The 230,686-nt window shown below is 64.2% G+C and carries 168 protein-coding genes, 4 tRNA genes, 2 other RNA genes and 5 pseudogenes (2 of these 179 running past the window's edge); 50 read left to right on the plus strand and 129 right to left on the minus strand.

Going from position 1 to position 230,686, the window contains the following annotated elements:
* Window positions 1–4,171, minus strand: partial view of a DEAD/DEAH box helicase gene (locus tag ACCQ07_RS12365; protein WP_372363365.1) — the 5' portion only. The gene continues 224 nt to the left of window position 1, outside the view; 4,171 of the gene's 4,395 nt are visible here — the first part of the coding sequence; it begins with the start codon at window positions 4,169–4,171; its stop codon lies beyond the left edge, outside the window.
* Window positions 4,172–4,360: 189 nt separating this feature from the next.
* Between ACCQ07_RS12365 and ACCQ07_RS12370 the strand changes: the two genes are divergently transcribed.
* Both ACCQ07_RS12370 and ACCQ07_RS12375 read left to right on the plus strand, forming a co-directional pair.
* A non-coding RNA gene (locus tag ACCQ07_RS12370) (sX9 sRNA) lies at window positions 4,361–4,437 on the plus strand.
* Window positions 4,438–4,513: 76 nt separating this feature from the next.
* A complete protein-coding gene (locus ACCQ07_RS12375; protein WP_031423075.1) occupies window positions 4,514–4,894 on the plus strand; it encodes a DUF3301 domain-containing protein in 381 nt (126 codons plus the stop codon).
* Between the two features lie 192 nt (window positions 4,895–5,086).
* Here ACCQ07_RS12375 and ACCQ07_RS12380 read toward each other — a convergent pair whose 3' ends face one another.
* The 8 genes from ACCQ07_RS12380 to ACCQ07_RS12415 form a co-directional block, all read right to left on the minus strand.
* Window positions 5,087–5,419 carry a hypothetical protein gene (locus ACCQ07_RS12380; protein ID WP_008571310.1) on the minus strand — a complete coding sequence of 111 codons (333 nt, stop codon included), beginning with the start codon at window positions 5,417–5,419 and terminating at the stop codon, window positions 5,087–5,089.
* A 190-nt stretch (window positions 5,420–5,609) separates the two neighbouring features.
* Window positions 5,610–6,050: a ClpXP protease specificity-enhancing factor gene (locus tag ACCQ07_RS12385; protein ID WP_008571311.1), complete on the minus strand. Its 441-nt coding sequence runs from the start codon at window positions 6,048–6,050 to the stop codon at window positions 5,610–5,612.
* A 78-nt stretch (window positions 6,051–6,128) separates the two neighbouring features.
* On the minus strand, window positions 6,129–6,764 hold the full coding sequence (locus tag ACCQ07_RS12390) for a glutathione S-transferase N-terminal domain-containing protein (protein WP_005915265.1): 636 nt from the start codon (window positions 6,762–6,764) through the stop codon (window positions 6,129–6,131).
* Window positions 6,765–7,173: 409 nt separating this feature from the next.
* Window positions 7,174–7,932 (minus strand): cytochrome c1, encoded by a 759-nt coding sequence (locus ACCQ07_RS12395; RefSeq protein WP_014090392.1) that lies wholly within the window; start codon window positions 7,930–7,932, stop codon window positions 7,174–7,176.
* Window positions 7,925–9,184, minus strand: coding sequence for a cytochrome b (locus tag ACCQ07_RS12400; protein ID WP_008571315.1), 1,260 nt, complete (start codon window positions 9,182–9,184; stop codon window positions 7,925–7,927). Before ACCQ07_RS12400 ends, ACCQ07_RS12395 begins: the two co-directional genes overlap by 8 nt.
* Window positions 9,184–9,828 carry a ubiquinol-cytochrome c reductase iron-sulfur subunit gene (gene petA, locus ACCQ07_RS12405; RefSeq protein WP_071117200.1) on the minus strand — a complete coding sequence of 215 codons (645 nt, stop codon included), beginning with the start codon at window positions 9,826–9,828 and terminating at the stop codon, window positions 9,184–9,186. The genes ACCQ07_RS12400 and petA overlap by 1 nt, the downstream gene beginning before the upstream one ends.
* Window positions 9,829–10,334: 506 nt before the next feature.
* Window positions 10,335–11,318 (minus strand): lytic transglycosylase domain-containing protein, encoded by a 984-nt coding sequence (locus tag ACCQ07_RS12410; protein WP_011347775.1) that lies wholly within the window; start codon window positions 11,316–11,318, stop codon window positions 10,335–10,337.
* Between the two features lie 191 nt (window positions 11,319–11,509).
* The gene (locus ACCQ07_RS12415) at window positions 11,510–12,475 is read right to left on the minus strand and encodes a helix-turn-helix transcriptional regulator (RefSeq protein ID WP_057681930.1); all 966 of its coding nucleotides are present in this window, start codon (window positions 12,473–12,475) and stop codon (window positions 11,510–11,512) included.
* 104 nt (window positions 12,476–12,579) lie between these two features.
* Between ACCQ07_RS12415 and ACCQ07_RS12420 the strand changes: the two genes are divergently transcribed.
* The 9 genes from ACCQ07_RS12420 (at window position 12,580) to ACCQ07_RS12460 (ending at window position 21,034) form a co-directional block, all read left to right on the plus strand.
* Window positions 12,580–13,224: a glutathione S-transferase family protein gene (locus ACCQ07_RS12420; RefSeq protein WP_057681931.1), complete on the plus strand. Its 645-nt coding sequence runs from the start codon at window positions 12,580–12,582 to the stop codon at window positions 13,222–13,224.
* 38 nt (window positions 13,225–13,262) lie between these two features.
* Window positions 13,263–14,717 (plus strand): tRNA (N6-isopentenyl adenosine(37)-C2)-methylthiotransferase MiaB, encoded by a 1,455-nt coding sequence (gene miaB, locus ACCQ07_RS12425; RefSeq protein WP_029819632.1) that lies wholly within the window; start codon window positions 13,263–13,265, stop codon window positions 14,715–14,717.
* 423 nt (window positions 14,718–15,140) lie between these two features.
* Window positions 15,141–16,124: a PhoH family protein gene (locus ACCQ07_RS12430; RefSeq protein ID WP_008571321.1), complete on the plus strand. Its 984-nt coding sequence runs from the start codon at window positions 15,141–15,143 to the stop codon at window positions 16,122–16,124.
* 2 nt (window positions 16,125–16,126) lie between these two features.
* The gene (locus ACCQ07_RS12435; protein ID WP_031423083.1) at window positions 16,127–16,672 is read left to right on the plus strand and encodes a hypothetical protein; all 546 of its coding nucleotides are present in this window, start codon (window positions 16,127–16,129) and stop codon (window positions 16,670–16,672) included.
* Between the two features lie 99 nt (window positions 16,673–16,771).
* On the plus strand, window positions 16,772–17,257 hold the full coding sequence (gene ybeY, locus ACCQ07_RS12440; RefSeq protein ID WP_303401213.1) for an rRNA maturation RNase YbeY: 486 nt from the start codon (window positions 16,772–16,774) through the stop codon (window positions 17,255–17,257).
* On the plus strand, window positions 17,257–17,775 hold the full coding sequence (locus ACCQ07_RS12445) for a hypothetical protein (RefSeq protein WP_014090396.1): 519 nt from the start codon (window positions 17,257–17,259) through the stop codon (window positions 17,773–17,775). The genes ybeY and ACCQ07_RS12445 overlap by 1 nt, the downstream gene beginning before the upstream one ends.
* A gap of 95 nt (window positions 17,776–17,870) precedes the next feature.
* Window positions 17,871–18,749, plus strand: coding sequence for a CorC family transporter (locus tag ACCQ07_RS12450; protein ID WP_008571326.1), 879 nt, complete (start codon window positions 17,871–17,873; stop codon window positions 18,747–18,749).
* Window positions 18,750–18,763: 14 nt separating this feature from the next.
* Complete coding sequence (locus tag ACCQ07_RS12455; RefSeq protein WP_372364145.1) at window positions 18,764–20,017, plus strand: lipoprotein N-acyltransferase Lnb domain-containing protein; 1,254 nt, start codon at window positions 18,764–18,766, stop codon at window positions 20,015–20,017.
* Between the two features lie 15 nt (window positions 20,018–20,032).
* The gene (locus ACCQ07_RS12460) at window positions 20,033–21,034 is read left to right on the plus strand and encodes a magnesium and cobalt transport protein CorA (RefSeq protein WP_011347784.1); all 1,002 of its coding nucleotides are present in this window, start codon (window positions 20,033–20,035) and stop codon (window positions 21,032–21,034) included.
* A gap of 158 nt (window positions 21,035–21,192) precedes the next feature.
* Here the strand turns inward: ACCQ07_RS12460 and ACCQ07_RS12465 are convergent, their stop codons facing one another.
* The 12 genes from ACCQ07_RS12465 to ACCQ07_RS12520 form a co-directional block, all read right to left on the minus strand.
* Entirely contained in the window at window positions 21,193–22,584 is a 1,392-nt protein-coding gene (locus ACCQ07_RS12465; protein WP_372363366.1) for an NAD-dependent succinate-semialdehyde dehydrogenase, read from the minus strand.
* Between the two features lie 183 nt (window positions 22,585–22,767).
* On the minus strand, window positions 22,768–23,616 hold the full coding sequence (locus ACCQ07_RS12470) for an ABC transporter permease subunit (protein ID WP_008571331.1): 849 nt from the start codon (window positions 23,614–23,616) through the stop codon (window positions 22,768–22,770).
* Window positions 23,613–24,524 (minus strand): ABC transporter permease subunit, encoded by a 912-nt coding sequence (locus ACCQ07_RS12475; RefSeq protein ID WP_218196198.1) that lies wholly within the window; start codon window positions 24,522–24,524, stop codon window positions 23,613–23,615. Before ACCQ07_RS12475 ends, ACCQ07_RS12470 begins: the two co-directional genes overlap by 4 nt.
* Window positions 24,516–24,582: non-coding RNA, sX9 sRNA (locus ACCQ07_RS12480), on the minus strand. The genes ACCQ07_RS12475 and ACCQ07_RS12480 overlap by 9 nt, the downstream gene beginning before the upstream one ends.
* A 61-nt stretch (window positions 24,583–24,643) precedes the next feature.
* Entirely contained in the window at window positions 24,644–25,777 is a 1,134-nt protein-coding gene (locus ACCQ07_RS12485) for an ABC transporter ATP-binding protein (RefSeq protein WP_372363367.1), read from the minus strand.
* 113 nt (window positions 25,778–25,890) lie between these two features.
* Complete coding sequence (locus tag ACCQ07_RS12490; protein WP_209261616.1) at window positions 25,891–27,381, minus strand: efflux transporter outer membrane subunit; 1,491 nt, start codon at window positions 27,379–27,381, stop codon at window positions 25,891–25,893.
* Between the two features lie 4 nt (window positions 27,382–27,385).
* A complete protein-coding gene (locus ACCQ07_RS12495) occupies window positions 27,386–28,972 on the minus strand; it encodes an MDR family MFS transporter (protein ID WP_008571335.1) in 1,587 nt (528 codons plus the stop codon).
* Window positions 28,969–30,171 carry an HlyD family secretion protein gene (locus tag ACCQ07_RS12500; RefSeq protein ID WP_127167101.1) on the minus strand — a complete coding sequence of 401 codons (1,203 nt, stop codon included), beginning with the start codon at window positions 30,169–30,171 and terminating at the stop codon, window positions 28,969–28,971. The genes ACCQ07_RS12495 and ACCQ07_RS12500 overlap by 4 nt, the downstream gene beginning before the upstream one ends.
* Window positions 30,172–30,420: 249 nt before the next feature.
* Window positions 30,421–31,536, minus strand: coding sequence for a polyamine ABC transporter substrate-binding protein (locus tag ACCQ07_RS12505; protein WP_071118165.1), 1,116 nt, complete (start codon window positions 31,534–31,536; stop codon window positions 30,421–30,423).
* A gap of 219 nt (window positions 31,537–31,755) precedes the next feature.
* The gene (locus ACCQ07_RS12510; protein WP_109290924.1) at window positions 31,756–33,123 is read right to left on the minus strand and encodes an aspartate aminotransferase family protein; all 1,368 of its coding nucleotides are present in this window, start codon (window positions 33,121–33,123) and stop codon (window positions 31,756–31,758) included.
* Window positions 33,124–33,317: 194 nt separating this feature from the next.
* Complete coding sequence (locus tag ACCQ07_RS12515) at window positions 33,318–34,703, minus strand: glutamine synthetase family protein (protein ID WP_109290922.1); 1,386 nt, start codon at window positions 34,701–34,703, stop codon at window positions 33,318–33,320.
* Window positions 34,704–34,709: 6 nt separating this feature from the next.
* Complete coding sequence (locus tag ACCQ07_RS12520) at window positions 34,710–35,465, minus strand: gamma-glutamyl-gamma-aminobutyrate hydrolase family protein (RefSeq protein WP_277575150.1); 756 nt, start codon at window positions 35,463–35,465, stop codon at window positions 34,710–34,712.
* A gap of 142 nt (window positions 35,466–35,607) precedes the next feature.
* Here ACCQ07_RS12520 and ACCQ07_RS12525 point away from each other — a divergent pair, with 142 nt between their 5' ends.
* The 4 genes from ACCQ07_RS12525 (at window position 35,608) to ACCQ07_RS12540 (ending at window position 40,277) form a co-directional block, all read left to right on the plus strand.
* Entirely contained in the window at window positions 35,608–36,987 is a 1,380-nt protein-coding gene (locus tag ACCQ07_RS12525; protein WP_218532092.1) for a glutamine synthetase family protein, read from the plus strand.
* Window positions 36,984–38,303 carry an NAD(P)/FAD-dependent oxidoreductase gene (locus tag ACCQ07_RS12530; protein WP_372363368.1) on the plus strand — a complete coding sequence of 440 codons (1,320 nt, stop codon included), beginning with the start codon at window positions 36,984–36,986 and terminating at the stop codon, window positions 38,301–38,303. Before ACCQ07_RS12525 ends, ACCQ07_RS12530 begins: the two co-directional genes overlap by 4 nt.
* Window positions 38,304–38,387: 84 nt before the next feature.
* On the plus strand, window positions 38,388–39,686 hold the full coding sequence (locus ACCQ07_RS12535) for a diguanylate cyclase (RefSeq protein WP_011347797.1): 1,299 nt from the start codon (window positions 38,388–38,390) through the stop codon (window positions 39,684–39,686).
* A gap of 129 nt (window positions 39,687–39,815) precedes the next feature.
* The gene (locus ACCQ07_RS12540) at window positions 39,816–40,277 is read left to right on the plus strand and encodes a bacteriohemerythrin (protein ID WP_005915313.1); all 462 of its coding nucleotides are present in this window, start codon (window positions 39,816–39,818) and stop codon (window positions 40,275–40,277) included.
* A gap of 119 nt (window positions 40,278–40,396) precedes the next feature.
* On the opposite strand, the gene ACCQ07_RS12545 is transcribed toward ACCQ07_RS12540, so the two are convergent.
* The 5 genes from ACCQ07_RS12545 to ACCQ07_RS12565 all read right to left on the minus strand — a co-directional run bounded on the left by ACCQ07_RS12545 (window position 40,397) and on the right by ACCQ07_RS12565 (window position 47,210).
* Window positions 40,397–41,677, minus strand: coding sequence for an MFS transporter (locus ACCQ07_RS12545; RefSeq protein WP_218540137.1), 1,281 nt, complete (start codon window positions 41,675–41,677; stop codon window positions 40,397–40,399).
* 388 nt (window positions 41,678–42,065) lie between these two features.
* On the minus strand, window positions 42,066–42,344 hold the full coding sequence (locus tag ACCQ07_RS12550; RefSeq protein WP_008571346.1) for a hypothetical protein: 279 nt from the start codon (window positions 42,342–42,344) through the stop codon (window positions 42,066–42,068).
* Entirely contained in the window at window positions 42,334–44,682 is a 2,349-nt protein-coding gene (locus tag ACCQ07_RS12555; RefSeq protein WP_136732660.1) for an FdhF/YdeP family oxidoreductase, read from the minus strand. The genes ACCQ07_RS12550 and ACCQ07_RS12555 overlap by 11 nt, the downstream gene beginning before the upstream one ends.
* The gene (gene fdhD / locus ACCQ07_RS12560; protein ID WP_136732661.1) at window positions 44,679–45,524 is read right to left on the minus strand and encodes a formate dehydrogenase accessory sulfurtransferase FdhD; all 846 of its coding nucleotides are present in this window, start codon (window positions 45,522–45,524) and stop codon (window positions 44,679–44,681) included. The genes ACCQ07_RS12555 and fdhD overlap by 4 nt, the downstream gene beginning before the upstream one ends.
* Before the next feature lie 6 nt (window positions 45,525–45,530).
* Window positions 45,531–47,210, minus strand: a complete 1,680-nt coding sequence (locus ACCQ07_RS12565) for an OFA family MFS transporter (RefSeq protein ID WP_008571350.1) — start codon at window positions 47,208–47,210, stop codon at window positions 45,531–45,533.
* A 515-nt stretch (window positions 47,211–47,725) separates the two neighbouring features.
* On the opposite strand from ACCQ07_RS12565, the gene aptA reads away from it, so the two are divergent.
* From aptA to ACCQ07_RS12595, 6 genes are all read left to right on the plus strand, one after another.
* Window positions 47,726–49,090 (plus strand): omega-aminotransferase AptA, encoded by a 1,365-nt coding sequence (gene aptA / locus ACCQ07_RS12570; RefSeq protein WP_372363369.1) that lies wholly within the window; start codon window positions 47,726–47,728, stop codon window positions 49,088–49,090.
* Window positions 49,091–49,224: 134 nt separating this feature from the next.
* On the plus strand, window positions 49,225–50,079 hold the full coding sequence (locus ACCQ07_RS12575) for a plasmid replication/partition related protein (RefSeq protein WP_136732663.1): 855 nt from the start codon (window positions 49,225–49,227) through the stop codon (window positions 50,077–50,079).
* Between the two features lie 231 nt (window positions 50,080–50,310).
* The gene (locus ACCQ07_RS12580) at window positions 50,311–51,615 is read left to right on the plus strand and encodes a DUF445 domain-containing protein (RefSeq protein ID WP_014090415.1); all 1,305 of its coding nucleotides are present in this window, start codon (window positions 50,311–50,313) and stop codon (window positions 51,613–51,615) included.
* A 143-nt stretch (window positions 51,616–51,758) separates the two neighbouring features.
* Window positions 51,759–55,853, plus strand: coding sequence for a CHASE domain-containing hybrid sensor histidine kinase/response regulator (locus ACCQ07_RS12585; RefSeq protein WP_372363371.1), 4,095 nt, complete (start codon window positions 51,759–51,761; stop codon window positions 55,851–55,853).
* Window positions 55,854–55,883: 30 nt separating this feature from the next.
* A complete protein-coding gene (locus ACCQ07_RS12590; RefSeq protein WP_008571357.1) occupies window positions 55,884–56,870 on the plus strand; it encodes an HD-GYP domain-containing protein in 987 nt (328 codons plus the stop codon).
* A gap of 472 nt (window positions 56,871–57,342) precedes the next feature.
* Window positions 57,343–58,770 carry a DHA2 family efflux MFS transporter permease subunit gene (locus ACCQ07_RS12595; RefSeq protein WP_372363372.1) on the plus strand — a complete coding sequence of 476 codons (1,428 nt, stop codon included), beginning with the start codon at window positions 57,343–57,345 and terminating at the stop codon, window positions 58,768–58,770.
* Between the two features lie 229 nt (window positions 58,771–58,999).
* Here ACCQ07_RS12595 and ACCQ07_RS12600 read toward each other — a convergent pair whose 3' ends face one another.
* Window positions 59,000–64,009, minus strand: coding sequence for an NAD-glutamate dehydrogenase (locus ACCQ07_RS12600; protein WP_008571359.1), 5,010 nt, complete (start codon window positions 64,007–64,009; stop codon window positions 59,000–59,002).
* Between the two features lie 278 nt (window positions 64,010–64,287).
* On the opposite strand from ACCQ07_RS12600, the gene ACCQ07_RS12605 reads away from it, so the two are divergent.
* Genes ACCQ07_RS12605 through ACCQ07_RS12615 form a run of 3 tightly spaced genes read left to right on the plus strand, consistent with a single transcriptional unit; the run spans window position 64,288 to window position 69,452 of the window.
* The gene (locus ACCQ07_RS12605) at window positions 64,288–64,947 is read left to right on the plus strand and encodes a TetR/AcrR family transcriptional regulator (RefSeq protein ID WP_008571360.1); all 660 of its coding nucleotides are present in this window, start codon (window positions 64,288–64,290) and stop codon (window positions 64,945–64,947) included.
* Window positions 64,948–64,961: 14 nt separating this feature from the next.
* Window positions 64,962–66,269 (plus strand): efflux RND transporter periplasmic adaptor subunit, encoded by a 1,308-nt coding sequence (locus tag ACCQ07_RS12610; protein ID WP_011347808.1) that lies wholly within the window; start codon window positions 64,962–64,964, stop codon window positions 66,267–66,269.
* 12 nt (window positions 66,270–66,281) lie between these two features.
* Window positions 66,282–69,452, plus strand: a complete 3,171-nt coding sequence (locus tag ACCQ07_RS12615; RefSeq protein WP_057681945.1) for a multidrug efflux RND transporter permease subunit — start codon at window positions 66,282–66,284, stop codon at window positions 69,450–69,452.
* 343 nt (window positions 69,453–69,795) lie between these two features.
* On the opposite strand, the gene ACCQ07_RS12620 is transcribed toward ACCQ07_RS12615, so the two are convergent.
* Window positions 69,796–70,794 (minus strand): LacI family DNA-binding transcriptional regulator, encoded by a 999-nt coding sequence (locus tag ACCQ07_RS12620; RefSeq protein WP_008571279.1) that lies wholly within the window; start codon window positions 70,792–70,794, stop codon window positions 69,796–69,798.
* Window positions 70,795–70,955: 161 nt separating this feature from the next.
* Between ACCQ07_RS12620 and ptsP the strand changes: the two genes are divergently transcribed.
* The 4 genes from ptsP to ACCQ07_RS12640 all read left to right on the plus strand — a co-directional run bounded on the left by ptsP (window position 70,956) and on the right by ACCQ07_RS12640 (window position 77,769).
* Window positions 70,956–73,472: a phosphoenolpyruvate--protein phosphotransferase gene (ptsP, locus tag ACCQ07_RS12625; protein WP_033478426.1), complete on the plus strand. Its 2,517-nt coding sequence runs from the start codon at window positions 70,956–70,958 to the stop codon at window positions 73,470–73,472.
* Window positions 73,469–74,425: a 1-phosphofructokinase gene (pfkB, locus tag ACCQ07_RS12630; RefSeq protein ID WP_011347812.1), complete on the plus strand. Its 957-nt coding sequence runs from the start codon at window positions 73,469–73,471 to the stop codon at window positions 74,423–74,425. The genes ptsP and pfkB overlap by 4 nt, the downstream gene beginning before the upstream one ends.
* A gap of 152 nt (window positions 74,426–74,577) precedes the next feature.
* Window positions 74,578–76,320, plus strand: coding sequence for a PTS fructose transporter subunit IIC (locus tag ACCQ07_RS12635; protein ID WP_008571276.1), 1,743 nt, complete (start codon window positions 74,578–74,580; stop codon window positions 76,318–76,320).
* A 171-nt stretch (window positions 76,321–76,491) separates the two neighbouring features.
* On the plus strand, window positions 76,492–77,769 hold the full coding sequence (locus tag ACCQ07_RS12640; protein ID WP_218532102.1) for a carbohydrate porin: 1,278 nt from the start codon (window positions 76,492–76,494) through the stop codon (window positions 77,767–77,769).
* 234 nt (window positions 77,770–78,003) lie between these two features.
* On the opposite strand, the gene ACCQ07_RS12645 is transcribed toward ACCQ07_RS12640, so the two are convergent.
* The 15 genes and pseudogenes from ACCQ07_RS12645 to ACCQ07_RS12715 all read right to left on the minus strand — a co-directional run bounded on the left by ACCQ07_RS12645 (window position 78,004) and on the right by ACCQ07_RS12715 (window position 94,229).
* A complete protein-coding gene (locus ACCQ07_RS12645) occupies window positions 78,004–78,654 on the minus strand; it encodes a hypothetical protein (protein WP_209261628.1) in 651 nt (216 codons plus the stop codon).
* Window positions 78,655–78,694: 40 nt separating this feature from the next.
* Window positions 78,695–82,701 (minus strand): annotated as a pseudogene (locus ACCQ07_RS12650) (hypothetical protein).
* Window positions 82,702–82,736: 35 nt separating this feature from the next.
* A complete protein-coding gene (locus ACCQ07_RS12655) occupies window positions 82,737–83,375 on the minus strand; it encodes a DUF1629 domain-containing protein (protein WP_008571680.1) in 639 nt (212 codons plus the stop codon).
* A gap of 198 nt (window positions 83,376–83,573) precedes the next feature.
* Window positions 83,574–83,699, minus strand: coding sequence for a hypothetical protein (locus ACCQ07_RS12660; RefSeq protein ID WP_372363373.1), 126 nt, complete (start codon window positions 83,697–83,699; stop codon window positions 83,574–83,576).
* A 33-nt stretch (window positions 83,700–83,732) separates the two neighbouring features.
* On the minus strand, window positions 83,733–84,374 hold the full coding sequence (locus tag ACCQ07_RS12665; protein ID WP_171309886.1) for a DUF1629 domain-containing protein: 642 nt from the start codon (window positions 84,372–84,374) through the stop codon (window positions 83,733–83,735).
* 320 nt (window positions 84,375–84,694) lie between these two features.
* Window positions 84,695–84,865: pseudogene (locus ACCQ07_RS12670) on the minus strand (IS5/IS1182 family transposase); the annotation flags it as partial.
* A gap of 68 nt (window positions 84,866–84,933) precedes the next feature.
* Window positions 84,934–85,542, minus strand: a complete 609-nt coding sequence (locus ACCQ07_RS12675) for a DUF4145 domain-containing protein (protein ID WP_008571684.1) — start codon at window positions 85,540–85,542, stop codon at window positions 84,934–84,936.
* A 70-nt stretch (window positions 85,543–85,612) separates the two neighbouring features.
* The gene (locus ACCQ07_RS12680; RefSeq protein WP_008571685.1) at window positions 85,613–86,158 is read right to left on the minus strand and encodes a hypothetical protein; all 546 of its coding nucleotides are present in this window, start codon (window positions 86,156–86,158) and stop codon (window positions 85,613–85,615) included.
* An 83-nt stretch (window positions 86,159–86,241) separates the two neighbouring features.
* Complete coding sequence (locus ACCQ07_RS12685; protein WP_008571686.1) at window positions 86,242–87,075, minus strand: DUF4238 domain-containing protein; 834 nt, start codon at window positions 87,073–87,075, stop codon at window positions 86,242–86,244.
* A 681-nt stretch (window positions 87,076–87,756) separates the two neighbouring features.
* The gene (gene secF, locus ACCQ07_RS12690) at window positions 87,757–88,725 is read right to left on the minus strand and encodes a protein translocase subunit SecF (protein ID WP_008571687.1); all 969 of its coding nucleotides are present in this window, start codon (window positions 88,723–88,725) and stop codon (window positions 87,757–87,759) included.
* An 89-nt stretch (window positions 88,726–88,814) separates the two neighbouring features.
* On the minus strand, window positions 88,815–90,659 hold the full coding sequence (gene secD, locus ACCQ07_RS12695; RefSeq protein ID WP_218502670.1) for a protein translocase subunit SecD: 1,845 nt from the start codon (window positions 90,657–90,659) through the stop codon (window positions 88,815–88,817).
* 190 nt (window positions 90,660–90,849) lie between these two features.
* Window positions 90,850–91,203: a preprotein translocase subunit YajC gene (gene yajC / locus ACCQ07_RS12700; protein WP_003489768.1), complete on the minus strand. Its 354-nt coding sequence runs from the start codon at window positions 91,201–91,203 to the stop codon at window positions 90,850–90,852.
* 131 nt (window positions 91,204–91,334) lie between these two features.
* Window positions 91,335–92,480 (minus strand): tRNA guanosine(34) transglycosylase Tgt, encoded by a 1,146-nt coding sequence (gene tgt, locus ACCQ07_RS12705; protein ID WP_008574416.1) that lies wholly within the window; start codon window positions 92,478–92,480, stop codon window positions 91,335–91,337.
* 81 nt (window positions 92,481–92,561) lie between these two features.
* Window positions 92,562–93,632 carry a tRNA preQ1(34) S-adenosylmethionine ribosyltransferase-isomerase QueA gene (gene queA / locus ACCQ07_RS12710; RefSeq protein WP_372363374.1) on the minus strand — a complete coding sequence of 357 codons (1,071 nt, stop codon included), beginning with the start codon at window positions 93,630–93,632 and terminating at the stop codon, window positions 92,562–92,564.
* 165 nt (window positions 93,633–93,797) lie between these two features.
* Window positions 93,798–94,229 carry an Lrp/AsnC family transcriptional regulator gene (locus ACCQ07_RS12715; protein ID WP_008574410.1) on the minus strand — a complete coding sequence of 144 codons (432 nt, stop codon included), beginning with the start codon at window positions 94,227–94,229 and terminating at the stop codon, window positions 93,798–93,800.
* Between the two features lie 122 nt (window positions 94,230–94,351).
* Here ACCQ07_RS12715 and ACCQ07_RS12720 point away from each other — a divergent pair, with 122 nt between their 5' ends.
* Window positions 94,352–95,848 carry an aminotransferase class III-fold pyridoxal phosphate-dependent enzyme gene (locus ACCQ07_RS12720; RefSeq protein ID WP_008574408.1) on the plus strand — a complete coding sequence of 499 codons (1,497 nt, stop codon included), beginning with the start codon at window positions 94,352–94,354 and terminating at the stop codon, window positions 95,846–95,848.
* 351 nt (window positions 95,849–96,199) lie between these two features.
* Here the strand turns inward: ACCQ07_RS12720 and ACCQ07_RS12725 are convergent, their stop codons facing one another.
* The 4 genes from ACCQ07_RS12725 to ACCQ07_RS12740 form a co-directional block, all read right to left on the minus strand.
* Window positions 96,200–96,907: a glycosyltransferase family 32 protein gene (locus ACCQ07_RS12725; protein ID WP_008574407.1), complete on the minus strand. Its 708-nt coding sequence runs from the start codon at window positions 96,905–96,907 to the stop codon at window positions 96,200–96,202.
* A 370-nt stretch (window positions 96,908–97,277) separates the two neighbouring features.
* Window positions 97,278–98,657: a purple acid phosphatase family protein gene (locus ACCQ07_RS12730; protein ID WP_014090431.1), complete on the minus strand. Its 1,380-nt coding sequence runs from the start codon at window positions 98,655–98,657 to the stop codon at window positions 97,278–97,280.
* On the minus strand, window positions 98,654–99,775 hold the full coding sequence (locus ACCQ07_RS12735) for a phytase (protein WP_041469682.1): 1,122 nt from the start codon (window positions 99,773–99,775) through the stop codon (window positions 98,654–98,656). The genes ACCQ07_RS12730 and ACCQ07_RS12735 overlap by 4 nt, the downstream gene beginning before the upstream one ends.
* Complete coding sequence (locus ACCQ07_RS12740; RefSeq protein WP_372363375.1) at window positions 99,772–102,330, minus strand: TonB-dependent receptor; 2,559 nt, start codon at window positions 102,328–102,330, stop codon at window positions 99,772–99,774. The genes ACCQ07_RS12735 and ACCQ07_RS12740 overlap by 4 nt, the downstream gene beginning before the upstream one ends.
* 151 nt (window positions 102,331–102,481) lie before the next feature.
* On the opposite strand from ACCQ07_RS12740, the gene upp reads away from it, so the two are divergent.
* Window positions 102,482–103,114: a uracil phosphoribosyltransferase gene (gene upp / locus ACCQ07_RS12745; protein WP_008574400.1), complete on the plus strand. Its 633-nt coding sequence runs from the start codon at window positions 102,482–102,484 to the stop codon at window positions 103,112–103,114.
* Between the two features lie 150 nt (window positions 103,115–103,264).
* Here the strand turns inward: upp and ACCQ07_RS12750 are convergent, their stop codons facing one another.
* The 7 genes from ACCQ07_RS12750 to rsmD all read right to left on the minus strand — a co-directional run bounded on the left by ACCQ07_RS12750 (window position 103,265) and on the right by rsmD (window position 109,342).
* The gene (locus ACCQ07_RS12750) at window positions 103,265–105,025 is read right to left on the minus strand and encodes a glycoside hydrolase family 9 protein (RefSeq protein WP_372163922.1); all 1,761 of its coding nucleotides are present in this window, start codon (window positions 105,023–105,025) and stop codon (window positions 103,265–103,267) included.
* 289 nt (window positions 105,026–105,314) lie between these two features.
* Window positions 105,315–107,093, minus strand: a complete 1,779-nt coding sequence (ggt, locus tag ACCQ07_RS12755; protein ID WP_372163924.1) for a gamma-glutamyltransferase — start codon at window positions 107,091–107,093, stop codon at window positions 105,315–105,317.
* The gene (locus tag ACCQ07_RS12760) at window positions 107,090–107,374 is read right to left on the minus strand and encodes a YfhL family 4Fe-4S dicluster ferredoxin (RefSeq protein WP_014090436.1); all 285 of its coding nucleotides are present in this window, start codon (window positions 107,372–107,374) and stop codon (window positions 107,090–107,092) included. The genes ggt and ACCQ07_RS12760 overlap by 4 nt, the downstream gene beginning before the upstream one ends.
* On the minus strand, window positions 107,365–107,547 hold the full coding sequence (locus ACCQ07_RS12765) for a hypothetical protein (RefSeq protein ID WP_218490655.1): 183 nt from the start codon (window positions 107,545–107,547) through the stop codon (window positions 107,365–107,367). Before ACCQ07_RS12765 ends, ACCQ07_RS12760 begins: the two co-directional genes overlap by 10 nt.
* A gap of 58 nt (window positions 107,548–107,605) precedes the next feature.
* Window positions 107,606–108,103 carry a hypothetical protein gene (locus tag ACCQ07_RS12770; RefSeq protein WP_372163927.1) on the minus strand — a complete coding sequence of 166 codons (498 nt, stop codon included), beginning with the start codon at window positions 108,101–108,103 and terminating at the stop codon, window positions 107,606–107,608.
* Between the two features lie 46 nt (window positions 108,104–108,149).
* Window positions 108,150–108,656, minus strand: a complete 507-nt coding sequence (gene coaD, locus ACCQ07_RS12775) for a pantetheine-phosphate adenylyltransferase (protein ID WP_008574388.1) — start codon at window positions 108,654–108,656, stop codon at window positions 108,150–108,152.
* On the minus strand, window positions 108,653–109,342 hold the full coding sequence (rsmD, locus tag ACCQ07_RS12780; RefSeq protein WP_031423154.1) for a 16S rRNA (guanine(966)-N(2))-methyltransferase RsmD: 690 nt from the start codon (window positions 109,340–109,342) through the stop codon (window positions 108,653–108,655). Before rsmD ends, coaD begins: the two co-directional genes overlap by 4 nt.
* Before the next feature lie 174 nt (window positions 109,343–109,516).
* On the opposite strand from rsmD, the gene htpG reads away from it, so the two are divergent.
* Together htpG and ACCQ07_RS12790 are read left to right on the plus strand one after the other, a co-directional pair.
* Entirely contained in the window at window positions 109,517–111,421 is a 1,905-nt protein-coding gene (htpG, locus tag ACCQ07_RS12785; RefSeq protein WP_031423156.1) for a molecular chaperone HtpG, read from the plus strand.
* 457 nt (window positions 111,422–111,878) lie between these two features.
* Complete coding sequence (locus tag ACCQ07_RS12790; protein WP_083347918.1) at window positions 111,879–112,196, plus strand: hypothetical protein; 318 nt, start codon at window positions 111,879–111,881, stop codon at window positions 112,194–112,196.
* A 74-nt stretch (window positions 112,197–112,270) separates the two neighbouring features.
* Here ACCQ07_RS12790 and ACCQ07_RS12795 read toward each other — a convergent pair whose 3' ends face one another.
* The 7 genes from ACCQ07_RS12795 to ACCQ07_RS12825 all read right to left on the minus strand — a co-directional run bounded on the left by ACCQ07_RS12795 (window position 112,271) and on the right by ACCQ07_RS12825 (window position 132,832).
* The gene (locus tag ACCQ07_RS12795) at window positions 112,271–114,646 is read right to left on the minus strand and encodes a beta-L-arabinofuranosidase domain-containing protein (protein WP_372163929.1); all 2,376 of its coding nucleotides are present in this window, start codon (window positions 114,644–114,646) and stop codon (window positions 112,271–112,273) included.
* Between the two features lie 146 nt (window positions 114,647–114,792).
* Window positions 114,793–117,687, minus strand: coding sequence for a TonB-dependent receptor domain-containing protein (locus ACCQ07_RS12800; RefSeq protein WP_372163931.1), 2,895 nt, complete (start codon window positions 117,685–117,687; stop codon window positions 114,793–114,795).
* Between the two features lie 491 nt (window positions 117,688–118,178).
* Complete coding sequence (locus tag ACCQ07_RS12805) at window positions 118,179–120,494, minus strand: S9 family peptidase (protein ID WP_372163933.1); 2,316 nt, start codon at window positions 120,492–120,494, stop codon at window positions 118,179–118,181.
* A gap of 336 nt (window positions 120,495–120,830) precedes the next feature.
* Window positions 120,831–122,417 (minus strand): family 43 glycosylhydrolase, encoded by a 1,587-nt coding sequence (locus ACCQ07_RS12810; RefSeq protein WP_372163935.1) that lies wholly within the window; start codon window positions 122,415–122,417, stop codon window positions 120,831–120,833.
* Window positions 122,414–126,772 carry an Ig-like domain-containing protein gene (locus tag ACCQ07_RS12815; protein ID WP_372163937.1) on the minus strand — a complete coding sequence of 1,453 codons (4,359 nt, stop codon included), beginning with the start codon at window positions 126,770–126,772 and terminating at the stop codon, window positions 122,414–122,416. The genes ACCQ07_RS12810 and ACCQ07_RS12815 overlap by 4 nt, the downstream gene beginning before the upstream one ends.
* Window positions 126,773–127,168: 396 nt before the next feature.
* Window positions 127,169–129,985 (minus strand): TonB-dependent receptor domain-containing protein, encoded by a 2,817-nt coding sequence (locus ACCQ07_RS12820; protein ID WP_372363376.1) that lies wholly within the window; start codon window positions 129,983–129,985, stop codon window positions 127,169–127,171.
* A gap of 489 nt (window positions 129,986–130,474) precedes the next feature.
* A complete protein-coding gene (locus ACCQ07_RS12825; RefSeq protein ID WP_372363377.1) occupies window positions 130,475–132,832 on the minus strand; it encodes a glucosidase family protein in 2,358 nt (785 codons plus the stop codon).
* 471 nt (window positions 132,833–133,303) lie between these two features.
* Between ACCQ07_RS12825 and ACCQ07_RS12830 the strand changes: the two genes are divergently transcribed.
* Window positions 133,304–134,875: a S53 family peptidase gene (locus tag ACCQ07_RS12830; RefSeq protein WP_071118340.1), complete on the plus strand. Its 1,572-nt coding sequence runs from the start codon at window positions 133,304–133,306 to the stop codon at window positions 134,873–134,875.
* 296 nt (window positions 134,876–135,171) lie between these two features.
* On the opposite strand, the gene ACCQ07_RS12835 is transcribed toward ACCQ07_RS12830, so the two are convergent.
* From ACCQ07_RS12835 to ACCQ07_RS12895, 13 genes are all read right to left on the minus strand, one after another.
* Window positions 135,172–135,468: a flagellar basal body rod protein FlgC gene (locus ACCQ07_RS12835; protein ID WP_031423173.1), complete on the minus strand. Its 297-nt coding sequence runs from the start codon at window positions 135,466–135,468 to the stop codon at window positions 135,172–135,174.
* Window positions 135,469–135,558: 90 nt separating this feature from the next.
* The gene (locus ACCQ07_RS12840; RefSeq protein WP_211242522.1) at window positions 135,559–137,196 is read right to left on the minus strand and encodes a DUF5597 domain-containing protein; all 1,638 of its coding nucleotides are present in this window, start codon (window positions 137,194–137,196) and stop codon (window positions 135,559–135,561) included.
* Window positions 137,196–139,535, minus strand: coding sequence for a S9 family peptidase (locus ACCQ07_RS12845; protein WP_372363378.1), 2,340 nt, complete (start codon window positions 139,533–139,535; stop codon window positions 137,196–137,198). Before ACCQ07_RS12845 ends, ACCQ07_RS12840 begins: the two co-directional genes overlap by 1 nt.
* Entirely contained in the window at window positions 139,525–141,111 is a 1,587-nt protein-coding gene (locus ACCQ07_RS12850) for an APC family permease (protein WP_029220255.1), read from the minus strand. The genes ACCQ07_RS12845 and ACCQ07_RS12850 overlap by 11 nt, the downstream gene beginning before the upstream one ends.
* Window positions 141,112–141,173: 62 nt before the next feature.
* A complete protein-coding gene (locus tag ACCQ07_RS12855) occupies window positions 141,174–143,051 on the minus strand; it encodes a DUF885 domain-containing protein (protein WP_372356270.1) in 1,878 nt (625 codons plus the stop codon).
* Window positions 143,048–144,865, minus strand: a complete 1,818-nt coding sequence (locus tag ACCQ07_RS12860; RefSeq protein WP_372363379.1) for a DUF885 domain-containing protein — start codon at window positions 144,863–144,865, stop codon at window positions 143,048–143,050. Before ACCQ07_RS12860 ends, ACCQ07_RS12855 begins: the two co-directional genes overlap by 4 nt.
* Before the next feature lie 115 nt (window positions 144,866–144,980).
* On the minus strand, window positions 144,981–146,180 hold the full coding sequence (locus ACCQ07_RS12865) for a M24 family metallopeptidase (protein WP_014090452.1): 1,200 nt from the start codon (window positions 146,178–146,180) through the stop codon (window positions 144,981–144,983).
* On the minus strand, window positions 146,177–147,793 hold the full coding sequence (locus ACCQ07_RS12870) for an aldehyde dehydrogenase (NADP(+)) (protein ID WP_209261869.1): 1,617 nt from the start codon (window positions 147,791–147,793) through the stop codon (window positions 146,177–146,179). The genes ACCQ07_RS12865 and ACCQ07_RS12870 overlap by 4 nt, the downstream gene beginning before the upstream one ends.
* A gap of 210 nt (window positions 147,794–148,003) precedes the next feature.
* Window positions 148,004–148,912 (minus strand): dihydrodipicolinate synthase family protein, encoded by a 909-nt coding sequence (locus ACCQ07_RS12875; protein WP_057682163.1) that lies wholly within the window; start codon window positions 148,910–148,912, stop codon window positions 148,004–148,006.
* Window positions 148,909–150,222, minus strand: a complete 1,314-nt coding sequence (locus ACCQ07_RS12880; protein WP_372163950.1) for an FAD-dependent oxidoreductase — start codon at window positions 150,220–150,222, stop codon at window positions 148,909–148,911. Before ACCQ07_RS12880 ends, ACCQ07_RS12875 begins: the two co-directional genes overlap by 4 nt.
* A complete protein-coding gene (locus ACCQ07_RS12885) occupies window positions 150,215–150,460 on the minus strand; it encodes a 2Fe-2S iron-sulfur cluster-binding protein (protein WP_008571374.1) in 246 nt (81 codons plus the stop codon). Before ACCQ07_RS12885 ends, ACCQ07_RS12880 begins: the two co-directional genes overlap by 8 nt.
* The gene (locus ACCQ07_RS12890; RefSeq protein ID WP_372165831.1) at window positions 150,457–151,617 is read right to left on the minus strand and encodes an NAD(P)/FAD-dependent oxidoreductase; all 1,161 of its coding nucleotides are present in this window, start codon (window positions 151,615–151,617) and stop codon (window positions 150,457–150,459) included. Before ACCQ07_RS12890 ends, ACCQ07_RS12885 begins: the two co-directional genes overlap by 4 nt.
* A gap of 116 nt (window positions 151,618–151,733) precedes the next feature.
* Complete coding sequence (locus ACCQ07_RS12895; protein WP_008571377.1) at window positions 151,734–152,672, minus strand: proline racemase family protein; 939 nt, start codon at window positions 152,670–152,672, stop codon at window positions 151,734–151,736.
* A 160-nt stretch (window positions 152,673–152,832) separates the two neighbouring features.
* On the opposite strand from ACCQ07_RS12895, the gene ACCQ07_RS12900 reads away from it, so the two are divergent.
* The 4 genes from ACCQ07_RS12900 (at window position 152,833) to ACCQ07_RS12915 (ending at window position 157,093) form a co-directional block, all read left to right on the plus strand.
* Complete coding sequence (locus ACCQ07_RS12900) at window positions 152,833–153,549, plus strand: AraC family transcriptional regulator (RefSeq protein WP_007965956.1); 717 nt, start codon at window positions 152,833–152,835, stop codon at window positions 153,547–153,549.
* Between the two features lie 205 nt (window positions 153,550–153,754).
* The gene (ftsY, locus tag ACCQ07_RS12905) at window positions 153,755–155,374 is read left to right on the plus strand and encodes a signal recognition particle-docking protein FtsY (RefSeq protein ID WP_218489151.1); all 1,620 of its coding nucleotides are present in this window, start codon (window positions 153,755–153,757) and stop codon (window positions 155,372–155,374) included.
* A gap of 346 nt (window positions 155,375–155,720) precedes the next feature.
* A complete protein-coding gene (gene mutY / locus ACCQ07_RS12910; RefSeq protein ID WP_008571380.1) occupies window positions 155,721–156,794 on the plus strand; it encodes an A/G-specific adenine glycosylase in 1,074 nt (357 codons plus the stop codon).
* Between the two features lie 23 nt (window positions 156,795–156,817).
* Window positions 156,818–157,093, plus strand: a complete 276-nt coding sequence (locus ACCQ07_RS12915) for an oxidative damage protection protein (protein ID WP_008571381.1) — start codon at window positions 156,818–156,820, stop codon at window positions 157,091–157,093.
* Window positions 157,094–157,467: 374 nt separating this feature from the next.
* Here the strand turns inward: ACCQ07_RS12915 and ACCQ07_RS12920 are convergent, their stop codons facing one another.
* Window positions 157,468–159,090: a hybrid sensor histidine kinase/response regulator gene (locus ACCQ07_RS12920; RefSeq protein WP_014090458.1), complete on the minus strand. Its 1,623-nt coding sequence runs from the start codon at window positions 159,088–159,090 to the stop codon at window positions 157,468–157,470.
* A 130-nt stretch (window positions 159,091–159,220) separates the two neighbouring features.
* Window positions 159,221–159,832 (minus strand): hypothetical protein, encoded by a 612-nt coding sequence (locus ACCQ07_RS12925; protein ID WP_372163953.1) that lies wholly within the window; start codon window positions 159,830–159,832, stop codon window positions 159,221–159,223.
* A gap of 335 nt (window positions 159,833–160,167) precedes the next feature.
* Between ACCQ07_RS12925 and ACCQ07_RS12930 the strand changes: the two genes are divergently transcribed.
* Together ACCQ07_RS12930 and cho are read left to right on the plus strand one after the other, a co-directional pair.
* Complete coding sequence (locus tag ACCQ07_RS12930) at window positions 160,168–160,368, plus strand: KGG domain-containing protein (protein WP_005914053.1); 201 nt, start codon at window positions 160,168–160,170, stop codon at window positions 160,366–160,368.
* Window positions 160,369–160,672: 304 nt separating this feature from the next.
* Entirely contained in the window at window positions 160,673–161,464 is a 792-nt protein-coding gene (cho, locus tag ACCQ07_RS12935) for an excinuclease Cho (RefSeq protein ID WP_234703046.1), read from the plus strand.
* A gap of 152 nt (window positions 161,465–161,616) precedes the next feature.
* On the opposite strand, the gene ACCQ07_RS12940 is transcribed toward cho, so the two are convergent.
* Together ACCQ07_RS12940 and ACCQ07_RS12945 are read right to left on the minus strand one after the other, a co-directional pair.
* Window positions 161,617–161,892, minus strand: coding sequence for a hypothetical protein (locus ACCQ07_RS12940; protein WP_014090462.1), 276 nt, complete (start codon window positions 161,890–161,892; stop codon window positions 161,617–161,619).
* Between the two features lie 247 nt (window positions 161,893–162,139).
* Window positions 162,140–162,215: transfer RNA gene (locus ACCQ07_RS12945), tRNA-Phe, on the minus strand.
* A gap of 181 nt (window positions 162,216–162,396) precedes the next feature.
* Here ACCQ07_RS12945 and ACCQ07_RS12950 point away from each other — a divergent pair.
* From ACCQ07_RS12950 to dxs, 5 genes are all read left to right on the plus strand, one after another.
* A complete protein-coding gene (locus ACCQ07_RS12950) occupies window positions 162,397–162,933 on the plus strand; it encodes a lipocalin family protein (RefSeq protein WP_011347882.1) in 537 nt (178 codons plus the stop codon).
* A 114-nt stretch (window positions 162,934–163,047) separates the two neighbouring features.
* On the plus strand, window positions 163,048–163,524 hold the full coding sequence (locus ACCQ07_RS12955) for an LEA/WHy family protein (protein WP_011347883.1): 477 nt from the start codon (window positions 163,048–163,050) through the stop codon (window positions 163,522–163,524).
* Between the two features lie 53 nt (window positions 163,525–163,577).
* Window positions 163,578–165,371 (plus strand): acyl-CoA dehydrogenase C-terminal domain-containing protein, encoded by a 1,794-nt coding sequence (locus ACCQ07_RS12960; RefSeq protein ID WP_008571388.1) that lies wholly within the window; start codon window positions 163,578–163,580, stop codon window positions 165,369–165,371.
* A 286-nt stretch (window positions 165,372–165,657) separates the two neighbouring features.
* Window positions 165,658–166,314 carry an HNH endonuclease gene (locus ACCQ07_RS12965; protein ID WP_008571389.1) on the plus strand — a complete coding sequence of 219 codons (657 nt, stop codon included), beginning with the start codon at window positions 165,658–165,660 and terminating at the stop codon, window positions 166,312–166,314.
* 432 nt (window positions 166,315–166,746) lie between these two features.
* Entirely contained in the window at window positions 166,747–168,663 is a 1,917-nt protein-coding gene (dxs, locus tag ACCQ07_RS12970) for a 1-deoxy-D-xylulose-5-phosphate synthase (RefSeq protein ID WP_372364146.1), read from the plus strand.
* Window positions 168,664–168,697: 34 nt separating this feature from the next.
* Here dxs and ACCQ07_RS12975 read toward each other — a convergent pair whose 3' ends face one another.
* From ACCQ07_RS12975 to ACCQ07_RS13070, 20 genes are all read right to left on the minus strand, one after another.
* Window positions 168,698–169,954 carry a glycosyltransferase gene (locus tag ACCQ07_RS12975; protein ID WP_372356277.1) on the minus strand — a complete coding sequence of 419 codons (1,257 nt, stop codon included), beginning with the start codon at window positions 169,952–169,954 and terminating at the stop codon, window positions 168,698–168,700.
* Window positions 169,944–170,555 (minus strand): hypothetical protein, encoded by a 612-nt coding sequence (locus ACCQ07_RS12980; RefSeq protein WP_008571392.1) that lies wholly within the window; start codon window positions 170,553–170,555, stop codon window positions 169,944–169,946. Before ACCQ07_RS12980 ends, ACCQ07_RS12975 begins: the two co-directional genes overlap by 11 nt.
* Complete coding sequence (locus ACCQ07_RS12985; RefSeq protein ID WP_046931934.1) at window positions 170,533–171,687, minus strand: glycosyltransferase; 1,155 nt, start codon at window positions 171,685–171,687, stop codon at window positions 170,533–170,535. The genes ACCQ07_RS12980 and ACCQ07_RS12985 overlap by 23 nt, the downstream gene beginning before the upstream one ends.
* Window positions 171,678–172,637: an NAD-dependent epimerase/dehydratase family protein gene (locus tag ACCQ07_RS12990; RefSeq protein WP_008574543.1), complete on the minus strand. Its 960-nt coding sequence runs from the start codon at window positions 172,635–172,637 to the stop codon at window positions 171,678–171,680. Before ACCQ07_RS12990 ends, ACCQ07_RS12985 begins: the two co-directional genes overlap by 10 nt.
* Complete coding sequence (locus tag ACCQ07_RS12995) at window positions 172,634–173,482, minus strand: MBL fold metallo-hydrolase (RefSeq protein ID WP_122272632.1); 849 nt, start codon at window positions 173,480–173,482, stop codon at window positions 172,634–172,636. Before ACCQ07_RS12995 ends, ACCQ07_RS12990 begins: the two co-directional genes overlap by 4 nt.
* A complete protein-coding gene (locus tag ACCQ07_RS13000) occupies window positions 173,482–174,480 on the minus strand; it encodes a 3-oxoacyl-[acyl-carrier-protein] synthase III C-terminal domain-containing protein (protein ID WP_029819702.1) in 999 nt (332 codons plus the stop codon). The genes ACCQ07_RS12995 and ACCQ07_RS13000 overlap by 1 nt, the downstream gene beginning before the upstream one ends.
* A gap of 200 nt (window positions 174,481–174,680) precedes the next feature.
* Complete coding sequence (locus tag ACCQ07_RS13005; RefSeq protein ID WP_057682173.1) at window positions 174,681–175,697, minus strand: TraB/GumN family protein; 1,017 nt, start codon at window positions 175,695–175,697, stop codon at window positions 174,681–174,683.
* Between the two features lie 91 nt (window positions 175,698–175,788).
* Entirely contained in the window at window positions 175,789–176,250 is a 462-nt protein-coding gene (locus tag ACCQ07_RS13010) for a cupin domain-containing protein (protein ID WP_008574552.1), read from the minus strand.
* 34 nt (window positions 176,251–176,284) lie between these two features.
* Window positions 176,285–177,079: a WecB/TagA/CpsF family glycosyltransferase gene (locus ACCQ07_RS13015; RefSeq protein ID WP_057682174.1), complete on the minus strand. Its 795-nt coding sequence runs from the start codon at window positions 177,077–177,079 to the stop codon at window positions 176,285–176,287.
* A gap of 4 nt (window positions 177,080–177,083) precedes the next feature.
* Window positions 177,084–177,878, minus strand: a complete 795-nt coding sequence (locus tag ACCQ07_RS13020; RefSeq protein ID WP_014090472.1) for a polysaccharide pyruvyl transferase family protein — start codon at window positions 177,876–177,878, stop codon at window positions 177,084–177,086.
* A gap of 36 nt (window positions 177,879–177,914) precedes the next feature.
* Window positions 177,915–179,111: a GumK N-terminal domain-containing glycosyltransferase gene (locus ACCQ07_RS13025; RefSeq protein WP_011347895.1), complete on the minus strand. Its 1,197-nt coding sequence runs from the start codon at window positions 179,109–179,111 to the stop codon at window positions 177,915–177,917.
* Between the two features lie 63 nt (window positions 179,112–179,174).
* Window positions 179,175–180,665 carry a lipopolysaccharide biosynthesis protein gene (locus tag ACCQ07_RS13030; protein WP_014090474.1) on the minus strand — a complete coding sequence of 497 codons (1,491 nt, stop codon included), beginning with the start codon at window positions 180,663–180,665 and terminating at the stop codon, window positions 179,175–179,177.
* 17 nt (window positions 180,666–180,682) lie between these two features.
* The gene (locus ACCQ07_RS13035) at window positions 180,683–181,732 is read right to left on the minus strand and encodes a glycosyltransferase (RefSeq protein ID WP_011347897.1); all 1,050 of its coding nucleotides are present in this window, start codon (window positions 181,730–181,732) and stop codon (window positions 180,683–180,685) included.
* Window positions 181,729–182,871, minus strand: coding sequence for a glycosyltransferase family 4 protein (locus ACCQ07_RS13040; RefSeq protein ID WP_057682176.1), 1,143 nt, complete (start codon window positions 182,869–182,871; stop codon window positions 181,729–181,731). The genes ACCQ07_RS13035 and ACCQ07_RS13040 overlap by 4 nt, the downstream gene beginning before the upstream one ends.
* Before the next feature lie 64 nt (window positions 182,872–182,935).
* Window positions 182,936–184,024 (minus strand): acyltransferase family protein, encoded by a 1,089-nt coding sequence (locus tag ACCQ07_RS13045; protein ID WP_057682185.1) that lies wholly within the window; start codon window positions 184,022–184,024, stop codon window positions 182,936–182,938.
* Window positions 184,025–184,037: 13 nt separating this feature from the next.
* Complete coding sequence (locus tag ACCQ07_RS13050) at window positions 184,038–185,132, minus strand: acyltransferase family protein (protein ID WP_372363380.1); 1,095 nt, start codon at window positions 185,130–185,132, stop codon at window positions 184,038–184,040.
* Window positions 185,129–186,418 (minus strand): hypothetical protein, encoded by a 1,290-nt coding sequence (locus ACCQ07_RS13055; protein WP_050541577.1) that lies wholly within the window; start codon window positions 186,416–186,418, stop codon window positions 185,129–185,131. Before ACCQ07_RS13055 ends, ACCQ07_RS13050 begins: the two co-directional genes overlap by 4 nt.
* 94 nt (window positions 186,419–186,512) lie before the next feature.
* Window positions 186,513–187,967, minus strand: coding sequence for an undecaprenyl-phosphate glucose phosphotransferase (locus tag ACCQ07_RS13060; RefSeq protein ID WP_005920304.1), 1,455 nt, complete (start codon window positions 187,965–187,967; stop codon window positions 186,513–186,515).
* Between the two features lie 243 nt (window positions 187,968–188,210).
* A complete protein-coding gene (locus ACCQ07_RS13065; protein ID WP_029819711.1) occupies window positions 188,211–189,650 on the minus strand; it encodes a GumC family protein in 1,440 nt (479 codons plus the stop codon).
* Window positions 189,632–190,330: a polysaccharide biosynthesis/export family protein gene (locus ACCQ07_RS13070; RefSeq protein ID WP_005914015.1), complete on the minus strand. Its 699-nt coding sequence runs from the start codon at window positions 190,328–190,330 to the stop codon at window positions 189,632–189,634. Before ACCQ07_RS13070 ends, ACCQ07_RS13065 begins: the two co-directional genes overlap by 19 nt.
* Between ACCQ07_RS13070 and ACCQ07_RS13075 the strand changes: the two genes are divergently transcribed.
* Complete coding sequence (locus tag ACCQ07_RS13075) at window positions 190,239–190,571, plus strand: hypothetical protein (RefSeq protein ID WP_165794859.1); 333 nt, start codon at window positions 190,239–190,241, stop codon at window positions 190,569–190,571. The two genes, ACCQ07_RS13070 and ACCQ07_RS13075, sit on opposite strands and share 92 nt — an antisense overlap.
* 229 nt (window positions 190,572–190,800) lie before the next feature.
* Here the strand turns inward: ACCQ07_RS13075 and ACCQ07_RS13080 are convergent.
* The 9 genes from ACCQ07_RS13080 to thrS all read right to left on the minus strand — a co-directional run bounded on the left by ACCQ07_RS13080 (window position 190,801) and on the right by thrS (window position 198,660).
* Window positions 190,801–190,877 (minus strand) — tRNA-Pro (locus ACCQ07_RS13080).
* Between the two features lie 61 nt (window positions 190,878–190,938).
* Entirely contained in the window at window positions 190,939–191,295 is a 357-nt protein-coding gene (locus ACCQ07_RS13085; RefSeq protein WP_005995911.1) for a MerR family transcriptional regulator, read from the minus strand.
* Window positions 191,276–191,575, minus strand: a complete 300-nt coding sequence (locus ACCQ07_RS13090; RefSeq protein WP_002811076.1) for an integration host factor subunit alpha — start codon at window positions 191,573–191,575, stop codon at window positions 191,276–191,278. Before ACCQ07_RS13090 ends, ACCQ07_RS13085 begins: the two co-directional genes overlap by 20 nt.
* 21 nt (window positions 191,576–191,596) lie before the next feature.
* Window positions 191,597–193,975, minus strand: a complete 2,379-nt coding sequence (gene pheT, locus ACCQ07_RS13095) for a phenylalanine--tRNA ligase subunit beta (RefSeq protein WP_218505757.1) — start codon at window positions 193,973–193,975, stop codon at window positions 191,597–191,599.
* Window positions 193,976–194,101: 126 nt separating this feature from the next.
* Complete coding sequence (pheS, locus tag ACCQ07_RS13100; RefSeq protein ID WP_372363381.1) at window positions 194,102–195,097, minus strand: phenylalanine--tRNA ligase subunit alpha; 996 nt, start codon at window positions 195,095–195,097, stop codon at window positions 194,102–194,104.
* Window positions 195,098–195,350: 253 nt separating this feature from the next.
* A complete protein-coding gene (gene rplT, locus ACCQ07_RS13105) occupies window positions 195,351–195,710 on the minus strand; it encodes a 50S ribosomal protein L20 (protein WP_003484828.1) in 360 nt (119 codons plus the stop codon).
* A 10-nt stretch (window positions 195,711–195,720) separates the two neighbouring features.
* Window positions 195,721–195,918, minus strand: a complete 198-nt coding sequence (rpmI, locus tag ACCQ07_RS13110) for a 50S ribosomal protein L35 (RefSeq protein ID WP_002811096.1) — start codon at window positions 195,916–195,918, stop codon at window positions 195,721–195,723.
* 246 nt (window positions 195,919–196,164) lie between these two features.
* Window positions 196,165–196,707 (minus strand): translation initiation factor IF-3, encoded by a 543-nt coding sequence (infC, locus tag ACCQ07_RS13115; RefSeq protein WP_077708941.1) that lies wholly within the window; start codon window positions 196,705–196,707, stop codon window positions 196,165–196,167.
* Window positions 196,708–196,755: 48 nt separating this feature from the next.
* Window positions 196,756–198,660: a threonine--tRNA ligase gene (thrS, locus tag ACCQ07_RS13120; protein ID WP_014090481.1), complete on the minus strand. Its 1,905-nt coding sequence runs from the start codon at window positions 198,658–198,660 to the stop codon at window positions 196,756–196,758.
* A 322-nt stretch (window positions 198,661–198,982) separates the two neighbouring features.
* Here thrS and ACCQ07_RS13125 point away from each other — a divergent pair, with 322 nt between their 5' ends.
* The gene (locus ACCQ07_RS13125) at window positions 198,983–200,104 is read left to right on the plus strand and encodes a LacI family DNA-binding transcriptional regulator (protein ID WP_008574584.1); all 1,122 of its coding nucleotides are present in this window, start codon (window positions 198,983–198,985) and stop codon (window positions 200,102–200,104) included.
* A 124-nt stretch (window positions 200,105–200,228) separates the two neighbouring features.
* Here the strand turns inward: ACCQ07_RS13125 and ACCQ07_RS13130 are convergent, their stop codons facing one another.
* Genes ACCQ07_RS13130 through ACCQ07_RS13140 form a run of 3 tightly spaced genes read right to left on the minus strand, consistent with a single transcriptional unit; the run spans window position 200,229 to window position 205,563 of the window.
* Complete coding sequence (locus tag ACCQ07_RS13130; RefSeq protein ID WP_372165832.1) at window positions 200,229–201,854, minus strand: alpha-amylase family glycosyl hydrolase; 1,626 nt, start codon at window positions 201,852–201,854, stop codon at window positions 200,229–200,231.
* Between the two features lie 47 nt (window positions 201,855–201,901).
* Window positions 201,902–203,380, minus strand: coding sequence for an MFS transporter (locus tag ACCQ07_RS13135; protein ID WP_372163960.1), 1,479 nt, complete (start codon window positions 203,378–203,380; stop codon window positions 201,902–201,904).
* Entirely contained in the window at window positions 203,377–205,563 is a 2,187-nt protein-coding gene (locus ACCQ07_RS13140) for a glucosidase family protein (RefSeq protein WP_218196190.1), read from the minus strand. Before ACCQ07_RS13140 ends, ACCQ07_RS13135 begins: the two co-directional genes overlap by 4 nt.
* 243 nt (window positions 205,564–205,806) lie before the next feature.
* On the opposite strand from ACCQ07_RS13140, the gene ACCQ07_RS13145 reads away from it, so the two are divergent.
* A complete protein-coding gene (locus ACCQ07_RS13145) occupies window positions 205,807–207,888 on the plus strand; it encodes a glycoside hydrolase family 97 protein (RefSeq protein ID WP_372163962.1) in 2,082 nt (693 codons plus the stop codon).
* A 3-nt stretch (window positions 207,889–207,891) separates the two neighbouring features.
* On the opposite strand, the pseudogene ACCQ07_RS13150 reads toward ACCQ07_RS13145, so the two are convergent.
* Window positions 207,892–208,217: pseudogene (locus ACCQ07_RS13150) on the minus strand (hypothetical protein); the annotation flags it as partial.
* On the opposite strand from ACCQ07_RS13150, the gene ACCQ07_RS13155 reads away from it, so the two are divergent.
* The gene (locus ACCQ07_RS13155) at window positions 208,206–210,980 is read left to right on the plus strand and encodes a TonB-dependent receptor (RefSeq protein WP_181388289.1); all 2,775 of its coding nucleotides are present in this window, start codon (window positions 208,206–208,208) and stop codon (window positions 210,978–210,980) included. The pseudogene ACCQ07_RS13150 and the gene ACCQ07_RS13155 overlap by 12 nt on opposite strands.
* A gap of 140 nt (window positions 210,981–211,120) precedes the next feature.
* Window positions 211,121–211,342 (plus strand): hypothetical protein, encoded by a 222-nt coding sequence (locus ACCQ07_RS13160; protein WP_071118236.1) that lies wholly within the window; start codon window positions 211,121–211,123, stop codon window positions 211,340–211,342.
* A 266-nt stretch (window positions 211,343–211,608) separates the two neighbouring features.
* Here the strand turns inward: ACCQ07_RS13160 and ACCQ07_RS13165 are convergent, their stop codons facing one another.
* From ACCQ07_RS13165 to uvrB, 15 genes and pseudogenes are all read right to left on the minus strand, one after another.
* Window positions 211,609–213,225 (minus strand): alpha-amylase family glycosyl hydrolase, encoded by a 1,617-nt coding sequence (locus tag ACCQ07_RS13165; protein ID WP_071118235.1) that lies wholly within the window; start codon window positions 213,223–213,225, stop codon window positions 211,609–211,611.
* A gap of 318 nt (window positions 213,226–213,543) precedes the next feature.
* Window positions 213,544–214,393 (minus strand): annotated as a pseudogene (locus ACCQ07_RS13170) (IS5 family transposase).
* Window positions 214,394–214,509: 116 nt separating this feature from the next.
* Complete coding sequence (locus tag ACCQ07_RS13175; RefSeq protein WP_039416225.1) at window positions 214,510–216,963, minus strand: VirB4 family type IV secretion/conjugal transfer ATPase; 2,454 nt, start codon at window positions 216,961–216,963, stop codon at window positions 214,510–214,512.
* 97 nt (window positions 216,964–217,060) lie between these two features.
* On the minus strand, window positions 217,061–217,372 hold the full coding sequence (locus tag ACCQ07_RS13180) for a VirB3 family type IV secretion system protein (RefSeq protein WP_039416223.1): 312 nt from the start codon (window positions 217,370–217,372) through the stop codon (window positions 217,061–217,063).
* Window positions 217,365–217,772 (minus strand): TrbC/VirB2 family protein, encoded by a 408-nt coding sequence (locus tag ACCQ07_RS13185; protein ID WP_039416256.1) that lies wholly within the window; start codon window positions 217,770–217,772, stop codon window positions 217,365–217,367. The genes ACCQ07_RS13180 and ACCQ07_RS13185 overlap by 8 nt, the downstream gene beginning before the upstream one ends.
* A gap of 60 nt (window positions 217,773–217,832) precedes the next feature.
* Entirely contained in the window at window positions 217,833–218,648 is an 816-nt protein-coding gene (locus ACCQ07_RS13190; protein WP_071117583.1) for a lytic transglycosylase domain-containing protein, read from the minus strand.
* A gap of 57 nt (window positions 218,649–218,705) precedes the next feature.
* Window positions 218,706–219,755 carry a P-type DNA transfer ATPase VirB11 gene (gene virB11, locus ACCQ07_RS13195; protein WP_170808609.1) on the minus strand — a complete coding sequence of 350 codons (1,050 nt, stop codon included), beginning with the start codon at window positions 219,753–219,755 and terminating at the stop codon, window positions 218,706–218,708.
* Window positions 219,752–220,936, minus strand: a complete 1,185-nt coding sequence (locus ACCQ07_RS13200; protein WP_039416218.1) for a TraB/TrbI/VirB10 family type IV secretion system protein — start codon at window positions 220,934–220,936, stop codon at window positions 219,752–219,754. Before ACCQ07_RS13200 ends, virB11 begins: the two co-directional genes overlap by 4 nt.
* On the minus strand, window positions 220,933–221,700 hold the full coding sequence (locus ACCQ07_RS13205) for a TrbG/VirB9 family P-type conjugative transfer protein (protein WP_011347913.1): 768 nt from the start codon (window positions 221,698–221,700) through the stop codon (window positions 220,933–220,935). Before ACCQ07_RS13205 ends, ACCQ07_RS13200 begins: the two co-directional genes overlap by 4 nt.
* Window positions 221,697–222,713 (minus strand): VirB8 family type IV secretion system protein, encoded by a 1,017-nt coding sequence (locus ACCQ07_RS13210; RefSeq protein WP_011347914.1) that lies wholly within the window; start codon window positions 222,711–222,713, stop codon window positions 221,697–221,699. Before ACCQ07_RS13210 ends, ACCQ07_RS13205 begins: the two co-directional genes overlap by 4 nt.
* Window positions 222,714–222,838: 125 nt before the next feature.
* Window positions 222,839–223,249, minus strand: a complete 411-nt coding sequence (locus tag ACCQ07_RS13215) for a TcpQ domain-containing protein (RefSeq protein WP_005914237.1) — start codon at window positions 223,247–223,249, stop codon at window positions 222,839–222,841.
* 332 nt (window positions 223,250–223,581) lie between these two features.
* Complete coding sequence (locus ACCQ07_RS13220) at window positions 223,582–225,255, minus strand: type IV secretory system conjugative DNA transfer family protein (RefSeq protein WP_209261194.1); 1,674 nt, start codon at window positions 225,253–225,255, stop codon at window positions 223,582–223,584.
* 36 nt (window positions 225,256–225,291) lie between these two features.
* The gene (locus ACCQ07_RS13225; protein WP_029819735.1) at window positions 225,292–225,534 is read right to left on the minus strand and encodes a hypothetical protein; all 243 of its coding nucleotides are present in this window, start codon (window positions 225,532–225,534) and stop codon (window positions 225,292–225,294) included.
* A gap of 575 nt (window positions 225,535–226,109) precedes the next feature.
* Window positions 226,110–226,184, minus strand: a tRNA-Val gene (locus tag ACCQ07_RS13230).
* Between the two features lie 98 nt (window positions 226,185–226,282).
* A complete protein-coding gene (gene uvrB, locus ACCQ07_RS13235; RefSeq protein ID WP_014090504.1) occupies window positions 226,283–228,304 on the minus strand; it encodes an excinuclease ABC subunit UvrB in 2,022 nt (673 codons plus the stop codon).
* A 140-nt stretch (window positions 228,305–228,444) separates the two neighbouring features.
* On the opposite strand from uvrB, the gene ACCQ07_RS13240 reads away from it, so the two are divergent.
* Window positions 228,445–228,987 carry a GspH/FimT family pseudopilin gene (locus tag ACCQ07_RS13240; protein WP_372363382.1) on the plus strand — a complete coding sequence of 181 codons (543 nt, stop codon included), beginning with the start codon at window positions 228,445–228,447 and terminating at the stop codon, window positions 228,985–228,987.
* A 46-nt stretch (window positions 228,988–229,033) separates the two neighbouring features.
* Here the strand turns inward: ACCQ07_RS13240 and ACCQ07_RS13245 are convergent.
* From ACCQ07_RS13245 to ACCQ07_RS13255, 3 genes and pseudogenes are all read right to left on the minus strand, one after another.
* Window positions 229,034–229,110: transfer RNA gene (locus ACCQ07_RS13245), tRNA-Asn, on the minus strand.
* 53 nt (window positions 229,111–229,163) lie between these two features.
* A complete protein-coding gene (locus ACCQ07_RS13250; RefSeq protein ID WP_083347904.1) occupies window positions 229,164–229,619 on the minus strand; it encodes a type IV pilin protein in 456 nt (151 codons plus the stop codon).
* Window positions 229,620–229,625: 6 nt separating this feature from the next.
* Window positions 229,626–230,686 (minus strand): annotated as a pseudogene (locus tag ACCQ07_RS13255) (pilus assembly protein); it runs 2,818 nt beyond the window's last position.

Consider the following 230,686-nt stretch of genomic DNA (forward strand, 5'->3'; position numbering starts at 1 on the left):
CCGGCACGCGCGCGACCCGCTCGCCGGGCAGCAGACTGCCGAGCAGGTTGCTTGGGTCGCTGGCACTGACGCAGATCCATTGCTGCGGCAACGGCTGCGCGCGCACACGGCGCAGGGCCGCAATCGCGTCCGGCAACGCAAACTGCTCGCCGGACAGCCCGGCGATAAACCGCCCGCCGCGGATTTCGCCACGCGCTTCCAGCCGTTGATACATGCGCAGCAATTCCCGCCATGGCGGCAGCCATGCGGCCTCGCGTTCGAGCAGCCGCCAGCACACCACGCCGTAGCGCCGCAGCAGCGTGCGCGCGACGTGTTCGAGCGTGTCCTGATGGCACTGCGCGGCTTCGGCAAGCGGCAGGTCGGGCAGCGCCCGCACCGGCGCCCAGCGGCCCGCATCGCGGATGCCCAGTGCGCTGGCACGGCGACGCTGCCGCGACAGTGCCGACGGCCGCTTGGACGCCGGCACCAGCAGCGCGCGCAGGCCGGCATAGCTGTCGCAATGCGCGCGGCCACGCATCACCAGCTCGCTCAAGGCATCTTCCAGCTCGGTGTTCATCAGATGTGCCGCGTCGGCGATTTCGTCGAAGAACAGCGCGCCTTGCTGCTGCAGCACCTGCATGACCCGTTGCGCGCGGGAGCCCAATGGCGCGTCGTCGGCATCGCGCGCCAACGCGCTCCAACGCTGCGCTTCGCGTCGTGGCAGCAGCACGATCGGCGTACTGCGCAGTGCAGCGCCGCTGCGGCCGCCGCCGGGCCGCAGGCGTGCCCACAGCGTGCGCCCGGCAGTGCACAACTCGTCCAGCCAGGCCGGTTGATAGTCGCGGATGCGCGCCGGCAATAGCTCGCTCTCCCACAGCACCGCAGGCGCCTCGAAGCCCTCGAGTTGCCCCACCACACCGGCCAGCGCATCCGGCCCGGCCACCCGGCTGCTGCTGTCCACGTGCTGCCACTCGAACAGAAAACGCGCGTAATCGCGTTGCGATACCGGTTCGATCTCGCGGCGCAGGCGCCCCAGCGTGTAGCGGTGGATGCGTGCCAACAGATGGCGCTCGCACCACTCTTCGCCCTGCACATGCGCATTGAACTGCCCGGCCATGACGTAGCCCTCGCGTTGCAAGGCCGCCAGTGCGAGCGCGATTTCTGCTTCCGGCACCTGCAATGCGTGGGACAAGGCCGGCACCTGTGCCGGGCCGACCGCGGACAAGCGCCCGCGCAGCAGTTCGCGTACCGCCCAGTCGCGCTGCCAGTCGGCAACGCGGCAATCGGCCGGCGCCTGCAACGGCGGCTGCACAGTTGCTTGCCGATACAACGGCAAGAACCAGTCGATACGCTCGGCGCTGACCCACAGCGCCGGGCTGCCGTGCAAGGCAATGCAGCTGGCACGACCCGCTGCGGCCAGCGCGGCCAACCATGCCTGCCACTGCGCGTCGGTAGCCTCTGCGACCGGCAACACGCCCAGCACCACCAATGCCTCGTGCATTTCTTCGGCATCGCGCGGCTGTGGCCAGGCCTCTTCGCACACTGCGGCAATCGCCTGCGGATCGAGCTGGCCCAGGTCGTCGCTGGTCTGCGGCGTGTAGCGGCGACTTTGCACGGCCTGGGTACGGCGTTCTTCCAGTGGCGCATCGTCGAGAAATGCATACGGACGCGCATTCAAGGCTTCGGCGGCCAGCGGCGACGGCGCCGCCAGGTCGCGCGCGACCAGCGTCACCGCGCCCGATTCCAGGCCGCGCAACACCTGCAGCCAGCCGTCGCTATCCATGGCGTGATGCAGGCAATCTTCCAGCGTCTGTGCCACCAACGGGTGGTCGGGCACCTCGCGTTCGCCGACCAGATTCTCCGCACAGGCCACCTGGTCCGGGAATACCGTGGCGAGCAAATCTTCGGACTTCATGCGTTGCAACTGCGGCGCCACCTTGTTGCCGCCACTGAAGCGCGGCAGCGCCATCGCGTTGGTGGCGTTCCAGCGCCAGCGCACGCCGAATAGTGGTGCGTCCAGCAATGCCTGGATCAATACATGCTCGGCCGACGACGAATGCAGGTAACGGCCAACCTCTTCCAGCGCAAAGCTATGACTGGTCGACAGCGACAACACAATCGCATCTTCGGTGGCCGCCGCCTGCAATTCGAAATTGAAGGTGCGGCAGAAGCGCTTACGCAGCGCCAGCCCCCACGCACGATTGATGCGGCTGCCGTACGGCGAATGGATGACCAGCTGGGTACCGCCGCTGGCATCGAAGAAGCGCTCCATCACCAGGCACTGCTGGGTGGGCATCGCGCCCAATGCCGTGCAAGCGTTTGCCAGATAATCCACCAGTTGCCGCGCCGCTTCGGCGGACATCTCCAGCTCGCGCTGCAGCCAGTCGCGCGCCGCCTGGTGCGGCGCGGTGTCCAGCCGCGCGGCAATCTCGCCACGCAGGCGCGACACCGCCGCAGAGAGCTCATCGCTGCGACCCGGCGCTTCGCCCAGCCAGAACGGAATGTTCGGCGGCGCGCCCTTGGCATCTTCCACGCGCACGCGCCCGGCCTCCACGCGCAGGATGCGGTAGCTCGCATTGCCGAGCTGGAACACATCGCCGGTGAGGCTTTCAACGGCGAAATCCTCGTTCACCGTGCCGATCTTTTCGGCCTGCGGTTCCAGCACCACGCTGTAGTCGCCGGTTTCGGGAATGGTGCCGCCGGAAGTGAGCGCCGTCATGCGCGCACCGCGCCGTGCATGCAGGCGCCGGTGCACGGCATCGCGATGCAGATACCCGGCGCGCGGACCGAGGCGGGTGCTGAAGCCATCGCATAACATGCGCACCACGCTGTCGAAGGTGGCACGGCTCAACCCGGCGAACGGCCACGCGCGCCGCACCAGCGCGAACAGCGCATCTTCGTCCCAGTCTTCGCATGCGGCTTCGGCAACGATCTGCTGCGCCAGCACATCCACCGGCGCCGTCACAATGCGCAAGGCATCCAGTTCGCCGCGGCGGATGCTGTCCAGCAGCGCGGCGCATTCGACCAGTTCGTCGCGGGTCTGCGGAAACAGGCGCGCCTTGGGCGTACCGCCGACCTTGTGTCCGGACCGCCCGGCGCGTTGCAGGAAGGTGGCGATCGAGCGCGGCGAACCGAGCTGGCAGACCAGATCGACATCGCCGATATCCAGCCCCAGTTCCAGCGATGCGGTCGCCACCAACACCGTGAGATCGCCGGCCTTGAGCCGTTGCTCGGCCAGCAGGCGCGTCTCGCGCGACAGGCTGCCGTGATGCGCCGACACGCGCTGCTTGCCGAGCAGATCGCCCAGATGCCGCGCCGCGCGTTCGGCCATGCGCCGTGTGTTGACGAACACCAGCGTGGTGCGATGTTGCTGCGCCAGTGCAGCCACATCGGCATACACCTGCAGCCACTGGTCGTTGGACATCACCACGCTCAGCGGCGTGGGCGGCAACGCCAGGGCCAGATCACGCTTGCGTGTGTAGCCGATATCGACGATCTCGCACGGCGGCGGCACGCCGTCTGCGTCGACACCGACCAGGAATTGCGCCACCGTTTCGATGGGCTTCTGGGTGGCCGACAGCCCCACCCGCGTGATCGGCTGCGCGACCAGCCGCTGCAAGCGCTCCAGCGTCAGGCTCAGGTGGCTGCCGCGCTTGTCCGACGCCACCGCGTGGATTTCATCGACGATCACGGTGCGCACATGCTGCAGCGACGCGCGCCCGGATGCCGACCCCAACAGTACGTACAGCGACTCCGGGGTGGTCACCAGAATATGCGGCGGCGTGCGACGCGCCTGCGCGCGCTCGCGCTGCGGGGTATCGCCGGTACGCACCGCGGTACGAATCGGCACATCCGGCAAGCCGCCTGCGACCAGCGCCGCACGGATGCCCTGCAAGGGCGCGTCCAGGTTGAGGTGGATGTCGTTGGACAAGGCCTTCAACGGCGAGACGTAGACCACACGGGTTTCGTCGGGCAACGCACCGCCATTGGCCAGCCCGTCGCGAATCAATGCATCGATGGCGGCGAAGAAGGCCGTCAGCGTCTTGCCCGAGCCGGTCGGCGCGGCCACCAGCGTGTGGCGTCCGGCCTGGATCGCCGGCCACGCGGCGACCTGCGCCGGTGTCGGCGCAGCGAAGGTCTGCGCGAACCACGCAGCGACCACAGGATGGAAGTGTTGCAGGACAGGATGCATTGGCAATGCCCGACACCATTGCTCATCATGACGGCAAGGCGCGCGGATGTAACTCGGCGGGAACCACAATCAATGGGGCTGCGCAGCGGTCCAGACAAGCCACGGGCCAGGCCGGCAGTGAACGATTTAGCGCGGCTACAAAACGACTGCACAGCCGCCAGGCGGGCGCGGCCGGTGCTCGGAATCGGCATGTACCACTCGTACACTCCGGTTCTGAGCGCGCCGTCCGCGCCCACCTGACAGCTGCTCGCTAGGTTTTGTTAGCCGCTCTTAGCGCAATGGTGGCGGCCTCTGCCGTCGGCAAGGCGACGCCTTCGCAACGTTGCGGCGCCGGCCCGGCGATTGTCCGCCGGCCACGTGCCGTGGCACATTGGCGGCATGCCCAGCCTGATTCTTTTCATGATCGCCGGCGCCGCGCTGTTCGCCTTCTGGAACTCCTCGCGCGCGGCTGCCGAACGCGCCGACATTCTTGGCCGCAATGCCTGCCGCGCGGCCGACGTGCAATGGCTGGACCAGAGCGTGCATTCCACCAATATCCGCGTGTGCAGGATGCCTAGCGGCTGGCTGGGCTTCGAGCGCACCTTCCGCTTCGACTATTCCTACGACGGCGTGGATCGCCATAGCGGCAAGCTGGTGCTGCGCGGCGATCAACTGATTGCCTTCACCGGGCCGCAGGTCGCTACCGTCAGGGCATTGCACCCGGAGCAAGAGCGTCTGGAGTGAGGCGCGCAGCTGCAGCTCACCGCGCGCTGACACCTGACATACCTGCAGCTTCACCTGTCTGGGTTACGGCGATTGGCCGGCCAGCTTCCCTCTGGATTCCAGCAATCATCGAGCTGTTGCTGCGCGCTGTCGCCGTCTGTGCACGCGGCTGGCCATTGCATCAGTCGGCGGCACTCCACACAGCCGGCCACTTCATTCCAAAGACGTCGAATCCGCGGGAACGGGCTCGTAGCCATTGTCCCTGCCGCTCAGCCAGCACAATTGCAGCTTGCCCTCTCGACGCAGCTGCGCCTGGGCGAACAGCCACAGCGGATCCAGCAGGTCGGCATCCTTCAACAGACGCGACTTGCCGGCAATTTCCATGCTGAGAAAATGCGCCTCACGCGGCGTGTCGATGTAGCTGCGCGCAATCAGACAACGCTCGCCATCCACGAAGCGATAGATGTCGTACTCGTACGCGTCGTCGAGTGCGCCGGACGGATCCGGCGCGCTGCAATCGACATGACGGGTGCGCTCTACGTGCAATCGAACCCTCCACTTGGCGAGTCTGCAGGTCATACGCTTGCCGCTTTCAGCGCAGCCAACAGAACCTGGGACGCCGTCACCGGTAGCCGTGGACGGCACGCAGGAACTTCAGCTTACACGTGGTCCCTGCTGATTCCACGCACCGGCCTGCACTCGCCTTGCGGCGGCGCAGGCGTGTGGTGTGCTGTCCTTACTTCACCACGCGAAGATGCGGGCGCTTGCCACCGCTGGACGGTTCGTCCGGCGTCGGCGCACTCGGTGGGGGCGAGCCCGGATCCGGCGGCTCGCTGTTGGTGCCGGGGATGTCGTCCGGCAGCGCCATGCCCTGCCCGGTTTCGCGCGCATAGACCGCCAGTACGGCGGCCATCGGCACCATCACCGGGTGGCTCACGCCACCGAAGCGCGCGGTAAAGCTCACGCTTTCGTTGTCCACCTGCAGGCCGACCACGGCACGCTCGGCGATATTCAACACGACGCGACCGTCCTTGACGGCACTGGCAGGCACCTGCACACCGGGCAGGCCGGCATCCACCAAAACGTGCGGCGTCATGCCGTTGTCGTTGATCCATTCGACCAAGGCCCGCAACAGGTACGGGCGATGGCTGGTCATGCGGGGGAAATCTTCGCTCATTGCGTCATTTTACCCGCACATGGCCCGTCGCGGCGGCCACGCGATCGGAAGTCGGTCTGTTGGCATACAGCCGTCGCATCAGCCCGGCAGATCGCGCAGCTTCTTTTCCTGATCGGTCAGGCTGCGGATAAAGCCCGGGTTGCGGAAGATCCGGTTGCCGTAATCCTCGATCGCCTTACCGTCCTTGGGCAGGCTGATTTCCAACGCGTCCAGTCGCCAGATGATCGGCGCCATCGCGCAATCGGCCAGACTCATTTCCGGATTGAGGAAGAATTTGCTGGCCTTGAACAACGGCACCGAGGCGGTAAGCAGTTCTTTCAGACGCTTGCGGCCGGCCTCGGCCTGCGTCTTGTTGCCGAGCTGGATCGCCTGCACTTGCGGCACCCAGTCATGCTCGATGCGCAACATCGCCAGGCGCAGACGCGCGCGCGAAAGCGGGTCGACCGGCATCAGCGGCGGATGCGGATAGCGCTCGTCCAGGTATTCGCTGACCACCGAGGCGGCGTACAGCACCAGGTCGCGTTCGACCAGCGTCGGCACCGAATGATAGGGATTGAGATCGATCAGATCTTCGGGAGGATTTTGCGGGTCGACCGGCACCAGGTCGTAGGTCACCCCTTTCGCCGCCAGGACCAGACGGACCCGGTGGCACAACACGTCGTCGTTGGACGAAAACAAAGTCAAGGTATTCCGCATACGCACACTCGTCGCCATTCAAGGCTCTCCGACGACCGGAATCCGCCGGCCGCATCGGCGCGGCCGGCCCAACGCCGACAGTCACCACGGTCTATCGAGTGTGCAATCACGTCACGCAAAAGCCAAGAGTGATAGGGCTTATTAATGTTCCGATAAGCCAGCTACTGCGCTGCTCCCGCGGGACCGCAGGAGATGTGGGCGCTGCAACCCTGTTGCAGGGATCTACGCTGACGGCCCCGATCGACATGCTGTTCGCTTGCCAACCATCAGCCCGCCCCCTCTCCGCACGGGAGGTGGGGGCTAGCGCTTTCTGCTGGGAGCGCCCGCAAGGCTCGGCGACAAATAGAGGTATCCCAAGCACCTGCGATACCTGCCTGCCCTGCACTGCATTGTTCGCTCCCGCAGCCGATGACGGCCTACGCAGCGTTCAGTGCACGTCCTTCCAGTATTCCTTCTTCAACAAATAAGCGATGAAGGTGAGCAGCGCCAGGAACAGGACCACCCACACGCCCATGCTTTGGCGCTTCAATGCGGCCGGCTCGCCGGCATACTCGAGGAAGTTGGCGATATCGCGCACGGTCTGGTCGAATTCCACCGGTGTTTGACGCCCTGGCTGCCCAAGCTTCAATGCCTCTACCGGCTTGTCGCCGGTGGCCTTGTCGGCCGGGCCGAATTGCGCCTGCTGCAGGCCTTGCAACTCCCATAGCGGGTTGGGCATGGAGGCGTTCGGAAACAGCTTGTTGTTCCAGCCCAGCGGGCGTGTCTGGTCCAGATAGAACGACTTGAGATAGGTGTAGACCCAGTCCGTACCGCGCACGCGTGCAATCAAGGTCAGATCCGGCGGCGCCTTGCCGAACCACTTGGTCGCCGCGTCGTGCGGCATGGTGCCTTCGATATGTTCGCCGACTTTGGCGCCGGTGAAGTTGAGATTGGTCATGACCTCCTCTTCGCTCAGGCCCAAATCGCTGGCCATGCGCGAATAGCGCAGGTACTTCAACGAATGGCAGCCGGAGCAGTAGTTCATGAACAACTGCGCACCACGTTGCAGCGATGCGCGATCGCTCAAGTCATTACCTGCTTGCTGCACCGCCCCGCCTTCGGCCGCCATCGCACCACCAGCGATTACCAGGCCGCAGAGCAAGGCGACCACGCGCGACTTCCATGACGTCACGTTGGAATTAGTCATGGGTCGTCACCCGCTCCGGAACCGGCTTGGTCTTGTCCAGCCGCGTCCACACCGGCATGGTGATGAAGAAGGCGAAGTACAGGAAGGTCAGCACGCGCCCGACATAGGTCTCGTGCGCGTCAGTGCCGGGGCCGGAACCGATCACGCCCAGCCAGACGAAGCACACCACCAGCACGCCCAACGCCAGCTTGGAAATCCAGCCGCGGTAGCGCACCGAGCGCACCCTGGCGCGATCCAGCCAGGGCACCAGGAACAGGATCGCGATGGCCGAGAACATCACCAGCACCCCGCCCAGCTTGTTGGGCACCACGCGCAACATGGCGTAGTACGGCGTGTAGTACCACACCGGCTTGATGTGCTCCGGCGTCACCAGCCGGTTGGCTTCGGTGAAGTTGTCGTGCTCCAGGAACAGGCCGCCGAACGCCGGCGCGAAGAAGATGATGAAGGCAGCGATCAACAGCAGGAATCCAACGCCGACCAGGTCCTTGACCGTGTAATACGGATGAAACGGAATGCCGTCGGCCGGCTTGTGCGCATCCCAGCGATTGCCCTTTGGACCTTTCTTGATGTCCACCCCGTCCGGGTTATTGGAACCCACTTCGTGCAGCGCACCGATGTGCAGCACGATCAACAGCAGCAACACCAATGGCAGTGCGATCACGTGCAAGGCGAAGAAGCGATTGAGCGTGGCATCGCCGGGCAGGTAGTCGCCCATGATCCATTCGGTCAGCCCATTGCCGATCACCGGAATGGCGCCAAACAGCGAGATGATCACCTTCGCGCCCCAGAACGACATCTGCCCCCACGGCAACACGTAGCCCATGAAGGCTTCGGCCATCAGCACCAGGTAAATCAGCATGCCGAGAATCCACACCAGCTCGCGCGGCTTCTGGTAACTGCCGTACATCAAGCCGCGGAACATGTGCAGATACACCACGATGAAGAACAGCGAGGCACCGGTGCTGTGCATGTAGCGGATCAGCCAGCCCCACTCCACGTCGCGCATGATGTATTCGATCGAAGCGAATGCATCGGCGGCGCTGGTCTTGTAGTGCATCGTCAGGAAGATGCCGGTGACGATCTGGTTGACCAGCACCACGATGGCCAGCGAGCCAAAGTAGTACCAGAGGTTGAAGTTCTTCGGCGCGTAGTACTCGCTGATGTGCTTGCGGTACATGGGCATCAGCCCGGGCGCGCGCTCGTTGACCCAATCGAACACGCCATTGGCGGTACGGACCAGAACATTGCTCATCAGGCAGCCCCCGTGGTTTTGGCCGACACACCGGCATCGTCAGGATCGACGCCGATCACCAAGGTGTTGTCGTCCACGTAGTGGTGTGGGGGCACCAGCAGATTGATCGGTGCCGGCACGCCGTCGAAGACGCGGCCAGACATGTCGAAGCGCGACTTGTGGCAAGGGCAGAAGTAACCGCCCTTCCACTGCGGGTCGTAAGGCTCGGGGCGGATTTCGGCGACCATCTCCGGCGAGCAACCCAGATGCGTACACAGCCCCACCAGCACCGAAATGTCGGACTTGATCGAGCGATATTCCGGGTTTTTCAGCACGTACTCCGGCTGCTGATCCTTGTTCTCGGACTTGGGGTCCTTGAGCCGGTCGTCCAGCGACGGGAGCGCGTCGAGCATGGCCTTGGAGCGCTTGACGATCCAGATTGGCTGACCGCGCCATTCAAGGACCATGCGCTGGCCTTCCTGCAAGGCGCTGATGTCGGCGGTGACCGGTGCGCCAGCCAACTTGGCACGCGCACTGGGATTCCACGACTTCACGAACGGAACTGCAACGAATCCTGCTCCGACCGCACCGACCACGGCCGTTGTCGCGGTTAAAAACCGACGACGCCCGATATCAGCAGGTGCGTTAACCCCATCGTTGGCCATCCGGCTCTCCGATCTTGATTAGGTAGCGTGAGGCTGCCAACGGCTGGCGGGGGGTCCAGCCGCGATGAATCGACCGCAGTGTAGCGGAACGCTTAATGCACAGACAACGCAATGTACGCAGTCGGCCCTATGCGATGCAACGGCCCATGCAAGCGGCAGCCGATCCGATGGAGTTCAACGCGCGTGGGAGACGGATGGCTGTGACGTAGTGCCCTTGCGTGGGCTGCAACGGCAATGCGCGCGTGCGGTGGATGCGTGGATATGGTGCAAGCGCAGCAATACGATCGTTCGCGACTGGCTATGGGCGCTGCAACCGATGTTGCGGAGACCGAAGCACTTGCCCCACCGCACTCGGCGCAGCGCCGTGGCAAAGGTTCCCAAGAGCAGCGACCAAGACGTCAAGGAGAGGGCCGGGAATGGATCGCGCAGACGCCGCGGTGCTTATGACATGCCAGGAGCACCGGCCGCGCCCGCCGGGCGGCTGCACGGGCGTTTTGCCAGCCGCTTTAGTTGGCTGCTGTGGCCTGGCCACGATAGCGGCCGGCCAATACGCCCACGCGTTGCACGTAACGCTGGGTTTCGCTATACGGCGGTACGCCGCCGTAACGGTCGACTGCGCCCTCGCCGGCGTTGTAGCCGGCAGCGGCCAGGGTGAGGTCGCCATTGAAGCGTTTCAGCAGCCAGGACAGATACTGCACGCCGCCACGAATATTTTGCGTTGCATCATAGGCATCGCTGACACCGAAGCGGCGCGCGGTGCCCGGCATCAACTGCATCAGGCCTTGCGCGCCGGCACGACTGAGCGCAAGCGGGTTGTAGGCCGATTCGGCGTGGATGATTGCGCGCACGATCGATTCTTCCACCCCGAACTCGCGCGCCGCCGCTGCGATTTCCTGCTGATAGGCGTTGGTGTTGAGTCGGATCGCACCAAAATTGACCCCCGGCTTGGCACCGCAGGCGTAGCAGGTTTCGATAAAGCTGTAATGGATGGTGCGCAGGCCTTCGATGCTGGCGACCTGGCGCGGCCGGGCGCTGGTGTAGTGGCGCACGCCGTCCTTCATATAAGAGTAAACCTGCCCGCTGACGACCCGGCGCGGATTGGTTGCTGCTGCCGCTGGCGGTGTGACGACCGAGACGGACGACTCCGGCAAGGCACGCGGAGCCGGCGCCGAAGCGACCTCTGCAGCGTGCCGCGGCGGCTGGCTGACTGGCTGGCTGATAATGGTGGCCGGCGCGCCGCTGTCGACATTGGCCATGCGGGGCGCGGGGCTGACGGCCAGACGCCCGGCCGAGGGAGATGACGGCAGGCGGCGGGCCGCACGATCGGGGGTATAGCTGCTGATGACGCTGCAGGTGGAGCCGCTCTGGCGCTTGCTCAGGTAACTGGTGATACCGTCAGCGCCGACGCACTTGTACAGCGTGCCGGCGCTGACCGGCGCAGCCGACAACGTGACGAGCATCAGCCCCAGCAATCTTGACATCCCCTTCATGCGCGGAGTGTCCCAGCTTGCCCAGGGCTTGCCAAGTGTCGGCCAGCGTCTGGAGCAGCGCGCAAGGCGCCCGCGCCGCGGCCAGGCGTGCGGGACCGGTGCTCGAAATCCTCAAGTACCCCTCCCGCACTCCCGATGACGCGTTCGCCGCCGCCCGCCTGACGACCACGCGCGATGGTCTGTTGGCCGCCTCACTGGGGCAGCCGGTCCAGCTGCGTGCGCAACATGTCCAGCGCCTGCGTCAAGGTGTGGCGGGCTTGGGCCGGCGCAATCGCGTCGAACGGCAGGTCCAGCAACAACAGGTTGGCCGCCAGCGCGGGCATGCTCGGGGCGCCAAGACCCAGCCAGCAATGTGCGGGACCATCGGCCTGCAAGGCACCCAGCCAGGGCGGGATGCGCGCTGCCAATGCCTCCACCGTGCCGGCCAGACGCACCCGCGCCCGGCACGGAAACGGCGCTTCGCCGATCGCCTTGCGCAATAGCTGTAGCGGCTCTTCGGGCAATGCGCGGGGGGCGAACCGCGCGCCGGTGGCGACCGCCTGATCGATCCGGTCCGCGCGCAGGCTGCGCCAGTCCTGGCGTTCGCAGTCCCAGACCAACAGGTACCAGCGCCGCCCGTAGTTCACCAGCAGCGCCGGCTCGACGCTGCGGGTGATGGCCGTACCCGAATGGCGCCGATAGTCCAGCCGCAGCGTGGCCCGGTCGCGGCAGGCGGCAGCCAACTGGGCAAGCAGGCCCGCATCGACCAGCGATTCCGTTTCGGAAGCCGGCATGCTGGCCATGGCGGCATGCGCGGCACTGGCGCGCTGGCCGCTGCGGCGCGGCAGCAGGGGATCCAGCTTGGCCATCACGCGTGCCGCCGCGGCGTCCATCCCGCGCACCGCTGGCGCGGCGGCGCGCAAAGCGACCGCCACGGTCAGCGCCTCGTCTTCTTCCAACAACAGCGGTAATGCCGCACCGCCCTGCCCCAGGCGGTAGCCGCCGCCGCTGCCGGGCGCTGCATGCACCGGATAACCCGCTTCGCGCAGGCGCTCGATATCGCGCCGCAGGCTGCGCGGATGGATGTCCAAACGTTCTGCCAGCGCCACACCGGACCAACTCCGGCCACCTTGCAGCAGGGAAAGCAGACGCAACAGGCGAGCAGCGGTGGAAGCCATCGCGCCACCGTATTGCGGACAGAAACTGTCCGCAAGTGGTCCGTAAGATCGCGATACCCGCCATCCCCACTCGCATCGCCACCGCAGCCACCCTGGAGACCGCAATGTCCGACGACCGCCACGTCACCCTGTTCCACAACCCCCGCTCTCGCTCGCGGGGGGTCCTGGTCTTGCTGGAAGAATTGGGCGCACGCTACAGCCTGCAGCCCATCGATCTGGAAAAGGAGCAGCAGCGCACGCCGGAATTCCTTGCGATCAACCCGATGGGCAAGATACCGACCATCGTTCACGGCACCAGCGTGGTCACCGAGCAGGGCGCCATCTATCAGTACCTGGCCGAGCTGTATCCGGAGGCCGGCCTGTCACCGGCGCCGGGCGATGCCGACCGTGGCGCCTACCTGCGCTGGCTTGCGTTCTACGGCTCGGCCTTCGAACCGGCGATCATCGATCTTGCGCTCAAGCGTAGCGCCCCGCCGCGCTCGCTCTCGCCTTATGCCGACGCCGACACGGTGCTGCAGGTGGTTGATGCGCAGCTGGCCAAGGGCGATTACCTGCTGGGCGAGCGCTGCAGTGCGGCCGATGTGCTGTGGGGCGGCGCCTTGGCGTGGATGGTGGAGTTTGGCCTGATCGACCCGCCCGCCCCGACCCGCGCCTATATCGCCCGGATGGCCGCGCGCCCGGCAGTGGCGCGCGCCGAAGCCGTCGACGCCGGGCGTGCGGCCGCGGACGGCGCCAGCGCAAGCGGGTAAACTGCGCGGCTCTCTTCTACCCGCCTGGAATAAGCGCCATGCCCGGGACACCCGTTTCCGACCTGTCCGCGGCCGCTGCCGTGGACGCACCCGCCCTGTTGCCCTTGCCCGTCGCGCGCCCATCGGCGCCTGCCGTGGTACGCGGCAAGCTCTATATCAAGACCCACGGATGCCAGATGAACGAGTACGACTCGGCCAAGATGGCCGACGTGCTTGCCGCTTCCGAAGGCCTGGAGCTGACCGACAACCCCGAGGAAGCGGATGTGGTGCTGGTCAATACCTGTTCCATTCGCGAAAAAGCCCAGGAAAAAGTCTTCAGCCAGCTGGGTCGCTGGAAGGCGCTCAAGGCCGGCGGCAAGCCGGTGATCATCGGCGTCGGCGGCTGCGTGGCGTCGCAGGAAGGCGAAGCCATCGTCAAGCGTGCGCCCTACGTGGACCTGGTGTTCGGCCCGCAGACCCTGCACCGGCTGCCGGAACTGATTCGCGCGCGACGCGAATCGGGCAAGTCGCAGGTGGACATCAGCTTCCCGGAAATCGAGAAGTTCGACCGTCTGCCCGAGCCGCGTGCCGAAGGTCCGTCGGCCTTCGTCTCGATCATGGAAGGCTGCTCCAAATACTGCTCGTTCTGCGTGGTGCCCTACACCCGTGGCGAAGAAGTCAGCCGGCCGTTCGAGGACGTGCTGGTGGAAGTGGCGCAATTGGCGGCGCAAGGCGTGCGCGAGATCAACCTGCTTGGCCAGAACGTCAACGCGTACCGCGGTGCGTATGGCGCCGATGCCGGCGACGCCGCGCAGTACGCCGATCTGGGCCTGCTGATCCGCACCATCGCGCAAATCGACGGCATCGGCCGTATCCGCTTCACCACGTCGCATCCGCTGGAGTTTTCCGATTCGCTGGTGGATGCCTACCGCGACGTACCGCAGCTGGCCAACTACCTGCACCTGCCGGTGCAGGCCGGCAGCGACCGCATCCTGTCGGCAATGAAGCGTGGCTACACCGCGCTGGAATTCAAGTCGAAGATCCGCAAGCTGCGCGCAGTGCGCCCGGACATCTCGATCAGTTCGGACTTCATCGTCGGCTTCCCTGGCGAGACCGAAGCGGACTTCGAAAAGACCATGAAGCTGATCGAGGACGTGGGCTTCGACCAGAGCTTTTCGTTCGTGTATTCGCGCCGTCCCGGCACCCCGGCATCGGACCTGCAGGACGACACGCCGGAGGCGGTGAAGCAGGCGCGTCTTGCGCGTCTGCAGGCGCATATCAACGCGCACGCGGCGAGCATTTCGCAATCGATGGTGGGCAGCGTGCAACGCGTGCTGGTGGAAGGCCCCTCGCGGCGCGACCCGAACGAACTGACCGGCAAGAGCGAGAACATGCGCCCGGTGAATTTCCCAGGCAACCCGCGTTTGATCGGACAGTTCGTCGATGTGTTGATCACCGAGGCGATGAGCAATTCGCTGCGTGGCCGGATTCAACTGGACGACAGCGCACAGTGATGGCGCGCGGGCGCTGCGCAATGCAGCGCCCCTTCAAACAACGCGACCACGCGCCGAAGCGTCTCGCGGGAAATGGTCAAAATTTCACCACACATCCGTAGCGCCTTGCAGCGCAAGGCCTCGTCTTACTTACCCACAGGCTTTGCCGAATTCGATCCACATCCTGTGTGGACAACCCTGTCGGTACTGGCGTTTTTTTCGCCACCAACCCGGCAAACCTTGCGCCAGTAAGCGCGGCGAGCTTTATCCACAGGTTAGTGATGCGTGACTCCACAGCGGTTGTGGAAAACCTGCATGCCTGTGCGGACCGGCGCGTCGCCGAGGTGCCGCGCCGCCCGCTGTGTTGGTGGGATCACATGCCGCGCGCTACCCTTTCGCTCCCGCCCTACCGACGCGCACCCAGGTGCGCCGTCCGATCCAACCATGAACGCACCCGCACATCGCGATTTCACCCTGGAACCCGAGGACATCGAGCGCCTGGCCAATCTGGCCGGTCCGTTCGATGCGCATCTGCGCCAGATCGAACTCAAGCTTGGCGTCGAGATCGCCAACCGTGGCAACGTCTTCCGGGTGACCGGACCGGAGCCGGCCATCGCCGCCGCCCAGTCGCTGTTGACCGCGTTGTACGACGAGGCCGCAACCACCACGTTCGACACGCACGCAATCCACCTGCGGCTCAACGATGCCAACCTCGAGCATGTGGCCGAGCGCGCATATCAGGCCCAGGATGTGGCGATCAAGGTCAAGCGCGGCACCGTGCGTGGCCGTGGCGCCAACCAGGCCAAATACCTGCACGCGATCGCCACCCACGACATCAATTTCGGTATCGGCCCGGCCGGCACCGGCAAGACCTTCCTGGCGGTAGCAAGCGCGGTTGAAGCACTCAACGAGTCGCGGGTGCAGCGGTTGATCCTGGTGCGCCCGGCAGTGGAAGCCGGCGAAAAACTCGGCTTTCTTCCGGGCGATCTCAGCCAGAAGGTCGACCCGTACCTGCGCCCGCTCTACGATGCGCTGTACGAAATGCTCGGCGTGGAAAAAGTGGTCAAGTTGCTGGAGCGCAACGTCATCGAAATCGCGCCGCTGGCCTATATGCGCGGTCGCACGCTCAACGATGCATATGTGATTCTGGACGAAGCGCAGAACACCACCATCGAACAGATGAAGATGTTCCTGACCCGCCTGGGCTTCGGCTCCACGGCGGTGGTCACCGGCGACCTTACCCAGATCGATCTGCCCAAGCACGTCAAATCCGGCCTGCGCGATGCGATCGAAGTGCTGCGCGATGTGGAAGGCACCAGTTTCACCTTCTTCGAAGCGCGCGACGTGGTGCGTCACCCATTGGTGCAGCGCATTGTCACCGCCTACGACAAGCGCGATAACGCGCTGCAGCCTCCTGCGGCCGACTGACCGTGCAAGGCCGCGCCCTACTGTTGGGAGTCTGGTTGGCGCTGGCTTGCCATGAACCTGCGCATGCGCAGGCACGCCAGCAGGCCGACACGACCACGCACGTCATGTTGCGGCAGCAACTTGCCGCGTCCTGTGTCTCGGTGGCCGCTGGGCAAGCGACCATCCTGCTGGATCGGGCCGAACTGGAACACCTGGCAGTGGCGAAGGCTGCAGCCGGTGCGGGGGTTGATGAGGATGCGCAGCGACAAGCGCTGCTTGCCGGCACGCGAGCGCAGGCGCTACTTGCCTCTACCGGCAAAGCGCACGACCGCTTCGGCTGCGCGGTGGCTCAAGATGACAAGGAAAGCGCCGACACGCGCTATCTGGTAGGTCGCCTGCTGGAGCGCGGCCAAGCCGCAATCTGGACACAATCGCCACCAGGTTTCGCGCCGGCCCTGGAAGTCAACCGGGTCGATCCGCATTGCCAGAACGGGCCGATGGGCAGTGCGTTTTATCGTGTTGCCAACGGTGGCGCGCTTGTCATGGTGCTGGTCGAGTGCGTTCGCTGATCCCGGACCGGCGGGCCAAGCACGCACACGCAGGCGTCGCCGCAAGACGCTACTCGGGCGATACTGTCACCTCTGTCTGATCTGAATGCTGGTGTTCCCATGACCAAGGGCCCTATCCGCCTCGACGTTGCCGTCAGCTATGCGCTGCCGCGCGCCGGCCTGCCGTCGGCGGTGAGTTTTCGCAAGTGGGTGGCCGCGGCGTTGAAGGGACGCATCCGCGAGGCCGATCTGGCAGTGCGCGTGGTCGACGAGAAGGAAGGCTGCTCGCTCAATCACCATTACCGCGGCAAGGATTACGCCACCAACGTGCTGAGCTTCCCTGCCGAACTGCCGGAAGGCCTGCCCAAGGGCATCAAGATGCCGCTGCTGGGCGATCTGGTGATCTGCGCACCGGTGGTGGCGCGCGAGGCCGCAGAGCAAGGCAAATTGCTGGCTGCGCACTATGCGCACCTGACCGTGCATGGCACCTTGCACCTGCTTGGCTGGGATCACGAAGACGACAAGGAGGCCGAGGCGATGGAGCAACTGGAGCGCGAGATCCTGGCCGACCTCGGCATCGACGACCCTTACGCAGGAGAACACTGATGCGTCTTTGCATTGCCGGCGCCCTGCTGCTGTTGAGCGCGCCCGGCGCCTGGGCGCAGACCGCGCCGGTGCGCCCGGACCTTGCCGCCTTGATCGAATGCCGCCAGCGCATCGGCGATTTCAGCGCGTTGGCGCCGGTACTGGCCGACCCGCTCAAGGCGGTGGCGCTGGGCTGGACGCCGCTGGATCAGTCCAACCTGTTCATGACCGAGTACACGCTCAACACGCCCATTCGCGTGTTCGGCCACAGTACCAATCACATCGCGTTTTCCGGCGCCAGCATCATGGCGATCCTGGACCTGCCCGACCCGCGCCCGCTCGCCAAGCAGCTGGATCTGGAACTGGGCGTGGATAACGCCGAGAAGGTCATGTACGGGCGCGAGCTGGTCAGCGAAGACACCACCAATCCCAAGACCGGCGAGGCGATGATCGAATCGGTCGTGCTGAGCGTGACCAACGTCAAATCGCACCCGGGCAAGACCGTGGTCGGCTGCGGCTACAGCCTGGATCTGCCCTGAGACCGGACAGGTAACGGCGCATCCACAGCGCCTTGCCGGCTTCCTGCTAGACTGGTGGCTAACGCCTGGTTTGCCGGGTGCCCTTCCCCGTCACGATGTCCGAAGACGACAGTAGCCAATCCCCAGAAACACCGGAAAAACGCCGTAGCTGGCTCGAGCGCCTCAGCGCTGCCTTCTCCGGCGAACCCCACACCCGCGACGAACTCGTCGCCTTGCTGCGGACCGCCGAACAGGACGGTCTCATCGCCGCAGACACCTTGCGCATGATGGAAGGCGCGATCTCCGTGTCCGAGCTCACCGTGGGCGATGTGATGATCTCGCGCTCGCAGATGGTCTCGCTGCCGGTGGAGGCGCGTTTCATCGACCTGATGAAGCAGGTGGTCGAATCGGGCCATTCGCGCTTCCCGGTCCACGGCGAGAACAAGGACGAAGTGCTCGGCATCCTGCTGGCCAAGGACCTGTTGCGCGGCGTGGTGGCCGACAACGGCCCGGGCAACGTGCGCGAACTGCTGCGCCCGGCGGTGCTGATCCCGGAGTCGAAGAAGCTCAACGTCCTGCTCAAGGAATTTCGCCTTTCGCGCAATCACATGGCGATCGTGGTGGACGAATACGGCGGTGTTGCCGGGCTGGTCACCATCGAGGACGTGCTCGAGCAGATCGTCGGCGAGATCGACGACGAGCACGACGATGCCGAAGAAGAGAATTCGCTCATTGCGATCCAGGCCGATGGGCGCTATGTGGTCGATGCGCTGACGCCTATCGAAGACTTCAACGAACGCTTTGGCGCCGAGTTCCCCGACGACGAGTACGACACCGTGGGTGGGCTGGTCACCGATGCGATCGGGCACCTGCCCGAAACCGGCGAAGAGTTGACGCTGGGGCGCTTTGCATTCCGCGTGGCCAAGGCCGATGCGCGGCGCGTGCATGCCTTCCACGTCACCATTCTGCCGCCCGATCCGCAGGACGACGCTTGAACCTGTCGCATGGCATGACCGCTGCAGCGCCGGCGCGCTGCAGTGCCCGGCGTTGGGCTGCGTGCTGGCTGCTGGCGTTGCTGTCGCTGTTGGTGAGGCCGGCGTCCTTCGCGCAGGCGCCCGCCCCGGAAGCCGACCCTGCGTCCCAGTCGGCGCCGCGGATCGGCGTGGTGACCATGCAACCGGGCGAAGTGTTTTTCGAACGTTTCGGCCACGATGCCATCGTGGTGGTCGATCCGCGCACGCAGCAGGCCACCTCGTACAACTTCGGCTTCTTCGACCCGAGCGAGCCGGACTTCATACCGCGTTTTGCGCGCGGCGAAATGATGTATTACCTGGTCGCGCTGCCACTGGAAGAAGACCTGTCGCAATATCGCGATGCCGGGCGCGGTGTCAGCATCCAGTGGCTGGATCTGCCGCCAGACCAGGCGCGCGCGCTGGCCGAGGGCTTGGCGGTGCGTAGCCAACCGGAAAACGCGCGCTATCACTACGATTACTTCATGGCCAACTGCGCCACCATGGTGCGCGACACGTTGGACCGTGCGATGGGCGGCGCGCTCAAGTCGCAGCTGGCCGGCCGTTCGCGCGGCAACACCTTCCGCAGCGAAGCGGTGCGCCTGGCCTCCCCTGCCCCGTGGATGTGGCTGGGCTTCGACCTGGGCCTGGGACCGTACGCCGATCGCCCCTTGTCGCGCTGGGAAGAAGCCTTCGTGCCGATGCGGCTGGCCGACAGCCTGACCCAGGTGCACAACAGCGCCGGTCGCCCGTTGGTGCAATCCACGCAGGTATTGCTGCCGCATCGCATCGCGCCCGAGCCCGCCGAACAGCAGCGACACTGGTGGCCGTGGTTGCTGACCGGGCTCATCGTGGCCGCAGGCGTGCTGGCCTTGGGCCGCAGGCAGCGCCTGCTGGCTGGACTGGCGTTACCGTTCTGGCTGGTGTGCGCCATCGGCGGCGGCCTGCTGGTCTATCTGTGGGGATTCACTGCCCATCAATCGGCATGGGCCAACCGCAACCTGCTGCTGGTCAACCCGCTGTGCGTGCTGCTGTGGTTCGGTGGCATACGGCTGCAGCTGGGCCATCGGCCGGGCCGCTGGTTCAACGTGCTGTCCTGGGTGGTGGCGGCGTGCGCGCTGGCCGCGTTGGTGATCCATTGGCTGTCCTTCCAGGCGCAGGACAACCTGCAATGGGTGATGCTGCTGTTGCCGATCCACACCGCACTTGCCATTGCCCTGCGACCGCGTGACCTGCCCGCACGTACGCGCTGATTGAAGGATGCGCTCATGAACAGCAACGGCCATCATCCCGATAATCCGTCCTGCGTCATCACCTGCGCTTATTACGACGGCGACGGCAAGCGCCACGACATCAGCCTGGAGCACATCAGCGACGTGCTGCAGCGGCCGGATGGCTTCGTCTGGGTGGGGCTGTACGAGCCGCAGGAATCGGTGCTGCGCAAGTTGCAGGACGAATTCGGCCTGCACGATCTGGCGATCGAAGACGCGCTCAAGGCGCATCAGCGCCCCAAGGCCGAGAGTTACGGCAACTCGCTGTTCGTGGTGGTCAACACCGCGCAGCTGGTCAACGAGCGCATCCGCTATGGCGAGACGCACGCGTTCCTGGGAAGGCGCTTCCTGTTGACGGTACGGCATGGCGCGTCACTGTCGTACGCGCCGGTGCGGCATCGGGTCGAACGCGAGCCGGCGATGCTGCACATGGGCGCGTCGTTCTGCCTGTACGGCGTGCTCGATTTCGTGGTCGACAATTACCTACCGATCATGGACGAGTTCCGCGACACGCTGGAACGTCTGGAAAAAGACATCTTCGCCGACGACTACAAGCGCGAGACGGTGGTGCGCCTGTATGAGCTCAAGCGCGAACTCAACAAGATGCGGCTGGTGGTGGCGCCGTTGCAGGACGTGCTCTCGCACCTCAAGCGCAATCCCGGCTCCCTGATCCACGAAGAAGTCGGCATTTACCTGCGCGACGTGCTCGATCACGCGGTGCGCATCAACGATGCCATCGACACCTTGCGTGAAATGCTGGGCACGGCGCTCAGCGTCAACCTGTCGATGGTGACGCTCGCTCAGGGCGAAACCGTCAAGCGCCTCGGTGCCTGGGCCGCCCTGTTGGCCGCCCCTACCCTGATTACCAGCTGGTACGGCATGAACTTCGCCCACATGCCCGAACTCGACGCCCGCTACGCCTACCCATTGCTGGTCGCCGGCGTCGTGGGCTCGTGCCTGGTGCTGTATCGCCTGTTCAAGCGCGCCAAGTGGCTATAGGGCCGCTGCGCGGCCCGGGATTCGGGATTGGGCATTCGGGATTGGTTTGAGCAGTTGGCAGGTTGTTGATTTTCAACCTAGGCCAGGGTGCTCATAAGTCGCGAGCGCCTGCTCTTGCGAATCTCCAATCCCGAATCCCGAATCCCGATTCCCCGCCATCAAGCCACATAGATCGTCTTGACGTTCATGAACTCATGGATGCCGTGCTCGGCCAGTTCGCGGCCGAAGCCGGAGCGCTTGATGCCGCCGAAGGGCAAGCGCACATCGCTCTTGACCACTGAGTTGACGAACGCCGCGCCGCACTGCAGCTGCTGCGCCACGCGCTCGCCGCGCTTGGGGTCGGCCGTCCACACGCTGCCACCCAGCCCGAAGCTGGTGTCATTGGCCACGCGCACCGCTTCGGCCTCGTCGGCCACCCGGATGATCGAAGCGACCGGGCCGAAGAATTCTTCGTCGTATGCCGGCATGCCGGGGGCGACGTTGTCGAGGATGGTGGCCGGATAACCGGCATGCGAGCCGGCGACCGGTTCGCCGCCCAGCAAGACCTTGGCGCCCTTCGCCACGCTGGCCTGCACCTGCTTGTGCAATTCCTCGCGCAAGTCGGCACGGGCCATTGGCGCCAGCGTGGTGCTGTCCTGCTGCGGGTCGCCCACGATGCGCTTGGCTGCCGCTGCCACGAAGCGCTCGATGAACCGGTCGGCGATCGCATCCACCACGATGAATCGCTTGGCGGCGATGCAGGTCTGCCCACTATTGTCGAAACGTGACTGCACGGCCGATGGCACGGTGTGCTCCAGATCGGCGTCTTCCAGCACCACGAAGGCATCGCAGCCGCCGAGCTCCATCACGCACTTCTTGAGCTGGTCGCCCGCATTGGCGGCCAGCGAGCGACCGGCGCGTTCGCTGCCGGTCAGCGTTACCGCAGCAATGCGGGCATCACGCAGGACATCGGCAGCCTGGTCGTTATCGATATGCAGGACATCGAACACGCCCGGCGGAATGCCGGCGGCGTCCAGCACCTCTTTCATGGCGTCAGCGCAGCGCGGCACGTTGCTGGCGTGCTTGAGCAGCGACACGTTGCCGGCCATCAGGCTTGGTGCCAGGAACCGGAACGCCTGCCACAGCGGGAAATTCCACGGCATCACTGCGAACACGCAGCCCAGCGGTTCGTAGCGCACATAGCTGGATTGCGCTTCGGTGGGAATGTCGCGCGGCGCCAGATAGTCGGCGGCGTGCTCGGCGTAGTACGCGCAGGCCTGCGCGCACTTGTCGACTTCGGCCAGGGCCTCGGCGCGCAGCTTGCCCATCTCGGCGGTCATGATGCGTTGCAGGTCCTCGCGGCGCTTGGTCAGCTCCTCGCCAATGCGGCGCAGCAAGGCGCCACGCTCGGCCAGCGGCAACGCGGCCCAGGCCGGAAATGCCTTGGCGGAAGCGGCCAGACGCGCTTCGATGGCAGCGGCGTCCAGGGTCTGCTGGGTGTGCTCGACCTGGCCGTTGGCGGGGTTGACGGTGTCGTAGGACATGACGGTCTCCTGTTGCGAGGCGGTCATGCTAGACGCCGGCAAGTTCGGGGCGCGTCACAATCGCCTGAAACTGCTGCAACACTGTGTTCGCAAGCACCACGGCCGCCACCACACTGGATGCATGCAGCCGCATCGGTTTTCGAAGCAGTGCTGCCGAAGGCTTACTTGCCCTCGCACGCCTCTGCACCTCGCGCGCCCCTGCGGAAGCGCTCAACCTTCGCGTTGCAACGCCAGCTGCGCATCGCGCATGCGGCGCTTTTCGCTGCGCGCCAGCAGCCACCAGCCAATCACCGCGGCAATCGACACCGCCAGCACCATAACCGTGGCCAGCGCATTGATCTTGGGGCTGATGCCCAGCCGCACCGACGAAAACACCTTGATCGGCAAGGTGGTGGAACTGGGCCCGGCCAGGAAACTGGCGATCACCACATCGTCCAGCGACAGCGTAAAGGCCAGCAGCCAGCCCGACGCCAGGGCCGGCGCGATGATCGGCAAGGTGATCTGGAAAAACACGTGCAGCGGCGTGGCACCGAGATCCATCGCGGCTTCTTCCAGCGAGCGGTCCAGTTCCTGCAGCCGCGAAGAAATCACCACGGTCACGAACGAGACGGTGAAGGTGACATGCGCCACCCAGATCGCCACTGCGCCGCGCGGCGCGATGCCGAGCACGCCCCCCATCGACACCAGCAACAGCAGGATCGACAGACCGATGATGACTTCGGGCATCACCAACGGCGCGGTGATCAATGCGCCGAACAGGGTTTTGCCGGGAAACCGCCGCAGGCGCACCATCGCCATGGCGGCCATCGTGCCCAGCACCGTCGATGCGCAGGCCGTCCAGAACGCCACCTCCAGGCTGACCCAGGCTGCGTCGAGCAATTGCCGGTCGCGCACCAATTCGCCGTACCACTTGGTCGAAAACCCGCCCCACACCGTTGCCAGGCGCGAGGCGTTGAACGAATACACCATCAACAACAGGATCGGCAGGTACAGGAAGCCGAAACCCAGCGCGAGCACGCTGCCGCCGAGCAGGCGCCCACCGCGCGAAGCGCGCATCATGTCAGCCGCCCTTCCAGCTCACGCTGCTGGTAACGGTGGAAGATCACGATGGGCAGCAACAGCAGCAACAGCATCACCGTGGCCACGGCCGCTGCCACCGGCCAGTCGCGGTTATTGAAGAACTCGCCCCACAGCACGCGCCCGATCATCAGGGTGTTCGGCCCGCCGAGCATTTCCGGGATGACGAACTCGCCCACCGCCGGAATCATCACCAGCATGCAGCCGGCCACGATGCCGTTGCGCGATAGTGGCAAGGTGATGCGCGCGAACGCCTGCCATGGCCGCGCGCCCAGGTCGTAGGCCGCTTCGAGCAGGCGCTGATCGTGCTTGACCAGGTTGGCGTACAGCGGCAACACCATGAACGGCAGATAGCAGTACACGATGCCGATATAGGCGGCGATCGGCGTGTACAACAACTGCAACGGCTGCTTGATCACACCCAGCGCCAACAGCACCTGATTGAGCACGCCATTGCCATCGAGAATGCCGATCCACGCGTATACGCGGATCAAAAACGAGGTCCACGACGGCAGCACCACCAGCATCATCGCCACGTTGCGTGTGGCCAGCGGCAGGCGCGCGATCACATACGCCATCGGATAACCGATCAACAACGCAAGCGCCGTGGAAATGGCCGCGATCTTGATCGAACTCAGGTAGGCAGCCACGTACTGGCTGTCGCGCAGCAAGGCCAGATAGTTGCCCAGATGCAGCTTTAGGCTCATCGCACCGTCGGCAGCAACCGCCAATAGCGGCGTATACGGCGGCATCGCGGTGGCGCGCTCGGCGAAGGAAATCTTCAGCACGATCAAAAACGGAATCGCGAAGAACACCAGCAGCCATAGATACGGTGCGGCGATCACGCCCCAGCGCGCGCCCGGCAACCCACGGCTAAGAGTGGCTAGCAGAACGTAGCGAGCAGCCGCCAGGGGGGCGCGCAGGAACCGCAGTGTACGAGTGGTACATGAGGATTCCGAGCACCGGCCGCGCCCCCCTGGCGGCTGCGCAGTAGTTTTGCTGGCCGCTCTCATGCGGTGAGCACCACGCCGTCGTCTTCGCCCCACCCGACCCACACGGTGTCGCCCCAGGTCAGCGCTTCGCTGGCCCAACGCTGGCGATTGGCGAAATTGGCCATCAGCTTGACCCCGCTGGGCAAGCGCACGTGGTAGACCGAGTGGCTGCCGAAATAGGCGATGTCTTCGATCACGCCCTGGGCCTTGTTGCAGGCCTGGGCCGGCTCGTCCTTGCCGATGGCGAGCTTTTCCGGGCGCAGCGCGAACGCCACTGCCTGCCCTTCGAAGCCGGTGATGCCGTGGCCGATGCGGATGCAGGCATCGAACGCAGGCGTTTTCAAGGTGACGTACTCGGGCGCGTCGTCAGCGATGAGCGCATCGATCAGATTGATCGAGCCGATGAACTCGGCCGCAAACCGGTTGGCCGGCTGCTCGTAGATTTCATCGGGCGTGCCCACCTGCTGGATCCAGCCCTGGTCCATCAGCGCGATCCGGGTGGCCATGGTCATGGCCTCTTCCTGATCGTGGGTGACCATGACGCAGGTCACGCCGGAGGTTTCGATGATGTTGACCAGTTCCAGCTGCATCTGCGAGCGCAGTTTTTTATCCAGCGCACCCATCGGTTCGTCCAGCAACAGCAGCTTGGGGCGCTTGGCCAGCGAGCGCGCCAGGGCCACGCGTTGCTGCTGCCCGCCGGAGAGCTGGTGCGGCTTGCGCTTGGCCAGCGCGCCAAGCTGCACCAGTTCGAGCATCTCGCCGACGCGGCTGGCGATCGCAGCCTTGGGCAAGCCTTCCTGCTTCAACCCGAAGGCGATGTTCTGCTCCACACTCATATGCGGAAACAGCGCGTACGACTGGAACATCATGTTGATCGGGCGCTCGTACGGCGGCAGTGCGTCGATCGGTTGACCATCCAGGACGATGCGCCCCTTGGTCGGCCGCTCGAACCCGGCAAGGCAGCGCAACAGCGTGGATTTGCCGCTACCGGAACCACCGAGCAACGCGAAGATCTCGCCCTTGCGAATCTGCAGGCTGACGTCGTCGACCGCGACGAAGCCGTCGAACTCCTTGCGGACCGCGTCGATGCTCAGGTAGCCGCCGTCGCCAGCGGTGAGGTGGGGCTGCGGGGTGGCCTCGGGTGATGCCATTGAACCTCTCGATTGCGCATTGCATGCGCCACAACGGCCAATGCCGACCATGATGGCAAAACCCGGACGCGGCCGCGCATGGGCTGCCGCGTCGCAGATTGCCCTGGCTGCTCTCAGCGCGCGTCCTGCGCCGGTGCGCTCCAGCCCAGCCCCAGACTCTTCTGCAGGGCCACGTAATTCACCAGCAACTGCACCTGCGCCTGTGCGGCAGCGTCCTGCGCCGACAACTGCTGGCGCTGCACATCCAGCAGATCGATCGATGAGGTGGCACCGGCATCGCGACGCTGCTGCATCAGCCCGGCCGAGCGCGTGGCCGAGGCTTCGGCCTGGCGTGCGACCACCAGCTGCTTGCGTGCCGAACCGAAGCGCGCCAACGCCGAATTGGCATCCTGCAAGGCAGCCAGCACGGTCCCTTCGTACGCTGCCGTACGCCCCGCATTGCCGGCACGCGCCTGCTCCACCTGCGCGCGGGTCTTGCCGAAATCGAAGATCGACCAGCGCAGCATCGGCACCGCCAATGTGGTCAGCGCGTCGGAATTGAAATCGCTCGGCGAGCCGGCGACCCAGCTCAGCCCGCCCAGCAGACTCACCTGCGGGAAGTAGCCGTTCAACGCCTCGCCGATCTGCGCGCTGGAGGCGGCCAGCTCGCGCTCGGCCTTGCGCACGTCCGGGCGCCGGCGGATCAACGCGCCGGCATCGTCCACGCGCACCTGTGTCGGCAGCATCGGCAAGGGCTGCGGCGTGCTGAGCTGGGCATCCAGCGCGCCGGGCTCGCGCCCGACCATCAGGGCCAGCTGGTCCTGCGCTTCCTGCGCCTGCATTTCCAGCGGCAGGCGTTGCGCCTCCTGCTGCTGCACCTGGGTGGCGATCTGCTCGACCTGCAGGTCCGAGGCGGCGCCCTGCCCGCGACGTTGCTGCACCAGCTGCAGCGACTGGCGGATCTTGTCCAGGTTGGTATCGGCAATGGCCAGGCGCGCCTGCAAGCCGCGGTAATTGAGATAGACCTGCCCGACTTCGGCGGCCAGCTGCACCTGCGCATCGGCCAGCTCGGCTTCGGAGGCCTGTGCCTGCGCCAGCGCGCCTTCGGCGGCGCGACGGCGGCGGCCGAAGAAATCCAGCTCCCAGCTCGCATCGAAGCCGGCGCTGTAGATCTGCGTCTCTTCCAGGTTCAGCGCCTGGTTGCCGGCCGCCGGCGGCTGGCCGGGTTGACCCTGTTGCAGCCCGCCGAGCGTGTCGACAATGGTCTGCGGCGGTTCGGCGTAGGCATACACCGCGCTGGCGTTGAGCTTGGGCAGGCGCTCGGCGCGGCGTTGCTGGGCCAGCGCGCGGTTGGCACGCAGCCGCGCCTGTGCCGCGCGCAGGTTGGGGCTGTCGGCCAAGGCCTGGGTGACCAACTGGGTCAGGAGCGGGTCGTGCAGTTCCTCCCACCAATGGTTCAGCGGTGCGGCGGCGACCACGTCCGCGCCGCTGGCACGATGCAGGGCGGGTGCCTGCATCGCCGCGTCGGCAACCGCTGGCGGCTTGGTGTAGTTGGGGCCGAGCATGCAGCCGCCAAGCAGCAGCGTGCCCACCGCCGCAGCCAGCGGCATGCGGATCAGGCGCATGGAATCAGTGCATTGCAAGGTGCGCCCCCTTGGGTAACGGCTTGAGCAAAAAGGCCAGCGGAATCGTGCAGACCACGATCACGCCAAAGATCCAGAACAGGTCGCTATAGGTCATCACCAGGGACTGCTGCTGCACGACGCGGGCGAACTGGGCGATCGAGCGGGCTGCCGCCTCGCCGCCGGCGCTGCCCTGCATCTGTGCGGTCAGGCCGGCCAGCGCCTCCTGTGCACGGCTGGCATTGGCGGTGATCGAGCTGCCGATGGTTTCGGTGTGGAAGGTCATGCGGCGCTCCTGAAAGGTGGAGATCAGCGCCAGCCCGACCGAGCCGCCCAGGTTGCGGCCGGCATTGAACAGGCCCGAGGCATCGCCCGCCAGTTCCGGCGGCACCGACGAGATCGCCGCCTGGTTGAGCGACATCATCGCCAACGCCAGGCCGCAGCCCTGCAGCAGCTGCCCGGCGACAAAGTGCGTGCCCACGGTGTCGGCAGTCAGCGACAGATTGACGAAGCAGGCAGCGGCAAAGCAGATCAGCCCGGCAATGACCAGGATGCGCACGTCCACCGTTTCCAGCAGCTTGGGCATCATCGGCATCAGCAGCACGGTCGGCAGGCCGGACAGCAGCAGCACGTACCCGGCCTGCTCGGTGTTGTAGCCGGAGATCACCGCCAGGAACTGCGGAATCATGTACATGACGCCGAACAGGATCATGCCCACCGCCATGACCATGATGAAAACCGCGCCGAAGCTGCGCTGCAGCAGCAGCGACAGCCGGATCACCGGAGGGCGCCGCCGGAACTGGCTGATCACCAGGGCGATGAAGCCGCTCAACGCAAGCAGGCTCAGGGTATTGATCTCGCTGGATTCGAACCAGCGCTCGCGCTGGCCTTCTTCCAGCACCACGGTCAGCCCGCCCAGACCCGCGGTCAACCCGTAGATGCCCAGCCAATCGGCGTCGAGCAGGCCTGCCCAGTCACCCTTTTCGTGCTTGAGGCCGAGCAGCAGCAGCGCAACCAGGCCAACGCAGATCGGCACGTTGATGAAGAACGCGTAGTGCCAGCTGACGTTTTCGGTCAGCCAGCCGCCGAGCAGCGGGCCGATCACCGGGCCCATGATCACGGTCATGCCGAACAAGGCGGTGCCCATGGTCTGCTGGCTGGGCGGCAACCGCGTGGCGACGATGGTCAGCGCGGTCGGAATCAGGGCGCCGCCGGCCAGGCCCTGCCCGACGCGGCCGATGATCATCATCGAAAGCGACGTCGACAGCCCGCACACCACCGAGAACGCGGTGAACATCACCGCGCAGATCAGCAGGAAATTGCGCAGGCCCAGCGTGCGCACGAACCAGCCGGTCAGCGGGATCATGATGATCTCGGCCACCAGGTAGGCGGTGGAAATCCAGGTGCCTTCTGTACCGCTGGCGCCGACCTCGCCCTGGATGGTGGGCAGCGCGGCATTGACGATGGAAATATCCAGCGTCGCCATGAACGAGCCGATGGTGCCGGCCAGCACCGCCAGCCAGGCGCCCGGCTCGGCCTTCTCGCGCTGGGCGCTGCCGCCGGCACGCGGGCCGGTGGCGGCCGCTGCACTCATCGCGCGCGCTCCTGCTCCTGCACGCGGTCGGATTCTTCTTCGGCACGCTGCTTGGCGTCCTTGGCCGAGCGCGTGTCCACGGTGACCTCCACCGACATGCCCGGCACCAGCACCTTGCGCGCCTCTTCACCGGCCAGCACACGGATGCGCACCGGCACACGCTGTACCACCTTGGTGAAATTGCCGGTGGCGTTTTCCGGCGGTAGCAAGGCGAACTGCGAGCCGGTGCCCGGCGACAGGCTCTCGACCTTGCCGTGCAACTTCACTCCGGACAGCGCATCGACCTCGATCTCGGCCGGCTGGCCGGGACGCATCAGGCCGACCTGGGTTTCCTTGAAATTGGCAACCAGATACAGCGATTCCTGCGGCACGATGGTCATGGTGCGGGTGCCGGCGCCGAGGAACTGGCCCACCTGCACGGTCTTGTCGCCCACCCGGCCGTGGATACGGCTGGTCAGACGGGTGTCTTCCACCGCCACCCGCGCCTGGTCGGCATCGGCGGTGGCCTGTTTCACGCCGGCCTGTGCCTGTTCCAGTTGCGCGCGGCTGGCCTGGATCTGGCTCTCGCCGGCCTTGGCCTGCGCCTGCGCGGCGTCGTACTGCGCACGTGCGCGTGCCAGATCGTGCTGCAGGCTTTCCTGATGTTCGTGGGTGTCTGCGCCGGAGGCGGCCAACGGCGCGAAGCGCTTCACTTCGGCCTGGGCGAACTTGAGGCTGGCAGCAGCGGCGGTGACCTGGGTACGCGCCTGCAGCAGCGCCGATTCCTGCGCGGAGACATTGGCGGTGGCGGCGACGATATCGGCCTGGCGTGCGGCAATGGCGGCTTCGGCCTGCTGCAGGGTGGCCTGGTAGGTGCGATCGTCGATCTGCAGCAACGGCTGTCCGGCTTCCACGATCTGGTTGTCGCTCACCAGCACCTTGGTCACGTAGCCGCTGACGCGCGGTGCCACCGCCACCGAATCGGCCTGCAGATAGGCGTTGTTGGTGTCCTGCATGTAGCGGCCCTTGATCAGGTAATAGGCCAGCCACACCACGAGCAGGATCAGCACCAGCACCCCGACCAGGATCAGCGTCCACTTCACCTTGGGGTTCTTCAACGGCGAGGGCTTGGGCGCCTCCTGTTCGTCGCGCGCGCCGGCGCCCTGCGCATCCGTGGCCGAGGACTGGCCGTCATTGGACTGATGGTCGTGGTTGCTCAAAAGGATGCGTCCTGTGTGATGGGCGAGGCGCGCCACGCAGCGGCCGTCTCGGCGGCGTCGGCAATGGCGGCGCAACCATACAATTATTTGAACTGCCCGGTACAGATTGCGTGATGACCCGACCGGCCAACAACCGGCCCACCAAGTCCCGACGGTGCCATTCCTACGCCATGCGCGTGGCCCGTGGGAGGAGCCGTCGCACGGGGCCGCACTGCGCTCGGGCGCAGCACCCGCCGCCGACGCAGCCGGTCAATGCCCGGTCTTGATCTCGGTCCACAGCCGCGTGTACAGCCGGTCCACGTCCGGCGGATTGATCGCGTAGGTAAACATCTTGGCCGTCACTTCCGGCGGCGGGTAGATGGTGGGGTCGTTGCGGATCGCCGCATCCACCAACGGCGTGGCCGTGCGCACCGGGTTGGCGTAATGGATGAAGTTGGTGTTGGCCGCGGCCACGTCCGGCTTCAACAGATAATTGATGAAGGCGTAGGCGTTGTCAGGGTGCTTGGCATCCTTGGGAATGGCCAGCATGTCGAACCACTGCGGCGCGCCTTCCTTCGGAATGGCGTAAGCCACCTTGATGTTGTTGCCGGCTTCCACGGCACGGTCGCGCGCCTGGATGATGTCGCCGGACCAGCCCACCGCCAGGCAGGTATTGCCGTTGGCCAACGAGGTCACGTACTGGCTGGAGTGGAAGTTCTGCACGTACGGGCGAATGGCCTTGATCAGCGCGGCGGCCTTTTCGATCTCGGCCGGCGCCGTGCTGTGCGGATCGAGCCCGAGATAATTGAGCGCGATCGGAATCATGTCCGAAGGCGTGTCCAGGATGGTCACGCCGCAGTCCTTGAGTTTGGACAGATTCTCCGGCTTGAACACCAGATCCCAGCTGTTGGCGACATCGGTGCTGCCGAAGATCGCCTTGAGCTTGTCGACGTTGTAGCCGATGCCGGTGGTGCCGATCATGTACGGCACGCCATAGGCATTGTTCGGGTCCTGCGCGGCGATGCGGCGCATCACGTCCGGATCCAGATTGACCAGATTGGGGATCTTGCTCTTGTCCAGCGGCAGGAAGACGCCGGCCTGGATCTGCCGGCCGAAGAAGTTCAGCGTGGGCACCACCACGTCGTAATCGCTGCCGCCGGCCAGCAACTTGGTTTCCACCATTTCGTCGCTGTCGAAGACGTCGTAGGTGACCTTGATGCCGGTGCTCTTTTCGAACCCGGGAATGGTGTCCTCGGCGATGTAATCGGAATAGTTGTAGACGTTGAGTACCTTGGCCTGCGCGTCGGTCTTGCCGGGCGCGCCAGCGCCGCCACAGCCGGACAACAGGGTGATGGACAGCGTCAGGGTGAGCAGTCGCAGCGTCATGTGGGTCTCCAGGCAGCGCGATGGGGCGGCCGGTATCGAATCCGGTCTCTTCCCAGCCTACTCACCACGCCCGGGTTTGCCCAGCGCAGCGGGACCGGCACGGACCGACCTTGCCGGCTGACCAGCGCGGCAGCCGCCACGAAGGCACCGCTGCGCGCATGCGTGCTCACCGACCTCGTCACTGCCCGCTGCCGTGCGGTGGGACGGCTTGTGCAGGAGCTATCGACCCAAGGCCTGCGCGGTGTCGTCCAGCGCGGCCCAGGCCTTGTCGAACAGTTCGTCGACCTGCTCCCGGGTAATGATCAACGGCGGCGACAGCAGCATGGCATCGTAGGTCGCGCGCAGGATCAGCCCGCGGCGCAGCGCGAAATCGCGGCACATCGCCCCTGCCCGCCCGCGCCCGGGGAAATACACACCACGGCGCTGCTTGTCCGGCACCAGCTCCAGCGCCCCGACCAGCCCGGCGATGCGTGCCTCGCCCACCAGCCGGTGCTCGCCCAGCGCGGCCCAGCGCTGCGCCAGGTACGGCGCAACCTGCGTGCGCGCGGTCTCCACAATGCCCTCGTCCTGCAGCAGGCGCAGGTTTTCCAGCGCCACCGCCGCGCACACCGGATGCCCGGCATAGGTACCACCGTGCGCCAACTCGCCGCCTTGGGTCTTGAGCACGCCGGCCACGCGGTCGTTGAACATGGCTGCCGCCAGCGGGATGTAGCCGGAGGTGATGCCTTTGGCCAGCGTCATCACGTCGGGCTGGAAGCCGAAGTACTCCGCACCGAACCACTCGCCGGTGCGGCCGAAACCGCAGATCACTTCATCGGCGACCAGCAGGACGTCGTAGCGCCGACAAATCCGCTCGATTTCCGGCCAGTAACTGCGCGGTGGGATATAGACGCCGATCGCACCCATGATCGGCTCACCGATGAACGCAGCCACATGTTCGGGGCCGAGTTCCAGAATCTTGTCCTCCAGACGACGTGCCGCCAGCAACCCGTAGTCCTCCGGATCCATCTGCCCGCCATCGCCGAAGTGATACGGCGGTGCGATGTGATGGATATCGGCAATCGGCAACCCGCCCTGCCGGTGCATCCCCTTCATGCCGCCCAGGCTGGCGCCGGCCATGGTGGTGCCGTGATAGCCATCGTGGCGGCCGATGAAGATGCGTTTTTGCAGCCGCCCCTGCACGGCCCAAAAATGCCGCACCAGGCGCAGGATGGTGTCGTTGGCCTCGGACCCGGAGTTGGCGAAGAACGCATGATTCAAATCGCCCGGCGCCAACGCCGCCAGCTTGGCCGCCAGCTGGATGGTGGGTTCGGTGGTGCACTGGAAGAAGCTGTTGTAGTAGGCCAGCTGCTCCATCTGACGCGCCGCTGCCTGCGCCAGTTCCTTGCGCCCGTAGCCGACATTGACGCACCACAGTCCGCCGAACGCATCCAGAAACTGATTGCCGTCGGCATCCCACACGTACACGCCCTCACCGCGCGTCAGGATGCGCGTGCCCTTGTGCGCCAATGCCGCGTTGTCGTTGAACGGATGCAGATGATGGGCGGCGTCGAGCCGCTGCAACGCCTTGAGCACCGAAGGATCCACGACCTGCTCCGCGCGTGAGGGGTTACAAGCATACCCAGGCCCTGTTGCCGGACCGTGGACGGTTTTGCAGAACGCCCGGCAGGCAGCTTGGCCGCGAGAACTTCCGTTGCCGCCGAGGTTGCCTTCATCCATCCTTCGGGCACTTTTCCCGGGAGGAGAAGGAACACAGCACGCGCGTGAGATGCAAGAACGCCTCACACATTCAACAACAAGAACTCCCGTTCCCACGAACTGATGACCCGGAAAAACGTCTCGTACTCTTTCCGCTTCACCGAGATGTATGCGCGCACGAACCGCCGCCCCAACATCTCCTGCAACGCCTCGCAGCCTTCCAGCTCATCCAGCGCCTCGCCCAGCGAGCGCGGCAAATCGTAGCCCTGCTCCTTGCCATTGCTGCTGATCGGCGCGGTCGGTTCGAGCTTTTCGCCGATCCCCAATAACCCGCAGGCCAAGGTCGCTGCCATGGCCAGATACGGGTTGGCGTCGGAGCCGGCAAAGCGGCTTTCCACCCGCATGTTCTGCGGTGCATCGATGGGCACGCGCAGCCCGCAGGTGCGGTTGTCGAAGCCCCACAGCACATTGCTCGGCGACACCTCGCCGAACATCAACCGCCGGTATGAATTGACGTTGGGCGCCAGCAGGCCCATCGCCATCGGAATGTATTTCTGCAAGCCGCCCAGATAATGCGCGAAGGTATCGCTGAAACCGCCCTCGCGCTTGCCGCTGAACACGTTCTTGCCGGTGACGGCATGCAACAGGCTCTGGTGGATATGCATCGCACTGCCTGGCTCGGTTTCCATTGGTTTGGCCAGGAACGTGGCATACACACCGTGCCGCAGCGCGGCTTCGCGCATGGTGCGCTTGAACAGGAACACCTGGTCCGCGCGCGACATCGGGTCGGCATGGGTGAAGTTGACTTCCAACTGCGCGGCGCCGGATTCGTGGATCAGCGTGTCCACGTCCAGCTCCATCGCATCGCAGTAGTCGTACATCAAATCCAGGATGGGGTCGAACTCGTTGACCGCGTCAATCGAGTACGACTGCCGCGCCGTTTCCGGCCGCCCGGAGCGCCCTGCCGGCGGCAACAACGGGAAGTCGGGGTCGGTATTTTTCTGCACCAGGAAGAACTCCAGCTCCGGTGCCACCACCGGTTGCAGCTTGGCCTGGGCATAGGCGTCCAGCACGCGGCGCAGCACGTTGCGCGGGGCAAGTTCGTGCGGCTGGCCATCCTTGGTATAGCAGTCGTGGATGACCTGCGCGGTGGGGTCGGCTGCCCACGGCACCATGCGCACGGTGCTGGCATCCGGGCGCAGATGCATGTCCGAATCCGACGGTGAGGTGAGCGCGTAATAATCGTCGGGGAAATCGCCGGTCACGGTGGTGGCGAAGATGCCTTCCGGCAGGCGCGTTCCGTAGTCATGCGAGAACTTGTCGGCGGGAATGATCTTGCCGCGCGCGTTGCCGGTAATGTCCGGCACCAGGCATTCCACCTCGGTGATGCTGCGCTCTTTCAGCCAGCGGCGCAGCGCGCTCTCCGGCTGCTTGGACGGGGTCTTGCGCGAACGCGTGCGGATGGACATGCAACCTCACTTGCCGCGTCGCGCGGCGTATTGGCGACAGGCATCGCCGAAGGCCTGAAAGATGGCACGGTAGAACGGATGCTGTGTGACACGCCATTCCGGATGCCATTGCACTGCCAGCAGAAACCCCGGGCCGGAGCCGCGGAACGCTTCGATCAGCCCGTCCGGCGCGGTGGCTTCGATCAGCAGCCCCTCAGCCAGCGTGGCAATGCCCTGCCCGTGCAGGGAATTGACCCAGACCTGGGCGCTATCGCTCATGCACGCCAGCCAGCCGCCGGGATGCAGGTGCACCACATGCGCCGGGCCATATTGCATGTCTGTCGGTGTGCCGCGGTCTTCCCGGTGGTCGGCCAGGCCGGGCACGTCGTGCACGCGCTGATGCAGGCGCCCGCCCAGTGCCACATTGACCTCCTGCAGCCCGCGGCAGATCGCCAGCACCGGCAGGCCACGCGCAAGCGCCTGCGGGATGAGCGCGAGGCTGGTGGCATCGCGCGCCGGGTCGTGCGGGTTTCCTTCCCAGCTGGGCTCGTCGCTGTAGTGATGCGGCTCCACATTGCTGACCGCTCCGGTCAACAACAGCCCATCCAGCCGCTCCAGCCACGCGCCTGCATCCAATGCCGGCTGCAGGCTGGGCAACAGCACCGGCATCGCAGCGGCTGCCTCGACCACCGCGCGGATGTACTTCTCGCCGGCAGCCAGAAACGGATGAGGCCCTTGCAGGATGCGATCGGTCGGCAGGCCGACCAGCGGAACGACTGCCATGCGCGAAATCCGATACGTTCGGTGGAACGTCGATACCCTCGAAGTTACCGCGCCATTGCCGGCATTGCCAAGCGTGCCACTGCGCTTGCGATTACTCACGCGCGCTTTGCTACGCTGGGCGGCGACTTCGCAGGTGTTGCCCATGGCTTCCGAAAACTCCATCGCCTCCCTGCCGGCTGCCGATGCCCACACCCTCTCTCGCATCGCCGGGTGCGAGTCTGTCGATCTGTTATTGCCCGATACCAACGGCGTGCTGCGCGGCAAGCGGGTGACCGCCGAGGCCCTGGGCAAGGTGTATCGCGAGGGCGTGTGCCTGCCGATGTCGCTGATCGCCACCGACATCACCGGCAACACGGTGGAAGAGACCGGGCTTGGCTACGCGATCGGCGACGCCGACCGCATCTGCCGGCCGATCGAAGGCTCACTACGCCCGGTGCCCTGGGCGCCAAGGCCGATGGCGCAACTGCTGCTGGCGATGCATACCCCCGAAGGCGCGCTGTTCGAAGTCGCCCCGCGTGCGGTGTTGCAGCGCGTGTTGCAGGGGTTTGGCGCACTCGGCCTGACCCCGGTCATCGCAGTGGAGCTGGAGTTTTACCTGTTCGACGCCATCGCCGATGCACAGGGGCGCCCGCAGACCCCGCGCGACCCGATCACCGGCGAACGCAGCGACAGCACGCAGGTGTATTCGCTGCAGGATCTGGACGACCAGCGTGGTTTTACCGATGCGGTCACCGCCGCTTGCAGACAGCAAGGCATTCCGGCCGACACCGCCGTGGCCGAGTACGCACCCGGCCAGTTCGAAATCAATCTGCACCACCGTGCCGATGCGGTGGCCGCCTGCGACGAGGCGATTCTGCTCAAGCGCACCATCAAAGCCATTGCGCAGCAGCAGGGCAAGCTGGCCAGCTTCATGGCCAAGCCTTTCCCCGGCCAGGCCGGCAGCGGCCTGCATCTGCATGTGAGCCTGCTCGATGCCGCCGGGCACAACGTGCTGGCCAGTGCCGCCGACGCGCCTGCGCAGCCGCTACGCCACGCCATCGCCGGGCTGCAGCGGCATGCGGATGCCTCGCTCCTGATGTTCGCCCCGCATGCCAACAGCTATCGCCGCTTCGTCAGCAATGCGTTCGTGCCACTGGATGCAAGCTGGGGTTTCAACAACCGCACCGTGGCGCTGCGCATCCCGCACAGCGATGCGCACAACACCCGCATCGAACACCGCATTGCCGGTGCCGATGCCAACCCGTATCTGGCCGCTGCAGCCGTGCTGGCCGCGATGCTGGACGGCCTGCGGCAGCCGGCCGAACCCACCGCGGCGGTCACCGGCAATGCGTACGCGCAGTCGGTGTTCACCCCGCGCAGCTGGCAAGGCGCGGTGGATGCGTTCCTCGGCAGCGACTTCATCGCCGAGCAGTTCGGCATGCAGTTCCAGCACGTATTCGGCCAGCAGAAGCAACGCGAGCTGCTCGACTACCAGGCGCAGGTCCCCGACCTGGATTACGCGCGGTACCTGCGCACCGTGTGATGGCTTCCCCCCACGCGCCACCGCCGCACAGCGATTCAGCGGGCAACCGGTATCCGGACAGCTGGTATGCACGCAGCACGCCGGCCCTGCCCCAACAACCGCGCCTGCAAGGCGCCGAGCACGCCGACGTCTGCATTCTCGGCGGTGGCTATACCGGCCTCGCCGCCGCGCTGGCGCTGGCCGAGGCCGGTTACGCCGTCATCGTGCTGGAAGCCCGGCGTGTGGGCTGGGGCGCGTCCGGGCGCAATGGCGGCCAGGCCATCGTTGGCTATGGGTGCGAGCAGGAAACGCTGGAAGCGCTGGTCGGCAACGACGATGCTCGCCTGTTGTTCGATTTCTCGCGCGACGGCATGCGCCTGCTGCGCGAGCGCATCGCGCGCCATGCCATCGCCTGCGACTGGCGCGACGGCCACGCGCATGTGCCGCTGAAGCCGCGTCAGGTGCAGGCGCTGCAACACGGCATCGTGCGCATGGCCGAACGCTACGACTACCCGCTGCAATGGTGGGACCGCGCACGCACCCGCCAGGTGCTGGACAGCCCGCTGTACCTGGGTGCCATGTTCGACCCTGCCAGCGGCCATCTGCAGCCGCTGGCCTATGCACTGGGCCTGGCACGGGCCGCGCTGGCCGCCGGCGTGCGCATCTACGAGGACTCGGCCGTGACCAGGCAGCAGCCCGGCGCGCGCGTGGTGATGCATACCGCCCACGGCAACGTGACTGCCGCGTTCGGTGTGATCGCCGGCAATGCACTGCTGCGCGGCATCGCCCCGACGCTGGAGCAGCGCATCATGCCGGTCGGCACCTATGTCGGCGCCACGCCGCCGCTGGGCCAGGCGCGTGCACGCGCCCTGATCGCCAACGACATGGCGGTGGCCGATACCAACTGGGCACTGGATTACTATCGGCTCAGTGCCGATCACCGCCTGCTGTTCGGTGGGCGCGCCAGTTACTCCTCGCGTCCGCCTGCGGGCTTGCAGCGCCTGATGACCCAGCGCATGCATACGGTATTCCCGCAGCTGCACGACGTACCGCTGGAAACGCTGTGGGGCGGCTACGTGGACATCTCGCGCAACCGTGCGCCGCACTGGGGCCGGCTGGCGCCCAATCTGTACTTCGCACAGGGCTTTTCCGGACATGGCGTGGCGGCCACCGGCCTGGCCGGCCAGGTCATTGCCGAGGCCATCGCCGGCCAGAGCCGGCGCCTGGACGTGTTCGAACGCATTCCGCACCGCCCGTTCCCCGGCGGGCGGCGGCTACGGACCCCGCTGCTGGTGGCGGCGATGAGCTGGTATCGGCTGCGCGATGCGCTGTGGTGAGCGCCACGCTTTGGAACGTGGTGCTCAAGTTTTGGCGAGCAGGGCCGTTAGCTGACCTGACGGTTCGATCCAGACGGCCAGCCGATGTCCCCAGGTACCCTACATCGCAATAGTGAAAGTGCAGTCCTGCCGCAGCGCGTGCTGTTGGTGGAGAACTCGCGCACGTTCACCAGCATGCTGCGCGAAGCCATCGAGCAACGCGTGGAACTCCCGGTCACGGTCGTCTCGACCCTGGCCGAAGCCGCGCGCGTGCTCGACGAAGAGGACGGCTGGTTCCTGGTCCTCACCGGCCTGGTACTGGTGGACGGCGACCGCGACAAGGTTGTGGAATTCTTTCTCTCGCGCAAACTGCCCACCGTGGTGGTCAGCGGCGTGTACGACGAAGACCTGCGCCAGCGCGTGCTGCAGCAGCAGATCATCGATTACGTGCTGAAAAATGCACCGGGCAGCATCGAATACCTGGCATGGCTGGTGCAGCGCCTGGAGCGCAATCGCCGGATCGCCGCCCTGGTGGTGGACGACTCGCTGTCGGCACGCACCTATGCCGGCGCGCTGCTGTCGATGTACGGCTACCGCGTGGTGCTGGCGGCCGACGGTGCCGCCGGGCTGGACGCGATCGAACGCGACCCCGGCATCCGCCTGACCATCGTCGACCAGGAAATGCCTGGGATGGATGGCGTGGAATTCACCCGCCGGCTGCGCGCGATCCGCTCGCGCGACAAGGTGGCGGTGATCGGCATTTCCGGCAATAGCGATTCGTCGTTGATTCCGCGTTTCCTGAAGAACGGCGCCAACGACTTCCTGCGCAAACCCTTCTCGCGCGAAGAATTCTTCTGCCGCGTATCGCAAAACGTGGACCAGTTGGAACTGATCGGCACGCTGCAGGATCTGGCCACCCGCGACTTCCTCACCGGCCTGCCCAACCGGCGCTACTTTCTGGAACAAAGCCAGCGCGTCATTCCCAAGCTGCTGTTGCAGGACCAGACGGTGACCGCCGCGATGGTGGATATCGACCATTTCAAGCACATCAACGACACCTGGGGCCACGAAGCCGGCGACCAGGCGTTGCGTGCGGTGGCCGCTTCGGTGTCCGGGCATGCGCGGCCGCAAGACCTGGTCGCACGCTTCGGCGGCGAAGAGTTCTGCCTGCTGGTGCCCGGGCTGGATGCGGCCAATGCCACCAGCTATTTCGAAACCCTGCGCGAACGCATCAGCGCCCTGCGCGTGCGCGTGGGAGACGAGACGTTGAGCATGACGGTGAGCATCGGCGTATGCATCGCCAGCGAAAGCGACCAATCGCTGCATTACCTGCTGAACGAAGCGGACAAGCACCTGTATCTGGCCAAGGCCGGCGGCCGTAACCAGGTGCGTCTGGCAAGCTGATCCAGCGTCGCCTGCAGGCCCAAGCGACGCGTGCGGATGACGCGCCTGCCGACATGCCTTGATCCAGATCAACGCACTGCCGGCGCGCGCGGCTTACCGTATGCCCATCGCATTGGGCAAGGTACTTCGATGGCACTGCTGGTCTGGCAGGACGACCTCAACACCGGGATCGAGGTCATCGATCATCAACACCGGCGCATTGTGGACATGATCAATCAGCTGCATGTTGCGCAGACCAGTCTGCAGCAACTGGCAGTGGCGGAGGTGATCGACGAACTGATCGATTACACGCTCTCGCACTTCGCCTTCGAAGAAGAACTGATGCAGGAAGCCGGCTATCCCTTCAGCCAGGCGCACCAGCGCGTGCATGCGGTGTTCGGCAAGCGTGTCGGCGAATACCGCCTGCGCTTCCAGGCCGGCGAAGACGTCAGCGACGAACTGCGCAACATGCTCTCACGCTGGCTGTTCAACCATATTCGCGGTGACGATCAGGCCTACGCACCGCAGGTGATCGCACACCTGGACCGGTTTTCGCGCACCCATCAGCATGGTGGCTGGCTGGGCCGCACGCTCAAGCGGATCTTCGGCTAGCAGCCAGATCAACGCCTCGGCTCTGCAGCAGCGCACCGAAGCGCGCACGCCATCGCGTCATCGTGGGCCGCCGCGTTGCTGCACGATCGCAGACTCCATCAACCGTTGCGATCTGCCGCTCAGCGACGCCAGCGCCGCGCCACGACCAGCGCCATCAGGCTCAGCACGGCCGCCCCGCCCAGGTAATACCCTACCGATTGCACGCCGTAACTGGCCGCCAGTTGCGTGGCCACGTAGGGCGCCGGCGCCGCGCCCAGGATGCTGGCCAGATTGAACGACAGCGATGCGCCGGTGTAGCGCACCTCGGTGGGATACAGCTCGGCCAGCAACGTGCCGCAGGGACCATAGGTCAGGCCCATGAAGAAAAATCCCAGCGACAGGAACGCCAGCACCTGCAACGGGTGACTGGCCTGAAACAGCGGCGCAAACGCCAGGCCGAATGCCACGATGGCGATGCTGGCCAGCATCATCGCCAGCGGCGCGCCGTGCCGGTCGCCAAACTTGGCCGACAGCGGAATGCCGAGCGCAAAAAAAACGATGCCGGCCATCTGCAACAACAGGAATTGTTCCTTGTCGTAGCCCAGCGTCTTGGTGCCATAGCCGAGCGCGAACACCGTCATCAGATAAAACAGCACGAAGGTGGCGAACGCGCCCAGCGTGCCGACGATCAGCGCCGGCCAATGCTGCGCGACCACGGTGCCCAGCGGCAACCTGACACGCGTCTTGCGGTCCAGCGTCTTCTGGAAATCCGGCGTCTCGGTGATGCTCAGGCGCACCCACAGCCCCGTCAGGACCAGCAATGCACTGGCCAGAAACGGCACGCGCCATCCCCACTGCATGAACTGCACATCGTCCAGCACTGCGCCCATGCCCAGAAAGGTGCCGGTGGACAACAAGAACCCCAGCGGCGCGCCCAGTTGCGGAAACATGCCGTACCACACCCGCTTGCCCGGCGGCGCGTTCTCGGTGGCCAGCAGCACCGCCCCGCCCCACTCGCCGCCCAGGCCCAACCCCTGGCCGAAGCGGCATAACGCCAGCAACGCAGGCGCAAACACGCCGATCTGCGCGTAACTGGGCAGCAGGCCGATGGCCACGGTGGACAAACCCATCGTCAGCAGCGCTGCCACCAGCGTGGCCTTGCGCCCTACCCGGTCGCCGAAGTGACCGAACACCGCCGAGCCCACCGGCCGCGCAACAAACGCGACCGCAAAGGTCGCCAACGACTGCAGCATCGCCGCACTGCCATCGCCGGCGGGAAAGAACAGCGTGGGAAACACCAGCACTGCGGCGGTGGCGTAGATATAGAAATCGAAGAACTCGATGGTGGTGCCGATCAGGCTGGCGAATAGCACGCGCGCAGGTGAATTGGTGGGTGCGGCAAGCGGCGCAGCGGCAGTCATGGTTGATCGGCATCCGGGAAGCAAGACGGCCGATTCTGGCAGATCGCGGCACTGCTTTGCGCAGGCCAGGCGGGAGCAAAAAGTTGCAGGCGTGACCGACGGTGCTGTGGATCGCGCCCGACTCGTCTTGGAGCAGACGCGTTCGCAGAGGAGAGGTGTCCGGCAACGCGTAGCCGGAGATCGTCAACTGCTCAGCCTGCAAGGTGCGAGGTCTTGGCGTTTGCTGCAGGCCCTTGCGCGCCCACCATCGCAGGACACGCCGCAGGTACGCACTTGTAGGCTCCGTGGCGGGCACCCATGCCGCCAAGGGTCCCGCGACGATGGGCCGGCAAGGACCAGTTGAGTTGGTCGGTCTGCAGAGCTTTCAATCAAGCAGCGGGAAGCTCGCTCAACCGCCCTGCAACGTTTGCGCAGCTGATCGCTGCGCATGCTCGGCCAAACCAACCGGCGTCAGTACTGCAAACTGCCGCTCGCCGCGATCTTCCACGCGCACCCAATCCGGACCCGGCTGGCCGTCCAGGTTCGCCGTCCCCAACCAGGCGAGCGTGCGCAGCAGCACGCTCATGCGCACGCCCAGGTGCTTGCATAGCCGGGCCAGCGACACGCCATCGGGCGCGTCGGCAAGCGCATGCAACAGCTGTACGGTGAGCTGTGGATCAGCGGACAAGCACCGCTCCGATATCGCGCGGCGCCGCATCGGCGGTTTCGGCGCGGTGCGGCAGCACGATGACCGGAATCGACTTGGAGGTCGGCGTACGCGCCTCGTCGGCGAAACTGGACAACGGCACCAGCGCATTGGTTTCCGGGTAGTACGCGGCCAGGCAGCCACGCGGGATGTTGTAGTCCACCAACAGGAAACGCCGCGCCTCGCGGCGCACGCCGTCCTCGCACAGGCTTTCCAGGTCCACCCAATCGCCGGCCTTCATGTTCAACGCCGCGATATCCGCCCCATTGATGAACAGCACGCGGCGCTCGCCGAACACACCGCGATAGCGGTCGTCCAACCCATAGATGGTGGTGTTGTATTGATCGTGCGAACGCGTGGTGGCCAGCGTAAACACCATCTGATCGCCACGCGAACGCCTCGCACGATGGATCGGGTTGTCGGTGGGCACCGCATGCGACTTGAACACCGCACGCTGCTCAGGTGTGACCCAGTTGCGGTCGCGCGCGGTATTGGACAGGCGGAAGCCGCCCGGCGTACGCACGCGTTCGTTGAACCCGGCAAAGTCCGGAAACACCTGCGCGATGAGATCGCGCACGCGGTCGTAATCGCCCACCAGCCAGCGCCAGCGAATCGCGCTGCGTGCGCCCAGCGTGGCTTCGGCCATGCGCGCCACGATCGCCGGTTCCGACAGCAGGTCCGGCGAGGCCGGCGGATTGATGCCGGCCGACAGGTGCACCATGCTCATCGAATCCTCCACCGTCACGCCTTGTGCGCCGGCATCCTGGATGTCGATCTCGGTGCGCCCCAGACACGGCAGGATCAACGCATCGCGCCCATGCACCAGGTGGCTGCGATTGAGCTTGGTGGTGACATGCACGGTCAATTCGCAGTTGCGCAACGCGCGGTGCGTGGCATCGGTATCCGGCGTAGCGGCAGCAAAATTGCCGCCCATCGCGAAGAACACCTTGCCCCGCCCATCCAGCATCGCCTCGATCGCACCCACGGTATCGAACCCGTCTGCGCGCGGGGGCGCGAAACCGAACACCGATTGCAGCTTGTCCAGGAACGCGGCCGGCGGCTTTTCATAGATCATCATCGTGCGGTCGCCCTGCACGTTGCTGTGCCCGCGCACCGGGCAGACACCCGCGCCGGGCCGGCCCAGGTTGCCGCGCAGCAGCAGCAGGTTGGTGATCATGTGGATGGTCGCCACCGAATGCTTGTGCTGGGTGATGCCCATGCCCCAGCAGGCAATCACGCGCTCGGCATTGAGATAGATCTCGCCGGCCTTGCGCAGCGCGGTTTCGTCCAGCCCGGATTCTTCGACGATGGTGTCCCAGCGCTCCGCGTGCACGTCGGCAGCGAACGCCTCGAAATTGGCGGTGTGCGCCTGGATGAAATCCAGGTCCAGCAAGCGCGGCGTGCCATCGCGCTGCGCCTGCGCATCGCGCTCCAGCACGTGCTTGATGATGCCCTTCACCGCAGCCAGGTCGCCGCCGATCTTGAGCTGGAAATAATCCGAAGCGATGCGCGTGGAGCCGTTGTGCAACATCTCCAGCTTGTCCTGCGGGTCGGCGAACTTTTCCAGCCCGCGCTCGCGCAGCGGGTTGAACGCCGCAATCGCCGCACCGCGCTTGGACGCCTGACGCAATTCGCCCAGCATGCGCGGATGATTGGTGCCCGGGTTCTGCCCGAAGATGAAGATGGCGTCGGCCAGCTCGAAATCGTGCAGCGACACCGTGCCCTTGCCCACGCCGATCTGCGACCGCAGCGCGGTGCCGGAGGGCTCATGGCACATGTTGGAGCAATCGGGGAAATTGTTGGTGCCGAACTCGCGCACGAACAACTGATACAGGAACGCTGCCTCGTTGCTGGTGCGCCCGGAGGTGTAGAAGATCGCCTCATCCGGCGTTGCCAGGCCATTGAGATGCCGCGCGATCTGCGCAAAGGCATCGTCCCAGCTCACCGGCACGTAGTGGTCGGTCGCAGCGTCGTAGCGCATCGGGTGGGTCAGGCGACCCTGCCCTTCCAACCAGTAATCGCTGTATTGCGACAGCAGGCTGACGGTGTGCGAAGCGAACAGCTCCGGCCCGGCGCGACGTGCGGTGGACTCGGCCGCCACGGCCTTGGCGCCGTTTTCGCAGAATTCGAACGTGGACGTGTGGTCGCGATCCGGCCAGGCACAACCGGGGCAGTCGAAACCGTCCGGCTGGTTGGCGTGCAGCAGCGTCTTGGCGCCCTGCACGGCGATGTCCTGTTCCATCAGGTGCTTGGCCACCGAGCGCAATGCGCCCCAGCCGCCCGCGGGATTGTCGTATTGCTTGATGGTTTTCTTGCTCATGCGGGCTCTCCCACCGCAATGCCCAGATCCAGGCGCTGCGGATGGCTGTAAACGACACAATCGTGATCGCGGGCAAACCCGATCAGGGTCAGTCCCGCACTCTCGGCCAGGCTGATCGCCAGCGCCGTTGGCGCCGAAATCGCTGCGAGCAGCGGAATTCGGGCCTGCGCGGCTTTCATGGCCATTTCGTAACTGGCGCGGCTGGTGACCACCGCGAACCCGAGCGATGCATCGATGCGCGCGCGCGCCAATGCACCGATCAATTTATCCAACGCGTTATGCCGGCCCACGTCTTCGCGGACCAGCTGCACATTGCCCTGCGCATCGGCCCAGGCAGCCGCGTGCACGGCGCCGGTCTGCGCGGCGATGGGCTGCCGTGCATGCAGCGCATCCAGCGCATGCGCCAAGGCATCCACGTCGATCTGCAGCGACGAGTGCAGCACCGGCGGCACACGCAGCACCGCTTCGATGGACTCGTTGCCGCACACCCCGCACCCGCTGCGCCCGTCCAGATTGCGGCGCCGTTGGTCCAACGCGGCTGCGCGCTCGGGCGGGATTTCTATTTGCAGCGAAGCGCCTTCCAGAAACGTCTCCACCGCGATCACGCGCAAGTCCTGCGCGTGATCGACGATGCCTTCGCTCAACGAGAACCCCAGTGCGAAATCCTCCAGGTCCTCCGGCGTGGCCATCATCACCGCGAACGGCACGCCGTTGTAGATGAAGGCGACCGGCATTTCGGCCGCCACCATGTCCTGCACCGTGGCGCTGCGGCCGCCGCGATGGCGACGGACCGTGCGTACCACACTGCCCGGACGCACGGAGCGGGAAGACGGACTGGTCATCTCACCTCAATGGAACAGCACGAAGGCTTTTTGCAGCGTGACCCAGATACCGAACAGCATCGGGATACCCACCGCCAGCCAGGCAAACGCGACCAGCGCGGGGTTGCCGCCATGACCGATGCGCGCCATTTGTTCCGGTGGAATCGTGCCGTGCCCGGTGCGGTCGACCTTTTCGTGCGCCAGCTGCTTTTCGCGTGCCAGTTCGTCGGGCGTCATGAAGTGACGTGCGGCCACCGGGCGCACCAACAGATTGCAGATCAGGCCGAGCACGAGCATGCCGGCAAGGATGTACATGGTGGTGTTGTAGACCTGTGACGGCGGGCTGCCGTGCGCCAGCTGGTACTCGCGCATGTAACCCACCACCACCGGACCCAGGATGCCGGCGGTTGCCCAGGCAGTCAGCAGCCGGCCGTGGATGGCGCCGACCATCTGGGTACCGAACAGGTCGGCCAGATACGCCGGAATGGTGGCGAAACCGCCGCCGTACATCGACAGGATGATGCAGAAGATGCCCGCAAACAGCGCGATGCCGCCAATACCGCCAGCCGACGGCGCCGCTGCATACAGGCAGATGCCCAGCACGAAGAACAGCGTGTAGGTGTTCTTGCGGCCGAGCTTGTCGGACATGCTGGCCCAGAAGAACCGGCCGCCGATGTTGAACAGGCTGAGCAGACCGGTGAAGCCGGCCGCGATGGCCGCGATGCTGGCCAGCTGGGTGGGATCCAGGCTGGCGAAGCCCACATCCACGCCGATCAGACGGCCGCCGAACACTTCCTGCAACATCGGCGAGGACATGCCGATCACGCCGATGCCGGCCGAGACGTTCAGGCACAGCACGCCCCACAGCAACCAGAACTGCGGGATGCCCCAGACCTTTTTCACGTGCACGTGGTTGGCGGTGATCATGGCGTTGCTGCTGGCCACCGGCGCGGTCCAGCCGGCCGGGGTCCAGCCGCTCGGCGGCACGCGGTAACCGAACGCGCCGGCCATCATGAAGACGAAGTACAGCGCCGCCATCACCAGGAAGGTTTCCATCACGCCCACCGAGGTGGGGGTCGCGAAATGGCGCATCAGCGCATCGGCCAAGGGGCTGCCGATCATCGCGCCGCCGCCAAAGCCCATGATCGCCATGCCCGTCGCCATACCGCGTCGGTCCGGGAACCACTTGATCAGCGTCGACACCGGCGAGATGTAGCCCAACCCCAGGCCGATGCCGCCGATCACGCCCGAGCCCAGCCACAGCATCCAGATCTGATGGAAGTGGATGCCGACTGCCGAGATCACCAGCCCGCCGCACCAGCACAGCGCCGAGACCACGCCGGCCTTGCGCGGGCCGGCCCGTTCCAGCCAGCCGCCCCAGATCGCTGCCGAGCACCCCAGCAGCACGAAGAACAGCGTGTACATCCACTGCAGCTCGCTGATCTTCCAGTCGCAGGTGGTGGCCACCATGCGTGCGAACAGGCCCATATCGGCCGGGCATGCGATCGACTCGGTGATGCCCAGCGCCTTGGACAACGGCAGCCAGAACACGCTGAAGCCGTAGGCCATGCCGATGCACAGGTGGATCGCCAGTGCTGCCGGCGGTACCAACCAACGATTGAACCCCGGCCGCGCAATGATGCGCTCCTTGGACAGTAAACCGGCGTCTGCGCCGCTGGCTGTCGCCACGGTGGACCCTTGCGTCATTCTCATTTCCCCCAAAAAACCAACGATGAACTGCGAAAACACGGCTGACAGGACTACCACCAACGCCTGGCGGGCGATGGCGACGTCCTGTCGGCCGTTCCGAATACGATTGATAGCTGCAATCAAATAACGCGTTGCGATATGGGCAGCGACACCGACCAGGCCCAACTGGCGGTCGTCTGGCGCATCATCGGCGATCCCTGCCTGTTTGCAATGCTTGCCAGCGCCCTGCAGTGTTGCAAAGCGCCGCCCATGCCCATGTCACGTAAGCGTGCCTTGGTGTTAGCGGCCGCAGCTGCGACTAATTGACTAGTCTGTCTGCACTTCGCCAACCGCGTCGCGAAACCCGTCCCCGCGCCTGCTGCACGCGCAGCGCTGTGGCGGGTGCCGGCATCATCCGGTCCTGGTGTCGCTCGACCGGAATACGCACGATGCGCCTGCTACTCCTGTGCGCCTGCCGGCCTGTCAGGTGACGGCCGAGGCGCCAGCTGCGTACAGTCGGGCGATCCTGCACGATGGAGCCTGCCATGCCCCTCCACCTTCCCAGCGATGCCGCCGATGCGCTGCAGGCACCGACGCAGCTGGATGCCTTCTGGATGCCGTTCACCGCCAATCGCCAGTTCAAGGCACGGCCTCGCCTGCTGGCCTCGGCGCAGGGCATGCATTACCGCGATGTCCACGGCCGCCAGATTCTGGACGGCACGGCAGGCCTGTGGTGCTGCAATGCAGGACATGGCCGCGAGCGCATCGTGGCCGCCATTCGCGAACAGGCCGGCACGCTGGATTTCGCGCCGACCTTCCAGATGGGCTCGCCGCTGCCCTTCGTACTGGCGCAGCGGCTGGCCGCAATCGCCCCGCCCGGCTTGGGCCATGTGTTCTTCACCAACTCCGGCTCGGAGGCGGTGGATAGCGCGATGAAGATCGTGCTGGCCTACCACCGGTTGCGCGGCGAAGGCCAGCGCACCCGTTTTATCGGCCGCGAAAAGGCTTACCACGGGGTCGGCTTCGGCGGCATGTCGATCGGCGGCCTGCCCAACAACCGCAAGTGGTTCGGCCCGCTGCTGTCCGGTACCGATCATCTGCGGCACACGCTGGATCTGCAGCGCAACGCCTATGCGCGTGGATTGCCCGCACACGGCGCGGAGCTGGCCGACGATCTGGAACGGCTGATCACCCTGCACGATGCATCCACCATCGCCGCAGTGTTCGTCGAACCGGTGTCCGGTTCGGCCGGCGTGATCCTGCCGCCGGAAGGTTACCTGCAGCGGTTGCGCGCCATTTGCGACCGCCACGGCATCGTGCTGGTGTTCGACGAGGTGATCACCGGCTTCGGCCGCGTGGGCAACGCATTCGCCGCGCAGCGCTTCTGCGTCACCCCGGACATCATCACCGCCGCCAAGGGCCTGACCAGCGGCACCGTGCCGATGGGCGCGGTGCTGGTGGCCGATGCGATCTTTGATGCCTTCATGCACGGGCCGCAAAACGCGATCGAGCTCTTTCACGGCTATACCTATTCCGGCCACCCGCTGGCCTGTGCAGCGGCGATTGCCACGCTGGACACCTATGCCGAGGAAGAGCTGTTCACGCGCGCGATCACGCTGGGCCCGCAGTGGGAAGACGCACTGCACGGCCTGCGCGGCTCGCCGCATGTGATCGACATCCGCAACATCGGCCTGATCGGCGCGATCGAGCTGGCACCACGCGACGGCGCCCCGGGCGCGCGCGGTTACGAGGTCTTCGAGCGCTGTTTCCACGAGGGCGGCCTGCTGGTGCGCGTCACCGGCGATGTCATCGCACTGTCACCGCCGCTGATCGTCACCCCGGAGCAGATCGGGCAGATGGTGGAGACGCTGGGCAAGATGCTTCGCCAGGTGGACTAGGCTCGGCTGGCCATAGGCAACGACCGCAACGTCGGCGACGGGCGCCCGCGTGTCACGCATGCAGGCAGCCGTCAAGCGCGCAAAGCCGGGGCCGGCTCACTACAATGCCCGCCCCGTCTTCCAGCAGTTGCCGTATGAACATCGTTGTCAAAGAAGAACTCAAGGCCTATATCGACCCGCTGACGCCCGACGAGCACGAGGCGCTGGAACGCAGCCTGCTGGCCGAAGGCTGCCGCGATGCCTTGGTGCTGTGGGGCGATGTGCTGGTGGACGGCCACAACCGCTACGGTATCTGCCAGAAACACGGGCTGCCGTTCCAGACGGTGCAGAACCCGCGCTTCCAGTCCATGCAGGACGTGCACCTGTGGATGATCGAACAGCACCTGGGCCGGCGCAGCGTGTCCGACTTCCAGCGTGGCGTACTGGCGTTGCGCAAGCGCGAGATCCTGGCCGCACGCCAACGCAGCCAGCGCGACGCCGACGCCGCAGCCGAAGCGCCGGCGGTGGCCGGCGACCAGCCGGACACTGGCCTGGAGCAGAGCAGCACGCACACCGCCGACGACACCGACAGCCCGCCGTGGGACGAAACCTCTACCCCGGTCAGCCGTGCCGAGCTGGCCCGCGAAGCGCGCCTGAGCAGCAACCAGGTGGTGATGATCGAACGCATCCATAAACAGGCCGCGCCGGAAGTGGTGCAGGCGGTCAAGGCGGGCGAGATTTCGATCAGCGCCGCCGCTGCGGTGGCCACGCTGTCGGAGGACGAACAACGCGCCGCCGCGCAGGCCGGCAAGGCCGAGCTCAAACAGGCCGCCAAGCGTGTACGCGATGCCAAGCGCAAACCCAAGGCCGACGAGGCCGAAGGTGGCGAAGCCGAACGCCGCGACATCAAGGCCCTGCAGCGCCGCGTCACCGAACTGGAAAACGAGAATGCCGCGCTGCAATCGAAGGTGACCGCACTGCAGGCGCAGCTGGAACGCCTGCGCAGCTGAGTGCACCCGACAGTCGACAGCAACACGTAGGAGCGCACCTGTGCGCGACAGGCATTCCCGATAAAGCCCGTCGCGCCCAGGTGCGCTCCTGCGACAGCAACAGCCGCTGGGTCGCCCCAACCCAGGCGCAGCTGGAGCACAAGGCACGCAAGACGCGGCCACAACCTGCACGCGCGATGGCGCCACCTGCCGTGGACATGCCCTGGTCAAACGACTGGGTACACTTCACCGATGGAACCCAGTCTCAGCACTCCCCGTCCGATCGATCCTCGTCGTGCCCAGTTGCAGCGCATGAAGCTGTTGGCGGTGGCCTTGTTGCTGGCAATGTTCGCCGGCTTCGTCGTCAGCCACCTGATGGGCGAACACGGCATCTGGGCCTGGGTGTCGGCCTTCTGCGAAGCGGCCACGGTGGGCGCATTGGCCGACTGGTTCGCGGTGGTGGCGCTGTTCCGCCACCCGATGGGCCTGCCGATCCCGCACACCGCCATCCTGCCGCGCGGCAAGGAACGGCTGGCCGACGGGTTGGCAGTGTTCGTGCGCGACCAGTTCCTCGCCCCGGATGCGTTGATGGAAAAACTGCGGGTATTCGATCCCGCCAGCCGGCTGGGCGATTGGCTGGCCAAACCAGAGCAGGCACGCATGCTGGCGCAGATGACGCGCGGCTGGATGCTGCAGGCGCTGGAACTGCTCGACGAGGCAGCCGTCCGCCGCGCGATTCAAGGCTTCGTGGTCGACCGCCTGCGCAAATGGAACGCCGCCGCCACCATCGGCGATGTGATGGCCCTGCTCACCACCGACGGCCGCCACCAGAAGCTGCTGGATGAAGTGCTGCTGCGGCTGGGCGAATGGCTGGACCAGGAGCAGGTCAAGACGCGCGCGTCTGCATTGATCGTGCGTTACGCGCGCCGCGAATGGCCCAAGCTGGTCGGCACCGTGAATTGGGTCAAGCCGATCGAAGAGATCGGCGACAGCCTGGCCGACCGCATGGCGCGTGCGGCGATCGAAGAACTGCAGGACATCCTCAAAACGCCCGAGCATCCAATCAGGCTCGACTACGAAGCGTGGCTGCAGGGCTACATCACGCGCTTGCGCGACGAGCCGGAGATGGCCGTGCGCGTGGAAGAACTCAAGCAACGCGCCATCGAACACCCGGCACTGCAGGACTACGTGCAAGGGTTATGGGGCGAAATTCGCGACGCACTGCGCAATGACCTGGCGCGCGAACAATCGTCGATGGCCGCGCATGTGGAGCGTTCCATGCAATCGCTCGGCCGGGCCTTGTCGCAGGATCCCTCGCTGCGTGAAGCGCTCAATCAACATATGTTGCAGGCCGCCGACAAACTCACCGCGCGCTTGCGCACATCGGTCACCGACCATATTGCGTCGACGATGAAAAGTTGGGACGAACGTCACCTCGTCGAACAATTGGAATTGGGGGTGGGACGCGATCTGCAATACATTCGGTTCAATGGAACGTTGGTCGGTGGACTGATCGGACTGATTCTTCACGCGTTGTCGATCTGGCTGTCGTTTTGATGCGGGAACGTCGATCGCCCATCCGAAAATGACGTGCAGGCTTGGGGGACTGCACACAGCCGCCGGATATCGGGCGGCACCACGAGGTCGACGCAGGTCGGCCAGCACTCTGGGCACGTAACAGGCAAGGCGAAGGAACGAACATGCCGAAGGGCCGCTGGGATTTGCGCAGGACATACGGGCGTCGCGCATTCTTTGGTGCACTGCTGATTCTGAGCGCCGGCCTGGTTGCCGCCATCGTCACCGGCGTGTGGCTGCAACGGCAGAACGAGCTCGAGCGCCAGCAACGCTTCGACTACGTAGTGCGTACGCTGGCGCGCAACATCAGCGAGCGCATGTCCACCTTCGAGCATGGCTTGCGCGGCGCACGCGGTGCGGTGATCGGCGCGGGCAGCGACATCATCAGTCGAGAACGCTTCACCTTGTATAGCCGCTCGCGGGATTATCCGCGCGAGTTTCCCGGGGTGCTGGGTTACGGCTACATCCATCGGGTCGCCCCGGCCGACGAAGCCGCGTTTCTGCAGGCCGCGCGTGCCGACGGTGCGCCGGACATCCATCGCCGGCCGTTGGCGCCATGGGATGGCGAGCGTTACATGGTGCTGTATTTCGAGCCGGAATCCTCGGGCAACCGCCCGCTCGGCATCGATATCGCCTCCGAGCCGCGCCGGCGTGCCGCCGCCCTGCAGGCCGCACGCAGCGGCGAGCCGGTCATGACCTCGCCGATCTCGCTCTCCGGTTACCGCGTTCCCAGCGAAAGCGGCTTTCTGGTGCTGCTCGCGGTCTATCGGGAAGGCATGCCGTTGCAGACCCCGCAACAGCGCATGCTCGCCACCAGCGGCTGGGTGTATGCGCCTTTCAGCGTCGAGCAGATGGTGCGAAGCGCATTGGGTGAGCGCGATGACGTGGCGCTGGACCTGTCCGACCGCAATGAGCCCACCCACAATTTCTATCGCAGCGGCACGCCAGCCAGCGACAGCGCGCTGCGTCCGCCGGTGGTGCGGCTGTTGCCGATCTACGGCCGCACCTGGGTCATCACCGCCCACCCCACCGCCGGCTTCGTCGCATCGCTCAACCAGAGTTCGCCCTGGTTGATCGGCGGGCTGGTGATGGCCGCCGCGGTCCTGTTTGCCGCCCTGCTGGTGCTGTATTTCAGCAATGGGCTGCGCCGCGAGGAAGTGCTGCGCAAGCAGATGGAACTGGCCGCGCTGGTCAGCCATTCCAGCGAAGCCATCGTTGCCGAAACCCCGGATGGCCGTATCACGCACTGGAATCCGGCCGCCGAGGCGATGTTCGGTTACACGGCCGACGAGGCGATCGATCAGGACCTGACCATGCTGCTGTCGCCGCAGCCGTATGCGATGCCTGAGGTCGACCATGCCGACGCGGCACTGGCGGGCAACGCATCGGCGGCGCAGACCATGCGCCATCGCGACGGGCATCAGGTGCATGTGCTGGCCAGCAAGGCGCCGATCATCGAAAGCGAAGGCACGCTCAGCGGCCATTCGCATTTCTTCCGCGACATCTCCGACCGCGTGCGCTCGCATCAACGCATCATCGACCTCAATGCCTCGCTCGAACACCAGGTCGCCGAACGCACCAGCGAGCTGGTGAAGTTCTCGGTGCTGCAACGCGCGATCCTGGCACACGCCGGCTACGCCATCATCGCCATCGATTCCAGCGGCTTCGTCACCCTGTTCAATCCGGCCGCCGAAAAACTGTTGGGCTACAGCGCGACAGAAGTGATCGGACGACGCAAGGCCAGCCAGTTCGTCGAGCCCGAGGAACTGCAGGAGCGCGCGCACATGCTGGCCGAACAGACCGGTACGCCGGTGGCGCATACGCTGGAGGCGATCGCCGCGCTCACCAGCCTGGGTCGCAGCGACACCAGCGAGTGGACCTACGTGAGCCATGACGGGCGTCGCCTGCCGGTGCTGCTGACCTTGAGCACCCTGCGCGACGACCACGACCAGGTGATCGGCTATCTCGGCGTGGCGGTGGATCTCACCGAGCAGAAGCTGCACGAAAAACAGCTGCGCCTGGCGATGGATGCGGCCAAGAGCGCCAATCAGTCCAAATCCGATTTTCTGGCCAACATGAGCCACGAAATCCGCACGCCGATGAACGCCATCCTGGGCATGCTGTACCTGCTTCAGCGCAGCGAACTGCCCGGCGCCGCGCAGGACATGGTCGCCAAGATCGATCGTTCCGCGCGCACGTTGCTGGAGATCATCAACGACATCCTGGACTTTTCCAAGATCGAGGCCGGGCGTATCGACCTGGAATGCGCGCCGTTCGATCTGAACCAGCTGTTCGATAACATCGCCGACCTGATGCGCTCCTCGCTCAGCGCCAAACCGGTGGAAATGATCGTCGAACCCCTGCCACGCGACAGCCGTTGGCTGCTGGGCGATGCGCTGCGCATCAACCAGGTGTTGGTCAACCTGGTCGGCAATGCGATCAAGTTCACCGAACAGGGCGAAGTGGTGCTGTCGGTACGCCGCTTCCCCAGCGGCGACCCCAACAAGTTCAAGCTGCTGTTTTCGGTCCGCGACACGGGCATCGGTATTTCCAAGGAAAAGCAGAGCGTGATCTTCTCGCCGTTCCTGCAGGCCGACACGTCCACCAGTCGGCGTTACGGCGGCAGCGGCCTGGGTTTGACCATTAGCCGGCGCCTGGTCGAATTGATGGGCGGCGAACTGGAAGTGGAAAGCGTGCCCGGCCGCGGCAGCGAATTCTATTTTGTGGTGACGCTGGAAAAATCCGCGCCACCGCAGGCACAGCGCGAGTTGCCGGCCTTGCCGCCGGAAGCGATGCCGCGCGTGCTGATCGCCGACGACCACGATGCAGCGCTCAACAACCTGGTGCGCATCGCCACCGAACTTGGCTGGCGCGTGGATGCGGTGGCCAGCGGACAGGCCGCACTGCAGGCCATCGAACACGCTGCAGAGCCCTACGATATTTTCCTGCTCGACTGGCGCATGCCCGATATCGACGGGGTGGCCATCGCGCGCGAGATTCGTGCACGCGCCACGCCCGGCCCGCATCCGGTCATCGTGATGGTCACCGCCTACGAGCGCCGCCTGCTGGAGCAGCATCCCGAGCAGCAGGATCTGGATGCGGTGATGACCAAGCCGGTGACCGGCGCGGCCCTGCACCGGCTGGTCGAACAACTGCTCGAGCAACGCCCGGGTACCCGCCCTGCCACGCCGACATTCGTTGCGCGACGTCTGGAGGGCGCCCACCTGCTGCTGGTCGACGACAGCGACATCAATTGCGAAGTCGCCCAGCGCATTCTGGAGGGCGAAGGCGCCATGGTCACCGTCGCCCACGATGGCGAACAGGCAGTGAGTACGCTCAAACGCGCGCCCAACCTGTTCCACCTGGTGCTGATGGATGTGCAGATGCCGGTGGTGGACGGTTACGAGGCCACGCGCCGGTTGCGCCAGATCCCGGCCCTGGCCAGCCTGCCGGTGATCGCGCTGACCGCCGGCGCGTTCCGCCCGCAGCAGGAAAAAGCGCTGGAAGCAGGCATGAACGGCTTTATCGCCAAGCCATTCAACGTCGAAGAACTGGTCACTGCCATTCGTCATTTCCTGCAGCCGGGCACACGGCGCATTCCATCGCTTCCGCACGAGGCGCAGGCGCACGCCGGTCCCGAATGGGAATACAGCGACCCGGAACTGCTGGACGCCGCACGCGCGCGCAGCCTGTGGCGCGAGCGCGAACCCTATGCGCGCTATCTGATCAAGCTGCTGCGCGACAACCCGGACCCGGCTGAGGTAGCCGCCGAGCATCTGCGTTGCAACGAACTGCCGGCCATCGGCGCGATGGCGCACAAGCTGCGCGGCGCGGCCGGCTCGCTCGCGCTGCCGGCCCTGGCCGGTGCAGCCGGCGATCTGGAGACGCGTATCGAGGAAGGACACGACATCACCGCATCGCTGATTGCGTTGAAGGACGTCATGCAGCGCACCGCCGACGCGATCCGGGCATTCTTGCAGCATGGCGACAGCGACGTTGCCGCCGACGAGGAGGGCGTTGCGTTGGATGCAGACAGCGTGCAGATCCTGACATCGGCCTTTGCCAGCGACGATGCCGACCAGATCGACCATGCGCTGTTGATCTGTGCGCCACGCTTGTCGCGCGCACTGCAGGAAGCCCTGCAACGCGCGGTCGAAGATTTCGACTTCCGCCGCGCCGAAGCCACGTTGCGCGAGTGGCAGGCCACCCACCCGCACTGATCGCTCCCCGAGCGTCTGGCAAGGATCACCATGCCGTCCCGCCCCCTGCTCTGTGTCGACGACGAGTCCAGCAACCTGGCCACCCTGCGCCAGCTGCTGCGCGATGACTTCGCGCTGGTATTCGCCAAATCCGGCGGCGAAGCCCTGGATGCGGTCAGCCGCCACGCCCCAAAGCTGATCCTGCTGGATGTCGAATTGCCCGACATGGACGGCTATGCGGTGGCGCGCGCGCTCAAGCAGCAGCCGTCCAGCAACGCCATCCCCATCCTGTTCGTGACCTCTCGCAACAGCGAACACGACGAACGCCTCGGGCTGGAAGCGGGCGCGGCCGATTACGTCAGCAAGCCCTACTCGCCTGCGCTGCTCAAGGCACGCATCGGTACCCAGTTGAAGCTGGCCGAAAACGCACGCCTTGCCCAGCAATACCGCGAGGCGATCCATCTGCTTGGTACCGCCGGCCAGGGCCAGGACGCCGACACCGGCGCGCATATCTGGCGCATGGCGGTGTATGCACGTGTCCTGGCGGAGGCGGTGGGCTGGTCGCCGCAGCAGGCGCAGACCCTGCAGGACGCCGCCCCGTTGCACGACGCCGGCAAGATCGCAGTGCCAGGCAGCATCCTGCAAAAGCCCGATTCGCTGGACGAACACGAACGCTCGGTGGTGCGCCAGCACCCGCAAGCCGGCCATGACCTGTTGCGCCACGGCCGCGGCCCGGTGTTTCAGTTGGCAGCGGAAATCGCGCTGCATCATCACGAATGCTGGGACGGCAGCGGGTATCCGCAAGGCTTGTCGGGCGAGGCGATTCCCGAATCGGCACGCATCGTGGCGGTGGCCGACGTCTTCGATGCGCTCTGCGGACGACGCGCCTACAAGGCGCCCTGGACGGTGGAAGACGCCCTACGCAAGCTCGACAGCATGGCAGGCAAGCAACTGGAACCGCGCCTGGTGCAGCATTTCCACGACGCGTTGCCGCAGATTCTGCAGATCAAGGACGCTTGGGACAGCCCTGCGGCTTAGCGCTGATTCGGGCAGGTCAGGCAACCGCCCATTCGCGATGTCAGGTGGGCTGTCTTTCGCCTTACCCTCACCCCTCTCCCGCAGGAGAGGGGCGTTTCCCAGCCGCGATCACTGTCCGCGTGCCGCATCTTGATTCTTCTCCCTCTGGGAGAGGGTGGCGCGTCGCGCCGGATTGGGTGCGGGCAGCTCGGGGACAACCGCCCCACGATGCATCACTTCGCGCATCCCACATCGCCATCGCGCGCTCACCTCACCGCCAGCCGCGTTAGCCGCCACCTTTTGCATCACGCCAACACCCGCCAGCAAGACGCCGCGTCTGCATCCACAAGCACGCACTGTTACCCACGTGCGCTTGAACCCCGCCCCACACCAGCAGACAATACCTATGTTGCGCCGCACAACACCGTGCGACGCGGGCCGCTCCTGCTGTCGTCTGCGGCGCAGGCGGCGCGGCCCCGCAACCGAGAGTCCGATGTCCTCCAGCGTGTCCGAGGCAGGCGCTACGCCGCCGCGTTATCCCGATTACCGCATCATCTCGCTGATCCTGGCGTGCGCCATTTTCATGGAGCAGATGGATGCCACTGTGCTGGCCACCGCGCTGCCGACCCTGGCGCGCGATTTCGGCGTGGCCGCGCCGGCCATGAGCATCGCCATGACCAGCTACCTGCTGGCGCTGGCGGTGCTGATCCCGGCCAGTGGCGCCATCGCCGACCGCTTCGGCCTGCGCCGCGTGTTCGGCGCCTCCATCTGGGTATTCGTCGGTGGCTCGATCCTGTGTTCGCTGGCCGACAGCTTGCCCACCATGGTCGCCGCACGTGTGTTGCAAGGTGCGGGCGGCGCCATGATGGCCCCGCTGGGCCGGCTGATCCTGCTGCGCACGGTGGAACGACGCCACCTGGTGTCGGCCATGGCCTGGACACTGGTGCCGGCCTTCATCGGCCCGATGCTCGGCCCCCCGCTGGGCGGTTTTTTCGTCTCGTACCTGGACTGGCGCTGGATCTTCTACATCAACGTGCCGATCGGTATTGCCGGTTTCCTGCTGGTGCGGCGTTTCATTCCGGAGATTCCCACCGAATCGACGCCGGCGCGTTTCGATCTGCGCGGCTTCGTGCTGTGCGGTACCGCACTGGGCTGCCTGCTGTTCGGCCTGGAAATGGTCAGCCAGCAAAACGGCATCGGCCAAGCCAGCTGGCTGCTGGCGATCGGCGGCAGCGCTGGGTTGGGCTATCTCTGGCACGCACGTCACCACCCCGCTCCGCTGCTGGACCTGAGCTTGTTGCGCATCGCCTCGTTCCGGTTGTCGGTGATCGGCGGTGCATTGATGCGCATCACCCAGGGCGCGCAGCCGTTTCTGTTGCCGCTGCTGTTCCAGATCGGCTTCGGCATGAGCGCCGCGCATAGCGGCCGGTTGATCCTGGCCACCGCGCTCGGCGCACTGCTGATGCGCAGCATCACCCCGCAATTGCTACGTCGTTTCGGCTATCGCAACAGCCTGATCGGCAACGGCGTACTCGCCAGCCTGGGCTATATGGTGTGCGCGTTCTTCCGCCCCGATTGGCCGCCGGCATTGATGTTCGGCCTGCTGCTGTGCTGCGGCGCCTTCATGTCGTTTCAATTTGCCGCCTACAACACCATCGCCTACGAGAACGTGCCGGCCGCGCGCATGAGCCGCGCCAGCAGCCTGTATACGACCTTGCAGCAACTCATGCTCTCGGTCGGCGTGTGTGCCGGCGCGATGATCCTCAACCTGGCGATGCTGGCCGGCGGCCACGCAACGCCGCATCAGAGCGATTTCTCGCTGGCCTTTTGCATCGTCAGCCTGATTTCGCTCAGCGCCACCTGGTGGCACGTACGCTTCGACAAGCATGCCGGGCAGGAAATGAGCGGGCATCGGGCGTAAGCCGGGCCCGCCTGCAGGGCGGCCTGTGTTGGCCCTGTACTTGAGCCGCACAACATAGCGCCTGGACATCCAGCGGGCGCCGCACTCAGGACACGTGGGCGTACGCCGTGCACCATGCCCTGCACGCAAGAGGCCGCCCGGAGGCGGCCTCTGCATCGACTCAATCACGGCGCTGTCGCGACCACCACGATAGCGAAGCGTTCGCTCCGCCACCGCGGCACTAGGCCACTTACACCCCGTGCGCAGCCAGTTGGCCCAACCGCTGCACTGCCACCGACACGGTCGGGTAGTCCAGGGTCTTCTGCTCGGCGACGTCGGCGAGCATGGCCAGGGTGAAGCGCAGGCTGGAATCGTCGCGCGCCATCCAGTTGGCGACCTTGTCCTCGGCACTGCTGCCGGACATGGTCAGCACCTGGCCCACCAGCGCACGCTGATGCGCGGCCAGCTCGTCGCGCAACACGCCACGTGCCACGGCATGCCAGCGGCCGTTGACCTCCAGAGCGTCGATCTGTTCGAACAGCCACGGCAGCCGCAGCGCTTCGCCCAGGCGGAAATGCACCTTGGAAACGTCCACCGGCTTGAGCTTGCGGGTGCGTGCGGTTTCGATGATGTCGAAGGCCGGTTCCAGATACCGCAGCTCGGACAACTGCTGCGCAAGCGCCGGGGTCAGGCCCTTGTCCTGCCACTCCTGCACGCTGGCTTCGTACTGCGGGCGCTGTGCGTCCGACAGCACGCCCGACGCCACGCGGATGTCGTTGAACGGACCGTGGTAACGCTCCACCGCCGCGGTGATGCCGGGCATCTGGCCGGGGCGCAGCAGCAACCAGCGCACGAACGAGCGTTGCAGGCGCCAGATCACTTCCAGCGCGTCGATCTGCACCGACTCGGGTACCTTGCCGTCCAGGGCATCGATCTGCGTCCACAGCGCGCGCGCATCCAGCGTTTCGCGGCTGATGGTATAGGCCTTGGCGACCTCGCCGATGCTACGGCCGGTGTCTTCCTGCATGCGCATCAGGAAGGTGGCGCCCATGCGATTGATGGTGGTGTTGGTGACCGCAGTGGCGATGATCTCGCGCTTGAGGCGGTGACGCTCCATCGCATCGGCGTACTTCTTCTGCAGCGGCTGCGGGAAGTAGCGCTGCAATTCCTTGGACAGGTACGGGTCTTCGGGAATGTCCGATTCCAGCAGCTGCTGGAACGCCACCAGCTTGGAGTACGACAACAACACCGACAGCTCCGGCCGGGTCAGGCCCTGACCACGCGCCTTGCGTGCCGACAGCTCGGCATCGGAGGGCAGGAACTCGATCTGCCGGTCCAGCAGGCCCTGCAGTTCCAGCGTGCGGATGAAATGCTGCTTGGAGCCGAGCCGCTTGACGCTCATGCGCTCCATCAGGCTGATGGCCTGGTTCTGCCGGTAGTTGTCCCACAGCACCAGATCGGCCACTTCATCGGTCATCGACGCCAGCAGCTTGTTGCGCGCGTCATAGGTGAGCTTCTTGGCCTGCACCATGTCGTTGAGCAGGATCTTGATGTTGACCTCGTGATCGGAGGTGTCCACGCCGGCCGAGTTGTCGATGAAGTCGGTGTTGAGCAGCACGCCGGTCTGCGCCGCTTCGATACGACCCAGCTGGGTCAGGCCCAGGTTGCCGCCCTCGCCCACCACCTTGCAGCGCAACTCGCCACCGTTGACGCGCAGGCCGTTGTTGGCGCGGTCGCCCACATCGGCGTGCGATTCGCTGGCCGCCTTGACGTAGGTGCCGATACCGCCGTTCCAGAACAGGTCCACCGGCGCCTTGAGGATGGCGTTCATCAGCTCGTTGGGCGAGAGCTGCTTGACGTTGGCGTCCAGGCCCAGCGCTTCGCGCACCGGTGCACTGATGTCGATGGATTTGAGCGTGCGCGGATAGATGCCGCCACCGGCGCTGATCAGCTTGGCGTCGTAATCGGCCCAGCTGGAACGCGGCAACTTGAACAGGCGATCGCGCTCGGCGAAGGACACCGCTGCATCCGGGTTCGGGTCCAGGAAGATGTGGCGGTGATCGAACGCGGCCAGCAGGCGGATATGTCTTGAAAGCAGCATGCCGTTGCCGAACACGTCGCCGGACATGTCGCCGATACCGACCACGCTGAAGTCCTGGCTCTGGCAATCGCGGCCCATGGCGCGGAAGTGGCGCTTGACCGATTCCCACGCGCCGCGCGCAGTGATGCCCATGCCCTTGTGGTCGTAGCCGACCGAGCCACCGGAGGCGAACGCGTCGCCCAGCCAGAAGCCGTGGTCCAGCGCCAGGCCATTGGCGATGTCGGAGAAAGTGGCGGTGCCCTTGTCGGCCGCGACCACCAGGTACGGGTCGTCCTGGTCGTGACGCACCACCTGCGGCGGCGGCACGATCTTGCCGCCGACGATGTTGTCGGTGATGTCGAGCAGGCCCTGGATGAACAGCTTGTAGCAGGCGATGCCCTCGGCCTGGATGGCATCGCGATCACCGCCGACCGGCGAACGCTTGACGTAGAAACCACCCTTGGCACCGACCGGCACGATGACGGTGTTCTTGACCATCTGCGCCTTGACCAGGCCCAGCACCTCGGTGCGGAAATCCTCGCGACGGTCCGACCAGCGCAGGCCGCCACGCGCCACTGCGCCGAAGCGCAGATGCACGCCTTCCACGCGCGGGCCGTAGACGAAAATTTCGCGATACGGACGCGGCTTGGGCAGGTCCGGCACGCGCGCCGAATCCAGCTTGAAGCTGATGCAGTGGGGGTGCTTGCCGTTCTTGTCGGTCTGGTAGTAATTGGTGCGCAAGGTCGCATCGATCACATCGATGAAGCTGCGCAGGATGCGGTCCTCGTCCAGGCTGGAGACGCGGTCCATCAGCTTCAGCAAGGTGGCGCGGGTGGCGTCCTGCTGCGCGTTGCGATCGCCGCCACGTGCCTCCAGCACGGCGTCCAGCGCCTTGAGCGTGGCCTCGTCGCCGCCTGCCAACGCAGACAGTTCTTCGCGCAGGCGTTCCTGGCCGGCGAAGATCTGCGCCTTGGTTTCAGAGCCGGTGGACGGATCGAAGCGTGCTTCGAACAATTCCACCAGCAGGCGCGCCAGCAACGGATAGCGGGTGAAGGTGGCTTCGACGTAGGCCTGCGAGAACGGCACCGCCGTCTGCAGCAGGTATTTGCAGTAGCCGCGCAGCAAGGCCACCTGGCGCCAGTGCAGGCCGGCCGCCAGGATCAGGCGATTGAAACCGTCGTTTTCGGCATCGCCGTTCCAGATGCGCTCGAATGCCTCGCCGAAGCTGGCATCGGCGTGTGCGGCGTTGATCTTGCCGGACGTCGATTCGACCTCGAAATCCTGGATGTAGACCGGCGTGTCGCCGACCTGCAACCGATATGGCCGCTCGGAAATCACGCGCAGGCCCATGTTTTCCATCATCGGCATCGCATCGGACAGCGGAATGTCGTCGAGCTGGCGGTACAGCTTCAGGCGCAGGCCTTCGCCCGCGTCCAGACGCATGCCGTCGTCGCGACGGATTTCCTGCAGGCTCAGATGCAGGTCGTCCGGGCCATCCAGTGAGGCGAGATGCTCGACGTCGGACACCGCCGATTCGATCGAGGAATCTTCGATATAGCCGGCCGGCAGTGCGCGACCGAAGTTGGCCGCCATGCGCAGGCCGTTGGCCTCGCCATGCCGCGCAACCAATGCCTCGCGCAGGGCATCGCGCCAGTTGCGCAGCAGGTGCGCCAGCCGCGATTCGAGTTCGGTGGTGTTGAACTCCAGCGCCTCGCCGCTCTTGGGGCGCACGATCAGGTGCAGCTGCGCCAGCGGCGATTCGCCCAGCACCACGCTGGAGTCGATGTATTCGCCGTGCAGCGCATCCTTCAACAAGGCTTCGATGCGCAGGCGCACATCGGTGTTGAAGCGTTCGCGCGGGATGTACACCAGCGCCGAGATGAAACGCCCGTACTTGTCGCGGCGCAGGAACAGGCGGCTACGCACACGCTCTTGCAGCCCGAGAATACCCATCGCGGTGCGGTACAGCTCTTCTTCGTTGGACTGGAACAGCTCCTCGCGCGGCAGCGTTTCCAGGATGTGGCGCAAGGCCTTGCCGCTATGGCTGCTCGGGGTGAGCCCCGACTTGCTCATCACGTATTCGTGGCGCTGACGCACCAGCGGAATTTCCCAGGGGCGGCGGTTGTAGGCGCTGGAAGTGAACAGGCCCAGGAAGCGCTGCTCGCCGACGATGCGGCCCTTGGCGTCGAATTCCAGGATGCCGATGTAATCCATGTAACCGACCCGATGCACGCGCGAGCGTGCATTGGTCTTGGTCAGGATCAACGCATCCTTGAGCTTGGACGAGGCATTCAGGCCATGCGCGGCCAGCGTGGTCACCGGACGCGCCGGCGAGGTGTCGCGACCGCGCAGCAGACCCAGGCCGGTCTCTTCCAGCGGTGCCAGCACATCCTGGCCACCCTGCTTCTCCACCCGGTACTCGCGGTAGCCGAAGAAGGTGAAGTGGTCGGCCGCGGCCCAGCGCAGGAACTCCTGCGCCTCGTGCCGGTTGATGTCGTCGATCGGCAGGCGGCGGGTCGCCAGATCGTCGGCCAGCATGACCATGCGCTCGCGCATCGCCGACCAGTCCTGCACGATGGCGCGCACCTCGGCCAGCACCTTGCGCACGGCCGCTTCCAGCTTGGGCATTTCTTCCGGCGGCTGGCGGTCGATCTCCAGCACCATCAACGATTCGCCCTTGCCCTCGCCCACTGCGGTGAGCTTGCCGGACTTGTCGCGTGCGATGCGCAGCACCGGGTGGCCCAGCACGTGCACGCCGATGCCCAGGTCGGCCAGGGTCATGCTGACCGAATCCACCAGGAACGGCATATCGTCGTTGACGATCTGCAGCAGGGTATGCGGCGACTCGTAGCCGTGGCTCTTCAAGGTCGGGTTGAACACCCGCACGTTGACCGTGCCGGCCTTGCGCGCGCGCGCGAACTCCAGCATGTCCGATGCCAGCGCCGCCCACTGCTCCGGCGGATGGTTCGGGAATTCGTCTTCCTCCATGCGCCGGTAGAAGTCGGCGGCGAACGCCTGGACTTCGGCCTGACGGGCGGCCGGGTAGCGCTTGCGCAACGCGGCAAACACCGGCTCGAGGGTAACCGCCTGCGGTTCGGTGGCAAGCACGGGGACGGCACGTTCGGCGACCGGTTTGACCGACGTCGTGGACGATTTCGAAGCGGCTTTCTTGGCTGTCATGAGTAGAGCTGGAATGCTCGGTGGAAAACCTGAATTGTACCGGTGCGCGGTGACGACGCCTTGCTGCATAGCGCAAATGTGCGGCCCACGATCGCCCCCGGCGGCATGCAAAAGCACGACATCCATGTAGCGACGAGAACGCAGCGGCGGGAAGGCGGGGCTGGACCGCCACAACCGGCAAAGTCCGGCCAAAGGCTTGGCACACAAGGCGTTGTGCAGACAACGCTGCGGCCGTCAAGCCTGTTTAAAAACTAAACTGGACGGTATAGTCTACCGCCATGATCCCTCGTTCCCACCGTGCTGCCCGGCGTTCGGACTGCGACCGCCGCATCCATGCGGCAGTGCATGCGCTGCTTGCCGAGCGTGGCATGCGGCTGAGCATGGACGCGGTGGCCGAGCGGGCCGGCTGTTCCAAGCAGACCCTGTACAGCTACTACGGCTGCAAGGAAAACCTGCTGCGCGACGTGCTGCAGGACCACGTGCACCTGGCGGCCGGGCCGCTAGGCACGGTCTCGGGCGATCTCCGCGCAGATCTGCTGGCCTTCGCGCTGGCCCATCTTGACCGTTTGAACAACCCCGATGTGCTACAGACCTGCCGTCTGGTGGAGGCCGAGTCGCACCGGTTTCCCGACCAGTCGCAGCAGATCTTCCACGACGGCGTGGTCGGCATGCAGCAGCGCCTGGCGCATCGCTTCGAACAGGCGATCGACGCCGGCCAACTGCGGCATGACGATCCGCACTTCATGGCCGAACTGCTGCTGAGCATGATCGTCGGGCTGGATTTCGACCGCCAACGGTTTCAAGTCCCCCATCGCGCCGGCCTTCCCGCCAGGCAGCAATGGGCGCAGTTCGCCGTGGACACCTTCCTGCGTGCGTTTGCTCCGGCTCCTGCCGCGCCGACGTCGCCACCACCTTCGCTTCTCACTTCAAGACCCTAACGGAGTTCCCCCTGATGATTGCCCCGCTCCGCACATTCGGCCTGGCCTGTGCCATCACCGTGGCGCTGGCTGCCTGCAGCAAGCCCGAACAACAGCAGGCACCGCCGCCGCCGGAAGTCTCGGTGCTGGAGATGAAGCCGCAGACGCTGCCGCTGGAACGCGACCTGGTCGGCCGCCTGTCGGCGTACCGTTCGGCGGACGTGCGCGCGCGCGTGGACGGCGTGGTGCTCAAGCGCCTGTACACCGAAGGCGCCAACGTCAAAGAGGGCCAGCCGCTGTTCCAGATCGACCCCTCGCAGCTGAAGGCCACGCTGCTGCAGGCGCAGGGCCAGCTGGCCGCCGCCGAAGCGACCTATACCAACGCCAAGATCGCCGCGACGCGTGCGCGTAGCCTGGCGCCGCAGCAGTACGTCTCGCGCGCCGACATCGACACCGCCGAAGCCAACGAGCGTTCGTCCGGGGCCAACGTGCAGCAGGCGCGCGGCGCGGTCGAAGCTGCGCGCATCCAGCTCGGCTTCGCCACCGTGACCTCGCCGATTACCGGCCGCGCCGGCATTCAGCGCGTGACCGAAGGCGCACTGGTCGGTGCCGGTGAAGCCACCCTGCTCACCACCGTGGACCAGATCGACCCGCTGTACGTGAACTTCGCCATGAGCAGCGAAGAACTGGCCGCCCTACGTCAGGCGCAGAGCAGCGGCAACGTGCAGCTGAGCGGCGACGGCAAGTCGTCCATCAACGTGGAGCTCGGCAACGGCACGCAGTACCAGCACCCCGGCACGCTGGACGTGTCTGCGGTGACGGTGGACCCGAGCACCGGTGCGGTGTCGCTGCGCGCCACCCTGCCCAACCCCGAACAATCGCTGCTGCCAGGCGCGTTCGTGACCTTCAAGGCCAGCCTGGGCCAGCGCAACAATGCCTACCTGCTGCCGCAGCAGGCGGTGCAGCGCGATGCCACCGGACCCTACGCCCTGGTGCTGGGCAAGGACGGCAAGGTGGTCCGCAAGAACCTGACCGTCGACGGCCAGCAGAAGGGCCAGTGGATCGTCACCGGCGGCATGACCCCGGGCGATCAGGTTATCGTCGATGGCGTGCAGAAGGCCAAGGAAGGGCAGCCGGCCAAGGGCGTGCCGTGGGATCCGAACAAGCCGGCACAAGGCGGCCAGCCCGGCGCAGCGGGCGCGGCGCCCGGCGCGGCACAGGGCGGCGACGCGAAAGCCGCACCGTCCGCCGATAAGGCCGATGCAGCGGCGCCGGCCGCCCAGCAACAGCCCACGCAGGATGCGGCCGCGCAGCCGGCCGACTCCCAGTCCAAGCAGCAGTGACGGAACCCGGACATGCCTAAGTTTTTTATCGAACACCCGGTCTTTGCGTGGGTGGTGGCGATCCTGATCTCGCTTGCGGGCGTGATCTCGATCCTGAATCTGGGTATCGAGTCGTACCCGACGATCGCCCCGCCGCAGGTCACCGTCACCGCCAACTTCCCCGGCGCCAGCGCCGACACCGCCGAAAAGGCGGTGACCCAGGTCATCGAACAGCAGCTCACCGGTATCGACCACCTGCTGTACTTCAACTCGTCCTCGGCCGCCAACGGCCGCGTGACCATCACCCTGACCTTCGAAACCGGCACCGACGCGGATATCGCGCAGGTGCAGGTGCAGAACAAGGTGTCGCTGGCCACGCCGCGCCTGCCCTCGGAAGTGACCCAGCAGGGCGTGGTGGTGGCCAAGGCCAACGCCGGCTTCCTGATGGTGGCCGCACTGCGCTCGGACAACCCCTCGATCGACCGCGACGCGCTCAACGACATCGTCGGTTCGCGCGTGCTCGAGCAGATCTCGCGCGTGCCCGGCGTGGGCAGCACCAACCAGTTCGGCGCCGAGTACGCGATGAACATCTGGTTGAACCCGGAGAAACTGCAGGGCTACAACCTGTCGGCGACCCAGGTGCTGACCGCGGTGCGTAACCAGAACGTGCAGTTCGCTGCCGGTTCGGTGGGCGCCGACCCGACCCCGGAAGGCATCAGCTTCACTGCCACGGTGTCGGCGGAAGGCCGCTTCAGCTCGCCCGAGCAGTTCGAGAACATCATCCTGCGCACCGACAACAACGGCGCCACCGTGCGCCTGAAGGACGTTGCACGCGTGACCGTGGGGCCGAGCAATTACGGCTTCGACACCCAGTATAACGGCAAGCCCACCGGTGCCTTCGGTATCCAGCTGTTGCCGGGCGCCAATGCATTGAACGTGTCCGAGGCGGTCGGCGCCAAGCTCGACGAACTGCAGCCGACCTTCCCGCAAGGCGTGACCTGGTTTGCGCCGTACGAATCGACCACCTTCGTGCGCATCTCCATCGAGGAAGTGATCCACACGCTGGTGGAAGCCATTGTGCTGGTGTTCCTGGTGATGCTGCTGTTCCTGCAGAACTTCCGCGCCACCGTGATTCCCACGCTGGTGATTCCGGTCGCGCTGCTGGGCACGTTCTTCGGCATGTACATGATCGGCTTCACCATCAACCAGCTGACGCTGTTTGCGATGGTGCTGGCGATCGGCATCGTGGTGGACGATGCGATCGTGGTGATCGAGAACGTCGAACGCATCATGAGCGAGGAGCACCTGGAGCCCAAGGCGGCCACCCAGAAGGCGATGACCCAGATCACCGGCGCGGTGGTGGCCATCACCGTGGTGCTGGCAGCGGTGTTCATCCCCTCCTCGCTGCAGCCCGGCGCCTCGGGTGCGATCTACAAGCAGTTCGCGTTGACCATCGCCATGTCGATGGGTTTCTCTGCGTTCCTGGCGTTGAGCTTCACCCCGGCGCTGTGCGGCGCGTTCCTCAAGTCGACCCACTCGACCAAGAAGAACTGGGTCTACCGCACCTTCGACAAGTACTACGACAAGCTGGCGCATCGCTATGTCGGCGTGGTGGGCCATACCCTCAAGCGCTCGCCGCCATGGATGATCGCGTTCGTGGCGCTGGTGGTGCTGTGCGGCTTCCTGTTCACGCGCATGCCGGGCAGCTTCCTGCCGGAAGAAGACCAGGGCTTTGCCGTGGCCATCGTGCAGCTGCCGCCGGGCGCGACCAAGATCCGCACCAACGAGGCGTTCGCGCAAATGCGTGCGGTGCTGGAGAAGCAGCCGGCCGTGGAAGGCATGCTGCAGATCGCCGGCTTCAGCTTCCTGGGCTCGGGCGAAAACGTCGGTATGGGCTTCATCCGGCTCAAGCCGTGGGAAGAACGCGACGTCACTGCCGAGCAGTTGATCCAGCAACTCAATGGCGCCTTCTACGGCATCAAGGGCGCGCAGATCTTCGTGGTCAACCTGCCCACCGTGCAGGGCCTGGGGCAGTTCGGCGGCTTCGACATGTGGCTGCAGGACCGTTCCGGTGCGGGCCAGGAAGCGCTGATCAATGCGCGCAACATCGTGCTCGGCAAGGCGGCGGAGAAGCAGGACACCCTGGTCGGCGTGCGTCCGAACGGCCTGGAAAACTCGCCGCAGCTGCAGTTGCACGTGGACCGCGTGCAGGCGCAATCGATGGGCCTGGATGTCAGCGATATCTATAGCTCGATCCAGCTGATGCTGGCGCCGGTGTACGTCAACGACTACTTCGCCGAGGGCCGCATCAAGCGCGTCAACATGCGTGCCGACGATCAGTTCCGCGCCGGCCCCGAGTCGCTGCGCAACTTCTTTACCCCCAGCGCCACCGCCACCGGTGCCGACGGTCAGCCGGCCATGATCCCGCTGAGCAACGTGGTCAAGGCCGAGTGGAACTACGCCTCGCCGGCCCTGAACCGCTACAACGGCTATTCGGCCGTGAACATCGTCGGCAACCCGGCTCCGGGCGGCAGTTCCGGCCAGGCGATGAGCGCGATGGAAGAGATCGTCAACAACGATCTGCCGCCGGGCTTCGGTTTCGACTGGAGCGGCATGTCCTACCAGGAAATCATCGCCGGTAATGCGGCCACGCTGCTGCTGGCGCTGTCGGTGGTGGTGGTGTTCCTGTGCCTGGCCGCGCTTTACGAGAGCTGGTCGATTCCGGTGGCGGTGCTGCTGGTGGTGCCGATCGGCGTGCTGGGCGCGATCACCTTCTCGATGTTGCGCGGGTTGCCGAACGATCTGTACTTCAAGATCGGCATGATCACGGTGATTGGTCTGGCGGCCAAGAACGCGATCTTGATCGTGGAATTTGCAGTTGAGCAGCGTGCGGCGGGCAAGACCCTGCGCGAGGCCACCCTGGAAGCGGCGCACCTGCGCTTCCGCCCGATCCTGATGACTTCGTTCGCCTTCATCCTGGGCGTGTTGCCGCTGGCCATCTCCACCGGTGCCGGCGCCAACTCGCGTCACTCCATCGGTACCGGCGTGATCGGCGGCATGGTGTTCGCCACCGTGCTCGGCGTGATCTTCATCCCGCTGTTCTTCGTGGTGGTGCGCCGCATGCTGGGCGACAAGCTGGACGAGCAGTCCAAGGAATATCTGGCCGTGCAGAACGATGGCGGAACCCACCGCCCGGATCGCTGAGTCAGGCAGTCGTTGCAAATCAAAGCCCCGGCACTGCCGGGGCTTTTTTTGTGCGGCATCGGTGGAAACCATTGCGAATCCGCCCCTTGTAGGAGCGCACCGGGGCGCGAACGCACTACCGAAAACGCCCGTCGCGCCCAGGTGCGCTCCTACGAGGCGGCGATGTCGGCAGGTTGCAGTGATCGGCGCGAGGGCCTCAACAATCACGGCAAGTGACACCTCCGGTTCGCCGGCGTCGCGCAGGTCCGCAATCCACGGCAGACGGTCCTCTTTGTAGGAGCGCACCGGGGCGCGAACGCATTCCCGTCAGACCCAACGCAACCAACAGACCCTCGCCACCGCTCTACACCACGCCCGGCATACGCGCAGCAGTCGACCCACGCACCACGCAACGTCCAGTCATGACCAAGCGGCGGATCGGCAATTGCCGATTGCTTAACCGTTCCAGCAGCAGCGACATCGCCGCCCGGCCCATGTCTTCCACCGGCTGCTCGACGACAGTGATGCCCGGCTCGACCAGATCGGTCCAGCGCTCGTTGTCGAACCCGGCCAGGGCCAGATCCTGTGGCAGGCGCAAGCCGGCGGTGCGTGCAGCCTTCAGTGCGCCCATCAGCAGCAGGCTGTTACTGGTCACGATGGCCTCGGGCCGCTGGTCGTTGGCCAGCCATGCACCCAACTCGGCAATCGCCGCCTCGGCGGTGGGCGCCACTTCGCGGTAATCCGGCTGCAGCCCCTGCGCGCGCATCGCGGCCAGGTAACCATCGCGGCGCTCGGCCGCCGTGGTGCTGGTGCTGCCGAACAGCCCGCCGATGCGCCGGTAGCCCTGCGCCTGCAGATGCGCCACCAGCTCGGCCATGGCCGCGCCGTTATCCAGCACCACACTGTCGTAGCGGCTGCCGGGGCCGGCGCGATCCACCAGCACGGTGGGGTAATCCAGCGCCAGCTCGTGCATGCGCCCCACCGTGACCCGGGTCGGCGCAAAAATCAGCCCGGTGATGCGTTCTTCCTGCATCAACTCCAGGTATAGCGCCTCTCGCTCGGGATCTTCATCGGTATTGCACAGCGTCACGCGCATACCGGCCCTGTAGGCGACCTCTTCCACCGCACGGATCAGCGCCGTGAAGTACGGGTTGCGGATGTCGGCCACGATCACCCCCAGGATGCCGGATTGCTGGGATCGCAATCGCCGCGCCATCAGGTTGGGCCGATAGCCGGTCTGGCGCACCGCCGCTTCCACCTTGGCACGCACTTCCTCGCTGACCGGGCCGCTGCCCAGCGCGCGCGACACCGTGGACTTGGACACTCCGGCCACGCGGGCCACGTCATTGATGCTGATACTCACTGGGACCGTTCCCGCTCCATTTTGCGCACCCTGACCCAGGCGCGGTGTCGGTCTTGATGCTAACCCGAAAGCACTACAGCGTTTTTGTGCACCGCACATTGACCTGGATCGTGGGAACGTTCCCACTATACTTCCCAGCCCGACCTCATCCGGAGCCCGCCTTGTCCTCTCCGTCGCCCGCCCCCGTCACCCCCGACCTTGTGCGCCTGCGCGCTTCTGCCCGCGACAAGGACGACGCCATCGCCCAGGCCGCCCAGTTGCTGGTCGCGGCCGGCTGCGTCGCGCCGGGCTACGACGCCAGCATGCGGCGGCGCGAAGGCCTGGCCAATACCTTCCTGGGCCACGGCCTGGCGATCCCGCACGGCGTCGGCGAAGACCGCCACCTGGTGCGCCGCGACGGCATCGCGGTGCTGCAGCTCACCGATGGCGTGGAATGGAACCCCGGCCAGATCACCCGGCTGGTGGTCGGCATCGCCGCGCAGTCCGATACCCACATCACCCTGCTGCGCCGGCTGACCCGGTTGATCCAGGACCCGGCCCAGCTCGAAACGCTGTTCAGCACCGACGACCCCGGCGTGATCGTCGCCGCGCTCACCGGCGACCGCGCGCCCGAGACCAATGCCGCGCCGGCCACCGATCTGGCCGAAACATTCGAGTGGACCATCGCCTACCCCAGCGGCCTGCACGCGCGCCCGGCCACCCGCTGGGCCGAAACCGCGCGCGGCTTCTCGGCCCGTGCGCAGGTGCGCGCCGGCGACCAGGCCGCCGATGCCAAGAGCCTGGTCGGCTTGCTGCAGTTGGGCCTGCGTGCCGGCGACAGCATCACCGTGTCGGCCGAAGGCAGCGACGCAGCGGAACTGCTCAAGCGCCTGCGCGCCGTCATGGACAGCCTCACCGCGCAGGAAAAAGCCGATGCCGAGCGTGCCGCGCAACGCCGCGCCGCCCCGGTGGCCGGCTGGACGCCGCCGCAGGCGCAGCCGGCCATCGTCGGCATCGGCGCCAGCCCGGGCGTGGCGATCGGCATCGTGCACCGCCTGCGCGCCGCGCAGACCGAGGTCGCCGATCAACCGGTCGGCCTGGGCGATGGCGGCGCATTGCTGCACGACGCACTGACCCGCACCCGCCAGCAACTGGCGGCAATCCAGGACGACACCCAGCGCCGGCTCGGCGCCTCGGACGCGGCCATCTTCAAGGCCCAGGCCGAACTGCTCAACGACACCGACCTGATCACCCGCACCTGCCAGCTGATGGTCGAAGGCCACGGTGTGGCGTGGTCGTGGCACCAGGCGGTGGAACAGATCGCTTCCGGCCTGGCCGCCCTCGGCAACCCGGTACTGGCCGGCCGCGCGGCCGATCTGCGCGATGTCGGCCGCCGCGTGCTGGCCCAGCTCGACCCGGCCGCCGCCGGCGCCGGACTCACCGACCTACCCAACCAACCGTGCATCCTGCTCGCCAGCGACCTGTCGCCTTCGGACACCGCCAACTTGGACACCGCGCGCGTGCTCGGCCTGGCCACCGCGCAGGGCGGGCCGACCTCGCACACCGCCATCCTGTCGCGCACGCTCGGCCTGCCGGCACTGGTCGCGGCCGGCGGCCAGCTGCTGGAGATCGAAGACGGCGTCACCGCCATCATCGACGGCAGCAGCGGGCGCCTGTACATCGACCCGTCCGAGCAGGATCTGGATGCGGCCCGCACCCATATCGCCGAGCAGCAGGCCATCCGCGAGCGCGAAGCCGCGCAGCGCGCGTTGCCGGCCGAAACCACCGACGGCCACCACATCGACATTGGCGCCAACGTCAACCTGCCCGACCAGGTCGCGATGGCGCTGACCCAGGGCGCCGAAGGCGTTGGCCTGATGCGCACCGAATTCCTGTTCCTGGAAAGCGGCCGCACGCCCAGCGAAGACGAACAACATGCCACCTACCTGGCGATGGCGCAGGCGCTGGATGGCCGCCCGCTGATCGTGCGTGCGCTGGATATCGGCGGCGACAAGCAAGTGGCGCATCTGGAATTGCCGCACGAAGAAAACCCGTTCCTGGGCGTGCGCGGCGCGCGCCTGCTGCTGCGTCGCCCCGACCTGCTGGAGCCGCAACTGCGTGCGCTGTATCGCGCCGCCAAGGACGGGGCGCGGCTGTCGATCATGTTCCCCATGATCACCTCGGTGCCGGAACTGGTGGCGCTGCGCGCCATCTGCGCACGCCTCCGCGCCGACCTCGACGCACCGGAGGTGCCGATCGGCATCATGATCGAAGTGCCGGCGGCCGCCGCGCAGGCCGACGTGCTGGCGCGCCACGCAGACTTCTTCTCGATCGGCACCAACGACCTCACCCAGTACGTGCTGGCGATCGACCGCCAGAACCCGGAGCTGGCCGCCGAAGCCGACAGCCTGCACCCGGCGGTGCTGCGCATGATCCGCAGCACCATTGACGGTGCGCGCAAGCACGATCGCTGGGTCGGCGTCTGCGGCGGCCTGGCCGGCGATGCGTTCGGCGCCAGCCTGCTGGCCGGCCTGGGCGTGCAGGAATTGTCGATGACGCCCAACGACATCCCGGCGGTCAAGGCACGCCTGCGCGGCGCCGCGTTGAGCCAGCTGCAACACCTCGCCGAACAGGCGCTGGCCTGCGAAACCGCCGAACAGGTGCGCGCATTGGAAGCCAAGCGCGAGGACAAGGCATGAGCCTGCAGGCCATCACCGTCACGCTGAACCCGGCGATCGACCAGACCATCCAGCTCGAACACCTGCAGCCGGGCGCCGTGCACCGCGCCAGCAGCGTGCGCAACGATGCCGGCGGCAAGGGCATCAATGTGGCCGCGTGCCTGGCCGACTGGGGCAGCCAGGTTGCCGCGCTGGGCGTGCTCGGGGTCGGCAACGCCGGCGTGTTCGAAGCGCTGTTCCGCGAACGCGGCATCGCCGATCACTGCCAGCGCGTGGCCGGCGAAACCCGCACCAATCTCAAGCTGGTCGACGCGCGCAGCAACGACACCACCGACATCAACCTGCCCGGCCTGCGCTTGGGGCCTGCGCACCTGCAAGGCGTGGCCGACCATCTCGCCCCATTGCTGCGCCCCGGCCTGCCGGTGGTGCTGTCGGGCAGCCTGCCGGCCGGGCTGCCGGACGACAGCTGGGCGCAATTGCAGGCCCAGGCCAGCGCGGCCGGTGCGCGCGTGCTGCTGGACACCAGCGGCATGCCGCTGGTGAGAGCGCTGGAAGCCGCGCGCCAGGCGCTGCCGTACGCGGTCAAGCCCAATCGCGACGAACTCGCAGCCTGGACCGGCCGCCCGTTGAACGATCGCGGCGCACTCAGCGCCGCCGCGCACGAACTGATCGCCCGCGGCATCCAGCTGGTGGTCATTTCGATGGGCACCGAAGGCGCCCTGTTCGTGCAACGCGACCAGCGGCTGATCGCCCGCCCGCCACGCCTGGCGCACGGCAGCAGCGTGGGCGCAGGCGATGCGATGGTGGCCGGCCTGGCCGCCGCCTCGCTCGATGCCGCGACCACGCTGGAGCAGTGCGCACGGCTGGCCACGGCGTTTTCGATGTGCCGGCTGGAAAGCGGCGACGCGCGCCGGATTACGCCAGAGGGCGTGCGCCGCGCCGCAACCGAGGTCGTGATCGAAATGCTGTCATGAGCCGCCATTGGCCACTGCCGATGCATGCACCCAGGCGGCGTCGGGCCGGCAGTTGCAGACCGCGGCAGATCGCGCGCGTCACCGCCACGCATAACGCTTGAAATTCCCCCCGCCGACAACACCGGCGACCGCAACACAGCAGGAGTTTTGCCATGTCCTCTTCCATCGTGGTCATCGCCGCTGGCGAACGCAGTACCGAAGCCGTCCTGGCGGCCGAAGCGCTGCGCCGCGCGGCCACTGCCGCCGGCCGTCGCGTGACGATCGAAATCCGCAGCGACCAGGGCGTGCTCGGCGCCTTGCCGGGCGAACTCGCCAGCAGTGCCGCCCAGGTCCTGGTGGTCGGCGACGCCGATGCCGACACCACCCGCTTTGGCGATGCGCAACTGGTGCGCCTGAGCCTGGGCGCGGTGCTGGACGACCCGGCCGCTGCGATCGGCAAGCTGGCCGCACACGCCGACCCGGCCGTCGCCGGCAATCCCGGTGGCACCGCTAGCGGCAACAAGCGCATCGTGGCCATCACCTCCTGCCCTACCGGCATCGCGCACACCTTCATGGCCGCCGAAGGCCTGCAGCAGGCCGCCAAGAAACTCGGCTACCAGATGCGGGTGGAAACCCAGGGCTCGGTGGGTGCGCAGGACGCACTCACCGACGACGAAATCCGCGCAGCAGACGTCGTCATCATTGCCGCCGACCGCGAAGTGGACCTGGCCCGCTTCGGCGGCAAGCGCGTGTTCAAGAGCGGCACCAAGCCGGCGATCAACGATGGCCCGGCGCTGATCAACAAGGCGCTGGCCGACGCCAGCGTGCAGGGCGGCGCGACTCCTGCCACCGGCACCGCTGCCAGCGGCACCGCGAACAAGGGCACCGGCCGCACCGGCGCCTACAAGCACCTGATGACCGGCGTCTCGTTCATGCTGCCGTTCGTCACTGCCGGCGGCCTGCTGATTGCTTTGGCATTTGCCCTCGGCGGCATCTACGCCGGCGACGATGCGCACCAGGGCACGCTGGCCTGGTCGCTGTTCCAGATCGGCGCCAAGGCCGGCTTCACCCTGATGGTGCCGGCCCTGGCCGGTTACATCGCCTACTCCATCGCCGACCGCCCCGGCATCGCGCCCGGCATGATCGGCGGCCTGGTCGCGGCCAATCTCAACGCCGGTTTCCTCGGCGGGATCATTGCCGGCTTCATCGCCGGCTACGGCGTGGCGGCGCTCAACCGCTACATCAAGCTGCCGCGCAACCTGGAAGGCCTCAAGCCGGTGCTGATCCTGCCGGTGCTGGGCACCCTGCTGGTCGGGCTGGCGATGATGTACGTGTTCGGCCAGCCCGTGGCCGACCTGCTGGCCTGGCTCACCGCCTGGCTGCGCGGCATGCAGGGCAGCAGCGCCTTGCTGCTGGGCCTGTTGCTCGGCGGCATGATGGCTTTCGACATGGGCGGACCGGTCAACAAGGCGGCCTATGCGTTCTCCACCGGCCTGATCGCTAGCCAGGTCTACACCCCGATGGCCGCTGCCATGGTGGCCGGCATGACCCCGCCGCTGGGCATCGCGCTGGCGACCTGGGTGTTCCGCAACCGCTTCACCGTGGAAGAGCGCGGCTCGGCCACTGCCGCCGGCGTGCTCGGGCTGGCCTTCGTGACCGAGGGCGCCATCCCGTACGCTGCGCGCGACCCGTTGCGCACCATCCCGGCGCTGGTGATCGGCTCGGCCGTGGCCGGCGCCATCTCGATGACCGCCGGTGCCGAATTGAAGGCACCCCACGGCGGCATCTTCGTGCTGCTGATCCCCAACGCCGTCACCCACCTGCTCAACTACGTGCTGGCCCTGGTGGTCGGTGTGGTGGTCACGGCCATCGCGCTGCGCCTGCTCAAGAAGCCGGTGACCGACGTCGTTGCCTGAGGCACCTCCGGCGGCACGGACCTGCCGCCGCACCTGACGCGCCCGCGTTTTCCCGCGCGCCCCTGACCTGCTTCACCGCTGCGCGCACCCAGGTGCGCTGCCAGCGGCATGCCCACCCACATGTTGTCGCGTTCGCCACCACGGCCACGCCCTTTTGTCCGGAGTCCTGCCATGACCGCTCTCGCCCCCCGCCGTGCCCGCCCCCGCCTGCTGTGCCTGTCGCTGACCTTGGCACTGACCCCGCTCGCCCACGCGCAGGACGCCGCCGACGCCTTCAAGCTCAAGCTGGGCTACACCGGCGAAGCCGCCTCGATGATCGACGGCGGCCGCAAAAGCGGCAACGCCTATGCCGGCCAGTTGATGGTCGGCACCGATGTCGACATGGACCGCCTGTTCGGCTGGAACGGTGCCACGGTGAAGTTGTACGTCAGCAACCGCCACGGCACCAACCTGGCCAACAGCAGCATCGGCAACAGCACCTCGGTGCAGGAAATCTACGGCGGCCAGGGCACGCGCCTGGCCAACTTCACCCTGCTGCAGAAGCTCTTCAACGACCGCCTCGAACTGGAAGCCGGCCGCAGCGTGGCCAACATCCACTTCCTGGGCTCGGACCTGTGCCAGTACTTCCAGGGCAACTCGGCCTGCGGCAACCCCACCTTCGTGTTCCGCACCAGCAACTTCACTTACTGGCCGGTCTCCAGCTGGGCCGCGCATGCCACCGCCTGGGTCACACCGAAGGTCTATCTGCATGTCGGCGCTTACGAGGTCAACCCCATCCAGGCGCAGGACGGCCAGCACGGCCTGAACTGGAGCACCAACGACACCACCGGCGTGGTGGTGCCCTATGCCGTCGGCTACAAGAACAAGGGTGGCGACGGCAGCATGGCCGCCATGTACGAACTGGGCGGCTGGCAGGACAACTCCGACTACACCGACCCGCTGCGCGACCGCAATGGCAACCCGGCCGTACTGAGCGGCTTGGGCTATGAAAACAAGCAAGGCCGCTCGGGCATGTTCGCCCGCTTCGAACAGCAGGTGACCAACCCCGACCCGTCGGGTACGCGCGGCCTCACCGTCTTCGGCGCCATGCTCAAGAGCACCGGCGGCCAAGCCATCGAAGACCATTTCATCCAGCTCGGCCTGGTGCAGAAAGGTACCTTCGCCAGCCGCCCGCAGGACAACATCGCTTTCGTGATCACCCAGCAGAAATACAGCGACGAAGCGATCGAAAACCTGCGCCTGGCCCGCGCCTCCGCCGGCGGCACCGGCACCCCCGCCGACAACCAGATCATGATGGAGCTCAGCTACGGCATCCAGGTCACCAAGCGCCTGCGCATCGCCCCGAACCTGCACTACGTGATCAACCCCGACCAGTTCAACGAACCGACCCGCACCACCGATCTGAAGAACGCGTTGATCGCCGGCCTGCGGATCGACTGGAATCTGTGAGCCTTAGCGAAGCTGCGCGCGTTGCGCGCATGCTTGGCAGCCATCATTGTCTGAAATGAATGGCGGGTGCGTTGCATCTGACTACAGTGCAACGCATTGCGTCGACTCGGTTGGCATGGGCAATGCCGGATTTGGCCAATGAGTTCGATGAGCCGCTTAGGCGCGACCGCACGCGAGGTGGCTTTTTCGACCGCCCCTGTCGCGCAAGCCAGTGGCTGTAATGACGACTTCACATCATTGCGAATCTGATGTTGCTCGCAGATTGATCGCTCTGTATTGCCGCTGGTTGCCGTAACGCGGCCCATTCTTCTCAAAGGTGGCGCAGAGCCGGTCTTCGCCACATGGAGCTAGGTCGGCAAGGGACACGCGATCCAGGTAGTCGATGGACGCTCGAAGCTGTGCGAGTTCGGTTCGCTTTTCGGTAACGATGCCAACCGAATAGGCCACCGCCCCCAGCGCTAGCAAGCCCGCCAAGAGCATCGTGGCCGATGCGATCCACATGCGCCGAGTGCTCCGCGTTTCCAAGGACTGCTGGGCCTGCGCGTAACGTCGCGTGGCTTGCTGCAATGTCTCATCCGCAGTCGCCATTTCTTTGTTGAATCGCTTGGCGGCTGGCTCCAGCGTCTGCGTCAACGCCTGATTGGTCAGCTGCGTCAGTCTCGGCAGTGCGTTGTCCAATGCCCTAGTGACCTTGGCATCGGCATTGCTGGCGGCGTTCTGGAGCACATGGAGTTGCTCGGCGACCACCTCGCGCAACCGTTGTTCGCGCTGCTGCATGGATGCCACCAGCGTCGTCAGCACTTTGACCGTCTCTTGCAACGAAGCGTTCGATGCATTCAACGTGGCCATCATTTCCGCCATTGCGGCGGCGTCTTGCCTATCCATGAGGTTTCCTGAGCTCGGCTGGTCACGGAAGCGATTTTGACTAACCGCCGCCCCCTCCACCACCACCACCTCCTCCCCCGCCTCCACCGCCGTCTCCACCCCCACCGCCGTCCCCTTGGGGACCGCTCTGCATCGGTCCCTTGGCAAACTCCGGCAGCGTCATCACCATGACCGGCCCGCGGCTGGTGTTGATTTCCGCTGAGACATCCATCCCCAGCGCCTGACGTGTGGTGGCGAGCTCCTGGGCCTCCTGCTGGGCTTGAGCCTCAAGGAACTCGTTGCCTCTTTTGATGAGCGCCTGCGTCGCTGCGCTGTTGGCGACCCGATTCAGCGCTTGCTCGATCGCCAACTCGTTCTTGCTGTCGAGCGCATAGAGCACTTCGTCCACGTCAGGGTCGCCCGTGATCGATTTGCGCTCGGCCTGCGAAGAATCGTTTGGCGCATCCCCTCCCCCCGGATCGACCGAGCGCTGAGCTAGAGGTGGAAAGGCATCGGTTTGCTCAGCAGCTTCACTAGGCGAGCGGTGACTTGGTGGGTGTGCGCTGAATGCATCCATGCTTCCACCCTCCTGGTCTAGCGCCCTCTTTTGAGCGAAGGGATAAGGTTCTCCGCGCTCGCGATACTCCCTCCATTCCTGGTGGAAGCGTTCGTCTTCCCGATCCGCCGCCTCAATCTCCTGTTGCAGTTGACGCAGCGAGCGCATGGTCTCTTCCAGGAACAGGGCGCCACCCGGGTCTGCGGCGCTGCGTTCCCGCGCGGGGGTCGATTGGGCTTGCTGGTTTTCCGCGCCTGATGGCTCTGAGGGAAAGCGATTTTCTACTCTATTCCCCAGCGATCGCCCGTGTGTTTGCGCGAGAGTTGTTGGGGCCAGCAAAGCCACCCCATGCTCAGCGAGCGAGCCACCTGAGAAACAGGCCTGCTCTGTCTCCGCATGCCGTTCAGAAGTGGAGGAGTCCGCGGATTGCGATGCAGTCAACGGTTCTGCTGCCGTAGGCGTTGTTGCGGATATGACGCGAACCGGCGCTGCCTCCTGCTCACGCGCCACGTCTTGCTGACGGACCGACGCTTGCTCCATCTCTGCTTGCTGCGTTTGCACCTGGGGATGCAGTGCTGGCGGCACCACGTCGGCCTGCACGCTTTGCATAGGTTCGTCGCCGGATTCCCTGCCCCCAGAGGGAGGCCCATGGAGGTGCGCAGCATCGCGACTCTCCAACGCATGCGTTTCCAGCGCGCGTGCCGCTTCTTGTGCTTGATGCGGCTGTGCGTCGCCTGGACCAGGCGCCTGCATCCGTGGGTCAGGTGTGGTGTGAGCCGGGTGTTCGCCTGCCCATTGGTTATGCGCTTCTAGCTGCTGGTAGGCGCTGCCTGCTGCAACTCGGGCTGCGGCGTTTGCTGAGCCAGCGCCGCATCCGGAGCGTGCGGCTGAGGATCGGCTTGCTGCGAGGAGTGCTGGCTGGGGTCTTGCTGCTGCGCTTGCTGAGCCTGACGTTCCTGGACTTCGACCCGCGTGGCTTCTTGAGCCTGGCGCTCTTGCTGCTCCCGTTGCTGGTTGTCTTGGGCTTGGCGCTCCTGCGCCTGACGTTCCTGGAAATTCCTTTCCTCACGCTCCTGCAGTTCGCGTTGCTGGCTGGTCTGTGCTTGCTGCTCCTGCACTTGCCGCTCTTCTGACTCCCGCTGCTGCTCGGCTTGGCGCTGACCTTCCAGCACGGCGTGGGCCTGGATTGCTTGTTCGTTCTGCGCCCGCTCTTCGCGCTCCGGCTGTGCCTGTTGGAGGTGCTCGCGCACCTGCGCGGCGTGCTGCTCTTGCGCGAGGCGATCTTGCTGTTCGCGTTCTTGCCGCGCCTGCGCCGCGACAGAGGCTTGCAGGTGCGCTTGGATATCCAGCACCTGCTGCGGATTGGACGACTCGGAGGCCGAGGTGTCCGCCTCTGCCGTTCCCTCAGGCGCGCGCCCTAGGCTTGGCGACTGTAGTCGATTGCCTTGCGCCTCGCTCAACGCCTGCCGGATGGCTTCGCTGCTGGTCACGGCCACCACACGAGTGATTCCATCGCTGTCGCGCTGGAGGTGCGCGATGGGGCTGTCATACCCGTATTGCCCCGACGCATTGCGTTGTAGCTGCTGCATGGTCGGCCCGGTGATGCCATTGGCGTCCCTAGTCCGCTGCGCGGCCAGCGCCACTGCCTGCTGAGTCTGAGGGTTCACGTTCAAATCGACGCCTGCGGCCCGGTAACGGTGCAGCAGCTCGTTGTGCTCTATCTGCGCAGCCGTAGGGGCGGGAAGCGCCTGGATCGCTGCCAGGGTCTCCTGGGCACGCTCCACCGACGGCTGGCGCACCTGGTTCGTCAACTCCAGTTCCACCGCCAGGTTTCCAGTAGCCACCCCATCCTTCCCAGCCCACTGTCCAGCGTCGTTCCGCTGGTAGACCTGCCCGTCGTGTCCCTGCACCTGACCTTGCTTGGCGAGGACACTTTCCACGGCTGCCGGCACTTCCACTCCATAGTCGCGGGCGCGCTGCGCAGCATGGTTTTCCAGGTAAGCGGCGGCGATGGCTTCGCGCCCGGTGGCGATGTTGGTTTCGATGCGGCCCAGGGCTTCCTGGTTGAGCTGTTGCGCGCGTTCGGGGGAGGCGGTTTGGTGTTCGTAGCTGCCTCGGTCGTTGGCACCGGACACAGCGTTTTTGACTTGGCGTTCCCATGCCTGGCTCTCGGGATTGCGATGCCAGTTCTGGTTGTCTAGTCCAACTTGGTCGCTGGCCCGTGCAGGGAGGTTGAACGGGTCCTGCGGTGCAGGAGCTTTGCCCAGCGCCAACTCCACTGCCTTGGCGTTGGCCAGCGCGCCCAGTTCCTGGGATTTCTCATAGCTGGCGACTACGGGCTGCTCGCCGCTTGTGCGCCGGCCATCCGGAGCGAGCTCGATGGCCGCGTCGCGCTGCCAGTTGCGACCGTTGAACTGCCACTCCACGCCAGCTTTGTCGGTCTGGTGGTAGATGGCGCGGTTGTCCAGCAGATCGGCGCCTTTGTCGAACGCCTTGCTCATCAACAGCGCGTCGCCAACCATCAACGCAGCCGGCACGAAGCCGCTTCCTCCCAAGGCTGCTGCCGTGGACGCACCACCGGCCCAGCCACCGACATTGCGGGCCAGTGCATGGGTAACCTCAGACTGCGCGGCCGTGGCATTGCCTTGTTCCAGCAGCTCGGCCGAACGGCGCGCGGTCAGCACTGCATCAGCACCTGTCGCCAACAAGCCACCCGAGCGCACCAAGGTACTAGCCGACGCATTGCCCAGCAGCATTTCTATGGATGCGGCACCGCTTTGACCGCGAGGAATTCGCAGCGATCTGGCGGCTTCTTCGCCCAAGGTGTTCTCAACAACAGCAACACCCCCCGGCGATATGGTCAAGCGTCCACCGTGGTAAGCGTTTGAAATAGCCTGAGACAAACCATGCCGCTGGAGTTCGACTGCACCACCGCGGGTCAGAGGATTGGGGACGCTCTGGATATGTTGGAGTGTGGCCACCACACGGCCTTCGGTGTGGGTGACCACAGCCCAACCATGATCTCCTGGCACGTAACCCTTCAGGCTCAGAAGTTGCGCAACATGGGCCTGTCCGTAGGCGACTTCGTCGCGAAAGAAATTCTGGACGCCTGGACGGATGTCGTCGGCGCGAAGGCCAAGTGGCGCATTGGTGTGCAAATCGCCATTAATCAGTCCCACACGCACTGTGTCGCGGAGGGTCTCTACGCGACCTGAAATTCTTCCAAGTGCGTCCAAGTCACCTGATAGGGCCTTGATGCCATCAGGGGTTTGCTCAAGGCGCCCCAAGCGATCAATTAGCCCATTCTGGTAATCAGAGATGGGTCCACCGCTATGCGGCGTGGTCCCCAAAGTCTGAGCAAACGCGGGATCTGCAGGCAGAAAAATGCGATTCTCAGGGGCATGAATATCAAAATATCCCGCGTCCGAGAGCCCCTTAAGTAGCTGGCTTCGCTCTAGCGTTTGTTGCTCAATGGCGTGGTGGTCTTGGAAAATAGGTCCGTTGCGTGGCATGGATCAGATCCTTCCTAGAAGCCATTGCTGCGCGGCTAGATGTCCGAAGCATCGATAAACCAAAGCCCATCAGCATCGGTGTCGGTCTCGATACCTGCCGCTGCGGCTGCATCCTTAAAGACTTGATCGCAGAATACCCGGCCGGTGTAAGGCGTCTTGAAGACATGCGCCGGACCCAAACGCACGCGGTCGAACGTTACACTGGCGCCGCCGGTCAGATCGTAAAACTTGCCATTGACGAAGTCTTCGGTTGTGTCAATGAAGAGCTTGGACGCTTCTTCGTCCAGTGCGTCAATCTCTTGGATCACGTCACAGAGAAAGTAGGGTGGCCCTTTCGCACCATCAGCCAACCGATAGTCCACCTCTGCGAAAGCGAACGCAGTGGGATCGACCGAGGTCATGACTTGAAAGAGTCGTTCGGATACAAGCCAGTATCCACTGAAGCCAGGCTCCAAGTCCTTAGGAGGTGGGCCTTTGCTGGGGTGATAGACCAAACGCGGCGTTTCGCGCAACGGAGGGAAACCACCGCCTTCAGGCCTCAGAATCAGGCGCGGGGGTGACAACAAATTCTTGACGTTCTCAAAGACAACGCCGTTCACCGGTCCGTTGATCGTGCCCGCTTCGAGGATAAAGAACTCACCAGCCTTGGGCTGATTGGCTGTCGTCGTTTCCATCGGTTGTATCCGTCATTGATTTATGTCGCCGGGATCATTGCGGCAAAGTTTAGCGCCGCAGTCTCATTTCTGGGCAGATGGTGCAACGGTGGTGTCCTGTCCGCTGCTCTGACGCTCCCAGGTCTGACAATCGGAATTGCGGCACAAGTTTAAGATGCCCATAGCCTGGGCATGCCCTTCGTCATGCGGCATGAAGAATCAATTTTCAGGTGAATCAATGTCGAAGCGATCTGAGTTCGACAGCACCCGCAAGAAGCGGCTGTAACGAAGGGTTTGCTGCTCGAACCCATGATGATCATGAAAAATAGGGCTGCTGCGCGGCATGCTCCCTGCTCCTTATGTGTTGCCCAGATGCGGCTAGACGTCTGATGCGTCGATAAAAGAGATGCCGCTTTCACCAGCATCATCAGGAATCCCCGCGTCATGGACCGCATCTTTGAAGGCTTGGTCGCAAATCAAGAATGAGCTGAACGGCGTAAGGAAGACGTGTGCTTGACCCAGGACTTCCGGCCTAAAGGCCAAGCTGGCTCCCCCTCCCACCGAGTAGAACTTGCCATTGACGTAGTCGTCGTCTACTTCAATTTGTAGCTTCGAAGCAACTTCGTCCAAGGCATCAAGCTCGCGAACAACGTCGCACAAAAGGTGGCGCGGACCTCTGGCACCGTCGGCCAAGCGGTAATCTACCTCCGCAAAAGCAAAGGCGTCGGAGTCCACCGACACCATGACATCGTGGAGTCGCTCAGAAACCAGCCAATAGCCACTAAATCCCGGCTCTAGATCCCGCGGGACTGGACCTGTCTTTGGGTCGTAGGTCAGCTGAGGTGTTTCGCGGAGCGTCGGAAATCCTCCTTCCTCCGGCCGCAGGATCAACCGCGGAGGGGAAAGCAGGTTGCGAACATTCTCGAACCTCACCCCACAGGGCGGTCTGTTGCTCTCCATGTCTGCTTCGACCATGTAAAAGCTCCCGGCCGTCGGCTGATTTGGCGTCGTTGATGGCATGCGTTTCATCCCTTCCGTGCGGTGTGGTCTCAGCTGACAGAAAGAGCTTAACTCGACCGCTTTGCCGACCCAAGCAATAAGGCAACGGAGAGGCCACATTCCACTTGCCGCCCGGATCGCAGGCTCCTGCCACCGATTACCAAATGATCCACCACCCAAATATCGAGAGATGCCAGCGCCTGCTCTCGCAAAACCTGGGTGGGAAAAGCCCCCCCGCTCTGAGCGTTCGCCAAATCTGAAGCTACGTGGCCATCGCCAATTTCATTGCTAGGGTGATGCCGCCTAGCGCCATGTTGGGGCGCTAATGGTTGTACGTCCATAGCCAGCGCATACGGCTGCCAACCGGGCAGTCCCGACAACGGATAGTATGATTCGGCCGGGGCAAGCAGTTGCTTCCACGGAACGATGCGCTCCATCTCCGCAAGGAAGATCTCGCGCCGGATCTGCTTGCGCTTGCCCAGGCCTTCAGCGTCACCGAACTTCAATTGCATGGATGCCTCTTCACTCCGAACCAATAGGGTTGCGCATTTGTGGCACGTTGTTCAGAGGTTCCTTAGACCTACAGCAGCGCATCCAACGCAGCCAAGATTTCCGGCCCGGTGGTAATTGCCCAATCAGCCACCCGAGGATCGACGCTTGCGCCGTGCGCAGCCTGATTTCCGGCTGCGACTAGGTCTTCCAAGCCGCTAGCGACGCCATAAGGAATTATCTCGCGACGTGTTAGCTCGCGAATCAACTTCGATAGCGAGCCCCAATTCATAGGCAGGTCGTGGCGCTTGGATAGTTGCCGAATGCGTTGCTCAATCTCGATGCGTAGGCCGACTAGCGCAAGATTTGGATCCTGATCTGCTACCGAAACGTAGCTTGGCTGGGATTGTGTAACGGGCGGTGGCTGATGGGAAGCCGTGGGAGGAGGCTCTGAGGAAGACGTTACCTTTTCACCAGCCTCTCGAAGGTCTCTAAATTTGACTTCCCAGCCGCCCGGGAATTTTGCACTTTCGATCAGTTCCGACAGCCACGGCAGCACCGCTACGATCATCAGACCGAGCGTAACCAAGTCAATCTTGATCTCAGGAAAAGCGATACGCACTGCGATAGCAGAAACCGCCACAACGGAGATGACTGCCTTCAACCAGTTGATGGAAATTTCCTTGTTTCGCCAAGACATGGTGTTTGGTCTGCAGGTCTAACGCCTGAATTAAGCCGAGCCGAGAATCGGCTTCTGCTTGCATGAATTGTTAGGTGGCACTTTGCAATGCATAACGAACCGCCCAATAAAGAATGTACGAAAGCCCTACCATCGAGAGGACGACGCTGGAGTAACGCACTAGTTTGTTGGGGCGCGGCGCCGGAATTGCCTGAACAATCTCTGCGAGTCCGTCATCACTCTTTGATGGCCATGAGACTTGATTCCATACGGTTGGCTCCTCATACAAATACGAGATCGTGACCTGCTCTTTTGGCGCGAGGGTCGGGATCAAAATCTGAAAAGTTCCGGATGGACTGAATTCAAAGTTGTAGTGCATTGGGGGATTGACTTTAACGCTTACGCTGGCCAGAGGCACCCCGTGTGGGACACGTACATTAGCCGCCGACTTTTTGCCAGCGTTCTGAAGCACGACGCTATGCATGTGCGTCTGCGGTGCGTTGTTGCTGGGAAAGGCTGCTACGTTACCAATGTATGTCACTAAGCGCGATTTGCCCTCCAAGTAATGCTTGATGAGCACCGCAACAATGAGCGACAAGAGCGGCGCGGCGATCTTTGCTATTAGGTCAATGTCCATTGAACTCCCCTGTGCCGCCTAATGATTGAATTAAGTCGCGCCATGAAGTGGCGTCTCGTTGAAGGAGTGGTTAGGCGGCGACCTCACAACAACCGATGCAGCGGATGTTTCTTTGCTGCAAAGCTGAGTACCCAAGGCGCCTCCTCACGGGTGTAGATAAAGCGCTGCGTGTTGTGCGCGGATCTGCGGTTGAGTTCCAGAACAATGGAGCGGTCAGTCGTAAAGTATTGGGGTCTTTCCGAATTAGCCCTGTTTGCCCAAAAGCAAACCTCCGAACTAAGCGGAAAGCTCAGTTCGGATTCGTGCGCGGCGATGCCCACTGACCTGAAGAAAAAAGTCGGATTGTCACAGGTGATGAAGCTTTCGCCAGGGCTGACTAGGAAGTGCCAATTCATTGATAAGAGCCCTTGCACAGTTCTGGGTGTCGCTCCGCTTTTCAGTGTGTGGTGCCAGAAGTAGTCCGGCGGGTCTTCCTTGTATGCGGAGATGATCCGACCTACTTCTTCCTTGCGCCTAGTTGCGGACTCTGCGAGATCCGGTTCAGACGCGGCTATTGCGTCCAATTGCTGCACGACCTGCATCTTGATCGTCTCAGCTAGGCTCGGTATGTACCCTGCCACTCGCTTGCGCCCAGCAGGCACGCGCTGCCACATGGCGATGATGTAGGCGGCAAGTACCTCACGATCCTCGTCTCTGAGCTTGAGCCGCTTACGCGCTCGGTCGATCACGTCTTGGGCTGGCCCTTCGACAACGTTTGCTAGGTGCTTTTCTAGCTCCTCGGTGTACATGACGGTTTCATTAGCTAGCGACTTGACCTGTGTACGGAAAGATCGGCGCGCCCGAACGTCATGTCCCCACACCCTGACTCCATCAGCGAATCCGAGCAGGTAATGCTGGGGCAAGTAATGGTGTCCCATAGCCACCTAACGCCTGAGTTAAGCAGTGCCGCGAAGCGACACGGCTTGAATGAATTGTTAGGCCCTTACTCGCGCGGGTACCAACCGTCTTTGTTGCGTTCTGGCAAAGGCACCCCTTTGCTATGCAAGTGCTCGACAAATCGATCCTCTACGATCGGACCCCATCCGTCATGGTTGCTCTCCCAGCACGTGCGGCATACGGCTAGCTGGTAGCTAGGAATAAACTTGCCAGCATAAATATGCGGCCCGAACTGGAACGAAGAGCCGCACAAATCGCAGTTGTACATGAACTTGGGCTTGGGCATCTGCGGATCTCCTTTGTGCGGCCTAACTACTCTTGGACCGCCGAAATGCGGTGTTGCACTGAGTATCTTCGATCGCTAGCACTTTGTGAATGGGAAAAATCCTGGCCGCGATCACGGGATAGCATGATGGAGAGCAGCCTCGGCCATGCAGATGCTTGGAGTGTTATCCAGCAAGGACGCAGACGTAGGCGGTGCTGGTGTTTCTCTCCCGCGAACTATCGCGTATCGATCGGCATCACTTGTCCGACGAAATCCCTGGCGTTCACAATCTTGAGTAGTGGCGTCACAGCGCATAACCGTGCAGTCACGACGCCCAACGCCAGAAACGAAAAAACCGCGCGATGCGCGGTTTTCTCGTCACACCTTTGCCAACCCATCAAGGACGGCGCGCCAGCGCCTCCACGTCCTTGGCCTTGGGCAGCAGGTCCTGCTTGGTCACCGCAAACGGCCCGATGCTCAGCATCGGCACGGCCACGATCACCGAGGAGATCACCACGATCACCGCGCCAATCATGTGGGTCTCGGCCAGGCCTTCCATCGACTCGCCGCCGTAGATGTACAACGCCAACGCCGACAGGAAGAACATCACCGCGGTGATCACCGTGCGCGAGAGCGTCTGGTTGATCGAGCGGTTAAGCACTTCCAGCGGCTCCACGCGCAGGGCGCGGAAGTTTTCGCGCACGCGGTCGAACACCACGATGATGTCGTTGATCGCAAAGCCCATCACCGACAGCAGGCCGGCCAGCACGGTCAGGTCGAACTCGCGGCCGGTCAGCGACACGAAGGCCACGGTGACCAGCAGATCGAACAACGCAGTCAGGCTGGCGACCACCGCGAACTTCCACTCGAAGCGGAACGCGATGTAGATCAAAAAGCCCACCAGCATGAACACCGTGGCATAGACGCCGTTCAAGGCCAGATCCTTGCCGACCTGCGGGCCGACGAATTCGCCAGGCTGCACGGTGGCCGGATTCTCGTCGCTGGTCACCGCCTTGCGCACATCTTCGGCAACGGTGCGCGCGGCATCGTCGCGATTGTTGTTCTGGCCATGCGGCTGCAGGCGAATCATGACTTCATTGCCGCCGCGGGCGTTCTGCACCTGGGCGTTTTCGAAGCCGGCCTTGGACAGCCTTTCGCGCACCTGGTCCACGTCCACGGTCTTCTGGAACGAGGTCTGTACCAGCGTGCCGCCGGTGAATTCCAGCGCGTAGTTGAAACCCTTGCCGACGATGATGCCGACCGAGGCGACTGCCAGCACCAGCATCAAAATCAGCACCGGCTTGCGCCAGCTCATGAAATCGATCTTGGTGTCGTTCGGAATCAGATGAAGCGGAAAAATTTTCATTGAAAGATCTTCCTAAGCAGTCCGCACATGGATGTGCGGGCTCTCGCGAGGGACTCGCATTACAGACGGGCTCTTGCGAGGGACTCGCATTAAATAGCGACAGACTTCAGCTTCTTGCGGCTGCCGTAGATCAACACCGCCAGCGCACGCGAGACCGTGATCGCGGTGAACATCGAGGCGAAAATACCGATCATCATGGTCAGCGCGAAGCCCTTCAGCGGGCCGGTACCGAACGCATACAACGCCACCGCCACGATCAGGCCGGTAAGGTTGGCGTCGAGGATGGTGCCGCCGGCCTTTTCGTAACCGGCCGCGATCGCCGACTTGGCCGGTACGCCCAGGCGCAACTCTTCGCGGATACGCTCGTTGATCAGCACGTTGGCGTCCACCGACAGACCGACCGACAGCGCCAGGCCAGCAAAGCCCGGCAACGTCATGGTGGCGCCGAACAGCGACATCACCGCCACCACGATCAGCAGGTTGAACAGCAGCGCCGCTGAGGTGATCGCGCCGAACACGCGGTAGTAGATGGTGAAGAACACCAGCGTAAACAGGAACGAGTAGACCACCGCCGTGACGCCGCGCTCCACGTTCTCCGCACCCAGGCTCGGTCCGATGACGTATTCCTCGACGAAGTCCATGGGCGCGGCCAGCGAGCCGGATTTCAGCAGCTTGGCCAGGTTCTCGGCTTCGGTCTTTTCCAGACCGGTGGTCTGGAAGTTCTTGCCGAACACGCCGGCAATGCGGGTCGGCGACAAGGCTTCTTCCTTGACCCGTACGCTGCGCACTTCCTTGCCGTCGACCATGGTCACGGTGGGAATGCGCTCGATGTAGACCACCGACATCAGCTTGCCGACGTTGGCGCTGGTGTAGTCGAACATGCGCTGGCCGGCGACGTTGTTGAGCGTCACCGCCACTGCCGGCATGCCGTTCTGGTCGGTGCTGACCGATGCGCTGACCATCTGGTCGCCGGTCACCAGCGCGCGCTTGTTCAACAACACCGGCGCGTTGCTGTCGCGCAGGCGATAGACCTTGGCCTCCGGCGGAATGTTGCCGCTGCGCACGGCATCGTCGGCATTACCGTCGACCACGGCGCGGAATTCCAGCGAGGCGGTGGCACCGATCAGGCGCTTGGCTTCGGCGGTGTCCTGCAGACCGGGCAGTTCAACCACGATGCGGTCCTCGCCCTGGCGCTGGATGGTCGGCTCGGACACGCCCAGTGCGTTGACGCGGTTGCGCAAGGTGGTGAGGTTCTGCTCGATCGCACCGCTGGCGATCTGCTTGAGCTCGGCCTCCGGCACCTTCACGGCGATGTTCTGGCCGCTGACGTCGTAGGTCAGGGTCGGCTGCGCCTTGGCCAGCGTCACGCGCGCGGCGTCGGCATTGGCGCCCTCGCCCAGGTTGACCTGGATACTGTTGTCGGCGCGACGTTCCACCGAGCGATACGGGATACGCGCATCGCGCAAGGTGGTGCGGATGTCTTCGGCAAACCCGTCCAGGCGCTTTTCCAGCGCGGCCTTCTGGTCGACCTGCATGGCGAAGTGCACGCCGCCCACCAGGTCCAGACCCAGCACCATCGGCCGGCCGCCCAGCTTGGCCAGCCAGTCCGGCACGGTGGAGGCCAGGTTCAGCGCCACGGTGTAGTTCTCGCCCAGCTGCTGACGCAACACGTCGTTGGCGCGTGTCTGCGCCTGCAGCGAAGGCAACCGCACCATCAGGCTGTCGCCTTCTTTTGTGATCGCCTTCGGGGTGATGCCGGCGCTCTTGAGCTCACCGTCGATGCGGCTGCGCAAGGCGTCGTCGAGCTGCGCACCGCGGCTGGCGGTGATCTGCACGGACGGGTCCTTCTGGTACACGTTGGGCAACGCATACAGCGCGCTGACGGCCAGTACCAGCAGGATCAGGAAGTACTTCCAGCGAGGAAATTCGAGCATTGCGACAGTCCCGCGTGGCACCATCCCGGCGCCGCGCCTAGCAGTGAGAACGACTTCAAGCGACCGGTACAACGTCGCCAATGGTCTTCAGATGGATACGGGCGGTACAGCGGAACCGGTGGGTCACAACCTCCGGTTCCACCTGGCGACTGCGCCTGCCTGACAGCGGCGCAGCCGTGGCAAGACGCGTTTAGCTTGCCGACTTCAGCGTGCCCTTCGGCAGCACATGGCCCACGGCGCTCTTCTGCACGCGGATACGCACGTTGTCGGCCACTTCCACGCTGATGAAGTTGTCGCCGATGTCGGTGATCACGCCCGCAACACCGCCGGAGGTGATCACTTCATCGCCGCGCGCCAGCTTGTCCAGCAGCGCCTTGTGTTCTTTCTGACGCTTCATCTGCGGGCGGATCATCAGGAAGTACATCACGGCGATCAGGATGATCGGCAGCGCGAAGGTGGACAGGCCTCCCATCGGGCCGGGTGCCGGCGCGCCGCCGGCGGCCTGCGCCTGGGCAGCGGGGATCAGGAAATCGAGCAGATTCATTCAGTGCATCCTAGTTTGGTGCCAGCGCGCCCATGGGCCCGCTCGCTATTCAGGTACCGCCGGGGCGGAACAGCCGGGAATTATGCCACGCAGGTTCCACGCCGTCCGCGCCGGGGCGCGGACGGCCGGTCTCAGCTGGTTTCCCCCGGCAACGGCGGCGTGGTGGCGCCGCGTGCCGCATAGAAGGACCGCCGGAACTCCACAAAGGTTCCCGAAGCGATCGCCGCACGCATGTCGGCCATCAGTTTTTCGTAATACCAGAGGTTATGCAGGGTTCCCAGCATCGGCGCCAGCATTTCGTTGCAGCGGTCCAGATGGCGCAGGTAGGCGCGCGTATAGCCGCTGCTGCAGGCATGGCAGCCGCAGCCCGGCTCGATGGTGTCCAGGTCGCGTTCGTACTTTGCGTTGCGGATGCGCACGGTGCCGAAGGAGGTGAAATAGTGGCCGTTGCGCGCATTGCGGGTGGGCATGACGCAATCGAACATGTCCACCCCGCGTGCCACGCCTTCGACCAGGTCTTCCGGGCGGCCCACGCCCATCAGGTAACGCGGGCGCTCGGCCGGCAGGCGCGGATGCAGGTGTTCGAGCATGGCGTTGCGCTCGTGCTCGGGCTCGCCCACTGCCAGCCCGCCGATCGCATACCCGTCGAAACCGATGCCTTGCAGGCCATCCAGCGAGCGGCTGCGCAGGTCCGGATGCACCCCACCCTGCACGATGCCGAACAGCGCCGCATCGTTGCCCAGCCCGTCGTGCGCGTCGCGCGAGCGCTGCGCCCAGCGCAGGCTCAGCTCCATCGAGCGTCGCGCGACGTCCTCGGTGGCCGGGTACGGCGTGCACTCGTCGAAGATCATCACGATGTCCGAATCGAGCACCTTTTGAATTTCCATGCTCTCTTCGGGGCCCAGGAACACCCGCGCGCCATCGGTCGGCGAGGAAAAGGTCACGCCCTGCTCGGTGATCTTGCGGCGATGCGCCAGCGAAAACACCTGGAACCCGCCGGAATCGGTGAGGATGGGCCCATCCCAGCGCGCAAATCCGTGCAGCCCGCCGTGATCGCCGATGACCTCCAGGCCCGGGCGCAGATACAGGTGGAAGGTGTTGCCCAGGATGATCTCCGCACCCAGCGCGCGGATCTGCTCGGGCAGGATGCCCTTGACCGAGCCATAGGTGCCGACCGGCATGAACGCAGGGGTTTCGACCGTGCCACGCGGAAAGGTCAGGCGCCCACGCCGGGCATGCCCGTCGGTGGCTTGGAGCTGGAACTGGAGTCGGGACATTGAGGGGCCGGGAATGGGGAGTCGGGAATCGGGAATGGGAAGAGCGGTTGGCAGGTGGCTGATCGTTCGGCGGGTCCCGCCTTACGATTCCCCATTCCCGACTCCCGATTCCCCGCCCCATAACAACATCGCATCGCCGTACGAAAAGAAGCGATAGCGCTGCGCGATGGCGTGGTGGTAGGCGGCGAAGATGCGCTCGCGGCCGGCGAAGGCGCAGACCATCATCATCAAGGTGCTTTCGGGCAGATGGAAGTTGGTGACCATCGCGTCGACGCTGCGGATGCGGTAGCCGGGCAGGATGAAGATCTGGGTTTCGCCAGCGAATGGCTGCAATTCGCCTTCGGGCGCGGCCTTGGTCTTGCGCCAGGCGCTTTCCAGCGAGCGCACCACTGTCGTGCCCACCGCGATGACGCGGCCGCCGCGGGCGCGGGTGCGGCGTACCTGTTCGACCAGCGCGGCACCGACGTTGAGCCACTCCTTGTGCATCACGTGCTGGTCGAGCTTGTCCACCCGCACCGGCTGGAAGGTGCCGGCGCCCACATGCAAGGTGACGTGGCCGAACTCCACCCCGCGCTCGCGCAGGCGCGCCAGCAGCGGCTCGTCGAAGTGCAGCCCGGCGGTGGGCGCGGCGACCGCGCCGACTTCGCGCGCGAACACGGTCTGATAGCGCTCGCGGTCTTCGACACCCGGCTCGCGGCGGATATAGGGCGGCAGCGGCAGGCGGCCAGCCTCCAGCAGCCAGTGCTCCAGCGGGGTCGGGATCTGGAAACGCAGCAGATAGAACTCGCCATCGCGGCCCAGCACGTCGGCCTGGCCGCCGGCATCGAGCGCGATCACGCTGCCGGCCTTGGGCGACTTGCTGGCGCCGATCTGTACGCGCGCCTCGCGCTCGCCAAGCAGGCGCTCGATCAGGATCTCCACTCGCCCGCCGCTGGCCTTCTGCCCGAACAAGCGCGCCGGAATGACCCGGGTGTCGTTGAAGATCAGCAGATCGCCGGGCTGCAGCAGCTCGGGCAGATCGCGCACCTGGCGGTCGCCGAAGGCCGCTGGCGCCGGCGGCACCACCAGCAGGCGGCTGGCGGCACGTTCGGCCAGCGGCGCCTGGGCGATCAGTTCTTCGGGCAGCTCGTAATGGAAATCGGACTTCTTCAAGGCCGCAGGATCGTTGGCGGAGTAGCCGCATAGTGTAACTGCGGCCGGGAATTGAGATTGGGGATTGGGGATTCGTAACATCCAGGCCAAGCGGCCGGCAGCTTTACTACGTGGGCTGGCCAGCTTTTACTAATCCCCAATCCCGAATGCCCAATCCCGGCTCATTCACCGCTCGAACTTGGTCGACAGGATGATCGCGCTGGTCGTGCGCTCCACGCCGTCGATGGCGCCGATGGCGTCGGTGAGCACGTCCATCTCGTTGACGCCGCCGACCACGCCCAGGGCGACCAGGTCGTAGGCACCGCTGACCGAATGCAGCAGGCGCACTTCCGGGATATCGCGCAGCGCCTTCACCACGGCCGGCATCTTCTTGGGCAACACGGTGATCAGGATGTGCGCACGGATGCGGCCCTGCTCGTAGTCGTCATGCGTGCGCACGGTGTAGCCGCTGATCACGCCGTCGCGTTCGAGCTTTTCGATGCGGCTCTGCACGGTGGTGCGCGAGAGCCCGAGTCGCCGCGCGATCTGGGCGGTGGACGCGCGCGCGTCCTCGCGCAGCAGCGACAACAGGCGTTCGTCGGAGGGGGTGATCTTCACTATTGCGCATTCGTTTCGGCGAATCGACGAAAATACCGTACTTCCTGCCCAGATTCACGCTGCCAAACGCCGATCTTCTGCCGATAATAGGAAGGGAACGCCACCTTTGAAGGAGATGCGCCATGTCCGTCCTTGCCCCGCTCGCCCCGCTGCGTGCCCATGCCGGCCGCCGCCTGACCGAAGGCCTGGACGACGCGACCATCGCGCGCCTGGCCGTCAGCCACCCTGACCTACAGCAGGCCATCCATGCGGCAGCAGCCGAGTACGCGCTGGTGCGCGATGACGCCGCCGACCTGCTGGACCTGGACGAAGAGGCCCAGATCGGCGCGGTGCAGGAAGGTTTCATCAATTTCTATGCCGACGACGCAGTGACGCCTTACGTGGCACTGGCCGCACGCGGGCCATGGGTGGTCACGCTCAAGGGCGCAGTGCTCTACGACGCCGGCGGCTACGGCATGCTCGGCTTCGGCCATACGCCGTCCGCGGTGCTCGAGGCCATGGCGCGCCCGCAGGTGATGGCGAACGTGATGACGCCCAGCCTGGCGCAGCGCCGGCTCGATCGCGCCCTGCGTGCCGAGATCGGCCACAGCCGCGGCGGCTGCCCGTTTGCACGCTTCATGTGTCTCAATTCCGGCTCCGAAGCGGTGGGCCTGGCCGCCCGCATCGTCGATACCAACGCCAAGCTGCACACCGACCCCGGCGCGCGGCACGCCGGTGCCACCATCAAACGTCTGGTGGTCAAGGGCAGCTTCCATGGCCGCACCGATCGCCCGGGCCTGTATTCGGATTCCAGCCGCAAGACCTACACCAAGTACCTGGCCAGCTATCGCGACGAGGATTCGGTCATCGCGATCGCCCCGTACGACGTGGCCGCGTTGCAACGCGCCTTCGATGAGGCCGCGCGCAATCACTGGTTTATCGAGGCGGTGTTCCTGGAGCCGGTGATGGGCGAAGGCGACCCGGGGCGTGCGTTGCCGGCCGAGTTCTACGCCGCGGCGCGCGCGCTGACCCGTACACATGGCAGCCTGTTGCTGGTCGATTCCATCCAGGCCGGGCTGCGCGCGCATGGCGTGCTGTCGGTGGTGGACTACCCGGGATTCGAGCAGCTCGACCCGCCGGACCTGGAAACCTATTCCAAGGCGCTCAATGCGGCGCAGTACCCGCTGTCGGTGCTGGCGGTGACCGAGCACGCCGCGCAGGTGTATCGCAAGGGCACCTACGGCAACACCATGACCACCAACCCGCGCGCGCTCGATGTGGCCTGCGCCACCCTGGCGTTGTTCACCCCGCAGGTGCGCGACAACATCCGCATCCGCGGTGCGCAGGCGATTGCCAAGCTGGAGGCGCTGCAGGCCGAACTCGGCGGCTTGATCACCAAGGTGCAAGGCACCGGCCTGTTGTTCTCCTGCGAACTGGCACCGCAATTCAAGTGCTACGGCGCCGGTTCCACCGAGGAGTGGTTGCGCCACCGCGGCGTCAACGTGATCCACGGCGGCGAGAATTCGCTGCGTTTCACCCCGCACTTTGCGATGGATGAAGACGAACTCGATCTGCTGGTCGGCCTGATCGCACGTGCGCTCAAGGAAGGCCCGCGTCAGGTGCAGGCCGCAGCGGCCTGATTTGCTCCACGCGGCACGCCGGCGCGCATGTCGTCGGCGTGCGGCAGATGGCTGACAGGTCTTCCACCGGCGCTCTGCGCGGCGCCCTGGAACCGCGATCAGCGCCGGCGACAGTGGCGCAAGTCTTCGGTTGCGTCCAGCCGATCCAGGGTGGGTCATCAGCCATTGTCCCGACTGCGTTGCCTGGTCTGAATTTGCGCAATACCTGCAACACACGATGCGAAGCCACGAGAACATGCAAGCTTGCGCTTGCATAAATCGCCTGCAGCATGCAGGGCGATGACCTCACCCAGATTCGACCTGAGCGGCCCTGCCCCAGGTCGATTGCCGTATCACCGTGCACGCTGCCACTCAGATCGGCACCGCATTCAACTTGCGGCGCAGGTAGTTGGTGAGCGCACGCCGCGGCGACTTGCCGCGCCACGATGCCCAGCACAGGTGCGAGCCGACCGCGATTTTGCCGCCACGATGGCCAAGCCCGAACCAGGTGCGGTCCGGATGGAAGGCGTCGCGTGGCGGGAACAGGATGTCGGCGAACTGCCCACCATGCGCGTTGTAGAAGCGCGTCAGCCCACGCGGGCCCGAAATCATGGGGATTTCGCGGTGATCCTGCAGCGTTTCCGGGGCATGCGCGGTAAAGATGTGCTCGATGAACGCGCGCCAGAACGGATGCCCGGGCTCGGAGCCAAACACGGCATTGCCGATCTTGAAGTCTTCCTGGCCCGGCGCACCTTCCTCGACGGGCAACACGCAATGCTGCGACAGCACCTGCGCATCGAGCGGTCGTAGCAGTTTGTAGTCGGTGTCGAAGTAGAAGCCGCCATGTGCGTGCATGTACGCGCACCGGGCGATGTCGGCTTTCATCACGCCGAAGCGGATCTGCTCGTAGCGCTGGGCAAACTCGGGAAACGCACGCCGCATCAGTTCTGCGTTATCGGCATCGTCCCAGACGTAACAGGTCCATCCAGGCAACAGGCGCTGCAGGCGATCGCAGATCCTGCGCTCTTCCCACAGCAGCTGCTTGGTGGGTGCGGTCAGGTGAATCAATTGGGGAATCATGGGGGCGACTCGGGCGGTGGGGGAACCGAGCCGCCACCGCAGTGCCGCATCGATTCGGCTACCTGGTCGCTGGCCCGGCCGTACCAACCGTAGTCGCACTATCGACGTGACATAAATCGCAGTACATGATGATCAACTGCAAGCTCATAGAAACAATCTATGCAAATGCGAAGTTTTGAAACAACGCATAAATACAGTCGAAATCCGGATTAAACCGCGTGCTGCCCTGTCATATTCAAGGCGGCGGTCGGGCACCTCGAAGAAGCTGGCAGCGGACACGCAACCACGTGCAGCTTGCAGATCGTCTGCGCACTGCTGCCCAGCCACCAGTAGCACGGTATTGCTTGGGCAGGCTGTTGCCTGCCCTCGCTCATTCCCAGCATCGATCCGCACGCCCTTTGAGCGTTGCACTGCGCGGGCAATTGCGTGGCGCGATGCGTCCCGCCTCGCGTTCGATCAAGCGTTTGCTGCCGTCGCTGTCGCGTTGCAGTTCGAACGCGTCGTAGAGACGTCCGGTGGCCGTGCGCGATTCGTACACCAGATGCTGGCTGTCCAGACGCAGCACCTGATAGAGCTGGGTGTCTTCGCCCACCGGGCGCATGGTGGTGCGCGCCATGTCCGACAGGCGGTACTGCTTGGGCCCGGCGACCGAGACCACGAAGACCGGCGTCGCCTGCCCGGCCGCATCGCCGCGTCGGCCGTAGGTGTGGTCGTGGCCCTGCAACACCAGATCCACCTTGTGGCGTCGGATCACCGGCAGCACCTGTGCGACCAACTTTTCGTTTTCGCGATCGGCACGCGGCGAGAAGAATGGCTGGTGGATCAGCACGATCGACCAGGGATGCGGGTTGTCGGCCAGCACCTTGTCCAGCCACTGCGCCTGCGCGGGGCCGGTCCCCAGGTCCAGCGCCGAGGTGCCGTCGAGCACGGCAACGCGCACGCCCTGGTAGTCGAACCAGTAGCTGGTGCGCGCAGTGGCCGAAGGCCCGTTGCGCGGCAACGCAAAGGTCACCGGCCAATGACTGCCGAGCACGCGGGTTGCCTGCGGCGTGTCTTCGCCCTCTTCGTGATATTCGTGATTGCCCGGCGCCGGCGCCACTGCAGTGCCTTCCAGCAGCCAGCGCCCGGCCTCGAACCACTCGGCCCATTCGTTGTCGTCCTGGCCGTCCTTGCCGCTGACCAGGTCGCCGGCGAACAAGGCCAGCCGCGCGTCCGGCGCCGAGCGCCAGGCCTGACGGATCACCCGCGAGACCAGACTGAGATTCTTGTTCTGGGTATCGCCGAAATACAGCAAGGTCAGCGGCGTGGTGGCTGTGGCAGCCGTGCGGAAGTGATTCCACGCGCCCCAGGTCCCCTGCCCCTGCACGCGGTACGCGTACATCGTGTCCGGCTGCAGCCCGTCGACATCGGCGCGATGGTGATGCGAACTGCCGTTTTCGCTGGCAAGCGTCAGCGTGCTCGCCCGAATGCGTCGTGGCGTGCCTACATCCGGCGAATCGCCGGCGACCACCAGTTCCAGCCACGGTCTGTCGACGCTGGCATCGGTGCGCCAGGCCACCGCAAACCCTGTGGCCGCGTCCTGCGCCGGCGTGGCGACGATGCGGTCCGGGAAGCCATCGGCAACATAATGCGTCGAACCCGCCGGCACCTGCGTATTGGGTTCGGCAGCACGGTCGGCAGCCGAGGCTGAAACGCTTATGGTTGCGATCGCCGCAAGCAACGCAGAGATCGATCTGCGCGCGGCCATCATGGCGTGCACTCTTTCAGGCGCAATGTCCGCGCGATATCGCGCCAATCGAACGCGGCCACTGCCTGGTCGTCATGCAACGCATAGAACACGCCACCCGGAAAGCGCGTATCGCTGCGTTGATCCAGCCACACGCCATCGGTGTTGGCGGTCACACGGCCGGCAAAGGCGCCGACATGCGCCAGCGTCTTGCGATCGAAGACCTGGAACACGCTGCGGTCCTTGAACTGATCGGTGGCGATCCAGTAGCCGCTCCCGTCGCTGCATGCGAACAAGCTGATGCCCTCGGCCTGCGCCTTGAACAGCCCGGCGCCGACGTTGCGGCCGCGATACCGCCCGTCCATGCCGTAGTCGCGCAACTGCGTGCCCACGGCCACGTCTTCTTCGGCAATCATCAGCCGCGCATTGGCTTCATCGCCGAACACCGATTCGGCAATCCGTACCGCGCCCGCTTCGCTGGTGTCGCCAAAACTCTGCGTCAATCGTGCCTGCCAGCCCTGCCCTGCAGCATCGAGCTGATAACGCCGAAAGCGCTGGCCAAGCTCGGCCAGCGGCGGCGGCAGATCCTTGTTGGCCGGCGACATGTAGTTGTCGCTGACCACCACCTCGTAGCCGCCCTCGTGCTTGCGCACCCACAGGCCGTAGGGCTCGCGCAATTGGTTCTGGCCAAACGCCGTCACCGGCGTCAGATCGGGCAAGGAGAAGACCTGCACGCGCCGGTTGTCGCGCTCCACCACGAACACCAGGTCATCGACCACCGAAATGCCGTTGGGGCGGTCGAGCTTGCCCAGGGCCTTGCCCTTGCCGCCGACCACGCGCAGCCGCTTGCCGCTGTCGCCGTCGAACACCACCAGCGCATGCGTGTCCTTGGCCGTGGCGATCACCCAACGGCGACCATCCGGCGCCATCCAGCTGGCCGGCGAATCCAGGTTGTCCGCTGGCGTCAGCGCGGTAATGAAGGCTTCCGGCACCACTTCGTGCGCTACGTTGGCCTTGCTGAGCAAGGGATCCTTCAGCAGCGCTTCGTCGGCTTCGCGGCCGGCCGGGGCACTGGCGCAACCGACCAATGCGGCGGCAGCGGACAGCAGCGTGATCTGCACGAAGGTGCGTGGTGCGATCACAGCGCCACCTTCAGGCCAAGCGCGTAGGTGCGGCCGTACTCTTCATTTTGCAGGGTGCGCGAGCGGATGCCCTGATACAGCTCCAACGGCTCGTCCAACAGGTTCTGCGCTTCCAGATACAGGCTGACGTGGCTGTTGAATTGATAGTTCATGCTGAAATCCAGCTGCGTGTGTGGGGCAACGTAGATATCGTACGCACGGCTCTGCCCGATGGTGTCCAGATATTGGCTGCGATACACCGCCGCCACGCGCGCACTGAACCCGTATTTTTCGTAGCCCAGGTGGCCGCTGTAGATGCGCTTGGACGAACGCGGCAGGGTGAAGTCGTCGCCGGCACGATTTTCCAGGCCCGGATTGAAATCGCTGTCCAGCAGCGTGGCGCTGGCACCAACCAGAAAGCCATTCCAGCCCTCGGGCAGGAAGTCCAGGGTCTGCTGCCAATTGAATTCCGCACCGCGCACCTTTGCGGTGTCGCCATTGATCGAGCGTGTGACCTGCAGACCCGGAAATTCCGCATCGTTGGTGTTGATGGTCTGCACGATGTAGTCGTCGATCGACTTGTGGAACACGCCCAGCGAGATCACGCCGGTACTGCCGAGGTATTTTTCGAACGACAGGTCCAGGTTCTGCGAACGGTACGGATCGAGATCGGGGTTGCCCAGACTCACCTCGTTATCGCCACGGTTGATGCTCACGCGTGGCGACACATCGCCGAATGCCGGGCGCGACAAGGTCTTGTTGGCCGCAAAGCGCAGCACCCAATCGTTGCCACTGTCGTAACGCAGATGCAGGCCGGGCAGCACGTTGGTGTAGCTGCTGGAAGCCTCGCGTGGCGTCACCGTGGCGGTGCGGCCATTGGCTGCCACGTCCACCTGGTTGCCGGTGGCATCGAACTGGGTATTTTCCACGCGCACGCCGGCGATCATGCGCAGTGCGCCGATGTCCCAGGTGCCCATCGCATAGGTGGCGAAGACATCTTCGGTGGCCGTGTAATCGTCCTGCAGCGAGGTCTGCAGATTGACGCCCACATCTTGCGGACGTGCACTGTACAGATCGCCGGAGGTGTTCCAGTAGCGGCGCATGCCGTCCGAGCCGATGCTCTGGCCCAAGGTGCCGCCACGGTGCTCGGGCGCGGCGGTGGTCCAGTCGCTCAGGTCGATGGCCGGCCCACGACGCAGCTCGTTTTCGTCCACGTTCACCCCGCGCTCGCGCCAGCGGCCGAGCACGCCCATCTTCAGGCTGGAATGCTCGCCGTCAAAGCGCACATTGATCTGTGCGCTGCGCTCGCTGTCGTCCACCTGCGTGGGCGCAATCACGAAGCGATCGAACACGAAATCATCGTTGCTCTGCCAGCCGTTGTCGGAGAAGCCCAGCTTCGGAATGCCACTGCGCTGATCCACCGTGGCCGCCAGATCGTCGCCGTCGTAATTGAAGCGCGCTTCCTTTTCATCGTTCACGCGCTCGCGGGTCTTGGTGTAGCCCAGCTTGTAATCCACGGTGGCGGCGCTCAGGCGGTTTTCGCCACCCACGCTCAACGCCATGGTGTCTTCCTTCTTGGTGCGGTAGCGCACGCGCTTGGAAATGCTGTCGGCCGGCAGGTCGTCCACGCGATAGGTGCCGTCGCCATTGGCACTGACCTCGCCATCGCTCAACCCGAAGATGGTGCGCTGACGCGTTTCGGCATCGTCGAAACGGCTGTAGAGCGTGCGCAGGTAGTAGCGATTATCCGCGTCCGGGCGCCAGTCCAGATTGAGGTTCGCGCCCATGCGGGTGCGTTCGATGAAGTATTTGCGGCGTTGCACTTCACCGGCGAACAGATCGTCGTCCGCGCCACCGTCAAAGGTGTCGTAGGCCACTTCGGTATTGTCCGATTCGAACTCGCGGTCCTGATAGTTCACGCCCACGGCCACCCCGAAGGTGCCATTGAAGATGTCGCTGTAGTTGAAGGCGCCCTTCGGGCTGGTCTTGCCCGACAGCGACTGGTGGCTGGCTTCGATGGAGCCGCGCAAGGTGCGTCCGTCACGATCGAAGGCGGAGGTGGATTCCACCTGGATCGCGCCGCCGATGGAATCGCCCGGCATGTCCGGGGTCGGCGACTTGACCACCTTCAGGCGCTCGGTGGAATCGGAAGGAATCACGTCCAGCGGTGCCGAACGCGTGCCGTCTTCCGGCGTGCCCATGGTCATGCCGTCGATGGTGACGCTGTTGAGCGACGAATCCAGGCCGCGGATGACCACAAAGCGGCCTTCGCCCTGGTCGCGCGTCACGCTGACGCCGGGCAGGCGCTGCAAGGATTCTGCAACATTCTTGTCCGGGTAACGTCCCATCGCATCGGAGGCGACGGCGTCCTGGATGGCATCGGAGGCGCGTTTGAGATCGACTGCGCGCTCCTGCGCTTCCAGCTGCGGGCGCACCTCCAGCCGCTCCAGGTCGATTGCCGCAGCGCTGGCAGCGCCGCCCGTGGCCGCACCCTGGGCCGCGTGCGCCAGCGGACTCCACGTGGCCGCAGCCAACGTCAGCGTGATCGCCAGGCAGAGCGGAGTCTTGTTCAACACGGGTGCTTCCCCAATCGGTTAAGAATGGGTGGGCACACTATGTCTACGACGTTTCACTGACATGACATATGCATCAGCGATCACACCCGAAGTGTGGCGACACACCGCGCGGCTGCGGCACACTGTGCCCCTCTCCCGCCTGCCGCTGCCCATGAAAATCGTCGAAGTCCGCCACCCCCTCGTCCAGCACAAGATCGGCCTGCTGCGCGATGCCGCGTTGAGCACCAAGGGCTTCCGCGAACTGGTCACCGAACTGGGCACGCTGCTGGCTTACGAGGCCACCGCCAATCTGGATACCGAATCGCACACCCAGCCGGGCTGGGCCGGCCCGGTGACGGTGCAGCGCATTGCCGGCGCAAAGATCACCTTGGTACCGATCCTGCGCGCCGGTCTGGGCATGCTGCCCGGCGTACTGGCACTGATTCCTGCCGCACGCGTGAGTGTGGTCGGTCTGCAGCGCGATGAAGAAACCCTGCAACCGGTGCCCTATTTCGAACGCCTCACTGGCCGCCTGGAAGAACGCGACGCCCTGATCCTGGACCCGATGCTGGCCACCGGCGGCACCCTGATCGCCACCATCGACATGCTCAAGCGCGCCGGCGCACGGCGCATCAAAGGCATCTTTCTGGTCGCCGCGCCGGAAGGCCTGAAGGCGCTCGAAGCGGTGCACCCGGATGTCGAGGTCTATACCGCGGCCATCGACGAACACCTCAACGACAAGGGCTACATCCTGCCCGGCCTGGGCGATGCAGGCGACCGGATTTTTGGAACGCGGCTGGAATGAGTTTAAGCCCCTCTCCCGCCCGGGAGAGGGGTTGGATGAGGGTACGGTGTATCAGTATTCCTGCCGACGCCGTACCCTCATCCGGCGCTGCGCGCCACCTTCTCCCGACGGGAAAAGGAACAGCCGCGGCATCGGCTTGATAGCGACGCTTTAGCGCGTCGACGCCTCGATCGCCGCGCTCACATACACCAGCGGCGCATTCCAGTTGATCGCCACCTCGTTGGTGGAGTAGCTGCAGAAGTTGTCCAGGTACGACAACGCCGGCCGTTTGGAGGGGTACGGCACCTTGCACTCCTTGGCATCCTGCTGCCCCGGCTGCGGGCCGCCGACCAGCCAACCCGGCACCGGCGCTTCGATCCCATCGGCCTCTGAGGGTCGGTGATGGATATGCATCGGGGTGCGTTTGCCTATCCCGGTCACGAACGACAGCCCCAGCGGATTGCGGCCCAGGATGTAGTCCAGCTGCGATTGCGCCGCATCCAGAAATTGCCGCTGCTGCGTCAGCCGGTAGCCCTGTAGCAGCATCATCGCGCGGTTGAGCACCCCTGCATTGCTGCCCCAGACGAAATCGCTGTCGTTCATCGCCAGCCGCCATGCCGATGATTGCCAGGTGTCGGCCAACCGCTGTGCCAGCCCGGTGATCTCCCGTGCGATCCGCGCGCGATCGGCATGCGGCGTGAGTCGGTCGCGATGCGCGGCCAACGACATCCAGGCCAGCCCACCGACATTGCCCCATGAGGGCACGGTGGCCGGCACGTTGCGCGCGATCATCGCGTCGTAGAACCCATCCTCGCCGGTGGCGATGTACAACTCGGCCGCCGCCCAGGCGAATTCGTCATCCAGGTGTGCATCGTCGTAACCGCCGGTACGCACGTCGCTGGGCTGCCGGTAGATCACGTCCGGATGCTGCTTCGCCCACGCCCACGCAGCCCGCGAGGCTTTCATCATGTGCGCCGACAGCCCCGGATACTGCTTTTCAAATGGCGCATATACGCGACTGGCGACGGCCATCACCGCAGCGAAGTCCAAGGTCGCGGCAGTGGTCTTCATCACCACGTAGCGTTGCTGGGTGGCCTGATCCGGCATCACCAAGCCATCGAACTGCTTGTCGGTGAGCTTGTGGTACACGCCGCCATCGGCCGGGTCCTGCATGGCGAGCATCCAGTCCAGATTCCACCAGGCCTCCTGCAGGATGCCGGGCACGCCGGGCGCATCGTCGGGGATGGTCAGCGGCTTGGACCTGAAGAACGCCGGATACTGCTCGTAGGCCGCCAGCAAGGTGTAGGTGCTGATGCCGGAATTGACGATGTACTTGTTGTAGTCGCCCGCGTCGTACCAGCCCTTGGGCGCGCTGATCACGCTATCGGTCGGACGCGTTGCAGACGCTGCGGACGGATGGATGCGCACCTGCGTATCCAGGTGCCCGGCCGCGCGCGCATAGCGCCCGGCATAGCGTGCCGGCAGCGCGGTGCTGGCACGGTTGAAGTAGAACGCCTTCAACGCTGCATCGACCAGGGGCTGATAGGCATGCGCGTTGATGGCGAAGGTCTCCGATGCCGGCAGCCCGTCGACCTTCAACCGATAGGTTCCGACCGCACGCAGCCCGGAAAAATCCGCCACCCGCGCCTGCTGACCGGCCGGCGACCACATCGCGGCCGGCTGCAGGGTTCCCTGCAACACGCTGCGTCCCTGTGCATCTTCGACGGTGAAGCGGTCCGAACGCTGCGCGGCGTCCTGCGGCGGCAGCCCGACGATCGCCATTTTTGCCGAGCCCGGCAGATAACCCAGCTGGTTGACGTGGATGGCGTCGCTGGCCGCCACGGCCTCCTGCCTGCCGGTTGTCTCTGCAGCGCAGGCGAGCACGGGCGAAACGATCATCAGGCTGGTGAGCAGAGTTTTGAAGATAGTCATGCCACGATGGTCGCCGCATTATCTTGCAGCGACAAGTCCAATGCCGGCATAGCCGATGCGTCAATCCGCATCGCTGCAGCAATGCGCCCCTTGCGCGGATCGCCTCGCACGCAGCCATGCCGCGCTCATCATCACCGCATGCCAGCAATCAAGCGCATGCTGGGCGGGCAGCAAACGCGCCAGCCCAGGCAACCACGGTCGCATTGCATCGATGGCGCTTGATTGAAACAACGAACAACGCCCGGCCGCCTTGCCGGCTACCGGGCGTCGACGCAATCGGATTCACGCCTCAGCGTGCCGTCGCGTCCAACTGCACTTGCGCCTTGCCCACCGGGTTGCGCGGGTCGCTGCCGCCGCTGAGCACGTTGCGGCGCTTGTCCCACTCCACCGTTTGCAGGTTGCCCCACACATGGCTGGAGCCACGGCCGCCTTCGGCGGTGTCGCCTGGCAATTTCAGTGCATGCCCCATCGCTTGCAGGCCCTTGGCGGTCTGCGCCGAAAACGCGTCGGTCTCGGCGTCGATCACGTCCGGCAACCACTGGTGGTGATAGCGCGGCAGCGCACTGACCGCCTGCGCATCCAGGCCGGCGTCGTAGCCCAGGATCCCCAGCAGCACCATGGTGATGATGCGGCTGCCGCCCGGGGTGCCGAGCACGATCGCCTTGTCGGCCGATTCCATGAAGGTGGGCGTCATCGAACTGAGCATGCGCTTGCCCGGCTTGGGCGCGTTGGCGGCGTAGCCCATCACGCCGAACGCATTCGGAGTGCCCGGCTTGAGCGCGAAGTCGTCCATCTCGTTGTTGAGCAGCACGCCGGTGCCCTTGGGAATCAGGCCCGAGCCGTACAGCAGGTTCACCGTCTGGGTGGCACCGACGCGGTTGCCTTCGCCATCGATGATGGAAAAGTGCGTGGTCTCGTCGTCTTCCAGCGGCGTGGGGTTGCCCGACAGCAGATCGCTGGGCGTGGCCTTGTCCGGGTTGATGGTGGCACGCAGGCCTTGCGCGTAGTCCTTGCTGGTGAGCACGCGCTGCGGCACGTCAACAAAGTCCGGGTCGCCCAGGAAGAAGGTGCGATCGCGGTAGGCGCGGCGCATCGACTCCACCACCAGATGGGTGCGATGCACCTCATCGAGCGTGTTCAAGTCCCAGCCCTCCAGGATCTGCAGCATCGCCGCCAGCGCAATACCACCGGACGACGGCGGCGGCGCAGTGGTGATCTTCCAGCCGCGGTAGTCGAACTGGATCGGTGCGCGCTCCTTGACCCGGTACCCGGCCAGCTCGGCCGCGCTCCACTGGCCGCCGGCCTGCTTCACGCCGGCCAGCAACTTCTTGGCGGTCTCGCCCTTGTAGAACCCGCCGAAGCCCTTGTCGCCGAGCAGCTGCAGCGTCTGCGCCAGCTCCGGCTGCTTGAAGGTGTCGCCTTCGGCAATGGGTTTGCCGCCGCGCAGATACACCTCGCGCGTACCGGGGTAACGCTCCATCACCTCGCGCCGCGAGGCATAGCCCTTGGCCATGCGCGCGTAGACGGGAAAACCCTCCGTCGCGATGCGGATCGAGGGTGCCAGCGACTGCTTCAGCGGCAGCCGGCCGTGTTTGGCAGCCAGCTCCACCAGCGCTGCGGGCAAGCCCGGGATGCCCGCCGACCACGGGCCGTTGACCGAGCGGTCGCGGTCCAGCTCGCCTTTCTTGTCGAGAAACTGCGCTTCGGTGGCCGACGCGGGCGCGGTTTCGCGCGCGTCCAGCATCACGTCCTTGCCGGTCTTGGCGTCGTGCAACAGGAAGAAACCGCCGCCGCCCAGCCCTGAGCTGATCGGCTCGACCACCGCCAGCGTGGACGACACCGCCACCGCGGCATCGAACGCATTCCCGCCCTCGCGCAGGATCTGCAGGCCGGCATCGGTGGCCAGCGCATGGCCGCTGGCGATCGCCGCGCCGGGTGGATGCGCGGCAACCGCTGCGGTGGTGGCCGTCGCCGGCTTGGCGGCATCGGCGCACCAGGCCGCTGGCGCCAGCACAAAGGCCAGCAGCAACACGCCGCGCGAAGAAAAACGTCGGGAAAAAGTGCTCACGGGGCGGGGGGCTCCTGTTCGTACAGTTCGGGGTGATCGCGCTGCAACTGCATCAGCTTGGCCAGCAACTGGTCATGGGTTTCCGGAATGGCCGGATCCGGATCGATGCATTCGACCGGGCACACCACCACGCACTGCGCTTCGTCGAAATGGCCCACGCACTCGGTGCAACGTGCCGGATCGATGACGTAGATGGTTTCGCCCATCGAGATGGCGTGATTCGGGCACGCAGGCTCGCAGACGTCGCAGTTGACGCAGAGCTCGTTGATTTTCAGAGACATATCGGCACTACGATGCGACGCGACGCGACGCGCTGCAACCGCAGGCGCTGGAACGCAATGTGCTGCTGCAGCCGGGCGCCCATGGCGCGCAGCGGCAGGTAGATAGCGCCCTGGGCGCTGTCGGACACCGGCCTGGTGCGGCCGGCTCCGGTGGAGTGCGAACTCGGCAGCATGGTGCATTCCCAGGCTGCGGCCGGATACGCCCTCCCGCGCATCCGGCCTGCTACGGCATTACTTGGCTTCAACGAAGATGTATTCCGCGCCCTTGGGCTGGACGATGGTCTGCACGCGCGCGTTGTCGGCAGCATTGCCGATGAACAGCACGCGCACACCCTTCATCGAGTCCGGTGCCACGTCCTTGAACGCCGCATCGATCAGGTCGGCCATCTTGCTGGACGCCGACGAACCGAAGGCCAGCATGTTGCCCGGCTGCACGCCACGCGCGAGCGCGGTCTTGACGCTTTCCAGCTGACGCTCGTAGCTGCCGGCAAATTCGGCGTCCGACTCCGGCGGCAAGTAGTACAGGAACGGGCTGTTGGTGGTGGTGCCCAGGTTCTGGCCGACCACTTCCTGCAGGTACTTCTTCCAGCCGGCGTTGTCGTCCTTGGCCGGTGCGGTCAACGGGGCCGGTGCGGCGGCAGCGGTCGGTGCCGGCTCTTCCTTCTTGCAGGCGGTGACCGCCAGAGTGGCGATCGAAGCGAGCGCCAGAGCGCGCATGGTGTGTTTCATGAAACTCCTCCCTTTGAAATGCATGTGGTGATGTAACTGCAGATGATCAGGCCTGCGCGCGGGACTGGCGCACCTGCCGCAAGGCCTCGACAACCGATGCCGGCACGAAGCCGGACACATCCCCGCCCAGCCGCGCGATTTCGCGCACCAGCGAGGACGAGATGAAGCTGTATTGCTCGGCCGGGGTAAGAAACAGCGTTTCCACCTCCGGGATCAGATGGCGGTTCATGCTGGCCATCTGGAATTCGTATTCGAAGTCGGACACTGCCCGCAGGCCGCGCAGCAGCACGCCGGCACCCATCTCGCGCACGAAATGCGCCAGCAGGGTATCGAAGCCGCGCACTTCCACATTGGTATGCGCCGCCAGCGCTTCCTGGGCCAGCGCCACGCGGCGCTCCAGCGACAATGCCGGGCCCTTGGAGGGGCTATACGCCACACCCACCACCACGCGCTCGAACAACGGCGCGGCGCGATTCACCAGGTCGATATGCCCGTTGGTGATCGGGTCGAAGGTACCGGGATAGACGGCGGTGCGGCTGTTGGCAACGCTCATACGGAGACTACCGGGGTCGGATCGCTCTTCAGTGTAGCAGCGGCCCGGCGGTACAGCGCATAGCGCACCTCACGGGTGGCGCCCTCGCGGTGCAGATGCCAGCCGGCCGGCAGCAGCGGCGGCGCATCGGCGGGCGCTTCAAGGTACAGCCAGGCGTCGGCCGCCACATGCGCCGGCAGGTGCTCCAGCACTGCCGGCCACAGCCCGGCCGCGAACGGCGGGTCGACGAAGACGATATCAGCCAGCGCTGCGGGCGCACGCTCCAGCCAGCGCACCGCATCTTCCTGCAGCACCTGCACCTGCGTGGCGGCATCCAGCCGGGTCACGTGCTCGCGCAGCCGCTGCACCAGGCCGGGGTCGCGTTCGATCAGGGTGGCATGCGCAGCGCCGCGCGACACCGCCTCCAGGCCCAGCGCGCCGGAGCCGGCGAACAGATCCAGCACGCGCGCGCCGGGCAGGCGCGGCATCAGCCAGTTGAACAGCGTTTCGCGCACGCGGTCGCTGCTGGGGCGCAGGCCGGGCAAGCTGGGCACCGCCAGCCGCGTATTGCGCCAGCGCCCGCCAACAATACGCACCTGGCCTTCCGCGCCACGCGAGGCCGGGCGCTGCAGGCGGCTCATCGCCCCGCACCTGGCGAGGGCGGGCGGGTGCAGCACGGCAGCAGCGCAGTTGGCGACATGGCTCAAGGCAGGACGAATGGCCGGCCATGATACCGCCGCCATCGCCGCAGCCGCCCTGCCCCGCACCAGCCGCCGCGCGCGGCACATTCGCGCAGGCCCGCCTTGAAAAATCGGCAGACGGCCGCATCCCCCAGGCCATCGGCCGCGTTGCGGCCTGGACCACCACGGAGCACGACCCCAATGACCGTTGAAACCGACAAGCAGACGCTCGGCTTCCAGACCGAGGTCAAGCAGCTGCTGCAGCTGATGATCCATTCGTTGTACTCGAACAAGGAAATCTTCCTGCGCGAGCTGGTCTCCAATGCCGCCGATGCCGCCGACAAGCTGCGCTTCGAAGCCTTGGTCAAGCCCGAGCTGCTGGAAGGCAGCGGCGAGCTGCGCATCCGCGTCGATTACGACAAGGACGCGCGCACTGTGACCATCGACGACAACGGCATCGGCATGAGCCGCGAGGAGGCGGTCTCCCACCTGGGCACCATCGCCAAGTCCGGCACTGCCGATTTCCTCAAGCACCTCAGCGGCGACCAGAAGAAGGATGCCAACCTGATCGGCCAGTTCGGCGTGGGCTTCTATAGCGCCTTCATCGTCGCCGACCAGGTGGACGTGTATTCGCGCCGCGCCGGCCTGCCGGCCAGCGAAGGCGTGCACTGGTCCTCGCGTGGCGAAGGCGAATTCGAGATCGCCAGCGTCGACAAGCCCGAGCGCGGCACCCGCATCGTGCTGCACCTGAAGGAAGGCGAAGAATCGTTCGCCGATGGCTGGACGCTGCGCGGCATCCTCAAGAAATACTCCGACCACATCGGCCTGCCGATCGAGATGCGCAAGGAGCATTACGGCGAAGCCGCCGACACGCCGGCAGAGCCCGAATGGGAAGCGGTCAACCGCGCCAGCGCGCTGTGGACGCGCCCCAAGTCCGAGATCAAGGACGAGGAGTATCAGGAGTTCTACAAGCACATCGCCCACGACGCGGGCAACCCGCTGGCCTGGAGCCATAACAAGGTCGAAGGCAAGCTGGAATACACCTCGCTGCTGTTCGTGCCCGGCCGTGCCCCGTTCGACCTGTACCACCGCGACTCGGCCAAGGGCCTGAAGCTGTATGTGCAGCGCGTTTTCATCATGGACCAGGCCGAGCAGTTCCTGCCGCTGTACCTGCGTTTCATCAAGGGCGTGGTGGATTCGTCGGACCTCTCGCTCAATGTCTCGCGCGAAATCCTGCAATCCGGCCCGGTGGTCGATTCGATGAAGTCGGCGCTGACCAAGCGCTCGCTGGACATGCTGGAAAAGCTGGCCAAGGACAAGCCCGACGACTACGCCACGTTCTGGCGCAACTTCGGCCAGGCATTGAAGGAAGGCCCGGCCGAGGATTATGCAAACCGCGAAAAAATCGCCGGCCTGCTGCGCTTCTCCTCCACGCACGACACCACCGGCGCACAAAGCGTGGGCCTGGCCGATTACGTGAGCCGTTTGGCAGAAGGCCAGGACAAGCTGTACTACCTCACCGGCGAAAGCTACGCGCAGATCAAGGACAGCCCGCATTTGGAGGTCTTCCGCAAGAAGGGCATCGAAGTGCTGCTGCTCACCGACCGCATCGACGAATGGCTGATGAGCTATCTCACCGAATTCGACGGCAAGTCGTTCGTGGACGTGGCGCGCGGCGACCTGGACCTGGGCAAGCTGGATTCGGAAGAAGACAAGAAGGCGCAGGAAGACCTCGCTAAATCCAAGGAAGGTCTGGCTTCGCGCATCAAGGCAGCGCTGGGCGACGACGTGGCCGAAGTACGCGTCTCGCATCGCCTGACCGATTCCCCGGCGATCTTGGCCATCGGCCAGGGCGACCTGGGCCTGCAGATGCGTCAGCTGCTAGAAGCCAGCGGCCAGGCGGTGCCGGAAAGCAAGCCGGTGTTCGAGTTCAATCCGACCCACCCGCTGATCGAGAAACTCGACGCGGAACAGGATATGGATCGCTTCGGCGACCTGAGTCGTGTGTTGTTCGACCAGGCTGCGTTGGCTGCGGGCGATAGTTTGAAGGATCCGGCCGCGTATGTGCGGCGGTTGAATAAGTTGTTGTTGGAGTTGTCGGTGTAAGCCGCACTACTTCTGCGCAACGCAAAGACCGGCCTAATCGCCGGTCTTTGCGTTTAAATGTTGGCATCCACATCCAGCAACTCAAGTTCTCGTTGATCTCTTGGTCGTCTCTCGCCATATTTCCCTGGATAACGGCATGACCATCAATTATTCCCGGCAAGGCAAACCGACAGACAATCACTTCATCGAGTCATTCATGACAGCCAGTATGCGTGTCTCAACACACATTGGCTCCAGCCACTAGACAGCGCACATCAGAAGTTCAAAGACTAGAGGGTCAGTGATACTCATTTCCCACCACCCCTTCGATCAGCAATATCCTATCGACTGAGTTCGCCACCTAGTTTGCTCTCCGAACAAAGCCGAGTTTCCCAGGCGTGTGAGCATCTAACGCAGGGGGGCGGTGAGAAAATAGCAGGATTTCGGAATTTCTCAGCAATGCTTTAGGATGGCAACCATGAAATTTATATCACTGTTGCTATTTCTATCTTTCACAGGCGCTTCTGCCGCGGAACCCGATAACGCAGAAACCTTCAAAGCAATTGAGGCGGCAAGCAAAGATTTTAAGAATCGAATTGTCGCAATGTATCCAGCCAGCGGCGAATACTCGGCTCTGCGAGACCTCGAGTCCTATTCCATGGGGATTGCCCGAACACCTTCAAAAATAGTCATCGTCTTTTTAGTGGATAGGCGCTTAGGAATCATAGGCGGCGGCGGAGAATACACGCTGAGCAAAAAGGACGCGAAAGTTATAAGCTTTCAGGGGTACGAATAAATTCGTACAGCCTTCCTGCTTTCCGACGCCTCGTAGAAGCTCGTCATACGAATAACACGCGCTAGCTACAGCGCTCACGCCGACTCCAGCACCCAACACCCAAATGCAGGCCCCGCCGAATAACCGGTCTCCGGTTCGATGCGAATCTGCAGGGTGTCGCGGCCGGCGACTGTTGCTGGCAGTGCGTAATCCACATCGACGAACTCCAGGCCGCGGTTGCCGTCAAGGCGTTCGTTGGCGATGAGTTCGCCGTCGGCGAGGAGGCGGAAGCGACGGCGGGTTTCGTCGCCCCAGTAGCGCAGGCGCAGGATGCGGGCCCGGGCGGTATTGCGCAGGGTGAAGGCCATGAAGCCGCCAGTACGCACGTCGCGGCCGGGCCGGCGGCGGTAGCTGAGCGGGTTGGAATTTTCCCCCTGCAGTGCATGCGCCTTCTCGGAGGCTTCATCGCCTAGCGCGATGCGATCGAGCGCGCGGGTGTCGAGTGCGTGTTGCGCCGCCGCTACTGCCGCCAGTTCGGTCTGGCGTTGCTGCCATGCGGCGGCGTCGCGGTGTTCCAGGTAGACCGCGCTGCGGCGGTCGAACTGGGCGTAGAACGGGGACAACTGCCACTGCTGCACGCCATCGTTGTAGACGAAGGCTGTCTTGCCCGGCACCGGTTGCAGGCGTTGCAGGATGTCCTGCCCCCCGATCAATGCCGGGGTCTTGCCCGACCAGGGCTTGGAGGCATCGCCCAGATCCACGGCAAGCACCAGCGGCCCGCGCAGCACCGAGACCCAGGCGGGATCGTCCGGGGTCGCTTCCAGGCGCAGCGGCATGTCGAACGCCAGGCTCAGGGTGTCGCCGCGCTGCCAGGTGCGCGTGATGCGCAGATAGCCATCGCTGACAGTGCTATCGACAGGCTGGCCATTGAGTTGCAGGCGCGGCTGTTTCGCCCAACCTGGCACGCGCAGTGCGAGCGTGCGTTGCTCGGCCGGCGCGGCATCGATGCGCAGCGAGGCGCTGCCCTGCTCCGGCAAGGCGCTGTGCAAGGTCATGTCCAGGCCGGCAGCATCGTGCACCATGGAGGGCACATACAAATTGACGTAGACGCCCTGCCCGTCCTGCCAGTAGATGGAATCGCCGAATTGCGCGTGCGCTTCCATGCCGCTACCAACGCAGCACCAGAAATCGTCGAACGGCGACGACCAGCCGCGCGCTTCGCCGGCCAGCAATGGCGTCATATACGTGAACATGCCGCTGCGTGGGTGCTGCTGCGCCATCACGTGGTTGAGCAAGGTGCGCTCGTAGTAGTCGAACAACTCCGCTTGCGGGCCCCATTGATACAGGTGGCGGGTGAGCTTGAGCATGTTGTAGCTGGCGCAATGCTCGCAGGTCTGCTCGGTGAGGAACTTTGAAATGCTGTCCGGCTGCTGGAAATATTCGCGATCGCCATTGCCGCCGATCACATAGGTGTGGTGGTCGGTGACGGTGTGCCAGAAGAAGCGCGCTGCGGCGCCGGATGCGGCATCGCCGGTGACTTCGTATTCGCGGGCCACACCGATCAGCTTTGGGACGTTGGTATTGGAATGCTGGTGCGCCAATTCGTCACGCTGTGCAACCAGCGGGTCGATCACGGCGTGGTGATGCAGACGCTGCGCCAGCGCCAACCATTGCGCATCATTGGTTCGCACATGCAGTTCGACGAACGATTCGTTGAGGCCGCCGAATTCGCACGACAGCGTTTTTTGCAATTGCGCCTCGTCTAGCGCGGAGAAGATGCCTTGCAGGTATCCAGCCAGACCCACCGCCACCTGCAGCGCTTGCGCGTTATCGCAATGCGCATGCACGTCGAGCAGGCCGGCGAACAATTTGTGCCACGTGTAGAGCGGTGCCCAGCTCCCGTTGAGATAGAACGGCGCTGCGTCGATCTTGCCGCGTTTGAGCTCGTCGAAGACCGCGCGCCCGCTTTCGATCTTCCCGGCTGCGTCCTTGCGCGTGAAGCCGGCCACGTAGCCATCGCCGGCATGCGCCTGGCAGCGCGCCAGTTCGCTGACGATATAGGCTGCGCGCGTGCGGCATTGCGCGTCGCCAGTTTGTGCGTGCATCAGTGCCAGCGCACTGAGATAGTGGCCGAGCGTATGCCCGGCGATGGTGTCCGCTTCCCAACCGCCATAGGCTGGCGCCTTCGGGTCGAGGCCGGCATACAGCACGAAGTTGTGCAACAGCCGGTCCGGCTGCAGCCGCATCAGATAGCGCCTGTTGGTGTGCAGCGCATCCAGGAACAGCGACGGCGTGAGCCTGACCTGGGCAAGCGGCACCGCGCGCACGCTGCCCGGTTGCGCAGCGCTGGCCTGGGCTGGAAAGCGCAGGAAGCCGGCGGCTACCGCCAGGCTGCTCCAGGCCAGAAAGCGCCGCCGCGACAACGACGGCGTGTGGTTGCAGGTCGATTCGCTCGGGTGCGCTTCTGTCATGGGATTAGCTCAGCTCCTGATGGCGCGCAGGCATGCGCACAGGGTCGCAACAACATGATCGCCGCTGCGCTGGCAATGCTGGCGTGACGTGGCGTCTGCACAACCGGCCGCAATCGGCCACGCAGCGCAGCGAGACACCAGCGCACTCAGAACTTCACCGTCGCGCGTGCCCAGTAAAAGCGGCCGAGCAGATCGTAAGTGGCCACGTCGGTGTTCGCATTGCCCACATTGTTGGCGTAGTACAGCGGCGGCTGCTTGTTGGCGATGTTGTCCACGCCGACCTCAAAGCGCGTATGCCATGGCTCGACGTTATAGCCAAGCTGCAGGTTGTTGTAGACGTAGGCACCGATATTGCGCACCACGGTCGGTTCGCTGGAATCGGCCGACAGGCTCTGGTCCGGATCCGAGTTGCCGATGGCGGTATGCCCCACATAACGGATGCGCCAGGTGGCGCTCCAGTCATCCAATGCCCAGCTGACCGTGCCCAGTGCGCGCCAGCGTGGGAAGTTGCCGTAGGCCTGGGTGTAGCGGCCTACGTTGTGGATGGTGACCGAGCTGGGGTCGGTGGTGTCGGGCAACACGTCGTAACGGGTGAGATAGGTGCCGTTGAGGCCGGCGGTGACATTGCCCCATGCCATGGCAGGCAAGCGGTAGGTCAGGTTGAAGTCCATGCCCTTGGCCCACAGCTTGCCCAGATTGACGGTGGGCTCGGCGATGTAATTGATGGTGCCGTTGCCGTTGCGATGGATCAACGCGCAGAACGCGCTGGCCGAGTTGGCGAAGCATTGATTCAGCACCGTCTGCGCCGACACCGTGGTGATGGTGTCTTCCAGATCGATGCGCCACCAGTCCGCACTCAACGACAGGCCGTCGATCCACTGCGGGTCGTACACAAATCCGACGTCGTAGGACTTACCGGTTTCCGGCTTGAGCTGGTAGCCGGCGACTGCCGCGCCGGAGACCTTGCCCGAAACCTGCCCGTCCGACTGCTGGTAGCTGCCATCGGTGGGCACATTGGCGCAGGCCACCGTGTTGCCGCCGGTGTAGCCGTTGCACGGGTCGTTGACGGTGGCCGCGTCGCCGGCCACGCCGGCATACAGCTCGTTGATGTTGGGTGCGCGAAACACTTGCGAGACGGTGCCGCGCAACAACAGGGTTTCGACGGGGCGGTATTCCAGCGACAGCTTGCTATTGGTCTTGCTGCCCACCGAGCTGTAGTCGGAAAAGCGCGTGCCCACGGTGATGTTCAATGCATTGATGCCGGGCAGATCCTTGAGCAGCGGGAACAGCGCTTCGGCATAGGCCTCCTTGACATCGAAACTGCCGCTCAAGCTGGACGAACAGAATTCGATCACGCCGCACAGGCCATTTTCATCGCCGGTCCATAGCGGGTCCGAGGCGGTGGTGGAGCGTTCCTTGCGGTACGAAATGCCAGCCGCCAGACTGGCCTCGCCCGCCGGCAACTCGAACAATGTGCCGTTGGCATTGGCTTCGAATTGCTTGACCGTGTACACGCTGGTGACAATGGGGTTGACCACCATGCCCTGCAACGTGGCCAGGTTGGCGCTGTCGTTGAGGTTGAAGAAATTCAACGGCGTACAGCCGGCAATCGCTGCACCCGCGCTGCCGCACTTGACCACGCCATCGCTATCCAGGAACGAGGGACCGATGGCCTGATTGAACGCGGCATAGTCGAGAAAGCCGTTGTTGATCGACTTCTGCTTGACCTTGCCGTAATTGAAGGTGGCATCCCATTGCCAGGAGCTGTCGCCGAAACGGCCGCGCAGACCCGGGCTGATCTGAAAGTTGTAGGTGTTGTATTGGTAGCGGCGGTTGCCCAACACGGTGGCGCGCGTATTGAGGTCGTTGTAGGAGGTGCCGGTGGTGCGATCGGTGCCGAAATTGACGCCGAACGGGTTGTAATAGCTCTGCGCCGACACCAGGATGTTGTCGCCGTTGGAAAAGATCGGAATCGGCGCAATGATCGAGGCCGATTCGGTTTTACTGAACCAGGTATTGACGTAGCCCTCGACGCTGTCGCTGAAGCGATACGTGCCCAGCAGGAAGGCATTGGTGCGTTTTTGCGGGGTCTGCAACAGGTTGAACGGCTGATAGTTGTAGGAATCTGCAGCAGCGTTATAACAGTGGAAATCGCCAGGACTCGCCCGCCCGCTGACACCGCTGTTGAGGGTGACGCGCCCGCAACCATTGGATTGTGCGAGCAGTTGCGATTGATCCGAGCCATCGTTGAAGTTCACCGTGCCGGTGGGCGTGGCGGAGGAGCCCTGCTTCACCGGTTGGCCATTGGTCAGCGCGAGCGCGTCCTTGGAGTAATCGCGCGCCGCTGCCGAGACGGCATCGATGTTGTGATACGAGAGGCCGCCGATCAGGCTGCCGCGCTCCCAGGTCTTGCCGGCGGTCAAGGTGAAGTTGCGGCGGTTGCCATCGCCTTCGCTGCTGGTGCCGAAGTCGCTGCTGAACTGCACGCCATCAAAGCGCGAGCGCAGGATGAAGTTGACCACGCCACCGATCGCATCGGAGCCGTACACCGCAGATGCACCGTCGCTGAGCACCTCGATGCGTTCGATCATGCTGGAAGGAATGGCGTTGACGTCGTTGTAAGCCAGGCGGATACCATTGACCAGCACCAGCGTGCGCTTGTCGCCCAGGCCGCGCAGCGAGATCGCCGAGGCGCCGGTGCCGCCGCCGTTGTTGGTATACGGGTTGGTCGCATTGCCGGCGATGGACGGCAGTTCCTGCAACAGATCGCCCACGGTCGCCTTGCCAGTGGCAGCGATCTGCTCCTGGCTGACGGTAACCACAGGATTGGCGGTCTCGGTATCCACCCGGCGCAAACGCGAGCCGGTGACCACCACGCTGTCCAGCGTCTGCGTCGCATCGCCACCGGCAGCTTGCTGCGCAGCCACCGGCGCAACCGCACCTGCCGACAGCACCAGCAGCAGCCCGGTGGTGAGCATGCTCGGCAACGGCCGCGTGGTGGCGCTGGTCGTGCGAGTCAGAGGCAACGGCAACATCGGCATGCAAGGCTCCTGAGTGTGACGAAAGACAAACCGTGGGCAATACCTGCCCGTGCCGGGGTACAGCGGCGCAGGGCGACGTAGATGGCAGACGCACGCTGCAACAAACCGCTGGCACGGTCGTGTTGCAGAGGCGCAGACAACGTGCGACGCAGGCGACCGAACAGTCGCGCAGCAACGCGTGTTACCGGAAAGGTGGTGCATTCCTCACTGGATGCGCTTATGCGCTCCAGTTTTCATCAGCTGGTCACAATGTGCCTGTGCGCAGACGCCACGTCTTGTCGCATTTGGCGAACGCGCATGCGGAAAACAGCATGGTTCGCAACTGAACGATCACGTGTGGCGGCATGAGCGCGCTCGAGCCCGCACGCATTGGCACCGCTTGCGGCGATGGGAGTGCAGATGAAGCTGACAACGATCGATGCGCGGACGGGGGCATTGGGCCCGATGTGCCGCGCACGTCAACTCGCTGCACGCGACCGGCAGCGCGCGCATCACCGCACCGATGCGGCCGGCGCTGCGACGTTGCGATTCCATTCCGGCGTTGGTGCCTGCTGCATCCAGCGCAGGAAGAAATCCAGCAGGCGGCGCCTGCCGTAGTCGCCACCGGCACCGTGATCGCCGCCCGGCACGACCAGCAGATCGAAATCCTTGCCGGCCTTGATCAGGCGGTCGGCCACCTGGAAGGTACTGGCCGGGTCGACATTCATGTCCATGTCGCCGGTGACCAGCAACAGATGCCCCTGCAGGCGCGCGGCGTTCTCCACATTCGACGATGCGGCGTACCACGGGCCGACCGGCCAGCCCATCCACTGTTCGTTCCACCAGATCTTGTCCATGCGGTTGTCGTGGCAGCCGGAATTGGCCACACCCGCCACATAGAACTCCGGATGAAACAGCAGCGCCCCCAACGCGTTCTGCCCGCCTGCCGAGGTGCCGTACACACCGACACCGCCGCCGATGTCGTACCACGGGTACTGCGCCGCGGCTGCCTTGTGCCAGGCGATACGATCCGGCAACCCGGCGTCCTTGAGGTTGCGCCAAGCCACATCGTGGAAGGCGCGCGAGCGGTTGTTGGTGCCCATGCCATCGATGGACGCCACCGCAAACCCCATTCCGGTAAGCGATGGTGTGGCGGTGCTAAAGCTCTTGGGAACGAACGAGCCCTGCGGTCCGGCATAGATGTCTTCGACGACCCGGTAGCGCTGCTGCGGATCGAGCTGCTGCGGGCGATGGATGACGCCCCAGATCTCGGTCCTGCCGTCGCGCCCGGTGGTGTGAAACGGCAGCGGCGCCTGCCACCCTGCCGCCAGCAGGCGGGTCAGGTCGGTGCGCTCCACCGTGCGTGCCAGGCTGCCATCTGCGCTGCGCCGCAACTCCAGCACCGGGCCCAGATCCACGCGCGAGTAAAGATCCAGTAGCCAGGTTCCATCCGGCGAATAGCGCACCTCATGATCGGCAGCCAGCGGCGTCAATGCGGTAAGTCCGCGGCCATCCAGCCCGATGCGATAGGCATGGCGATAGTACGGGTCCTCGCCGGGCTGCATACCCGAGGCGGTGAAATACACCTGCCCCGCTGCTTGGTCGATGCGATCGAGCTTGCGCACCACCCAGTCGCCACGGGTGACCTGGCGGATCACCTCGCCGCTGTGGCCGTCGTACAGATACAGATGCTCCCAGCCATCGCGCTCGGATGCCCACACGATCTGCGCGCCATCGTCCAGATCCTGGCGTGCGTGCTTGCCGCCGTTCTCATGCTCGCCACTGAGCTCGGAGTATTCGATGAAGGTGGGCGATGTCTCTTCGATCAGCGTGCGCGCGGCGGCTGTGCGTGCATCCACCTCGATCACCCGGTACAGCTGGTGACCGCGTGCGTTGTATTCGAAGGTGAAGCCGCGGCTGTCCTTCCACCAGACCATTTCGCTCAAGGTGAAGGCATTGGGCAGCAAGGTCATCGCCACCGGATGCGCTGCGTGCGTGGCGAGATCGAACAAGACCGGCTGCATCACCGGCAACGCATCGCCCGGCTTGGGGTAGACCTGCTGATGCAACTTCGGCTGCACCTGATCGGTGGGCGCCGACTCGATGTAATAAACCATGCGCGGCGGCGGTGCCTTGACCCGATACGCCGCCAGATGCTGCGAATCCGGCGACCACACCACGCTGTCGAGTGCGTAGTAGTCATCCGTGCTGCCGTCGTGGCTGAGCACGCTGCGCTCGTGACTGCCAACCGGCGCAATGACCAGATTGCCCTGCTCCACCCAGGCACGCCAGCGGCCATCCGGCGATGTCCTGGCCTGGCGTTCGCCCTGCTTGAGCGGCAGGCGCATGTCCATCGATTCGGCCGGCAGGTCGCGTTCGGGCAGGTGCGCGCAGCGATAGCGCAGCAAATCGCATTGCCAGCCCAGTTTCGCCAACTGGAAGCTCAGGCGCTGCTGTTCCAGGATGGGCTCGTCAAGCTGCAGTCGCGCTGCGTCGACCGCCTTGGCACCGGCCTGCGTCAATGCTGCGGCCAACCGCGCGTGATCGAAGGCCAGTGTGTTGCGGCCACTGGCCGCCTCCACCAGGCGGTATTCGATCGCCGGCAGCTGCTCGCTGCGCGCCACTCCACGCCGATAGAGAAAATGCCCGGCATCCACCCACACCGGCGCCGTAGGCCGCCGGTCCACCAGCGAGGCGTAGTGATCGGACAAGCCCATTGCCTGCGTGTACTGCGCCGGCGTGGGAGCGGAGAGTGGCGCCGCGGTCACCGGCACGATGTGCGCCAGTGCGAGAGACACGCACCAGATTGCGACGGTGCGTAAGCGCATGGCAGGGATGTGTGGCACCTGTGACCTCAATTCGAGAAGACAGCGTGGCGTTGATGGACGATGGCTGGGCCGCTGACTGCAATCGCTGCGGCAGACACACACCAAGGAAGGTGCGCAGGCCGTCGGGTACAGCAGACGCGACGGCTGCACACGTGCGCCACATCTCCTGGCCATGCGTGGTCATTCACGTCAGCGCGACTGAAACACTTGGACACGTTCGCAAGGCACGCGCGGCCAGCACGCAAAAGCCGATGTGTCACCCCCACCGGTGCACTCCACTGCCTGCGCACCGTCAGCCAACGTTCGACTGCCGCATGCGGCGCTTTGTCGGCTGCTTCACGGCGCATCGCAACGCTGGCTGTCAGCGGCCGTGGCAGAGGGCAGGCGGTGTGGCTGTGGTGCCAGCACTTCCCATTCCTGCACTGCCAGCGCGGCATAGCTGGCCGCGTTGCCAGAGGCGTCCATGACCACACGCACGCAGCGCGTTGTCACCGGCGCGAACGACACCGCTTCTTCGTGATCGGGACGCGTGCCATACCCATCGCGCGGCTGCACGGGCTGCCATCGCCCAGCGTTCCGATATTCCAGATGCCAACGCGCTGGCGGTGCCACGCCGACGTCGGCACCGGCCGGGTGGTCGGCCCAGAACACGATGCGCGTGCGATCCACGGTGATCGGTTGCGCCCAGCTGTACTGCAGCCATTGCTGCGGTGGATTGTTGTCCGTCCAGCTGGCCCACATCTCCGGTGGCAATGGATTGGCCTTGACCACGCCGTCGTTGAGCGCGGCAATCCAGTACTGCACCGGAATGTCCGGGCCATTGGACGCGGTCGCGTAGGCCGATGGCGCCTGATTGCGCGTGGGCGGCGCGGGAGGCGTTGGACGCCGCGTCGGCACCACGGTGCGGATGCTGGCCGGCTGCGTGCTGTCGTCCCATTCCAGCCGGTCGATCGCCACGCTGCGGCGGAAATGCCCGCCGCCCTGTGCGTCGGCGGTGTGATACACCAGATACCACTGCCGCTGAAATTCGACGATGCCCGGATGCGAGGTGGTCGAGGACACCGGCGGCAATACGATGCCGCGGTACGTCCATGGCCCTAGCGGAGTGGGTGCGCTCGCGTAGGCGATGCAGGCGTGATACAGCGTGGGCGTGCATGGCGAAAGACGTCCGGCGTTGTTGGCCGCATATGCCAGGTAGTAGGTGCCCTTGCGCTTGAATAGCCAGGGCGCTTCGAAATACCCGTCCAGCGTGTCCACCAGGACCGGCGTGCCCTTGAAAGTGACCATGTCGCGCTGCAGCTCCACGCCGTACAACGCGCCGAAGGTGCCCCAATACAGATACACCCGTCCGTCATCGTCGACCATCACGGTCGGGTCGATGTTCTGGATATCGTTGCGGCCCGGCACCGACTGCGAGACCACCGGACCTTGCGGATGCGCATCGGTCCACGGGCCAAGCGGACTGTCGGCCACCGCTACGCCGATCGCGAATGGGTCGGCATTGGGCGAATCGCGCTGCTGCACTGGTGCATACAGGTAATAGCGCCCATCCGGGCCCTGCACGATCTGCGACGCGTAGGCATAGCGCTTGTCTGCCCAGGCAAAGACCTGCTGGGGTCGCAGCAGATCGCGGTAGTGGATCCAGTCGCCGCTGGCCGGATCGCTGCTGACGAACAGTTGCCAGCCAGGCATGACGAACGCATTGAGATTGGGAGCCGCGGTGTCGCGGCCGGCAATGATGTACAGCTTGCCATCGGCCACCAGCGGCGCAGGGTCGGCGGAATATTCGCTGCCATCGGCGAGGATGGGATTGCCCGGCGTATGCAGCCGCGTTCCCTGCGGCGGCTGCATGGCACAGGCCGGAGCGGCAGCCAGCAACAACCCGCACGTCAGCACCAGCAACCGTGAGAACGTACGCGTCATGGCGCGGCCGCCTTGATCTGCACCACCAGCGGCACCGACACGTTACCGGTGGGTGCATGCCCTTGCGCCGTGCCGGTGAGCTGGAGTTCGCCGGGCTGTGCGTAACGCGCGGGCTGCAACGTGGGCCATTGCACCGGCAAGCGTTCACGCGAGCCGTCGTTGTATTGCACCGTGACGAAGCCCGGTAACGTCGGTGCATGCCCGACCAACGCGGTCACCGTCGGCAACGGCTGCACGGTATTGATCTGCCCCGGTGGCGTTGCGCGCACCCAGATGGTGGCCTTGACGGGAATCGCACCTTCGACCAGGCCTTGCAGTTCCACTGCACCTTCGCGGCCCAGGCGGCTGGCGGCAACCTCGGACCATTGCACGGCCACCGGCAGCACACTGCCATCGGCAAAGAAGGCGGTGATCTCCTGCGGCAGCGTCGGCAGTTGCCCGGGGGCCGTGCGCAGATGGATCGCCTCCAGCTGTTTGGGCAGCTCGGACAGCGCCTGCCATTCGTCCACCCCAATGGCGGCGTGTCCGTTGGCGGTGGTCTGGGTCGTCAACACCACGCGCAGCGCGGTGGTGACTACCGGCGCAAAGCTGGCGGTGCTCGCCGCGCCGGTCGCCGCTGCCGCAATCGGGTAGCCGCTCTTGCTGACGATGTCCTGCCAACGTCCGTCCTGCAGCATCTGCAACTTCCAGCCGGCAGGCGCGGCGACTCCGCCGTTGGGCTGATCGTTCCACAGGTAGAGCGCACTGGAGGACAGCCGCACCGGGCGCGGCCACTGATACTGCAACCACACCGTTGCCGGCTGGTCGAGCCCATAGCTGCCCCAGCGCAGGCTGCCACTGGGGAAGCTGCCTGCCTGCGGGATGAACCCATCGTTCAAGGCCTGCACGCGGTACTGCATGCCGGTGAGTTGCGCACTGACACTGGCCATGGCCTGCAATGGAATGCTCTGCAGCGGGCGCGAGGCCGGCGCGCTGACCTGCACATCGGCATGCCCCATCAGCGCCCCGTCGTTCGCAGCCAGACGCAAGATGTAGTGCCCGGCACGGGTGAAACGCACGGATGTCTGCAGCGCAGCGGCATCTACAAACACGGCATCGCCGCCGTCCGGCGCCTGCTGCACGCGCCAGCGCACCTGCAGCGTGCCATTGGGCAAGCCGTCATCGCCAACGCGCCCTTGCACCACCACCGCGCCATCGGCGCCCGGCGTATCCAGCTGCCATGCCTGTACCTGCGGCGGCGTGTTGCCCACGGACGCCGGTGCCGGCAAACCGCTGTCGAACAGCTGGATTTCCTTGATGCCGGTGCGCGCCGTACCGGCATGCGTCACCACCACGCGCAGCGCTGCCGCATGGATTGCCGGGAAGCGCACCCGGTTGCGATTGCCCTCCGCCATCGTGGCATCGCGTACCTGCCCGGGAACGTTCTTCCACACACCGCTGCCATCGCGGTATTGCACGGCGTAGATCCACGGTGCCGCGTAGCCAGGCCGCGTCCCGGACGGAAAGCCATTCTGATCCCCGCCCGGCGAGGAACTGCGATAGAAGTACAGCACTACCTGATCCAGCGTGCGCGTGCCGCCCAGGTCCAGCGCGATCCAGTCGCTGGCCGATGGCGAGCCCGCGGTGCCCCAGAACGGCGTACTGGCGGTACTGCCATCCACCGCCGCCGTTGCCGGCAACCCGGCGGCGGCAAAACTGGCGCTGACACGCGCCCCCTGCGCCAGGTTGCGGCTATGCGCTGGCGGCAGCGTCACATCCACACCGGCCTTGGCCAGGATCTGCGCCACCCGCGTGCCCGCAGCGAACGGTACCTGCGTCATCGACGCCAGTGCCGCGGGATGGGCTTGGAGCACTTGCGCTGCGCCATTGCGATTGACCGCATCCGGCGCGGCACTGACCTGCCCGCTGGCCGGGTCGTAGATCACGTGTGCCAGCCGATCCACGCAGAACGCCAGGCGGCCATCGAGATAGACGCTGTAGCCCTTCGGCACACGACCACCGTAGTGGCTGCCATCGCGATCCCAGACGATGCTCAGGTTGCGGTCGCGATAGCGCAGATTGTCGGCGGCGAAATGGTCCCAGCCGATATCGATCGGATACAGCTCGATCTTGTCGTCGCTGCGCGGGCGAAAGCCCATTGCATCCTCGATCATGCTGAAATTGGTCGCGCCCAGCTGGGTATGGTGGATCCAGGAGCGATAACCGATCTTGCCGCCGCGGCCGGCAGTACCCTTGGCCCAGAATTCGTTCTGGTCCGGATAGCGGTTGTCGCCGTTGATAAAGGGCGCCCAGGCGTTCCAGTAGAGCAATTTGCGATAGCTCTGCGCGTTCAGATACGGGCTGGGGTAATCGCGCAAGGCCGAGCCGAACAGGCGAAACGCCACGGTGGCATTGATGGTGGAAAAATTATTGCTGCCCACATCGGCGCCGCTGCCGCGCGCCTGCATGTCCACCTGGTTGGCGGTGTAGAACGGAAACAGCGGGTATTGCGCCGCGTCGGCAAACAGCCGCAACGCGCGCACATACTTGGGGTCGTAGTCGGCATCGCCCTGCTTGGGCATCAGACCCACGCTGAAGGGATAGTAGTTGTTGGTTTCCTTCCAATCGACCGCCAGCCGCGGCCCGTCGGCCTGGCGATGCTTGAGCAGATCGCCGTACAGGCCGACCGAGTCGGGGGCATCGCTGCGATCCTGCCACAACACCTCCAGCACCGCCTTGCGAATGCGGCGCGCGGTGGCCTGCATGCGTTGTGCGGTCGCCATATCGCCCGCGAGCGTCGCAGCCTGCGCCGCTGCCTGCGCATTGGCATACACGTAGGCGCTCTCGGTGCGGTCCATGCGGATCTGGCCGTGCTGGTCGGCCCAATCGAACGACACCGCATCGGCATCGTTGCCGGTCATTGCCGCCCAGTCGTATTCGATCAGCCCATTGTGGTTGAGATCGTAGGCCGCCAGCACGCCGTCCACGTCACCGCTGCCATAGCGTGCCAGCTTGCCCGCCAGCGTCGCCGGCCCGCCGTGAATCTGCATCGACCGCCATGCTGCGGCCGTGATGTATTGCGCGTAGGAATTGGACCAGTTCTCCGGCGAGCCAGGGTTGTCGGTGTACTTGCCACCGCCCGCGGTTTCGCCCGCACTGAGCCAGGTGCCATAGGCATACAGCGGATTGCGCAGGTATTTCAGATCGTCCAGGAACATGCCGGCGGTCAGCACGATGGAATTGTCGTAGCCAAGCACACCCTCGATGGCGACCGGGAACTGGTAATCGTTGCCGGGCACATTGGCATCGAGGAAGTTGAAGCGCAGTACCCACCAGCGATAGAACAGGCTCTTGCTGATGTTCTCGTTGGGCGTGTCCAGGTATGGCAGGTTGTCCACCCACCAGCGGTTATAGCTGGCCACGTGCTGCTGGTAGGCCTGCTGCGGCGTTTGCGCGGCAATGCGCGTGTACTCGGCGCGGGCTTCGGGCAACTCGCGGGTGAGCATGCCGAGCTGCACCTTGACTGGCGCGGTTTCGCCGCTCGCGGGGATGTCGATATCACGTACCAGACGCTGCCCCTCGACATGGAAGCCATCGCCGGACAGACGGGGGAAGACCGTCGTGATGTGGTTGTACGCGTCAAATGCACCGGTCAGCTCATTGCCGTCGGCGTGCGGGGCGATCGGCGAGACTGCTTGCAGCGATACCGTATGCGCCGCACCGTCCAGGCTGGACAGCACCACGCTGGCCACCGCCACGTTCTGCTCGGTGATGTACTTGACCAGCTGCATGCGCACGCCGGCGCCGGCGTCTTCGAACACCGTCGTGAAATAACTCGGCGTCTGCCGCCGCTGCTGCGCACGCTCCTTCCATTGCACATGACGCTTGCCCAGCGTGGCATGGATGTGGAACAGCGCGTCGTAATCGGTGGAGTGCCAATACGCCACCTGCCCGACGAATCCCGGCGCATCTGGCGCGTGATAGCTCAGGTATGCGGCGCGGCCACGGGTAAACAACCAGTCGTTGTGATCGTCGAAACCACCGCCAGTTCCCTCGCGGGCCAGCAGGCGGTCGATCCAGAAATCGTTGCCGGGCGCCTGCCCTGCCCCGTGCGCGACATCGGCCGCGTAGATGCGTGCCAGTTGTCCGCCGGGCGCAAACGGCACCGCGGTGGGAGGCATCGGGTGGTCCAGGCCGCGGAAGAGCGGCTCGCCGATCATTGCGTTGGGCTGGGCGATCGGCGCTTCCTGTGCGACTGCAAGTGACCAGCCCAGCATGATGCATGCCCACAACAGCCCAGCCACGCCGGTGCGCCGCGTCACGCGCAACCAGCGCCGGTGCCGCGCCAGAAACGACTTCCAGCGTAACTCCCTCATGACATCCATCCCATTAACGTGCAAGACAGCGCGATCGATGCGGCGGCTGGCGCGCATCGGACGATAGACAGCTGCGGTACTCCCCGCTGCATCGCAAACCGATGTGATGCAGCCGTCTCACCATAGTTGTTTGCGCTGGCGACACCCGCGTCAACACGAAGTGCAGCGATGCAAAGCGAACCTCGCTGTGCGTGCTTCGCCACCACACGCACCGACTGTTGCAAATGACGCGAACCGCCGGCCGCGCCTGCCGGCTGACGCAGGCCGTGCAGGTCAACTGAAGCTCTCCGCCAGGTCCACGCAGCGTCGCTCGATGCGGCATGTCCCGCGCGTCCACTGCGTTGCAGATGCACCGTCTACTCTGCCTAACCCCTGCCGGCTGCCTTTCTAGACGTGCTAGAACTCCACTCGCAGCCGGCTCCAGACATAGCGCCCGAGCGTGTCGTAGGTGCTCGCTTCGGTATTGGCCGCATTGGAGTAGCTGTAGAACCGTGGCGGCTTGCGGTCGCCCAGGTTGTCGATTCCTACCGCCAGCGTGCTATGCAGCGATGCGATCTTCCGGCTCAACGAGGCGTCGTGATACACCACCGAGCCAATCGGGAAATACGCGCAACTGCCATCGGCATTGGTGTCGACGCAGAAATTTTCGTACTGGCTACCGTTGACCGTGCGGCCCAGATAGCGGGTGTTCCAGCTTGCATGCCACGGGCCGCTGTCCCAGGTCAAATTGGCCACGGCACGCCAGCGCGGCATGTTGCCCCAGCTGGAATTTTCGCCGACGTAATTATGCGGATCGCCTGCAAAGCGATAGCTGGAGAAGAACGTTGCATCCAGCCCCGTCGCAAACGTGCCCCAGGCGGTGTCGGCCAACGTGTAATGAATGCCGGCGTCGTAGCCGCGAATATCGACCTTGCCGCTGTTGTACGCGAACGGCACCGACACCCGCGTCAGCTGTCCGGTGGCATCGCGCTGAATCAGCGGACAGAAGGCCGCTTCGCTGCCGTCGAAGCAATCGCTGACGACCTGCTGATATCCGACACCGGTCAGCATGTCGTCCAGCACGACCCGCCAGCTGTCGACGTTGAGCGACAGCCCGCGCACCTGATCCGGGTCATAGACCAACCCGACATTGTAGGAGCGGCCACGCTCGGGCTTGAGCTTGAAGCCCACGTTATTGGCGCCGGAGGTCACCACGTTGAACTGCGCGGTGTTGGTGAAGCTGCCATCGTTGGGCACGTTCGCGCAGGCCGGATTGGGTGCGCCGGTAAAGCCTGTGCACGGGTCCTGGAAATCGCCGGTGTTGTCGATCACGCTGTTGTAGGGCGAGCCATACAAATCGCCCAGCGCCGGCGCCCTGAACACCTGCGAGCCGGTGGCACGCACCAAGAGATTCGCAATCGGCCGCCATTCGATCGCAACCTTGCTGTTGGTGGTGTTGCCCCAGGCGTCGTAGTTGGAATAGCGCGAGCCCAGGTTCAGGTTCAACACGTTTGCGAACGGCACGTCCTTCAACAGCGGCACCAGCAATTCCGCATAGGCTTCCCTGACCGACTCCTCGCGCCCCTGCTTGAGGATGCAGCCATCGTTGTAGTCGCAATTGCCATCGGCATCGGCAGCGGCCACGTCGCTGGTCGTCCCCTGCGCGAACTTGTTGGTGCGATACACCAGGCCGACGGCCGCCTGCACCCTTCCGGCCGGCAGCTTGAACAGATCGCCATTGGCGCTGATATCGACAAAGCGCATCTGGCTTTCGTCGATCAGATCCACCGGCCGCTGCGTGCCACGCAATGCGGCGATGGTGGCCGGGTCGCTGGGGTTGAAAACATTGATCGGCGTGCAGCCGACGATCACGGCGCCCGGCGCGCCGCATTTCACGACCCCGTCGCTGTCCAGGAACGAAGCGCCTACCGCGTTATTCAACGCCGAGGTGATCGAAAAACCGGTGCGCACCAAGGTGTCCTTGTAGCGCGCATAGCCGGCCGCTGCATCCCACTGCCAACTGCTGCCGTCCACGCGCCCGCGCACGCCGGCCACGACATTGGTCTGGAACATGGTGGAGGTGTAGACGCGCGTATTGGCCTGCGGCGAGCGCAGATAGTAGGCGTCCAGTTGATCGCCGAACGGGTTGTAGTAGTTGTCTACCGCGTCCGGCATTTCCATCCCGTAGGCATCCAAGCGCGAGACCGTCTTGCTGCGCGTCCAGAACACGTCCATGTAGCCCTGCACGCTGGGGGTGAAGTCGAAACTGCCGTGCAGCGAGGCATTGGTGCGCTTGATCGGGGTGATCAGGTACTGCGCGTCGTAGACGTTGTAGCTGTCGGTGGCGCGATTGTAGGGGCGAAAAGCCTCTTCGCCGACCGGACCCGGCGCGACGCCGTCCACCGGCGTCAGCACGCGCCCGTCGGTCAGGAAGGCACGGGTGTTGGCGCCGCGAACCTCGCTGACCTGCCCATCGAGATATTCCACCGCCTTGGCCGCATAACTGCGGTCGCGATTGAACACCGGGTTCATCGAGTTTTGGCTGAGCCCCACGATCAGCCCACCGCGGTCCCAGGTCTTGCCCCATTCCAGCCCGAGCGTGCGTCGATTGGCATCGCCATGCGTACTCTGCGCGTAGTCCGCGGTGGCGGCGAATCCGTCGTACTTGTCCTTGAGGATGACATTGACCACGCCGCCGATCGCATCGGAGCCGTATACCGACGACGCTCCATCGGTGAGCACTTCCACGCGCTCCACCATCGCGGCGGGGATTGCGTTGACGTCCACGCCGGGCGCCGACGCCACGCTGCTGGCAGGCCCTGCCATGCGATGGCCGTTGACCAGCACCAACGTGCGCTCGGGCCCGAGATTGCGGAGCGACACCAGCGCGCGGCCGTGACTGAAGTTGGAGTTGAGCGCAGGCCCGGTCTGGAAGCCGGCCATCATCGGCAAGCGCTGCAGCAGCTGCCCCAGCGTGTTCTGCCCGCTGTCTTCGATACGCTGCCGGTCGATCACCACGACCGGGCTGGCGGTTTCGGCGTCGACGCGGCGCAGATGGGTGCCGGTGACGTTGATCTGATCCAGCGTCTGGGTGGCTTCGCCTGCACCATCGCCACGCTGTTGCGCGGCAGCCGGCACGGCGGCGACCGCCAGTGCAAACAGCAGCGCGTTGACGAGCCGGGTGGTCTGCAAGACGCGCCGTTTGGGAACAACAGCATGGCGGCTGGACGACATCGGAAATCCTTGTACTGACACAGGGTACGGCCCACCTTCCTGCATGACCGCGCACGGCCAAGCCGCACCGCCGCAGCGCACAGATGGAGGGAACGATCACGACAGAGACTGCACCGGCCTGCCGTCTCAACGGCAGGTCTCTCCGCATGCAAGGACGGCAACTGCAACGACACCGCTCTCCCCTGAGAGCGCATGCTTGGCACACGCGTAACGTTAAAAAAATCTTGCGACAACGCCACTGCGCCGTCTTGACGAATTTAGGCGGGACGCATGCGGAAAATCGCGTGCTTGCGCCTGCTTTCGGGCATGCCTGCATTGCCCAAACAGCGACATCTCGGCACGATCATGCGATGTGCCCTGGTCTCTGTGATCGACCACAGCACCTGCATGCGAACAGCGAAGCGGCACTGCGGTGCGCGCTGTCCAGCAACATTGCAACAACGGCAACAACGGCAACAACGGCAACGCCTGATCATCGTATCGCCGTTGTCAGGCGTACCACGCCTGCACCTTCACCAGTGCAGCAGCGCCAGGCAAGGCCACCCGATCTGCATGCGGGCCCTGTACTTGCGCCGGTCTGCCATCGACCAGCACGCGCTGCAGGCGTGTGCCTGCGGGTGTGCGCAAGGTGAGCCAGGTACGTGCAGGTGCGCGTTCCGGCAACTGCACGTCGGCACGGATGCAACGCGCCGCAGTCTCGGTGCGCAGCGTCAAGGTGACCGTGCCCCAGCGCGTTGGCGCTGCGGTGATGCCCACCGGCGCACCGCTGCCCAGCCACGCGCGCGGCAGCGCACGCGCGAGAAACAACTGATCGCCGGCGCCATCGTCGCTGACCAGCATCCAGCGCAGCAGCAAAGGGATGGTCATCTGCGCCGGTATGCAGAACAACGGCATGCCGCCGGTGATGCCGCTGACTTCCCCGGCCGTCCAACTGCCGCGCGTGTGCACCTGATAACGATGCGCGTAGACGAACAACAGATATTCTTCGATGCGATCCAGCCGCAGCAGCTGTTGCGCGTAGCCGTAGGAAATGAAACCGAGCAGATCGCGGCTGCCCGGCTCCGGCGGTGCGATGTTGGCCACCACGCCAATGCTGGTGCCGCCGTGGCCACGCAGGCAATCGATCACCAGGTGGGCCAGATCGTCCGGCAACACATCGGCCTGCAGCAGTTCGGCATATGCACGGTGCGGCCATTGCTGTTCGCTGGGCTTTTCCTGCAGCAACGATTGGCGGAAGGTCAATGTGGTCCCGGGCAACGGGCCCACGTACGGCGGGGAGAGGTCGCGACGCACGTTGGCACGCAGGCTGGCTTCCAGCCGCGTACGCAGCTGCTTGGCGCGGCGTTGCCATTGCGTGGCCTGGCCAGCATCTCCATCGAGTGCGCTCCACACCTGTGCGATGTCTTCCCAGCCGCGGATGGTCAACGCGCTGTTGGCGTAATACGGTTTCCACCATCGCGATGGATCGGGAAACAGGCAGGCATCGGATTCGTTCCAGCCGTGCAGCAACCCATGCCCATGCGCCGTGCGCGGCAATGCCAGCGCCTGGTCGTGCAAGGCGCACAACACCTGCGCGGTGGCGGCGATCTTGGGCAGCAGACGGCGCAGCCGTAGCGCATCGCCGGTGTAACGCAGATACCGCGCCAGCAACGACAAGGTGAGCCCGAACTGCCCGACTTCCGGCCCGCGCATGTTCGGCAGGCCATCGTCCTGCACGAACTCATCGAAGTAGTTATCGAGCACCGCCGCGGCTTGTGCAAAACGTCCCCACTCGAGATTGGCATACAGCGAGCTGGTCAACGTGTCCTGGAAACCGTCGTATTCGTTGCCGTAGTAGTCGCGTTCCACTGCGCCATACTTGGGGTAATCGCCGCCGGGGCGCACCACCAGCTCGCGCGCAAACGCGAACTGCGCCATGTCGTTCCAGCTGGCATCGGGAAATTGCGCCTGCACGGTGCCGTCCAGCGCCTGCTGCCAATACGCAGCGAAATCGATCAGTGCCGCGTAGAACTGTTCGGCGGTGGCGGCGCTGCGCGAGGGCGCAAATTCCGGGTAGCTATGCGTGTAGTGCACCGCGACGATGGCGCCGGCCTTCACCTTCATCGTGCGGTGCCAGGTTTGCACCACGAAGCGATCGCGTGCCCGCACGTCGGCAAACACCAGCACGTCGTACCAGCTGTCGGGCTCGCCCTCGCGGCGCATCACCTTGCGCACCGCCGGCATCCAGCCGCCAAGCATGCCTTCTTCGCGGCGTTTGATCAGCGCCTCTTCGCCCAGTTCGGCAAACGCGTGTTCCGGCCGCGAGGTGCGGCTGCGGCCGTTGGGCAGGATGGGCATGGTGTCCAGGCTTTCGCGTGTACCGACGAACGTGGTCCACGGCCAGCGCCCGCCATTGTCCTTGGGATCGAGCAAGGAGGCGGGCGGCGGTGCCACCTCGCGCACCTGTGCCTCGTCCGGGTCGCCATCGTGCAGCAGGCGGTCGGCCAGCAGGTCGGCTTCGGCCATGGCCACCTGCGCCAGCGGCAGCCCGAAATACGGCGTGCCCGCGGCCGGATACGCCGGCTCGGTGCGCTTGTCCAGCCGCAGCATGCCGCTGTCGCTCCACAACGTGAGCTGGCCTTGCGCATCGTCCAGATGCTCGTAGACGGTCCAATGCTGCTGCAGGTGGGTGAAGCTGCACAACGCGCTACCGACATGCGCGACCGAAGGCAGCGGTTCCAGGCGGGGCAGTGCCGGCGCCGGCGGCGTGCTCGCAGCCGGCGCCGTGGCCGGCGTTGCCAGCGCGGCACCTGCACCGACCGCCGCGGTGGCCGCCATGCCCTGACGCAGAAAGGTTCTACGGTCCATCGTTGCTCCCTCGAATGATCGTGGCCCATCGTGCGCGCGTTCATGCACGACGTCTTGTGACAGCGGTCGGACACCCGTGCGGAAATCCGCACATCACGCCCAGGCGGTGACTGCCTGCCGCCGTCCGCGCCGGCGCCTGGATGCGCCAGGCCGCCAGCGCCGCAAGCCACGCGGCCACGCGGCACGCTGTCGCAGGATCTGAGGCGCAGGCAGGCGATGCTGATCTTGCTGCAACCGCTTGCCGTTGCGTGCCATTGGCCGGTGGCCCACCAATCGATGCGTCCGTGCTTCGTATTGCAGTCCATCGCACGCGGTACCCCGCTGCACAGACAGCTCGCGCATGGCATTGAATGCACACTGCCGTGCTACTGGCAGCCGCGCGTGCCGCGGTGGTCGCGCAGCACGCGCCGGCTACATTTGGATCTGCACCAACCCACTTTGGCTCACCACTTCGATGGAGTTCTCCCCCGCATGCACACGATCCTGGCTGGCAGTGAGCGCCGTATCGCCCCCTCCACCATCGAGGCCGGACAACCGCCGCAGGACGAACGCCTGCGCGTCCTGCTCGCGGTGCGGATGCCGGCATTGAATGCCGCTGCCGATGCGCTGCTGCACCTGCAGCCCAATACGCTACCGATTGCGCTCACGCGCGCGGAGTTCAGCGAACGCTTCGCCGCCAGTGCGACAGATCTGCAGGCCGTTGCCGACTTTGCCGCCCGCTATGGTTTGACGATGGAGCACGCGCACGCAGACAGCGGCAACGTGATCCTGGAGGGCACCGTGCAGCAATGCGAGGCCGCATTCCAGGTCAGCTTGCGCGACTATGTCGATGGTGCGATGCGCTATCGCGGACGCACCGGCCCGGTATCGATTCCACAGACCCTGGGCGGCATCGTCACCGCCGTGCTCGGGCTGGACGCACGCCCGCAGGCTCAGACGCTGCCCAGCGCGCCCGAGGCGACTGCATCCTCGCCGCCTGCGCTACAGGCCACTGCACCGGCCGGCAGTGAAGATGGTCCGATCATGCAATACACCCCGCCGCAGCTGGCGCAGCTCTACGGCTTTCCCGAGCACGACGGGCAGGGTCAATGCATCGGCATCATCGTGCTGGGCGGCGGCTATGCACGCGCGCAGATGGCCGCCTATTTCGCGCAGCTGCGCGTCCCCATGCCGACACTGGTCGATGTGCTGTTGCCCGGGGCCACCAACAACGTCAGTCGCGGCAATGCAGATGCCGATGTCGAAGCGCAGATGGATATCCAGATTGCCGGGGCAATCGCGCCGGGCGCCAAACTGGTGGTGTATTTCGCGCCCAACACCGACAACAGCTTTCTGGAAGCGATCAACGCCGCCATCCACGATGCAGAGCATTCTCCCGGCGTCATTGCCATCAGCTGGGGTTTCACCGAATCGCAATGGACGCCGCAATCGCGCCAGGCCTACAACGGTGCGTTTCAGGCCGCTGCACTGATGGGCATCACCGTATGCATTGCCGCTGGCGACGATGGCGCCAGCGACGGGCAGCCAGGATTGAATGTCTGCTTTCCCGCATCCAGCCCGTTCGTGCTCGCCTGCGGCGGCACTCGGCTCCAGGTCACGGCCGACAGCGCCAACGAACAAGCCTGGGCGAACGGCGGCGGGGGAGAAAGCAGGTTCTTTGCACGCCCTGCCTGGCAGAAGGATCTGCGCATCACTGATGCACGGCACCAGTCGCGCCAGCTGGGCATGCGCGGCGTTCCCGATGTGGCGGCCAATGCCGACGCGCAGACCGGTTACTACCTGTCGATCAATGGGCAGCCGGCCGTGATGGGCGGCACCAGCGCCGCCGCGCCGTTATGGGCGGCCTTGCTGGCACGCATCTACGGCGCAAACCGCATGCAACCCCATTTCGTATTGCCGCGCCTGTACGGTCGACCGGACGCATTCCGCGACATCGTTGCCGGCGATAACGCCGGCTTCCGTGCATCCACCGGCTGGGACGCCAATACCGGCTTGGGCGTGCCCGACGGTGCACGCCTGACGGAGGTGTTGCGACCCGATTGACCGGCGCGCACATCGTGTGACCGGCCGGGGCCATATGCGGGTTGGCGTTGAATGCCGATGTACCGGCCGCAAGGGCACCGCTCCACTGCGCAGTCGCATGAAGGCGCTGCATTGGAAACGCGAACGGCGGTGGCGTTACAAGCAAGGTATGCGCAGCGCATCCCGACGCGAAACGACGGCGGCATGGCGGCCGGGCCGCACCAGGTGGCACCAGGTGGTACCGGGCGGGCCATCAAACGGGGACCCGTGCCCCTGGGGCAACGGGTCGGTGGCAGCTTTCATCCACTTCGAACTGCTTAGGTCACCACATCCAGCAAGCTCCCCAGCATCTCGTCGGCGCGCCGCAGCACATTGGCATTCGCCTGGAAATCGTTGCGTGCCGATAGACCTTCGACCAGATCGCCGGCTGGCGCAGATGGATCGGCGTTGGCATTCACCACACTGGCCGCCACGCCGCCATTGGCCTGGGTCGTGGCCGCGACAGACTGACGTGGGCTGCCGTCCACTGGCTGACGGGCCACATTGCTGGCCGCCACCTGCTGGCGCAGCGCGGCGACCTGCATTCCGGAACTTGCGATGCTGCTGATGCTCATGGTGGCTCCGACATGGCGGTGAAGATTCGAACAAGGCTCAACCCATTGCAGACAACAGGCCGAAGGCAGCAGCGACACGGTCAGCAAGGCTCAGTAAGTCCCGACCCGCACCCGCAACACCACAGGCACATTGCCGTTTGCATCCACACGCCCGAAGTTGAGGCCGTAGTCGGTCTGGTCGCCGTTGAGCTGCCTTTCCATCTGCCAGCGCCCGTCGACATACCGTCCCTGCTCCACCCGCAACAGTTGTCCATGACGGGTATCGGCCGCGTCGCGAAAAAATTCAATGCGCGCAGCCATACCGGTCACCAGGAATTCCTCCGGCCCCAGTTGGGCCACCAGCAGCCGGCCGGCGTGGTCGTCGTTGCCGGGCAGAATGGGCGGCGCATCGCCCCACATGGGCGCACCGAACGACACCTTGGCCTCCCACTCGCCGAAGCGCAGCGTGCGCTGTGGCGCGCCGGGCTGCTCGGCCACCGCCTGCAGGCGGCCGTCGAAGGCGGCCTGCGCCACGATCCGCTGCATCGGCGCCAGCAGCGTGAAGTTGGCCGCATGGGCTGCAACCGCTGCGCGGTTGGCCTCGCTGTCGTGGTTGCCATCCATGCCGAACACCGAAAAGCCGACCCCGCCCTGCCCCAGCACATGGAACAGATACGGCGCAGTGGCAGCTTCGAAGCCGGTTTCCGAGACCCAGGCCGGATTATCGGGCCGCGCGTATTGGCCGACGACCTTGGTGTATTCGGTGTAGTCGCTGGTGTAGATGTCGGTACCAATGAAATCGATCGACGGCGTGGCCGCGCGCCACAACGCGAATACGTTCACCGTCGCGCCGCCGGACGGATAGTCCATGCCCGGATAGCGCTTGCCCTTGTAGCGCAGCCAGGTGTTGACGTAGAACGGCAGCGGATAGACACGCTTGCCCGCGGCGGCCACCTGTTCGATGTAAGCAGCGGTTGCATATGCGTTGAACGCTTCGGCAGCTTCGGCGCCGAACAGTTGCTGCCAGCTGCCCTGCGGTTTGCCGAGTGCGCGCGCAATCGCGGCTGGTACCGGTTGCGCAAACGCTGCCTCGCCTGCCGGGCCGTGATCGCGCACGGTGCCGATCGCGCCGGGCTCGTTTTCCACCTGCACCAGAATCACCGTGTGGCGGTCGCCATCCACCTTGCGCAGATGCTGCATCAACGCGGTGAACGCACGCGCATCGGCCTGCATGTTGGCGGCCACATGGGGCGACAACACATCCACCGGCTCGCCATTGGCATCGCGCATGCGCGGGTACGTCGCCTCGTCGCGCTTGATCCATTCGGGCACGTAATGCATCTGGCCGTTCTTCCAGCTACCGAACCACAGGAGCGCGACACGCAGGCCACGCTTGCGGGCGCCGGCAATCAGCGCGTCCACATTGGTCGTGTCGAAGCGGCCCTGTGCCGGCTCGAACTGCTCCCAGTACACAGGCGCTTCCACCGTATTGGCGTGCAGGGCAACCACATCGTCCAATGCCTTGGGCAATACCGCCGGCCATGCGCTGGAGTTATGCAACTGCGCGGCCAGGATGGTATACGGCGCACCATCGACAAACACCGCGTGGCGGCCGTCCTTGGTGACGAAGCGCGGCAGTTCTTCGGCGGCCGCAAGCAACGGTGCGTTGCCAGCCAGCAATGCCAGCGACCACAGCAGACCCGCCACCCGGCTGCGCCGCTGCGGCTTGAATCGAGCAAACAAACGCATCATTGCGTCTCCGATGGCAGGGAATTCCAGTGCGGCGTAGGCTCGTTGCGCAGGTGGCGCACGAAGAAGTCGTACTGGCGACGTTGCACGTAATCGATCGGCCCGCTGGAGCGGCCAACCGAATGCTCGCCACCCGGCACGGTGAGCAGGTCGAATTCCTTGCCGGCCTTGATCAGGGCATCGACGACTTGTGCGGTGGACGCCGGATCCACATTGCTGTCCTGCTCGCCCACGATCAGCAGCAGGTCGCCCTGCAGCTTGCTCGCATTGACCACGCCCGAGGCTGCGGCGTAGCTGGCATCCACCGGCCAGCCCATCCACTGCTCGTTCCAGCTGATCTTGTCCATGCGGTTGTCGTAGCACCCGGCGAACGCAACGCCCACCTTGTAGAACTCCGGGTGACGCTCGAGCGCTCCCAGCGTGCTCTGCCCGCCGGCCGATGCACCGTAGATGCCGACGCGGCTGATGTCGTAGGACGGGTCCTTGGCCGCCAGCGCACGATGCCAGGCAATGCGGTCGGCAAACCCTGAATCGCCCAGGTTTTTCCACGCGACATCATGAAACGCCTTGGAGCGATTGGCGGTCCCCATGCCGTCGATCATCACCACGATGAAACCCAGATCGGCCTGCGCCTGCATGCCGATCTGCTTGTCGCCGCCGGAGTGATAACCGAACGGCCAGAACGTCTTGGGCACGAAGGAATCGTGCGGCCCCGCATAGATGTTTTCGATCACCGGATAGGTCTTGCGCGGATCGTAGTCGCGCGGACGCACCACCATGCCCCAGATATCGGTGGTGCCGTCGCGCCCCTTGGCCACGAAGGTCTCCGGCGCGCGCCAGCCGGCGGCCTGCAGCTTGTCGATCGTGCCACGCTCCACGGTGTGCAGCAGCGGGCCATCGATGGCGTGCAGCTCCATCACCGGCGGCAGGTCCGGACGCGAATAGACATCGACGTAATGCAGGCCATCATCGGCAATGGCCACGTCGTGGTCGGCATCGGCGTGGGTCAGGCGGGTCAACCGGCGGCCGTCGAAATCAACGCTGTAGAGCTGCCGGTCGTACGGGTCCTTGCCCGCATCCATCCCGCTGGCAGTGAACCAGATGCGGCGTTGCGCATCGTCCACGCGCAGCACATCGCGCACCACCCACGGCCCGCGGGTGAGCTGGCGCTTCACCTTGCCGCTGCGTCCATCGAACAGATACAGGTGCCGCCAGCCATCGCGCTCGGAGATCCACAGCACCTCATCGCCACGCGCGTCTACGTCGTGGCGAAAGCTGCGGTCGGCATACACGAAGGTGCGGGCGTCTTCGCCGACTGCCACGCGCGCGCGCCCGCTGCGTGCATCCACCGCAATCACGCGCATGCGCTGGAAGCCGCGTTGCACATAGTCGAACGCGACACTGCGCCCGTCGCTGCGCCACTGCAGCGGCGACAACGAATACGGGTTGTCGAACAACGCCGTGTCCACGTCGCGACGTGTTCCGTCCAGGGAGAACAGCACCGGCCGTTCCACATCCACCGCATCGCCCGGCTTGGGATACAACTGGGTGTGCACCACCGGTTGCCCAGCGCCGGCAGGCGCGGCTTCGACGCGGGTGACACGGCGAGCCAGCCCCGGACGCACGCGATACACCGCCAGCTGCCGCGAATCCGGCGACCAGGCAACACTTTCCAGATCGAAATAGTCATCGGCACGGCCGTCACTGCTGAGCCGGGTGACCTGCCCGTCGGCGACACGGCGCAACACCAGGTTCCAACCATCGGCCAACACCTCCCACCTGGCATCCGGCGAGCGACGCGGCGCGGTGTCGGCCGGCACCAGCGGGTCGCGCACCACGCCGAAACCGCGTGGGCGTGAAGTGGCCTGCAGCCGAGCATCGGGCGCGCAGTGGTAGGTGGTCAGCGTGCAACGCCAGGGCGCATCGCCCAGTGCGAAGACAATGGCGCCATCGCTGCGTTCGCCCTCGGTTGAAAACGAAAACTGCTCGAACGGCAGACGCAGCGACGCATAGGGCTTGCCGGTTGCCGCACTCAGGCCCTGCGCCACGCGTGCCTGATCGAAGGCCGGCTGCTTCTGCAAGGTGGCCACATCGGCACTGACAAACGCAAAGCCGCCCGGCACCGTCTTGCGGTAATAGAACCTGCCATTGTCCTGCCATTGCGCCGGCCAGGCGACATTCTCCGTCAGCGTGATCCACTGCTCGCGCAAACCCAGCGAACGTTGGTAATCGGCAACGCTGGGCGCAGCCTGCACAGCACCCGACAACACCATCATGTACCCGGCCAGCGCAGACCATCGACGCAAACCAAATGCGCGGCGGCGCGCATCACTCACCATCGTCCTCCTCCAGCGCAAGCTCGTCGCTGCGCAAACCGCTGCGTGCGCCCCAGTGATAGATGCAGAACGCGATGACCGCCACGCTCAACGTATCGAAGGGATGCGCAATCCAGCCATGTCCACCGAACGTGCCCGCCCACGACACCAGCATCACCAGCACGAAGAACACGATCAGCCACAGCGACGCGCGTACCTGCCGCACCAGGCGCGCGCGGCCCTGGCGCGAAGGCAGGCGAAATAGCACGTACAGCACGAATGCCAGCACCTGCAAGCCAAGCAACCACGACAAGGTCGGCCAGGTGGACCAGTACACGATCAACGCCGCAACCATGAACGACAGCGGCCCCATCACCGGCAGGCCACGCACGAAAAATGGGCGTGGCAAGTCCGGCGCGCTGCGGCGCAGGGCCGCCACCGTGATCGGCGCCACCGCATAGCTCAGCACCAAGGCGGCCGACACCACCCCGATCAGCGTTTCCCACGAGGGAAACGGCAGCGTCCAGAAGATCGACAACCCCAGGCTCAACCACAGTGCCGGACGCGGGATACCCGACGCCGGGTCCACCCGCGTCAGCACCGGCAAGAACCCGCCACTGCGCGCCCAGCCGTACACCACGCGCGGCGTGGCATTCATGTAGATGTTGCCGGTGCCGCTGGGCGAGACCATCGCATCGCAGATCACCAGCGCAGCCAGCCACGCCATGCCCAAGGCCAGGGCGATGTCGTGATACGGCAGCGAGAAGGCCTTGTCGATGCCCGCCCAGCCTTGCGCGAGCTGCGCGGCCGGGATGCTGCCCAGGAACGCCAGCTGCAGCAGCACGTAAATCACCGTGGACAGCGCCACCGACAGGATCAGCGCAATCGGAATATTGCGCTGCGGGTCGCGCACCTCACTGGCCACCGACACGATCGGCGTCAACCCCAGATACGCGAAGATGATGCCCCCGGCCGAGATCGCCGCTTCCACACCCGCCATGCCAGAGGGCGCGAACCCATGCACGCTCAGATTGCCGGCATCGAAGTGCTGCATCAGCAGCACGATCACCAGGATCGGCACCAGAAACTTGAAGATGCTGACGATGTTGTTGGCCAGCGCGAAGGTCTTGACGCTGAAATAGTTGAGTACGAAAAACAGCACCAGCAAGGCCAGCTGCACCAGCCAACCCGCCACGCTGGGATGGGTACTGTTCGGCTGGCTCAACCACGGGAACCACGCCGCTGCGTATTGCCGCGCCGCCTCCACTTCGATCGCGATCAGGCTGGAGAACGCGATCAAGGTGATGAAGCCGGTCAGCGAACCGAGCAAGGCGCCATGCGAATACTCCGGGTAGCGCACCACTCCGCCGGCGCGCGGCAATGCCGCGCCGAGTTCGCAATACACCAGCCCGAGCAGCAGCACCGCGATACCGCCGAGTATCCACGACACGATGCCGGCCGGCCCCGCGATCGATGAGACATGGCTGGCCGAAAACAACCACCCGGAACCGAAGATCGAACCCAGCCCGATAAAGGTCAGGTCGGTGAGGCTGAGGCGCTTGTGGAACTTGCCTTGCGTAGTCGCAGCGTGTGTGGTCATACGTCGCCCCGAAGTGTGGAAAGCGCGGTTACTGCACTTAGAGCATCACGTGCGCGCACGTGTCAGTCGCTGGCAGAGGCCTTCGCCTCTGCCGATGCCTCTGCCGATGCCTCTGCCGGGTCATCCGGCGGGTAAGGCGACACGCCGCCATCGGCGATGAAGCGGTCGATGCGCGCTTCCAGCACCGGTAATGGCACCGAACCGGTCTGCAGCACCGCATCGTGGAAGTTGCGCAGGTCGAACTTTTCGCCCAGCGCGGCTTCTGCCTTGCGGCGTAGCTCCAGTATTTTCAGCTCGCCCAGGTAATACGACAGCGCCTGCCCCGGCCAGGCGATGTAGCGGTCCACCTCGGTGGTGACTTCGTGCTCGCTGAGCGCAGTGTTGTCGCGCAGGTAGGCCTGCGCCTGCTCGCGCGTCCAGCCCTTGTGGTGGATGCCGGTATCGATCACCAGGCGGCAGGCGCGCCACATCTGGTAGGTCAGGTAACCGAAGCGGTCATAGGGCGTGTCGTACATGCCCATTTCCTGGCCCAGATACTCCGAATACAGCGCCCAGCCTTCACCGTAGGCGGAGATGAAGCCGTAGCGACGGAACTCCGGCAAGCCTTGCGCCTCTGCCGCGAGCGGCATCTGCAATGCGTGGCCCGGCGAGGACTCATGCAGTGTCAGCGCGGTCAGGTTGTACAGCGGTCGCGACGGCAGGTTGTAGGTGTTGACCAGATAGATGCCCGGCCCACCGCGACCGCCGGTGTAGAACGGCGCCAGCTCCGGCGGCACCGGCTCGATGGCGAAGCGACGGCGCGGCAGCCGGCCGATGTAATCGCCCACCTTGGCGTCCACGCGCTTGGCGATCCACGCCGCCTGCTTGAGCAACTCTTCCGGGGTCTTGGCGTAGAACTGCGGGTCGGTCCGCAGGAAGTGCAGAAACGCCGGGAACACCGCCTGCCCGGCCGGCGGCTTGAAGCCGCTGGCCGCGATGGTCTGGTCCATCTGCGTGCGCAGCTTGGCCACCTCCTGCAAGCCGATCTGATGGATCTGGTCAGGGCTCAAATCCAGCGTAGTGAACTCGCGAATCTGCGCACGGTAATACGCCTGGCCGTCCGGCAACGCTTCGCCGGCCAGCGTGGTGCGTGCGCGCGGCTGGTAGTCATTGCGGATGAAATCCAGCAGCTTGGCGTATGCCGGCACCACCTGTGTATCGATGGCCTTGACTGCCTGCTGGCGCAGTTGCGCCTGCACATCGGCCGGCAGCGTCGCCGGCATCTGCTTGAACGGCGCGTAGAACGGGTTGGCCTCGCCTTTGGCCTGCGCCACATCGGCGATGGACTGGTCGCGCCCGGTCATCGTGACCCGCGGCTGGGTGAAACCGCGCGCCAGCCCGGCGCGCATATTGTCGGTGTGCTCGGCGAAATAGCGCGGGATGTCGGCCAACATCTTCAGATAACGCTGGTAATCCTCGCGCGTGCGCAGCGTGGCCTCGGCGCTGAAGCCCAGATCGCTCCAGAACGCCGAGTCGCTATTGAACGGCATTTCCCAGGCGCGAAAATGCTGCTGGTCCAGCAGTACCTGCAATTGCTGCCGATACACTTGGTAGCTCACCTGATCTTCGGCCGACAACTGTGCCTGCGGGATGGCATCCAGTTCCTTCAACACCTGTTGCCAATACGCCGTGCGCTGGTTCTGCGTGGCGACATCGACCTTGGGCAGATGGTCGGCCTGTTGCTCCTGCGTGGCCTGGTTGTCTTCATCCACCGCGCCCGACGCCTGCGCCTGGCGCCAGCGCCACTCGCGTGTGTACAAGGCCTTGAAGCGTGCCGCTGCAGTGTTCTGTGTGGCCGCAGCCGCAGCCTCGGCCGCGTGCACAGGCAAGGCCAGCCCGCCCAGGCAGGCCGCAATCAACAGGGTCAATGTGCTTGCGCGTAACGCGCTGGTGGTGCTCATGGGTGTGCCTCCGGCGCCGCCTTGGCCTGCGCAATCCACTGCCGCACCCGTTGCTGCAACAGTGCCAGCGGCATCGCGCCTCCGCCCAGCACCGCATCGTGGAAGGCACGCACATCGAAGCGCTCACCGAGTTCCTTCTCGGCTTCCGCACGCAGCGCCAGGATCTGCAGCTGGCCGAGCTTGTACCCCAGCGCTTGGCCCGGCCACACGATGTAGCGATCGGTTTCAGACTGGATGCTGGGCTCGTCATCGGACGGATGTGCGTGGAAGAAATCCACCATTTGCTGGCGGTTCCAGTGCTTGTAGTGCACGCCGGTGTCGAGCACCAACCGGTTGGCGCGCAGCAATTCGCCGGACAGGCGCCCATAGTCGTTGTACGGATCTTTGAAGAAACCGATCTCCTTGCCCAGGCGCTCGGCATACAGCGCCCAACCTTCGATATAGGCGTTGTAGCCGGCCTGCTGGCGGAACGGCGGCAACGGCAATGTCTGCGCAAGCGAGATCTGCAGGTGATGCCCGGGCACGCCTTCGTGGTAGGCGGTGGTTTCGATATTGATCAACGTGCGGCTGGCGAAGTCACTGGTGTTGACCTTCACGATCGCCGGCTTGGTGCCTTCCGGATTGCTCTGCCAGTATTCGGCGCCCGGTGCGGTACGCCGGAACGCCGGCATCGCCTGCACTTCCAGCGGGGTCTTGGGCAGATGGCCGAACAACTTCGGTAGCTGCGGTTGCATCGCTGCGATGTACTGGCGGTATTGCTGCAGGATCTGCTCGCCCGAGGTGGCGAAGTGTCGCTTGTCGGTCTCCACGGCCTTGCGGAAGCTGGCCAGATCCGCAAAACCCTGCGCCTTGGCGATCTGCGTCATCTCGCCTTCGATGCGCGCCACCTCCTTCAGACCAATCTGGTGGATGTCCTCCGGCGCCATGTCGGTGGTGGTCTGGGTGTGGATGGCGTAACGATAGCGGCGCTCGCCATCGGGCAGCGACCAGACACCTTCCTGCGCGCGCCCCTGCGCGGCATATTCGTCGCGGACGAACGCGGCCAGCTTTGCGTAAGCCGGGCGCACCTGTTGGTCGATCGCGGCGAGCAGCTGTTGGCGCAGCACATCGCGTTGATCGGCCGGTACGGCGGCGTCGAGCTTTTTCAATGGCGAGGCGAACGGGCTCTGCTCCCCGGTCAAGGCCGCAATCTTGTCGATCTGCTCGGGTAGGCGCTCCAGCAGATAACGCGGCTGGGTGAGGCCCTCCTTCGCCCCCTGCCGCGACACCGCGATCACCTGGTCGATCACCGTAGGAATCGCCTGCAACCGCTTGATGTAGTCCTGGTAATCCTTGGCATTTTCGAACGGGAAGGCATCGCCGTAGCCGGCCAACGCCAACTGTATGCCGCCGATCGGTTCCAGCGGCATTGCATAGGTTTTCAGGTCGATCCCTTCCAGCTTGTCGCGCAACTGGCCCAGCATCATCTGCAGGCTGAGCTGGCGTTGCTCGTCCAGCGTCTTGGCATCCACCGCTTCGAACTGCTTGAGCAGGTCGGCCGTTGCGCTGCGCTCTGCCTGCACGGCCTCCAGCGAGTAATCGCTCCAGCGGTCGTTGTAGCGCTTGTCGCCGATGATGCTGGCGAACTCGGGGTTGTGCTGCAGTTGGTACTGCCACTGCTTGTCCAGCAGCGCATCGAAGGCCTTGGCAGCCTGCTCGCCGGTCGAGGCGGAGGCAGGTGTAGCCGCCCGCTCCGCTGCGGGCGGCGCCGGCTTGCAGGCGGTGACCAAGGCCGCGGCGAGTAGACCGATGGCAACGGGACGCAGGTGTTTCATGCATTCACTCCAAGATGCAATGGCGGCTGTAGGAGCGCGCCTGAGCGCGACGGCTTCATCGGGACTGCCCGTCGCGCCCGGGTGCGCTCCTACGCGTGCGTGAACCTGTAACGGCTCACGCAAACGGTTGATCGATCGCCACCGACGGCGGCGTGAACCACTGCGCGCCATCGTCGGTCACGTGGAAATGGTCTTCCAGGCGCACGCCGAACTGTTCCGGCACCACGATCATCGGCTCGTTGCTGGCACACATGCCCGGCTGCAACGGCAGCGCATTGCCGCGCACCAGGTAAGGCGCCTCATGAATCGCCAGGCCGCAGCCGTGACCGGTGCGATGCGGCAACCCGGGCAATCGATAGTCGGGGCCGAGCCCGGCTGCCTCCAGCACCTTGCGCGCGGCCTGATCCACCGCCTCGCATGCCACGCCCGGGCGGATCGCTGCGAATGCCGCCGCCTGCGCGGCCTGCTCCAGGTCCCAGATGCGCTGCTGCGCGTCGTTGGCCGCGCCATAGATCCAGGTGCGGGTGATGTCGGAGTGGTAGCCCTGCACGGTGCAGCCGGTGTCGATCAACACCAGTTCGCCTTCGCGCAGGTGCTGCACACCCGGGATGCCGTGCGGAAACGCAGTGGCGTGGCCGTACTGCACGATACAGAAGGTCGATCCGTTGTCGGCGCCCAGCGCGCGGTGCGCCTGGTCGATGAAGCGCACCAGTTCATCGGTCCCGATGCCCTCGTGTGCGATACCGGCCGCCAGCCGCTGCACCAGCAAGGTCATATCGCAAGCCTGCTGCATCAATGCCAGCTCGGCCGGCGACTTGCACATGCGGCAGCCATCGATGATCGCGCCGGCATCACGAATGGCCTTGCCCAGATGCGCACGCAGACCGGTATGCACGGCGAACGCAATGCCCGGGTCCAGCGCCAGGGCATGCGCATGGCGCTCGTCCATGGCCTGTACCACCAGTGCGTACGGGTCGTCGTGCTCTTCCCACAGGTATTTGGTCACCGGGATCTTCAGCACCGCATCCAGCGAGCCTTCCTCGAACATCGGGCAGATCAGCACCGGCTCGCCATCCAGCGTCAGCAGCAGGGCCACCAGACGCTCGCTCGCCCCCCACGGCACGCCGGTGAAATAGCGCAGCGACGTGCCGGCACCGATCAACAGCGCATCCACGCCATGCGCGCGCATGAGGGTGCGCGCACGCTCGATGCGGCGCTCGTATTCGTCCGTGGCGATCGGCGCGGCGCGTTGTGTCCACGGCGTCAGTTGCGCACGCGCTTGCGCAAGCGACAGCCCGCCGATCTGGCTGCTCATGCGCCGGCTCCAAGATCGGCCGTGCTCCATTGCCCATCGACCAGACGTGCCACGCCGCCCGGATTGCGCTGGCGCAGTTCGGCAGGCAGCAGTGCATCGGGCACCGCGTCGTAGCTGTGCAAGGCGGCAAAACGGCGGATGGCGCCGGGCATGCCCACCGCCGTGAAGCCCGGATGCCCGGTGCTCGGGAACGGGCCGCCGTGGTTCTGCGCCGCGCTCACGGCCACGCCGGTCGGCATCTTGCTGTTGATCAACCGCCCCACCCGCGCGCGCAATACCGGGGCAATGGTCTGCCACGCCGCATCGTCGCTGCCGTCGGCCGCGCGGTACAACGTGCCGGTCAGGTTGCCTTCGAACGCGGCAGCCACCTGTGCCATCTGCGCCACATCGGCTGCGCGCACCAGCAGGCTCACCGGGCCGAAGGCTTCGGCCTGCAGGGCGTGCGGGTTGGCCAGAAAGGCTTGCGCATCCACGCTCAACAAGGTCGGCGCATAACGGTAGCCATCCTCGCCGGTGTGTCCGCCGGCCAGCATGCTGGCGCCGGCGGCACGCAGGCTCGCCACACCGCGTTGCACGCCTTCTACACCGGCGGCGGAGAACAGCACCATCGGCATGGCCGCTTCGAAATGCGCCTTGGTGGCCGCAACGAACGCCTCGCCAGCCGCGCCATGCGGCACCACCACCACACCGGGGTTGGTGCAGAACTGCCCGCTACCCAGCGTGCAGGAGGCGAAGAATTCCTGCGCAAGCGCGTCGCCGCGTTCGGCCAGCGCGCCCGGCAACAGGAAGACCGGGTTGACGCTGGAAAGCTCGGCATAAAACGGCACGCCCGCCGCGTCTGCGGCCACCTTCAGTGCCAGCCCACCGGCACGGCTGCCAGTGAAACCGATCGCGCCCAGCCGCGCATCGCCTGCCAAGCGCAGGCCGACGGCAGTGTCGAAGTGATACAGCAGTTGCACCGCCGCCGCAGGCAGACCGGCCCCAACCAAGGCCTGATGCGCGAGCTGCGCCATGCGCTGGCTGGTGGCCGGATGCAACGGATGCGCCTTGGCAATGACCGGGTTGCGCGCGGCAATCGCCGAGGCGAAATCGCTGCCGGCAATTGCATTGAACGCGAACGGAAAGTTGTTCGGGCCGAACACCAGCACCGGTTTGCCCAGTGGCGCCAGGTGCGAACGCAGGTCTGCCGCGCTGTCGATGATGGGCTGGGTCCAGCTGTAGCTGCGCACGGCCTGTGCGGCCTGCCGCAGTTGGCCGCTGGTGCGCGGCAGTTCGTTACCGCGCAAGCGTGTGGGCGCCGGTAACGCCGTCTCGGCATGCGCCAGCGCGACCAGGGTCTCGGCATCGGCATCCAGCGCGTCGGCATAGCCTTCCAGAAAGGCCGCGATCCGCTCGACCGGTGCGGCCGCCAACGCCGCCGCCACTGACTGCGCCGCAACCACGGCCGCTTCCACATCGTCCGCACCACTGACCGGAAAGTACGGCCCGATCGGCTCGCCGGTGGCCGGGTCGGCAGCGCGGAAACTGCCGGTGGCGGCGCGGCTGGCTTGCCATTGCCCTGCCAGCAGGATCTCGGCTGCGGCCGCGGGAATGGAGTGGTTCGTCTCGTTCATTGCGGCACCTTCGGTGACAGGGAGGCAGGACCTGCGCTCGGTGCGCTGGCGGCAGAGCAAAAAGACGATGAGGATGCAGCACTGGATGCCACATCCGCATCGGCCAACGCATCGCGGCGCGCGCAGGCAGGGCGCGTGCTACGAATCGGCACAACTGGCACCTGGCGCTCACCCGCAGGCACGACGGACCAGGGCAGCATCAGTGCGCCATCAAGACAATGTAGGCGCGGTGGCGATGGCATGGTCGATCACCTTCAAGGCGGCATCGCGCTCGGCGCCGGCCACCACCAGGCGCGGCGCACGCACCTGCTCGCTGCCCATGCCGACCTTGGCCTGCACCAGTTTGATCAGCTGCACGAAGGTGGGCACCGTATCCAGGCGCAGCAGCGGCAGGAACCAGTGGTAAAGCTCCCTGGCCGCCGGGTAACCGCCATCGCGGGCGAGTTCGAACAGGCGCACCGATTCCTTCGGATACGCATTGACCAGGCCGGCGATCCAGCCCTTGGCGCCCATGCTCAGGCCTTCGACGATGGCATCGTCCATGCCCACCAGCAGCGCCAGGCGATCGCCCAGCAATTCCTGCAGCGCAGCGAAGCGGCGCACGTCGCCGGAGGATTCCTTCACTGCCTGCAGGTTCGGGAATTCGGCGGCCAGCTCGGCGATCTGCGCCGGGCCGAAATCGGTCTTGTAGGCCACTGGGTTGTTGTACAGGATCACCGGCAGATCGGTTGCGCCGATCACCGCGCGCACATGCGCGCCCATCTCGCGCCAGTCGGTGGAATACACGTACGGCGGCAGCACCATCAAGCCGCCGCAGCCGATGTCCTTGGCCGCCTTGGCCAGCGCGACCGCTTCGCCGGTGGCCAAGCTGGCGATGCCCGGCACCACCGGCACGCGGCCGTTCAGGGCGGTGACCAGTGTGCGCAGGATCGCCAGCTTGTCTTCCACGCTCAAGGTCGCGGCCTCCCCCAACGAGCCCAGCGGCACGATCGCGGTGCAACCGGCATCCACCAGTTGATTTGCGTGCTTGCCGAGGAACTCGTGGTCGATGTCGCCGTTGGCGGTGAACGGGGTGGTGATGGCCGGCAGCACGCCGTGCCAGAACGCAGCATTGCTCATGGATGTTTCCCTTGCGAGTCGGAAGTGAACGAGTCGGCCAGCGCCGCGAGGCGGACCGGGAACAACGGCGGCCGGCGGCCGGCGTCGGTAGAAAGATCGGGCGGGCAGCGCCCCAGTTCGGCCAGCGCAGCGCCGCAGATACGGCCCTGGCAGGCGCCCATGCCGCAGCGCGAGGCGAGCTTGGCGTCGCGCGCATCGTCGAAGCTGTCCAGGGCGGCCAGCGGTACGTCTTCGCAGCGGCAGATCAAGGTGTCCGCCTGCGCCAGCGTGCGGATACGCGGGTCAAGCGCGAAGTGCTGCTGCAGCAGATCGGCAAACGCACGCGCGGCGTCACGCCGTGGCTGCAGACGCAGCGCCGCCTCCGGTGCATCGGCCGCCATGTGTCCGGCCATCGCTCCTTCGATCAATGCGCAATCGCGCCCGCCGATGCCGCAGACTTCGCCGGCGGCAAAGATCTGGTTAACGCTGGTACGCAACAGCGCATCCACCTGCACCTGCTGGTGCGCGCCGCAGGCATGCAGCTGGCAACCCAGCAATTGCGCAAGCTCGGTGTTGGGCACCAGGCCATAGCCCACCGCCAGTTGATCGCAGGCCAGACGCGTGCGGCCGCCGGGCCCGGCGAGCTCCACTTCGCGCAGCTGCGTGTCGCCATGCGCGGCAACCACGATGCTGCCGGCGCGATATGCCACTGCACGCAGCTGCAGGCGCAAGGCCACCGCCTGCGCGGCCTTGCCCGGCCAGCGCCACAACTGCAGTGCGAACTGGCGCAAGGCGGCCGGCGAGGTCTGTTCGTGAATGCCGAGCACCTGCGCGCCATGCCGTTGCAACGTGGCCGCACTGGCCAGCAACAACGGGCCACTGCCGGCCACCAGCACGCGCTTGCCCGCCAGCGGCCAGCCCTGCTTGGCCAGCGCCTGCGCGGCGCCGGCACCGGTGACGCCGGGCAAGGTCCAGCCTGGAAATGGCAACAGCAATTCGCGCGCACCGGTGGCCAGCACCAGGGCGGCGTAATGCAGTTGCAGCGTGCCGTCGGGGCCATCGGCCAGCAGCCAGCCCGGCTGCGCCAGCACAATCTGCGTGCGCGTCAGCACGGTGATCGATGCATTGCCCGCCACCTGCTGCCGCAATTCGCGCGCATCGGCCGGCGCGCCGTGTTGCACATCGCTGCGCCACACCTGACCGCCGGTACGTGGCTGCATGTCGACCACGCCCACGCGCACGCCTTGGCTGGCCGCCGCCTGCGCCGCCGCCAGCCCGGCCGGGCCGGCGCCGATCACCAACACATCGAAATGCAGCACGCGCTCAGCCATCGGTGCGCACCTGCATGCCATCGCATGCGTCCACCAGGCAGGCGCGTTGCTGTCCCACGCCATCGATGCGCACGCGGCATTCGAAACACACGCCCATGCCGCACAGGGGCGCGCGCGCTTGCCCACTGCTCGATTGGCGAAACTGCAACGTCGCCTGCGCCACGGCCGCCGCCACGCTGGCACCGGCCGGCACCTCGACCATGCGCCCGTCCACCTGCAGACGCACCGTCGCGCTCATGCGGGCGCTCCTTGCACGGCACGCGCCGGTGCGTAGGGCGCCGGGTCGATGGCCGGGGTGCGCCCGAGCAGGCTGTCCACGATCAGCCGTGCGCTCCCCAGCGCCGTGGTGACCCCCAACCCCTCGTGACCGGCGGCCACCCAAACATCGCGTCGGCCGGGCACCACCCCCAGATACGGGCGCCCGTCCGGCGTGGCCGGACGCAGGCCGGTCCACACGCGGATCGCCTGCAGCTCGCGCAGGACCGGCAGGTACGCAAAGGCGCGCTGCAACATCTGCTGCAGCACCGGCATCGACAAGGCGCGGTCGTGCTCGCCGAACTGGCGCGAGGAGCCGATCAGAATCTGCCCGGTGGGCCGCGGCTGCACATTGAAGGCCACGCTGGTGTCCTCGGCCCCGTGCGCCGAATCCGCATAGCCCAGTTCCAGCAGCTGATGCCGGATCAGCCCCGGGTGCCGGTCGGTGATCACCAAATGGCCCTTGCGCGGGCGCAGTGCCAGCTCGGGCAGCAACTGCGGCAAGGCCACACCGCTGGCCACCAGCACCGGCCCGGCGAGCGTCTGCCCATCGTCCAGACGCACCGCATGCGCCTGCAGCTGCACCACGCGGCGGCCGGCAAACAAGCGTGCACCGGACGTGCAGGCCAGGCCCACCAAATGCCGCGCGACCCGCGGCGGATACACCACGGCTTCATCGGGCACGCGCATGCCGCCAGCCAGCCCGGGCACCAGCTCTGGCTCCAGCGCATACAGCTGCGCGGCATCGATCGCTTCGGCATGCAGGCCGGCCGTTGCCAGGCGCGCGATCTTGGCTGGCACCGCCGCCAGTTCGCGCGCATCGCGGGCCACCCACAGCGTGCCGCAGCGGCTGAATTCGGCGTCGCTGAGCGTGGCGAAGCGTTCCCATAGCCGCAGCGAATACGCCGACAACGCCAGCTCGGCCGGGTCGTCGTCCATCGCCACCAAATGCCCCATCGCCGCGGCGGTGGCGCCGCCGCCGATCGGTCCCGGCTCGACGATCGCCACGCGAAGGCCCTCGCCCGCCGCCGCTTCCGCGCAAGCGGCGCCCACAATGCCGGCGCCGATCACGATCAGGTCGTAACTGCGTCGCGTGTACGCGGCAGACGCGGCGGACCCGGATTCGGCAACCGCACCCAATCCAGGCGCCGCTGCCGACGCAGGCGTTGCAGCAGCAGTTCCTGCCATCGCAGCAGACAGTGCTGCGCCAGACGGCGTGACCGACGCAAGCACCGGTGCGGGCCGCTGGGGTTCCATCAGGCCACGATGCCCCAGGCGAACGGGTCCGCCGGGTCGATCACCAGTTGCGCGCGCGCGGTGATGTACGCCCGCCCACTGATGCGCGGTGCGATGCCACGCCCGCTCAACCGATAATTGCCTTCGAAGGCGCTGCCCAGAATGCCTTGCTGCACCCAGCGCTCGCCTTCGGCCAACTTGCCGTCCGCCGCCAGGCAGGCCAGCTTGGCGCTGGTGCCGGTGCCGCATGGCGAGCGGTCGTAGGCCAAGCCCGGGCACAGCACGAAATTGCGCGCCACGCCGCTACCGTCGGGCGCAGCGCCGTTGACTTCGATATGGTCGATCTCGCCACCTGCCTCGCCAGTGATCCCGGCCGCTTCCAGGGCCAGCCGAACCGCCTCGGTGTAGGCGGTCAGCTCGCGCTGATGCGCCAGGTCCAGCGCGCACGGCGCCTGCTCGGTGATGAAGAACCAGTTGCCGCCCCAGGCCACGTCGCCGCGCACCCGGCCATGCCCCGGCACCTCCACCTCCACCCCGCTGGCAACGCGATAGCTCTCGACATTGTCCACCCACACCGTGCCGTCGTCGGCCAGCTCCACGCCCACCGTGCCGACCGGCGTCTCGATCCGGTGCTGGCCCGGGCCGATGCGCCCCAGCTCGGCCAGCGTGCGGACCACCCCGATGGTGCCGTGCCCGCACATGCCCAGGTAGCCCACGTTGTTGAAGAAGATCACCCCGGTGCAGGCGCCTGGGTCGCGCGGGGGCAGCAACAAGGCGCCCACCATGGTGTCCGACCCACGCGGCTCGCAGGCGATGGCGCTGCGCCAGTGGTCGAACTCGCTGCGAAAGCGTTCGCGGCACTGCGCCAGGTCGCCATCGCCCAGATCTGGAAAACCGGAAAGGACCACGCGGGTAGGCTCGCCAGCCGTGTGGGAGTCGATGACGTCGATGGTGTGCATATCCCATGCTCCCACTGCCGACCTGCGGGCGACTAGCGTTCAATGCCAAGTGAAAATGCGGAAATCCGCACAATCATCCACCCGAATCACAACCGCGCGTTTGCGCTAGGATCATTGCTGGGCTGCACCGTCGTGCAACCGTCTAATCGTGACCGCCACCATGACCCTGATGGACCTCAACCTGCCCGCCCTGGAAATGCAGACGCTGTTCGATGCACTGCCGGATGTGGTGTTCTTCATCAAGGACAGCGAGGGCCGCTACACCCATTGCAACCTGACCCTGGTGCGCCGGTTGGGACGCAAGCTGCGCAGCGAGATCATCGGCCGCTCGCCGCTGGAAGTGTTCCCGTTGCCGCTGGGCGGCAGCTACATGATGCAGGACCGCCGCGTGCTGTGCGGCGAGCTCATCGACAACCAGCTCGAAGTGCATCTGTACCCCAACCGCCTGCCGGGCTGGTGCCTGACCTTCAAACGCCCGCTGTGCGAGGCCAATGAGGTGATCGGCGTGGTCGGCATCTCACGCGACCTGGGCCAGCCCGACAGCCGACATTCTGCATACGAACGCTTGAGCCAGGTGATGGAACACATGCAGGCCAACTTCGGCGACAACCTGCGCGTGCAGAGCCTGGCCGACCTGGCCGGGTTATCGGTGGCGCAGCTGGAACGCCACTTCCGCCGCGTGTTCCAGGTCACCCCGCAGCAATTGCTGACCAAGTTGCGCATCGAATCGGCGATGCGGCTGCTGTACGGCGACGACAGCATCGCCAGCATCGGGCAACGCTGCGGGTTCGCCGACCAGAGCGCGTTCGCGCGTCAGTTCAAGGCCACCGTCGGCATGACGCCGCGCGATTATCGCGCGCTCAAGGGTCAGTTATAAGGACACAACTTCGCGTTGACACATCGCTGGCACAAATGCCGAATTCGGCAGGATTTGCCATGCACTGGCGCAGCCGGGGCAGTCGCCAGACCTGCGGGACTGCGCTGCATGCAATGCGCCCGGACGCGGCGCCACGCTAAAGGCAGCGTCAAGGTGTCAGCAGGGCTGGATGATAGAATTTCCGGTTTCCCCTACTGCGTTGCCAATGGCCAGCTTTTTTCGCCGTAACAAGCCAACCACGCCCGACAGCTCGCGTACCTCGCGCTACAGCCTGGAAGAACTGGCAGCCGCATTTCCCACCGCGCCGTCTGCCGCCCCCCCGGCATCGCCGGTCGACGCGCTGCCCACGGCCGAGCCAGGCAGACAGACGGCCGCAACGCCGGCTATTGCGCCTGTCACTCCTGCTCCGGCAGGCAGCGAGCCTGCGGCGCCAGCACCGCCGCAGACCACCGCCGCGCCAGCCGACCAGCTGGCGCAGGAAATCGCTGCACGCACTGGCCAGGCGCAGAGTATTGCCGCCGTCCCCAGCGCGCCTGCAACTCCTGCGGCGCCCGCGCCGACCGCATTGCAGGCGCTGCCAGACCCAATGCCCGCCAGCGCGCCCGGCGCGCCGGTCGTGGTGGTGCCGCCGGTCGTGGCGCAGCCGCAGACCGTTCCAACGCCGCCTCCCGTCGTGCCTGCCCAGCCGGCCACACCTTCGCAACCCGTCGCCCCTGCCGTGGTCGCACCGCCGGTGGCCGCTGGGCCGGTCTCGACGCCTGCACCGGCTGCTTCAGCTCCCGCCAGCGCGCCCCCGACCAGTACCGCGCCGACGGTCACCGCACCGGCCATCGTCAGTGCACCGCTGGCGAGTACGCAGGACGACAGCATCGTCGGCCAGCGCGACGCCCTCCCCGCCGCGCCGGCGGGAAAACCCGGCTGGCGCGAGCGGCTGCGCAACAGCACCTTCGCACGCAGCTTCGGCGGCCTGTTCTCGCGCAATCCCAAGCTCGATGACGACCTGCTGGATGAAATCGAAACCGCACTGATCACCGCCGACGTCGGCATCGGCGCCACCACTGCGTTGATCGACGGCCTGCGCAAGCGGATGAAATCGCGCGAATTCGTCGACGCCCAGGCTCTGTTCAAGGCCTTGCGTGCCGATCTCATCGCGCTGCTGCAGCCGGTCTCCAAGCCGCTGGTGATCGACCGCTCGCTCAAACCGTTCGTGGTGCTCACCGTCGGTGTCAACGGCGTCGGCAAGACCACCACCATCGGCAAGCTGGCCAAGCGCTTCAAGGACGAAGGCAACAGCCTGATGCTGGCCGCCGGCGACACCTTCCGTGCTGCGGCGGTGGCGCAATTGCAGGCCTGGGGCGATCGCAATGGGGTGGCCGTGATCGCGCAGGGGCAAAACGCCGATGCCGCGTCGGTGGCGTTCGACGCGCTGCAGGCCGCCAAGGCGCGCGGCACCGATGTGTTGATCGCCGACACCGCCGGCCGCCTGCACACCCAGACCGGGCTGATGAACGAGCTCGGCAAGATCCGCCGCGTGCTCGGCAAGATCGATGCCGCCGCGCCGCACGAAGTCCTGATGGTCATCGACGGCACCACCGGCCAGAACGCCATCTCGCAGCTGCGCCAGTTCCACGCTGCCGTGGGCGTCACCGGCCTGGTCGTGACCAAGCTCGACGGCACCGCCAAGGGCGGCGTGGTGTTCGCGCTGGCGCGCGAGTTCAATATTCCGATCCGCTTTGCCGGTATCGGCGAGCGTCCGGAAGATCTGCGCGTCTTCGACCCGGTCGCCTTCGTCGACGCGCTGTTGCCCGACGCTTTGGGCGGCTGATCGGAAGATGCCTGCCCGCGTCTGCAACCGCTGCGCGCGCAGGCGCTACAGGCAGGTTGCACGGTGCGGCGGGTGCCATGCGATTGGTTGCAGGCAAGATGCGTCCTGGAGGTTGCCCAGCCCTTGCGCGCAGGACGCTGAAGGCAAGGTCGCGCGGATGCGTCAGCGGCCTGCTCCCATGCGCCGACACCACCGCATCGGGCTGGCGATGAAGGATCTTTCTGCGAACGGTGCCTGGGCGGAATGACGGTTGCGCTGCAGCGAAGGGACGCCACGCACGACACGCGCAGCAGATCCACTCCCCCGTCCCGCCACTCTCGCCTCGCCTCCATCGCCAGCAAAGCTCATGCCAGCCGACCACGCCACTCCCTCCGCCGATGCCTTTGTCGACCGCCTGTTGCACTGGTTCGACGGCCATGGCCGCCATGATCTGCCCTGGCAGCACCCACGCACGCCCTACCGGGTGTGGCTGTCGGAAATCATGCTGCAGCAGACCCAGGTGGCGGTGGTCATTCCGTATTTCCACAAGTTCATGGCGCGCTTCCCCGCGCTGGCCGATCTGGCGGCGGCCGACAACGACACCGTGATGGCGCAGTGGGCCGGACTGGGCTACTACGCCCGCGCGCGCAATCTGCATGCCGCCGCCAAGCAATGCGTCGCGCTGCACGGTGGGCAATTGCCGCGCGACTTCGATGCACTGCTTGCGCTGCCGGGCATCGGCCGCAGCACGGCAGGCGCGATCCTGAGCCAGGCCTGGAACGATCGCTTCGCGATCATGGACGGCAACGTCAAACGCGTGCTCGCCCGCTTCCACGGCATTGCCGGGTATCCCGGCCTGCCGGCGATTGAAAAACAGTTATGGCAACTGGCCACCAGCCATGTTGCGCATGTCCCGGCTGGCCGCCTGGCCGACTACACCCAGGCGCAGATGGATTTCGGCGCCACGCTGTGCACGCGCGCCAAGCCCGCCTGTGTGCTGTGCCCGCTGCAGACCGATTGCATCGCACGCCGCGATGGCCTGGTCGAGGCATTGCCCACTCCCAAGCCCGGCAAGCAGCTGCCCGAACGCGAGGCCACTGCGCTGCTGCTGCAGAATGCCGAGGGCCACATCCTGCTGCAGCGACGCCCGCCAACCGGCATCTGGGCCGCGCTGTGGACGCTGCCGCAGGCCGATACCCACAGCGGCATGCGCGCCTGGTTCGCAGCGCATATCGACGGCAACTACGAGCGCGCCGACGAGATGCCGCCGATCGTGCACACCTTCAGCCACTACCGGCTGCATTTGCAGCCCTTGCGCCTGCGCAAGGTCGCGCTACGTCCGGCGGTGGGCGACAATGACGATCTACGCTGGGTAGCGCCTGCCGATCTTGCATCGCTGGGCCTGCCGGCGCCGATCCGCAAGTTGCTCGACGCGCTGTAAACGCGTGTCCCAAAGGAATCCGCATGTCCCGCACCGTGTTCTGCCACTACCAGCAAAGCGACGCCGAAGGCCTGGATTTCGTGCCGTATCCGGGCGAGCTCGGCCAGCGCATTTTCGCGCAGATCGGCAAGACCGCCTGGCAAGCGTGGCTGGCGCATCAGACCATGCTGATCAACGAAAACCGGCTGTCGCCGCGCGACCCAAAACACCGCGCCTTTCTCGAAGCCGAACTGCAGAAGTTCCTGTTCGAGCGCAATGCCGACAAACCCGAAGGTTATGTGGCGCCGGTGGGTGACTGAGCGCGCGGAGGTGGGATCGGCAGCAGTAGTGACTGCCTTTACGGGACCAGTGCGTTTTCGGGAGTGATCGCGGGAACCTGCTTGTGGTGCAGCGCGTGCCGGAACGGCCAGCCACTCACCGACGTGCTATTCACCGATGTGGCCTGGATGTTCTCGCCGCAAGACAAGCCTGGTGATCTGGCCAACGCCCCGTGCAGGACGCGGGTGATCTGGCGGAGGCGACAGGCGCCCAGCTCCGCGGGCCTCACGGCTGCCAGGCTGCTCCCCACGCCTGCGGCTGCGGGCGCCGCGCTGGCGAACTGACGCAATCTTGAAACTGCAATCGCGGCTGCAGTGCGATGCCGCAGCGGCATCGCACTGGCGGTCTGCCGGCCTCAACCAACCCCGGTCGGCCCATCCAGCAACATGCGGATGCGCTTGAGCAGTTCCTTCTGCGTGTAGGGTTTGTCGACCACATCGAATTCGGCGCCGCCCACATCGGTGCGCTGGATGCTCGCATCGGCGTAGCCGGTGGTGAGCAGGATCTTGATCTTCGGCAACATGCGGCGCGCCTCACGGGCGAGCATTACCCCGTTCATACCGCCGGGCATGATCAGGTCGGTGAACAGCGCATCCACCTGCGGGGTCTTCTCCAGGACCTCCACCGCCTCGCGTCCGCTGGATGCAGACAGGACGCGGTAACCGGCTTTTTCCAGAAACATCCGCGCCACCACCGCCACGTCCTGCTTGTCTTCCACCACCAGGATGGTTTCGTTGCCCCCCTTGTCGATGGCGCGGCTCTTGGCGGCCTGCAAATCGTTTTCGAATTCGCTGGAGGCGGGGAAATACAGCCGCACCGTGGTGCCTTCGCCCACCTCGCTATAGATGCGCACGGTGCCGCCAGACTGCTTGACGAAGCCGTACACCATCGACAGGCCCAGGCCGGTGCCCTGCCCTTCCTCCTTGGTGGTGAAGAACGGTTCCATCACCCGGCTGACCACCTCCGGCGGCATGCCCGAGCCGGTATCGGTCACGGCGATGCTGACGTAGCGGCCCGGGGACAGCTGGTGATACATCGCCAGGTCGTGGCCCGAGATCTCCACGTTCTGGGTCTGCACCGTGACTTCCTTGCGTTCGGCCTGCGCCATCGCGTCGCGCGCATTGATCAACACATTCAACAGCGCCACCTCTGCCTGGGTGGTGTCGATCTGGCAGTTCCACAGCCCTTCTTCCAGCGTCTGGCGCAGGGTGACGCCGCCCCCCAGCGCGCGCTCGGCCATGTTGGTCATGCCGGCCACCAGCCCGTTGAGGTTCACGACCCGCCCGCGCAGTTTCTGCTTGCGCGAAAACGCCAGCAATTGCTGGGTCAAGGTGGCCGCCTTGGCAGCGGCGGCCGCCGCGTGTTCGGCACTGAAGGCAATCCGCTCGGCATTCCCCGCGCCGGCGCTGGCCATCATCTGGATCACTTCCAGATGTCCAGACATCACCTGCAGCAGATTGTTGAAATCGTGCGCGATGCCGCCCGTCAGCTGGCCCAGCGCTTCCATCTTCTGCGCCTGGCGCAGCGCATCTTCGGCATCGCGGCGCCGGCTTACATCCAATTGCGAGCCGAAGAAATAGACCAGGTTGCCCTTGTCGTCGAACACCGGCGAGATGAAAAGCGCATTCCAGAACGAGGAGCCGTCCTTGCGGTAATTCAGCACCTCGGTGGCAAATTCGCTGCGGCTTTCGATCGATGCGCGCACATCGCTGATGCTGGCCGGATCGGTCTCGGGCCCCTGCAGGAAACGGCAGTTGTTGCCGATGACCTCATCGGCGGCATAGCCGGTCATCTCCAGGAACGCGCGGTTGGCGAACACGATGGGATTATCCGGAAGATGAGGGTCGGTCACCGTCATCGGCATGCGCGTGGTTTCCACTGCGGCAAAGAAGATGTCCGAGCGGTGCTTCTCGACAGGCAAGCCGCGTGTGTCGCTGATCTGAGGCGCCCGCAGCTCTCCGTGACCGGGATCGTTCAAGTGATGTTCTCCGCGGGGCCATTCCCGTGGCTACAGTCTAGTTGGGTTCGGTGAGGCGATTCGTCACATCCATGAGCATTTCCCGTACGGCCGCGCCCGCCATCGAACCGGATGCGCTGCGATAGCGCCATCACGGCGCAGGCCTGTAGGCAGAGAGCAGCACCGGCTTACGCGGGTCGGCGGCAATTTCCTTGTGCTCGCTCAGACGCAGCGCTTGGGCATCGGGCGTGTCCTGGGTGTTCATTTCCCATGCTTCGATCACGCGTTTGTGGAACACGAAGACGCCGCGGCGGCGGTCGTAACGAAAGGTGATGTAGTCGGTCCAGTGTTGTCCGCACGCCACCGCGTTTTGCACGGTGAAATACGCGCCCTTTGCGACCAGGCCCTGGTCGCTGTCCAGAAATGGATCGCACTGCCCGCCTTCGTCGGCGTTGAAGATCACCCGCATGTTGCGCGCGGCTTCCACAAACCCACCGTCGGCGTTTGCAACCAGCACCAGCAGGGTACGCGGCGGTGCTGCATGGCCAGGGCCGCGCAGCGTTTGTTCTGCGGATGCACGCAACGCAACCACGTAATCCTGCCGGCCATCGCCGGTGAGATCCGCACTAGCGACACTCATCACCGACTGCCCGGCCGGTAACAGGCTGGCAGCACCGGCAGGCAGCGTAGCGGCGCCGGCTGACATGGCCAGCGTCGCGGTCGTTGCCAGCACGGTTGCCCACCATCTGCATCGTGTCGTCATCGCTGTGTTCTGGTCTGCGTCGGGGCTACCAGCATAGCCGGCCGCTCCTGCCCCGCGCTCCGGCATCGGCGCGCAACACGTAGGGGCGTGTCGTCGCACGGTCGCCGCATGCCATTCGGCGCACACGCGCGATGGAGCCGCAATCCTGTCGAGCGTCTGCCGCATTGCGTCGCCACACCGCGTTTTTCGCCAGTGAAGATCGCTCCTCAAGCCCGCTTGCTGGCTCACGCCCGGCTGTCGAAATCCCCACGTCCGATTGATGCCTCCACCGCGATGCTGGCCCTGCACCACGGCGTCCAGTGGTGCATTCCCCAACCGACGAGTGAGAATCTGCAATGGCAAATCAGAACGACAACAAGGGTGGCACCAGCAACCGCGGCTTTGCTTCGATGGACGAAGACAAGCAGCGCGAAATCGCTTCCAAGGGCGGCAAGGCGGCCCACGAAAGCGGCAACGCCCACGAGTTCACCTCGGAAGAAGCACGCGAGGCCGGCAAGAAGGGCGGCCAGGCGAGCGGTGGCGGCAACAACCGCTGAGCTGCGCAACACGGCAGGTACCAAGGCGGTTCCGCAAGGGCCGCAGCTCTTTCCGGAAGCGCGTTCTTTTCAAGAATCGGGCGGCGTCTCAGCTGATGCGACAGCACATCGGCACGCTGCCGCCCGATGACCAGGATGTTCCGCACACACTCGCACCCCACCGTGCATGCAGCAGCGCCAGGCCCCCTGGATGGTTGCGCACGCGTCGATCCACTGACGCAGCAGCAGACCAAGGTCCGCCGTGGCACGCAGTGAACGCGTTCGCCGCGGGCTCGGTGCGGTCGAATACGCCTCCCCCGATCATTTGCGCAGCACGCTCGAAACCTTGCCGACGACTGCCGGGGTGTATCTCTTCCACGGCCAGGACAGCGAGCTGCCGTTGTATATCGGCAAGAGCGTCAACTTGCGGGTGCGGGTGATGGATCACTTCCGCACGCCACGCGAAGCCTCGCTATTGCGCCAGACCCGTCGCATCAGCGTGTTCGAAATGGCCGGCGATCTCGGTGCGCAGCTGCTGGAATCGCAGCTCATCAAATCGATGCGCCCGCTGTACAACCAGACGCTGCGGCGCGTCCCGCGTCAGTTTTCGATCCGGCTGTATTGCGGCGACGTGTCCATCGTGCATTCGGCCGAGCGCGACCCGGCGGTCATATCGTGGCTGTATGGGCTCTATTCCAGCCCACGCGCCGCCCAGGAAGCGCTGCGGCGGCTGGCCGATCGCGACCGCCTTTGCTACGGGCTGCTCGGCCTGGAACGCGCCACCGATGGTCGCCCGTGTTTCCGCGCCATGTTGAAGCGCTGTGCCGGTGCCTGCCATGGCGCCGAATCGCTGGGCGACCACGAGATGCGTTTACGCGCCGCCCTTGAGCATCTGGAACAGGCCGTCTGGCCGTTTCCTGGCGCGGTGGCGTTGAAGGAAGAGGGCAAGCAGTTGCGTCAGTTTCACGTGCTGCGCAACTGGCACTATCTGGGCAGCGCCACCTCGCTGGCTGCGGCCCGCAAACTGAAGACCGCACCCGGCGACTTCGATCGCGATTGCTACCGGATTTTGCGCAAGGGCCTTCAAACGCATTTGCACAACGTGGTGTTGCTGTAGGCACGGCATGGGTGGCGTGTTCACTTGGGCACGCGCAGCAGGTGCTGAGTTCATGCGAGGCATCGCGCGACGCGACGCCGGCCTGTCCTGTTCCCCCCACCAACAACGGTCCCGCCGCCTACGCTCTCCAAGCGCATGCGAGAGCCCGCGATTCAGCCACTCTGCCTCTCGCAGCTGCGGTATTCCTTGGGGTCCAGAAACTCCGCCAGACAAGAACCGACGCGCAGCGCCTGCTCGCGTGCGTCGCCCCGATATTCGCCCTGCCCTGCGCCCTCGACCGTGGCCACGGGCGCGGCGCGGTCGCGGTGGTAGACGAACGCGGTGGAAAGCCACAGCGTCGCGCCAGGCGCCTGGCTTTCCAGGGTCTCCACGCGGAATTCACCGCAGTAACCGTGGATCAGGGTGCGTCGAAGTGTCTTGTGCGTCATGCGCGCAGTATCGCCATGCGCATTTGAAGACCACGTCGAAATCGATTGCATTGCGTACACATAGGACCTACGCGGATGAACGGGTGGCCGAACCAATGCGCGAGTCTGCGTCCGCGCTGGATCACGTCAGCGCAAGCACGCGCGCATGCAGCACAAAGACTGTGCAGCGCGCGCAAAATCGAGGCAGTGACAGGGGAACAACAGATCCGGTGAGAACCGGGAAGCCTTGCGAACGAAGGCTTGGATATGGTGGCCGAGGACGGAATCGAACCGCCGACACGGGGATTTTCAATCCCCTGCTCTACCAACTGAGCTACTCGGCCACTTAACCTGCAACACGATGCCTGCGTTGCGAGGACGCGCACTATAGCGAGCAGGCGCAGTTTGGGCAAGCGTTGCGAGCAACTTTGTTGCCGGCCGCCGTGGGGGCCGCGTTTCTTGCACCGCTTCACGCCGCGCGGCCGGCGACATGGCCTAGCCTGCGCGCGTCCACCGGAGATTGTCATGCGCCTGCCCCGCCTGCTGTTGTCGTTCGTCGCCCTGCTGCCGCTGACAGCGTTTGCGCAACAGCCGGTGCGCGCGGTGCCGCAGCTGGACATCTCGCGCTATGCCGGCCAGTGGCATGAGATTGCGCACCTGCCGGTGTCGTTCCAGAAAAAGTGCCGCAGCGACATTACCGCCAGCTACACCTTGCGCGACGACGGCTTGATCGGCGTGCGCAATGGCTGCCGCACCGCCGATGGCAGCCTGACCCAGGCCGACGGCGTGGCGCGCCCGGTCGCCGGCCAGCCCGGGCAGTTGCAGGTGCGCTTTGCTCCCGAGTGGCTGGGTTGGTTGCCGCTGGTGTGGGCCGACTATTGGGTGATCGCGCTCGACCCGGATTACCAATGGGCGGTGGTCGGCGAGCCGGATCGCAAGTACCTGTGGATCCTGTCGCGCTCGCCACAGATGCAGCGCGCGCAACTGGAACGGCTCAAGGCGCAGGCGACCGAGATGGGCTACGACCTGTCGACGTTGATTGTGGCCGCGCCGTTATTGTGAGGCTGCGTATCACCTGGCGTAATGATCCGGCACCCGCGCTTCGCGCACTCGGGAGCGGCGACCGTACTGCGTAGTATTCTTGGCGCCGCCTCATTCCGCCAAGGACCCGAGTCCATGCGTCGTGCCTATCGCCTTCTTCTTGTGTCGCTGGCCTGCGGGCTGCTGCTGAGCGCCTGCGGCGGCGCAGTCCGCCGGGTGTCCGAGCCGGCCGCCAGCATCCAGCAACTGACCGTGCGTGCCGACGGCTCCTGGTCGGTGGACCTGCGCCTGCAGAACTACAGCAGCATCCCGATGCAGTTCGAACGCGTGGCACTGGAAATCTCTGCCGGCGATCAACTGGCCGGCAAGCTCGACCAGGCCGTGGGCATGTCGATCGGCCCGGAAACCGCAGACGTGGTCACCGTCACCGTGCAACCCACCTCGCTGGGCCGCATCACCGCGGCCGACGTGCTGGCCGGCGGCCGCTCGTTCCCGTACACGCTCAAGGGCACGGTCTGGGCGACCCCACAGGACAAGAAACAACGCGAGTTCAGTGTGGAATCGCGCAATACGCTCAGCCCGGCTCCCGGCCTCAACGGCGTGCTGCGCTAAGAGTCGCTAAGGCGCACGCGCACGCCTCCCGTACCCGCTTCCAAGGATCCCGCATGAGCAGCTATACCGCCCCGCTGACCGATTTCCGCTTTGCCCTGCACGACGTGCTCGGCGCGCACGCCCTGTTCGCCCGGCTCGGCTACACCGAGGCCAGCACCGACATCATCGACGCCGTCCTCGAAGAGGCCGGCCGCTTCACCTCGCAAGTGCTGGCGCCGCTCAACAGCGTGGGCGACGAGATCGGTTGCGCGTTCGACAAGAGCACGCACGCGGTGACCACCCCGCCCGGCTTCCGCGCCGCCTACGATCAATTCGTGGAAGGCGGCTGGAACGGGCTCACCGCCGAACCGCAATTCGGCGGCCAAGGCATGCCGCACACGCTGGGCGTGCCGCTGAGCGAAATGATCAACGCTGCCAACCTGGCCTGGGGCAACTTTCCGCTGCTGTCGCATGGCGCGATGGAAGCCCTGCGCCAGCACGGCGAGACCTGGCAGCAGGACGTCTTCCTCAAACCCCTGATCGACGGCCGCTGGACCGGCACCATGTGCCTGACCGAACCGCATTGCGGCACCGACCTGGGCCTGCTCAAGACCCGTGCCGAACCCAATCCCGATGGCAGCTACGCCATCACCGGCACCAAGATCTTCATCACCGCCGGCGAGCACGACCTCACCGACAACATCGTGCACCTGGTACTGGCCAAGCTGCCGGACGCACCGGCCGGCGCCAAGGGCATCTCGCTGTTCGTCACCCCCAAGTTCAAGGTGGGCCGCGACGGCAGCGTGGGCGAGCGCAATGCGCTGCATTGCGGCTCCATCGAGCACAAGATGGGCATCAAGGGCTCGGTCACCTGCGTGATGAACTTCGAGGGCGCGCAAGGCTACCTGGTCGGCCAGCCCCACAAGGGACTGCAGGCGATGTTTACGATGATGAATACCGCACGCCTGAGCGTGGGCCTGCAAGGCATCGGGTTGTCCGAGCGCGCCTACCAGAACGCCCTGCGCTACAGCCGCGAGCGGTTGCAATCGCGGGCGCTCAGCGGGGCCAAATTCCCGGACAAGCCGGCCGACCCGATCATCGTGCACCCGGACGTGCGCCGCATGTTGCTGACCATCAAGTCGCTGACCGAAGGCAGCCGCCTGCTCGCGTTGCATGCGGCCAGCCTGGTCGACGTCGCCCATCGCGGCGAGAGCGAACGCGAACGCGCCGACGCCGAGACCCTGGTGAGCTTCCTCACCCCGATCTCCAAGGCCTGCCAGACCGAATGGTCGATCGAGAACACCTACCACGCGCTGCAGTGCTTCGGCGGCCACGGCTACATCCGCGAATACGGCATGGAGCAGCTGGCCCGCGACGCGCGCATCACCACCATCTACGAAGGCACCACCGGCATCCAGGCGCTGGACCTGATCGGCCGCAAGACCGCCGCCAGCCAGGCCGCCGGGCTAAAGCTCTTCCTGGCCGATGTGGAAACCTTCGCCAACGCCCAGGACGGCAACGCTGCGCTGGCCGAGTTCATCAAGCCGCTGCGCGACAAGTGCAGCGAATGGGCGATGCTGACCCGCGATGTGCTCGACCGCGCCGCGCGCAACCCGGACGAACTGGGCGCGGCCAGCCACGACTACCTGTTTTATTCGGGCTACGTGGTGCTGGCGTACTGGTGGGCGCGCAGCGTGGCCGCTGCCGATGCCTCCGCGCACAGCGAGGACTTCAAGCGCGCCAAGCGGGAGACGGCGCGGTTCTACTTTGCCCGCATCCTGCCGCGCACCCTGACCCATGCCGCCGCCATCCGCAGCGGCGCCGCACCGCTGATGACCCTGGAAGCGGAGCTGTTCGGCGAAGGCTGAGCGCCTCGCGCCGGGTGCGCTCCTACGGCTCACGCCGCGGAATCCTGCCGCTGTCGCAGGAGCGGACCTGGCCGCGACAGAGCGGTATCGCTCGACAAAGCCTCGCGCCCGGGTGCGCTCCTACGGCTCATCAACGCCATCACTGCGTTCGACGAGCGATTCCGCAGCGCGGCGGCACGCAATGGCGGGCAACGGGACTTGCCGAGCCAGTGCTTTGAAAACACGCGCCAACGCCGTTCGCTGCGATACACAAACTGTCAACGATCGGGTATAAGCTGTTTTCCCGATGGAGACAGACACGCACGTTCGTGATGTGATCGTCCCCGGAGGCAGCGCTGCCCCGGACGCGGGCAGCGCTGTCGCTGCAATCCACCAACTCCCCACGCTTCGCCTGCTGTCGCTCGATGCGCATGGCCGCGTGCTGGACTGGATCAACTGGCAAGACGCTGCCTGCCTGTACGCCCGCGATGCGGTGTCGTGGACGCTTGGCGAGCCATGCATGCAGATCCACGGCGGCATCTCGCGGCTGACCGGCGAGCGCAGCACGCTGGAACTGCACCCCATCATCGCCGCGCGCGGGCATGCCCGGTCGCGCGCGCTGGACCCGACCCCGACCCTCAGCAACACCGCGTTGTTCGCGCGCGATTCGCAGCTGTGCATGTATTGCGGCCAGCATTTCAGTCGCCCGCACCTGACCCGCGACCACGTCATGCCGGTGTCCAAAGGCGGGCGCGACAGTTGGGAAAACGTGGTGACCGCCTGCTTCCAGTGCAATTCGCGCAAGGCCAACCGCACGCCGCAACAGGCGCATATGCCGCTGCTGGCGGTGCCCTATCGGCCGAGCTGGATCGAGCACCTGATCCTGTCCAACCGCAACATCCTGTCCGATCAGATGGCCTTTTTGCGCGCGCAGCTGCCCAAACGCTCCAAGCTGTCGCTGTAAGCCGGCTGGCCACGCGTTGCGCCTGCCGGCTGGTGAGTGGCCGCGCCACCCTTCGGCCGAGTGCCAAGACAACCACGGGCGCTTGGGCCTGGATGCCGTGCGGTTGCCCCACTCGCGCCGCAGCGCTGGCGGCTTCGCTGGCGCACGGGGTGTCCGACGTGACATCGAACCCGGCCACGGCGATCCAACGCATGAGGCACCCGGACACGGCCAAGCGTCCCATCCCACGCAGGCAAGGGCCAAGTGGTCTAGAGGACTCGGCGCAATCGGTCCATCGAACGGTGCGGCAGATTGCCGCAGGTGTGGGTAAGCATCGCGCGCGCCAGGCGTGACGGTGTGTGTGCCCATCACTTCCCGCTGACAGCTGAACCGGTTTGCTTGCCGGGCCTTCGCATGGGGAGGACAATACGGCTTCAGAAGATTGACACGATGATGATCGACACCACCCGCTATCCGCGCCTGTCCCGCATCCAGACTCCCGACGATCTGCGCCGCTTCGACGAAGCCGAGCTGACCGCGATCGCCGAAGAACTGCGCTCCTATCTGATCGAATCGGTGGGCAAGAGCGGCGGGCACTTCGCGGCCGGCCTGGGCGTGATCGAGCTCACCGTCGCCCTGCACTACCTGTATCAGACGCCGGTGGATCAACTGGTGTGGGACGTCGGGCATCAGACCTACCCGCACAAGATCCTCACCGGCCGGCGCGACCAGATCCACACGGTCAAGCAGAAGGACGGCGTGGCGCCGTTTCCCAAGCGCGAAGAAAGCATCTACGACACCTTCGGTGTGGGCCATTCGTCGACCTCGATCTCGGCCGCGCTCGGCATGGCCATCGCTGCGCAGCGCAACGGCGACGACCGCAAGATGGTGGCGGTGATCGGCGACGGCGCAATGACCGCCGGCATGGTCTACGAAGCGCTGAACCACGCTGGCGGCATGGACCCGGAACCGAATCTGCTGGTGATCCTCAACGACAACCGCATGTCGATCTCCGAAGCAGTGGGCGGGTTGACCAAGATGCTGGGGCGCGCCAGCGGCAGCCGCACGCTCAATGCGATCCGCGAAGGCGGCAAGAAGATCCTCGGCGACAAGAAGAACAACCCTACCGCGCGTTTCGTGCGGCGTTGGGAAGAACACTGGAAAGGCATGTTCGTGCCGTCCACGCTGTTCGAGGAGATGGGCTTCCATTACACCGGCCCGATCGATGGCCACGACCTGCCCAGCCTGGTCGGCGCACTGAAGACCCTGCAGACGCTCAAGGGCCCGCAACTGCTGCACGTCATCACCACCAAGGGCAAGGGCTACGAGCTGGCCGAAGGCGATCAGATCGGTTATCACGCCGTTGGCCCGTTCGATCCGAGCAAGGGCCTGGTGGCAAAGGCCGGCGCCAAGAAGCCGACCTATACCGACGTCTTCAGCGACTGGGTCTGCGACATGGCCGCCGCCGAACCCAAGCTGTTGGTGATCACACCGGCGATGCGCGAGGGCTCGGGCCTGGTGCGCTTCAGCAAGGAATATCCGCAGCGCTATTTCGATGTGGCCATTGCCGAGCAGCACGCGGTAACGCTGGCCGCTGGCATGGCGACCCAGGGCGCCAAGCCGGTGGTCGCGATCTATTCCACCTTCCTGCAGCGCGGCTACGACCAACTGGTGCACGACGTGGCGGTGCAGCAACTGGATGTGCTGTTTGCGATCGATCGCGGCGGCGTGGTCGGCCCGGATGGCGCCACCCATGCCGGCAATCTGGATCTGAGCTTCCTGCGCTGCGTGCCGCACATGGTGGTGATGGCGCCGGCCGATGAGGCCGAATGCCGTCAGATGCTGAGCACCGGCGTGCAGTACCAGGGCCCGGCAGCGGTGCGCTACCCGCGCGGCACCGGCCCGGGTGTTGCGCTCGATGCCTCGCTGGCCACCCTACCGATCGGCAAGGCGCAGCTGCGCCACAGCGGCACCCGCATCGCCCTGCTCGGCTTCGGCGCGACGGTGGATGCGGCAGAGGCGGTCGGCCGCGAACTGGGGCTGACGGTCGTGAACATGCGCTTCGTCAAGCCGCTGGACAAGGCGATGCTGCTGGAGCTCGCAAAAACCCACGACGGCTTCGTCACCATCGAAGACAACGTGGTTGCAGGCGGCGCAGGTGCTGGCGTGTCGGAACTGCTCAACGCCGAAGCCGTTACCATGCCGATGCTGCACCTGGGCCTGCCGGACAGCTTCCAGCATCACGCCAGCCGCGAAGACCTGCTGGCCGAGGCCGGCATCGACCAGGCCGGCATTCGCGCCGCCGTGCTCAAGCGCTGGCCGCAACTGATGACCAGCAAGACGCCTGCGTTGAACGCTGCGGCAGGCTGAGCGCGCCGACAGATTCGTTGTGGCGCGTGCCGCATTACACCGGCGGCACCGCGCCAGTACGCGCGAAACCCTCCACCAGCTGCGCGATGCGCGCCTGCGATTGGATCAGTTGTAGCGCCGCCTGCAGGCGACGCACGCCATGTGGCACCTCGCCGGCGCCGAGCGCCTGACGCAGCAACGCCGGCAAGCCATCCAGATCGCGCAACCACCAGGCAGCACCTGCCACCTGCAGGCGCGCGGCGTGATCGAACTGGTCGTAATCCAGCGGGTAGACGATGGCCGGCAATCCCGCGGCGAGGCAGGCGTAGAGAATGCCGGCGCCGCCGTGATGGATCACCAAGGCGTAGCGGTGCAGGTGCTGGGCGTAATCCACATAGGGCAGCCGCTGATAGTTGCCCTGCCCCGGCTGCGGCGAAGCGCCGGTGTCGCCGTCGCTGAAATGGAAGACCACCTCCGGGAACTGCGGCGCCAGCGCACGCAACACGCCATCCATGCGCTGCTTGACCCATTGCAGATGCGTGCCCAGCGTCACCAGCACATGCCGGCGACCGTCGACGAAGGTGGGCGCCGGCACCGACGAAGGCGGCGTGCACAACTGCGGCCCGACAAAGCGCACTGCCGTCGGCCAGCGTTGCGCCAGCTCGAACGACGGAACTCCCAGGGCCAGGATGCACTGCGGCGAATACACCGCCTCGCTGCGATCGCGGCGATAGATTGCCGGCAACCCGCACGCGCGCATCTGGCGCCGATAGCAAAGGTGCAGGGTCCGTTTGAAGCCACGTGTGAGCCGGCGTGCCGCTGCATGCCAGACACGCTGCAAGGGTGTGGTCGCAGGCAGCAACCCGCCAAAGTATGCGGGCGGCCCATCCGTGGTTTCGATCACGCATGGAGACGGCATGCTGGTCCACCAGGCAATGCCCATCGTCTGTGCGGCCAGTCCTGCGCTGGGCAGGGTGAAGTCGACGATCACCAGATCCGGCCGCCGCGCGTGCCAGCGCTGCTGCAGCGCTTCGCCGAGCTGCGCCATGAGCCCGAGTGCGCTGTGCAACTGCCGACGCAGGCGCACGGGGTTGTGGCCCACTGCATGCGGCGGGTTGGCGATGGAAAGCAGCAAGCGATCGGCATGCGCATCCAGCACGCTGGCAGCGGCGAGCCCACATGCCTCGATGCGCGCCCGCGCAGCAGGCGTGCTGATGACGCAGACATCGTGCTGCGCGGTGAGCTGTTGCGCGATCGCCAGGATGGGATGCAGATGGCCGCTGTAGGGCGGTGCGATCAGATCAATGCGCATGCGCTGCGCCCTGTCGCATTCGTTCGATCTGCGCGACAAAGCGCTGGCACTCGGCAAGCACCTCGGCGTTGCGCAGGTACGCCATGTGTCCGCACGCAGGTCTGGCATCGACCTGCCCATCGAACAGTGTTCGAGAGATCCAGTCGCTGCGGCCCTGTACCACGCGCAGCTGGCCGAACACTGAGGGCGCATGACACACTGGGCCGTACGCAAAAACCGCCAGGCGTGCACGCAGCGCATCCGGCAACTGCAATGCGGTCAACAGCTGCAGTCCGCAGCTGCCGGCAAGAAGCAGCGTCATCGGCGCCTGATCCAGCAGCGCATGGACACGCTTGCGATCGGCTTCGGCAAGGCGGGCATGTCGGGCCGCAAGATACTGCCGTGCATTGGAGAGGCAGGCACGCCACAACGGCGTACGCCGGTGCGGCGCGCCGTTGCGGTGGTACGGGTAATTGCAATCCAGCAGCTGCCGGCCTGCGCCCTGCAGCTGTTGCAGAAATGCGCCCTGCTCCGCACTCAAGGCGCAGCTTGCCGGATCGCTTTGCCCGGTGAGGAAGGCGATCTGCAGCGGCACCGACTCACTCCGCACGAAAGCACCCATTCGGTAGCACGCGGTAACGCCGCGTGCGCCAGCGGATCGTGCGCACCAGCGCTGCGTGCAGCAGATGCAGCGGCTGCAGGCATTCGGCGCATAGCGACACCAGCAGGCGGTGGCGAACGGCGCCGGTGACGCGCCATTGCACAGCGCACAGCAGCAGCGCGCGCACCAGCAAGACAATCAACACGCAGAGTGCAGCCGGCCAGGTGTGCTGCACGCAAGCGCAGACCAGCATGGCCACCAGCAGCAACGGCGGCAGCCCCTGCAACACGCCGATGGCACTGCGTACGTGCAGGCGTTGACGGCCTAGCAGGATCGATGCGAACAGCATCCAGCGATGCATCTGGCGCACATAGCCACGCAGGTCGGGCATGGCGGTACGCATCGCCACCGGCGCAGTGGATTGCCAGAGCCGCCCGCCGCGGTCGCGCACCAGGGTGGCGAAGGCCAGATCGTCGGTCAGCTGCTCCAGCAATGCAGTAAATCCACCCCAGCTGCGCAGCTGTTCGGTGCGCGCGGCATAGCACATGCCATTGATGGTCAGCGGCGCTGCGAATGGCAGCCAGCCCAAGTACGTGAGCGCGGCATTGTTGTTGACGAACTGCGCCAACAGGCGCCCGGCCAGCGTGGCGCTGTCGCGGTAATACGGCAGTGCGGTGACCACATCGGCATGCGTGAGGTCCGACAACAGCTGCGACAGCGCATGGCCGCCGAGGTGCGCATCGTCGTCGAGAATCAGGCTGACAGGCGCATCGATGTGCGGCAGCGCGTAATCGAGTTTCCAGGCCTTGGGGTTGATGCCTGGTGGCGCCGCGGGCACGAGAATGCGCGCGATCCGCAGCTGCGGATATTGCGCAACGACAGCAGCGGCAGCGGCGTTTCCCGGGCCATCGTCGGCATCCAGCAACCAGACGAACTGCGCCTGCGGCAATGCCTGCGCGTTGGCAACAAGCACCTCCTGCAAATGCGCATCGCCACCAAGAATAGGCTGCAGGATCGCCACCTCGGCCGGCGTGGCAACGGCACGGCGCGCCGGCCTCGCACGTTCGCCACGCATCACCCACAGCACGGCCGCCGTCTTGACCAGCAGCACGGCCAGATACAACGCCGCCAGGATGGGAACGATCAGGTCCACTGCGCTGCCTGCCAGCGCACGAAGGCGTCCACGCCCTCGTCCAGGCCGACGCTGGGCGGGCCCAGATCGGCAAGCGTGCGGCGCGGATCGAAGGTCTTGGAATATGCGAACACGCCAACGCCGAAGCGCGTGATCGGCGGCTCGCCCCGCAGCCGCAGCCCGCGATACACCGCTTCCACCACGCTGGCCATGCGCAATGCGGTGCCGATGCGCACCTCGCGCCGTGGCAACGGCAGCTGCAGGCGCGCCAGCACCTCCAACAACAACTGCTGCAGGTCCACCGGGTGTGCGTTGGTGAGATTGTAAGCAGCCTGCAACTGCGGCGCGGTGGCCGCGCGGTACAGGTAATCGCACAGCGTATCGATATAGATCAGGTCGCCGATCACCGGCTGGGTCTGGCCGACGAAACGCGGCAATGCACCCTTGCGCGCGGCGGCGATCACGCGCGGAAACAGCACCGTGTCGCCGGGCCCGAACACCGCACGCGGGCGCAACACGCTCTTTTCCCCGGGATAGTCATCCAGCAACGTCTCGCCAAGATATTTGGTTTGTGCGTATGTATTGACGAACGCCGGGCCGATCGGGCTGTCTTCATCCAGGCCGTATTGATGCGCTTCGCGATAGAACACCGAACTGGAGGAGACATATAGCAGGCGCGGGCAGCCGTTGCGCTTGCAGAAGTCGATGAGGTTGGCGGTGGCCTGGACATTGTGCCGCTGAAACTGCGCACGCGTGCCCCACGGCGAGGCCAACGCAGCTGCATGAATCACCACATCCGGTTGCCAGTCCAGCGAGAAGGCCTGGCTCAGATCGATGCGATGGTAGTTGGGCAGGTCGCTGGCGCGGCGGCCGATACCGTGAATCTCGACGCCCGGCTGCCCCTGAAAGCGCCGCAAGAATGCACCACCGACAAAACCGGACGCGCCGGTCACGAGAATGCGCAGGCTCATCGCCACTCCGGTTGATATCGGTCAAGACTCGGCTGGCAATGCGAAGGCAGGATGACCAGTTCCGGATGGGCGTGCGACAAGGCGTGCAAGCGATGCACGGTGTGCTGGAATGCGTGCCAGTCGTGCATCAGCAGACGCGTGGGCCAGGCCGGCCATTGCAGCGTGGCCCAGGTGGCCGAGGACCATACCGCGTCCGCACACAGCAACACCTCGCGGTCGTGCTGGTCGCGTACCCACAGTCCCATCTGGCCGGGCACGTGCCCGGGTAGCGATACCGCGAGCACGCTGCCGTCCTCGAACAGATCGTAGGCCGGGCCGAGCTCCTGCCAGGCTCCAGTCAACGCGCGCTGCGGTGCCCGGTCGGCAAACTGCAGCCGCTGGTCGAAGTCGTCCGGCAGCAGCTGCGGCAGCAAGGCGCGGCGCAACCCACCCATGCGCGAACAGCTGCGCAGCTGCTGGTAATCCGCGCGCAGGCAGAGAAAGCGCGCATTGGGCAGATCGCGCAGGCCGCCGACATGGTCGGCGTGGAAGTGCGAAATCAGGCACCAGGCGATGTCATCCAGCGATACGCCACGTTTGTTCAACTGCGCGCCCAGGGTTTGGTCGGCGGGCAAGCTGACTGGCGTGGTCCAGCGGTACAGGCGCTCCGGCCAGGGATCGGTGGCACGAAAAAAATGCGCGGCATAGCCGGTGTCGTACAACAGCGCGCCACGCTGCGGATGCCGGATCAGCACGCTCAGTGCGGGGAATTCCACCGCATGCCAGTGACCATCTGCACGCACCATGCGTTCGCAATGGCGGCAGTGGCCCACGCGCAGCAGCTCGAGCGACACGCGGACCGGCATCAGTAACGCAACACCATGCCGCCGATGGCAAGCCCTGCCCCGGTGCCGAGCAGCGCGACCAGATCGCCACGCTGCAGGCCCAGGTCGACGCGTGCATGATGCAGCGCATGCGGCAACGACGCGGCGACCTGGTTACCCGTGTGTTGCAGGATGCGCACCACCTGTTCGGGGCGCAGTCCCAAGGTCTGCACCACATGATCCAGGCCGCCGCCGGAAGCCTGGTGCGGTACCAGGCAACGCAAGGCTGCGGTGGCGGTGCCGGCCTCGTGCAGCAGCTGTTCCCAGAACGCCGGCAGATGCCGCGCGGCGAAACGGTAGGCGCCGCGTCCGTCCATGCAGAACACGCGCGAGGCATCGGGCGCGCTGTCTTCGCCATGCGGGTAACGCGTGCCACCGCCGCGAATGCGGCACAGCTCGGCGCCACTGCCATAACTCGCTAGGCGGCTGGAAAGCAACGCCGAGCCCTGCTCCGCTTCGCTGCGTCCAACGACCACTGCGGCTGCGCCATCGCCGAACAAGCCGGCCGTGGCCGGCGTCGCCGCATCCAGCCCGGCCGATGCGACTTCGCTGGAGACGATCAGCACGCGCTCGTAGCGACCCAGCGCCAGTGCGTTGGCCGCCATGTCCAGGGCCACCAGAAAACTGAGGCAGGTTGCATTGACGTCGAATGCGGGGATGCCCGAATCGCCGAGGCCGAGCGCGCGCTGGATCAGCACCGCCTGGCAGGGAATCGGCTGCTCCATGACGCTGCAGGCGGAGATCAGGCAATCGATCCGACTGGCATCGAGCCCGGCGCTGGCCAAGGCCTGCTGTGCAGCGGCTGCCCCCATCGACGATGCGGTCTCGCCCTTGCCCACGTAATGGCGCGTCTCCACGCCCAGACGCGCGAACGTGGTTCCGGCCGGCAACTGCCAGCGCTCGTCCAACTGGCGCGATGTCACTTCCGTCGCCGGAACATGGCGCCCGGTGCCCAGGATGCGCAGCGGCAATGCGTTCAACGCGGAGCTCTCAAAACATGAAGGCGCGCAGCATACCGTGGCCGCATCGGTAGGCCCACCGCCGTGCATGCCGATACACCTTTAAGCGCATGCACCGCGAGGCACGCCGCGCAACAGCCGCCTGCCGCATCCATTGCGTCTCTGCCAACTGCTGTGCTCGTGCTCGGCATGACGCGCCAGGCGCACGCGGCGACATCGCCTCAAGGCGCTTCCACCTCATAGCCCAGCGCTTGCAGGCGTGCCAGATAGCCATCCGGCGCGGTCAACCGGCTGATCGGCAACACCGCGAACGTGCTGCGATTGCGTTGCAGCGCAGCGGTGGCGATACCCAGCCAATGCTCGCGCATGCGCCGTTCCAGATCGTCGATGCCGCGTTTCCTTGCAGCACCGGAGCTGGCCATTGCGTCCATGCAGGCGGCCTGCGGGTCTTCGCGCGGCAGCCGACGCAAGGCCTCGACATCGCCCACCGACCAGGCATTGGCGCGCTCCACCATCGTCGGCAGGTCGCGCTCCACGGCCACCAGAATGCTGCGGAAACATGCGGTATCGTCCATTCCGCCGGCACGGAATTCCTTGAGCGCCTGGCGCGGGTCCTTGATCTTGTAGTCCAGCGCGGTCGGTGTGGGTTTGATGCCGGCACGCTTGGCAGCGCGTTCCACCACTGGCCAAACCACCGGCGAACGGGCCAGGCCGGAGCGCTTGATCGCCGCCTGATACAACTCGCCGGCAGCCAGCATCGGGCGTTTGCGCTCAACGCCGCGGTCGCTGCCGAGATAGCGCGCCTTGGACACGCTCCAGCGCGCATACAGGTCGGCCGGCAAGATGTCGCGCAGCTCGCGCCCGTCTTCGTTCTTCATCGCTTTCATGGCCGACGGCAGCAAGGTCAGCTTGCCGAAGAATCCCATGTCCGCATCCACCTGCACGGTTGGCGCTGCCAGCACCTGCTGGGACTGGCCGATGATGGTTTCCACTTCGGTCGACTGCCACTGCAGCCGCTTCGGCAAGGGCGACAAGGTACCCAGGATCCACAACACATGATCGCCCTTACTGACCTTCCACAAGCCCGGCCCGGGCTGCACGCCGCGCACGACCATGGCCTCCAGATCCACCACTGCTGGTGCCGGCGTCGCCACCTTGGGCGGCACGGCTTCCCCGGCGGTCGCCAGCAGCGACACCAGCATCAAACCCATTCCCCATCCCGCGACCTTGCGTTGCATGGTGTCTTGCCCCCTGTTTGAGGCGGACAGTACGCCAAGCCGGCAGCAGCCGCGTTAGGGAAGCGTTCGGACGCGCAAGCGCGGTCGATGATCAGCGTGGCAGCAGCGTCGCCAGGCGTGCGGCCAGCGGCGAGGCCTTGTCGAGCAACGCAAAGCCTTCCCAGACGAATCCCGGCGATACCGTGCAGCCCACCAGGGTGAAATCGCCGAGCGAGCGCGCCGCTTGCCAGCAGCCTGCCGGCACCACATGCATCGGCTCGCCGCGTTCGGCGGCATCCACGATCACACGCTGCACTTGTTCGGTACAGGTGTCATAGATCAGCAGTTCCAAGGCATCGCCCAGCTGCCAATGCCAGGTTTCTTCCGCATCCACGCGGTGCCACGCACTGCATTCGCCGGCACTCAGCAAAAAACGGATGGCGGTCATTGCCGGGCGGGTCTGGCCGTTGTCGGTCACCTGGCGCGCAGAGGCATGGATGCGGCGGTAGTGCCCGCCTTCCGGATGCGGGGCGAGGTCCAGCGAGCGGATCAGGGCGGCGGCGGTCGGGTGCATGCAGGCATGCTAGGCCAGACACGCCTGCGCTGCATCAGGGCAGCTGCTTTCCCGCGCGCAAGCAGGTGCGGAAGAACACCAACAAATCCCAGCTATAGCGCTTGAGCAAACGGCGTGGCTCGTTGAGCAGCCGATACATCCACTCCATGTGCAGGCCTCGCACCCACTCGGGCGCACGCTTTGCGGTACCGGACAAGAAATCGAGCAATGCGCCCACCCCGAACACCAGCGGCACGCTCAGCACATGGCTGTGGTCCAGGATCCAGCGCTCCTGCAGCGGATTGCCGAACGCCACCAGCAGCACATTGGCACCGGAACGATTGATGCGCTCGGCCAGGCCCTCGCCCGCCGCCGCAAATTCGCCATAACCATCGCACATGCCGACCACCTGCTGCCCCAAGGTCCCGGTCAGCGTCGCCGCAGCGGTCTTGCCCACACCCGGACGGCCGCCCAGCAGAAAGAATTTCAGCGGTTGCGCACTCTCACGGCACAGATACGGAATCAGGTCGGTGCCATTGAGGTTGCCGGCAAAGCGGCGGCCGTGGATCAGCCGCGCAGCCAGATCCATGCCGATCCCGTCGTTGACGATGCGCACGCTGGGCTCGCGCATGCGCGTCCGCAGCGCCTGGCATTGCACGATGAAATTGGTATTGGCAAAGAACACCCGTCGCGGCTGACGGGCGGCCAGCGCGTGGAATAGATCCAACGCAAAGGCTTCCTGCGTGGTGGACAGGACCGGAAAGCCGCCCAACGGAATCACCACACCCGGCGGCGTGGTTCCGCTGGCAATCCCCGTTGTTTCCACATCCACGCGCTGGCCCTGCATCATCGAATCACCAAAGGTCGTAAGGGAAGGCAGCCAACAGCCCGGCCTGCAGCTTTTCCAGATCGAAATCGCCGTTGCCGCCCAGTTGCAGACACTCCTCCACGCTGTTGCCGGAATGCCATTGCATACGCCCGGTGCCGTTGTAGTAGTCGTCGTACTTGAAGCGATCTTCGCCATTGCCCCAATCCAGATACACCGCCGGGATGCCATAGGCTTCGGCAAGGATCAAGCCGTGGAGCGAGCTGCTGATCACCAACTCGGCGCCAAGCAACGCGCTCATGAAGGTTGCGGGCTTGACGTTGGGAAAGACCAAGTGATCCTTGTACGCGCTGTACTTTTCAACCGGCTCGTTGAAGTGCGGAACGATGGCGAACGGGCGCTTGTTGATCGTACCGAGCGCATCGGCCGGGAAGAACATCGGCGTCAGCAGCCCGGGATCGCCATACACTTCCGGCACTGCGATGCCGCGATCGAGCAGAAACTTGCGCGTCTTCGGCCCACGCACTGCACGGACATCGAGCGTACTGAAGGTGTTGCGCTCGGCAGGAATCTTGCCGTTGATGCCACTACCCCAGACGGTATCGCCGTCTTTGGCGAAGTGCAGTACCGAACCGATCGCGATCAGCTTCTTGCTCAGATCCTGCTTCTCGATCAGCGTCTTGTCCTGCAGGGACAGCACGCAGGAGACGATCACCTTGGACAGGTGATCTCCCATATTCACGCCAGCGTTCTTGGGCTGCCACCAGAACAGCGCACGACGTTCTGCATGTTCTATCCATTTCTGCAGCAAGGCGTTGGCCATAACGTGTGAGTCTCCTAAAGAAAAAATGTGCGCGCATCAATGCGAGAGCGCAGCCTCCGACGAGGCATGCACCGCTGCGCTTTGCTGTGGATACAAACGGGTTTCCGGATACGCACTGGGATCCAGCACGCGATCGGTGGTGTCGGACCAATTCAGGCACTGGCGATAACGCACGCGCGGTGCTTCCAGGGCGCGGCCGATTGCTGCAACGACAGAATCGGCGTTCCCCGGAGTGTAGCCGAAACGCGACTGATACGGCCCCACCACGGCGTTCGGGCACACCGCAGGCAAGCCGAAAAAGTCGTATTGCAGCAACTTCATCGAACTGTCGGCCAGGTAGACCGGCACTTGCTCGGAAGCATACGGCGCAATCCCGAACCGCGCGTGCTTGATATAGCCAATGGTCTCGGCGTGTTTCATCTCGCCATAGACCACCACGTTATCGCCGTAGCCCGGATGCCGGCCCATGCCCGAACCGATCACATGAAACGTCACCTGCGGGAACGCCTTGCTGGCAACGACGAAGAATTCGGGATCGAACAACATCGAACCGACCGCCACTGCGTGGATGCCCTCCCCGTACGGCGACGGGTCGCCGAGTTGATCCAGGTTGTGATCCACGCCATGGCCAACGTGATAGACATTGTCGCGGCTGGCGATCTCCTCTGCCATTGCCGGCGATACCAGTGCAATCACATCGAGCTTGGGCGCCACGCGGTCGAACTCGCGCTCGATATACGACGCAACATTGATCGTGCTCAATCCGTCCGACGCGCGATAGACCAGCTTGGCTGCAGGATTGACGCGCTTGGCCAGCTCGATGAAAGCGACCGCAATGCCGCTTTCGAACACGATCACATCCGCCTCGCGCATCCAGTCGAGCAACTGGCGCGGCGGATGCGCAGCATACCAACGGAACATCGCATCCTCGACCGACCGCAACCATGGACGACGCGTATTGAACGGATGCACCGTCGTGCGCCACAGGTAGCAGTCGACGCCCTTGTGCGAGACGACCTTGTTCGCGGTTTCGTCGAGCGGCAGCCGCATATCGCCCTTCATGCGCGACAACCGGCTGTAACGCAGCGAGAAGAACCGCGTGGTCCCGCGCAACGCCAGTTGATCGGTGATGAAGTGGATATTGGCGCGCCGCGGCGTGCGGTAATCGTGGGCGGACAAGACCAGATAGCAAGGCCGGCGGATGCCGGAAGCGGCGGCGGGTGTGTCGCTCATGGGCCGTGTCCTATGAATGAGTGAGAGAAAGCATGACCGACTGCAGGCGAAGACAATGTCGACTCATCGACGTGCCTTGGCCTGCGTCAGCAGCTTGCGGATGTTGATGATGGCAATCACATCGCGACGGAATGCAGGCCAGATCGCCAAGGCAAGCAGGCAAACGGCAAGCATCGTCACTGCGCCGACAGCCAGTTGCTCCCACAGCGGGCCGCCAACCGTCATGGAGGCGTAATACGCACAGCCACCTGCCACGCCGTAGGCGACCATGGCGCGCAGCGCATTGGTGAACAGGGCTCCGACCGGCGCGTCTGAAATCTTGCCGATCCACAGCAGCGACAGCGGCCAGGTCAACAACAGACCGAACGAATAGCCGATCGCCACCCCCATTGCGCCCCAGCGCGAGCCGACGAAGATGCAGGCAATCAGCAGGACGCGACTGACCAGCGAATACACCAGCTGCGCGCGCATCAGTCCCCGCGCAAGGAACACCCAATACGTTGCATAAGCGGCCGTCTGGAAGATACCGCCCAGTGTCAGCACCTGGAACAGCGGCACCGCCTCACGCCACTGCTCGCCCAGCACCAGCACAATCAGCGGCATCGCCAGCGCGCAGGCGAACGCAAACAGCGCAAAGATCAGGTGCACCATCACGGTCTGCCCGCGCAACAGAAAGGCACTGAAGCGCTCGCGGTCGTCCTGCAGCTGCGACAACACCGGCAGCGCCACGCTGGTGGCAGGCGCATTGATCTGGTTCAACGGCATCATCAACAACTGGAATGCGCGGTTGTACAAGCCCAGCGCGTCCGGTCCGGTCCGCCAACCGATGATGACCTGGCCCACGTTGCGACTGGCATACCCCAGCAACTGCGCCGCCATCAGGTTCCAGCCGAAACTCATGAAATCGCGCATCGGTGCAGAACGCTGGTAGCCACCCGGCAACCAGCGCGCGCAGCTGGCGGCGATGATGAAATTGACGCCGGCCTGCACCACCTGCTGTACCACCAGCGCCCAGTAGCCCCAGCCCAGCAGCGCAGCAGCAACCGCTGCGCCCAGACCGAGCACCTGCGAGCCCACATCGCTCAGCGCCACCTGCCCGAAGCGCAGCCCGCGGCTCAGATGCGCGCGGTACTGCGTGGTCATGCCGTTGATCAGGAAGGTGACCGCCAGCGCCTGGGAAATCGTCACCAGGGCCGGCTCCTTGTAGAAGTTCGCAATCAGATGCGCCGAGGCGAACACCACCAGCGACAGCAGCAGGCCAATGCCGCTGTTGATCCAGAACAGGTTGTCGCGCTGCTCGCGGCTCACTTGCTTGGCTTGCACAGCCGCGGCCGACAGACCGAAATCGCGCAGGATCTCGGCGGCGCCGACGATGGCGGTCACCATCGCCATCAGACCGTAGTCGTAGGGCGTCAGCAAGCGCGCCAACAGGATGATGCCGCCGAACTGCACCACCATCTTGGCCGACTGCCCCAGCATGGTCACCGCTGCGCCGCCGGCAGCGCGCGACCCCAGGCTGCGCTGTGGCGGTGGCGGCGGTGTGGAAGATGTCATCGTAGGTGTCTCTGCGGTCACAGCGCGGCGTCTCCATCCTTGCCCAACGCTTCCAGATAGGTGCGGTAATGCAACTGCCCGATCCGCGGCCAGTCGCGCTGCGACAGATCCGGTGCCGGGCCGCGTGGCGCAGCACGCACCTTGTCCAGCATGCCGGTCAGCAGCGCGGCATCGAACTCGCCTTTATACAGGAACACCCAACCGGGGCCGACTTCCTCGGCGATGGCCGCGTTGGATTCGCTCCACGGCGCCAGCACCGGGCGCGCCAGCGACAACGCCAGCAGCAAGGTGCCGGAGTTATGCATCTGCCGATACGGCAACACCACCAGTTCGGCCGCGCTGACTTCGCGCGCCAGCACCGGCTCTTCCACGTAGGCCAGCAATGCGCTGATCCGCGGATCCTGCGCGCAGGCGTCCTCCACCAAGCTGCGCATCTGCGGCGTGGCCGGGTTGCCGACGATACGCAGGTTGAGACGCGCATCGTCGACCTCGCGCATGACCTCGATCAAGGTTTCCACGCCTTTGTACGGGCGGATCAGACCGAAGTGCAGCAGCCGTCCGGGCACCGTGTTGCCCTGCTCCATGGTCGCGAACCAGTCGCGATAATGGCCGTGCAGAATCGTATCGGTGAACGGCGGACGTGGCGGCGTGGTCGCATTGATGCGAATCCAGCGCCGCGTCAGCCGGTCGATCCAGCGCAGCAGGCTACGTTCGCGCCAGCCGCGGTCCTCATGAGGCGCAAGATTGTGCAAGGTGCGCACCACCGGCGTGCCGGTCAGCTGCAGCTTGAGCAACAACAACGCAGCGCAGGCCTGCTTGGCCAACGTGCCGGCAGCGGTCGGATGGCGCAGCAGGTATTCGGGCCAATGAAGATGCAACACGTCGTAACGCGACAGCAATGCATCGCGCATCGAAAAGAAGCGCGGATGCACTGCGGCAGGCAGCGCGTCGTAGAGCTGGGTCAGGTACGGGTTAGTGTTGGCATTGGGCTTTTCAGTGGAAAACAGCACCGTCACCTGCGGCTGCGTTGCCGCATGCGTCATTGACGCAGGAGCAAGCGCGCTCATCGCACAGCCTCCTGCACGCGCGGAATGCCCAACGCATCGTGGTATTCGTCGACGTAGCGCCCGACCACATGCTTCCAGTCATAGCGGCTCACATAGGCCATGGACACCGCGCGACGGGTGTCGAAATCGCTGTCGGACTGCAACGCAAGCGCCTGCACCTGATCTGCCGCCGCTTCGATTCTGTCGCGGCTGACGATCACGCCCTGCCCCGATTCGCTGGCGAGCCGCACGAATGGCGGGATATCGCTGAGGATCGGAATCAAGCCCGCACTCATTGCCTCCACTGCCGCGATACCAAAGCCTTCATGCCGCGACAGGCACACGAAGAACTGCGCCTGCTGCATCAATGCGCGCAATTGCTCCTGCGAGGGCGACATGCTCAGCTGCACCTTCTCCTGCAGCCCGCGTTGGGCAATTGCCTTGCGCAGATCCGCTTCGTTCAGATCGTACTCGCGGCCGGCAATGATCAGCCGCCAGTGCGGGTCGCGCTTGAGCGCTGCCTGCAACAGCTCCAGGGTTTCGATCAGCCCCTTGTTGACCGACCACCGGCCGAAATACAGCATGGTCCGGCCGGGCGCGGTCGCTCCCTGCCCTGCATATTTTTCTACATCCACCCCGTTTTCGATCACCCGCAGCCGCGCCGGTGCCACCACCCTGGCGAACAGATCGCCATCGTTTTCGCTGGTGGCGATCACCCGTGCATAGGCCAGCGCCGAGGTGCGCGTGAGCGTCTGGAACCACAGCTGCTTCATGCGCGATGCGTAGGCGGTATGGAAAAAACCGCCGTGCGTGGACACCACCATCGGCTTGCCGTGCAGCGGCTTGGTCAATGCCAGATAGTCGTAAAAAAAGTCGATGCCATGCAGATGCACAACGTCGGCCGAACGAATCGCGCCGAGCACCGAGGGCGCCAGCGGGTAGCGCGACGAGCCGCGATAGCCAATCCGCCGGATCGGCAGCCCTTGGTGCGTGTCCTGCGCCGCAAGCCGCGCACCGGGATCGGTGAACACACGATCCAGCGTCACGACCTCGACCGTATCGGCGCTCGTGGCCTGATGTTGGCGGGCAACATTGAGAACGACCTCTTCCATGCCCCCGATCGAAGGATGGAATTGGCGGACGACATGCACCACTTTCATTACGCCACTCTCCTTTGCCAGCGGCGCGCACTCAGTTGCTGCGACGGCTGATTCTGAAAACTCGTCATTTGCGTTTCAACCCCAACATCCACGGTGCGACCGGCACCAGCACCGCGCGCATCGGCACGCTGACAGCAATCGCGAACGCGCTCAGCCCCAACGCCCAGGCAGGTGTACCGATTGCGCTACGTGCGATCAGGCCCGTACGCGCCACCACGCTGGTGGCCACCAAGAAAACCAGGGTATGCGTGCACAGAATCAGCAAGGTATTGCTACCGATCCATTGCACCCAGCGCAGACGCCGAATGAAATAAGCGACGCAAAACGTCATCGCCGTCCCGAGCAGACTGGCCAGCAGGAAGACGGCCGCCGACTGCCCGAACTGCAGGTTGTTCACGTCCACCTGCCCGTTCCATCCCGCCAGCCACCACCACAGTGCAGCCAACGGCAACAAGGCAAGCGCCCACACCTGCGCGCGCAATGATCGCAACGCATCGGCAAAGCGCGATAGCCAACCGCCGACTGCAATGAAAAACAGCGCCACCGGCAGCACATCCAGCGCGAGCGGCAAGCGCTGCTGCAGCGAAGGGAACCAGCCCGCCCACGCCAACGCGATCGGCAGGCTGATCGCCGCCACTGCGGCCGCACTCAATCGCGCACGCAACGCAATGTAGGCCAGCGTCGTGACAAAGAGCGCTGGCAGAAACCACAGCGCCGGAAGCACATACAGGCGTGACCCGTTGGCCCACAGCAATCCCGTCAGCGGGTGCCACCACGGGCGTATCTGCGGATGACCTGCATGCCCATCGATCGCAGCAGTCAACAACCACAGCGCATAGGCCACCATGAAAAAAGCGAGATACGGCACCAGCAGCGTGCGCGCCAGCTTCGCGACGGATGCCCCCGTCAATGCCCGATGCCCGAATCGCTCGCCAACCCAACCCGACAACACAAAAAACAACGGCACATGGAAGCTGTAGGCGAACAGCTTGTACGCTGGCGGCATGCCGCTGGCATGGCCCAGCACCACCAGCGCGATGGCCAACGCTTTGGCGGCGTCGATCTGCCAGTCACGCGTCGGCGCAGGTGCCGTTCTGGCGTCCGCCGAGTGATGCGCACGCGCAGCGTGCGGTGACGAGGATGTGCCTGTCATGCCAAGGCGCCGCTCATGCCGCCACCCGGCGCGCACCCAGCGCCCACGGGGCGAAGCGCATCAGGATCCAACGTAGCGGCACGCTGGCGGCCAATGCGAACAGCGTGACAAAGACCGCCCAACCCAGCCCCGGACGCGCCCCACCGAATCCACCAGCCAAGGCAGCAACACCGGAGAGCACGAAGAACACCAACATATGCGTACAAAGAATCAGCAAGGTATTGCGGCCGATCCACTGCAGCCACGCCCAGCTCTGTACCAGCCGCGCCGCGCAGATCACCATCAACGAACCAAGCAACGCGCTAACCAGGAACAGCGCGTGGTTACGTCCGAATTCGAGCATGTTGACGTCGATTCGCCCATTGGCGACAGCCAGCCAGGCCACCGCCAATCCCAACACGACCGTCGCCAGGGCGCTGCCGGCCAAGGATGTCGGCAGGCGTGGCGAAACGTGGATCAGCAAGGCGCCCAATGCGTAAAAGCACAGCGACACCGGTAGCACATCCAAACCGAAAAAAATCCGCACGTGCTGTGTCGGGAACCAGTTCATCCAGAACCACGCCACGATCAATGCCAGCCCCGCGATCAGGATCGGCGCCAGCAGGCGGCGCAAGACCGTGTAACTCACCACGGTCACCAACATGACGGGCAAGAACCACAGCGGAGGCTGCACATACAGGTCCGGGCCGATGCCGGTGAACATCGACACGATCGGCTCCCACCACGGGTGACTTCCCCAGCGCGCAGCCTTTTCGCCGATATTGCGGGTCAATAGCCAATAGGCATAGCCAAGCAGATAGAAGGTGACGTACGGCAGCAGCAAGCTGCGTACATGCCTGCCGACTGAGCGCCTGTCCAGCCCAGTCGTGGTCGACGCATAACCCGCTGCCAACCAGCCTGATACCAGGAAAAACAGCGGCACATGGAAGCTATAGGCGAACAAGGTCATGCCATGTGGGACGCCCTTGGCATGACAGAACACCACCAACAGGATCGCAATGGCCTTGGTGGCGTCGATGCGCGGGTCGCGGACGCGACCGCCTGTTGCAACCTGCGCGTCGGCGGCCGGCAAAGCCGACGGCGATGCCGGCATTGCCGACACGCTCATCGTGCTGCTCCCGCAGGCAATGGCAACTGCGCGCCATCTGCCGTTGGATCGTCCTTGATCAAGGCGGTTTGCGCGTCGGACGCAGACCAGGTCGGCAGCATGTGCCACATGCAACCGCAGACAAACCACCACAATGCCGATGTCTTGATCGAGAAGTAACCGTTGGAGACAAGCAGGCTCAAGGCGAACGCAAAGATCGCCAGGTTCTTGAACAGCTGCCCTTCCTTGCTCGGCATCAGCAGCAGGAACGAATAGGCCAGCAGGAAGGCCAGCACGCCCACGATCGATTGCGATGCGATGAAGTACGAAATGCCACTATCGAAGTAACGATACGCCTGCGCAAAATCCAGCCCCATCCAGGATTCGAACGACAGGTTATTCATCGAATAAACGGTGAAGAACACGCGCCCCATCGTGGTGTCCTGGTATGCGGTGATGCCCGTGACCCAGACCAGCAGCCATGCGCTCATGATCACCAGCAGGAACACCAGGAAGGCCAGCCGCTGATCCAACCGTTTCAATAGCGGCGTCAGCAGCACCATCAAGACACAGGTACCCGCCGCCAATCGTCCGTCTGAGGCCACGATCATGAAACCGATCAACCCCACCGACAGGATCAGCGCCGCCGGTCGCATCCAACGCCAGAACACCAGCACGATCGCGGTGAAGAAGCAGATGTAATTACCCATCGTCACCGGCTCGATGAACATCGAAGAGGCGCGCGGCAGATTGGAACCCGGCAGGAAGTTACGCTCGCCCGGCCGTGTTGCGCTGACGAACAGATTACTGTCTTCGTTCCAAAAGCCTTCGGCGCTCATGCCGCGCGCGTTGACGAAGAAGCTCTTCGGATTAATCAGATCGCCGTATTTGACTGGCATCGCCAGCTCGAATGCGGCAACCAGTGAGACGATGATGGTCATGCGGATGAACAGCTTGGGCACCGAGCCCGTGTAGGCAGAGCCAAGCACGACGAAGGCGAACACCACCAGCGCGTCGCGGAAGAACTTGGGGTCGATCTGCCAGTTCACCAAAAACCGCACGAACATCAGCGTGACGATCAACCCGAGCCCGCTGACGATCAGGGCAATGCGCTTGCGGCTCAACGAACCCATGCCAAGCAGGAAGCACGCCGCGTAGACCATGAATTCGACCGCGTAGGTGATTACCGGTCGCACGGTGAACACGTTCGCGTTGATGAACGCCAGCACCAGGTTATAGCCCACGCCGACCAGCAACGTGAGCTCGATCAGCAGGTTATGCCAGCGCACGCGAGTTTCCTCGCTCATTCGAATCAGCATGCAGATGCCCGCTTGAAAGGAGCGGCTGCAATGCAGCCGCCCGCGGCGCCGAACGCGCCTGCTCGCACGCTCCCCACCATCATCAGTACGCGGTCTTCTGTCCGAGCACGCGCACAGCGGTCAGCACGATGATGCGGATGTCCAGCCACAACGACCAACGGCGGATGTAATCGAGGTCGTACTGGATACGCTTCTTCATCGTCCGCAGTTCCGGGGTTTCGCCACGGAAGCCGTTCACCTGCGCCCAACCGGTGATGCCAGGCTTGACGTAGTGACGCTGCATGTAGTGGTTGATCAGCTTTTCGTAGTGCGTGTTGTGCTGCGCAGCGTGCGGGCGCGGCCCGACGATCGACATGCTGCCACCCAGCACGTTGAAGATCTGCGGCAATTCGTCCAAGCTGCTACGACGCAGGAATGCACCGAAACGGGTAATACGTGCGTCATTCTTGGTCGCCTGCTGGATCGTCGTGCCATGGTCGTCGTGCACACGCATCGAGCGGAACTTGAACATGTAGAACTCGCGGCCACCCAGGCCATGACGGCGCTGGCGGAAGAACACCGGGCCGGGCGAGCTCAACTTGACGCCCACGGCAATGGCGGCCATCAGCGGCCACAGGCCAAGCAGCGCGATCACGGCCAGGATCTTGTCCTGCAACGCCTTGGCCACCACGAAATAATTGTCGCGGTCCACCCCGCCCTGGCGCAGATTGATCACCGGCACGTTGCCGATCTGTTCGCCAGACTGATTGAGCAGACCGAAATCGAACAGGTCAGGCACCAGCTTGACGTTGATCGGGTAACGATCCAGGCGCTGCAACAGCTGCTTGATGTGGTCGCGTTCGCCCAGCGGCAGCGAGATCCACACCTGCTCGACCTGGTTTTCCTTCAGATAATCGATCAACGCGTCCGGCTCGCCCAGGCACGGCAATGACTGACGCTGTTCGGTCACAGCAATGTCGTAAGGAGTGCGAAAATAACCGACCAGGTTCATGCCGACCCACGAGTTACGGCTCAGGTAGTGGTTGATTTTCATCACCGGGTGACGCAGTCCCACCACCACCACGCGTTGCACGTCCACGCCCTGGGTACGCAGATGGTTGAGGAAGCCGCGCAGCACCGTGCGTGCCGCCACCAGCGAGGCCAGGCCACCGACGAACCACAAGCCGATCCAACCGCGCGACACCTGCTCGCCCACCTGCACGATCAGCGCATGCACGGCAAACAGCGCGAACACACCGCCGAATGCGCCGCCCAGCACCATCAGTTCGCTCAACAGTCCACGGCCGCGCCAGCTGCGGTACAACGGGAACAACGCAAAGCAGATCACCGAGTACAGCAGCGTGGTGGCGATCGCCAGCCGATACGGCGCGGCCGGCACCCAGGAGCCAAACACGATGCGATAAGCGACCAGACCGGACACCACAACCATGGTCAGGTCGAAGACGCGCAGAACCAGATCGGCCGCAGCCGAATATTTGGACAACAATCGCGGCGAGGAAGTCGTGTAAGTCGCGCTACTCAAGTCTGCCAAAAGCATGGGGATGTCCTCCAAACTCGATACGACGCATGCGGGGGAACATACGAATCGCACGCGAGCTTTCAATCATCTCCGCCAAGCGATCACCGCGGTAGAACCTACCGACCCCAGATCACTCGACAGCCCTTTGTTTCAACAGAGACAAACTTTCAAACGAAGGAGCCCGAAACATACGGGATCCCACCTTTTCCACGCTGAATCAGTTGTCACTTTAATTAACCATCGTTTTGCAACATCACGATGTCAGTTCGGCCGCGTTTCCTGCACATTGACGCGCAGGAAGTACCGCACCAGAGCCACGGCCAAACCTAGGAATACGCCAAAGATCAGGCCCAACGCGAGGTTCAATTTCAGTTTCGGCGAAGTCTTCGACGTAGGCACATCTGCGGTATCGACGATGGTCACGTTGTTGGCGCCGACATTGCCCGCCACACCGATTTCCTTGTAGCGCTGAAGCAGCGCATCGTAGAGCTGACGGTTGGTGTCGACGTCGCGCTTGAGCATGTTGTAACGAATGCTGCGGCTCTGCAGATCCAGCTCGTTGTTCCGCAAGCCGGCGATGCGCTCGTTGAGCAACTGCTCCTGATGCACCGACGCATCGTAGGTCGCCTTCAGCGACTGGCGCACGTTGATGACCTCGCCATTGATCTGCCGGCGCGACTCTTCGATTTGCGCCTTCAGACGCTGCATTTCCGGGTAGTCCGGCTTGAAGGTCGACAGCTTCTGCTGGTACTCGGTGGTGAGACGCACCTGCTCGCTCCGCAGGCTCTGGATCAACGGACTGCTGAGCACCTGAGGCAACGACATGCCATCGCCACTGGATGCCTGACGCCAGGCGGCCTCGGCCTTGATACGGGCGTCCTGCGCAGAAGCCAGCAAGGCGTTGAGATCGGTCAGGTTCTGCGCCGGCAACGAGGGCTTGTCGTCGCCCACCGACACAATCTGCTCGTCGGTGGAGTATGCGACCAGCGACTTCTCCGAATCTTCGACCTTGCTGCGCAACTGCTCCAGTCGCTCGGCAAGGAACTTGGTCGCGAACGAGGACGCCTTCATGCGGCGTTCCTGCGTACTGATGATGAACATCTTCGCGTAAGTGTTGGCGATCTTGGCCGACAGCACGGGGTCCGGCGAATCGTAGTTGACGTAGACCAGGCGCGAATTGAGGATGGGTTCGACCACCAGGCCGGCCAGCAACGTATCGGTGAGGCTGCGCTCGATGATCGCCTGACGCGAATCAACCGATTTGCCTGCTTCGGGATTCTTCGCTGCGGCCTTCTCCAGTGCCTCGTCCACCTGGTCCTTGAACGCCGGCTCCTTGTCGAGCTTGGCTTCGCGGATCACTGCACGTGCCAGTGAACGGCTCTGCAGCAGCTGATACTGGGTCTGGTAGAAATCGCGATCCTGCGGCGACTCCACCGGCATCAGGTTGTCGACGTTCACCACGTTCAGCGAATCGCGTTCGATCTGCAGCGTGCTGGTCGCGCGGTACTTCTCCGGCATCAGCAGCGTGATGGCCAGCGCCAGCAGCAATGCGCCCAGTGCGATTGCGATAATCAACCAACGCTGCGACACCAGGGCGCGCCAGTAGTCGAGCAACCCCACATCGGCGAGTTCGAGATGCCCGTGACGCTGCGACGAAGAGGAACGATTGTCGGAATTCATGCTCATCGGTAAGCGCGCCACACCATCACAAGAGGAGTCAGTTCCAGCATGGTGCGCAACCACACGCGCGCATCCGAGCGGTACACCACCACGATGTCGCCGCCGTAAATCTCAGGATCGGGGTTGGTTCCCTTCTCGATTTCGGTCAGGTCGAACCGCGCGAGCATCTTTTGCCCATTGACCATGCGGAACACGATGACATTGCCGCGGCTGGCGACCGTGCTCACGCCCTTGGCCTGCGCGATGGCTTGCTGCAAGGTCAGGTTGGCCCCGATCACCGGATAAATGCCCGGCTCGTCGACCGCTCCGGTCACGGTGACGCGACGGCCGTTGGATTCCTGCACGAACACCGACACCTGCGGATTTTGCAGGTAGCCGTTGCGGTACCGGTCGGCCACCATCTTTTCCAGCTCGCCGACGCCCATGCCGGCCGCATTTACGTCGCCAATGAGCGGCAACGAAATGTGGCCGTTCTGATCGATACGGACCTGCCGTTCCAGATCGTCGATCTGGAACACCTTGACCAGCAGCAGGTCGCCTGGCGAGAGCCGATACTCGGGCTGCACTGCGGACATTGCGAGCGGGTCAGGCAGTGGCAACGAGGTCGCCATGTCCTTACCGGTGCTGCAAGCGCCCAGTGTTATCGAGCAGATCAACGCCAGGCTGAGCGCTTGGCAAAATCGTCCGATCAGTTTCTTCATGCGTGTGGCTGGCTGCCTCGGTTGGGTGGGACAGGAGCTCGCGCAGCATTCAACCGGCCAAACACGCCAGCACGAACGTACGACAGAGGATTCATCCCGGGACATCGGGATCACGACAGGTAAGGCGTGTTGCACTGCACTATGGCACAGAAAAATCGCACCGCAAGAGACCGCACGCCATTTTTTTGACAGCGTTGGCCTATTGATTCAAGTTCGTCGATATCGCGTTAACGAACCGTGATCCACGTTTGAATCTGGAGAAAATGTTTCGGAGTGTTTTCGGACACTTAGCATCATTGCGTGATCCAAGTCCATAGCGAACCGGACCGCAAAAAGCGGGCGCTAGCGCGCCGTTCATGCTGCACCGCGATATGCCGATATGCGTATTCGCCCAGGCCGTCGCGGACACAAAAATGCAATGTTGCGACGCAACAAAAAAGCCCATGACCTGACGTCATGGGCTCGTTATTTGGTCGGGGTAGCCGGATTCGAACCGACGACCACTAGTCCCCCAGACTAGTGCGCTACCAGGCTGCGCTATACCCCGAAGATGCTGCGCTCCGCCGCGAGGGCGGCCTGCGATTATAGCGGCTTTGTGAAACGTTTTCCTAGCGGCGCAGCAGTTGCAGGACTTCTTCCAGCTCCATCCGCACCTGCTTGATGATCTGATTGCTCAGCGCCGACTCGCTCTTGGCGCCATCGCCCTCCAGACGCAAGCGCGCACCGCCGATGGTATAGCCCTGTTCGTACAGCAACCCGCGGATCTGACGCACCATCAGCACGTCATGTCGCTGGTAGTAGCGCCGGTTCCCGCGCCGCTTGACCGGCTCCAGGCTGGGAAACTCGGTTTCCCAATAGCGCAGCACATGCGGCTTGACGTCGCATAGCTCGCTGACCTCACCAATGGTGAAATAGCGCTTGGCCGGGATCGGCGGTAGCTCGCGATTACTGCCCGGATCCAGCATAAGCCTCCACCCGTTCCTTGAGTTTTTGGCCGGGGCGGAACGTCACCACCGTCCGTGCCGAGATCGGAATTTCTTCGCCGGTCTTGGGATTGCGACCGGGCCGTTGGTTCTTTCGCCGCAGATCGAAGTTGCCGAAACCCGACAGCTTCACCTGACGGCCCTGCTCCAGCGCATCGCGCAGCACATCGAAGAACGCGTCGACAAATTCCTTTGCCTCACGCTTGTTCAGACCGACCTCGTCGAACAGACGTTCGGCCATCTCCGCTTTCGTCAATGCCATGCCAATCCCCTGGTTACCGCCTCAACTCCGGATCCGGGCGCGATGCTCGCGCTCGATCACGGCCACCACGTCGGTGACGACCGCATCGACGTCCCGGTCGGTGAGAGTGCGCGAGTTATCCTGCAAAATCAAGCCCATAGCCAGACTCTTGAAACCTGGCTCGACCCCCTGCCCGACATAGCGGTCGAACAATTGCACCTCACGCAACAATGGCCCGACCGTAGTGCGCACGCTGGCCGACACTGCCGCCCAGCTCACCTCGTCGGGCACCAGGAAGGCCAGATCGCGGCGCACCGAGGGGAACCGCGACAGCTCGCCGGCGCGCGGCAGGGCCCGCTGGACCAAGGGCATCAGCTGCAACTCGAACGCGATCACGTCCACGTCGATGTCCAGCGCCTTGGCCAGACGCGGATGTACCTGCCCGATCCAGCCGATACAGACGCCGTCGCGATAGATATCGGCCGACCGGCCCGGGTGTCCGAACGGCTGCGTCGACGGCTGGAACTCCAGCTGCGCGCCGCTGGCCGCAGCCAGCGCGATCAAGTCGCCCTTCAAATCGTGGAAATCCACCTTGCGCGCTGGCTCGCCCCACTGCAACGCCAGCGCATCGCCGCACACCGCCGCGGCAACGTGCTGCGACTCTCCGGGTGCCGCACCGGCATCGGCCGCAGCTGCGAACACCTTGCCCAGCTCGAACAAGCGCACCCGCCCAGCCTGGCGTGCAGCATTGCGGCCCAACGTGGCGACCAGGCCCGGCAACAGGCGCGGACGCATGATCGCCAACTCCGCACTGAGCGGGTTGGCCAGCGGCACCAGGCCTTCGGTAAGCTGCCAACGCTCCAGCAAGGCCGCATCGACGAAGGCGTAATTGATGGTTTCCTGCAGCTCGCGCGCCACCAGCTGGCGCCGCACGCTGAGCTCGTCCAGCTGGGTTTCGCTCGGCATCGCGATGCGACTGGCGCCACCAGGCAGCGTGGTCGGCACCCGGTCGTACCCGTGGATACGCGCCAGCTCTTCAATGAGATCTTCTTCGATGGCGATGTCGAAGCGACGGCTCGGGGCCATCACCTCCCAGCCTTCGGCAACCGCTTCGACGTGCATGCCGAGCGCCCGCAGCATGCGCACGACGTCGGCATCGTCGATCTGAATACCGAGCACGCGTGCAATGCGCGCACGGCGCAAGCGGATGCGCGCCGGCTGCGGCAGATGCTCCGGCAGCTGCGCATGCACCACCGGGCCAGGCGTACCGCCGGCCAGTTCCAGCACCAGGCGCGTCGCCACTTCAATCGCCTGCGGCGGCAGTGCCGGATCCACGCCACGCTCGAAACGGTGCCCGGCATCGGTATGCAGGCCGAGTTTGCGGCCACGGCCCATGATGGCCTCAGGGGCGAAGTACGCCGACTCCAGGAACACATTGCGGGTGGTATCGGTGACGCGTGTGTCCAGCCCGCCCATCAAGCCGGCCAATGCAACCGGACGCCCGGCATCGGTGATGGTCAGAAAACTCTCGTCCAACGTGACCTGGCGACCGTCCAGCAGCACCAACTGTTCGCCAACGCGGGAATGGCGCACGCCGATCGGGCCTTGCAGCGTGTCTAGGTCGAACGCGTGCATCGGCTGTCCCAGCTCCAGCATCACGTACTGGGTGATGTCCACCAGCAACGACACCGGACGCACGCCGCTGCGGCGCAGCCGCTCGGCCAGCCACACCGGCGTCTTGGCGGACGGGTCGATTCCTTCGATCACACGACCGCAATAGCGCGGCGCATCCTTACCGGCGTCCAGTTCCACTGCCAGCGTGCGCGTGGACACCGGCGCCACCATGCCGGCGTCGAACGCCACCACTTCGCTGGCGCACGCGGCGGCCACGTCGAAGGCGATGCCGCGTACGCTGAAGCAATCGGCACGGTTGGGCGTGAGCTTGATCTCGATGCTGGCATCGGGCAGCCCCAGATACTCGGCCAGCGCCTGCCCCACCGGCGCATCGTCGGGCAACTCGAACAGACCCGACGCATCGCTGTCCAGTCCGAGCTCCTTGGCCGAACACAACATGCCGTTGGACGCCACACCGCGCAGCTTGGCCGCAGTGATCGTCAGCTCGCCGATCTTCGCACCGACCAGCGCCAACGGCGCCACCAGACCCGCACGCGCATTCGGCGCGCCACACACGATCTGCAGCAACTCGCCCTGCCCGGCATCGACGCTGCAAACCTGCAGACGATCGGCTTCGGGATGACGCACCGCTTCGACGATACGCGCCACCACCACCTGACCAAGCGACTCGCCCAGCGGCGTGACTTCTTCGACTTCCAGACCGATCGCCGTCAGCGTCGCGGCCAGTTCATCGCGCGTGGCCTGGATCGGAACGTGGCTGCGCAGCCAATTTTCAGAGAATTTCATGAGAGGCCGGGAATCGAGAATTGGGAATGGGGAATCGCAAGAGCAGGGTTGCCGGGCCTTCGGAACCGGACCGATGGAGCCAATGGCTCTTGCGATTCCCGATTCCCAATTCCCGACTCCCCGCCGTCAAGCAAACTGCCGAAGAAAACGCACATCGTTCTCGAAGAACGCGCGCAGGTCGTTGACGCCATAGCGCAGCATCGCGAAGCGCTCCACGCCCAGGCCGAAGGCGAAGCCGGTGTAGCGCACAGGGTCGATGCCGACGCTGCGCAGCACATTCGGGTGCACCATGCCGCAGCCCAGCACTTCCAGCCAGCGCGTGCTGCCGTCGGGCTGCTGCCAGGCGATATCCACTTCCGCGCCCGGCTCCACGAACGGGAAATAGCTGGGGCGGAAGCGCATTTCGAAATCGCGCTCGAAGAACGCACGCACGAACTCGGACAAGGTGCCCTTGAGGTCGGCGAAATTGGAATGCTCGTCCACCAACAGGCCTTCGACCTGATGGAACATCGGCGAGTGGGTCTGATCCGAATCGGAGCGGTACACCTTGCCGGCCGCGATCATGCGCAGCGGCGGTTTGTGCGCGTCCATGTAACGCACCTGCACGCCTGAAGTATGTGTGCGCAGCAGGCGTCCGTCGCCGAAATAGAACGTGTCGTGCATCGCGCGCGCCGGGTGGTGCGGCGGAAAGTTCAGGGCTTCGAAGTTGTGCCAGTCGTCCTCGATCTCCGGGCCGTCCGACAGCTCGTAGCCGAGCCGCGCGAAGATTTCGACGATGCGCTCCAGCGTGCGTGTCACCGGGTGCAGACCACCGCGTTCGCTTCGACGCCCCGGCAAGGTGACGTCGATGCGTTCACCGGCAAGACGGGCATCCAGCGCGGCGGTTTCCAGCGTGTGCTTGCGCTCGGCCAGCGCTGCAGTCAGCGCGTCGCGCGACAGGTTGATCGCCTCGCCAGCCGCCTTGCGTTGCTCTGCCGGCAACGTCCCGAGCTGCTTGAGCTGGGCAGTGATGCTGCCGCTCTTGCCCAGCAATGCGACACGCAAGGCTTCCAGTTGGTCCGGCGTCTGCGCCGCGGCAACATCGGCCAGCGCGCGCTCGGTCAGGGATTGAATCTCACTCATTGCACTTGCGCCTCAACTGCTAGCCGAACGGTGTTTCCGGATACACCGGAACGCATTGTCACTGCATTGACCTGTCATCGCCCACTTGGCGACTTCGCTAAAACGCAAAAGGGGAAGGACTCGCGCCCTTCCCCCTGCATCTCTGCGTTTCACGCATCGAAAGCATCCGCACCGAGGTGTGACTACTGACGATGACTCGCTTCTGTCAAAAGTCCGCACATGGATGTGCGGGCTCTTGCAGAGGGACCTGCATTTACGCCGCCAGCGCGCCCTTTGCCTTCTCGGCCAGCGCGGCAAAACCGGCGGCGTCGTGCACGGCGATATCGGCCAGTACCTTACGGTCCAGGGTGATGCCAGCCTTGAGCAGGCCATTCATGAAACGGCTGTAGCTCAAGCCGTTGATGCGGGCAGCCGCATTGATGCGGGTGATCCACAGCGAACGGAAATTACGCTTCTTCTGCTTACGGCCAATGTAGGCGTACTGCTGCGCCTTGATGACCGCCTGCTTGGCAACGCGGAAGACCTTGCGGCGAGCGTTGTAGTAGCCCTTCGCCAGGGTCAGAATTTTCTTGTGGCGGCGGCGCGCCTGCACACCACGCTTTACTCGTGCCATGGTTCAGTCCTCAGAGATAGGGAAGCATACGATCGAGACGGCCTGCGTCCTCGGCACGGACGTGGTTCGTCTGCCGCAGGTTGCGCTTCCGCTTGGTCGCTTTCTTCGTGAGGATGTGGCTACGGTTTGCGTGGCCGCACTTGTACTTGCCGGAGGCGGTCTTGCGGAAACGCTTGGCCGCCGCCCGGTTGGTCTTGATCTTGGGCATTGCAATGTCCTTGATGGTGTTTTGTCACTGACACGGGCGGCAGTCTTGCGACCACGCTTTCCATCCTTGCCCTTGCCTGCTTGTAAGTCCTTGATCGAACACGATCCGGACAGGTCCTGGTGCCGCTTGCACGGCGCCCCGATAAAACCGGGCCGCGCAGTCTACCCCTTGCCGGGAATTGTTGCAAATCGTGGAGCTTGCACTGCAACAAACCTGTCGGGCCCGTTGCAGTGCCGAATCGGATCCTCAGACCTTCTTCTTGGGCGCGATCATCATGACCATCTGGCGCCCTTCCAGGCGCGGACGCGACTCGATGACGATGTCGTCGCCCAGATCGGCCTCGATCCGCGCCGCCATCTCGCGGCCCAGCTCCTGATGGCTCATTTCACGGCCACGGAAGCGGATATTGACCTTGACCTTGTCGCCCTCTTCCAGGAAACGGCGCATGTTGCGCAGCTTGATCTGGTAGTCACCCTCGTCGGTGACCGGGCGGAACTTGAGTTCCTTGATCTCGACCTGCTTGGTCTTCTTCTTGGCCTCGTTGGCCTTTTTCTGCTGCTCGAACTTGAACTTGCCGAAATCCATGATCTTGCAGACCGGCGGATCGGCCTGCGGCTGGATTTCGACCAGATCCAGGCCTTCTTCTTCGGCCTTGGCGAGCGCTTCGTCGCGCGACAACACGCCGACCATCTCTCCGTCACTGCCGATCACGCGAACGCGCGGCACACGGATTTCTTGGTTCTTGCGGTTCTGTTTGTTGTCAGGGGTACTGATATTGCAATCTCCCAGAGGAATCGAACCGGCGCATCCGGATCATCCAGACCGGCCGGGGTTGGCTCACGCTGCCTGCTCTGCCTGCAGACGTTCGATGAAGGCCGAGACCGTCATGGTCCCAAGGTCCTCGCCTGAACGGGTCCGCACGGCGACAGCGCCATTTTCCTTCTCGCGGTCGCCGACCACGAGCAGATATGGCACGCGTTGCAGCGTATGCTCGCGAATCTTATAACCGATCTTCTCGTTACGCAAATCTGCGCTGACACGGAAGCCTTGATTTGCAAGGGTTTTCCGCACCGAGTCGACATATTCAGCCTGAGCATCGGTGATGTTGGCGACAACGACCTGCACCGGGGCCAGCCAGGACGGGAAGGCACCGGCGTGGTGTTCGATCAAAATGCCGATGAAACGCTCCATCGAGCCGACGATGGCCCGGTGCAGCATGACCGGATGCTTCTTCTGGCTGTTCTCGTCCACGTACTCGGCGCCGAGGCGGCCCGGCATCATGAAGTCGACCTGCATGGTGCCCAGCTGCCAGGTGCGGCCGATGGCGTCTTTGAGGTGGTACTCGATCTTGGGGCCGTAGAAGGCACCCTCGCCCGGCAGCTCCTGCCATTCCACCCCGCACACGCCCAGCGCGCTGCGTAGCGCAGCTTCGGCCTTGTCCCAGGTGGCATCGTCGCCCAGGCGCTTTTCCGGACGCAGCGCGATCTTGATCTGGATGTCGTCGAAGCCGAACGCGGTATAGACCGCCAGCGCCTGCCGGTGGAAGGCGGTGACTTCGGATTCGATCTGCGATTCCAGGCAGAACACGTGCCCGTCGTCCTGGGTGAAGCCGCGCACGCGCAGGATGCCGTGCAGCGCGCCGGAAGGCTCGTTGCGGTGGCAGGCGCCGAACTCGCCGTAGCGGATCGGCAGGTCGCGGTAGCTGTGCAGGCCCTGGTTGAACACCTGCACGTGGCCGGGGCAGTTCATCGGCTTGACCGCGTAGGTGCGCTTCTCCGACTCGGTGAAGAACATCGCGTCCTGGTAGTTGTCCCAGTGGCCGGATTTCTGCCACAGCGACACGTCCAGGATCTGCGGGCAGCGCACTTCGCCGTAGCCGCTGTCGCGGTAGACCTTGCGCATGTACTGCTCGACCACCTGCCACAGCGACCAGCCCTTGGGGTGCCAGAACACCAAGCCGGGCGCTTCTTCCTGCAGGTGGAACAGGTCCTGCGCCTTGCCGATGCGGCGATGGTCGCGCTTGTCGGCTTCTTCCATGCGCAGGATGTAGGCATCCAGCTGTTTCTTGTCGGCCCAGGCGGTGCCGTAGATGCGCTGCAGCTGCTCGTTCTTGGCATCGCCGCGCCAGTAGGCGCCGGAGATGCGGGTCAGCTTGAAGGCCTTGAGGAAGCGCGTGTTGGGCACGTGCGGGCCGCGGCACATGTCCACGTATTCCTGGTGGTAGTACAGGCCCATCGCGGTGATGTCCTCGGACATGTCCTCGATCAGGCGCAGCTTGTACTCTTCGCCGCGCTGGGCGAAGACCTCGATCACCTCGGCGCGCGGGGTGACCTTCTTGATCACGTCGTAGTCCTGCGCGATCAATTCCTGCATGCGCTGCTCGATCGCGGCCATGTCGTCCGGCGTGAACGGGCGTTCGCTGTAGATGTCGTAATAGAAGCCTTCGGCGATGACCGGGCCGATCACCATCTTGACCTCCGGGTACAGCTGCTTGACCGCATGCCCGACCAGATGGGCGCAGGAGTGGCGGATGATCTCCACGCCTTCGGCGTCCTTGGCGGTGATGATGCGCAGACTAGCGTCATGGTCGATGACGTCGCTGGCATCGACCAGCTGGCCGTCGACCTGGCCGGCGATGGTGGCCTTGGCCAGGCCGGCGCCGATCGACTGGGCGACCTGCATGACCGAGACGGGGGATTCGAATTCGCGGCGGCTGCCGTCGGGGAGCGTGATGTTGATCATGGGCAAGAATGAGGTCTGGTCTGGCTGCAGCGGTCGGCTGCCATGGGAGATCTGGCCATCGCTGGTCAGGCTCGGAGGGGAATGCGGGACGAGAGGCAAGACAGCGCCATGCAGGCGCTCTGCGCGCTGGCGCAGGCAAGGATCAGCGGTGGGCGGTGGTAGTGCTCATGTCGCACGCTGGGCCGGCGCGGGGCGCGGGCCACCTTCTCGCAGGGGGTCTTGGGCGTGAATGGTAAACCAATCAGCCGTCCGCTGCGTACGGCGGCGCGGCGCTGGCGGGCGCATGGCATGATGCCGGCCACCTGTCCTGCCGTTGCCGACCATGACCATCAAGGGTAAAGCCACCTCGCTGGATATCGCCTACCTGGCCGGCGTGTCGCAGCCGACCGTGTCGCGCGCACTGCGCGGCAGCCCGATGGTCAACGAGGAAACCCGCAAGCGCATCCTGCGCATCGCCCGCGAGCTGAACTACAAGGTCGACAAGAACGCCTCCTCGCTAAGGCTGCGCAATGCCGGCACGCTGGCACTGCTGTTCTTCGAAGACCCCACTGCCGACGACTCGCTGATCAACCCGTTCTTCCACTCGATGCTGGGCTCGATCACCCGTGCCTGCGCGCTGCAGGGCTACGACCTGCTGGTGTCGTTCCAGCAGTTGTCCAAGGATTGGCAGGCCGATTACGAAGACAGCAACAAGGCCGACGGCATCATCCTGCTGGGCTATGGCGACTATCAGGAATCGCGCCAGCGGCTGCAGCTGCTGGTCGAGCAAGGCACCCACTTCGTGCGCTGGGGCGCGGCCCTGCCCGGCCAGCCCGGCATTTCGATCGGCAGCGACAATTACCAGGGCGGGCTGGACATTACCGACCATCTGCTGGCGCAGGGCTGCCGGCGCATCGCGTTCGTCGGACACGCGTCCAACCACTACCCCGAATTCGAAGAGCGCTACCGCGGCCATGCCGCTGCGCTGGCGCAGCACGGCCTGGTAGCCGACCCGGCACTGCAGTTCGATGCGATCACCACCGAGTTGTCCGGCTACACCGCATGCCTGGCACTGCTGGACAGCGGCAATGCGTTCGATGCGGTGTGCGCAGCCAGCGATCTGATTGCGATCGGTGCCATGCGCGCCCTGCGCGAGCGCGGCCTGCGGGTGCCGCAGGACGTGGCGGTCAGCGGCTTCGACGATATCGCGTTGGCGGCGTCGGTCGCGCCCGCGCTGTCGACCGTGCAGCAGGACACCAAGCAGGCCGGCACATTGCTGGTGGAAAGTCTGGTGGCCCTGATTCGTGGCGAGGCGGCGCAGAGCCGCACGATTCCGGTGCGTCTGGCGCTACGCGATTCCTCGCGCAGCAGCGGGCTGCAGCCGCCACTGGGATGGGCGCCGTCTGGCGCAGAGACCGGCGATGCGCTGACGGGTCGGGCGTCGGATGGGACGGTCAGGCGCTGATTCGGGATTCGGGATAGCGCGCCCGTTGGGTCGCGAGATCTCGCGACCCGCTGCGTGCGGCGCAAGAGCGCAACCGGGCGCGACGGGCGTTAGCGGCAATGCCTGATCGCGCCCAGGTGCGCGCCTACCTGTTGCGTGCGTCGCGTGCAGCCTGCTCGGCCATTTGCAGGTCGAGCTGCTTGCGCAGGGCCGGGTCGGTGATCGGCGCATCCGACAGCAACACGCGCACGCCGTGCGCCGGCACCGCTGTTGCGAAACCACGCTGCACCTGCAACTGCTCGCCACTGACCGCATCGCGCCACGCGCCAGGCTGCAGGAAGCGCGTCACTTGAATGGTGGCTGCGGTATCGGCCTTGTTGAGCAGCACCAATGCGGTCTGGGTTGTACCTGCATGCTGATAGACGCGCAGGAACGCGGCTTGATCGCCGTGTAACCGCACATCGACCTGCACGCCACGCTGCAATGCCGGGGTGTTGCGACGCACCTGGGCGATGCGTTGCAGCGGGCCGAAGATCGGGCTCTGCGGTGCAGTGCGGATGCGCTCGACGCCGAAGTAGTTGCGGTTGCCGGCATGTTCGGCACGCCCGCGCATGAAGCCGATTTCCGAGCCGTAATAGATCACCGGAATGCCGCGGGCAGTGAACAACCAGTTGTGCGCATCGATAAATCCGGTATCGCTGGCATCCAGGCGCGCCATGTCGTGGTTGTCGTAGAAGCTCATCAACTCGTAGGGATTCGCATAGGGCCCTTGACGCAGGAACAAGGGCGCGGCGAGTTTTTCGAAGCCGGCCTGTTCATGACCGAATACCGCGGCAAGCTGCTGCTTGAGCGGGAAATCCAGCACGCTGACGCCGGCATTGCGCGTCCAGGTATGCCCGGCGATCTTGTTGGCGTCGTAATCGAAGGCTTCGCCGAACATGAAAAAACCCGGACGTTTTTCGCGAATGCGCGCCACGAAGGCATGCCAGAAGCGATCCGGCATCCAGCCGATGGTATCGATGCGAAACGCATCGGCGCCCTGCTCCATCCACTGCAGGTACGCGCCGGCCAGATAATCCAGCACCGCCGGATTGTTTTCGTTGAGGTCGGACAATTCCGCCAGGCCGCCGCCGGTGTTGTAGAAGGCATGCAATGGGTTGTGCTGCGGATCCAGTTGCGCAGGCGCGAGATTCTGGTGGTCGGCGACCAGGCGCCCCTGCGCATCGTAGAGCTTGCCAAAGCCGGGTTGCGCCTGCGGCATGGTGTAGGCCGGCGAACCATGGTTGCCCACGATGTCCAATACGACCTTCAGCTTGTTGGCGTGCATGGCGCGGGTAAAGCCGGCGAAATCAAGTCCCGGGCTGGGCAGATGTTCGTCGAGCTTGTAGAAGTTGACGCCCCAATAGCCGTGATAGCCGGTCTTGCCATGGTCGCTGAGCGTGCTGCCGCAGGTGATCGGCTTGCCGCCGGTGAACGCTTCGTCGGGGTTATCGACGATCGGGGTGATCCACACCGCCCCGAAGCCCAGGTCGCGGATGTAATCGGCATGCTCGACGATGCCTTTGAAGTCGCCACCGAGATAGCCGATGTTGTCCTCGCTGCCATCGGCGCATGGTGTGGGCACATCGAAGGTGCGATGCGCACCACCCTGATCGCGATGGTCATTGCCGGTATCGCCGTTGACGAAGCGGTCGGTCACCACGAAGTACACCGCCTCGGCGGCGAACGGCTCCAGGGTGCCGTAGTAGTCCTCGGCTGCAGGCGCCGCCATTGCCGCGCCCGCGTACATCGTCAACGCCACATACATCGCACTGCGCATCACTGCCCTCCCGAGGCCACTGGAACCCGCACCACGCACACGCCTGCAATCAACAGGCTGAGCCCGCCAATGGCCAATGCATAGATCGGCTGCCCGCCCAGCCACACGCGCTGTACAAAGCCCAGCGCGCTGGCGGCGACCAACTGCGGAATCACGATGAAGAAATTGAAGATGCCCATGTACACGCCCATCTTTGGAGCAGGCACGCTATCTGACAGCAAGGCATACGGCAGCGACAGGATCGAGGCCCAGGCGAAACCGACCCCCACCATCGACAGCAGCAACCACTGCGGGTCGCGGATGACCAGCATCGACAACAATCCGGCGGCACCCAGCCACAGGTTGCACAGATGGCTCCAGCGCAAGCCGATCGCACGCACCAGCAGCGGAATCACCACTGCAGCCAATGCAGCAAACCCGTTATAGGCGCCGAACAACACGCCGACCCAGTTTGCGCCATCGTTGTAGGCCGCCGAAGCGGTGTCGTTCGCACCGAAATGCACTTGCGTCACTGCGGCAGTGGTGTAGATCCACATCGCAAACAAGGCAAACCACGAGAAGAACTGCACCCAGGCCAGGCGACGCATCGTCATCGGCATGCTGCGCACGTCCTGCACGATCGCCACCAACATGCTGGTGGCGGGCAACATGCGAGCCAAGGCAAGCAAGACGCCGTAGGCAAGACACAACCCGGCCAGCACGTACAGCATGCGGTCGCCCTGCTGCCAGGCGATGGCCGTGGCGAGCAGCACGCCCAGACCGCACCACAGCACGCTTGCCATGGGTGTCGGCGCCATGCCGGTGCTTGCCACCTGTGCGAGAGCCGGATGCGCATCGTCAAAACCGGCCAACTGCTCTGGGCTGTACTCGCGCGTACGCAGCACCGTCCAGGTGATCGACAGGAACAATACCGCCGCGCCAAGGTAGAACGCGTAGCGCACGCTGTCGGGCAACTGGCCTGGTGGCGCGGTGTTGGCAATGCCCCAATGGGTCAGCAGCCAGGGCAGAAAACTCGCGACGATCGCGCCGATGCCAATGAAGAAACTCTGCATCGCGTAGCCGGTCGGCCGTTGCGACGGCGGTAATTGGTCACCCACCAGCGCACGGAAAGGCTCCATCGAGATGTTGATCGATGCATCCAGCACCCACAGCGTCCCGGCGGCCACCCAGAGCATCGGCGCGTTGGGCATCACCAGCAAGGCCAGCGTGGTGAAGACAGCGCCCACCATGAAGTACGGACGCCGGCGGCCCCACGGGGTCCAGGTGCGATCGGACAGGTAACCGATGACCGGCTGCACGATCAGGCCGGTGAGCGGTGCAGCGATCCACAGGCCTGGCACGTCGTCGACCTGCGCGCCCAGCGTCTGGAAGATACGGCTGGCATTGGCGTTCTGCAGTGCGAAGCCGAACTGGATGCCGAGAAAGCCGAAGCACATGTTCCAGATCTGCCAGAAATTCAAGCGTGGCTTGGCGTTCATGGCGCGGCCTCCACGCGTGCTGCAGGCCCGACCAACAACGCACTGACCTGCGCCGCATTGACTACACCATCACGGCCGCCGCGACCGCCGTTGTATTGGGCAAAGTGCGCCAATGCGCTCATATTGAAGCCGTTCTCGAGCCGGAACGTACAGGCCTGCCCCGCCACCGCATCGAAAGTCACTTGTGTGGAGAGCTGCTCGCCTACGCTATGCGGCATCACGATGACCTGCGATTGTGCGGGTTTCCCCGGGCACTCCAGCACCAGGTGTTTCACCGCTGCCGTGATCCCGGTATTGATCGGGCCATTGTCATTGCGGTAACGCAGCGATACCCGATGCACGCCTGCATGTGCCGGACGCCAGCTCCAGCGCTGGCTGCCCGGCAACTGCTGCAGTGGGCCGAGCGTCAACGACGGGCTATGCAGCGACTCCAGACCATCGCGCCGCCGGGTCAGGCTGAGCACATGCAGCACGCCATCGTCGGGGAGATCCCAGTGCGCGCTGGCATCGAGTGCGCGGCCGTCCAGATACAGCGTTGTTCCTTCCGGAATATCGATGCGATACGTGTTGCCGATCTGTTGCGCGACCGGCGCCGGTGGCATCTGCGGTGCGAAGACCTGCTTCGGTCGCGGCGGCGGCGTCAGGTCGGCATTGTGCCCAACCAACTGCACCAGCGTGGTCTGCCCCTGCCGTTCGCTGCGTCCTGCCACCAGCAACTCGCCGGCATCGTTCGCCGGGCGCTGCAGCACGTACCGTCGTGCGCCCTGTTCCAGCACGATCTGCTTGGCGTCGCCAAACAACAGGGGCAGCAAGGACCGCGGCAACTTCGGTTGTAGCTTGCCATCGGCCGACAGCCCGAACACACCCTCCTGCACTGCAGACAGGTAGCCCGCCACCGACCACAGCTGGCGTGGCGAGTTCACCACCGGTCCACTGCGCGCGCCCTCTTCCACGTGCACCGCAAGGCGCTGCATCTCGTAGTTTTCCATGTTGGAGCCCGCCAGCGCGCTACCACGCATCAGCGATTGCAGCTCCAACGCGATGCGTGGCGCATCGTCCAGCGTGCGTGCAGCGCGTAGCGCATAGGCACTGACGAACGGCCAGACAGCGCGGTTGTGGTAGATCGGCTGCGCGGCCTCTTGCGGCCACACCACCGGGCTGCCGCCCGCGACCATCGGGTAATTGCGCAGCGCAAGGCGCGCCCGCTGCGGCGGAAACACATCGGCCAGTACGCCCAGCGAGAGGCCGAGCAGATCCACCTTGGCGTAGCGCACCGGATGCGCTGCGCTGCCGAGATAGCTGACGTATTGGCTGCTGCGCGCATCCCAGAAACGCCTATCGATGGCCTGGCGGAGTGCATCGGCCCACTGCGCATATTGCACAGCGCGTGCATCGCCCTGCTGGCGCGCCAACTGTTCGGCCAGCCGCAACGCCTGGTAATGCAGCACGTTGGTGGAGAGCGCAAAGGATTCGGCAATGAATCGCACGTCCTCGCGCGTCCAGTCCGGGTAGGTCTGTTCTCGCCAATCTAGGAACGAGGTTTCGCCGCGGTAGAGACCGATCTGCGCATCGAACACGGCATCGCGGTCCTGCGCGATCGTTGCCCGTAGCGCCTGCCACACCTCTTCGGCAAACGGCTTGTCGTCCAGCAAGCCACGGGCGGCAAGGAACCACACCACTCGGTCGCTGCTGATCGGCCAACTGCCGCCGGAGCCGGTGTCCTGCGCCACGAACAGTCCCGGCGTGCGCCCATCGCGTGCGGCCGAGAGCTTGAAGCGCAGTGCATTGCGCGTGCGCTCCGGCTCCAGCTGCGCCAACGCAAGATCGGCCGCAAAGCTGACATCGCGCGTCCAGACGTAGGGCCAGCGTTCGCCGGTTTCGAAGCAGGCGCACGGCACCGGCTTGCCATCGTTGAAGGCGGGGTCGCGGATCGCCTCGACGCGGTCGTCGGCCATTTCCTGCTGTGCCAGCGCGAACAAGGCGTCGAACAGCGGGCTGGCGGTGTGCGTGCGCATCGGTTGTGCCGCAATGCGGCGTTCGCCCTGCGGCCAGCGCAACACGAAGCTGCCGTCGTCCAATGCCTGCGCTTGGGCCCGGCGTCCTTGAAATTCCAGTTCGTCGGCCAGTGCCGGCGAGCTTGCCGCAACGCCCAGCGTTGCAGCCATGCAGATCATCTTCAACATCGAAGCGGCAAGACAGCTTGCGCCGTCGGCCTTCCTCCCTCGTTGCACGCGTTGTGGTGCGCGGCACGGACGTGCCACGGGCGCGGACCCTCCCAGGTGCCGTGGCGCCATGGTAGACGCGCACTCTGCTGTTCCGCACCACTGCATACGTATTCATGGGTTTCCAGCAGTGCGCAGCACGGCGCATCCACTGCAAGGCACTGCATAGTCACTGCTTGCGCAACGGTCACCTTGGGAGGGGATATGCCGCTGTCTTCACGTCGAGCGCACTCGACACTGGGCGCCGCATGGATCGCCCAGCTGCTGGTCCTCACGCTGTTCGGCGGTGCCGCGCCGCAGCTGCATGCCGAAGTCACCACCGTCAGCGTGGAGTCGCCGAACAAGGTGCTGCAAGTCAGCCTGGAGGTGGATGGCGGCACGCCTTATTACCGCGTGCAGCGCCTCGGCGAGGCGGTGGTGCAACGCTCGCGGCTGGGGTTCGAGCTACGCGACGGCCGGCTGGACCGCGGCATGGCGGTGCTTGCCCAGGCGCGCCAAAGTCACGATGACACCTGGGAGCAGCCCTGGGGCGAGACGCGGCTGGTGCGCAATCACTACAACGAGTTGCGCGTGAGCCTGGGCGAGCGCGACGGTGCGCAGCGCACCTTCGACGTGATCTTCCGCGTCTACGACGACGGGCTGGGCCTGCGCTATCACTTCCCCAAGCAAGCAGGCATGCGCGAGGCGATCATCGACGAGGAAGTGACCGAATTCGCCATCGCGCAACCGGCCGATGCCTGGTGGATTCCCGCAGGCGAGCCGATCCACTACGAGTATCTGTATCGGCATACGCCGTTGAACCAGGTTGCGCTGGCGCATACGCCGCTCACGCTGCGTACCGACAGCGGGCTGCACATCGCACTGCATGAAGCGGCCTTGGTCGACTACGCCGGCATGTGGCTGCGCCGCACCGACAACCAGCGCCTGCGCGCGCAGCTGTCGCCGGCTGCCGAAGGCTGGAAGGTGCGCCGCAGCCTGCCCTTCGATACGCCATGGCGCACGCTGCAGATCGCCGATCAGGCCACCGGCCTGGTGGAATCCAACCTCATCCTCAACCTCAACGAACCCAATGTGCTGGGCGAGGTGAGCTGGATCAAGCCGTCCAAGTACGTGGGCATGTGGTGGTCGATGCATCTCAATCAACAGACCTGGGCCACCGGGCCCAAACACGGCGCAACCACCGCGACGACAAAACGCTATATCGACTTCGCCGCAGACCACGGCTTTCGCGGCGTACTGGTCGAAGGCTGGAATCCCGGCTGGGACGGGGAATGGTTCGGCAATGGCGGCAGCTTCGATTTCACCCGGCCTACGCCGGATTTCGACCTACCAGCACTCAGCAGATACGCCGCCGCCAAGGGCGTACATCTGATCGGCCATCATGAAACCGGGTGCGCAGTGGACCATTACGAAGATCAGATCGCCGAAGCGATGGACTTGTATGCGCGCTTCGGCGTGGACTCGCTCAAGACCGGCTATGTCTGCGACGACGGCCAGGTGGAACGGCGCAACCCCGCGGGCGGCACGCCGCTGCGCGAATGGCACGACGGGCAATGGATGGCACGTCACCACCTGCACGTGGTGCAGGAAGCGGCGCAGCGCCACATTGCGGTCAATGCGCACGAGCCCATCAAGGACACCGGGCTGCGCCGTACCTATCCCAACTGGATCTCGCGCGAAGGCGCGCGCGGCATGGAATACAACGCCTGGGGCCAGCCGCCCAATCCGCCCGAGCACGAAGTCAACCTGGTGTTTACCCGGCTGCTCGCCGGGCCGATGGATTACACGCCCGGCATCGTCAGCCTGAAGGGCCGCAACGGCCAGGCCATTCCCAGCACGTTGGCGCGGCAGCTGGCGCTGTATGTGACGCTCTACAGCCCGATCCAGATGGCCGCCGATCTGCCCGAGCATTATCTGCAACACCGCGATGCGTTCCGCTTCATCGAAGATGTGGCGGTGGACTGGGACCAGAGCCGCGCGCTGAATGGCGAAGTGGGCGATTACGTCACCATCGCACGCAAGGACCGGCACAGCCGTGACTGGTTCCTGGGCAGCATCACCGACGAACACGGCCGCCTGCTGCAGGTGCCACTGGGCTTTCTCGAACCCGGCGTGCGCTACATCGCGCAGATCTATCGCGATGGCGACGGCGCGGACTATGCCAGCAACCCGTTCGCCTTCGTGCGCGAAGAACGTCAGGTCAGCAGTGCCGATACGCTGGAGCTGCGTCTGGCACCGGGCGGTGGTCAGGCCATTCGCTTTGTTCCGATGGGTGGCAAACGCTGACCACGACATCGCTTGGGCGCCAACGCGCACAGCCAGCACGATCGATTGCACGGCGCAGCGGTCATACCGCCGCTGCGCATCGCGCAGCATGTCCTTGCTGAGCGCAATCACCTGGCCGTCGCCGGCATGGCCCTGGGTGGAATCGATTTCATCGCGCAACACCGCAGTGAATACGTATGCAGTGCACGTTTGCACCCAGGTGCCGTGTCTACCATACGTCGCAGTCGTGTGACGTCCATCGTGGCACGCGACGCATGACATCCAGGCAGCCCTGCCGGATCAAAAATCAAAAAACAACATGTACCTGGGAGGGGAAAATGTTGAAGCACAAGCGCTCCGCGCTGAGTATCGCCCTGGCCGTTGCCATGGCACCGACATGGGCCGCCGCGCAAACGGCAACGCCTGCACAAGCAAGCGACGCCCAACAAGGTGCGTCCGAACAGACTGCCGGCGCGGTCACCGACTTGGACAAGGTCCAGGTCACCGGCCTGCGCCGCGCAATCGAAGGCGCCATCTCGGTCAAGCGCGATTCCACTTCGATCGTGGAAGCCATTTCGGCCGAAGACATCGGTCGCCTGCCGGACGTCAGCATCGCCGAATCGCTGGCGCGCCTGCCCGGTCTGGCTGCGCAACGCGTTGCCGGCCGTGCGCAGGTGATCAGCGTGCGCGGCCTGTCGCCGGACTTCTCCACCACGCTGCTCAACGGGCGCGAAGTGGTCAGCACCGGCGACAACCGCAGCGTGGAGTTCGACCAATATCCATCAGAACTGGTCAGCGGCGTCACCGTCTACAAGACACCGGATGCCGGCCTGGTCGGTCAAGGCTTGTCGGGCACGGTGGACATGCAGACCGCCCGCCCGCTGAGCTACAACGAGCGCGTGATCGCCATCGGTGGCCGCTACCAGCGCAACTCCTTGGGCAAGGCCGCCAACGTCGACCCCTACGGCAACCGTTTCAATGTCAGCTATATCGACCAATTCGCAGACCGCACCATCGGCCTGACCATCGGTTACGCGCATACCGACATGCCGATCCAGGAAAACCAGGTAGGCCTGTACGAACCGTGGCAGCAGGTCAACGCGCAGCGGCAGCGTCCTGGTGTCGCCGATGGCGTGTATTTTTCCGATGGCATCAAGGCGCTGCGCCGCACCGGCAACCAGAAGCGAGACGGCGTCATGGCTACGCTGCAGTATCGCCCGTCCAATGCCTGGACCAGCACGCTCGATGCCTTCCACACCGAAGCCGAGCAGATCGACACCGCCAACCAGTTCGAGCTCAATCTGAGCAACTACAACGGCGGCTACACGCCTGGCCTGAACATCAGCAACGTGCGCGTCAACGATCGCAATACCTTCATCGGCGGCGATGCCAGCGGCGTCTATCCGTTGGTGCGTGGCATGTACAACAAGCGCGAAGACAAGATCGACGCCTTCGGCTGGAATAACGAAATCACGGCCGGCTCCGTCAAGATCGTCGCCGACCTGAACTACTCCAAGGCCACACGCGACGAACTGAACCTGGAAAACAATCTCCAGCGCGCACCGATGCCGCAGCTGGATACCGTGGGCGTGTCGGTTGTCGGCAACGGCTTCTCGCAGCTGACGCCGGGCATGAATTATTCCAATCCGGACGAGCTGTTCCTCACCAACACCATCTATGGCTCCGGATACGGCAAGGTGCCGAGCGTGGAAGACGTGCTCAAGGGCGCGCGGCTGCAGGCCAGCTTCCCGATGCCCGAAGCGCTGAGCTGGTTCTCGGACCTGGATGTGGGCGTCAACTACGCCAATCGCGAAAAGCAGAAGACCCAGCCCGAAGGCAATATCACCCTGGGCGCACAGGGCGAGGCCACGGTGGCGGCAGACCTGCAATACGCGCCGGTCAATCTCGGCTTCGCCGGTCTCGGCTCCCTGCCTGCGTGGAATGTGCCGGCCACGGTGGCGCGCTATATGTTGTTCAACCCCAGCGACGACGCCTCGTTCCTGGTGTCCAAGGCCTGGACGGTGGAAGAAAAAATCACCACCGCCTGGCTGCGTGCCAATATCGATACCGAGTGGGGCGAAGTAGGCGTGCGCGGCAATATTGGCGTGCAGCTGCAAAGTGCAGACCAGTCCTCGCAGGCCAACTACTGGGACGCCTCGCAGCCGGCCGGTAGCGAAGTGCGGCCCATCGACGATGGCAAGACCTATCGCGACTGGCTGCCCAGCTTGAACCTGGCATTTCAGTTCCCGTACGAGCAAACGCTGCGCTTCGCTATGGCCAAGCAGGTCGCACGCCCGCGCGTGGATCAACTGCGGGCATCGCTGGAATTCGGTGTCGACACCTCCACCGGGCGCCCCGGCGCCAGCGGCGGCAACCCCATGCTCGATCCATGGCGCGCCAATGCCCTGGACATCTCCTACGAGAAGTATTTTGCCGACCGTGCTTACGTGGCCGCGGCGTTCTTCTACAAGGACCTCAAGAGCTACATCTACACCCAGAGCCGCGACAACTACGATTTCTCCGCACTGGTCGCCGGCTACGTGCCGCCGCCGGGCTCTGCACCGGTGCTGACCACCGGCACCTTCAGCGCCCCGTTCAACGGCAAGGGCGGCACCTTGCGCGGCGTCGAACTCACCGCCTCGCTGCCGCTGGATCTGATCTTCGCGCCGTTGGAAGGCTTTGGCATCCAGGCCAGCGCCACCTTCAACGACAGCGACGTCAAGATCCGCGACCCGGAAAGCGCCTCCAGCGTGGGCGACGGTGAAATCAGCCTGCCGGGCTTGTCCAAGCGCGTGTACAACCTGACCGCGTACTACGAGCACAAAGGCTTCGAAGCACGCGTCAGCCAGCGTCGCCGCTCGGACTTCATCGGCGAAATCGGCAACTTCAACGGCAACCGCACGTTGCGCTACGTGGTCGGCGAAAACATCACCGACGCGCAGATCAGCTACAACTTCAGCGAAGCCAGCAGCCTATCCGGCCTGACCCTGTTGCTGCAGGCAAGCAACCTCAGCAACTCGCCGTATCGCACGTACGCAGAAACCAAGGACCGCCCGCTGGAATACATCGAGTGGGGCCGCACCTTTGTGCTGGGTGTAAATTACAAGTTCTGAGCCATTGCATGGATAAATGGCGCTGTTAGCCCCTCTCCCTCCGGGAGAGGGGTTGGGATGAGGGTACGGATTCCACGCGAACACCCTCGGCATCCAAAAAGCGCTGCTTTCACCTCCTAATCGATCTCCCGACAGGAGCGATGATCTATTACGCGCAATGCAATCACGGCGTCTCGCTCCAGAACTTCGAAATCTCCACCAAGGAAAAGCCGCCGGCTAGACACCGGCGGCTTTTCTTTGAACAGCATTTTCCCTTCGAGTCGATCGTCTGGTACAGGCTGGAAGGAATCGAGCGCAAGGCCCAGACGCGCGCACTTCACGTCCTGCAGTTTCCGAGCGCCAGACATCCTCTGAAACGTTAGCCGCGGCATCGCTTGGGAATATGCTTTCGCAATCGATTTTCATCAGGCAGCCGATTCTTCAAATTTGATCGACCAAGAGGAGATACCTAACCATCTCCTACAGCGGCGCCACTACATAACTCATCTCGGTTCGCCTACCAAGCACCGCGCATCGCATGCACGCCAACTCGGATCTAACAACCCACCACAAAAAAGCGAGGCATCCCAACGGAACGCCTCGCCGGTATCAATCAAACACACCCATCAAGCTTTCTGAAGCGGTAGCGTCACTCCCCGCCCATTGCACAAACCACAGCGTGCCTCGGCAAGCGCACGCGACCATGATCGATCACCCCGTGCTCCACCCCCGGCACATCGATCTGGCGCCATGCACCTGCAGGCAGTGCCAGCTCGGTGATGTCGGCAGACAAATTGAACGCCAACAGCATGACCTGGCCGGCATGCTCACGCCGGAACATCAGCACCGGCTCTGCGGTGTCGTAGAACGCGATCGCCCCTTCCCGCAAGGCCGGCATGCTTTTGCGCCAACTCAGGAATGCCCGCACGGCGCTCAGCACAGACTGGGCATCGTCCTGCTGCACACTCACTGCAGCCAGACGATGCGGCTCGGACAACGGCAGCCACGGCTTGCCGCTGGTGAAACCCGCCGACGGCGCATCGGTCCACGGCATCGGCGTACGGCATCCATCGCGCCCCTTGAAAGTTGGCCAGAACGTGATGCCATACGGATCCTGCAGATCCTCGAATGCCACATCCGCCTCGCCCAGCCCAAGCTCCTCGCCCTGGTACAGGCAAACCGAACCACGCAACGAACATAGCAGCGCCACCACCATGCGGGCGAACGCAGGCGACGCATCTTCGCCGCCCCAACGCGTTACCGCACGCACCACGTCGTGATTGGAAATCGCCCAGCACGGCCAGCCTTCCAGCATGGTCGCCTCGAGCCGGCTGACCGTTTCACGGATATAGGCAGCACTGTAATCCTGCACCAACAGCTCGAAGCTGTAGCCCATGTGCAGACGGCCCTTGGCGGTGTACTCGGCCGTGGTCGCCAACGAATCTTCCGAAGAAATCTCGCCCAGGCTTACCGCATTCGGATAGCGATCGAGCAGAGCACGCAGGCGCTCCAGGAACGCCAGGTTTTCCGGCTGCGTGTTGTTGAAGTAGTGATATTGATAGGCATACGGATTGTCCGCACTGAAGCCACGCCCTACCCGCTTGTCGGCCGGCTTGGCGGGGTTATCGCGCAGCTGCGCGTCATGGAAGCAGAAGTTGATCGCGTCCAGGCGGAAGCCATCCACTCCACGGTCCAACCAGAACCGCACATTGTCCAGGGTTGCCTGCTGCACCTCGGCGTTATGGAAATTGAGGTCGGGCTGGTCGACCAGGAAGTTGTGCAGGTAGTACTGCTCCCGCCGCGGCTCCCACTGCCACGCCACACCACCGAATAGCGACAACCAGTTGTTGGGCGGCGCCCCGTCCTCGCGCGGATCGGCCCATACATACCAATCCGCCTTTGCGTTGGTCCGATCCTGACGGCTTTCCTGGAACCACGCATGTTCGATCGAGGTGTGGCTCAGCACCTGATCGATCATCACCTTCAGCCCGAGCGCATGCGCCTTGTCGAGCAGACGGTCGAAATCGTCCAGCGTCCCGAACAACGGATCCACTGCACGATAGTCTGCGATGTCATAGCCGAAATCGGCCATCGGCGACTTGAAGAACGGCGAGATCCAGATGGCATCCACGCCCAGCCCGGCGATGTAGTCGAGCTTGGCAATGATGCCCTGCAGATCGCCGACCCCATCGCCGTTGGAATCCAGAAAACTGCGCGGATAGATCTGGTAGATGACCGCCCCGCGCCACCATGGTGTCTGCAACATGCACGCCCCTCCCGGGCCACTGCGGGCAGCCAACACGGCCGCCAGCCAAGGGCGTTAGCCTAGCTGCGTGGCGCACCACGGGCGCGTACGTGCATACGTATTCATTGCTCTCACGGCGAGATCATCGGCAGCCAAAAAGCGATTGCGGACGCAGCCTATTTACCACTGCTAACCTTCCGCGATTAGTGCCGTCAAAATGAGAGGACGGCGCTTGGTGACGGCTTTACCCCCGTCTGGCCACACAAATTTGAAGAATTTAGCCTCTGAGCTTGAAGCGACGTCCATCGGGCAGTGGATCGATAGCAAAGCATATAACGATCATCTGCGTCGGCCACCGCCAGCTGCGACTTCAATACGATGATCGCTAGAGCGTGTTATGAACTTTGAAGTAGAGATGGGGGTATTTCCTAGCATCAGGATGGAGAAGACGCCGAAGTGGAGTCCTGCCAGTATTTCCCGCAGGCCTTCGTAATTACCTGCCAGGCGTTGGAAACGATTGACCCAACCGAAACTGCACTCCACGACCCAGCGGCGCAGCAGCAGCATAAAGCCTTTCTTGGCCTCCGGCAGTTTTCCGACGTGCAGTTCGATTCCTTCCGCGTCCGCTGCTTCGGCCGGTCCTTCGCCTGTATGGCCTTGATCGACGAACGCTAGTTTCACCGTCTCTCACGTCACGTGCCGAACTTCCTGCGCCAGCGATCGCACTTGGGCGCGTTCCTGCTCTTCGGCCACCATGATCTGCACTGCAAGCAAATGGCCGAGCATGTTCACCGCCATGTGCACCTTGCTGCCCTTTTTGCGCTTGTAACCATCGTACCCAGCACACGGTCCGCTTTCGCAGATGGACTGCAGCGTTCGCCATCTAGGATCATGCAGCTGGGCTGAGCCTGCTTGCCTTGAGCCAGCCGCAAGATGGAAAGCAAGTCGTTGATCATGGCCTCAAAGCAGCCACCGCTGGGTTTGCTGTAGACCGTCTCCCACGGCGGAAACTCGGGGGCACTCAAGCGCCATGGCGCCCCGGCCCGCGCCATCAGCGCAATGCGTTGAACATCAAACGCAGGTCATATCTGCTCTATCGTGCCTGCGGAGCCAATAGGGTCAAGCAGGGCGCAGCGAATGCCCATGCTTCATCGGATACATCGGTCGGATACGGGCGTGGCGGCCTCATCCGCTTACGATAGCCGCGCAAGCCTCAAACTCATAACACGCTCTAGGGGCAAGCCACACCATCTTCTGCAAACCAGCGCCAACCTATATAAATAGTAGGCCGGATCAAATCAGAAATCATGCGTTATCTTCGACGCTATCCTTGCTCGACTTTCGCTTACCAGAACCCTTACGGTTAGCATAAAAATCCTCCAGCCATTGCTCGGGCGCGAGTTGATCAACACTCACGCCTACCTGACCTGCCTTGCGCGAAAGGACCTGATTCATAATCTCAATATTGTCAGTGGAAGAAGAAATCACGGAGAGCGCATCATCCATTCCACGCAAGTTGAGCTGGCATACAGCTGAAGCATGCCCTTGCTTGACCAAGAAGCAGCGCGACCGCTCATCCAATGAGACCACAACCTGATATTCGGCATCAGTGAGCTTGAGTCCTTCGATATAATCGTCGCGACTGGCGTTGGGATTAGGTAAGAGAATCATGGTCGCGGTCTGCTCGATCAGCGCCGCAGCAATATCGCTGGCTAGAGCATCTTCTGGACTTTGCGTGGCAAAAATACCCAAGCCATTCTGCTTACGGATGGTTTTCTGCTTATTCTTAGCGAACTCTTTCAAACCTCCCTTACCATCCAGAATTTTCCAAAACTCGTCCATTACATAGATTAGTGGACGCCCATCAATTAGCGCCTCTAATCTATGAAGCAAGTAATTAATCACAGGCACGCGCACTTCAGCGTTATCGATTACATCCGTGTAGTCGAAGCCGATGATCGAAGCACGTGTTAGATCGATTGTATCCACCGGATTATCGAAGACCCAACCTAGCGAGTTACCAGCAGTCCAGCGACGCAAGCGGGCGTATAAACCATCATCACCCATATTAGGCAGGCTCTTCCTAAAGTTACTCATGCTGCGCAAGTGCATAGGAGTATCCAACATGCCCTCTACCGCACGATAAATATCCTCCTCTTCCCGCGAGCTGTATTCAGGCTTCCCACCCAAAACCTTGATCAACTCTGCCAGAAACTGGGTATTAGCCTCGGTGCGTTCGCACTGAAAAGGATTAAAACCAGTCGGCGCTCCGTTTTCTAACGCTAGATAGTTACCCCCACAAGCACGAACGAAGATCTCCGCACCACGGTCTTTATCGAAGAAAAAAATCGTTGGTACTGGATCGAACTTCTGCACCTGACTCAGCAGAAAATTGATAAGCGCGGTTTTACCGGTGCCTGACTTACCAATCACCATTGTATTAGCAATCGCTTTCTCCCCTAGCGAATTTTCAGCGGGGTGAGTGGCGTGAAAGTTAAAGTAATATGGTTGACCATTTGTTGTCTGCAGCGTAGTGACACAATCACCCCAAGGATTGTTGTGTTGTTTGCCCTGAGCAAAATTATGTAGCGGTGAAAGGCCAAGAAAATTAAGCGAACTAAGGTTGGCAATACGAGTACGGAATCGCCAGTTACCAGGCAGCTGGGCATAAAATGAAGAAGCAATTGCCAGGTCTTCTTTTGAAGAAACAAAACCAGCGTTAGAGAGCTCTGCTCTTGTAGTTGCAATCTGCCTTGCGAGTTTTTCCTGGCTATCTGCGTAGACTGCAAGAGTAAAGTGGTACTCACCCAAAACGAAATTACCAGATGCCACATCATCCATCGCCAAATCCAAGTCGCGAATTTGACTAGAAGATTTGTCACCTGACGAAATCATCATCCCTTTCGTGCGTTCAAGCACCTTTAGGGCATCATGACGGCCTACTGGACTGAAAGAATGCGTGATCACATACTCGAAGTCCAAATATTTTAGACCATTAAGAATGCCAGGATACGTGCCATCAGCATACTCTTTGACATTAAGGATCGCACCAAAGTGATTGATGCCATCTGGCGTGCGAATTACGAAATCACCGGTTTTATTAGCAAACATGTGCTTACTAACTGGCAAATAAGCCGACACTGGCGCTTGCAAAACCGGTACAGGCTCATCAATTCGATTCAATAGATAACCAAGAAACTCAAGGCTTTCCGAGAAGACAATGCCATTTTTTGCCTCGTACATACTCAGGCGATAGGGAGAGTAATCCTTCAATACCGCCTCAACATTGGTAGCAAGCTCAATCACCTTGGCAATAGCCTGCTCTTCTTCAACCCTGATCTTATTAGGATCGCTGGATTTTTCAACCAAGCGTTTCCCACTAAGAACGGGACGATATATCATGCTGAAGTACAACTCGTTCTGCATGATTTTCTGCCCCGACAAAGCCGCATAATAATCATCGGACAATGCCTGATTGAAAGATTGCTTGAACCGACTGGAGTCGTTAATTTTGCGCCTGCGACGAACGTCATGCACCCAAAACGCTACATTTGCAAAATCTGGGGCACGCAGCGTTTGCACTAATCGATTAAAAGTGTTGTGGCGTTGCTCAAGCTCGAACTCATCCCGGCCGACAAAAGGTAGGCCAGCTAGATGCCAGATCAACAAATAATCACCCCCAGTCGTCTTCAGAACAGAAGGAGCGACATGAGTAGAGACCGAGACAAATTCACTGATCGGGCTATCTGGGCTAAACATTTTATTACCAGGTTAAGAAGAGAGCGTCGCAAGGGTTTGATAAAATAAACTACCCACCCCGTGCGATCTATTCAGACGGGGTGGGTAGTTGATAATTTTACTGACGTTTTCCGGGAGGATTTTTACGATATTCGTTAGGACTGAACACCCACATCCCGGAGTAGCGTTGCACATTACGAACACGCATACGAAACAGCAAGCGCAGCCCCATCAATCTAAAAATCATCTCGTCCCGCCTCGCCATTTGCCGCATCACAAAGATAATGACAGGAATAGTCAGCAGGTACCAAAAGTTGATGTACATTCCCAGCAGCAGTCCTCCACCGGCGCCGATGAAGAATGGGATATAAGGCACTCCCAAAAACATGGCTGGGCGCGTACAGCCGCGAAAAAGAACATCTTTATGCATAGTATTGAATGAACTGGATTAGAGCCGCAGCCGCATCCCCTTTACATGTATTGCTTCCGCGGTCGCCGATGATCATGTTGGCAACTTGTCCCGCTGCACCAATAAGCACACCACCAATCAAAATTGGAGAAACTTCGGAAATACGCTTATGAGCAAATGCAATCTGATAGCCTGCAACAATCACAGCAATCGTCACTACAGCAACAGAACCCATTGTAAGTAGGCTGTTCACATTCCCTAAGAAACCACAAACCTTAGTGTCTGTATTTGCCAATTGATTGGTCTGAGCAAATGTACCGCCGGCTACAAGCAGTGCCGATGTAAAAACCAGAGCCTTCAATGCCTGCATCCCGATCATCTTTGCATCGGCTGCTGCCTTTTTGTCAATTTCAAATTTCATTTTCATCTCCTTTAGAGCGGGGGGTCTATTGGCCCATCCTAGGCAAATTATCCATCCTGGTTAAAAAACAAACGCAGTATCGACTTGCTGATTTTTAGGACTCGTCTGCGCCGGCGCCACACTGGCTGGCGCTTGGTTTGTTGCAGTAAAAGCTTTCTCTAAGCCAGCAGGTACAGCCACACCCTTACCCTGTCCTGTCGCTTTAACCACGTAAAATGCGTCATCGGCAGGCGGAAGCGGAGATGCCGATGGCCCCTGACCTACTGGCGTGGGTGATGCAATCATAGGACCTTGCTGTGAAACCTGTGTCTGCGGATTTGCAATGTCTCGAATCCGTCGAGCCACGACAGCATCTGCCAACTCGGTAAAAGCCTGTTGCAGGGGCTTTTCTGCACGCATCTTGATTGTTCGATTTGGAACTACCGCAATAGGCTTCACTCCCGAAGATCCAACTGACTCTCGGATGGACGCATAAATCTTCTGCACATACCCGTGCTTGAAGCCGGTCTCAAAGTTACCAGAATAGTAACAACTAAAAGATTTACCCCAGTTCGCGCCCGAACGTGAGTGGCACTCGGCCAAAATTTTAGAGGCGGCCACTAGGTTGGGGCACTTAGCAAATGCCATTTCGTAGCTAGTTAAACCATACTTTTGCAGGTTGTAACGATTGACTTGGCCAAGTCCCAGTGAAAAATTAAAGCCTTTCTGCTCCAGCATCTTAGCCGTGGCTACAGCTTCCTCAAGACCGCGAGGCTCGCGCACCAGACGGCCACCGACAACACCGATAGCATATGGATTAAGCGAAGACTCAACGCGGACGACATGCTGCATAACTTCTCCGGGCACGGCAAGTCCCGTGCAGCCCATTAACTCCATGCCAGGCAGCATCACCCTCTCCTCCAGGCCAGATCGACATCAATCATTGGCAGCAATTCAGCCACCTCGCAACGTCCTCACAGGATCGAAATCGATTCCGGTGATAAAACGGCGCCCTGCGTGCGCCTTGATATGTACTACGATATCGATGGTCATACGTAACAAACGCTTGATTACCTCAAACTCCAGGCCGGAACCCTCGTTCGATGCTTTCACCATCAGCGCTAGTTGGTCCCAAGTTTGCTCAACACTACCAGCGTGACAACTTGTAATGGAGCCAGGATGGCCAGATGCACAGTTTCTAATAAAGTAGAACGACTCATCGCCACGCAATTCTGCCAAAATGATCCGATCAGGCTTCATACGCAAACAGGCCTCCATGCAGCTCTTAGCCGTTACGTTACTCGCACTCTGCCCCCCCTTCGAGTAAAGCAGATGCACTGAGTTAGGCTGACTGATGAATAGCTCCCGGGCGTCTTCAATAGTAACCAAACGCTCTTCATTGGGGATGTGGTTCACAAGAGCCTTCATAAAAGTAGTCTTTCCGCTGCCGGTCGCGCCGGCTACGACTACGTTCTTTTTATAAAGCACTGCTTTCTTAAAAAACTCGGAATAGTTTTTATTTCGACGTAACTCAAGCAATTCGCGATCATGCTCGCTTACATCAGCAGCCTCCTCTAGCACCTGATCGAAAAACCCGTCACTTGAGTATTGCTCAAGCGTCTTCGTGTGCTTTGAGGGCAAGCGAATCGTAATCGAGACCTTACCGGCATCGCAGGCAGGCGGAATCACAAACTGCGCACGTTGGCCCGTGGGAAATGTCAAAGAAACCACGGGATCAGCATCGGTGATGCGCTGTCCAGTATTACTCTCGTTCACGACCGCGGTGCAGAACTGTCTAGCACGATCAAAGGTTAGCGAGGGTACCTCCATCCGCTGCCAACCATTGACCGTCTCAAGATATAACTCACCCGGACGATTGATGCAGATCTCCGTAACTTCAGGCGAGTTCAAGTAATCCAGAATGCCAAGTACAGAGTACTGGTAATCCAGAAAATCATTTGAAATTCGCGCGGTTGGAGAGTCGTCAATCGTCATGGCACTCACTTTGGCAGCACCGCTGAGAAATCAACGTCTTTTGCGACGTACACGTTCAAAACAGTACCTTGATTGATTGTCAGCGTTGCTGGGCGACGGCCGGATTTCTCCACCGCCTGCTCAGCAAGCTGTTGCATGGTACGCGCCGTATTACTCTCAAACGGTTGCTGAGTCACTATGCCAGAGCCTACGCCGATTGTAGTGGTTTCAGGACCGTACTCTGCTGCAGCATATTTAAACGCATCACTCAGAAGACTTATAAATAAAGCTGAAGCAATTTTATTACCCCAGTGAGCGTTATACTGACCGGGATGACCGGAACTGCCTAAAGTATCGATACCGGGGCCGACAAGCGTTACATCAAGCCCAGTCGGCGTAGTAACTCGATCCCACACAACTTGTAAACGCCGAGTACTTGGCTCCCCCGCGCTGTATTCACCCAACATCTTGGAGCCTTTGGGCAACAACAGATTGTGTCCATTGATCGAATAGACGGGTTCGGTAACGATGCAGGAGGTATATCCGCCAAAGTCGGAAAGTATCCTGGTCTCCAGCACACAGCGGATATAGGTGCCGCGAACCAGTAACCCATCAGGATTACTAATCGGCTTAGCCAGTGTCACCTGTTCATCGCGCGGGGTTGCAGATTGCGCTTCGGGCTGCCCGGGAATTCCGGCAATACCCGAACTATCCGGAACAGCAGACTGTTGCTCAGCAAGAATACGCCGCTCAAGGAGCGTTGGAGCCCTCGGGCGTTCGGGGACTGGCGCCGTGGTTTCGATCTCATCGGGGGGCATCGGCGGCAATGGCGGCATACTAGGCGATTGCACTAGAGGTACCGGCGCCGTGTCTACTGGCGTAGTCATGTTTTGAGGAAGGGCGGGCGCAACTACTGTTTCAGTTCGCGGCTTCACTGGTGCTGTGTCACCAGAGCCCTGTTTTGCCAACCAAAATATCGCCAAAAGAAGCAAGCCAGCAACTAGCGCAAGAAAAACCAACGCTTTGCGGTTTAGTCGTTTGATGTCATTGGAACGCAGTACGGGTTCATTCGCGTCCAGATTCGGCTCGGCACCCTCCTGCTGGCGAACGAAGTAGGGATTGCTGCGCTCATCATATTGACTACGGGCTTGATCGCCATCACGGTTGTCGTGAGAACGCTCATCAGGGCTGTTTGGAATATTTGAGTTCACTTTTGCTTGTTCCTTCGCAGGCCGACAACATTATCGCCGTGACGAACCACCAGGAAAGGATACGTCCCGTGAACGATCAAGGTATTACCTTCGACGGTCGTATTCACAAGAAAGTCCTCGCTATGCTCTTTTTCCCGGGCAAAGACGGCGGGAAAATTTCCTGACGGGAAGCGCGTCAAATCCATATTAATATAAGTGAATTTTCCATCATCATATACACGACTTGGAATCAGCCATGACTTTTTACTTCGAGTCGAGTAATCATAATCATAGTAGTACCTTCGATCCTTGAGGATTTTGGCACTCAGCAATGGCCCATTTTTTGCCGCATCAGCGTCTTCGACGTTATTAAAACTTGTGTCTTTTGGGTAGGAGAAAACAACCTTATATTGAACGCCTGCCTGCTTAGCTTGCTCAAGCCGCTGCCAATCTGTCGCTACAACTTTCAGTTCTAAAATGTAAGAATGAGTGGCCGTACGAATCATCATATTCGTATCTACATCAACATTCTTGGGCTTTAGATAAAAAACGTTTTCACGCCGAGTAAGTTCCCAGCCTCCGGAAAACCCAGTGCTGTAGTCCAGAATTTTCTCATTCGGGCTGAGTTCAATCTGAGTGGTGATACCTAATCCAGTACGGACCTGATAAATTTGATTGGGAGCGTACTCATACTCCTGCACGACCTGAGCGTTCACCGAACTCACACATAAGGGAAATATTAGCGCTGCAGTCAATACAGCCCCATAGATTTTAGAGGGTTTCATCGACCGCTAGCTCCTTTGACATTGTTCGGCATCCCTTGATATTGGACCGCGGGCTGCGCCTGAGGTTGGCTCGCCGGCTGCACTTGGCTGGAATATCCTGGCGGCACCTGCTGGACAGGCATCCCCTGTTGATTAAGAACACCCTGCTGGGCTGAAACACTACCCTGCCCGGCTGCGGCGGCCGCGTTTGGATCTACTACGCCTAATGCGGCCTGCTGAGGAGCTGCAATCTGTGGCGCAACTTGGGCTTGCGGGCTAACCGAAGAGGGCGCTGCCGGTAAAGACGAATAATCATTATCCACACGATAATCTGTGACACGAAATCCCAGTGGATTTTCCACCCGAAGGGTATCACTCATCTCAAGATTATCTTGATAGACAAAACCCATTGTAGCGATCTTGTTATCTAAGAACGTGGCCGCGGCCGAGGCTTTGTCATACACATTTCGTTGGAAACGTACAGTGGCACCAGTGTAAGGCTTACCACTTCCTCCTATAAGCGTAATACTGAGAATATTGACCCGAATAGCACGAGAGGTGCCGTAAGTATTAAAAGGTCTGGCGGGATTATTTCCAGCATGTAGCGCACGATATTCACCAAGAACGTTACCTGTAGCCATGGCAACGACAGTGTTCCAATCACGGTCACCTATCGTCGAGGCATCAAACGATTCACGCGATGTAATGAAACGTGCAACATTGCTGCGCGCTAATGCCTCGCTAGTGCTGACCATGCGTCCACCAAAATTCGCTTCAAGCTTCGCAATGGTGCTGGTACCGGAATACGCGTCCGCCATGACCAGATATGGCACTTTCTCCTTCAACGGCAGCATGTAGTAGTAGCCGCCCGCTGTCATGACGGTGACCAGCATCGACAGCGTCGCCACGATCCAGGCACGCTTTTCGCTGCGGCGCGCGAGGTCGGCAATGCTGACCTCATAATTCACCGCTTTTTGGACGGCCGCACCCACTTGGGCGGAACCGTCCTTTTCACTGACCTTCTTACGCAACATGTCTAGATCCGTCACCGTGGGGCCTTGTCAGGCCTGAAACCATTGCCGCAACGCGTCGCGGGTACTTGAGAAGGTAGGAACACCGCCGGCTCCATGCCTGAAAGGCATCGAGCAGGAGGCAGTCCTTAGAGCTTGGCGCCAGACGACACCGGCACTGGTTGGACCAGCAACTTGTTGGCAGAAACCGACACCGAAACTCCTTGGGCTGCGTACACGGCACTCAGCTCGGTTGCGGCCTGTTGGACGCTGGTCGTGCTGATTGCGGAAACCGGCCCGATCAAGGTGTAGTCCGATGGCAAGTTGTAGGACAGCTGCATATTGGAATCCGCAGCCCAGCGTTCCAGCATGGTCTTCAGCGTACCGTCCATGGGCGTGGCCTGATACGTGTACGAGGTGTAGAGCGGAATTTCGGTGGGCGCCTCGTCAAAGTGGTTGACGTGCTTCCAACGACCACCAAAGTCAGGAGCAGGCTTGGTCGCGCACGCGCCTACCAATGCTGCAGCCACTAGCACCAACGACAGCTTGGACACATACATCGGATTCACTCTGACTTCTCCAACTCATGAAATTTCGGGCTTAAGACGGACAGCACTAAGCCTCCGCGCACCAGTGGGTACCGGAGGAAACGTGTTATTGATGCGTTTCTCGCGGCTCTACCACCCGCTGGGTCGCCCCAGTTGCGAGTGCGTGCTGCCGAGAAAAATGAATACGCTGATAAACCATCCATAGCCTTACTCCAGTACGGCCCATCCGGCGCCGCTCCCCTACGACCATCTATCTACACCGCAGATTCTTGCTAACTTTGCCCTTAACAAGCAGATCCGTCAAGAATTGCGCACCAGGCACCGCACTGCAAATGTGACATCAATCACACTTTGATGGTAAGCGTTTTCACTTCAGTTTTTGGCAGTAAGCGCGCAGTGAAGTAGCGATCCTCGTAGTAGCGAATCTTGTCGCACTTCACCGGATGCGGGATCCCTTCGTACAGGAACACTTCCTTCTCGTTGCCCATGGCCTTGAGCTCCTGGGGCAACATCAGAGCCCGCCGCTCTTCTGACACGCTATGGGTGGTCTCCCGCCCTCGGGTGACATTCTTCTTCTTGATGGTGGTGTAACCCAGCATCTCGGAGTAGTCGTTGGCGTCCTGCTGTTCGCGCGGCGCGTAGAGGATCTGCAGGGCGTGGTTGGTGATGATGGTGCGTGACAGATCTTTGCCGTAGGTTGCGTCCAACTGCGCCATGCTCTGGATGATGGGCAGCAGGCGGATGTTGTAGCCGGCCATGTAGGCTACCGCGGTCGCGATGATGTCCACCTTGCCGATCGAGGTGAATTCGTCCATCAGCAACAGGCACTGATATTTGAGCTCAGGGTTGGACTTGGGCAGTTCGCGGGTATTGAGGTTGATGATCTGGCTGAAGAGCAGATTGATGATCAGGCGGCTTTCGGCCAGCTTGTTGGGCTGGATGCCGATGTAGATGGTCATCTTCTTCTTGCGAAGGTCCGTGAGCAGGAAGTCGTCCGCACTGGTGGCGGCGTCCAGCACCGGATTGATCCATGCATTGAGCGGCTCCTTCAAGGTGCCCATGATCGAGGCGAAGGTCTCATCCGCCTGGGAGAGCATGTTGGCAAAGGCCGACTTGGCGTTGCTGCTGAGGAACCGCCGCTCGGACAGCGACTTCAGATATTTCTTGAGATCGGTACCGTCGCCCGAGGACAAGCGATAGATCCCGCCTAGCGTGGGCGCCCCTGCCCCACCCGGGAAACCGAGCGACAGCTCCTCGTCCCAGTTCTCGAACAGGTACAGCGCGAATGCCATGAACGCGTTGCGCGCCTGGCTGACCCAGAACTTCTGGTCGTCGGAGCCGTCCGGGTACAGCATCGCCGCGATGCTCATCAGATCCGAAACGCGGAATGCGGGGTCGTTCGACACATAGGTCAACGGGTTCCAGCGATGCGTGCGACGGTCTTCGGCGAACGGGTTGAACAGGAAGACTTCATGGCCCTGACTGGCGCGCCACCCGCTGGTCAGGTCGAAGTTCTCCTGCTTGATGTCCAGGACGACGATCGACTCTTGATACTCCAAAAGGTTCGGGATCACGACACCGACACCCTTGCCCGAGCGCGTCGGCGCAGCAAGAATCACGAATTGCTGGCCGCTCAGTCGCACCAGCTTGCCATTGAACTTGCCGACGACAATGCCGTTTCCGGCGGGCTTGAACAGCCCATGCTTGGAGAGGTCGGCGGCGCCAGCGAAGCGCGCGTCACCGTGCAGGGCGCGCGCCTTGGGCTTGACGATGAGCACAACGACAATCGCCCAGACCAGCACCGGCAGGCTGAATCCAAGCGCGCCCGCAATCTTGATCTTGGTCGCGTAAGGCGCCACTTGGGGCAACCCAAGCGCGCTGAAATAGCGGTAGTAGGTGTCCCACCCGTACAGACCGGTGTCGAGCCGCAGCAACAGCAGGGTGAGATAGCCAGACAGGCAGTATCCGACTAGCACCGCCACCAGCGTGGCAATTGCGATGATTTTGGGTTTGGACATGCGCCCTTCTCCTTAGGCTTGCATCACGATGGCGGGCTAGCGACGCACGACCGGCTTATGGTCGACAAGCTCGGACTTGCGCCCGCCGCTCTCGCTCTCGACCAGCGAATCGATCCAGACGGTGGCCTGGTCCAGGGACAAATCCGGCGTGATCCGCGTACCCGCATCGGTCACGACGGCGTATGCCACGACGGCGTCGGGTGCGTACACCTCGTCACGCGTAATCGCCACAACACGATATCCGCCCCTGGTCAGCACGGTGTGCTGGTATTCGTCCATCGCCAGCCTTCCTTTCCGTCAGCGCGGTGGCGATGCTAAAGCAAGACGTGTGACGGTGAAAGCGGTATCGGCTAACCGGGCGGCGGTGGGCCGCGCTAACCCGCAAAACAGCCGCACTGAACACTTATTTCCGACACTCGAGGCACTTTCGGTGCGCTTGGGAGGAAGAGAGCGGCATTGGGAGTTCGTCCATCTGGGGGGGCGATACGCCCATGGCATCGCGCATCGTCCGAAACGGGCAGATCAGACAAATGGCGCGGCACGATTCCGCATCGCCGCGCACCTGGCTGGGGACGTTTTGACCGAAGACAGCCAACATCCATATGCGAGCGACATGCTTCAACATTGCCAATCGACACGCAACGCGCAGCGCAGGCAGGCAGACAGGCAGACAGGCAGACAGGCAGACAGGCAGAGATGAAAGCACAGGAAGGCCGTGATTCCAGTAACACAGACCCGAACTGACACATGCCAAAGCTGCAAGAGCTTTTGCGCGGGGTCGCTTTGGGGGTCAATGGCAGACGTCGCTGCCGATCTTGAAACCACTCAAGCCTCTGTACCGTCTGGACTTAGAGTGGTGGGCGGTACAGGGTTCGAACCTGTGACCCCTACCATGTCAAGGTAGTGCTCTACCGCTGAGCTAACCGCCCGAATCCTGCGTCAGCATTGCGCTGTGCAGGGCGCGCATTCTAGCGCAGGGTTTTACCGACCACAAGTCCTATCGTGTCTGCAGGGCGAGCCATCCGCCCTATCCCAAGCTGGCAGCCTTCAACTTCTGGATCTGGTCGCGAATCTGGGCTGCGGCCTCGAACTCCAGGTCCTTGGCGTGCTGGTACATCTTCTGTTCCAGACTCTTGAGCTTGCCAGCGATTTCCGCAGGCTTCATGGCACGGTAATCAGGCGTCTCCTCTGCGACCTGGCGCGATTTCGAACGACCCTTGCCCGACTTCTTCTCGGCCGCATCGTCGCGCGCGCCTTCCATGATGTCGGCGATCGGCCGCTCGACGGATTTCGGCGTGATGCCATGTTCCAGGTTGTACTCGACCTGCTTCTCGCGGCGACGATCGGTCTCGTCGATTGCCGCCTGCATCGAGCGCGTTATCTTGTCGGCATACAGAATGGCCTTGCCGCGCAGATTGCGTGCGGCACGGCCAATGGTCTGGATCAGCGATCCGGTCGATCGCAGGAAGCCCTCCTTGTCGGCATCCAGGATGGCCACCAGCGAGACTTCCGGCATGTCCAAACCCTCGCGCAGCAGGTTGATGCCCACGAGCACATCGAACTTGCCCAGGCGCAGGTCGCGGATGATCTCCACGCGCTCGACGGTGTCGATATCCGAGTGCAGGTAGCGCACCCGAATCCCGTGCTCGCCCAGATACTCGGTGAGGTTCTCGGCCATGCGCTTGGTCAACGTGGTTACCAACACGCGATCGCCGAGCTTGATGCGCTCGTGAACCTCGGACATGAGGTCGTCGACCTGCGTACCAACCGGACGGATCTCCACCACCGGGTCGATCAGACCGGTTGGGCGCACCACCAGTTCCGTGACTTCGCCGGCAGACTCGCGCACCTCATAAGGCCCCGGCGTTGCCGAGACATAGATGCTGCGTGGCGAACGCGCCTCCCACTCTTCGAAACGCAAGGGGCGGTTGTCCAAGGCGGACGGCAATCGAAAACCGAACTCCACCAGCGTCTCCTTGCGCGAACGGTCGCCCTTGTACATCGCGCCGATCTGCGGAATGGTCACATGCGACTCATCGATGACCAGCAGCGCGTCCGGCGGCAGGTAGTCGAACAGGGTCGGCGGCGGCTCGCCGGGCGCCTTGCCGGTGAGATGCCGCGAGTAGTTTTCGATACCGTTGCAAAAACCCACCTCGGCCATCATTTCCAGATCGAATTGCGTGCGCTGCGCCAGACGTTGCGCCTCGACCAGCTTGTTCTGCGCGTAGAGCTGTTCCAGGCGTTCTTTCAGCTCTTCCTTGATGGTGTCCACCGCACTCAACGTGCGCTCACGCGTGGTGGCGTAATGGGTCTTCGGGTACACGGTGTAGCGCTGCAACTTGCGCAAGGTTTCGCCAGTGAGTGGATCGAACAAGGTCAGCTGCTCGATGTCGCCATCGAACAACTCTATGCGCAAGGCTTCGGTATCCGACTCGGCCGGGAACACATCCAACACCTCGCCGCGCACGCGAAAGGCACCGCGCGTCAGTTCGAACTCGTTGCGGGTGTATTGCAGATCGGTGAGATGGCGGATCAATTGGCGCTGATCGATGTGCTCGCCAACCGACAGGATCAGGCGCAGCGATAGGTAGTCCTCCGGCGCGCCGAGGCCGTAGATTGCCGACACCGTCGCCACCACCAGCGAATCGCGCCGAGACAGCAAGGTCTTGGTCGCCGACAAGCGCATCTGCTCGATGTGTTCATTGATCGAACTGTCCTTCTCGATGAAGGTGTCCGACGACGGCACATAGGCCTCCGGCTGGTAGTAGTCGTAGTAGCTGACGAAGTACTCGACCGCGTTATGCGGGAAGAACGACTTGAACTCGCCGTAAAGCTGTGCCGCCAACGTCTTGTTCGGCGCCATCACCAGCGTCGGCTTCTGCACCTGCTGGACCACATTGGCAATGGTGTAGGTCTTGCCCGAACCGGTCACCCCCAATAGCGTCTGTTTGGCCAGCCCAGCCTCAAAGTTGGCCACCAACTTGTCGATGGCGGCAGGCTGGTCGCCCGCTGGCGAGTATGGGGATACGAGCTGAAAACGGTCGGTCATGGAGCGGATCTCGGGGGGAGGCTGCACGAATTTACGGAGGCCAGCATCGGTAGAACCCTGACAGCCATGCAAGTGGAGGCAGCGTTACCTGGCAAGCAACCAATGTTGAGACTGCTTGCTCCACTTCAAGGAGACGCGCAATGGATGCAGCAGGCTATTCGAGCGCGAGAGGGTACACCGCAGTCCAGTTGCTCATCGTGATGGCGATCATCGGAATCGGCGCAGCCATCGGCATGCCCAGCTTCAAAAGCCTCATCGAGTGGCAGCGAGCGACCACGCGCGTGCACCTGCTAACTGCGCACCTTGCAATGGCCAGAAGCCTTGCCGTCACCCAAGGCGCGCCTGTCAGCCTTTGCCCCTCCATGGATGGCACACGTTGCCGAACAGATCGCATCTGGAGCCAGGGATGGATTCTCTTTAAGGATCCAGGGCGCGATGGGCAGCCGCCAAACGCTGCATCCGTGGTCCGAGTGGAGCAAGACTCCGCCACCGGCGGCATCGATATCGTCAGCACAGCTGGACGATCAATCGTTCGCTTCCTGCCGAACGGCCGCAGCAGCGGCACGAACATCACCATCAGCCTCTGCAGCAGCGCTAGGCGACTCGCTGACGTGGTGGTCAACAACTCCGGAAGAGCACGCACTGTGCGCTACACCAGCCCTACCAGCTGCGCAGCCCGATGACCAGGCAAACAAAAAGCCGCGACACGTCGCGGCTTCTTGAACATCTTGGCGCCCGAAGTTGGACTCGAACCAACGACCCCCTGATTAACAGTCAAGTGCTCTAACCGGCTGAGCTATTCGGGCGAGGAGACGTATTCTAGACACAACTTTGCAGCAGCGCAACACCTAGCACAGAGCTACCAACAGCCTGGAGTGGCAGTTGCACTTGGCGTCTTCACCCCTGCCTGGTTCAACGTCAGCGTGCCGCACTTGTCCTTGGTCTGATCGCCCTGAGGCGCAGCGGTCAGGGTAAAGGTCGACTGCGTGGTCGCGAGCGTGATGTTGTATTGCGCCGTACCGCCCTCGCGCGGCGACTGAATGGTCGTCGAGCCATTTCCGAACTTGAAACTGGCATAGGTGTTGTTGGTCGTATGCGAGCGTTCCAGCAACTGCGAGTATTCGACCAGATCGGCCTTGGCCTGCGCTCGGCGAGACTTGCGAACATGATCGGCATAGGAAGGATAGGCGACAGCAGCCAGGATGCCGACGATCGCGACAACGATCATCAACTCGATCAAGGTGAAGCCACCGGCACCAGCACGCTGCCGAAGTTGCCTGGACAGGGACCGCGATAGGTCTAAGGGCATTGACAATCTCCGTTACTGAAGCTGGCGCCAGGACTGGCGGCCGCAAGGATAAGGGACATACATGGGCGGGGCGCCAGCCACGCTGACGATCATCCAGCAGCCCGATCCTGCAGGCACCGTAGGTGCCGCAGAACCATCCTTGGGATTGACCTTCGGCTCGAGCCTGGGCACGACCGACACGCCCACGTCTTTGACCGGCGCATTGCCGCCGGTATTGAGCGAGATTCCAGCCGAACCGGCGGCAAGCGTGGAGCCACCGATGCCGCCCATTCGCACACCAGATAGGGCGCCCACACCCGTCCGTGGATTCAGTCCGAACAACCAGTTCACACCATCGGTGCTGCACCCACTGCTGATCGCGAGCGGCGAATAAGTAGGCATGAACAAGATTCCCGACACGAGTTCCGGATAACCCACAAATCGTTCGCCGGCGGGCAGATCCACGTACCAGCCAAGCGAACCTGACGGCGCGGTGCCAATTTGCAGTGAGCGCGTGCTACCGGCGGCAGCCGTACTGACCGAATATGGCGTCAGATTTGCTCTGGTCAACGTTGTGCTGATCACACCATCGACCTAATCAGTGAACCCGTACAAGCTCTGAGTCTGGAGCGCCGAACTCGGGAGGCTGTCGTCGTTGAACGAGAAACTACCGGTACCAAATAGCACCAGTACACCACCGTTCTCACCAGAAGCAGCCTGCAGGCCGCCAGTAATCGGCTGCCGATAAGTCAGACCACCTTCGACATAGGTACCCGTCGTGAACGCCGGTACGGTAACCGAGGTTGCAGTCGAAGTGAGATCGAACTTCCAGATCGCTCCGCGCAGGTCGGCCGCATAGACCGTATCGGCGTACCCATCGCGGGTGCGAGCCGGCTTATTGGTCGCCGGGTCGATAGTCACATTATCGATGCGGTCCAGCACAACGATGTTACCGAGCCCGTTGCGACCGCTGATTGTGTTTCCCGGCTCCGTTGCCTCGATCATACGGACGGTCGGCGTGGCGTTGGTTCCGATATCGACCACGAACAGCACTGCCTTGCCGCTGGCACTATCGTAGCCGTTGCCGAAGATCG

The organism is Xanthomonas sp. NCPPB 3583 (assembly GCF_041475715.2).
In the GTDB taxonomy this organism is placed as follows: Bacteria; Pseudomonadota; Gammaproteobacteria; order Xanthomonadales; family Xanthomonadaceae; genus Xanthomonas; species Xanthomonas euvesicatoria.

What these genes read in the sequence shown, in the direction of transcription:
- ACCQ07_RS12925 (WP_372163953.1), bottom strand. Translation starts at nt 159,832, where the DNA reads ATGACGACACGATGCAGATGGTGGGCAACCGTGCTGGCAACGACCGCG.
- ACCQ07_RS12975 (WP_372356277.1), bottom strand. Translation starts at nt 169,954, where the DNA reads ATGCGCATTGATCTGATCGCACCGCCCTACAGCGGCCATCTGCATCCC.
- ACCQ07_RS12955 (WP_011347883.1), top strand. Translation starts at nt 163,048, where the DNA reads ATGCGTCGTGCCTATCGCCTTCTTCTTGTGTCGCTGGCCTGCGGGCTG.
- ACCQ07_RS13040 (WP_057682176.1), bottom strand. Translation starts at nt 182,871, where the DNA reads ATGAAAGTGGTGCATGTCGTCCGCCAATTCCATCCTTCGATCGGGGGC.
- dxs (WP_372364146.1), top strand. Translation starts at nt 166,747, where the DNA reads ATGATCGACACCACCCGCTATCCGCGCCTGTCCCGCATCCAGACTCCC.
- ACCQ07_RS12640 (WP_218532102.1), top strand. Translation starts at nt 76,492, where the DNA reads ATGACCGCTCTCGCCCCCCGCCGTGCCCGCCCCCGCCTGCTGTGCCTG.
- ACCQ07_RS12870 (WP_209261869.1), bottom strand. Translation starts at nt 147,793, where the DNA reads ATGAACGAGACGAACCACTCCATTCCCGCGGCCGCAGCCGAGATCCTG.
- ACCQ07_RS13130 (WP_372165832.1), bottom strand. Translation starts at nt 201,854, where the DNA reads ATGGCGGCGCCTGCAGCCGAGGACTACTACGGCACCCTGGAGCCGTTC.
- ACCQ07_RS13240 (WP_372363382.1), top strand. Translation starts at nt 228,445, where the DNA reads ATGGATGCAGCAGGCTATTCGAGCGCGAGAGGGTACACCGCAGTCCAG.
- ACCQ07_RS12540 (WP_005915313.1), top strand. Translation starts at nt 39,816, where the DNA reads ATGGCACTGCTGGTCTGGCAGGACGACCTCAACACCGGGATCGAGGTC.
- ACCQ07_RS12575 (WP_136732663.1), top strand. Translation starts at nt 49,225, where the DNA reads ATGAACATCGTTGTCAAAGAAGAACTCAAGGCCTATATCGACCCGCTG.
- ACCQ07_RS12565 (WP_008571350.1), bottom strand. Translation starts at nt 47,210, where the DNA reads ATGACGCAAGGGTCCACCGTGGCGACAGCCAGCGGCGCAGACGCCGGT.
- fdhD (WP_136732661.1), bottom strand. Translation starts at nt 45,524, where the DNA reads ATGACCAGTCCGTCTTCCCGCTCCGTGCGTCCGGGCAGTGTGGTACGC.
- ACCQ07_RS13045 (WP_057682185.1), bottom strand. Translation starts at nt 184,024, where the DNA reads ATGACAGGCACATCCTCGTCACCGCACGCTGCGCGTGCGCATCACTCG.
- ACCQ07_RS12855 (WP_372356270.1), bottom strand. Translation starts at nt 143,051, where the DNA reads ATGAGCACCACCAGCGCGTTACGCGCAAGCACATTGACCCTGTTGATT.
- ACCQ07_RS12930 (WP_005914053.1), top strand. Translation starts at nt 160,168, where the DNA reads ATGGCAAATCAGAACGACAACAAGGGTGGCACCAGCAACCGCGGCTTT.
- ACCQ07_RS12460 (WP_011347784.1), top strand. Translation starts at nt 20,033, where the DNA reads ATGAACAGCAACGGCCATCATCCCGATAATCCGTCCTGCGTCATCACC.
- miaB (WP_029819632.1), top strand. Translation starts at nt 13,263, where the DNA reads ATGCCCGGGACACCCGTTTCCGACCTGTCCGCGGCCGCTGCCGTGGAC.
- ACCQ07_RS12410 (WP_011347775.1), bottom strand. Translation starts at nt 11,318, where the DNA reads ATGAAGGGGATGTCAAGATTGCTGGGGCTGATGCTCGTCACGTTGTCG.
- ACCQ07_RS13140 (WP_218196190.1), bottom strand. Translation starts at nt 205,563, where the DNA reads ATGTTGAAGATGATCTGCATGGCTGCAACGCTGGGCGTTGCGGCAAGC.
- ACCQ07_RS13025 (WP_011347895.1), bottom strand. Translation starts at nt 179,111, where the DNA reads ATGAGCGACACACCCGCCGCCGCTTCCGGCATCCGCCGGCCTTGCTAT.
- ACCQ07_RS12585 (WP_372363371.1), top strand. Translation starts at nt 51,759, where the DNA reads ATGCCGAAGGGCCGCTGGGATTTGCGCAGGACATACGGGCGTCGCGCA.
- pfkB (WP_011347812.1), top strand. Translation starts at nt 73,469, where the DNA reads ATGAGCCTGCAGGCCATCACCGTCACGCTGAACCCGGCGATCGACCAG.
- ACCQ07_RS12595 (WP_372363372.1), top strand. Translation starts at nt 57,343, where the DNA reads ATGTCCTCCAGCGTGTCCGAGGCAGGCGCTACGCCGCCGCGTTATCCC.
- ACCQ07_RS12820 (WP_372363376.1), bottom strand. Translation starts at nt 129,985, where the DNA reads ATGTCGTCCAGCCGCCATGCTGTTGTTCCCAAACGGCGCGTCTTGCAG.
- upp (WP_008574400.1), top strand. Translation starts at nt 102,482, where the DNA reads ATGAAAATCGTCGAAGTCCGCCACCCCCTCGTCCAGCACAAGATCGGC.
- secF (WP_008571687.1), bottom strand. Translation starts at nt 88,725, where the DNA reads ATGAAAATTTTTCCGCTTCATCTGATTCCGAACGACACCAAGATCGAT.
- ACCQ07_RS12835 (WP_031423173.1), bottom strand. Translation starts at nt 135,468, where the DNA reads ATGAGCATCAGCAGCATCGCAAGTTCCGGAATGCAGGTCGCCGCGCTG.
- coaD (WP_008574388.1), bottom strand. Translation starts at nt 108,656, where the DNA reads ATGAGCGTTGCCAACAGCCGCACCGCCGTCTATCCCGGTACCTTCGAC.
- ACCQ07_RS12760 (WP_014090436.1), bottom strand. Translation starts at nt 107,374, where the DNA reads ATGTCTCTGAAAATCAACGAGCTCTGCGTCAACTGCGACGTCTGCGAG.
- ACCQ07_RS13205 (WP_011347913.1), bottom strand. Translation starts at nt 221,700, where the DNA reads ATGAAACCCTCTAAAATCTATGGGGCTGTATTGACTGCAGCGCTAATA.
- ACCQ07_RS12665 (WP_171309886.1), bottom strand. Translation starts at nt 84,374, where the DNA reads ATGCCATCAACGACGCCAAATCAGCCGACGGCCGGGAGCTTTTACATG.
- pheS (WP_372363381.1), bottom strand. Translation starts at nt 195,097, where the DNA reads ATGAGTGAGATTCAATCCCTGACCGAGCGCGCGCTGGCCGATGTTGCC.
- ACCQ07_RS13225 (WP_029819735.1), bottom strand. Translation starts at nt 225,534, where the DNA reads ATGGACGAATACCAGCACACCGTGCTGACCAGGGGCGGATATCGTGTT.
- ACCQ07_RS12590 (WP_008571357.1), top strand. Translation starts at nt 55,884, where the DNA reads ATGCCGTCCCGCCCCCTGCTCTGTGTCGACGACGAGTCCAGCAACCTG.
- ACCQ07_RS12485 (WP_372363367.1), bottom strand. Translation starts at nt 25,777, where the DNA reads ATGGCATCACCCGAGGCCACCCCGCAGCCCCACCTCACCGCTGGCGAC.
- ACCQ07_RS12450 (WP_008571326.1), top strand. Translation starts at nt 17,871, where the DNA reads ATGTCCGAAGACGACAGTAGCCAATCCCCAGAAACACCGGAAAAACGC.
- ACCQ07_RS12880 (WP_372163950.1), bottom strand. Translation starts at nt 150,222, where the DNA reads ATGGCTGAGCGCGTGCTGCATTTCGATGTGTTGGTGATCGGCGCCGGC.
- ACCQ07_RS13210 (WP_011347914.1), bottom strand. Translation starts at nt 222,713, where the DNA reads ATGTTGCGTAAGAAGGTCAGTGAAAAGGACGGTTCCGCCCAAGTGGGT.
- ACCQ07_RS12990 (WP_008574543.1), bottom strand. Translation starts at nt 172,637, where the DNA reads ATGAGCCTGCGCATTCTCGTGACCGGCGCGTCCGGTTTTGTCGGTGGT.
- ACCQ07_RS12800 (WP_372163931.1), bottom strand. Translation starts at nt 117,687, where the DNA reads ATGCCGATGTTGCCGTTGCCTCTGACTCGCACGACCAGCGCCACCACG.
- ACCQ07_RS12600 (WP_008571359.1), bottom strand. Translation starts at nt 64,009, where the DNA reads ATGACAGCCAAGAAAGCCGCTTCGAAATCGTCCACGACGTCGGTCAAA.
- ACCQ07_RS12940 (WP_014090462.1), bottom strand. Translation starts at nt 161,892, where the DNA reads ATGACGCACAAGACACTTCGACGCACCCTGATCCACGGTTACTGCGGT.
- yajC (WP_003489768.1), bottom strand. Translation starts at nt 91,203, where the DNA reads ATGAATCTGCTCGATTTCCTGATCCCCGCTGCCCAGGCGCAGGCCGCC.
- ACCQ07_RS12950 (WP_011347882.1), top strand. Translation starts at nt 162,397, where the DNA reads ATGCGCCTGCCCCGCCTGCTGTTGTCGTTCGTCGCCCTGCTGCCGCTG.
- ACCQ07_RS12495 (WP_008571335.1), bottom strand. Translation starts at nt 28,972, where the DNA reads ATGAGTGCAGCGGCCGCCACCGGCCCGCGTGCCGGCGGCAGCGCCCAG.
- ACCQ07_RS12660 (WP_372363373.1), bottom strand. Translation starts at nt 83,699, where the DNA reads ATGCCGCGCAGCAGCCCTATTTTTCATGATCATCATGGGTTCGAGCAG.
- ACCQ07_RS12770 (WP_372163927.1), bottom strand. Translation starts at nt 108,103, where the DNA reads ATGAAACACACCATGCGCGCTCTGGCGCTCGCTTCGATCGCCACTCTG.
- ACCQ07_RS12420 (WP_057681931.1), top strand. Translation starts at nt 12,580, where the DNA reads ATGTCCGACGACCGCCACGTCACCCTGTTCCACAACCCCCGCTCTCGC.
- ACCQ07_RS12915 (WP_008571381.1), top strand. Translation starts at nt 156,818, where the DNA reads ATGTCCCGCACCGTGTTCTGCCACTACCAGCAAAGCGACGCCGAAGGC.
- ACCQ07_RS12995 (WP_122272632.1), bottom strand. Translation starts at nt 173,482, where the DNA reads ATGCCGGTCCGCGTGTCGCTCGAGCTGCTGCGCGTGGGCCACTGCCGC.
- ACCQ07_RS12815 (WP_372163937.1), bottom strand. Translation starts at nt 126,772, where the DNA reads ATGAGGGAGTTACGCTGGAAGTCGTTTCTGGCGCGGCACCGGCGCTGG.
- ACCQ07_RS13085 (WP_005995911.1), bottom strand. Translation starts at nt 191,295, where the DNA reads ATGCTGGATCCGGGCAGTAATCGCGAGCTACCGCCGATCCCGGCCAAG.
- ACCQ07_RS12725 (WP_008574407.1), bottom strand. Translation starts at nt 96,907, where the DNA reads ATGATTCCCCAATTGATTCACCTGACCGCACCCACCAAGCAGCTGCTG.
- ACCQ07_RS13160 (WP_071118236.1), top strand. Translation starts at nt 211,121, where the DNA reads ATGATCTATTACGCGCAATGCAATCACGGCGTCTCGCTCCAGAACTTC.
- rplT (WP_003484828.1), bottom strand. Translation starts at nt 195,710, where the DNA reads ATGGCACGAGTAAAGCGTGGTGTGCAGGCGCGCCGCCGCCACAAGAAA.
- ACCQ07_RS13010 (WP_008574552.1), bottom strand. Translation starts at nt 176,250, where the DNA reads ATGCACCCGACCGCCGCCGCCCTGATCCGCTCGCTGGACCTCGCCCCG.
- ACCQ07_RS12490 (WP_209261616.1), bottom strand. Translation starts at nt 27,381, where the DNA reads ATGCGCCTGATCCGCATGCCGCTGGCTGCGGCGGTGGGCACGCTGCTG.
- ACCQ07_RS12790 (WP_083347918.1), top strand. Translation starts at nt 111,879, where the DNA reads ATGAAATTTATATCACTGTTGCTATTTCTATCTTTCACAGGCGCTTCT.
- mutY (WP_008571380.1), top strand. Translation starts at nt 155,721, where the DNA reads ATGCCAGCCGACCACGCCACTCCCTCCGCCGATGCCTTTGTCGACCGC.
- ACCQ07_RS12430 (WP_008571321.1), top strand. Translation starts at nt 15,141, where the DNA reads ATGAACGCACCCGCACATCGCGATTTCACCCTGGAACCCGAGGACATC.
- ACCQ07_RS12680 (WP_008571685.1), bottom strand. Translation starts at nt 86,158, where the DNA reads ATGGACATTGACCTAATAGCAAAGATCGCCGCGCCGCTCTTGTCGCTC.
- ACCQ07_RS12445 (WP_014090396.1), top strand. Translation starts at nt 17,257, where the DNA reads ATGCGTCTTTGCATTGCCGGCGCCCTGCTGCTGTTGAGCGCGCCCGGC.
- ACCQ07_RS13030 (WP_014090474.1), bottom strand. Translation starts at nt 180,665, where the DNA reads ATGACATCTTCCACACCGCCGCCACCGCCACAGCGCAGCCTGGGGTCG.
- ACCQ07_RS13005 (WP_057682173.1), bottom strand. Translation starts at nt 175,697, where the DNA reads ATGCAACGCAAGGTCGCGGGATGGGGAATGGGTTTGATGCTGGTGTCG.
- ACCQ07_RS12615 (WP_057681945.1), top strand. Translation starts at nt 66,282, where the DNA reads ATGCCTAAGTTTTTTATCGAACACCCGGTCTTTGCGTGGGTGGTGGCG.
- ACCQ07_RS12720 (WP_008574408.1), top strand. Translation starts at nt 94,352, where the DNA reads ATGTCCGTCCTTGCCCCGCTCGCCCCGCTGCGTGCCCATGCCGGCCGC.
- ACCQ07_RS12900 (WP_007965956.1), top strand. Translation starts at nt 152,833, where the DNA reads ATGACCCTGATGGACCTCAACCTGCCCGCCCTGGAAATGCAGACGCTG.
- ACCQ07_RS12555 (WP_136732660.1), bottom strand. Translation starts at nt 44,682, where the DNA reads ATGAGCAAGAAAACCATCAAGCAATACGACAATCCCGCGGGCGGCTGG.
- ACCQ07_RS12840 (WP_211242522.1), bottom strand. Translation starts at nt 137,196, where the DNA reads ATGCGTTTGTTTGCTCGATTCAAGCCGCAGCGGCGCAGCCGGGTGGCG.
- rpmI (WP_002811096.1), bottom strand. Translation starts at nt 195,918, where the DNA reads ATGCCCAAGATCAAGACCAACCGGGCGGCGGCCAAGCGTTTCCGCAAG.
- ACCQ07_RS12580 (WP_014090415.1), top strand. Translation starts at nt 50,311, where the DNA reads ATGGAACCCAGTCTCAGCACTCCCCGTCCGATCGATCCTCGTCGTGCC.
- ACCQ07_RS12825 (WP_372363377.1), bottom strand. Translation starts at nt 132,832, where the DNA reads ATGGACCGTAGAACCTTTCTGCGTCAGGGCATGGCGGCCACCGCGGCG.
- ACCQ07_RS12635 (WP_008571276.1), top strand. Translation starts at nt 74,578, where the DNA reads ATGTCCTCTTCCATCGTGGTCATCGCCGCTGGCGAACGCAGTACCGAA.
- ACCQ07_RS12400 (WP_008571315.1), bottom strand. Translation starts at nt 9,184, where the DNA reads ATGAGCAATGTTCTGGTCCGTACCGCCAATGGCGTGTTCGATTGGGTC.
- ACCQ07_RS12535 (WP_011347797.1), top strand. Translation starts at nt 38,388, where the DNA reads ATGTCCCCAGGTACCCTACATCGCAATAGTGAAAGTGCAGTCCTGCCG.
- ACCQ07_RS13060 (WP_005920304.1), bottom strand. Translation starts at nt 187,967, where the DNA reads ATGCTTTTGGCAGACTTGAGTAGCGCGACTTACACGACTTCCTCGCCG.
- ACCQ07_RS12385 (WP_008571311.1), bottom strand. Translation starts at nt 6,050, where the DNA reads ATGAGCGAAGATTTCCCCCGCATGACCAGCCATCGCCCGTACCTGTTG.
- ACCQ07_RS12830 (WP_071118340.1), top strand. Translation starts at nt 133,304, where the DNA reads ATGCACACGATCCTGGCTGGCAGTGAGCGCCGTATCGCCCCCTCCACC.
- ACCQ07_RS13180 (WP_039416223.1), bottom strand. Translation starts at nt 217,372, where the DNA reads ATGCATAAAGATGTTCTTTTTCGCGGCTGTACGCGCCCAGCCATGTTT.
- ACCQ07_RS12845 (WP_372363378.1), bottom strand. Translation starts at nt 139,535, where the DNA reads ATGGTGAGTGATGCGCGCCGCCGCGCATTTGGTTTGCGTCGATGGTCT.
- secD (WP_218502670.1), bottom strand. Translation starts at nt 90,659, where the DNA reads ATGCTCGAATTTCCTCGCTGGAAGTACTTCCTGATCCTGCTGGTACTG.
- petA (WP_071117200.1), bottom strand. Translation starts at nt 9,828, where the DNA reads ATGGCCAACGATGGGGTTAACGCACCTGCTGATATCGGGCGTCGTCGG.
- ACCQ07_RS12685 (WP_008571686.1), bottom strand. Translation starts at nt 87,075, where the DNA reads ATGGGACACCATTACTTGCCCCAGCATTACCTGCTCGGATTCGCTGAT.
- ybeY (WP_303401213.1), top strand. Translation starts at nt 16,772, where the DNA reads ATGACCAAGGGCCCTATCCGCCTCGACGTTGCCGTCAGCTATGCGCTG.
- ACCQ07_RS12860 (WP_372363379.1), bottom strand. Translation starts at nt 144,865, where the DNA reads ATGAAACACCTGCGTCCCGTTGCCATCGGTCTACTCGCCGCGGCCTTG.
- ACCQ07_RS13090 (WP_002811076.1), bottom strand. Translation starts at nt 191,575, where the DNA reads ATGGCATTGACGAAAGCGGAGATGGCCGAACGTCTGTTCGACGAGGTC.
- ACCQ07_RS13075 (WP_165794859.1), top strand. Translation starts at nt 190,239, where the DNA reads ATGTCCTTACCGGTGCTGCAAGCGCCCAGTGTTATCGAGCAGATCAAC.
- ACCQ07_RS12470 (WP_008571331.1), bottom strand. Translation starts at nt 23,616, where the DNA reads ATGATGCGCGCTTCGCGCGGTGGGCGCCTGCTCGGCGGCAGCGTGCTC.
- pheT (WP_218505757.1), bottom strand. Translation starts at nt 193,975, where the DNA reads ATGAAATTCTCTGAAAATTGGCTGCGCAGCCACGTTCCGATCCAGGCC.
- ftsY (WP_218489151.1), top strand. Translation starts at nt 153,755, where the DNA reads ATGGCCAGCTTTTTTCGCCGTAACAAGCCAACCACGCCCGACAGCTCG.
- tgt (WP_008574416.1), bottom strand. Translation starts at nt 92,480, where the DNA reads ATGTCCCGACTCCAGTTCCAGCTCCAAGCCACCGACGGGCATGCCCGG.
- ACCQ07_RS13145 (WP_372163962.1), top strand. Translation starts at nt 205,807, where the DNA reads ATGCCGCTGTCTTCACGTCGAGCGCACTCGACACTGGGCGCCGCATGG.
- ACCQ07_RS12980 (WP_008571392.1), bottom strand. Translation starts at nt 170,555, where the DNA reads ATGGGTGCTTTCGTGCGGAGTGAGTCGGTGCCGCTGCAGATCGCCTTC.
- ACCQ07_RS12455 (WP_372364145.1), top strand. Translation starts at nt 18,764, where the DNA reads ATGACCGCTGCAGCGCCGGCGCGCTGCAGTGCCCGGCGTTGGGCTGCG.
- ACCQ07_RS13020 (WP_014090472.1), bottom strand. Translation starts at nt 177,878, where the DNA reads ATGGCCAACGCCTTGCTGCAGAAATGGATAGAACATGCAGAACGTCGT.
- ACCQ07_RS13185 (WP_039416256.1), bottom strand. Translation starts at nt 217,772, where the DNA reads ATGAAATTTGAAATTGACAAAAAGGCAGCAGCCGATGCAAAGATGATC.
- ACCQ07_RS12515 (WP_109290922.1), bottom strand. Translation starts at nt 34,703, where the DNA reads ATGTCCATCCGCACGCGTTCGCGCAAGACCCCGTCCAAGCAGCCGGAG.
- ACCQ07_RS12655 (WP_008571680.1), bottom strand. Translation starts at nt 83,375, where the DNA reads ATGGAAACGACGACAGCCAATCAGCCCAAGGCTGGTGAGTTCTTTATC.
- ACCQ07_RS12750 (WP_372163922.1), bottom strand. Translation starts at nt 105,025, where the DNA reads ATGACTATCTTCAAAACTCTGCTCACCAGCCTGATGATCGTTTCGCCC.
- ACCQ07_RS13070 (WP_005914015.1), bottom strand. Translation starts at nt 190,330, where the DNA reads ATGAAGAAACTGATCGGACGATTTTGCCAAGCGCTCAGCCTGGCGTTG.
- ACCQ07_RS13220 (WP_209261194.1), bottom strand. Translation starts at nt 225,255, where the DNA reads ATGTCCAAACCCAAAATCATCGCAATTGCCACGCTGGTGGCGGTGCTA.
- ACCQ07_RS13155 (WP_181388289.1), top strand. Translation starts at nt 208,206, where the DNA reads ATGTTGAAGCACAAGCGCTCCGCGCTGAGTATCGCCCTGGCCGTTGCC.
- ACCQ07_RS12525 (WP_218532092.1), top strand. Translation starts at nt 35,608, where the DNA reads ATGGCTTCCGAAAACTCCATCGCCTCCCTGCCGGCTGCCGATGCCCAC.
- ACCQ07_RS13125 (WP_008574584.1), top strand. Translation starts at nt 198,983, where the DNA reads ATGACCATCAAGGGTAAAGCCACCTCGCTGGATATCGCCTACCTGGCC.
- ACCQ07_RS12795 (WP_372163929.1), bottom strand. Translation starts at nt 114,646, where the DNA reads ATGACAGAAGCGCACCCGAGCGAATCGACCTGCAACCACACGCCGTCG.
- ACCQ07_RS13165 (WP_071118235.1), bottom strand. Translation starts at nt 213,225, where the DNA reads ATGTTGCAGACACCATGGTGGCGCGGGGCGGTCATCTACCAGATCTAT.
- ACCQ07_RS13190 (WP_071117583.1), bottom strand. Translation starts at nt 218,648, where the DNA reads ATGGAGTTAATGGGCTGCACGGGACTTGCCGTGCCCGGAGAAGTTATG.
- ACCQ07_RS12805 (WP_372163933.1), bottom strand. Translation starts at nt 120,494, where the DNA reads ATGCGCTTACGCACCGTCGCAATCTGGTGCGTGTCTCTCGCACTGGCG.
- aptA (WP_372363369.1), top strand. Translation starts at nt 47,726, where the DNA reads ATGGAGCCTGCCATGCCCCTCCACCTTCCCAGCGATGCCGCCGATGCG.
- ACCQ07_RS12885 (WP_008571374.1), bottom strand. Translation starts at nt 150,460, where the DNA reads ATGAGCGCGACGGTGCGTCTGCAGGTGGACGGGCGCATGGTCGAGGTG.
- ACCQ07_RS12730 (WP_014090431.1), bottom strand. Translation starts at nt 98,657, where the DNA reads ATGATGGCCGCGCGCAGATCGATCTCTGCGTTGCTTGCGGCGATCGCA.
- ACCQ07_RS12875 (WP_057682163.1), bottom strand. Translation starts at nt 148,912, where the DNA reads ATGAGCAATGCTGCGTTCTGGCACGGCGTGCTGCCGGCCATCACCACC.
- ACCQ07_RS13050 (WP_372363380.1), bottom strand. Translation starts at nt 185,132, where the DNA reads ATGAGCGTGTCGGCAATGCCGGCATCGCCGTCGGCTTTGCCGGCCGCC.
- ACCQ07_RS12545 (WP_218540137.1), bottom strand. Translation starts at nt 41,677, where the DNA reads ATGACTGCCGCTGCGCCGCTTGCCGCACCCACCAATTCACCTGCGCGC.
- ACCQ07_RS12850 (WP_029220255.1), bottom strand. Translation starts at nt 141,111, where the DNA reads ATGACCACACACGCTGCGACTACGCAAGGCAAGTTCCACAAGCGCCTC.
- ACCQ07_RS13135 (WP_372163960.1), bottom strand. Translation starts at nt 203,380, where the DNA reads ATGAACGCCAAGCCACGCTTGAATTTCTGGCAGATCTGGAACATGTGC.
- ACCQ07_RS12395 (WP_014090392.1), bottom strand. Translation starts at nt 7,932, where the DNA reads ATGACTAATTCCAACGTGACGTCATGGAAGTCGCGCGTGGTCGCCTTG.
- ACCQ07_RS12390 (WP_005915265.1), bottom strand. Translation starts at nt 6,764, where the DNA reads ATGGCGACGAGTGTGCGTATGCGGAATACCTTGACTTTGTTTTCGTCC.
- ACCQ07_RS12520 (WP_277575150.1), bottom strand. Translation starts at nt 35,465, where the DNA reads ATGGCAGTCGTTCCGCTGGTCGGCCTGCCGACCGATCGCATCCTGCAA.
- ACCQ07_RS12895 (WP_008571377.1), bottom strand. Translation starts at nt 152,672, where the DNA reads ATGCACACCATCGACGTCATCGACTCCCACACGGCTGGCGAGCCTACC.
- ACCQ07_RS12610 (WP_011347808.1), top strand. Translation starts at nt 64,962, where the DNA reads ATGATTGCCCCGCTCCGCACATTCGGCCTGGCCTGTGCCATCACCGTG.
- ACCQ07_RS13175 (WP_039416225.1), bottom strand. Translation starts at nt 216,963, where the DNA reads ATGTTTAGCCCAGATAGCCCGATCAGTGAATTTGTCTCGGTCTCTACT.
- ACCQ07_RS13015 (WP_057682174.1), bottom strand. Translation starts at nt 177,079, where the DNA reads ATGATGCAGGGCCAGCGCGTGGATGTGGAAACAACGGGGATTGCCAGC.
- ACCQ07_RS12810 (WP_372163935.1), bottom strand. Translation starts at nt 122,417, where the DNA reads ATGACGCGTACGTTCTCACGGTTGCTGGTGCTGACGTGCGGGTTGTTG.
- ACCQ07_RS12675 (WP_008571684.1), bottom strand. Translation starts at nt 85,542, where the DNA reads ATGTCTTGGCGAAACAAGGAAATTTCCATCAACTGGTTGAAGGCAGTC.
- ACCQ07_RS12865 (WP_014090452.1), bottom strand. Translation starts at nt 146,180, where the DNA reads ATGAGCAGCCAGATCGGCGGGCTGTCGCTTGCGCAAGCGCGTGCGCAA.
- uvrB (WP_014090504.1), bottom strand. Translation starts at nt 228,304, where the DNA reads ATGACCGACCGTTTTCAGCTCGTATCCCCATACTCGCCAGCGGGCGAC.
- ACCQ07_RS13055 (WP_050541577.1), bottom strand. Translation starts at nt 186,418, where the DNA reads ATGAGCGAGGAAACTCGCGTGCGCTGGCATAACCTGCTGATCGAGCTC.
- htpG (WP_031423156.1), top strand. Translation starts at nt 109,517, where the DNA reads ATGACCGTTGAAACCGACAAGCAGACGCTCGGCTTCCAGACCGAGGTC.
- ACCQ07_RS12465 (WP_372363366.1), bottom strand. Translation starts at nt 22,584, where the DNA reads ATGACCGCCTCGCAACAGGAGACCGTCATGTCCTACGACACCGTCAAC.
- ACCQ07_RS12645 (WP_209261628.1), bottom strand. Translation starts at nt 78,654, where the DNA reads ATGGATAGGCAAGACGCCGCCGCAATGGCGGAAATGATGGCCACGTTG.
- thrS (WP_014090481.1), bottom strand. Translation starts at nt 198,660, where the DNA reads ATGATCAACATCACGCTCCCCGACGGCAGCCGCCGCGAATTCGAATCC.
- ACCQ07_RS12605 (WP_008571360.1), top strand. Translation starts at nt 64,288, where the DNA reads ATGATCCCTCGTTCCCACCGTGCTGCCCGGCGTTCGGACTGCGACCGC.
- ACCQ07_RS12505 (WP_071118165.1), bottom strand. Translation starts at nt 31,536, where the DNA reads ATGACGCTGCGACTGCTCACCCTGACGCTGTCCATCACCCTGTTGTCC.
- ACCQ07_RS13215 (WP_005914237.1), bottom strand. Translation starts at nt 223,249, where the DNA reads ATGTATGTGTCCAAGCTGTCGTTGGTGCTAGTGGCTGCAGCATTGGTA.
- ACCQ07_RS12765 (WP_218490655.1), bottom strand. Translation starts at nt 107,547, where the DNA reads ATGCTGCCGAGTTCGCACTCCACCGGAGCCGGCCGCACCAGGCCGGTG.
- ACCQ07_RS12415 (WP_057681930.1), bottom strand. Translation starts at nt 12,475, where the DNA reads ATGGCTTCCACCGCTGCTCGCCTGTTGCGTCTGCTTTCCCTGCTGCAA.
- ACCQ07_RS13035 (WP_011347897.1), bottom strand. Translation starts at nt 181,732, where the DNA reads ATGAGCGCGCTTGCTCCTGCGTCAATGACGCATGCGGCAACGCAGCCG.
- ACCQ07_RS12965 (WP_008571389.1), top strand. Translation starts at nt 165,658, where the DNA reads ATGGAGACAGACACGCACGTTCGTGATGTGATCGTCCCCGGAGGCAGC.
- ACCQ07_RS12960 (WP_008571388.1), top strand. Translation starts at nt 163,578, where the DNA reads ATGAGCAGCTATACCGCCCCGCTGACCGATTTCCGCTTTGCCCTGCAC.